This is a genomic window from Pseudoalteromonas sp. C12FD-1, from assembly GCF_037414265.1.
Lineage (GTDB): Bacteria > Pseudomonadota > Gammaproteobacteria > Enterobacterales > Alteromonadaceae > Pseudoalteromonas.
The window spans coordinates 115,344-346,029 of sequence record NZ_JBBEVD010000069.1 but is presented as its reverse complement, the minus strand read 5'-3'; the positions used below and the strand labels follow the sequence as shown (position 1 = coordinate 346,029).

The window sequence follows — 230,686 nt, the reverse complement described above, 5'->3', positions numbered from 1 at the left end:
AATAACAATACAAATCAACGCGATGACATTAAAAACTAAAGCAAACCAAATAACGCTTAAGCAATGCCTAGAAAGTATAGATTCTAAGCGTATTGAAGACACACAAACCTTACTAACCCTGTTTGAAAAAGTCACAGGGGCAAAGCCTGTTATATGGGGTAAAGATATTATAGGGTTTGACCAATACAACTATAAGTACGACTGCGGCCGCACAGGTGAATGGCCAATTACGGGGTTTTCACCGCGCAAAACTAAGCTTTCTATTTATATTATGCCTGGCTTTGGTCACCCCAAAATAGCGGCATTATTAAATAAGCTTGGTAAACATAGCCTAGGTAAAAGCTGTTTGTACGTGACAAGATTGGAAAATATCGATTTAGCTATACTTGAGCAAATAATTGCTGAGTCGGTTTTAATTATGAAGCAAACTTACCCAAAAAATTAGTTGTTCTCAACAATTGCTCTGTATTCATGAAGTCGTAAATGAGCATTTATTAACGCAGGTAGCTACACGTTTGGCCTCTAAAATGATTAAACATAATTGCTCATTGGTATAACCTTGCTTAAAAACAACAAAAGCGGCTAAAAGCCGCTTTTGGTTTATATTTAACTTAATAAATATAATGTTATTTAACACCTAGTTCGCGTAAACGCTCTTGTAGGTAGCTGTCTGCAGTGTAGCGCTCAGAAAGCACAACATCCGGACGTGGGTGTAAAAACAGCGGTAAAGAAATACGCGACTTAGTCGACGCTTTACCCGTTGGGTTAATTACACGGTGAATAGTCGATGGGAAATATCCACCCGACGCTTCTTGTAGCATGTCACCAATATTAATAATTAAACTGCCAAAATCACACGGTACGTCTAACCAACCACCATCGGTTTTTTGAACTTGTAAACCAGGCTCGTTTGACGCCGGTAATACAGTTAATAAGTTAATGTCACCATGTGCTGCAGCGCGAATAGCACCTGGCTCTTCGTCACCCGTCATTGGTGGGTAATGCAAAATACGTAGCAATGTTTGCTCAGAATCAGCAATCATGTCTTTTAAATCAATAGAAAACTTAGCACGTACATCGGCTGGTGCCTCTGCTTGAACCCAGCTTAAAAGCGTTGCTGCAAATTCGTTAGCTAAGCGGTAGTACTCACGTACGTCAGCTTCAAGCTGCGCTGGAACACGGCCTTTAGGGTAAACATGAAAGTACTCTTTAATGTCTTTTACTGTAAAGCCTTTAGCTACCTCAGATACAGAAGGCGGAAAATAGCCGTCTTGTGTTTCTTTAGAAAATAAAAAGTCGTGCTTTTGCTCTGAGTTAAAAAAGTCTTGCCACTTTTCGTAAATAGACTCAACTAAAGATTGCGGGATTGGGTGATTTTTTAATACACCAAAACCGGTGTTTCTTAACGATTCAACAAATTGAGCAGCCGCATCGGGAGCTTTATAATCAACAGTAGGTAATTGCATTGTACGTTCCAGTGAATAGGTTGTAAGAACAGTGCCGCTTTAAATATAGCTAATATGCCAAAATAAAGTAGCAAAGCCTTAATTATAGCGCTGTGCGAGGATAGACAAACCACCCTAAAAACATAAGGACAAATGTCCGCAAGGTGAATTAGTAAACAACTTACTTGATCGAGATCAAAATATAAAAAACATTGAAATTGCACTCATTAGTGCTTATATCTTATCTATTATTTTAACGTATTTTAATGAAACACTAAGGCTCATCTATGCGACAAAAAGTATCTTTTAAAAGCGGCGATTTAGAACTTGCAGGCCAGCTTGAACGTCCAGCAGGCGATGTAAAGTTTTATGCTTTATTTGCACATTGCTTTACCTGCGGTAAAGATATTGCTGCCGCTACGCGCATAAGCCGCGCCCTTACCCAGCAAGGTATTGCCGTACTGCGCTTTGACTTTACCGGCCTTGGCAATAGCGACGGCGACTTTGCCAACAGTAACTTTTCATCCAACATTCAAGATTTAGTGGCCGCAGCTGATCACCTGCGTACGCACTTTGATGCACCACAATTATTAATTGGCCACAGCTTAGGCGGCGCTGCCGTACTGGCTGCTGCAGAGCATATTCCTGAGGTATCGGCTATTACTACCATTGGCGCACCATCAGATGCACAACACGTTACACATAACTTTGAAGCCCATTTAGAGGAAATAAACGCTGCAGGCGAGGCTAAAGTGAGCTTAGCTGGTCGTGAATTTACTATTAAAAAGCAATTTATAGACGACATAGCAAAATACGATAAAAGCCATATTAGTAAACTAAAACGCGCCCTGTTAGTTATGCACTCGCCAATTGACGCCACAGTAAATATTTCTGAAGCCGAAAAAATTTACAGCAGTGCTAAGCACCCTAAAAGTTTTATTAGCCTAGATAACGCTGATCACCTACTAAGTAATAAAAACGATGCTGATTACGCCGCTACCATGATTGCAAACTGGGCTACCCGCTACGTTAAATATGAGCAAAATAGCTACAGCGCAAAATTAGAAAACGGCAAAGTACTGGTTGAAGAAAAAGACCATATATTTACTCAGCACGTCAGTACAAAAGATCATACGTGGCTTGCCGATGAGCCATTAAAGGTAGGTGGCAGTAATTTAGGCCCCGATCCTTACGACCATATACTCGCAGGCCTAGGCGCCTGTACCTCAATGACACTGCGTATGTACGCAAGTTTAAAAAAGCTGCCGCTTGAACATGTAAAAGTGGAACTTGAACACACCCGCGACTACTACCAAGATTGCGACAATGGCGAGTGCACACAAAACCTTGAAGCCATCACCCGTAAAATTACCCTACGCGGCGATTTAACCGAAGCACAACGCCAACGCCTGCTAGAAATAGCCGATAAATGCCCAGTGCATAAAACCCTGCATAACAGCCCAATTGTAGTCAGTGAGTTAGTTGAGTAACTAAAACATAAATAGCGCAGCTGTGGCTGCGCTATCTTAGATGTTCAATAAAGCAATCTCACAATCTAAGATAAAATATAGGGGTTGAATAATAGGTACAACTCTAGTAATTTGTTAGTGAAATTATACAACCAAGGATAGGTATAAACAGTATGAATAAAAATACTTACTATGAGCGCAACAACTTTTCAATTTACGAAGTAACAAACAAAACAGGTATCGAGTTAACTTTATCTGAGCTAAAACAAATTGAATTAGCTATGCTAATCACCCCAAAAGCATTAACAACTTTTATTAATATATTGCACAACCCTGCTAACTTAGATGAAAAGAAAAAAGAAAAATTCGAATCAATTATGAAACAATATGGTTTTGTTAATTCAATTAATTTTGAAGCAACACGAACATTTTTAATCAGCCAAGCGCGTAAAGTAATTAACCTTATTGGTTCTATGTATTTGACCCCACAAAAATTGTATAAATGTGCTGAGTTTGGCGATGCTACCTATTATGACAGATATGGAATTATAGGATTTGGCAAGAGTTTTTTTAGCGTAGGTACTGATAGAAAAGTAGATACTATTGTTCATGAGTTTAGTCACGCAGTCTGGACTTCTGAAGATACAGCATATAACGCGAGAACTGCTATAAAGGATCTTAATTTCATCGCTCAAAAGGCACAGATTTATCAAACTAATGAAGACAGAGATACATTGCTATATTCGGCATATCTTTTTGAAAATGCAGTGCGAACAGCCCAATGAAAACTTTGATCAATATTATATTTCTTTTAATTAGTTACTCTACTTTTGCCAACTCTGAAGAAGTTATCGAAGGTCCTATTGCTGCATCTTCTTATACATTTTGTCATATAGATACTAAATGTATAACTAGTATAAGATTGGCAAATACTTCGCCTTATCAAGTTAAATTAAGCTCTCTCGCTTTCAATGAACAAGGTATCGACTTAAACTCAATGTTCATATATGAAGTGGACGAATACTTCTCAATAAGAGCAGAAAACCCAAATGCAAAGGTCCCTGAACAACCTATACAAGGGCGCCGGCGTGCACACAAAAAATTATCCTCGATAGAGTTCGAACCGCTTGAAGTAAAGTTTATTGAGCTAAAAGGCATGGAAGAAAGGTTTGCTTTAAACCCTGAAAAAAAATACTTAGTAAGTACAATTACACCGTTCGTCAACTTGTACATTAACGGTAAGTTTGCTGATATCATTACCATAAGAACGAAATATTCACTCCTAGCTATTCCTACAAAAGATATGGAAATAAAACAACGGCCAATAAAACAGTTTGCTACGCCGCAAGGGTAACCTGCAATAATATACATACTTTGTTTAATACCACTCAAAATTCTGCGTCAGCTTAAACCTTTATATATCAAGCCAGCTTAGAGTTGGCTTGATTATATATCTTGGCTAATTATCTAAAAACGCCCCTACTTCTTTATTCATTTTATCCACCAGCCATGTTGGCCCGCCATCATACATATCGTTATGGCGCGATTTTTCAATCATTACTTGGCTAACCGGAAACTCTTTAAGCTCTGTTTCATTTAATAAAACATTCGCATCGGCTGGATAATCACTACCACGCAGTGTAAGCACGCGTATGTTTTTATTACGTGGGATCAACATGCGGCGGTGGTCGAGGGTAATTATTTGGCTTACTTCATTTGGGTAAATTGAAGCATATAAAGCGGAGATATCGCCGCCGTTTGAGTGCCCAAATAACGTCAGCTGAGAAAAGTCATACTCAGGGTATTGCGCACTGAGCTGATTAACTAAAAACTTAAGTGTTACCACACCGCGATGCCAGTTTTCCATGCGGGTAGTTAAGTAAGGCTGCATACGATTAAGCGCAGGATCGGTTTTAAGCTCATGCGCGACTGCAATGCTTAAATAACCCTGTGCATTAAATAGCTTACTGGCAAACGTGTAGTTAGTGTGACTAATGCCGTAGCCCGCATTAACAAATGCTACAGGGCACTTTGCGTGTACGCTGCATTTACTACTGTTATTTGGAAGTGTGATATTGATAGGGATGGTTCGATTGCGGCTTTGATCCACTATTACATCAATTTGAGCAAAGCTTAATGGTGATATTAAACTCGCGCTTAGACTAAATGCATTCAATGTTAGTAGCTTTTTTATTGTTTTATGCATGTTTTAACTTATATAAATTATTGTTTTTAAATAAAAATAACTTTTACTTTAAAGGTTAGCGCGCGCCATTGCTAATGTATGCGATAATACGGGTATTATTTTTAGTTAATTTAGAAAAGTACCCATGAAATCATACAACACTATTGAACAACGTATCGACATTTTACAAAGTCGAATAGAGGCCCATAAAGAAGAAATTGCCGTGTTACAGGCCGAGCCAAAAAGTAATAACGAGCGTATTATTTTTAAATTTATTGAAACAGGCAGCACAGGCAAAACAAAAGACTTTGTGCGCGAACTGGGCATTAAGTCGCCGCGCGATAGCTTATATTCATCTGGCGATGTAACCAAATTAATTAAAGACGGCGCTGATGACATCACCCCTGCACTGCTTGAAATTGCCCGCACATTGGCAAGCGCACGTAACAAAAACGGCCCTAGCTGTTAAAAAAGATAAGAAGCTATTTTTAAAATAGCTTCTTAAAGAATAGTTATAAATCAAAAGGGGTAATCTAAAAATAATTCTACTTCTTTACTTATTCGCTCTACCAACCATTTAGGGCCACCATCATGCATGTCATCTTTACTCGCATTTGCTATTGTTATTTGTTTCACTGGGTAATGTTTCAATTCAACATTGCTCAAAAGTAAACGGTTATCTAATTCAGCATCATCAGTTCTTAGTGTTAAAGTTCGTATTTTTTTATTACGTGGCAAAAGCATACGCCGATTAGCTAATGTAACAACAGTATGTACTTTATCTGGGTGAATTGTCGCAAACAAAACAGAAATATCTCCTCCGTTAGAATGCCCTAATAGTGTCAGCTCAGAAAAATCATATTTAGGGTATAAAATAGTAAGTTGCTCGATAACTGTTTTAACCGTATTAACAGCACGTTGCCAGTTTTCATACCGTACTGATAAACCCATTTTATCGCGATAATTCCAAAGTGCACCATTAAACTCATTTGCCATAACAACACTCAAATAACCACGCTGATTAAATGCTTTACTCACAAATGTATAATCACTGTTACTTACCCCAAAATTAGAAATGACAATAACAACCGGACATTTAGCCTGACTGTTACATAACGCACCATTAGTTGGTTGCGTTATTTTTAAAGGCATGTTCAGTGCAGTAGAGCTGTTATTACTGCTACTTTTTGCATAACCTGAAAAGCTTAGTATGATCAGCAAAAATATACTTAAAACAGCTAATTTATCTCGCATTATTCTTTAACCTGCTTAATTATTGTGAATTACAACAATGCCTTTAAAACAATATGACCTTATCAATTGGGCATAAATTCCATATTTTGCAATAATATTTATATCATACGAAAGAAGAGCAGCTTACAAAAGTTACGTTATCAACCATGTTAAACCAATTCGCTTAATTAAGTGATCTATTTTGAGTCTGGAAAAACGTGTTGATAGCTAGGCAAAAATCGCTATTTATTTGTTATAAATAAGTATTTTTTAACACCGGTAGCGATACGTTTAGTCACGCAAAATAATTAAGTATTATTGCGCAATGATATAAGTCACTTTCCTTGCTTAATAGTATGGCAGTTTTTTAGTTTTAGCTTTACAAGTTTGCAAACTTTTTACGCAGCAAGTGTCAAACTCGATCTTCATTATTGCAGATAAGTATAACACTTTGAATTTTGATGAGTGTTTCAAATCAATCCTACTTATAGGCTGATAAGCAAGTAAAAGGTGGGTAATAGTTAAGCGTTACTTAAGCGATAAAAGTTAGGCCAAACAGCGGAAATACCGCTAAGGATCCGCCAACAAATGCTAAAAGTTCACCAAATAATGTGAGATTAAACGACATAAGAGCGCCTTCTCTATTGAACAATATTTGATATCAATGTACTTAAATATTTAATACCTATCAGCATAATTAAGCGTTCTATTTTGAGGGTGAAAAGCGTGTTGATAGCAAGGCAAAAAATTCGCTATTTAGTTGTTCTAAATTAGAATTTTTTAACGCTGATAGCGACACGTTTAGCCCCTAAAAATGATTAAGTATTATTGCGCATTGGTATAACTATACTAGCGTGCTAAATAAACTAGTAACTTAACATGATTGGTATGAACTGCTTTAAATTTAACTATAAAAAAACCCCTAGGCATACTCCTAAGGGTTTTTAAATCTAGCTAAGCGCATTTGTTACGCGCGGTATTACTCTTCGCTAGGAATTGCTTTTTCTACCACACTGATTGCAAGCTCAGTTAACGAGTCGCTATTCGCTTTGCTAGGCGCATCAGTTAATAAGCACGATGCTTGAGTGGTTTTAGGGAACGCAATAACGTCACGAATATTATCGGTACCACATAAAAGCATAACTAAGCGGTCAAGGCCAAAAGCTAAACCAGCATGTGGTGGTGTGCCGTATTTAAGGGCATCAAGTAAAAAGCCAAACTTGTCCTGTTGCTCTTGTGCATCAATACCTAAAATTCTAAATGCGGCTTCTTGCATATCAGCATTATGAATACGTACCGAACCACCACCTACTTCGTAGCCGTTTAATACCATGTCGTAGGCATCAGAAATAGCCGCTGCTGGGTTTGCTTCAAGCTCTGCTGCGCTAATATCTTTTGGTGCTGTGAATGGATGATGCACAGCATGTAGCGTGCCTTCGTCATCTTCTTCAAACATTGGGAAATCAACAACCCAAAGTGGCGCCCAGCTATCAAGGTTAGTGATTTCTAAATCAACACCAATCTTCAAGCGAAGCGCGCCCATTGCTTCGTTTACAACGTTGCGTTTATCGGCACCGAATAAAATAATGTCGCCCGTTTGTGCGTTAGTACGCTCAAGTAACTGGGTAATTACCTCTTCGTTTAAAAACTTAGCCACTGGAGATTGAACGCCTTCAGCGCCTGCATCGCGGTCGTTCACTTTCATCCACGCCATGCCTTTAGCGCCGTAAATACCAATAAACTTAGTGTAATCGTCAAGTTGCTTACGCGAAAGCTTAGCGCCACCTGGTACTGTTAATACAGCAACGCGGCCTTTTTCGTCATTAGCTGGGCCAGAAAAAACGTTAAACTCTACATCCTTTACTAAATCAGCTATATCAACAAGCTTCATAGGGTTACGTAAGTCTGGCTTATCAGAACCGTAAAGGCTCATTGCCTCAGAGTAAGGCATGATTGGGAAATCGCCTAAATCAACGTCTAATAATGATTGCCACATTTCACGGATCATTTTTTCAGTCATACCACGTACTTGATCAGAGCTCATGAACGAGGTTTCTAAATCTATTTGGGTAAATTCAGGTTGGCGATCGGCACGTAAATCTTCATCACGGAAACATTTAACAATTTGGTAATAACGGTCAAAACCCGACATCATCAACAATTGCTTAAACAACTGTGGCGACTGTGGTAATGCGTAAAAGCTACCTTTATGAACACGGCTAGGTACTAAGTAATCGCGTGCACCTTCTGGTGTTGCTTTTGTAAGTACCGGTGTTTCAATGTCTAAAAAGCCATTGTCATCTAAAAAGCGACGAACAAAGCTGCTTGCTTTAGCGCGCAATTTAATACGGTCGCTCATTTCAAGGCGACGTAAATCTAAGTAGCGGTACTTTAAGCGGCGCTCTTCAGAGTTTGTTTGATTAAAATCAAGCGGAAGCGGCTCAGAGCGGTTAATAATAGTTAGCTCAGTACCTAAAATTTCTACTTCGCCGGTTGCCATGTCTTTATTTACTTGGCTTTCTGGACGTGCACGTACAACCCCTTTTAACTGCACACAAAACTCTTGGCGAAGTTTGTTAGCGGTATCCATTAGTCCTTCAACTTCTGGGTCAAATACAACTTGTACTAAACCTTCTCTATCGCGTAAATCGACAAAGATAAGTCCACCAAGGTCACGTCGTTTGTTGATCCAGCCACATAGTTCAACTTCTTGATCTACGTGAGTTTTATTTAGCTGTCCGCAATATATAGAGCGCATAGTTTTCCTGTCAGATAAAAGGCTTAAACGGTTAAAGTTATTTGTTTTAAGGCGTGTGATTTAAAAAACTGGTCACCACAATACAAATAAAGCCGCTAGCAATCTAAAAATAATCAAATTAAGCCCTGCATTATACCCAAGTAGTATTAAGATGCTAGGGCGTGTTTACCTTTGCAATGTTAATTTAAAGCAAGCATCGCCTGTATTTGTTACACTAGCGCCACGAAGTCATTAAGCCACCCTTTTTATGTTATATATTGGATGCCCTCAGTGGTCGAGCAGCGCCTGGAAAGGCAACCTATTTACCCGCCAATGTAAAAACGCCGATATGCTAAGCCAATATGCCCAGCATTTTAACTCAGTAGAGGGCAACACCAGCTTTTATGCAGACCCAGCACCAAGCACAGTTTTACGCTGGGCACAGAGCGTACCCGATGACTTTAAATTTACGTTTAAATTTCATCGTCGTTTTAGCCACGAGCTTGCGCTTAGTAATGTACAAACAGAGCTTACCGATTGGCTGACGTTATTTGCACCTTTACTTGAAAAAACGGGGCAAATAATGCTGCAATTACCCAAAGCATTTGGTCCAAACGACTTACCTAAACTTACACAATTTATTGATTTATTACCTAAAGAGCTAAATTACGGGGTGGAAGTACGCCACAGCGATTTTTTTAAAAAAGGCGAGGCCGAAATAGCCCTTAATCAGCTATTAATGGCAAATAATATAAACCGTATTGCTATGGATACCCGTGCGCTGTTTGCAGTAAAGCCCACCACCGAAGCGTTAATAGATGCACAACAAAAAAAGCCGCACTTACCTGTACATGCAATAGCTACCGGTTCACAGCCTATGGCGCGCTTTGTAATAGCCGATTTACAAAACGACTACCAAACCTTTTATAAGCCGTGGCTGAGTAAAGTAAAGCAATGGCTTGATGAGGGTAAAACCCCGTATGTGTTTTTTCATACCGCCGATAACCGTGAATCTCCACTACTCGCTAGGCAGTTTTGCAAAGACCTAGGGTATAATCACCCAGTATTAAACCCTTTCAGTGGCGAAAAAGAAGCCCACCAGCCAACGCTTTTTTAAATAGAGAATAAAAATGAGTGAATACGCACGTTACTTTACCGGCTATCCCGCTAATATTGTTGAGCAAGTATTAAGCCTTATAAATAACAACAAGGTATGTGACTACTTACTTAAAAAGTACCCACACGCGCACACCATAACCACCGACAAACTACTTTACAGCTACGCCACCGAACTTAAAAAACAGTATTTAAAAAATGCCCCACCGTTTGGCCGCGCTGCATTTAAAAAACAAGGTGATATGGTTACCAACGCACTCGGTACACACACCTACCGCATGCAAGGTAAAACCCGTAAGCACGATTTAGCCATAAACAGCGATTTACTGCGCGCCCCCGAGCCACTGTTAAAAGCGCTAGTCGTACACGAGCTCGCCCACTTTAAAGAAAAAGATCACAACAAAAGCTTTTATAAACTGTGCTGCCACATGGAGCCGCAGTATCATCAGTTGGAGCTGGATTTACGGATATTTTGTGTGATGGTAGCGATGGGAGAGAATCCGTATTCATGAGCGGTCAGCGGTCAGCGGTCAGCGGTCAGCGGTCAGCGGTCAGCGGTCAGCGGTCAGCGGTCAGCGAAAATATAAATACAACCTAACTCATAATCAAAGTTCTTAATAATAAAAAACGCGATTTAACATCGCGTTTTCTTTGGTAACTTTTTTACTGACCGCTGATAGCTTAAAACTGACAGCTCAAAAGCACGTTGGGTTTTGCTTCGCTCTACCCAACCTACATTACAGCCCTAGCTCAGCCATAAAGTCGTCATCGGCATCATCTTGCTCTGCTTCTTTTGACTTAGCTTTTTCTTTTTGAGCCTTTTGTTTAGCTTCGTTTTCGATAATATCGTCTGGGTCTATGGCCTCTACAATGTCAAAGTCGTGTAGTTTAATAAACTCTGTTTTATCCATTGCCAGCTCTAGATAAAAGATGTTTTGGTTACGCGTGGTAAAGGTTACGCGGCGTGCTTGTGGGCGATCCATAGTGGTATCAACCGATATTTGCACTTGCTTGTTGATGGCCATCATTTTTGGTTGGTTTTGAGTAATAGAGGTATGTAATTGCTCGCGCACTTTAGAGGTAAAGTCACCTACAATTTGGTTCATCAGCTCGCCCATTACATTTGAAACGTCATCTGATAAATGACTGTGAGCAATTTCTTCTTCTGGCATGCCCATGTTACGCATGTAATCGCCATAAATCTCCATTGCGGCTTGCGCAGTAAAGTTGGTTACCACCAGCCCTGTAAAGCCTCCATCAAATAATACAAAACAGCCAATATCTGGGCGCATACAAGTGCGCGTTATTTTTTGCACCATAGCCGAGTAGCTAATTTCGTTACCACTGGCTGATGAAAGAACACCCGTCACTGAATGACATAGGGTTGCTAATATATCGTCTGTGCTAATTACCTTACTTTTGCTCATTTAACGTTCTCTTTTATACTTATTATTCATAATTCTAGCCAAGCTACTGAATTTATCACTGACTATCCAGTATAAAATGTTAAAATAGTGCCATTATTTTTAAAGAGACTGCCTTAGTGAGTATAAAAGACAGTATTTACGCCTCTGAGCAACAAGTAAAAGATTTTAGCTTTGACCAAAATGTGGTTGAGGTTTTTCCGGATATGATCCAGCGCTCTGTGCCTGGATACGCCACCATTGTCAGCACTATGGGTAAATTGGCGGGAGAATATGCGCAAAGTAATTCAAACCTTTACGACTTAGGTTGCTCGCTTGGTGCGGTTACTCTAAGTATGCGCCGTAATATTCGTACCGACAACTGCCATATTATTGCTGTAGATAACTCACAAGCTATGGTTGAGCGCTGCAAGGTTCATTTACAAGGCTTTAAGTCAGACGTGCCGGTTACAGTAACTTTGGGCGATATTAACGAGCTTGAGATTCAAAACGCGTCGGTTGTGGCCATGAATTTTACCTTGCAATTTATTCCGCCTTTGCAGCGCCAAGCCGTGCTTGAAAAAATTTACGCTAACTTAAAACCCGGTGGCGTACTGCTACTTAGCGAAAAAATTAAAGCCGAAAACGAGCAGTGCGATAACCTATTAATTGATTTGCACCACGACTTTAAACGCCACAATGGCTACTCAGAGCTTGAAATAAGCCAAAAACGTACAGCCATTGAAAACGTAATGCGCCCCGATACCCTAAGCACTCACTTTAATCGTTTAAGCGACATTGGTTTTAGCCAAACGCAGGTGTGGTATCAATGTTTTAATTTTTGCTCGATGGTAGCAATTAAATAAAGAGAGTGACTTATGTCTCAATGGTTTAACCAATTTTACGCAGCAATTGCACAAAGCCCGCTTAGCCACTGGCTAGAAACCCTGCCCGCTCAATTAAAGCATTGGCAAAACGAGGCAAGCCATGGCGATTTACCAAAATGGCAAAAAGTGCTTAAAAACTTGCCAGAAGTAAAAACAACCCATGTTGATATCGCCACTAAAGTAGAAATTGGCGCACCGGGTGAGATGAGCGAAGGCGAGCAAAAACAGGCCACGCACTTATTAAAACGCATGATGCCTTGGCGCAAAGGCCCCTTTACTGTACATGGTATTGAAATAAACACCGAATGGCGAAGTGATTGGAAATGGGACCGCCTGCTTCCTCATATTGAGCCACTAAAAGGCCGTACAGTATTAGATATAGGTTGTGGCTCTGGCTACCACTTATGGCGTATGCGCGGTGAAGGCGCTGAATTTGTGGTGGGTATTGACCCGTCTGATTTATTTTTATGTCAGTTTCAAGCTATAAAACACTACAACCCAGACGAAAACGTACACTTATTACCGCTTGGTGTAGAAGCCCTACCCGAGCTTAAAGCGTTTGATACGGTTTTTTCAATGGGGGTGCTGTATCACCGCCGCTCGCCAATTGATTTTTTAGCGCAGTTAAAAGCGCAGCTTCGCCCAGGTGGCGAGTTAGTGCTTGAAACGTTAGTGATTGAAGGCGATGAAAACACCGTACTAGTACCGACCGACCGCTACGCAAAAATGCGTAATGTGTGGTTTATTCCAAGTACTGCTGCACTCAAACTGTGGATGGAGCGCGTTGGTTTTAAAGATGTGCAAATAAAAGATTGTGCAATTACTACGCTTGACGAGCAACGCAAGACCGACTGGATGGAAAACGAATCGTTAGTTGATTTTTTAGATCCAAACGACACCAGTAAAACCATTGAAGGTTACCCTGCACCACTTAGAGCTATTTTAACTGCAAAAGCATAGCTGTTAATTTAACGACTTTAATTACTAAAAAAACGCCTGCGGGCGTTTTTTTGTTTATTTAAACAACAGGCAGCGGACAAGTGTCCTTGTTAATTATTTCAAAACTATATTTGAGCTAGCCGCGCAGTTGCAATTGTTGTAAAATACGCGCGTTTCTAAGCTATCGAAAAGCAACCCCAAGCAATTATTTGAGGAAAACCTGTGAGCGAACAAAAACAGTCATTAAGCTATAAAGATGCGGGCGTAGATATCGACGCTGGTAATGCACTTGTTGAGCGTATTAAAGGCGTAGTTAAAAAAACGCGTCGTCCAGAAGTAATGGGCGGAATTGGTGGTTTTGGCGCTCTTTGCGAAATTCCAGAAGGTTACAAACAGCCAGTACTAGTAGCAGGTACTGACGGTGTAGGTACTAAACTACGTTTAGCTATCGACCTAAAAAAACACGACACTGTAGGTATTGATTTAGTTGCAATGTGTGTAAACGATTTAATAGTACAAGGCGCTGAACCCCTGTTTTTTCTAGATTACTACGCAACAGGTAAACTAGATGTAGACACAGCGGCCGATGTAGTAACCGGTATTGGTAAAGGCTGTGAAATTTCGGGCTGTGCGCTAATTGGTGGCGAAACCGCTGAAATGCCAGGTATGTACGATGGTGAAGACTACGACATGGCCGGTTTTTGTACCGGTGTAGTAGAAAAATCTAAAATTATTGATGGCACAAAAGTAGCAGCCGGCGATCAACTTATTGCCCTTGCCTCTAGCGGTCCGCACTCAAACGGCTTTTCTTTAATTCGTAAAGTGCTTGAAGTATCAAACGCCGATACGAACCAAGTTATTGACGGCAAAACACTAGGCGAGCACTTACTTGAGCCAACCCGTATTTACGTTAAACCGTTACTTGAGTTATTTAAGCAAGTAGACGTGCATGCCCTATCGCATATTACTGGCGGTGGCTTTTGGGAAAACATTCCGCGCGTATTACCCGATTCTGCAAAAGCAGTAGTTAAAGGTGATAGCTGGCAGTGGCCAACCGTTTTTAACTGGTTGCAAGAAAACGGCAATATTACTACGCACGAAATGTACCGTACATTTAACTGTGGTGTAGGCATGGTATTAGTAGTACCAGGCGATGCGCTTGAACAAAGCTTAAGTATTTTAAAAGAGCTTGGCGAAAACGCATGGCACCTTGGTGAAATTCACGATGCGGCGCCTGGCGAAGAGCAAGTTGAAATTGTAGGTGGTGCTAAGTAATGGCACCCATTCGCTTAGTGGTATTAATATCGGGTAGTGGTTCTAATTTACAAGCCATTATTGATGCCTGTGAGCGCGGCGAAATAAACGGACACATAGCGGCTGTAATAAGTAACAAAGCAGACGCTTACGGCCTTGAGCGAGCAAAACAAGCAGGTATTGCTACAAAAGTGCTCAGTCACAAAGATTTTGACTCGCGCGAGGCCTATGATGCGCAATTAATGAACGTTATTGACTCTTTTATGCCAAATCTAGTTGTATTAGCTGGGTTTATGCGTATTCTTACTCCTAGCTTAGTGCAAAAATATGTTGGAAAAATGTTGAACATTCATCCATCTTTGTTGCCTAAGTATCAGGGGCTGAATACCCACCAAAGAGCAATTGATGCAAAAGACGATGTTCATGGCGTAAGTGTTCACTTTGTAACTGAAGAGTTAGACGGCGGTCCGGTTATTCTTCAGGCGCAAATACCTGTACTCAAGGATGATACAGCAGAAACATTAGCTAAACGCGTGCACGAGCAAGAGCATATAATTTATCCTTTGGTGGTCAAATGGTTCAGTGAACAACGACTTACTATGGAAGCAGATTATGCAGTTCTTGACGAAAAACAACTTCCTGCACACGGCGCGCACTACCCACAATAAAAAAATAAGTGCCCTGCTGTTATGTGTGGGCGCTTTACTTCCTACTAGCCTAATTGCAGGCGAATTAACCCAGTATCAAGCAAGCTATGATATTTTACGCAAAGGTAAAAATCATGGCGAGGCAGTACGTGAGCTTAAAAAAGTTGGCGAGCAAACGTATCAACTTACTTATCACAGCAATATTGAGTGGATGATTTTCTCTGACAAGCGAGAAGAAACCTCTGTATTTACTTTTTTAAATAACAAAGTTACCCCTCATCATTACAATATGGTGCGTACCGGCACCGGCCCAGATAAAGATTATAAAATAGACTTTGATACACAAAACAAGGTGGTAACCAGCAGCACTAGCGAATACCCGCTAAAATGCGAATGGACTGACGAATTTCAAGATGCTATTTCGTATCAAGTACAAGTACGCGAAGGCTTAAAAAAAGGCGAAACTTATTTTTCGTTTCCGCTTATTGATAAAAAGGGCAATCGCCGCGACTACAATTTTGAAGTGGTTGGCAAGGAAATGATTTCGCTGCCAATTGGTAACGTAGAAGCGATAAAAGTAAAACGTTTATATGATAACGATAAACGACAAGCTCTTGCTTGGTTTGCGCCAGAAATGGATTACATGCTAGTACGAATGTGGAAAGGTGAAAAAGGCATGGAGCAGTTTGAAGTTCAAATGAATTCATTTACTGTTACCCAACCTGTTTCTACTCCAGTAAACGAAACCAGCGAAGTAAGATCAGAAGCGCCGTAAACACGGTGATAGCAATCACAAAAAAACGCGATTTTATATCGCGTTTTTTTGTGATTGCTTTTGAGCTATTTAACTAAATAAGCTCACCCATTTTAAATAACGCAAACTCCCCTGGCTGCATTTTTTGCCACCGCTCATCGTTGGTTAATGGCCGTGTAGCTATTACTGTAACTATATCGTTTGGTGTGGTTTCTTCGTTAAAATCAACCACCATATCAGCATCAATTAATGTAGCTTTACCAAATGGCGCACGGCGCGTTATGTAATGTAAGTTATTAGTGCAGTACGCCAATACAAATACGCCATCGGTCAATAACATATTAAATACGCCTTTTTCACGCAGCGTATGCGAAAGCTTTGCAGCGTATCTAAAAACAGAGGCCATATTGGAGGGACGTTTAGGGTATTTTTCACGAATTTTATCAAGCAGCCAACAAAACGCCAGTTCACTGTCGGTGTTGCCCACTGGGCGATAATACTCTGGTTTTAAATCGTGATAGTTAGATAACTGGCCATTATGTGCATATGTGATCTCCCTCCCCCAAAGCTCGCGGGTAAACGGGTGGGTATTTTCAAGGCACACTCGACCACGGTTTCCTTGGCGAATATGACTAATGACCGACACACTTTTAATGGGATAGGCTTTTACCAATTTGGCAATTTCTGATTGGTAGCTCGGTTCAGGATCTTTAAAGGTTCTACAGCCTTTGCCTTCGTAAAACGTAATACCCCAGCCATCTTTATGCGGGCCGGTATTGCCACCGCGTTCTAATAAACCTGAAAAACTAAAACAAATATCCGTTGGTACGTTGGCCGACATGCCAAGTAATTCACACATTAATAAACTAACCCTTAAAAAATACGTATAAATAGCGCTGTACTTTGCTGTTCGCTACAACAGATATACTTACTTAAAAAAACTTTTTTGGCTAGCTGATTTACTGATTTTTAGCGCTTAAATAATCGCTATGACTGAATTAAACACAGCAGTGGTGTATGCTCGTTCCTTATAAAGGGAATAATGATATGCAAAATAGCGAGTTTGTCGTTAATTTAACGCTGTAATGTACTTGAAACTTACGCTCACTAGCGCTACTCTAACTGAGGTGGTCTGACCTCTATTAAGGAATAAGCAATGACACTCATATTTACACTCGGTTTAATCGCACTGCTCAGCATCGCGGTTTACCACAGAGCGAGTTGGAACACAGCACTTGGTGTTTCTGCCGCAACATTATTAATTGGTACCTTTGCAGGTGCTTTTGGTTTAATTAGCTGGTTGATCTTTTTGATCATCACAGTGCCTCTTTCTGTTACTGGCATTCGTCAGCAATATATAATCAAGCCGATTTTTACTACCTTTAAAAAAGTAACGCCAAGTATGTCTGACACTGAAAAGTCAGCAATCGATGCTGGTACTACGTGGTGGGAAGCTGATTTATTTTGTGGTAACCCAGATTGGAAAAAACTACACCAATACCCAGTACCAAAGCTCACTATTGAAGAGCAAGCCTTTATTGATGGCCCAGTAGAAGTAGTATGTAGCATGCTAGATGATTGGGAAGCAACACACGAGCTTACCGACCTTCCACAAGATGTATGGCAATACCTAAAAGATAATAAATTCTTTGCCATGATCATCAAAAAAGAATACGGCGGTTTAGAGTTTTCTGCGTTTGCACAATCTTGTGTTCTGCAAAAGTTAACCAGTAAATCAACACTGCTTTCGTCAATTGTTGGTGTACCAAACTCATTAGGTCCGGGTGAATTATTACAACACTACGGTACTGAAGATCAAAAAAACCATTATTTACCGCGCTTAGCCCAAGGCCAAGAAATTCCATGTTTTGCATTAACCTCGCCAGAAGCAGGCTCTGATGCAAGCTCAATTCCAGACTATGGTGTTGTGTGTAAAGGACAATGGAACGGTGAAGAGGTAGTAGGTATTAGCCTTACCTGGAACAAACGTTACATTACCCTTGCTCCTGTGGCTACTGTACTTGGTCTTGCCTTTAAACTACAAGATCCAGATGGTTTACTAAGCGACAACAAAGAGCCAGGCATTACCTGTGCACTTATTCCAACTAACACGCCTGGTGTTGAAATTGGTCGTCGCCACTTTCCACTTAACGTACCATTTCAAAATGGCCCGACTCGCGGTAAAGACATATTTGTACCACTTGATTACATTATTGGCGGACCAGAAATGGCCGGCCAAGGCTGGCGCATGCTAGTTGAATGTTTATCGGTGGGCCGTGCAATTACATTGCCGTCAAACTCTGCCGGTGGCATTAAAACAATTGCCGTAGCGACAGGTGCATACAGCCGTATTCGTCGTCAGTTCCGCTTACCTATTGGTAAAATGGAAGGTGTTGAAGAGTCACTGGCTAAACTTGCAGGTTACGCTTACAGCTCAGATGCAGCTGTTAGCATGTCTACGGGGGCGGTAGATTTAGGTGAAAAGCCATCGGTTGTTTCAGCTATTATTAAATATCACCTTACTGAGCAAATGCGCGAGTCGACCATTCATGCAATGGACGTACTTGGCGGTAAAGGGATTATGCTTGGGCCAAATAACTATTTAGGTCGTGGCTATCAAGGTGCCCCTATTGCTATAACAGTAGAAGGTGCCAACATCTTGACCCGTAATATGATTATTTATGGTCAAGGTGCAATTCGCTGCCATCCATTTGTACTAACAGAGCTTGGTGCGTGTGAAATTGAAGACCGCGAAGAAGCGCTTAACGTATTTGATAAAGCGCTAATGGGCCACATTGGCTTTACTATGTCTAACCTTGTACGTACTAAGTGGCTTGCGCTTACCGGTGCACGTTTTACTAGCGTACCGTATAAAGACGACACCGCAGAGTTTTACCGTATAGCGTCACGCTTTAGTGCATCACTTGCGCTTATGTCTGACATTAGCATGGCGGTATTTGGTGGCTCGCTTAAACGTAAAGAACGTATTTCTGCACGTTTAGGTGACTTACTAAGCTACTTATACTTAGTGTCTGCAACGCTTAAACGTTATAACGACGAAGGCCGTAAACAAGAAGATTTAGCTTTAGTAAAATGGAGCTGTCAGGATCACCTTTACCACTGCCAACGTGCTCTTGCTGATTTAATTAATAACATGCCGTCTGCCCCACTACGTGGTGTATTAAAAGTACTGTTATTCCCGTTTGGTCGCCCGGTTCGTAAACCGACCGACAAACTTGAGCATAAACTAGCACAACTACTTCAAGTACCAAGCGAAACGCGTAATCGTTTAGCAAGCTATGTTTACTTAAAAGACGAGCCACTTAATCTTGTGGGCCGTCAAGAACAAACACTTAAAGATGTACTTGCTGTAGAGCCGTTATTTGAAAGAGTATGTAAAGAAAAAGGCATTAAACTGCCATTCTTCCAACTTGATAAAGTAGCGCAAATGGGCCTTGAAGCTGGCATATTAAGCCAAGCAGAAGCTGACAAGTTAGCTGCTGTAGAAAAAGCTCGTTTAGATGTGATTAACGTAGATGACTTTGACCCCGCTGATTTATTAGCAGGTAAAGCCGCACGTAAAAGCGAAGAAACAAAAGCAGATGCCGCTTAGCCTGTTAGGTTAACGTAGCCAACAGCCCGCCTGTTGTGATCATCCAAACCAGCGCATAATGCGCTGGTTTTTTTTGTGCTATAACTTGTTGCAATAAGCACCAAACAATACCACTTAATAGCAACAAACCACTTGCTTGGTTGTATAAAGCAAAAAAAACAATAAGCGATAGTAAGAGCACAATTATACTAGGAAAAAATTGGCCAATAAAAAATGCCGTTTGCTTATTCTGCATTTTAAAAAATACACTATATTGCTGATGTAGATGACTACAATCAAATTGTAATGAGCTACTAAACAACACCACAAAAGCAAGTGACAAAATACTGAATATAACAGCTAAATTAGCGCGCTCTTGTAGTAATACCTCAGATGCCATAAATACGCACAACAATAAAGCTCCTCGCCAAATCAAAGTCCAACAGTTATGTATAAAAAACATTAGCCAAAAGCCTGTAAGTGAGCTCAGATCTAACTTAGCTGCAAAATTAAAAGGTGCCATTGAGGTACTTAAGGCAAATAACAGCACAAAGCCACACTGATAAATCAGTGGAGTTACATCAAACGGTAGCATTAGCCATATTGCGGATAACAAAAATCCATAAACAAGCGCTAATGGTTTGTATAAACATAAAATGCCGAGGATAAATTGTAATAGTATAAACACCAAAAAATGCGGCACTTTGAGCCACTGGTTTATGCTCAGATCAACCGCGATAACAAGGCTTGCAATCAACCAGCCATGACTTAACAGCAAAAGCTTTATATCCATCAAACCAAGCCAATACCGCTTTACTAATGTTTGTTGAAACGCTCGTTGGGCGGAGTTTTTTATTGCGGACTTCATTGCGCTTAACATTACACTTTGTAGCAACAAATACAGCCAAGCCATCTGCGCACCATATTGAGGTGCATCACTACTATCAATAATTTTTCCAAGCCCTAAAAATAGTAGTAATATTAAACCTAGTATTGACGAGCCTAACACCACTAAAAATAACAGCCCAAAGCTTTTCAGTTGTAATAATAATTGTGTAAGTTCAGTCTTGTATGCCTGAAAACGATAATCCATAAAAGAGCGATATTGGCCAATCGATTGTTTTAAATTTGCAATCATAAAGGCATACACTCAAAGCTATGTTTAATAAATGGTGCAGGTTCGTGACAGGTTATAATTATCTGTCCGCTTGGCTTATCGATTAAATACTTATCAAGTAAAATTAATAAATACTCAATACTCGCTTGATCAAGCGCTGCACTGGGTTCATCTAACAGTAAATACGGTGCATCGCGCATAAGCGCTAAAATTAACTGACATTTCTTTTGATTACCTGATGATAGGGCGTCAAAGCGTGTATTTAGAAATTCATTAAAATTAAATCCATCAACTATAGCTGTTGGCCAACAACAGCCAAATGTATTTGAAGATAAGTTAATTATTTGCTTTGCTGTTAAGAAGTCGGGTAAAGCAATACTGTCGGAGGCTATAGCAACTTGCTTATGTGGTTCGGTTAATGGATTTCCAGAAAACAAAAGCTCACCACTTTCGTAAGTCTCAAGCCCAGCTAGTATCATTAATAGCGTGGTTTTCCCTTGGCCATTAGGTGCCTCGATGCATATTTTAGGCGCTAAAAATTGTCTATTATAATTTTCATACAAAATAGTATGGCCAAACTGCTTATGTAATCCTTTAATTTGTATCATTGTTTACTCTATTTTTCAGACCATTATAGCAACATTTCAAAAAGCACTATTCATTGTTGTGTACGACTATTTTTTGCATTCCAAGAGCGATATGTTGGGTCAAGTTGCCGTGTTTTGCAATCCACACTAATGAAAAAGCCGCCTTAATAAAATTAAAGCGGCTTGGTTGACGAAATATTTTACCTGCTTATATCGCTCTGCTATGTTTTAACTTTGCGTCTAGGTACTAAACGCTGCCATGCTAAAACAATCCCAGTGTAAACTAATAAACAGCACAACAGAGAAGCAATACCAGCAATTGTTTGCCCAATGACACCAAAATATTCACCTGTATGTAAAAACCGTGCGGTACCCCATGCTTGATCACCAGGCGACCAATCTGATTTTCTTAAGGTTTTGATCTGATCTCCAGTTTGGGTATCTAAATACAATGAATATGCCAGCTCTTGTCGATGACCAATACTAGTATCAATATAAAACCTGGCTACATGTTTTTTACTACCTAACTCTACCCAGATTGAATACCAATCAGCTGCACCATTATTATGTGCGTGTGTTTTAGCCTGTTGCAGTAACACTTCATAAGGCTGTATATCGGCCGACAAATCGGATACTGACGGATGCCTTTCTCTTACCGGTACATCTTGGGAAAATGCCCCATATAACGCTTTATTGGCCCACTCAAAATGAAACAATGTTGCTGTTAACGATAACACCAATAAGATAGGCAAACACCAAAAGCCGAATACAAAGTGCCATTGCCGATCTCGTTGTTGAGTATGTTTATATTTTTTTGCTAACAATAAACGGCCTTTTAGTGCCGAACGATTAAATCGTTTCGGGATCCAAAGGTAGACTCCAGATAGCAATAAAAAGATAAACAATAGATTGGCATAACCATTGATATTTTTTCCTACAACTTGTGCTGGTCCGTGCAACAATAAATATCGATGCAGGTCAGTAACAACATGGAAAAAATCTGCGGCAACCCCCTCCCCCTCTCGTAGCACAACACCAGTATAAGGATGTAGTAAATAACTATGCTTACCAGCCCACGCTGGAATAGCGGCCCCTTCTCTATTTACCCAACGAATATAAATATGTGGCTCCTTTGGATGCATTTTTTGCAAAATAGCCACAACCTCATCGGTGGATAAAGTTTGTTGTTGGTTATCAGAGTCAACCGTAAAGCGCATTTCACTGAGCTCAACGATTTGCCGTTCATAAGTTAAAATGGCACCTGTAAAAGCCATGCTAAAAATAAATAAGCCCGCTAAAACACCAATAACTAAGTGGGCCCAAAAGACCCACTTTTTAAATAATTTTAAAAACATAAGATTAAAACTATGTCTTAAAACTGATATGAGACAGATAAGCGAATATCACGTCCAGCTTCATAAGGCCCAACAACGGTAGGGAAAACTTCACCATAATCGCCAACGCTTGAATGATCGATATAAAGCGAGTCGAATAAATTCGTAATTGCTACATTCAATAATAATTCATTTGTGACATGCCACTGAGAATAAATATCAACTGTAGTGTAGCTTGGCTTATTTAATGTATAGATTGAATCAGTCCAACCTAAATCAACCGCCTGATGTAATGTATCTATATCTAGTGAGTCCACTTTGGTTACGCTTAAACCAACCTTGGCGTCGGTATTAATCGTATAATCAACGCCGGCAACCCAAGTATTACCTCGGCTATTACCTAAGCCAACAAATTCGTAACCATTAATATCAATTGCATCATAGTTTACAGAATATATGCCATCACGTGGTTCAAGCTCAGTATCTGTAGCAGAAAAACCTAAAAAGAAGTCAAATGCTTGTACCCGATAAGCTAGGTCAAACTCAAATCCTTTCGTATTGAGCGTACCAATATTATTGTATACCGAGTTCCCTTCATACCCTTCAAAAATCACATCATCTAAGGCTGAGTTATAAATACTGGCTTTAGCTGATAAATTTGCACTTGAGTACGCGATTGAGGCTTCAATATTTGTTACTGTTTCAGGAACCAAGCTTTCAGATACAACCGGTGCGTCAGAGCCATCATACAAGTACGCATCTAAGGTAAAACCGTCACCAATTTGTTTACCTCTTGCAGCTTCTGCATAACCTAAGCCGAACGTCCATGCTTCATTTATATCGTAGGCTAAGCCCACATTAAAACTCACTTCACTGTCATCTAAACTTGATGCACTTTCTGTGATAGGTGTGCCATAGTATTCATCTAATAAAATTTGTTGTTGGAATTTGTAGCTGTCGTAGCGTACCCCGTAGCTCAGTAATAATTGGGGTGTAATATCGCTATAACCTTGAGCATATAAACCTAAAACACTGCCTTGCTCAGCATTCTCTTTCGTACCAGTGGCTGGGCCACTGCTGACTTCATCATCACGGTAATCAACACCATAGGTAAATTTATGTTCATCAATAATGCTGGTATTTCTAATATCAAAGCCATAGGTATCAATATCAGCAAGCCATGCAAAACGTCCACCTTCAAAAGATGATTCAGTTTGATATGCACTCACTTCTAAATGTAATAACTGACTATGAGAAAAGATATAATTTGCAACGTAGGTATCGCGCTGGGCTTCACTTGGGTATAACGCTCCGCCTTCTTGTACAGCCCAGTTTGGACGTGCAGAAAACTCACCTTCTTCATCACGCTGCTCTACACTAAGCGACAAATAGTGGTTTTTGGCAAGCTCACCGCTGGACTTAATAAATAACATGTCTTGATCTGCTGCAGTCCCATAAATGGTATCTCCATTGCCATCTTCCATATTATCGCGCTCAATGGTGCTAAAGTAGCCTAAAATACCCCAAGTATCACTCAGCTTGCCATAGGCGCTACCACTTAAACGAGTACCATCGTTCGAAAAGTAACTGGCTTTAACACGTCCGCCAAACTGTTCGTCGTCTTGTAATAAGTCTTGTGCATTTTTTGTTTTAAATCGAATTGAACCACCTATAGCACCTGGACCACTGGTTGCTTCGCCAGCACCGGCTTGAACATCGATTTGTTGTAATAAATCAGGATCAATTGTCACACGGCCAATATGATGAAATAGTGTTGATGTTTGTTGAGCGCCATCCACAGTAATGTTTAACAAAGAATCTTCAACACCACGAATATATATTTTTTGTGCAACACTAACCGAGCCACCCACGCTTACAGAAGGAGAATAGCGGAAGATATCGGCTAAATCGTTTGCCTGATACTGTTCAATTTCTTCGGCCGAAATAGAGAGGTTAGTGGCAGAGCCCACCACCGTAATTTGTTCAACTGATGTCTTTGTTGTTTCGTTTTGTTGTTCAGCAACAGCTGATAAGCTATATAGACCAGCAATAGCACTGGCTAGGGCTAACTTTTTCAAGGGTAGTGTCCTTTTACTTTGCAAATAAAAAGAATTATCATTCCCCTTTGCAAATAAACATAGCAATTTTACATTTGTTACATTTACATAGACAGTATTCTTTACTTCAATTATCTATTTTTTTCGGTACCCATACTGTCATACTCAACCCCCCTGTTGAGTTGTTATTTGCTACCACCTCTGCTGCAATCGCATGTAATTGACGTTGAGCTAAAGCTAACCCTAAACCAAAACTATCACTGTTACACGAACGTGAAGAGTCGACACGAAAAAAGGGTCTAAATATAGTATTTAAATAGTGCTCAGGCACTCCAGGACCTCGATCGGCAATAATAATCTGGTACCGGCCACCACTATCGTGGCAGCTGATATCAACCTGTTTATTTTTAGGGGTATAGCGCAGTGCATTTCTTAATATATTTTCAATGGCTTGGCCAAGCGCCCTATGATTGCTATTTTCAATAAGCGCTTGGCTGGGTAATTGGGATATTATTCGCTTATCGGGGTATTCAAAGCGCGCATCTTCAATTAATATTTCAAGTAAATCTACAACATCAAGTGATTCTACTCGCAACTGAGGTGATTCATTATCGAGCCAAGACAAAGTCAAAGTGTCTTCAACCAGTTTACGAATATGTAACGACTCTTTATGGATGCGCTCTAATTTCGCTTGGTTTTCGAGGGAAAATTCGTGCTGCTTGGCTAATAAGTTGTCTGTTGCAATATCTAACCGCGTCAAAGGTGTACGCAATTCGTGGGATAAATCGGTTAACAGCACCCTTTGATGCATGATCTGCTCACTTATCCGCTCAGCCATTAAATCAAAAGTAGCTGCTAACTGGGTTAACTCATCTTTGCGAGAGCCAAACTGTTTTCTGATCCTAACACTATAATCTCCCGCACTAAATGCGCGAGTGGCACTGTCCATTTCTCTAATGGGGTGCATAATATGGCGATATAACACAATGGATAAGCACACTAAAATTAGCATAGGTAAAAAAACCTGTAATGCCAAGCGAGTTGCATTCCATAGTGAACCTGGGCGCATACGCTCAGGTAACTGCACCACTAAACTTGCTTCATTATGAGTGAAAGGTAATTGCATCACTGGTGCGTGATCAAAATACAAGTGAATCTTCCAATCAATACTACGGCCAAGGTTGTAACCGGTATATTCATAACGATGGTTTCGATTGCCAGCCAACTCCACCACATTCGCACGGGCAATCACAGCCCAAATATCCTCTTGTTGTTGTAAGTTACTTACCCATTGCTCAAGTGCCTCAATATCATCTTGGTGTAATATATCTTCTGCTTGCTTTTGCCATTCAAGTAATTGCGCACGACTTGAGTCTGAGAGCATACTCATATCGTTTTCAAAGTGAGTAACTGCAACATTGATTAAATAAAACATGGCCACCACGCCGGTGCCAATAATTAAACATAGTTTCCAAAATAAACGCCGGGTCATTTAATGCAATACCCCTTGCCATGTACAGTTTGCAAACGACTTCCATCCCAGCCTGCATTATTTAGTTTTTTTCGTATTCGGCTCATATGCATATCTAAGCTACGATCATATTGACTAAAACGTTTATTTAATACCACTTGATATAAAAAAGGTTTTAGCAATATCTGCCCCTGATTTTTAATCAAAATATGTAATAAACCAAATTCAATAGGCGTAAAGGATACCACTGAACCATGTAAGCTCACCTGTTGGTGTAAGCTGTCAACTTCAAGCCCTTCTATATTAACAACATAAGGTGCTTTACCGTCTTGTTTAAACACACGTCTTAGCACTGAATCTACACGTAAAAGCAGCTCTTGGCTGTTAAATGGTTTGGCAAGATAATCATCAGCCCCTGCTGATAACCCCTTAATCCGCTCTTCTTCTGCATGTTTTGCCGAAACAATAATTACCGGAATATTATTACAACTGCGTAAGATATTTAACATAGTTAAACCATCTTTTCCCGGTAGCATGACGTCTAATAAGATCAGGTTAAAGCTTTGAGTTACCGCAAGGTGCAATGCATCATCACCATCAAAACACGACGTCACTGCATAACCCTGGGCGGTTAGTAACTCGCTCATTTGCTCGTTAAGCAGGTTATCATCTTCAACGACTAAAATTTCAAATTCGGGGGTTGCGTTCTGAAAAGCTAGAGAACTTGGCATATCAAACCTAGTTAGTGATCGAATGCACAGAAACTAAAGCAAATAGAAATACAAATCAATATCAAATAACATTGAATTAACTATTGTTCATTATTTAATACCATTTTGTTTGGTTAAGTGATACCAATGCGCTTTATTAAGTGGTCAATGTTGAGGCAGGGAAACGTGTTGATAGCTAGGCAATAAACTTGGTATTTAATGTTCTAAATGAGAATTTTTTAACGCAGATAGCGACAGGTTTAGACTCGCAAAATGATTAACTATTATTGCATATTGGTATATTAAGCTTAATGTTTGAACAGAAGAGGTCCGCAATAAATAACTTAAATACTGAAGTTTAACTACTAAAAACTTAAATAGAGAGTTTTTTTTAAAATATTTAACTGAGAATTTTATAAGCTTGCTATTGAGGAAATAACAAGTGGCGGAGTGGACGGGACTCGAACCCGCGACCCCCGGCGTGACAGGCCGGTATTCTAACCAACTGAACTACCACTCCGCAGTGGTATGTGCATGGGGTAATGCACTTACTAATCTTATTACGATATCAAATGGCGGAGTGGACGGGACTCGAACCCGCGACCCCCGGCGTGACAGGCCGGTATTCTAACCAACTGAACTACCACTCCGCAGAGATATCATTTTACTTGTCATTACTAAATTTGTTGGCGGAGTGGACGGGACTCGAACCCGCGACCCCCGGCGTGACAGGCCGGTATTCTAACCAACTGAACTACCACTCCAGCATACAAATTTTGTAACATAACGTTGTTTAAATAGTGGCGGAGTGGACGGGACTCGAACCCGCGACCCCCGGCGTGACAGGCCGGTATTCTAACCAACTGAACTACCACTCCAGCGCATATTTAAACTGTTATTTTTTCTTATTGGCGGAGTGGACGGGACTCGAACCCGCGACCCCCGGCGTGACAGGCCGGTATTCTAACCAACTGAACTACCACTCCATAATAAGAATATGTTTTACAACCATATGTTGTGTAAGTGTTGGCGGAGTGGACGGGACTCGAACCCGCGACCCCCGGCGTGACAGGCCGGTATTCTAACCAACTGAACTACCACTCCGCATTTTCGTTTCTGCTTAGGTCTCCCTTTGCAGCGGCGTGAATAATACGAATCAGCCCCTACTTCGTCAAGGGCTTTTTTGTTTTTTTACAGGTTTTTTAGTCATCTGACATCGAAAGGTTTAAAATTTCACCTGATTTATCACTTTTTGAGCCATTTTGGCCGACTTGATTTTTATCCGCGCTGGCAACTTCGTCATCAGCTGCTTTCTTTTTCTTTAAAAAAGGAAGCTTAACTTTAAATTTAATCGGTTTATTCTGTACAAAAATACGAATTGCTAACCACCCTATCAATAAAATGAGTAAATTACAGCCTAAGATTAAAATCACTAATGTAGAAGTGGCCATTTTTTCTTCTACAGGCTCAGTCTCTAGGGGGAGGTTTTGATCAATAAGCGTAGCAGGGTTTATTTCAGGCACTGCTTCTATGGGTCTTTCTATCTCGAATTTGTACGTTGGTATTGTGGCCATAAACTCACGACCGTTTATATTAGTGCCAAAAACAGACAGTTCAACGCTGTATCTTCCCCAATCATAGTTTTTAATTGCCAGTTGGCGTGTATCACCCGCTTGCGCATCAATGGTAAACATTTGCTCTTCATTATTAGGGTAATAAATTTTCCCCTGCACAATGACGGTGTCGGGTTTGACTATACTGCTATCTATATTAATAGTTAGCAGGTGATCGTCGATATCTTGCTCTGCCAGTGCTATTTCAGATTTAAATGGCGGTTCATGCACAATAATAGGGTCTTGCACTATGCGTCGCTGTAATAAAGGAGTCGCTATATAGAGCTCTGGCGTCCACTGCCCTGCAGGAAAGTCTAAATTAAACTCACCTGTGAATACGCCATCTCTAGGGCGCTCGTCAAAGCCGCGGCCATCGTCTTTAAATTCTGCAACCTCTTGAATGCCTGCACCAAAGTTTGCATAGCTTTCATCGTTGGTACTCACAAAGTCAACGTTAAGGCTTACTACCTCTGTGAATAAGTTAGCATCAATAGGCTCATCATCATTTAAAATTTCGCCCGTTATTTTTATTGTCTCACCTCTAAACAACATAGGGGGTAACGGCTGCGCTTTTAAAGACACTTCACCAAGCACTACAATGCGGCTGTCGGGCAAAATGCGGCCTATAACTTGCCATGGGCCAGCCATGGGCTTTTTTATGGTGATTAAATCGTAACTAAGTTCATCAAACCAATCGAGGTTAGGATCTTTAACTGCGTTAGTAGCAAAATACTTGCTACCATCAGGTCTGACTAAAATAACGGCAGGCGAACCTGGCTTTCTAAAAAATAGTAAGGTTATTTCGTCTAATTGGCTGTCTATACGAAAACGGTTATCTAGCAGCGGTATTTCATTTTGTTGGCCGTCGCGTTTAAGCAGCTCTACTTGCTTAACCGCAAACGCACTGGCGCTAAACAGCGAGGTAGCGCACAGTACAGTTATAAAATACATCGTTTTCATAGTTAGCCTTATTCAGCGCGCCATAAACAGTGGCCGCCTTCTTTGTTTACAAGATCTAGTCGTGCTTCGTGTTCGCTTTGCTCTGCATCGTTTGCGCGCAATACAACCAAAGGTGCTCTATCACTACTTAAGCGTCTTATGCCGCCAGTCTGTTGCTCGCTGCCGTCATCTTTATTTTGGTTTAAGTTTAGCTTGGTTTGCCCGCCAGTCATGGCTAGGTAAACATCGGCTAAAATTTCAGAATCCAGTAATGCGCCGTGCAATGTTCGTTTTGCGTTATCTATATCGTAACGGCGGCACAAAGCATCTAGGTTGTTCTTTTGACCAGGATGCAAGTCACGCGCCATTTTAAGGGTGTCGAGAACTTGGCAGTAATCGTGGGTATTTGGGTAGCCTTGGTTAAGCAATGCAAATTCGTTATCCATGTGGCCCACATCGAACGGGGCGTTATGTATTACAAGCTCTGCACCTTTAATGTAGTCAAAAAACTCTTGCGCTATATCGCGGTAAAGTGGTTTGTCACGTAAAAATTCGTTGGTAATACCATGAACATCTATCGCTTCTTCTTCTATGCTGCGTTGTGGGTTAATGTAAACATGAAAATTATTACCGGTTAAACGTCGGTTTACTAATTCTACACACCCAATTTCTATAATGCGGTGCCCCTGTTTGGGGTCGATGCCGGTGGTTTCTGTATCTAAAACTATTTGTCTACGTGCCATATCGAATTTAGCCTGACTCTGGTATCTTTCTATAATCACTTTATTGTACATAATATCAAGGTAAAACAGTGCAAAAAACCGTAGAGATTTACACCGATGGCTCATGTTTAGGTAATCCGGGCCCAGGTGGTTATGGTATTTTTATGATTTATAACGGCCACGAAAAAAAATTAAGCCAAGGCTATAAGCTCACCACAAACAACCGTATGGAAATGCTAGCGGCCATTGTTGCCCTTGAATCACTTACCCGCCCTTGCACCGTTAACCTCACTACAGATAGCCAATATGTTAAGCAAGGCATTGAGTCGTGGATTGCAAATTGGAAAAAACGAGGCTGGCAAACATCGGCGAAGAAGCCTGTTAAAAATGTTGATTTGTGGAAACGCCTTGATAGCGCTTGCAGTGAGCATACGGTTACATGGAAATGGGTAAAGGGACATAGTGGGCATAAATATAACGAAATAGTTGACGATTTAGCCCGTGACGCCGCAAGCAGTAGCAACCTGCTTGACGATGTAGGGTACCAGCCTTAACCCGTTAAAACTTAGGTACTTTTTAGTGGCGTGAACAAAAAGCTAATGGGTTAGTTAAAAAGTGCATACGCACCCATTAACTATTATTATTTTTTTGCTCACACTGCTTAAAGTGCTGCTTTGAGGTTTGCCTAAGCCCAGCCCCTTTTACGGGTGAAAACTGTGGCCTTGCATGCCACTTAGGTTTTATAGGCGTAAGCGGAGCCACACGTTTTCGCGCTATCAACATATACACACTCCCCATAGGTTTTAAATACTGTTTGGCAAAACTGCGCCAAAACGCAAACCGCGAAAGCCTGTTACCCCGTGCAAGGGATGAGTAAATAAAGCGATCATCACTAATAATTTCAAACCCTAATAAGTTTAGCCAATCTTTTACCCGTGCAGGCGTAAAAAAGCGCCCTGTCCACGGCAGTTTTTGACCGCTAAAGGGCAACATTTGCGCCAATCCACATAAACTAAATGGATTAAATCCGGTAATAACAATGTATCCACCGGGTATCAGCGTGCGGTGTGCCTCGCGTAATATGTGGTGTGGATCTGAGTGATACTCTAAGCAGTGACTTAAAATACACGCATCAACACTGTGCTCATAAAAAGGCAGTTCGTCTATATCGGCTATTACACCTGTGTAAGGCCCCTTTTCGGCAACACATACTTGGTGTTTTATAGTGCTTACGCTGGTATTAAGTTCGCCACTTAAATTACCTAATTTAAGCATATGGTAACCAAACATACGCCCCAGCCATTGATCCATTTTTTGTTCAATGTCAGCACGTAAATAATCCCCATGAGGGAACTGCTGCCATGACAGCGGTTTGGGTCCTTCTTGAAAACTAAGGGCTGGTTTCATTTTTATAGCTCGTTATACTAGGTGTTACCCGTCACTTTATAGAGCAAATTAATATGGTGCAAGTTAAAGCAATTAAAGCATTTTCTGACAATTATATTTGGTGTTTAACTACCCATAATAGCGACCTAGCATGGGTGGTTGACCCAGGCGACGCCCAGCCCGTTATGGCGCATTTAGCGGAGCATAACTTACAACTTGGTGGCATTTTAATTACCCACCATCATAGCGATCACACCGGTGGCGTAGGCGAACTTGTAAAACAGTTTTCAAACATTGCAGTGTACGGCCCTATAAACAGTCCGTTTGCGGGGATCACCAATACACTGGTTGATGGCGATAGCATTGAGGTATTGGGTACGCGTTTTAACATTATTACCACCCCTGGCCATACCCTTGATCACATTTGTTATATTCACGAAGAGTTGGCTTTTACAGGCGATACGCTTTTTAGTGGGGGCTGTGGGCGATTATTTGAAGGCACGCCTGAGCAAATGTGGGAGTCGTTTAATAAGCTGCGTGAGCTACCTAAAACCTGCAAAGTGTACTGTACGCATGAATACACACAAGCCAATTTAGCATTTGCAAAAGCCGTTGAGCCGCGTAACCCTGAGCTACTCCAATACAGCGATAAAGTAGATGCGCAGCGCGCTAAGAGCGAAATAACACTGCCAAGCACAATAGGCCAAGAGCTTAAAATTAACCCATTTATGCGCAGTGACCTACCTACTATTACAGAGTTAATCCCAAGAGAATTTATACTGGTTACAAAAAACAATGAACCATGGGAAAACTTTGCTAGTCTGAGACGTTTCAAAGACAACTTTTAGTTAAGATATGTTGACCTGTTGTAATTAATTTTGCAGCATCATGTTTAGCTTTGAGCTAAGTAAAACCATGGGTTTAAAAATAGCGCATGGTTTTATCAGCATGTTAAAGTTGGTCGTTAAGTGGCAATGTTGACTCATAACGGGTAGTATTCGCCGAGTTTTTTACCTGATGTATTGGTATATATGAATAAATCTCCTCTATTAATTGCCTTGGCGCTTGCGCTAAGTGGTTGTCAAACATTAACAACCGTAGATTCAGACGCACAAGCTGCTACCCAAGCAAATAAGCGCTTAGAAGGCGCAAGCCCTAACGATATTAACAATGCATTGATGGTAAACGAGCAATATCAACACGTTGAGCAGAGCGAAGACGCCCCCGTTTTTGATGATGTGTGGGAGCGCATTCGCTACCAACTGTCTATTGATGTACCGCAAAACCGCCCTGTTGTTACCGAGCGTAATTACTATGCGCGTCATCAAGCTTATTTAGACCGCATTTCAAAACGCGCAGAACCTTACTTACACTTTATTGTTGAAGAAGTAGAAAAGCGCGAAATGCCTATCGAAATCGCCCTTTTACCTATTGTAGAAAGTGCGTTTGACCCATTTGGTTACTCTAATCGCAGTGCTTCGGGTATTTGGCAATTTATGCCAGCAACGGGCGAGCGTTTTGATTTAAAACAAAACTGGTGGTATGACGGCCGACGCGACATAGTGCAATCTACGCGTGCTGCCCTTGATTACTTATCGTATTTACATAAAACCCTTGAAGGCGATTGGTTAAACGCCATAGCGGCTTATAACTCGGGCGAAGGGCGCTTAATGCGTGCGATTAAGAAAAATCGTAAAAAGCATTTACCTACCGATTTTTGGTCTTTAGATTTACCAAGCGAAACCACCGCGTATGTACCAAAGCTTTTAGCCCTTGCCGATTTATTAAAACGCGCTGATGAGTTTAATGTAAAGTGGAAACCAGTTATTAACGCGCAAGTTGTAGAGGTGGTTGATGTAGGCACACAGATTGACTTAGCACTTGCCGCAGATATGGCCGATATGACCCTTACTGAGTTATACAGGTTAAACCCAGGCTTTAACCGCTGGGCGACCGACCCTAACGGCCCGCACTTTTTACTATTACCCACCGATAAAGCTGAACAATTTAGCCAAAAGCTGGCGCAAACCGATGTTAAAGACCGCCTACGCTGGCAACAATACACAGTGGCGCGCGGTGATAGCCTGTCGGTTATTGCTAAAAAGTTTACCACCAGCACCAGTGCTATTCGTTCGCTTAATAAATTAAAGTCAAACACCATACGTATTGGCCAACAGTTATTAGTCCCCTTAACCGATGGGGCAATTAATAGCGAACATTTACCTAAGCAAATGCGTTTAGCTGCTAATAAAGCCACCCGTACTAAGCTGTCGCACACAGTTAAAAGTGGCGACACCCTGTGGGACATTAGCCGCGAATACGATGTCACCATGGATGAACTGGCTTCGTGGAACAAGTTGAAGAAAAATGCAGTACTTAAATTAAATCAAAAGCTTACTGTTTATAAATCAGCGAGTAAACCACAAGCAACTGCAAGTACCAATCGTACTATTACCTACAAAGTACGCCGTGGTGACTCGCTTGCACGTATTGCCTCTAAATTTAATTTAACCGTAAGCGAAATAATTAAGTGGAATAACTTAGCCGGCCAAAAGTATTTACAACCGGGTCAAAAGTTAAAGCTTAAAGTTGATGTAAGAAGTAGTTAACCCACTGTTTAATAAATACTTAAAAGGAGCGCATGCGCTCCTTTTTTGCTTTGTGCATATAATACCAATCCGCAATAATACTTAATCATTTTCAGGGACTAAACGTGTCACTATCTGCGTTAAAAAAATCTCATTTACGACTGCATGGATGCAGAAGGTAGAGCAATGCAGGAGCAATTGCCGAGAACAACTAAATCGCGAACTTTTTGCCTTGCTATCAACACGTTTATCCATCCTCAAAATAGATCACTTAATTATGCGCATTGGTATAAAGCAGTTTACTAAGCAGGTAATTTTTCAAGCCATATTTTTAACCACGGCTCTGCTACAGGCCAAGGCTCGAAATCTTCGCAGGCATCTATTTCCAAACGGTTTCCTACCGGCTTAGCTTGCAAGTCACGTAGTAGCTCATCAAAGCTGCGCCCTGCACCGCAAAACGTATCGCCGTAGCATCTATCGCCCATGGCTATAACACCAAATGGCTTATCAGTTAGCATCGGAAATGTGCTGTTCATAGCAAAGTAGAGCCCAGCTAAGTTGCTTGGTACATCGCCTTGCCCTGTGGTAGAGGTAACAACTAATATATGTGAGGCGTTTTTAATATCATCAAGTGAGGCCTCATTAATAACGCTCGCAGTGTGCCCCGCTTTTTCAATTGTATTTGCAACGTCGTAGCTTAAACGTTCTGCACCGCCGTTAACGCTGCCTACAAAAATACTAATATGTGCCATTAATAATCCTTTTCTTGCTGTGGCCAACCTAGTTGCTTACATATACTAAGCATGTCTTCACCTAGTGGCGCTTTAATTACGATGGGTTTATGCGTATAAGGGTGCACAAAACTAAGCTGCGTTGCAAATAGCATTAACCGCCTCAGTGCAAAATGCTCCCTAAAAAATTGATTATGCTGGTTATCACCATGGTTTACATCACCAATAATAGGTATTGATAAATGATTAAGGTGGCGCCTAATTTGATGCTTTCGCCCCGTTTTTGGAAAACACTCTACGAGCGAGTAACGCACCGTGGGGTATTTACCAATAGGAATGGGTAGCGAAGCTTGATGCAGGCAATTAAATTGTGTTTGCGCCGCTTGTGGCGCTTTATTTTGCGTAGCAAATTTGTCAGCTATTTTATCAAGCTCTTCTTTTAATGGTTTATCTAGAAACACCGATTCAGGCGCAAAACCACGTACAAGGGCTAAATAACGTTTTGCAATCGTGCCTTCAATAAATAACTGATTCATATCACGAGCCGCTTCTGAGCTTAGCGCAAATAACAACACGCCCGATGTTGGTCTATCTAGCCTGTGCACAGGAAATACATGTTGCCCTAATTGGTCGCGCAACATCTGCATTGCAAACTGAGTTTCGTGTTTATCTAAAAAAGAGCGATGGACCAATAAGCCTGCGGGCTTATCTATGGCAACAAAGTGTTCGTCTTGGTAGAGAATATTAAGTTCGCCGTACTCTACAGGTTCTCCCTTTTCAGTCATGACGTTTACCTAAAAATGCATCAAGCTCACTAAGTAGCGTTATAATTTCACCGCTGCCGGTTTTACCTACTAACGCCATTTCCGCCATAGGCGCAATGGCAAAATTTTGCGGCAATGGTTGATTAAGCGTTATTAATTGCTGCATTTTTTCAATAAATACAAACTGTAACCATTGCTCAAATGCCATGGTATCGTGACAAAAAGGCACTTGAGATTGTAATTTGTGCGCCTCTATTGGCGTGCTTTGCCACAGTTTATGTTTTTTTAAAAGGGTGCTTAATTGGTTTAAATAAGCCTGTGTTTGCTGATACATAACCACTCTTCTTTTTATGTTATAGGGCAATTATACCCTGTTCCCTCAGTGCCTGCTATGGCGTATAATTGAGGTAATTTTGCAGTAAAAACAATTGAGATAACGATGAGCGAACACATAGCGACACTTGGCCAACTTTTAGATGGCGCCGGTACACAATGGCGTGCTTTTGATATTGGTAGGCATATTACTAAGCTTGATAAAAAACAATTTTTAGCTATTGAGCAAGCGCAAGTTCCTTATCCTTATCCGCTTGCGGGGCATGCATGGCTCGCTATTCAATTTTGGGATAGCAAAGCAAGTAAAGAACCTTATGTATGGTTTTTAAAGTTTCCACTTGATGAGCAAAGTAAATTAGTGAGCGCGAGCCGCGATCATTTCGCTAATATGGTTATTGAAGCCCTAGGTAGCGAAATCACTGGCGAGCAAGCCGATGGTAAGCTAGATAATAACCCGTATGTGTTTACCCCAAATGCAAATAAATTAGCGGCTTTTAACGCCCAACTTAAAGTATTGTTAAAACAGCCAGCCTCTAAATATTACGAACACACGCAACTGTACTTTAGTGGCGCTTTAGGTTTTGATGATTGGCAAAGCGTAGCGCTACAAGGAATTGCCGATTTTGCACTGCGCCTAAATAACGACAACAACTTAGCAAACTTGCAAAAAGCCTGGCCGCATTTACCACTTGAAGTATTACAGCCTTTGAGCGCCATGCTTGAACATGTTGAAATACCGCCATCACTCAGTGAGCTTTTAGTCGCCTATGGCCAAACAGCCATTGAAAATAACGATACTATTGCACTAACCGCCGCACTGCGCTCGCTTTCTAAAGGCCAAGCACAAGGGCTGTGTACGCAACTAATAGATACTGCATTAAACTCATCTGTTGGCACGGACTCTGACGTACTTTTAACGATTGCAGGGCGATGCTTTACTCAACTAGAAGAGCCAGAGCGCTTACATATTTTTATGGATAATTGTGCGCACCACCAGCAAATTGCCGAGCTATTTCCGAGTATATTTGCTGATTTAGTTGCAATACCCACTATACGCCCACACTTATTAGGTTTATTACGTAAAGAAAATCGCAGCGAAACGCTCGCTCGCGCAATTGGAAGGTTGTTCTCTTAATGGCTACTTTGTGGACGTTTATCGCTATTGGCGCAGTTATATACTTATTTTGGCTTAACAGAAAAGTAGCAGAAGCTGCCAATGAACATGCCAAACGCCAAACTGCTCAATTACAAGTGCAGTTAATGAGTGTAGCGTGCACAAAACGCCGATTTGGCATTTTAAAAAATGGTAAGCCTGGGATCAAAAGCGAGTTTATGTTTGAGTTTTCAAGTGACGGCGAAAATGCCTACCAAGGTATTTTAATTATGGAAAACGAATTACTTAAAAGTGTCGTTGTTCCGCCACACAAAATTTAGTTATACCAATCCGCCTAATTGAGTGATCTATTTTGAGGATGAAAAACGTGTTGATAACAAGGCAAAAATTCGCTATTTAGTTGTTCTCGGCAATTGCTCCTGCATTACCCTACCTTCTGTATCCATGCAGTCGTAAATGAGAATTTTTTAACGCAGATAGCGAGACGTTTAGTCCCTAAATATGATTAAGTATTATTGCGGATTGGTATACCACATTGCAGGCTTTTAAACATACAGATAAGAATTCAGTGAATGGCTTATTTTAAGAATTTAGAAATGGCTTTTAAAGTATTTTTAGAAGTGAAACCGGCATAAACAGCGCTACAAAAAACTAAGGCGTAACAAAAGTTACGCCCCATTCTTACAGCATCCTGCTTGTTGTCCTTGACCCAAAATCCGTATTATCATCCCCTGAACGAGTAAACAACCCTATTTACCCTCAACATTGCATCCTGCAAAGTCCATTACCATCCTGGCTAACCCACGTATTCTAACGCTTGGCTACACACTGCAGCATCATCCTTGATAATCCTTTAAAGTAGCTCCTGCCACCTGTAATGCATCCTGCATCATCCACTTGCCGTCTTGGCTGTCCTGCGTAAACTAACGCTCCTGCTACTTCCTGTAGCCTCATCCGTGAATATCCTTAAGTAGTTCCAACTACTAAGTGCTTCTTGCACTTCCTAGGTCATCCTTGTGTCCGTTTTAACCTGTCCTTTGTGCTTCCTGCTAGCGTCTGCTATGTTGCCTATTCCGTATCCTTGGCATTAGCTTAGTCATTAAGCTATGTCGTCTTGACAAGTTAAATACTACGCGAGTTTGAGTTTCTTCCTACTAGGTAAATAAAATTAATTTATCGTAACAAATATGAAAAAACTAAAATATCTATAAAATACATCAAGTTAAGTGAATTAAGGTGCATTAATAGTCAGTCTTAACTGACAATGCGCACGCCAATGTAAGATATATCGCACGGGCAAATGTCCGTTATAGCGCTTATCTCCCACATGCCTTTTAATAATAAGGTTTAAAAAGCAGCTCGCCAGATACTTTATTAAAGGTCAATTGCTTAAATGCATCAAAACCTTCCGATTTAAAAAAGCGACTGTGTTGCTCACGAGTCACAAAAACAGCCAAGCCCTTGGCGTTGCTAGTATCCGTTGCTAAATCGTTTAACCCTCGCAATAGGTAACGGCCAAGCCCTTCACCTTGTACATGAGGGTCAACAGCTATAAACGCTAAATAATAGTAATCACCCAACTCGTTTAATGAGTTACGTATGGTTTGTTCTTTTTCTATTAGCTGATTGGTTTGCAGGTAGCCTGCACTTAACATCAGCTTTAAGCGCCAATGCCAATAACGCTCTGGTTGTAATTGGCTGCTCGACTCAAATACACACGCCACTGCTTTTAATTTATCATCGCGGTACAAGCCAATTAAAGGGAGTTTTTCTTGCCAAAAAGCACTGAGCTCTTCGCGTATTACTGAGCGTAATTTTTTCTCATAGGCAGCCATATTATGTTGATCATAACCTAATAAATTTTGCAGTAGTGGGTCATCATGATAGGCCTGATAAATTAAACTCCCTGCAGTGCTTATATCTTCAGGGGCAAGGTATTGTACGCTTAATGTGTGCTCATTAGTGGTGACTGTCATTGTGTATCCTTTTTGCTTTACTACCCTCAACGTTGCCAACGTATTTACCGCATAAAAAGTAATTGGTAATTGTATGGCGAAAATGTTTATCTATACTGCAAGTTAACTATATACCTAAAGCAAAAATACCGTCAATTCAGCGAGAGTTTAACTAGCAAAGCCTATAGTCTGGCTCTAAGCTTGGTTTAATTTAATCAGATGGAGTAATAATATGGATACGACAAAACACGATATGAAAACGTTGTTTGCACAATTGGGTTTACCTAGCTCAGAGCAACAGATTGACGATTTTATTGCTTCTCACTCACTAGAAGATACAACGCTTTTACAACAGGCTCCTTTTTGGGATGAATCACAGCAGCATTTTTTAGCAGAATCGCTAGCAGAAGATGGCGCGTGGAGCGAAGTAATTGATGAACTTGATGTGAGGCTTCGCCAAGAAGGTAAGTAATCCCCCCCTCTGCTTATACCAAGGCTTTATGCGCCTTGGTATTGTTGCTACTATAGCACCCGCGCAGCAAACACTTGCTGCGCTTATATATTAAAGAGTTACAAATCTAATGAATGCAGTTGTATTTGATGCAATTAAAGTCCTTCTTGATGAAGGCAAAACCCCTACTGTTGCCCTAACTAAAAGCCGTTTAGCACAACCTGTGCCTATGCCGGTTATTATTGCCGCAGTAAGCCAATATAAGAATAACCCTGATTCAATTCATAATTTAATGAAAAACCCTGAGCAGAGCATCGTTGAGCCTAAAACATCTCAACTCGATCGCATTGAGAAAAAACTCGATAGGTTACTGGCCCTGTTAGAGCAAAAATAATTTGAGACTATAAATGTTCGTTGTTGATTTAACGTTTGACTGCTACCAAGACACCACCCTAGAGCACGCTGAGCAAGCCATTAACAGATTAGTTAATGCACTGCGTTTTAATGGCCAAATTATGGGGGAAGAATTCCCAACTGTATTAAAAGATGGCTATTTTATTACCCGGGTAATGTGCCCCACCGAAGATGCCATGCACCCATTAAATAATAGCCCTTTTGTAAAACACAGCATTGAGAAGCTGCACAGTGCAGGCTTACTTGCACCTAAAGTAAAAGTTATTGGCCAAGACATTCACTCAAACGGTGCCGATACCTGTAAATCTCCTTCAAGCTATATTTTATACACAACCTATGTGCATACCTGTAGCCCGCTGTATTGTGGTGATGACTTTTTACCTGTGCCGTTGTTTACTATTCCCGCCATTGCAAATGGGGACTATAAAACACTCATTAAATGGCAAGAAGATTGGCAGGCCTGCGATCAAATACAAATTAACGGCGCTACGCGGTGTGAATTTCCAGCGCTTGAAGAAATATCAAGCACACAAAGTGACTTATATCGCCGCGGTAAAGACATTGCCAAACGTATCCGCTTTTTAACCCAAAAACCAGTTTATTACTATTTATACCGTGTAGGTGGTGTAGATAAAGCCTCAGAACTTGAGCGTAAATGCCCTAGCTGCAATAGTGAGTGGAAATTGCCAGAGCCCTGGTTTGGGTTATTTGACTTTAGATGTGAGCCATGTGGGTTGGTCTCTAATGTTTCGTGGGATTTTCAGTAACAAACTAATAGGTGCCAGTAGTAAATTAAACTGGCACCTACTTTTTAAACTGTTAACGCTTTTAAAAAAGATTCTATATTGGGTGCAAGTACATGATGCGGCTTTTTACCCACGTATTCTAAACATACCTCACCGGTTTTTACCTGCACGGTAACCAACAAGTCATCTTGCTCAGTCAAACCAATGAATAGGGTTTCTGGCTGCTTTAATTTTCGTTTCATTAATACATGACCGGTAATATTTTGTTGCAGCAGGTTAAAATCATCTTTATTCCAAGCTTGTAATAACTCAACACGGTGGCCATCGATGCTGGCTAAAATACTACCGCCATACATGTGCCCGTAAAACTCATCAAACCCTGCAGGGAAACTAAGCTCAAGCGCATTAGCTAAATCTGATAATGAACCTGCGGGAGATTGCAAAGCACTTTTCCATTGAATATTACCTTGTGCGTCTACCTCGCCAAATTCACAAGGGCTCGGCCATTGCTCATCGTGTGCCATAAGCGGGTATTTAGTGGTATTTTTAACGGTTTTTTCACAAAATTGCGTGTGAAGTTGGGCCATTTGCATTGCAACAGACATACTGCGAAACTCATTTAAATTAGATATAATGTCCCTATTGTAACTATTTAAGAGCAAACATGACAGATTACAGCAATTCTCCAGACCTTAAAGGTAGTGTGTTAGGACAATCTACTGAATACGTAGATGTATATTCGCCTAGCTTGCTTTTTCCTATTGCCCGCAAGTTAAATCGTGATGCTTTAAATATTGACGAAGCGCAGTTGCCCTTTAAAGGCCAAGATATTTGGACAGGTTATGAGCTTTCGTGGTTAAACGCTAAAGGCAAACCACAGGTTGCCGTGGCGCTGTTTACTTTTGCGTGCCAAAGCAGCCATATTATTGAGTCTAAGTCGTTTAAACTTTACTTAAATAGCTTTAATCAAACCCGCTTCGAAAGTATTGAGGTGGTAAGACAGCATTTAATTGAAGACTTATCAAATGCGGTAAATAGCGATGTAGCGGTGACTTTATACGCACCTGATGACTATAACTGTTTACCTTGCACGCCATTACCTGGACTATGCATTGACGATTTAGATATTGAAATAGATAACTACGATATTGACGCCTACTCACTTAAATCAAAAAGTGACACCCTGGTTACTGAGACCCTGCACAGCCATTTGCTTAAATCTAACTGCTTAATTACTTCGCAGCCAGATTGGGCCAGTATAATTATTCGTTACACTGGTGAGCAAATATGCCATGAGGCACTCTTGCGTTATTTAATTTCATTTAGAACGCATAATGAATTTCATGAGCAGTGTGTAGAGCGTATTTATAGTGATTTAACCACACAGCTAAATATTAAAGAGCTTGAAGTCTATGCGCGTTATACACGCCGCGGTGGGCTGGATATAAATCCGTATCGTTCAACGCACGATAACGATACGCCGTTTGCGGTAAAAATTAATCGTCAGTAATAGCAATCGACTTAAATATCACCATAAAAAAGGAGCTTAAGCTCCTTTTTTATACATGTTATAAGCTAATCAATGCGCTTAGTCGGAATAGGCATTGCGCACACATCAATATAATTATGGGCATATACAAACCAAGGTTCGGTACGATTTTTTCGCGCCCCGATCAATTCTCTAAATGATTGCGAGTCTGTTTTCATAACATTAAAGGTGCTCTTATCACGCTTAATATCGGCTAACACCTCAATGTTTGTAATTGGGTTAAATGGCGTATTAGGAACAGGCTTACGCTGTAAACGATTAAAGTGCTCCATACCTTCAAGTACTCTTCCAAACACGGTAATATTTTTATCAAGGTAGCGTGGCCCTTGGCCAATGGTGACATAAAACTCCGTGCTTGCACTGTTAATCTCATTGCCACGCGCCATGGCAAACACGCCGTGGCAATGTACCTGCCAAGTTTGCGTATTAGAGGCGTTTTGTGCGACAGCAAAACCGTTTAAAAAGCCCGTGACAGGCGCGTAACCATCGCCTTGCAGCTCTGTAATTTTAAGCGGCTGTGCGGTGCTATGGTAAAACTCTGCAGGCACCGTTTTAATTGCTTTATTGCCTGAGCTGTCGCCACCTTGTGCTACAAACCCTTCAACAAAACGATAAACACGGGTATTTTTGTAAAAGCCTTCTCGTGCAAGTTGTTTTATGTGCGCAGTATGTTTAGCAGCAAGCTGGGGGTTAAGCTCAACATAAGCTGCCCCTGTAGGTAGCGTAATTTTTAAAACATTTTGCCTGTCTACATTTCGCCATTCGTGCGCTTTAGCGTGCTTTATTACCTCGCTTGCGCTACGTGTTGGAGTTTGTTGAGTGCCCGCGTGTTGCTCTGAGTGTTGGGCGCAGCCAGTTAATCCTGCAATTAGTACTACTAAATATAATCCTTTCATATCATCCTTATACTGACTTTTTAGTCCCAATCAAACTTATAGAGTAAATCAACATTTTGATTTAAACCACTGGTGATCTCTACATAAAATTGCGACAGCAGCTGATAGCGAATAGCGACCTCGCTGAGCGAGTCAAATACCCCTACGCTGTATTTAACTTGTAAGCTAGGCGCTACATAGCCCGATATTTCAAGCTTAGTGTTATCGCCAGAGCCCGTTGAACTTAAGCTCACATCAGATAAACCAATGGTTTCGCCAACTTTAGATACAACCCCTTCACTGCGGCTCACTCCTTGTGAAAGCAGTAACTGAGTAAGCATAGCATCGCTTGAACTATCGCCCTCGCCTAGCGGCTGCCCATTGAGTAAATAGGCCAGCGCCTGTGCTTGATCCATTGCCGGCTCAGAAAACACTTTTAAGGTAGGTTGTTCAACGTTACCAGTAAGCGTAACACCAGCCACAACATCGTTTGCTGTGGTGTCTGGATTACGTATGGCTTTGATATTTAAAAATGGTTGCTCAATTGAGCCACTAAACCCTATTTGCCCAGTACTAATAATTAAATCTTGGCCAAAAGCTAAATACGTACCATCGATTAAATTTAGCTCGCCGGTGGCAATTATAGGGGCGCCCTGACTCATTTTGATGGCTAGATCTCCCGCTATTTTCGACTCTAGGCCAAACGATTCTATTTTCACATCGTTTTTAACAATCACTTTTAAATTTACATCGTAGTCAAACGGTACTTTTTCTGTAGCTTCTGTTTGTTGATCAACAATAATTTCATCGTCACTGACTTGAACTGCACCCTCTGGCAGCTCTTCAATCATTACCCTGCCATAAGGCACAATCACTTCGCCTGACAACTTTAATGCATTATTTGCAAGTCCAATGGTTAAATCAGGCGATACTTTAAACGTCACGCCTTGCTGCGCACGCACAAAAAACTGTTCGCCGTTAACGCTTACATTTACCTCTGGCTGTGCGCCTTGCCAGTCAACGTCGCCGGTAAGATTTATTTTACCGCCTTGGGTGTCGTTTAAGTTACCTTTGATTGTGGCGGTGGTTTTATCAAATAAGATGTTTACATTAGATTTTTGCAACACCACCGGCAACTGCTCACCTTCTAAATTGATATCACTGACATTTAGCTCCCCATTTAATAGTGGGTCTTGCAACGTGCCGGCAAGTGCCACATTACCGGTTATATCCCCTTTTAATTGCTCAAGGGTCTCTAAAAATGGGTGCAAGTCAGATAGCAAAATTTTGTCTATATTGATGTTACCGTTTAGTGTTTGCTGATTTTGAATATCATCAATATTAATTTGGCTGGCTATTTTCCCCAGCACACTTGAGCGTAAATCGGCCTCTAGTTTACCCGTTTGAGAATCAGTGTAGGCACTGACTTTTAGCGTTTCGATGGGTAATCTAAACCGGTCTTCCTCTGAGGTAAGAACAGCAACAAGGTCATGTGCATTTAAATTAGCGCGAAGTGTTTTTAATGCGCCCTCATTCCAATTTGCAGCAAAGTCGCCGCTTATATCGCCACGCGTACGCATGTTATCTGGTAAAAAGTGTTTAAGCTCTTCAAGTGCTAAATTGCTCAACGTAGCATTAAATTGGCCCAAGTTTTTAGTTTGCGCAAGGGTGTTAATACATAGCTCACTTTTATTTGAGCGCCAGCAATGTGCACTTACATCAAAATCGCTGGTTTGGGTATTAAACATCACCGCAATTTTTTTACTATTACTAAAGCTGAGCTTTTTATCACTTAGCGTTATATTACTAAGCGAGCCATTCCACACATCATTATTTAGCTTACCGGTTACTTCAAGCTCAGCGGTCCCTTGCTCTGCATCTATGGCGGCAACCAGCTGATGGTCGGTTTTGTCACCTGTGGCAGTTAGCTCCACACGATTAATAATCTCATCAGCAACCATGGTTGAGCCTACGTTTAAGCTCACATCGGTTTGCCAGTCTGCGGCTGTATCGAGCTGGCCTTTAAGGGCGAGTTTGTTAACGTTTATGTCGTCATAAATAAAGTTATCGAGTAATAACGATAAATCAACGGCAGGGGTTAAACGCTGGCCTCTAATCTTTAAATCGGCCTTGCCGTTTGCAACAAATGGCAGGTTAGTTTGCTCATTTCCTGTAAGTGTTACTTTTCCATCAACTTGCCAGGTGTCGTCTACTTGCCCGCTCAAGGTTAATTTATTGGCACCGCTACTTAAATATAGGCTGTCTATGTTGGCTTTTAGCGTATTATTAAGTGTAAAGTTTGAGGCAAATTCAAGTGGTGTTTGGTTAAGTGTACCTGCAAGTTGTGTATTATCCATTTGCAACTGCCAGTTTTGTCCTTCGCTGTTAAAACGCCCTTCTAGCTGGCCAGAAATATCACTTGTAAGCGCATCTGTTAAATATTGTGCTTTTAAACTATTTAACGAACCAGAAAAGTCGGCCTGTATGCCCTTTTGCCAATTAACGTTGCCGTTAAATTTTGCACTACTGTCGTTTGCTTTTAGGCTTAAGCTACTTAGCTGCGCTTGGCTAAGCGAGCCGTTTAATTGCGTGTTTAATACTACCGCTGGATAGGCGCCTAATTGGCTATGCGCTTTTAAGCTTAGCGTGTAATCATCCGCATTACCGGAGGCTGATAAGTCAACATTACTTACTTTTAGCTCATTACTTTGCGCGTCAATCAGCCACTGCTCAACTTTACCGGTAAGTTCAAACGGATAATTTTTTTGTTTTAAATTAGCCGTTGCCGTTAAATTCAATGGGTACTGGCCGGTTGTATTTAAATTTATAGTTAAATCAGATAGATCACCACTTAACGCTAGATTCGCTTGGTGCAAGTCGCTGTTTAAGGCTATTTTAGCCTTTATCGGCAAGTTCCCAGTGAGCTCACTGGTCAACTGCGTATTCAATTGCCATTGTTGATACTGCGCACTAAGGGCTTGTAAGTTAACTTTTTCATCTTCTACATTTAGTACAAGCGCTATATTTTCTATTGTGTGTGTTTGCTCACCTTGTTCAATATCTACTTTTTTTACGTCAAGCTGCTCTACCCGTAAATTAAGGGGCGATATAAATTCTATATCTGGTAACGCGGGTAGCGCTGTTAGCGCCTGGCTTTGCTTAACCGTTGCCTGATTAGATGAGGCAGGTTGCTCTTTAAGCTTTACCAGTACATCGCTAATAGTTAGGCTTTTTACCCCCAAGGTTGCATCTTCAGCTTTCGCTGCAAGGGTAAAGTTATTTACGGTTACATCAGCACTGGGATGATTTAATACAAATTCGTTTATTGCTATATTTTTAAGTGCAATATTAAAGGGAAACGTAATTTTAGCTAATGGCTCTGAGGTGCTCTGTTGTGTAGCTTCGGGTCCATTGCCAAGAGCAAGCTTGATTGACCGCGCACTTACATTTTCAATACATAGGCCATCGCACTGCCACCAAAATAAATCTATTTTAAGCTGCTGCGCTTTAAAATTTGTACTTTGGTTTTTAAAACTCACATTAAACGGGTTATTATATAAAAAGCGCCCTTTTTTAATCTCGATATGTAAGCCGTCCACCATTTTATTTGCACTATAAGCAATAAATTGATTACCGGGCGCAGTAAATAGCAAGCAAAATATAATAACGGCAAGCGTTATCAAAATGCCGATGATAGCGGCGGATATTTTTTTAAATACTGACATTAAATTTCTGGCCCTATGGTAATACTTAAACGTGTGCTTTTACTTTCTTTAGTAAGTCCCCATGCATGGTCTACTTTCACGGGCCCTATGGGTGTTAAATAGCGAAAGCCAAAGCCCGCCCCCACTTCAAAGTCGTCCGAAAAATCATTTGTGGCGGTACCGCCATCAACAAATAAAGCCGCCCGCCAATTTTGTGCAAATTGGTAATTGTATTCAATGGTACTGGTTAGTAAGTATTTACCACCAATTAAATCACCGTCTTCATCTTCAGGGGAAATTGACTGATAAGCAAAACCACGTACACTTTGGTCACCACCGGCATAAAAGCGCAGCGAGTAAGGGACGTTTTCAATATTATCGACCAGCATGGCGCCCACGTTTGCTTTTAAAAAAACTAAGTGTTTATCTAAATAAGTTCGCAGCCACGCATGCTGCAATTGCACCCGCACTAAGTTGGTGGTTGAAAGTACATCGTCTAAACCAAACTCAGCCGAAATTAGCCACTGCTCCCCCCAATAAGGCGTGGTGCCTCCTTTTGACTTTTTACGGGCATAGCTAATACCGGGCATAAGCATTTCGGTACTTTCTTCGGGTTCATCACCAATGCGGTATGTTTCTTGGTCACGACGTAAAAAGGCCGTGCGTACCCATTTATCTTCAGTTAACCATTGGCGCTGCAGTTGGCCGGTGAGTATTTCACTGTATATGTCATCGGCAAGTTCATCTTCTAACTTGTAACCCACTGATAAACGCCATAAATCGTCGTTAGGGTCATCTACCGGAATGGTGTACGCCATAGATATATCTTGCTGTTTTTCAGCTACATTTAAATTGCTTTCGAGGTAATGCCCATCTTCTGTGATCCAGGGTTTACTCCATTTAAAACGCACTTTCGGGCCCAGCTCCGTGTTAAAACCACCGCCTACTTCGTAGCTATTAGCAGGTTTGTGTAGCACATCAATATTTATAGGCACTTGGCCATTTGCTCTTGCTGGTATATCGGCATAAATACGCACGCTTGCAAAATACGGTGTACTTGAGAGCTCAAGGTTATAATCGGCAATTTGTGTTGCTTTGTAGGCTTGCCCTTGGGTAAAAGGTGCAAGTGAACGAATGTATTTTTCTGCGGGGGTTTCGCTAGCAATGATTATATTGCCATACGTGTAGCGCACGCCGGTATCTATGTTAAATGTAATAACGGCACTGTTTTTTTGCACTGATACTGCAAGCTTTCGGGCTGGCCATTTAGCATCAAAATAGCCTAACTCTAATAGCATTGACTCTATTTTTTTATGAGCTGAGTCGTACTTACCATGATTAAGCACATCGCCCTGGGTTAAATTTAAATTTTTAATAACGTTTTGTAATTGCGAGTCGTTTTTACCCTCGCCATTAAGGGTTATATTGATAGCTTCTATGCGAGTTGCAGGGCCGCGATCTACTTTAACGATAAGCTCTTTATCGTCTTTATCAAACTCGATGTCTATCGTTGGCTTGTAATACCCTAACGCTTTAATACTACTTTGTACTTGCTTTTTGGCATAGCGGCGCAAGGTTCTGGTGGATTTTTCACCAACCAGCTGTTTTAAATATAGCTCAACGTTACTTTCTAACTCGCCACTAATCCCTTTAATTTCGTAATCTTCAATTACCCTTTGCTCAGCGCTGGCTTGAGTGCTTATAAAAAAAGCGAAAAAAAACACAAAACGTAATAACTGTTTGAACAAGTAAATATCCTTACTTTTTATTCTTTAAAATTTAACCACCAATGAGTTGCATACTACCATAGCCATAATGAGCAACACATTAACTTAATGGTAATCTTGCACCAAATTTTGCCCGTCTTTAAAGTTAAAATTAATACGCTTTAAAGCAATATTTTGGTTACAATAGTGGCTACGAATACAAAATTAATTTTAAATGAGTTTTTAATGCAATTCCCTGATGATGATAACGGCCAACTTTTAGCCGAAATAGCCGCTGCTGGCGTTGATTTAAGCAAAATGCACCAAATCGATTTTTTCATTTTATTTGAACAACAAGCTGATGCTGAAAAATTTGCCAAAGAAATAATCTCTGATGCATTAGTACAAAGCGCTAACGTTGAAAAATGTAAAGACACGGGCGTGTGGGAAGTGATTACTCATGTACAAATGGTGCCAGAGCACACATTGCTTGGCCAAGCAGAGCAATACCTTGAAAGTATAGCTAATAGTTACAATGGCTATGGCGATGGCTGGGGGTTAATGGACGAAGACGCCGCTTAATAAAAATCAGTTAAGCTTAACCGCTTAACTGATTTGCTTTTCTAAAGTTGCCAGAGTAATCAAATAATTTATCAGATACCTTCCAGCCATACTTTTTACTTTTACGCGCGATAACAAAATCGGGATGCACTAAATCAAACTGTGCCTTAATAACCTGCTCAGCACTTTTAAATTCGACAGGCGCTTGCCCCTGCCCTCGGCGTTTACCAAACTGTTTATTAAAAATATACTGCCCGCCTTTACTAGCAAGGTTATAAACCTCATCGCAACTTGCACCATCTTCATCAAAGTAGGTTATTTTAATTAAATCATCTTTAAGTTTTACCACTGATAACCCACTACAGCGCAGTACTAACGCATCTTTCAAATTAAGGGCGTTACGTAGCTTGTCGTCGGGGTCGGCCATTACTGCGCCGCAATCATGGCATTTACGAGCTGCTATATCGTTTTGAGCGCCACATTGTTCGCACTCTTTAAACCTAAACCGATAATCGCATTGCTCTTTTTGGCCTGTATCATCTTCTAATAAACCTTGGCAGCGCCTGCCAAAATGCTCAACTACTTTGCCATCAGCATCGGTTTTTCCCCAAAAAATATTTGCAAACCCACACCCGGGGCAAAGCACTTGAACGGGCTCATTATCGCTATCACCTTTTTTATCGCCCACCTCAGGGTGAAATAAATCAAAGCCGTTGCCTGCGTAATCTATAACTAAGCAGTCTGTTTTTCCTTCATTTAGCCTAAGCCCACGGCCAACAATTTGCTGGTATAAGCTAACCGATTCGGTGGGGCGTAAAATAGCGATAAAATCGACATGCGGCGCATCAAATCCGGTAGTTAAAACAGAAATATTAACGAGGTATTTTATGTTTTTTTGTTTAAATTGATTTATTAATTTATCGCGTTCTGCATTTGGGGTATCGCCAGTTATAAGGGCACTTTGCTCTGCGGGTAAATAAGTTAAAATTTCTTGCGCGTGCATCACCGTTGCCGCAAATATCATCACGCCTTGACGGGTTTCGCTGTATTGTATTACCTGCTTCAGTATAGCTTGCGTTGCGCGCTCGCTATTTTTTAAAAGCGCATTCATGTCATCAGTCGTATATTGACCAAACGCATTAGTAGCCAAGGACGAAAAATCATAATGACTAATTGCCGCGTCCACTTCATTTGGCGGCGTTAAGTAATTATGTTTGATCATATACCTGAGCGGTAATTCAAATATACAGTTTTTAAATGGACTTTCTTTATTACCTTTTACAAAACCATGGTAATGATGATGGTATATCCACCCCATTCCTAATCTATAAGGTGTGGCCGTTAAACCCAATACTTTTAACTGAGGATTATATTCTTTGAGCGTATTTATTACCTTTCCATATTGGCTTTTTTTATCACCATTTACTCTGTGGCACTCATCAATAATAAGCAAAGAATAATGCTCATTTAATTTATTTAAATTACGCGATAAAGACTGAACACTGGCAAAAGTGACTTGGTGGCTGAGTGATTTTTCTTTTAATCCAGCTGAAAATATACTCGCCTCTAAACCAAAACTTTTATATTTTTGTGCGTTTTGTTCTACCAACTCTTTAACATGTGCAAGCACCAAAATTTTTTGCTTAGCAATTCGCGCAAGCTCTGCAATAACCAGGCTTTTACCCGCACCGGTAGGCAGTACAATCACGGCAGGATCATTTGTTTTTCGAAAATGTAAAACGGTGCGCTCTACGGCCTCTTGTTGATACGGCCTTAATTTATAGCTCATGGAAATAGTAAATAGAATAACCAGAAATGCAGTTTAACAAATACTAAGGGACTGCGGGGAGTTTAAGGTAAGTTTTGGACAATTAAATCTAGCGTACAAAGCATCAGCCTTAGCCTGAGATTTAGTTATTAACTTATACGCCATTAAAAAGAGAAGCCGTGGCTTCTCTGTTACTTTATTAAGCTAGGTGCTTTTGTAAATCAACACCTTCAAACGCTTTAGGACGGCGACCTCGACCGGTCCATTCAATCACTTCGCCATCTACTTCAATACGATACTTAGCTTTTACTTTAGTACGTTTATCTGCAGTACCGTCTTGTAAATCTTCTAGCGTAAGTCCTTTTTCTTTTAAAAGATCCAACACTTCCTGTTTAGCTTGTAGCTGCTCAGTATATTTTGCAATCGCATCAGTGATTAATTGTTGTGCTTTTTCTAGCTCAGTTAATGATGCTGTTTTAATAAAAGATCGAACTTCTTTCATTTATATCTCGCTAAATTATAGGGTTAGATTTTAATTCCTTTTTAGTATAAGCCTAAAATAGAAAATAGGCTACGAGAAGAAAGTATTAGCTATCTTTTCATATTTTAAACAAAAAAAGCCGTGATTAGAATCACGGCTTTTATCGTTCTTATATAAAAAATAATTAGAATTTAGTTGTAAAACTCAATTGGAAGTAACGACCAGTTACGTCATAAGCTTCACCAACAGTATTTATACCTGTTGCTCCACTTACAGAGCTTTGGTTTGCTACAGGAGGTTGCTTATCAAAAACATTTCTAACTGATAAAGTAACATCTGTTCCATCAGTGATGTTATAAGTACCTGATAGGTCATGATAAATAACAGTAGGGAAGCGATTAAACTTTTCTAAAGGAGCACCTGTTGAGAAATTTTGATTTCCTTCAATATTACTATCATTTGAGCTTGCCCAGTACTTCATGCGCCATGATACTGCAAAGTCATCAACTGCATAGCCTAAATTTAAATTCGCACGATTAGTAGGAGTTAATACCTCACCTCTGTAATCAATCTCTTCACCAGATTCAATTGATGTTTCGACATACTCAAACAAATGATTCCATATCAAGTCAGCTGATAATTGCCCGAAAGCAAATTCTTGCTTATAACTTAACTCTATATCTAAACCTTTTGTACTTAAATCATTTTCATTACTAGTACCAGAGCTAACTTCTGTCAAAGCCCCCCTTGTATCGCGTATTGCCCCACCACATGTAGCATCGAAGTCAGATGGAGCAACACCGTAGCATCGGTTCAATACAGTTGTTCTGCCAGTGGTAGCAATAGCGTTATCAACAGCTATATCATAGTAGTCAAGCGTTAATGAGAACGCATCCGTTACTTGCCATATAGCACCTACACTAAATGAATCTGAAGTTTCTTCTTTTACTTCTTCATTACCACCAATATAACCACCAGTGCTCTGACGTTCAATAGTTGTTAAATTGAATGCGCCTTCAGTAGCAACTCTGTTAGCAATTTCTGGAATAGAAAGACAGTTAGCCGCTACATTTCCTGTTGATGATGCAGTGATTGCATCACAAGGATCTGCAACACCTGCAAATGTTTCACCTCTACCACCAAATAGATCAGCAATATTTGGAGTTCTAATAGCTCTCGCTGCTGATGCTCTTAATTTTACTGTATCTGTAGGAGAGTATTGTACACCTGCATTCCATGTTGTTTGTCCACCAACAATTTCATGGTCTGAATAGCGAGCGGCTAAATCTAGTTCAACATTTTCTAAAACGGGTAAAACAGTTTCAACAAATACATCGTTAGTGTAGAAGCTCCCATTCGTAGGCTCAGATTTGTTTGTACTTGAGGCGCCAGTTTGCGCTAAATCACCAGGAGAGTATGAACCTTTTTCAAGACGATGTTCTGCACCAACAGCTAGCCCAACCATACCACCTTCTAACTCAATTGGTAATTCACCAGAAAGGGTTGTTGAAAATATAAATTGTTCAACTTGACCTTGAGATTTTGCAGGTGATTTTACATATGCAACAGCTTCATCAGACAAAGTTCCTGCGCCAAACAAATCTAAAGGCACACATCCTTGAAGCACTGCTAAATCATTAGAACATTGAACGTTACCTTCTGCATTAGTATATACATCTAATGCATTTGCAGCGCGTTCAACATTTATTTGACCACCATTTTCTTGGCGCTGGTCAGTTTTACCCCATGAGATATAAGAGTTTAAAAGCCAGTTGTCATTAATTTCCCAATCTATACCTGTTGCAATACGAATAGTATCACGCTCTAAATCTGTTGAACGAGCACCAAACTCAACCATACGGCGAACTAACGTTGGAATGTTATCATCCATTGTCAAATCAGGATTATCAGACATTAAATTTTGGCGTAAAAGTTCTGGAACTAAAGGGCTTCCCAGCTTAATACCACCTACGCCACCACGTGAAGGTAGGTATACATCATCCGTAGTAAAAGGAGTAGGTTCAATAGTCGAGTTGTATGTTTTAGATGAATTCCAGTTTACTTCCGTGAAAGAGTGAACACTATCTGAAATATCTTGTTTAAAGTTAACTGCTGCGTATTTACGCTCAAGCGGAGTCACTAACTGTCTGTAAGAAGCACGATTGAATGAATTCTCCTCACCTACATATGGTGTACCATCTGCATTATATCCGCCAACCCGGCCTTGAGGTGGGTATGAAGAGTTTTGCACACCTACATATTCACCACCTTCATCATTCAAAAATATTGCTTCGTCATATCTTGAGAAGTCTCGATCGGATGACTTCAGACCCTTATCATCATCATATCCAGCAGCAATTGTTACACTACCTGAATCCCAGCTATTACCAGCAGTAAGATTTAGAGAATATTTTTCGCGATCAGATTCATCTGAAATACCTGTTTGAGCGTTAACTTCAACACCTTCAAAATCGCTTCGCGTAATTATGTTCACAACACCAGCAACAGCATCTGAACCATAAACTGCTGAAGAAGCACTTTTAAGAATATCAATACGTTCAATCATTGATGCTGGTATTGCATTTAAGTCAACCGCATAACCACTTGAAGGTGAAACACCTGATACAAAACGACGACCGTTAACTAATACTAATGTTCTTGATGAACCTAAATTACGTAGCGATGTAGTATTTAAGCCCACACCCGTAGTACCAAATGCACTATTTGATTGGTTTGAGCCAGCAATAGTAACAGGTGACTGATTCAATACATCGGCTACATTCAATGCGCCCATTTGAATAATATCGCTTCGCCCAATTGATGTAATTGGTACAGTTGTTTCAATATCAGTTCGCTTTATGCGTGAACCTGTAACTTGAATACGCTCTACTTTTTCAACACCTTCTTCTGCAGCAAATGAACTTGATGAAAACGCAGCCGTTGATGCTGCACCAAAAGCAATCGCTAAGCGAACTGCTTTTGAGACTTGGTTATTTAACATGTGATTCTCCCTGAATACTTCTAATAGTTTATTTTTATACACCTAGCTAATACTTAATATTAACCAGCTCGCAAATACTAATACCATTTTGAGTACAAGGTCAACATGGAGATAACCAGAAAAACCTTTTATTTACAACATCTTGCAATTTACATCCATGCAACATGTTGCAAATAAATCACCAATCAATTATTTAAATAAATAAAATAATAACTTCACTTAATCAACTTAATTATTCTTGAATTAAATAGGTTTTATTGACCAGAAGACTTTAAGAATGGGCAAAGCCCTAATACTGAGATGTAAAAGATAATGCCTAAAATATATCATTCACAACTGAATTTAAGCTAACGCAGTGGTCTAATCAGTTTCAAGTGGCACAGTCTAAAAAACTCACACCCGAAATTATTTATAAAAGAGACGCAAAGCTTAAATAGTACAGCCTCGCAATTCACTCTGTAAATCTGAGCTAGCTAAATTAAATAGCTATCCAAACGTAGCAAATAAAGTTGAGGCTAGTGTTAATAGCACGAGTATTTATGTAAAAAAAATTTGAGATAATGTGTCATAAAATAGAAAGTTAATGGCGTAATTTAATTTAATTTAATTTAATTTAATTATTAAATGACATATAGCACGAAGCGTAAACACTTAAATACACCTACAGTTAATTTTTTGAACCCGAAGTTTAACTTAGTAACAGCAAATCAGATTTAAGCCTTAGACGTAACCATATTTAGATAAAGACTAAAATGTACTTAACTGTTTTTATGAATATACATTTTGCCAAATTATTAGCTTCCATAATGATAAATATATTAGGATTGATTTATTGCTAAAAGCCATAATAAAAGTATGTAACGTAAAAAACCGTCCACTGGTAAAGTTTTTCATTTAAAGAGGTGGCCTCAATGTAAAAGTGAGCGATACGAAACCTATTAAAGTAGTTTGGTATGCAAACAAATAGCTACGCCAACGAACAAATACTGGCATAATTAAATATATGAAGTATAGCAACCTAGAAACGGCTACAATCAGATAAAGACGTTCAATCGCCAGTAGAGACTGAAAAATATTTAAGAAAAAATCTGAGTGAGTTGACAAGCACTGTACTTTTAGACATAAAAATGCCAAACATAAATAAAAAATCGTATTAAAATATTTGTTGACTACTATAGCCCTAAGAATATCTTAAAGTACTCATTTCAATACTATGAAAGCGTTGGAGTTACCCCAACTAAAAGCTAGGGTTAACATAAAATTGAGCCCAAATAAAAAGCCCCAGTAGTTGCAGGGGCTTCAGATTGACGATAAACCCTGTTTTTTTGCAGGGTTTATTATTTTTAAGCAGCCGCAGGCTGCGATTGCGATTTTGTCCCCTGTTATCATTATTTTTCATTTTTTAGTGTGGCTGTCATTTTTCGGAGTTTTACTGCTGAGAAGCGGCTTTTTGGGGGACTTTTTGAGGCTTTTAACGCTTAATCTCGGCTAGGCTGCCTTCATTAAGGCTATTTTCTTCATATTCTGACATGCTGCTGCCAATAAGCACTGCGCACTGACATTTTTAATTCCTCTGTACCTACAATAACGGTGGCCGTGATGTTGTTTTGCATCTGCGAAACTTCTTTCTACTGTTTCACCTCGTCGTTTATAACGTTTTTTACCCCACTCACTTAAGCGAATTTCATTGGCTGCTTCTACACTTGCTTGCCACACATGCCGTGTAACCACTTTGGTATGATTTTTACTATTCGTGCATCGCGCCCGTACTGGACACTCTTTACATGTCTTTGGAGTTGAATGGTATTGTCGATAACCTAGTCGATTCGTGGTGTTATAAATCAGAGTTTCGCCTTGCGGGCATGTGTAGGTATCAGTGTCTGCGTCGTAACTGTATTCTCGTTTTGCAAAATAGCCTTTCTTTCTATTGGGCCGTCGATAGCCCAAGACACCAATGAGTTGCCGCTCTTCTAAGTTATGACACACTGCGGCTGTAAAGTACCCTGCATCTAACCCAACCGCAATGGGGTTGAGTTCAAACGTATCAAGCACACGGTCTAAGCGTTGTATGATTGGTTGGCTATCATGAACATTACCTGCCGTGGCATGTGTATCAACGATAATACCATGCCTGCCATCCACAACCCGATGGTCTAAATAGAAGAAGCCTTTGGGCTTTTCATCACGCACCATAAATCCACTGTCTGGGTCGGTTCGACTTACTTTGGTGGGTTTTGTACAAGGCTCCTTTTCCTCATACTTCAGGGGCTTTTTTCCTTCGGCTTCCCTGTCCTTTATCACTGCTTCATTAAGCTGCTCAACATACACTGAGGGGCTGACTTTTAAGTCTTCAATATCGTAGCGGCGCTTATTCGCATTGGCTTTTAAATGGGTGCTATCTGCAAATAAACTGTGCCCACCAATGAGTTTTTGCTTCATAGCTTGGCGAACAATATTGTCGAAAATGGATTGATAAATATTACTATCTTTAAAGCGTTTTATACGATTTTGGCTCAGTGTCGAGTGATGAATTACGTCATCGGTGAGCCCAAGGCCTAAGAACCAGCGATACGCAACATTCACTTGCACTTCTTTAATAAGGCGGCGCTCGCTTTGAATACCAAACAAGTAACCTAAAAAGAGGTATTTAAAAAAGCGGACAGGGTCTACGGCTGGCCGGCCATTATTTTTGCAATACAAGTGGGCGACTTCATCGCGTATGAATTCAAAATCAATCGCTAAGTCTACGAGTCGAACTAAATGGTCTTGTGGAACAAGCTGGTCAATCGCGACCATTTCTAATTCATGTTGTTGCGGGGATTTGTCTTTAAGCATAATGAACTCTCCAACTTCACTCTGCTTATTAGATCAAAGGGCTTGAGCTGTGTCTAGCCCTTTTTCAACACTCTGAAGCCCCAGTAGTTGCTGGGGCTTATTGCTATTTTATATGCCAAGGTAATGGCATTATTGGTTAGAACTTGCTTCTAAAGCCTACATAAAACGTTTGACCAATAGGGTCGTACGTACCTGCATCGGTTTCAGTACCTGTGCTTGACCCACTCACACCTGACAGTATGCGCGGAGGCTCTTTATCAAATAAGTTGTTAGCACCTGCATACAGCTCCATTGAGTCGCTAATATGATAGCTCGCTTGTACATCATGATAGGTTACTGAGCCAATACCCACGCCGCCAGCAGGAATACCAAAACCACTTAAGAATTGATCATCAAAGTCAGCAGCCCCTATGTAGGTCATGCTCCAGTTAAAATCAAAGTCATCAAGCTTATAGCCTAAGTTCCAGTTAGCTTTGTGCTCAGATGCGCCAATTTCACCTGCAAACTCATCTTTATCCGCACCCGGTAACGGAATGGTGTAACCGTCAATCAAGTAAGTGTATGCAAGGCGAGTTCTAAATGCGCCAGGGCCTATATCGGCAGAGTAAGTTAGTGTTAAATCAACACCTTCAGTTCCTAAACCACCACTGTTTGATACACCACTGTCAATAAACTCAAGTGAACCTGCACTATTATTACCTGAAGGGCCGCTACGACGAGTTATAAAGCTACAGAAGCTATCGTCACCACCGCCGTAACATTGATCTAAAATAAATTGGCGCGGTGTAGATACGATTGCATCTGTGATTTCTATGTCAAAGTAATCCAAGGTAACGTCAAGGCCCGAGATTAATTCCTCTGGAGTAAATACTACACCCACGGTCACAGAGTCGCCCACTTCTTCTTTTAGATCTGGGTTACCGCGGTTAAAGCCACTAATACCCTGTAAATCTGACTGGTTAAGTGTAAACTCACCGTTTGATGCAATATTATTTGCAACACCCACATCGGCACGACACGCATCACCTACAGCGCCACCGCCACTATTTGTCACACCTAAACATGGATCGTTTAAACCGCTTGGGAATGTTTGCGAAGGTGGTGAAAATAACTCATCAATATTAGGCGCACGTGTAGAGCGGGCACGGGTAGCACGAAGACGTAAACTATCCATTACTTCCCAATCCACACCTACGTTCCAGCTTTCTGTGTTACCCACTGTTGAGTAGTCAGATAAACGTACTGCTGCATTCATTGTTACTGCATCTAGCACTGGAATATTAGCCTCAATATAATATTCAGTTACATCAAAAGAGCCTTCGGTTGCAGGAATTGCATTACCCGCATTTAAACCCGCTTGCTGTAGGGCATCAAATTCACTACGAGAGAACTCTTCGCGGTATTCAAAACCAGCTGCAATACCCACCATACCCGCAGGCAACTCAAATAAATCACCTGAGACGTTACCACCAATAATCTCTTGCTCTACCGATGTTGAAAGCGTGCTTGGTGCACTTACAAAATCAATAGCACCTTGCGATAGTGAGTTAAATCCGTAAATGTTCACTGGCGCACAATTAAAACCACGCGCTGTTGCATCAATACAAATCGCTTCGTCGGTAATACCATCACCATCTAAATCTTGGCTATCAATTACCGCCTCTAAACCCTGGCGAAAGCTTTGTACATTAACTAAGCCACCAGAAACTTGCGACTCTTTTGTTTTACCATATACATAGTAGGTATCGTAAAACCAGCTGTCGTTAATCTCACCCTGAAAGCCCACAGCTAAACGGAATGTATCACGCTCTGCACGGGCACCACGGTTACCTACATCACTTAAACGTTTAGCAAAAAAGATGTCTCTAGCACCATCACCATCAGTATCTGTTGCTGCATTGTAGATATCATCTGGTACAAAGGCATTTCTGAGCATTTCGCCATTTACGTCAAACTCAATTGGCACGCGGCCATTGGCATAAATGTCATCTGAGGCAAACGGAAAAGGCTCTAACTCTGAAATAGTGGTACTAGATGCATACGTCCCTTCAAAAAAGAAGCTGTGTTTATCTGTTAGCTCGTAACTACCATTTGAGGCAAATAAGTAGCGCTCTGTTGGTATAGCAATGGTACGTACGCCGCTTCGGTTAAAGCCGTTGGCATCTATACCGTCACCGCCATTGGTACTAAACGAGTCTTGTAAATTGTTGTTTGGATCGTAAGTAAAGCGTGTATCGCCTGCATCAAAACGCCCTTGTGGAGGAAATGATGAGAAAAACGGGTTCACTGCTTCAAAAATAGACCCTGGATTTGCCGCCGGATCGTCTTCAAAATAAATACCTGAAAATTGGTCTACTGCAGAGCGCTCACGGTCGCGTGAAAACACAGCGCCCTGATCTGAGTAGCCTAAGTGGAACATGGCTTGACCTTTGCCATCACCCGTAGTTAAACCTGAGGTAAAAGAAAACTGACGCGATTCATCATCGCCTTCACTTGATTCGCCGTATTGGCCTTCAAACTCTACGCCTTCAAAGTCATCTTTTAATACAAAGTTAACTACACCTGCAACCGCATCAGAGCCATATACTGATGATGCACCACCGGTCATAATTTCCACACGCTCAATAAATTGGCTAGGAATGGTATTTAAATCAACCGCCGAACTCCCTGGTACACCCGATACGTAGCGGCGACCATTAACAAGTACTAAAGTACGATTTGAGCCTAAGTTACGCAAATCAACAGTAGCTACACCCGCGCTTGCCGTTGAAAAGTTAGAGTTAGTTCGGCTAATTGCCGGAGAACCAAATGCTGGGTTTTCTAGCAGTAGGTTTTGGATATTTAAAGAGCCTGACGCATCAATTGCCTCGCCACTTACAACCTGTATAGGTGCAGATGACATCGCCTCGGCTGAACGAATACGAGAGCCTGTTACTTGCACGCGCTCTATTTTTTCGAGTTCGTCTTCTTCTGCAGCAAATGAACTTGACGAAAATGCAGCTGTTGATACTGCACCAAAAGCAATCGCTAAGCGAACTGCCTTTGAAACTTTATTATTTAACATTTAATTCTCCCTGGGTCACCACTTGTTAGAAGCGACTATTATTTAATTATTTTTTGTTGTCACAGTTTATTAACAGCGACTAAACCAAATACTAAACAAAAAATATCTAAAAGCCAACTACTGTTAACCAAATAGTAATTAAAAAAGGGTTTTTTATTGTTTTTTAGCTTAAATGAGGAATTACTGAACAAAAATAAAGCTGAAATGTGGATTATGTAATCAAAAGTTGCATTAATAGGTACAAATTAGAATAATTCGAACTGTTTTAGCTCGAAACTGTTTACGCTAACGTTAACAAATTGCGTAACCATTTCTAATAAAGGTACAATTTGTTTGTCTATATACAATGGGTAGTCATAGCTATGCAGCCCTTGATACAGCTCAACACCGTGGGTTGTGTAAACGAATGTAACAAATTCACCTCTTTTTAGCGTAAATTCACTATTTTGTTTCTGAAACTTTTTTACTGCTTGTACATGAGGAGGGATATTTTTTTGATAATCGGTTAAGTTTTGACCTAAACGTTTTTTAAAAACCAGCATATGATCAAATTCGCCGCGTAAAAGTTTACTAATGTAATCGTTTACAAGGTTATTTATTTGCTCAGGTTGCTCAAAAAGGAGGGTAAATAAATCAGATTGAAACTGTTGAGCCAGTTTAGTCCAGTCACTTCTTACGGTTTCTAAGCCTTTAAAAACCAATTTTGTTTCATCTGGCTTTATTAATAGCCCAACATAACGTTTTTTAGACCCCACATTTTTACCTCTTATGGTGGGTAAAAAGAACGGGCTATACAGCGCTTCAAACTCTATTTCTAAATGACTTGTTAAGTTATGTTTAGCGTGTATGTGTTGCCGCCACAATGTGTTTATGTGTTTAGCTAACTGTTTACCAATGTTATTACACGCCTCAACACTTAAATCATCCGTTAATTTTACAAAGGTCGAATCGGTATCACCGTAAATAACACTATAACCTTGCTCTTCAATCCACTTTTTAGTTTGCAGCATTATCTCATGGCCACGTAAAGTAATAGAGCTTGAGAGTCGAGGGTCATAAAAACGACAGCCTTGTGAGCCTAGTACCCCGTATAAACTGTTCATTATTATTTTAATCGCTTGGGATAGCATTAAGTCGTGATTATCTTTTGCCCGTTGGCGCTGCAGCGCTAGGCTTTTTATAAGCGCTGGTAAATGGTGCTGCTCTCTTGAAAACAATGCGTTATTAAAACCTTCAATACTGTTTTCAGGGTTTTCAATCCCTTCTATCAGGCCTAGTGGATCAATGTAAAAAGTTTGCATAATACTGGGGTACAGGCTTTTAAAATCAAGCACTATGACATTTTTATACAGCCCCGGAATCGACTCCATAACATAGCCACCGGGGCTTTCAAAAGTCAGCCCATGGTCGCCCATATTAGGGGCTACATAACCGCTGCGGTGCAATAAAGGCAAATACATGTTTATAAAAGCAGCCACAGAGCCACCGCGCTTTTCGAGCTCAAGGCCTGTGAGTTGCGTGCGAATAACAGCAAAATCAAGTAGCTTTAGTTTTTCGAAAATTTTATTTACGAGTATGCAGTCTTGGCGGTTGTAGTTAGCAAGCGAGCGCTTATCTTCATTAAATTGGCGGATTATTTCTTGTAAACTGTTACTAGATTCAATTAATTTAGATTCACCTAAAATCTCTTTTGAAACATTGGCAAGTGAGAAGGTCTCGAAGCTATAAGTGGCATTTTTTAAGGTATCAATGCCATCTATTACGCAGCGCCCAGGAATAGACACCCGTGTAAAATGCCCTTTTCGAACATATAAAGGAAGGTTTCCTCTTCCTAATAATAGTTTTACCCCAAGCGCCTCTGAGCGCTCATAAATAACCGAAAAATCAAATTCAATAACATTCCACCCAATGATAATGTCAGGGTCGCACTGCTTAATAAGCGTTACAAGTTGCTGTAATAGTGCAACCTCATCGTCGCACCATATAATAGTATAACCAATCGTTGGGTCGTAATGTTCAGGCTCGCCAATCATAATAACGCAATCTAAACCGCAGCCTACCAAACCAATAGAAAACAACACCCCACTTTCATTGCACTCTATATCAAGTGATAACTTAGAAAGCGCAGGCGTATAGTCGGCGTTGGTTTTTAATTTAGCATCTAAAATTTCAGTGTAATGTGCATGATCTACTCGTTTACCCGTAACCCATGCCCCGCCTTTAATAAAGCGCTCCATTAAATAGCGCTCAATGGGCCTAATATCATCCTCATAAAGTGTAATACCGTGGCTTTTTAACGCTTTGCTCGCGCTATAAAAGTGTTTAAGGGAGTAAAAATAACAACCACACATTTTTTGCTGCTGAAAATTTTTAAGCGAAAGAGGTTTAATTAAAAAGTTCAGTGATTCGGCAGCTAAAATGGTACGGGCAGCTTCAGCATCCGAGTTTTTTATAAAAAATAGTGCGGTTTCGTTCTCAGAAATTGCTTTTATTGGTCCATTATCGGTAGCAAACCAAATTTCATATTGTAAACCCTGAGCGCTATCGTGCGCTTGTGCAGAAAGTACAAAACCAGATGTTAAATACACTATCAATAAACCTTACTTATATTTTGTTTTTCTACTTTAAGGCCTATAAACGTTAAGAGTTGAAAATTGTTCAACCCCAAAATATAAACCGGGCATAATAGGGAGTAATTTATAAACTTAAAAAATCGCCGCATTAATTTGTTAAATTAATTTCATCGTTGCTTGTAGTTACACTCTTATAACTCTAAAATCCATACACTGTAATTATATACATATTTTAGGTTTATCTCCTCATGCTTTCTGACCAACTAAAAAAAACAATTAGGCAAGTACACCAGCATGTGGCTAGTAACCTTACTGATTATCGTCCGCGTAGTAGTCAAAACTACCTAGTTGCCGAAATAGCAAAAACACTTGCCGGCGAATACCATAAAAAACAGCGTATATGTGTTATTGAGGCAGGCACTGGTACTGGTAAGTCGCTTTCTTATTGTTTAGGCGCGTTACCGCTTGCCCTTGCTCAAAAAAAGAAGCTGGTTATTTCTACGGCTACCGTGGCCCTGCAAGAGCAATTAATAGCAAAAGAGCTGCCTTTTTTTAAAAAACATTCTGGGCTCGACTTTAAGTTTGACCTAGTAAAAGGTAGGCAACGCTATATATGTGCCCATAAATTCCATAACGCAGTTAATGGCGATAGCCAAACGCAAATGGAGTTTATGCCCACACTTACCTCGCCACTAAGTGATATGGAAACAAAGTGCTTAAAAGGTCTTTACGATGCATATGTAAATAAACAATGGCAAGGTGACAGAGATAGCTGGGCCGACACCATACCCGACAGGGTATGGAACTTAATCGCCTGCGATAAACACGCTTGCCAACGCCAAATGAAAGCCCACCAAACTTGTCCATTTCAGCTTGCTCGTAATCAGCTTATGCAAATGGATGTACTTGTAATTAATCATTCGTTATTACTCGCTGATTTGGATTTAGGGGGTGGTAAAATTTTACCCGAGCCCGATAATACTATTTATGTAATAGATGAAGCGCACCACCTTGCGCATATTACCCGCGACTTTTCATCGGCAGCGGCCACTATTAAAGGCACTATTGATTGGCTCGATAAGCTCACCAAATTTAGCGGCAAAATGTCTAAGGTACTAGTGGGGCAAAAAGCCATTGGGCAAAACTTTAAGCTATGCGATAGCATTAACGATGCTAATAAAGACTTAAAAGTAGTGCGTGATATTCTTGATAATGCCGACTTTGAATATTCAAAAGACGACACATACCGTTTTGAGCATGGCGAAATACCAAAATCATTGCACAACAAAGCTAAAGATATAAGTGACGCTACACTAGATGCACTGCGTTGTTTAAATAAAATGCACGATACCCTCACGCAAGATGTAAGCGATGGCGATATAAAACCCTACGTTGCCGACCCTGTTTTGGCCGAAAGCGGACACTACATAAACCGCTTAGAGCAATTAAATAAGCTGTGGTATAGCTATGCAAATAAAGGCGAAGGCACACCCCACGCTAGGTGGATAAAGCGTTTAGAATATAAAAACCATCACGATCACCTATTAAGTGATTGTCCTATCGAAGTTGGCTACTACTTAAAAGACAAACTATGGAATGAATGCGCAGGGGCGGTATTATGCTCGGCTACTTTAAGTGCCCTCGGCTCGTTTGACCACTTTGCATACGAAAGTGGCTTAGCAAAGGAAGAAGGTGTTAAGTTTATTAAGGTCCCCTCTCCTTTTGATTACCCTAAACAAGCAACACTTAGAATTCCGGTAAGTAAAATTGAGCCAACCGACAAGGCCTTTAGTGATCATATAGCGCAAACCTTGCCTGAGTACTTAAACACAAACAAAGCCAATTTAGTGTTGTTCGCATCGTATTGGCAAATGGACCATGTGGCTAAGTTTCTTAGAACAAAAGGTTTTAACTTATTAGTGCAGGGCGAAATGTCGCGCGAGGCATTATTAAAAAAGCACACCCAAAATATCGATGCTGGCAAAGGTAGTATTTTATTTGGTACGCAAAGCCTCTCTGAAGGGCTTGATTTACCTGGTAAATATTTAGAAAACTTAATAATTACAAAAATACCGTTTGCAGTACCTACATCACCAATAGAAGAAGCCCAAGCCGAATTTGTACAAAGTAAAGGCGGTAATCCGTTTTTGTCTATTACGGTGCCCGATGCAGCAAAGAAATTGGTACAAAGCTGTGGTAGACTGCTGCGAAAAGAGAGCGATGAAGGCCGTATAACCATTCTCGATAGACGCTTAGTTACTAAGCGCTACGGCAAAGCCATGCTCGACACCTTACCACCTTTTAAAAGACAAATAGATTATTAATGTTTGAACTTGCTTTAGATCCCACAACTCTGGCCGTTTTATGCGCCGCGGCCCTTGCTGCAGGCTTTATTGATGCAATTGCCGGCGGCGGCGGCTTATTAACAGTCCCTGCACTACTCACCGCAGGCTTGCCACCGCATGTAACGCTTGGCACCAATAAACTTGCGGCTAGCTTTGGTTCATTAACGGCCAGCTACACGTATTATAAAAAAAATCTATTTAGTCCTACATTTTGGGCAAACTCCATTTTTGCTACCGCCATAGGCGCTGTGATTGGTACGTTAATAGTTGATCATTTAAGTATTGAATTTTTAAATAAGCTTTTGCCTATTATTATTATTATGGTGGCCTGTTATAGCTTGTTTGGTAGCTTAAGCACCACACAAGGGGATGATTTACCAAAAGTAACCCCAATACTTAAACTAAAGCAGTGGTTGCAGGGTTTAGCGTTAGGTTTTTTTGATGGCGTAGCAGGCCCAGGCGCTGGTACTTTTTGGACCGCATCTAATAGTTTATTTTATAAAATGAGCTTGCTGCTTAACTGTGGATTAGCCCGTTCAATGAACTTTGTATCTAATTTTATATCGCTTATTACCTTTGTAGCACTTGGTCATGTAAACTTTTTATTAGGCCTAATCATGGGCTTTTTTATAATGTTAGGTGCTTGGATTGGCGCTCACTCAGCCATTCGCTTTGGCGGTAAGTTTATTCGCCCTGTTTTTAACACTATGGTTATACTGCTAGCATTAAAACTGATTTACGAGGCTTATTTGTAAATGCAAACACACGCGTTAGATAAATTACGCCAACAAGTTGCTACGCTTAAACAACAAGCTGAGCAATTTGATAGCGCAAAGTTGTTTTCTAAAAACCGCTATATGCAGGCGCAGCCTAGTTTATTTGACCGCGGCGTATTTAGTACTAAAAGCATGAACCTAACTGACTACGTAACAGAAATTGAAGACGAAATTACCAGCTTACCACCCAGTGATCACCGCCATGCTTATGCTTATGCACTTGAGCGTATAGGTAATCAAGTACACGCTGTATTTAATGTTATTAAATCGACTCCTATTTGGGCAAAAGAAAACAAAAGCCAGTATAAACCAAGGCCAAAAAATACGGTTTATAAGCAAGCCGTAAAAAAAATTATGCAATCATCGCATGAGCTATACGACGAGCTTAAACAAAACCATGAGTTTGAACGACGCTTAGTGTTAATGATTGAAGAGCGTAAGCTTCAAATGGAAAAAGCCAGCCCAGCGCAAGCACAAAAGCTTAATATGGAAATTTTAACCACGCATGCGCGTTTAGGGCGTTGCCGTAAAGCAATTTCGGCCACCGAAGATAAAATTCAACAAGTCGAAAAACAACAATTACGCTAATGCCGCTTTTTTACCACCCGCTCTACAGTGCTTTAACGCTTCCTGAGCGCCACCGTTTTCCTATTCAAAAATACCAAATACTAAAAGCAGAAATAGAACGCTTAGGCTTTGGTACTACACAGTTTAATACACCAACCAAAGCAACGCCCGAGCAGCTCGCACTGTGCCATAGCCAAGACTACATAAATGATTTTTTAAACGCCACGCTCAGTAATAAAGCAATTAAAAAAATGGGTTTCCCGTATTCACGCGAATTAGTAGAGCGTACGCTGCTTTCAGTTGGGGCAAGTATTCAAGGCAGCGAATACGCACTAAAACATGGCTTTTGCGCTAATTTAAGTGGTGGTTATCATCATGCATATAGCGATTACGGCAGTGGCTTTTGTATTTTTAACGATTTAGCTGTGGCTGGCGCGCATTTAATCAACACAAACCAAGTCGATACCGTATTAATATTTGATTGTGATGTACACCAAGGCGATGGCACGGCTCAAATTACGTAACATAATAACGCTATTATTACTTGCTCTATTCATTGCGAGCAAAACTTTCCGCGCTTAAAGCAGCAATCCGATTACGACTTTGCCCTGCCTGCCAACACATCAGATAGCGAGTACTTAACAACGCTAAAACAAGCCCTTGAATTTTGCGTGCGAATTCATAACCCCGACATTATTTTATATAACGCAGGGGCCGATATATACGAAAAAGACGAGCTAGGGTTATTTAACGTCTCACTTGAGGGAGTTTACAATCGCGACTTTTACATACTCAATTATTGTAAAAATAATAACATCCCACTCATGTGCACTTTAGGTGGCGGTTATCAGCGCAACGTAGAGTCGTTAATAAATGTGCATAAACAACTATTTAAAGCGGCTATCGATTTATTTTAGTGCTTAGTATACACTCAAATAAACGGACTCCATAAAAGGCGCTAGCACGATGCGACTGCACGACGACATACATAACTTTTACGAAAAAATTGTGGTTGAAGAAATCATTAAACGTAAACTAGATAAAGTTTACAGTGAAGATGTAATGGCCGATTTTTGTTGTACGGTGCTCAATCAACTTCCCCCTCGCTATATTCGCTACGATGTAGATATGGCCTTTTATTTACCGCAAAGTGAACGTATACACATGGAAGAGCGCGTGCAAACCGCTATTGATGTTGCTATTAGCCAAATTTCAAAAAAGAAAGATTTAAATGACCAGCCCACTTGATAACGCCCCTACACATGTAAAACTTGCGGTAGATTTAATTATGCTTTTGGAGCAGCACGAGATTGCTCCAGAGGATGTATTAAAAGCGCTCGAAATTGTAAAAAGTGACTTTGAACAAAAGCAAGCTACCTCTTAGCATTACTCTTTTGTTTGCACCTCGTATTTAGTCACAGTGCCCTCGTGTTTGTTACAGTCAATTTTAATTTCGCCAAACGTGCGTCTTGGGGTAGTTGAGCGACGGCACGTCATTTTTTGTGCTTTACTACCATACTGGCTAATGTACAACGCAACGGTTTCGTCTATTTGTTGCTGTTGCGCTGAAGTAGCCGCGTTATAAAAGGTATTGTATTGCGCCTGCCAACTTTCAACTCCAGCCTCTTTTGCAACGCCTAGCCAGCCCATGCCCATGTTAGTAGATTGTGTTAAGTACTGCCCTTTTAAAAACATAAACGATAATGTGTACTGCGCACTTTTATAACCAAGCGCTGCAGGGTCTTTTAGGTACATAAAGGCTTGTTTAAAATCTCCTTTTTTATACGCTTTTATCCCGTTATACTCATGTTTTTTCATGGTTGTGTCATCGTATAAATTAATAGGCGTAGACCCACAACCACTTAATAAACCTAGTCCTATTATTGCTGTGATCAGTAAATATCGGCTCATGACTATTCCTTTTTTATTATTTTTATATGCGAGTACCGAATCTGGCTTACAGTTATTGCAAAGCCTGTTACTCTGTAAATCAATTTGTATAATTAAAATACTATCATGAGCTTAGCAAGTTTACTTCGATTATTTTTTCTGGCTGCTATTTGGGGCGCGTCATTTTTATTTATGCGAATGGCGGCAAACAGCCTAGGTCCAGCGGTGTTAATAGAGTTTAGAGTCGGCTTTGCGGCACTCACACTATTTATAGTTGCACTGTATTTAAAACGCCGCTTGGCGTTTACCCATCACACCAAGCACTTTTTCATCATTGGTGCACTTAATTCTGCCCTTCCCTTTTTATTTTTTGCGTATGCTGCACAAACTATTAGCGCATCCACCCTATCTATTTTAAATTCTACAACCCCCATTTGGGGCGCTGTAGTGGGTATTATTTGGAGCAAAACCAAACCCACAAAAAGTATGGTTTTAGGTTTGCTGCTGGGTTTAATAGGCGTGGCAATTTTAGTTGGGCAAAATCATCTTGTATTAAATACTCAGTCACTTATTGCTATCGCAGCAGCGCTAAGCGCTTCACTGTGTTATGCCATTGCATCACATTATACAAAAAATGCCCCTAAGCTTGCCCCGTTCGATAACGCACACGGCTCTATGTGGGCAGCCAGTTTTATAGTACTGCCCCTTATACTTTTTATGCCTATTCGCGAAGTACCTAGTACCGACGTTATGCTTGGCGTGTTAGCCCTTGGCGTGGTGTGTACCGCACTTGCTTATATTTTGTTTTTTAAACTTATTGACGATATAGGCCCAACCTCAGCTTTAACGGTCACGTTTTTAATTCCACTATTTGGCATTTTTTGGGGGCATGTAATTTTAGATGAGAAAATTGGGCCAAATACATTACTCGGCGCATTATTTGTTATTATGGGTACTATGCTAGTGACTGGTTTTTTACCACGAAAAAAGCACTTAGCTAAAACAAGCTAAGTGCCTTAAATAATTTATGGCATTAAAATTTAAATAAAGTGTGGGTCTTTTGGCATATCGTGGCGGCGCGTTATATAAAGCACACAGTCGGTTTGGCTATTATTGCTATAGGCTCTTACTTGCTCAATGGGCACTGAAAAAGTATCACCTTGGTTAAGCGTTAATACTTCATCACCTAAGTCTATTGTTACGCTTCCTTGATGAACAAATATAACCTCTTCTTCAAAACGAATATGGGGCGCAACTTGTGCATCAGGTTGTAACTTTAACGCAGAAATATTAAAACCATGAGGCCAATTTAACTGTGTTTGAATACATGTTTTGGCATTTAAATTACCGACTAATGGCGCTTCATATACGCCGTCAAACTGGCTAAGGTACGAGCGTTTATTCCAGTTAAAGTTGCTGGCTTTAACCACAGTTTGTGCCAGCTCTTCATCGGTTATTACTCGGTGCTGCGCTATTTGCTCTTGACTGGTAACTGCCATGGGCTTAACGCCATCGGGAATTGTTTCATTTAACGTGGTATCTACTAAGCTGCCATTTTCTAGCAAAATTAGTCCGTATTCTTTTGCCATGTCAAATACTTGCGGAGCCCAAAGTACCCTACCAGGGTTATCACTTCCAAGTACCGCATATAAATAGCCTACGCCGTTGCCAACATTTTCAAACCCTCTAAATATATCCATCGGGATCGAAATAATATCGCCTTCATTTAAAATCACTTTGGCATCTTTAGCGTCAACACCAGTATAAAAAGCCCACGTACCACTGTGAACTACAAAAATTTCTTCAGTTAAATGGCTATGCTGCGAATTTAAACACCCTGCAGGTTGGCGCGCACCACCAATGTTAAACCCATGAGGAATAGAAATATGCACATGTTGATTTGGGTTTTCGGCAACACCTGGACCAATAATTGTAAAGTTTTCTTTTTGATCGCTCCCCGGCGAGCGCGTGTCTATAAAGGCGTTTTTACACGCAATTAAATCATCGTATCTTACTAAGCGCTCTTTAAATAAACTCATTACTCTCTCCTAAACTAATTACTGAGCGGTCCAACCGCCATCAATTTTAATACTTGTACCGGTGATCATTGCCGAAAGGCCGCTTAGTAAAAACACACAAGCATTGGCAACATCATCGGTTTGAGCAATTTTTTTCAGTGGGATCATGTCGTAAACAAACTGCTTAAATGTCGCATCTTCTAGCATAGGTTTGGTCATTGGGGTTTCTACAAAGGTAGGGGCTACAGTGTTCACGCGCACATTTTTATCGGCAAGTTCAACCGCCATTGCTTTGCTCAATCCCTCAACTGCATGTTTGCTCATGCAATACAAAGTACGTTTAGGTGAACCAACAAACCCCATTTGCGACGACATATTAACTACTGCACCAGCGCCAGAATTTATTAGCGCAGGCAGTGCCGCTTGGCTAATTTTATAAACGCTGCGAATATTCATCGCAATAACATCGTCAATATTCTCATCTGTTTGCTCAAGCATTGGCGCAACCCGATTAATACCGGCGTTATTTAACAGCCCATCGAGTGTTTTTAGCGCCTTTAAACGCTCAAAAAAAGCATCGCTATTAATATCTAGCGGCCAAATTTCTATTTGCGAAGGCGCGTATTGCTGTAGTGTTTGTAAATCACTGAGGGTACGTGCTACTGCAATAACCTGAGCCCCTGCATCCACGCATTTTTCTACGCATGCTTTACCAATACCTTTACCTGCACCAGTCACCAAAATGGTTTTACCCACTAAAAGCGTTTTATCAAATCCCATTTGCTCACCTAAATTCTATATTGCATTCGAAGTCATTATTAATTAGAGTGCAGTTAGATGCAAGACATTATTTAACCAATACGTCTCATCAAATGTGTATATAACAACGATTCACTAAGGACATTAGCAATGATAAAGCATTTAAAAAAGGGTCAACCAATTGACTCAAAACAAAAACAAAATCAATCAGTAAGAGATATTGTAGAAAATATTTTAGCGCATGTTGAAACCGAAGGTGACGCAGCCATTCGAGAGTACTCTGAAAAGTTCGACAACTGGACTCCGGAGTCTTTCAAACTTTCAGAAGACGAAATTAAAGCCTGCTATACACAACTTGATGATCAATTAATCAACGATATTAAATGGGCACAAAGCCAAGTACGTAATTTTGCACAAATACAACGTGACTCAATGAAAGACGTAGAGGTAGAAACTTTACCTGGCGTAACCCTTGGCCATAAACATATCGCTATGGATAGCGTAGGCTGTTATGTGCCAGGTGGTAAATACCCGCTATTAGCCTCTGCGCACATGAGCGTATTAACCGCTAAAGTAGCGGGTGTTAAACGCGTAATAGCCATGGCTCCGCCGTTTAATGGCAAGCCATCACCTGAGATTGTAGTCGCTATGGATATGGCAGGCGCCGATGAAATTTATTGTTTAGGCGGCGTGCAAGCGGTAGCGGCAATGGCAATTGGTACACAAACTATTGCGCCAGTAGATATGATCGTTGGCCCAGGTAATGCGTTTGTTGCCGAAGCAAAACGCCAGCTATTTGGTCGCGTTGGTATAGATTTATTTGCAGGGCCTACCGAAACGCTTGTTATTGCTGATGACAGCGTAGATGGGGAACTATGTGCAGCTGATTTACTTGGTCAAGCAGAGCATGGCCCTACCTCTCCTGCTATTTTACTTACCAACTCAGAGCAATTAGCAAAAGACACTATGGCTGAGGTGCAAAGACAACTTACTATTTTACCGACAGCTGATATTGCAGGCGTAGCGTGGCAAGATCACGGCGAGGTGATAGTGTGTGACACTTACGAAGAAATGTTACAGGTAGCCAACGACTTAGCGTTTGAACACGTACAAGTAATGACCAGCAATACCGATTACTTTAAAGAAAACATGCAAAACTTTGGCGCTTTATTTTTAGGCCCACAAACTAACGTATCTTATGGTGACAAGTGTATTGGTACAAACCATACACTACCCACAGGTAAAGCTGCGCGTTATACTGGTGGACTATGGGTAGGTAAATTCATAAAAACATGTACTTTTCAGCAAGTAACAGAGCAAGCCTCGGTTGTTGTTGGTGAGTATTGTTCACGATTATGTGCTGCTGAAGGGTTCGCAGGCCACAAAGAACAAGCAGACATTCGTGTAAGACGATATAGGAAATAAACCTTGAAGCAAAAAAGAGTCACCTCATACGATGTTGCCCGTGAGGCGGGCGTATCGCAGTCAGCGGTATCACGTGTTTTTAGACCTGGTTTTAGTGTCTCTAAAAAAACCCGTGAAAAAGTAATCGCAACGGCCAATGAAATGGGCTATCGCCCTAATGCTATTGCCCGTATGTTGATCACCAAACAGTCGGGGATGGTTGCGGTTATTTTGTCATCGCAAGCAAACCTGAATTACCCAGAGGTGCTTTCTGAGCTAAATAGAGAGCTGGCACTGAACAATAAACGTGTGCTGCTCTTTACGCTTGATAACGCAGACGAGCTAGACGAGTTACTCGAAAACATTTGGACATTCCAAGTTGATGGTGTAATAGCCCTAGCCGCTCACTTTGATAGTAAAAGCTTAAACTTATTTGCTAAACACAGTACACCTATAGTGCTTTATAACCGCCATGTGCCGGAGTCAAATGCAAACACCGTTTGCTGTAATCACGACAAAGGCATTAAACAGTTAATCGATTTATTACACCAAGCTAACCATAAATCGTATTTAATTCTTTCAGGCCCTACCGACTCGGATGTTGCAAACGAGCGCAGAGAAATAGCCGAGAATTATTTACACACTCTGGGCGTACAAAATACCCCTGTTATTTATGGTGATTATGGGTATAAATCAGCACGTGATGCACTTAAAAAATGGTTAAAAAAACACCCTAAGCCCGATGCCATAATATGCAGTAATGACGCAATGGCTATTGGCGTAATTGATGAACTAAAAGAAAACTTTTGCATTAAAGTGCCCGACGACATATCAGTTGTAGGATTTGATGGTATTAATGCCTCTTCATGGTACAACTATCAAATAACCACAGTACAACAGCCTATGAAACAGCTTACCAAAGCCGCTGTTGATATTTTAATGGAGCGCATTGAAAACCCACAAGCGGCTGCAGAGGTGCGAGTGTTTACTGGTTCATTAATTGAAGGGAACTCTATTAAAAAACGTTAAATTAAGGAATTTTTGTGGCCAAAAATCCTGTTTATATTTTACCTGGTACGCTATGTAATCACCGCATGTTTGCAGCGCAAATTAACGCACTGCAAAATGCAGGGTTTACACCATGTGTTATTCCTTTTACAGAGCAATCTAGCATTTTGCAAATGGTAGAGCTTTGCAAAAAAATAGCGCAAGAGCCCGGCCCATTTATTGGTTTTTCAATGGGCGGAATTGTTGCGCTAGCACTGTTAAAATCACACCCTGAGCTTGTTACCTCCTTGTGTTTGATATCGAGCAATTATTTAGCCGATAAACCTGAGCGCCCTGCAATTAGGCTCAAACAAATTGAACATGCCAAAAGCACCAGTTTAGAAGCCCTGCTTAAACGCGACTTTTTACCTCACTACTTTTACCAAACACATAAAGCCTATGAAGACACAATACTTAGCATGGCATATGATCTTGGTATTAATGTCTTTAGCGCCCAATTGAGCGCCCTTGGCACCCGCGATGATACATTAAATGTAATAAAACAAAGTACTAAAAAGCTACTCATTATTGGGGGCGAACATGACCCACTATGCCCAGTAAATATTCAGCAAACCATGCATGAAGCAGCGCCTAATAGTGACCTTGTATTACTTGGTCATTGCGCCCATTTTGCCCCACTTGAACGAAGTAATACGGTAAACGCAATTTTATTAGACTGGTTGGAGTCTTTATCATGAATTTAAAGCAAAAGTTAAATGCAAAACAGCTACTGCTAGGTACCTTTATTAAAAGCACGCATTATCACAATACGGAAGTATTAGCCCACACTAATCTTGACGTTCTTTGCCTTGATGCAGAGCATGCGCCGTTTGATAGAGGCGATTTAGATAGCTGCATAATGGCAGCGCGTACTAAAAATATGCCCACACTTATACGTGTTAGTAATACCGACCACGCCACGTTACTAAGCAGCTTAGATATAGGCGCAGATGGCCTTGTACTCCCACATATAAAAACACCTGAACAAGCAAAAGCAGTTATTAAAAACTGCTTTTATGGCAATAACGGCCGAGGCTATGCCGGTTCAAGCCGCTTTGCAGGTTACACAACCCATGCCTTAACCGATAACCTAGCAACCAATAAGTCATCAACCTGTATTATTGCGCAAATAGAAGACGCCGATGCACTAGAGCACATAGAGCAACTGTGCCAAATAGATGAAATAGACTGCATTTTTATAGGCCGTATGGATTTAACTATTTCCCTTGGCGAAACCAACCCAAGCGCTCCAATTGTCATAGAGGCAGTCACTAAAATAGCTAAGGCAGCAGCAAAATATAATAAATGCTGTGGCATGTTTGTGGGTAACTTAAGTGAGCTAAACCACTGGCAATCATTAGGGGTAAGTTTTTACTTATTAGGCTCTGATCATAGCTTTTTATTAAGTGGCGCAAAGCAATTGCGTAACGAGTTCGATAGTGCAATGGGAGCGTTAAAATAATGAGCTTACATAATAAAAACAAAAATTTACTACAAGGGTTTAGAGAAGCACTTTATAACTTTGATCAAAAAGCCTTACAAACACAAATTAATAGCGTATTTGCCGATGATGCGCTCGTGCAGCTATGTTACCCGTTTGAAACACTTGCCAACCCTAATGCACTTATTGAGCAAGCCTATTTACCGCTTAGCAAGGCATTTATTGGCCTAGAGCGCCGCGATACAATTGTTATGGCCGGTAGCTCAATAAACGACTCAGACTGGGTAGGTTGTTGTGGTTATTATACCGGTTCGTTTGAAAAACCATGGCTTGATATCCCCCCAACAGGGCACCAAGTAAGCATGCGTTTTCATGAATTTTACCGCATTAAAAATAACAAAGTGGTAGAAGTACAAGCTATTTGGGATATTCCTGAAGTAATGATGCAAGCTAATGTATGGCCACTTTCGGTGAGTTTAGGTAAAGAGTGGCATGTACCAGGCCCTGCAACGCAAGATGGACTAATTACAAACGCATACAATGAAGAGCACGCCGCACAAAGCTTAAAATTGGTGGGCGACATGTGCGAGCATTTAGGTTTTTATGCCAAAGGCGGTATAGCAGCCATGAAGCTAGAGCAATTTTGGCACCCGCACTGTAGCTGGTATGGGCCAAGTAGCATAGGCACTGCACGAGGTATAAAAGGGTTTAGAAACTGGCATCAAATCCCATTTTTAAATGCACTGCCAAACCGAGTAGGTGATGCAAGTAAAGGATACTTATTTGCCGATGAAAACTATGTTGGCTTTACCGCGTGGCCAGGGATGAGCATGACTATTAGTAATGATGGTTGGTTAGGTATTGCGCCCGCAAATCAGCAAATAACAATGCGTAGTCTCGACTTTTGGCGAGCCGAGAATAACTTAATTCGCGAAAACTGGGTACTGATAGATATGCTTGATGTGTACCATCAAATTGGGGTAGATGTACTCGCCCGCATGAAAGAGCTTAGCAAAGCCCGCTATTTAAACTTTGCGCCCTAGCAATTAAAGCCGTATAAACAAAAAAAGCTCTGTTAAACAGAGCTTTTTTTGTAGCTAAATTAGGCTAAGCACCTGGGTTAGCAATACTTTGGGTACGCTTTAAAATATCTAGGCCTTGCTGTTTTAACCAATAAGGAATATCAATAATGACCCAGTTTTCTACTAATTTATCGCCCTCGCGGTGATACACATCAACCACGCGCATATCTGCTGGGGTATTGGCACCTGGTAGGCCTAAAAACCCACCTATGGCCGTGTTAGTTAAGTTAGGCCAACCAAAAAAGCAGGCAAATTCGTCCTCAGCAAAACGGCAAATATGGCCGTTAAACACTTTACCCGTTAGGCCTTCTCTAAACGGATACATGTGTTGTTGCTGGTAACGCTCAATTGTGTAAGTAGCGCCAATCCCTGCTGGGCCATACCAAACCATGTTCTCGTCCCACGTTTTAGCAAGTACTTCAGGTGGGCACGTATCAACCCCACTTTTATTTAGCGCTGTAAGGTTATCAATCATTTGATTTACCAGCGCCATTGTTTTTTCGCTTTGCTCATCGCTACTTTTACCTAAACGAATACCATCGTGCGTACGCGGGCCAGGATAAGTAAAATATTGCCCTGTAGAAAGCGGCAACGGGTTTAGCCCCACTTGCATCATAAGGCCAATAATATCGACAAAAAAGCCGGTCTGAATTATTTTTCCGTCTTTAACGCAGTTAAACTCGGCATAGCGCAAAGTGGCAAGCTTATGGGTTGGCGCAATACCTAGCCAGTCTTTATCAAATAAGCCCATAAAATGGCCCATACTCATCACCCACTGGCCGCCGTCGGCTTCGCTTTGCCCTGCAATAAAAATATCCTCACGGCGTTGTAGCGCACTAAACGAGCTAAATAATGGCTGCCAAACTTGTGCAATTACATCATTAGTACACTCAAGTTCATTAAAAGGGTGCACCCCTTTAAAGCTATATTCATTAGCCATAAACTCTTTAAATACGGCTTGTAAGTTATTGCCCTGTGCTTTTTCTAGTGCAGTATGAAATTGACGAACTAGTTGTTTATCTTTAAGTATATCTGCCATGATTATTCCTCATTGTTTGCGCAGTCAAATTAGTATCTTCAAACCGCCGTTAAGCACACTTTAACAAAATGTATTGCATTTAAAGAGTAATTAAAAGCCTGTGAATGGTAAGTTATAAATTGCTTTAAAATAATACTAATGAGAATTGACTTCGAAGTCAAAGTGATTCATGATGATTCAAAATAAAAAATACAAATAGGCTCTCAAGCCCGTAAACCTAATCTAACAGGATTAATTATGAATGATTTTGGATTGTTGAATTGGAGCATTCTCATCGGGTACATAATTGCCAACCTAATTCTTGGGTTTGTAATTAGTAAAAAAATCAGTAGCGCAAACGACTTTTATATAGGTCGAAAAACGACACCTTGGTGGGCTATTGGTATATCGGTTGTTGCTACTTATGTCAGTGCGCTCACTTTTTTAGGTGCTCCTGCGTGGTCTTACAAAGAAGGACTTTCGGTTATTGCCATACACCTAAACTACCCGCTGGTTATAGTGGCGGTAGTGTGTTTGTTTTTTCCGTTTTTTTACAACGCTGGAGTGGCCTCTATTTACGAATACCAAGAGCGTCGATTTGGTAAAAAAGCCCGCTTACTTATCTCTACCATTTGGTTAATATCACAAACAATGGGCTCAGCCGCGGTGCTTTACGCCACCTCACTCGTACTGGCTTTTATTGTTGATATAAACGTTATAACCGCCATATTTTTGGTCACTATAATTGCCCTTATTTATACTATGTTAGGTGGCATAACCGCCGTTATATGGACCGATGTCATTCAGTCAGGCATCTTGTTTATAGGGGCAGGTATTATTATGTATGCGCTTATTACTTCAATGGATGGCTCATTTAGCGCAACACTTAGCGAGCTAAAAACCCAAGGTAAGTTAGATCCGCTCAATTTTTCGCTCGACTTTACCCAAGTGACTACCGTGTGGTCTGGCGTGTTGGCTATGTCGCTGTACCACATTACTGTCTATGGCACTAACCAAATGATGGTGCAACGCACGCTCGCAGCTAAAAATATTGGCGATGCTAAAAAGTCGTACTTATTAATGGGCTTTATCGCGTTCTTTATTTACTTGTTCTTTATATTTATGGGTGTGCTGTTTTATAGCTACTACGGCGGGCGCACTTTTGAAAACGACAACTTAATTATTTTACAATTTGCAGCCGACTATGGCCTACCAGGATTAATGGGGATTATTGCTGCTGCGGTAATGGCCGCTTCTATGTCGAGCCTCGATTCTGCGCTTAATTCACTTTCGACCATAAGTACTATCGATTTTTATAAAAAGTACTTTGCCCCTGAAAAAAACGACGCTCACTATTTAAATGTAACTCGCTTATTTACGCTTGGTTGGGCGGTGATCATTATTATTCCGGCCATTATGTACCACCTGTACAGCCAAGGCTCAATTTTAGAAATACTTACTAAAGTAGGCTCGTACTTTGTCGGTGCACAACTTGGCATGTTTGCGCTTGGGTTTTTCTCAAAGCACACCACCGAAAAAGGCTTACTAATAGGTACTTTGGTGTCGTTTATTACTGTTGCTATTTGTGCCCTTTATACCGATATAGCGTGGCCTTGGTACTGTGCAATAGGCGCAATAACCTGCCTTGTATTTAGTATTTCGTTAAGTATTACATTTGATGGCTTTCAAAAAGATTACAACGAATACACCATCAAAGGTCAGTTAAAAGCATTTAAAGATCAAAATCGTCCAGAAAAAGAAAACGGCTGGTACTTAATTCCGGGTAAGTTTGACTCAATAAACTATTGGCTACTTGGCTTTTTTGTACTGAGCTTTGCCTCTCTCATGTTATTTGAATATTTTGTGTAAGGTGAAATAAATGAATATTTTAGAACAACTTTTTGAGAACTTCAGCGCTGCAGAATTACCAAACCAAGCATTACTTGCAGACACCGTTCAATGGCAGGTAAGCCACCCTTTTGAGCCTATTAGTACAAAACAAAATGTGATTGACGACTACTTTGGCGTGCTTAAACATTCGTTACCTGATATAGAGCGCAAGCCGTTTATCTCTATTGAGGGAGACTATAAAGGCGAGCAGTGGGTGTGTGCCACAGGTTATTTTACCGGCACATTTACACAGCCTTTATTGGGTATTCCTGCCAGTGGCAAAAGTGTGTTTATTCGCTACAGCGAAATGGCGCAAATAGAAAACAACCAAGTAGTTAATGTTTACACCTTTTTAGATTTAATTGATGTAATGAACCAAGTAGGCGTAAACCCATTACGCCCAAGCTTAGGTTACTCAGGCTTAGTTATGCCCCCCACTACACTTGATGGCGTACCCACAAGCAATAAAAACGAAACGCTTAGCAAAACCAACGAGAAACTTGTGGTTGATATGCTCGCAGAGCTTGGCCGCTATGACGGCAAAGACTTATACAGCATTAATTTAGAAAAATACTGGCACCCAGATTTTATTTGGTATGGCCCAGCAGGCATTGGTACAACTCGCGGAATTAGCGGTTTTAGAGAGCACCATCAAGGGCCATTTTTAAAAGGCTTTCCTGATCGCGGTATTAATAAAACGCTGTGTTTAGTCAGTCACGATAACTTTGTAGCCACCGGTGGCTGGCCGCATATGTATGGTACCCACACCGGTGAAGACTGGTTAGGTTTACCGCCTTCTGGTAATAAGCTGTTCCCACGCGTCATGGACTTTTGGCGCTGCGAAAACGGCATATTAAAAGAAAACTGGGTCGCTATTGATATCCCTCATTTATTAGATGGAATGGGCATTGATATTTTTGAGCAAATGCAACGCAAAATAGCCGCAACTAATTAAGAGGTGAGCATGAACAAACACAATAATATGACCCAACCTTACTGGCTGCCGTTATCAAGCGTGTTAAACCCGCAAGGTAACAAACAACAGCCTTTAATCGGTTTTGATGACGAATTTGTTGATATCGTTGATTATATTTTGCGTATAACACACCGTATATGGGAGCAAAAAAACATTGGCTTATGCTATCGCTATTACGCCGATATATGCCCTGTTTTTACCCTTGGTGCCTATGGCGAAAACATAGAAGATGTTATTCAAGGCACCCTTAAAACCATTGCGGCCTTCCCCGACAGAAGCCTAATTGGCGAAAACGTGGTGTTTTCAGAAGAAGCGAACGAGCATTATTATTCGTCACACTTAATTAGTAGTGTAATGACCAACACAGGTAACTCAGAGTTTGGCCCTGCAACGAATAAAACCGGCCGCGTTACAACCATAGCCGACTGCGTATGCTTTGAAAATAAAATAGTTAAAGAGTGGCTTGTGCGCGACAACGGCTTTTTAGTTAAACAGCTTGGCTTAAACATTATTAATGTAGCCAAACACATGGCAAACATTCCCAGTAAAGATAAGCACACACAGTGGCTAAATGATGAATTTAACCGTGTAGTAGCAATAGATCACCGCGTAGCAAGTACGCCCATTTTAGAAGGCGAATTGGCTGCATTTGCTCACCATTGGCTAGATACATTATTTAACCAAAAGCAGTTTGCTAAAGTGCACGAGTTTTACAGCTTAACGGCATCGCAGCAATGGCCTAGTGGCAGAATGGCCACCGGACTTGCACAAATAAACGGGGTATTTATACAATTTTTTGCCACCTGCCCCGATGCCAAATTAACAATCGATCATATAGCCATTACTCCATTTGACGAAACCACAACAGATGTAGCGATACGCTGGTCACTTGCTGGGCATTTTAATCCGCAAAATAGCGAGCTAAGTGAGCTTAAACAGCAGCCTTACTTTATTTTAGGCGCATCGCATTTACGCATTAAAAACAAAAAAATCATCGAAGAAATCACCGTTTTTGATGAAGTAGCACTTTATGCAAACTTATTTAAAGCACATGCATTAGTCAACAAAGCACAGCTGGAGGAAAATGCATGATCAACGCGATTATAGATTTATACACTAAAGCCGACATTGAAACACTAAGCAGCAAATTGCTTCGCAGCAGCCGCTGGCAACAGCACCACTTTACAGCCATGGGGGCTTTGCAGGCACAGCCTTTATGGCTTAGCTTTTTAGCTCAATATGGGGTGTCTGAGTGTGTATCGCACACACATAGTGTAGGCGCAGAACGTGAAACCTTACAGCTGGTTTTACAGCCTAAAAAGCTTAAAAACCCAGTACGCTTAACGTTTGTAATTAGACATAATAACACCTTTATAAAAACAATAAAGTGCGTGGTGGATACGCTGTCGCTGGCTAATAATGAGTATGTAAATACAACAATAAATAACAGCTCGGTTATTCCTAAATTACCAAAAAGTGACCCTATTATTGTTAGCGATTTAGATAATCAGCTACACCCTACCACCTTTCATGCAACACCCAGTGCTATCTGCGAGCTACCCTCTCACATTGCTCGTACTTTAGATAACTGGTGGAAAATTTGGCAAACCAACAACCTGGCTCACTTTAATACCCTATATACTCCAAGCGCTACAGCCATTCTTGCAGGTAATACAGAGCCACAACCAATCTGTGCACTGCTGGATTGCCATTTAGATTTTACGCAATCGCTAAGTAGGCGTTATGCCCAGCTAGAAACCGTTGAGTATGACAGCACGCAAAACAAAGCCACCGTATGCTGGACCCTTGATGGCAGCTTTAATGCTAAAAACGTACGCGTACGTCAGCAAATACTCAGCGTTATTAGCATTACAGATAACCAAATAACCCACGAAGTAATGCAATACGACACGCTGGCACTAAACCAGCAATTTGCACTATAGGTTAACCTTTTCACTTCCCTTCAAGCGCTCACTGAGCGCTTTTTTTTACCAATACTCTATCACTTTGCGGGGCTAAATATGTCGCTACCTGCGTTTAAATACCCTCATTTACGACTGCATGGATACAGAAGGGAGAGCAATGCAGAAGCAATTGCCGAGCACAACTAAATAGCGATTTTTCTCCTAGCTATCAACACGTTTTCTAGCCTTAAAATTGATCGCTTAATTAAATGGATTGGCATTAATTAATTTTGAGAATGAGAGGAGCAGGAAACAAAAAAGCCAGCTAGTAAACAGCTGGCTGAAAGTAATGACCGTAGCGGCCATTTTAGGAAATTCTAAAACTGATATTTTAAGCTTGCGCCCCACGTACGTGGGTTGTTCCAGTTAGCTTGTACTGAGTTTGCAGGTAAGCCATCAACAATTTGTGAGTGCACTACACCACGGGTTAAAATGGCTTTATCACCAATATTTTTAACGTATGCCTCTACTTGCACACTGTCGTTTATGTACCACGTTAAACGTGCATCAGCCATTAAATGCGCATCTACTTGCACCTCTGGAATATTCGTATCAAACGCGTAGTAATCGTCTAAGTAATTTAGTTGAATATACGGTACTAAGTACGAGTCTCCCCCTAAGCTAAACTCATAACGAGCTGAAAAACCAACACTGTATTCAGGCGCCATAGCTGGGCTCCAGCCTTCAAAACTAAACTGGCTAGCGCTGTCGTTTATGTCTTGGCGGCCTTCTAAGTTACCTAAAGCCAATAATGGACGAAGTTGCTCATTACCTACCGCGTAACCATCAGCAAATTCACTATCAAGCAGTGATACTGTACCGGTTAGTGTTAGGTTATCAATTGGAACCCATTGAATATCAGCTTCTAGACCCACAGTTTCTACATCACCACCATTTTCGTAGTATTCAAATGTGGTAGCTGTACCTGCTGCAACACACTCTAAAACAGTATCGCCAGCGGTCGTATCGTTACATGAGGTTGCAAATAACTGTGCTTTTACATCTTCGTATTCGTTCATAAATACCGAAAGGTTTAAACGCATTGCGCCATCAAGCAAATAGCTTTTCATACCCATTTCGTAAGAGATAACATCTTCGTTATCATAAAGTGGGTCAGCACCGCGAGCCACTACGCGCGAATCGTTTGCGCCACCGGTTCTGTAGCCAGTTGCTACACTTGCATACACCATAATATCGTTATTAATGTCGTACTCGGCAGCCGCTTTATAAAGCAGTGCTGAGTCATCCCAATCAGGAATTGTATCGCCGGTAAATGTTTTATCGTCTTGGTTTACACGTAGGCCACCAATGACACGCAAATCTTCTGTTATTTGGTAACGTAGTTGTCCATATGCCGCAATTGATTTAGCTGTATGTGGGTCGTAATCAGGGTTCCCCCACGAAGGCACTACAACAGAGTCTGATACACCGTCGCCTGTGGTATCTGCATGCGATAACCAGCTCCAGTCGGCTTCTTGATCAAAGTAATAAAGGCCACCAATCCACGAAAAGTCACCGTCATCGTTTGATGAAAATTGCAGTTCAGATGAAAGTGTTTTTTGGTCATCCTCACGGCCAAAGCCACCTACAAAATCTATACCTCCATCGCTGTAGTCGTTATCGTAATATTGCTTACCACTAAGTGTTGAATAATTAGTGGTCCATTTAATATCTGCAAAGTCGGTATACCACTCAAGTGCTAATGTGGTCGAAAAACTTTCTTGCTTATCAAGTGAAAAACCATTGCGGTAAACATCATATGGGCCAAGGTCTTCGTGCTGTGCATCACTAGGCTGATAAATATGCCCCTCGGTTATTGTAGGCGTGGTGTTAAATACACCCGACCCCGGCGAGGTTTCTTCAATTTGGTAGCCCGCTATTTGCTGATAACCCCAAATAGCTTCTGAGTTTGAGTCTTTACGCGAGTAATCAAAGCGTACTGTGGCATTAAACTTTTCGTTGGGTTCCCACTTAGTAACGTTACGCATATAAAACTGATTTTTTTCGCGTAAATCATCTGAAGGCCCTGGAATGACTAAATTATTGATATAACCATCATGGCGATCAGAGGCCACTACAAAACGAGTTGCCACGGTGTCACTCACCGGAATATTTATAATTCCTTCGTAAGCACTGCGGTTATAACTGCCTGTTTCAACTTTTATACTCCCCAGTAAATCATCAAAAACAGGTTGGTTAGTAATAATATTAATACTGCCTGCAAACGTATTACGCCCATATAACGTGCCTTGCGGCCCACGTAATACCTCAATACGTTGTACATCCACCAGTGCCCCCAAGCCTGATGAAGTGGTAGGTACATAAATACCATCTTGAAATATACCTACAATTTGCTCAGCAATACCGGTGCCTGCTACACCGACTTCGTTGGTGCGAGCGCCACGCATGGCAGGGCGAACCTCACCACCCGACGACCCCATACGTAAGCCTGGTACTACTTGTTCAAGACCAGTAACATCAATAATACCAGCGCGGGCAATGTCCCCTTCTCCTAATGCTGTTATTGATGATGATACTTCCTGTAGGTCTTGCGAGCGTCTGTTAGCGGTTACCGCTATACGCTCAATGGCAGGTTCTTTAACGTGTTCTTGCACTTGTGCCGATTCAGGCTCTTGCGCGGCGTGGGCATTCATTGTGGTTGCTGCAATAGCGCCAGTGACAGCAAAATGAACGAGAGTCCGTGTAAATTTAGCTTTCATTATAATTATTCTCCCGAGTATAAAACGTATTTAGTTCTCCCCAAAACCTACATTTTCAATTATTACAGTAAACAAGTTGTATCAATTGAAAATGCATGGATCTAAAATAGACTTCGGAGTCAAAAAGATCAACAACTTTTTGTACAAATAATAACCTTGCTAATATTAACCAATATAAAACAACAAGTTAAAATTAAAATAAAGTGATTTCGAAACACAAAAAAGCCAGTAATAATTTATTACTGGCTCTATGTAAGCGATTGTTTAATTTAAAATTTAAACGCTATATTTTAGCAAAATGCACAAACTTACACTTATGCTAAAATCTTAAAGTACATCATTAAATAATGCCTAAAAGTTATAGCCTACCCTTACACCATAAGTGCGCGGATTAGCATAATCGGCCGCAGCTACATTACCACCAAAGCGGACTGTCCTAAGTAATATAAGCTCATCTCCAGCATTTTGAACATACGCACGCACAGACCACTCATTATTTGCCGAATACCATGCAAGGCTAGCATCGTACTTTTGGTAACTTTCTTGAGTACCAAATGAAAAAGGCAAATCGTTGGTCGTATACGAATCCGATAATTGAATACTGGTAGCAGGCACCACTCGCCCATTATCACCTAAGTCAAACTCATAACTGGCCAATAGTGTAATATTGTATTTAGGGCTTAGTTGCACGTCATTACCATCAAGTTGCAGTAAGTTATCTACACCGTTAATAGTCTCTCCACCTTCTTCAAATACGTTTGGTGTTACAAAATCGCCATAAGTTGAGTCTGTAAACGCGGCGCGTGCCCCTAGGCGAAGTGCATCACTTACCTGCCAATCAATTTCAAGCTCTAAGCCTGTCGCATCAATTTCGCCTGCATTACCAAAAAACGAGACTGCCGTACCACCCACGTTTTGAAAACGGGTAGAGAGGAGATCTTCGTACTGGTTATAATATAAAGAAGCATTAAGTCTTAATGAATTATCAAGCAACATGCTTTTAAAGCCAACCTCGTAAGCCGTTACTGTTTGCTCGTCATAGCTATTTTCGCCATTAAAAGCACCCTGAGCATTACCCGCTAAAAAGCCTGTAGATACCGTTGCATAAAGCAGTTGAGAATTTGTTAAATCGTGCTCAAGCCCTAATTTCCATGTTACTTTGCTCCAGTCGTCATCTGCGTTATCAACCTCAAGCACAGAAAAATCAAGCGTACTTAAATTATCTGGATTTTGCCCGTAAATATCCCACTCACGGCTGTCATTTGTGTATCTAATACCAGCTATACCACGAGTATCATCACTAAAAGCATAGTTACCTTGGAAGTAAGCCGCTGCGGATCGCGTTTCTAATTGAATTTGATTTAACCAAGACGCGTACTGAAATTCTTGTGGTTGGGTTGTATCTGGCACATTGTCAACCACGGCACCATAGCTGCCATTTAAAAATGCATTATCTAAATCTTCTGAAAACAAATAAATACCGGCTACCCATTCAAAGTCGCTTTCATACGTTGAGCTAACCTGCACTTCTAACGAGTTTGTTTTTGATTCAATCGCATTACCATCAACTGTGGTTGCATACGTCGAAAAATCACCATCAGTAAGACGCGTTTCTTCATAATCCATTGAGGCTGCAATCACTTTTAAATCCACCGACTCTAATGACCAGTTAAGCTCTGCACTAATGCTTACATCACTTACATCCCGCGATGGATTATAGTCAAACTGCTGACTGAATGGGTCTGACGAAACCGCCTGTGCTGTATCAAGCCCTGGTGTTGCTACGTTATCTAAACCTGCACCAAAGCGGCCACAATTACTGCCACATACATCATCGCGACCTATTCGCTCAGTTAATGGGGCCGACAAGCTTGTTTTACCTGTGGCTGGATTTATAGGCACACCTAAAATATGATAACCAAATGCACCACCGCCATTAGAGTCGTCTTGCCACGTTTCCACTTTTACATTTAAATTTATATCGTCGTTAATTTCGGTAAAAATTTGGCCGCGTAAAAAATACATATCAGCATCTTTTAAGCCTGCATCTTCATTAAATGTATTTTCAACGTAGGGATCCCTTATTTCTCGAACCCCAGTAAAACGTACTGCAGTGTCATCAGTAAGCGCTGTATTAAAAAAACCTTCACCACGTAAATGACCATAATTACCAAATGTAACAGCCATACCACCTTCAGTAATATCGAGCTCTGGTTTTTTAGCTATTACATCAATTGCCCCACCAAATGAGTTTCGTCCAAACAATGTACCTTGTGGCCCACGTAATACTTCAACACGTTCTAAATCTACAAAACCAGCAAGCGCCTGCCCGTGGCGAGGACGATAAACACCGTTAGAATAAAACGCGATAGCAACATCGTTAGCTTCTACTTGCTCTGTTCTGGCACCTCGCATAGCTGGGCGAGCATCACTACCCGACACGCCAGACTTTAAACCTGGCGCTAAGCTGTCAAGGTTTAAGATATCAGTAACGCCATTTTCCAGTAAATCTTTAGCCGATACAGCTGTCACAGCTAACGGTACTGATTGAATACTTTTAACACGCTTAGTAGAGGTAACCGAAATAACCTCCAACTCTTTGTTAGGGTTTAACTTTGCCTCTTGCGAATGTACCGAGGCTGAGCCCAATAACGCCGTATTTACAGCAGCAAAAATAAGTGTTTTACGTAAAATATGTGCGGCCATGAGATTAATTCTCCACCTGTTGATATAAGTTATTTTATTAAGCATTTAAGGGCTAAATAACCCGCTATCGTATTTTTAGTATTAATAATTATTAAAAGCGCGATTTAAATGCCTATTTTTTCGACTTATAAAAACTATCGCTTTTTGCATTCGAATGCAATAAAGATTAAAGAAAAGTTTTACATATTTATAACACGCGTTAAAAAACAAAGGCATAATAAACATCCAAACAACTAATAATAAACAAATTTAATTTTTACAGCTGATTTAAATTTACTGGTTTGATCAGTTTAATATAGGAGTTTTAAACAAAGAAAAGGAAAGGAATACAAACAAAGTACGCCATTTAGACTTCGAAGTCCAAATGATATTTAAGATTTACTTTAAACATCAGTACAAAATTAATTTTCAATTAAGTACTGATGTTCCGTTACAAAATTAAGCACCTATTACATTAATATTTTTGAGTAAATAAAGTAACCGGCAGCTAAAAACATTGATATAACGCCAATCACACTCCATATTTGTAAAAGCTTACTTGGCCGATGATCTAACGGTATGTCACTTGAAAGCATCGCTTTATGGTTAATTATCGCGATAAATGGCGCGGTCATAAAGCTAACGCTTGTGGCAAAGTCGATAAAGCTTTTAAATGAGCTGGCAAAAAAATGAATGATCAGTATTACACCTACAATTTGCATCATCAAAAAAGTAATGTATAAATGCTTGCTGCCTTCGTCTTTAGTAAAGACTCGGCTTAACATACGAGGAGAGCCGTCCATTAATGCAAACTGGGTTGATACCATAACCACAATTGCAGTAGTGCCAATAATAGGAAATACCCACGCTCCTATGGTACTAGTAAACAGTTCAATTAAGTATTTAGCAAACATCATTGGTGATTGCTGGCCAATGACCGCCCCTTTGCTATAAATCAATATGGCACCAATAGCAACAAAGCAAATGGCTATAAATATAGTAATTGCGTAGCCCGTGTTTATATCAAACAGAATATTTTTTACATTTTGTTTAGCCATTTTAGAGCAATTAGTGGGGGAATGTTTATGGGCCGACCATGCTGATAAAAAGAATGACGCACTGGGCGGATTGGGCATCCATCCTGCCATAGCAACTAAAAAGAGTAAAAATCCGGAGGTCATTTCAATATTAGGAAATAACGATACCGGCGCCTTAAAACCATCAGGAATAATTATGGCAACGGTAACTAAACATAAAAAAGTGAAAACAAATACCATCACCTTAGAAAATTTCTCAAACAATCCATAACCCGAAGCAATAAGTAACCCGCATAGGCTAATAAAAACCAAGAGTACTACCCAAATATTGGCCATACTCAAGCCCAATACATACTTTATTACGCCAGCGGTAAGCAATGCCACTGCTGCTGTTGATACAAACATATCGAGCAATACAGAAAATATAAGTACCCACTTAGCAAACGGCCCTGTTTGCTGATATACCCCTAATAATGATTTACCTGTAATAGCAGAGTACTGCACCGCAAATCTAAATAATGGATATTTTAAAAGAGAGGCTAAAACTACTACTGCAAGCAAGCTCAAACCGTACTCTGCACCAGCGCGGGTTGACTGCACTAAATGAGAAACTCCAATGGCCATGGCAGCAAAAACAATACCAGGGCCTAATCGGTTAAAAAATTTAAACATAGTAATTACAACTCTTATGTTTTTGTTTTAATAATAACGTCACGAGATTTAATTAAGCACTTAGCTCCATCAAAAAAAAGTTCATCGCTATATGTACCCGTAATGAATACTTTGGAGGCTTTTTTATCTAACCGTTTTTTCAGCGTTAATGAAAAGTCAGACTCAGCTTTGTAATTACCACCGGCGTGTTGATGTATACTTATATTATCCATAGCATGTGTCGTGTTATCGGTTTCAAGTGCTTTAATTAAGCGTTGCTCAATTTGTTTTTTACCTTTGCTGAGTATGCCTAATTTTTTTACCGTAAACACGGCGTCATTAGTAAATAAGTTTAAATAATCAAGCACTGGGCCGTTATCTCTAAATTGGGGGTAGGATTGAATAGTGTTTTTACACGCGTCTATGCCATTTTGCGAAGCAAACGAAATGACAGGTATGAACAAGTACACACAAAATAGTGTTTTATACATTTTAGTTACCTTTTATGAGCTTTAAAAGGGGCAATAAATGCCCCACTTTAATTTAAAAACGACGCTTAACACTTAAATAAGCTTCGGCTCCGCGCCCATAAATAACTTCTGCGTACGACAATCTAGGGTTATTATTTGAAGATGAAATATACTCTTCATCAAATAAATTGGTTATACCACCAGTTACCTGCCAGCTTTCGTCTGCATTGTTTAAGGTAAAACTTGTATTTACCAAGGTTTGGCTTGGGTGTTTAATTTGTTCAGCGTTATTAGCATCACCTTCTACGCTTGATTTGTACGACATATCAATACGCGACATAAGTGACCAACCACTTTCAAAGTCAAGATGATGTACTAAATTTAAGCTCGATGTTGTTTCAGGGATCCTTGCAAGGTCACAGTCGGGTAAACAAGCAAAATTAACTGAATCATCTAAGTTATCGTATTTAGCGTCGAGTAAACCAATACTGCCCTCTACCACTAAATTGTCGGTAACAAACCAATTAAAGTCGGCTTCTATACCGTCAATGCTCGCTTTAGCTGCGTTTGAAGTAACACGTGCCCCCGAGCTACTTGCTGTACTTGCACTTACTTGCATATCGTCATAAGCCATTGTAAATGCAGCAACCTTGAGCGATATTCCGCTATCAAAACTTATTTTTGCACCAAGTTCATACATATCTACATATTCTGGATCGTAACTAATTGCCTTTAAGTCGTCACTTGTATCGGCATTTCCAAGCCCTGTTGGAGCTAAATAACGCGGATTAAACCCGCCTGATTTAAACCCCTGCGAAAACGTGGCATAGGTAAAAAAGCTATCACTTACGTCATACGAAGCGGTTAGGCGCACTGTTGAGTCCGAAATGTCAGTTTCGGTTTTATCATCAACTAAAGTAACTAACGCAGGTAGCCCTGTATCTAAATAGTCGTTTACGTTAGTGTTATCAAATCCTGTAGGTGCGTAAAGTGGCGATGGTGCGGTACCATTAAAGCCAAAAATTTGCAGTGTGTTATAAGTTTTTTCTTCTTCGGTATAACGTATGCCAGCAGTTAAATGAAAACGTTCTGTAATATCGTAAGTCCCTTCGCCAAATAACGCCCAGTTTTTGTTTGTGAGTTCGTTGCCAAATAAACCACGGATCAAAATAGTACGGCTCGCAGCAGGTAATACTACATTTGTGTCCTCTTGAGCATCTTCATCAAAGTAATAAAAGCCTGTTAACCACCTAAATTTTTCGTGATCGCCTGAAATATTAAACTCTTGGCTAAACTGATCTTGCTCCTGTCGGTTTGATGTATCAAACACATGAAATTGACTCTGATCTGAGTCACGTTGAAATTCTGATTCAAGCTTACGATAAGCAGTGATCGACTTAAAATTTAGGTTATTGTGTGTGTACTCAAGAGTCAGTGAAGTACCAAAAATGTCATTTTTAGAAATAGCCGGTGTTGTAGAGTTAGTATGTGTTTTACTACCACTAAGCGAATTAACGCTAAAACAACTATTTGGGTTAGCTTCTATGTGTGTTAGATAGCTCGAATAACCGCTGGTTGTAGTATCTAGGTCGCCATTTGGTAAAAATGTGAGCCCTGCATCAGGCGCATTACAACCAAAATTTGCACCCGTATTATATCTATAAGGCATTGCGCCATCTGGGTAGCCAGTTACCGCCACATTAGGTGCACCATTTTCATCATCTTTGGTGTAATCAACGTTTAAATTAACTTCTAGATTATCGGTTGGAAGCCATAAATACTGCCCACGTAAAGAGTAGGTATTGTCATCCCCTAAATCTTGCCCTAAGCCATTAGTAACATAGCCATCTCTTTTTTTACCAATTGCTGTAAATTTGGCCGCTGACGTATCTCCAACGGGTAAGTTGATAGAGCCTTGTAGCTCTTGGCGGTTATCGCTGCCATAAGTGGCTTTTACAAACCCACTCATTTCATCTAGTTCAGGCTTTTTAGAAATTAACTGAATTGCCCCACCAATTGTATTTCGACCAAATAAAGTACCTTGTGGACCTCGCAATACTTCTACTCGCTCTAAATCGAGTAAATCTATAATGCCACCCACAGAGCGCGCAACATAAACTCCATCTACATAAATGCCGACTCCTGGGTCGGCATTTATTGTAAAATCGAGTTGGCCAATGCCGCGTATAAAAATACTGGGTGCCGACGAATTACCCGAGACCGGAGATGCTCCATCGAACACAACATTGGGTGCTACACGTGCAACATCACTTACATCTTGAAACCCTCGAGCCTCAAGGCCATCGCCACTAAATGCCGATATTGCAATGGGGGTTGTCTGCAGGTTTTCTTCTTTTCTGCGGGCTGTTACCGAAATAACTTCCATGCTTTGTTGAAGTGAAGACTTTTTAGGTTTTTGTTCATCATTACTTTGGGCCGCAGCCGACGATATGCTTCCAAGCGCTGTTAAAACCGCAATGCAGGAAGAAAGCTTTTTTATTTTAATCATAATGTTACTTGCCTTAACGTTGATTTCTTATACTTTTCTTCAAAACATATCGCCCATGAAGTAATTTATAGTGAATATAAATTTATGTTCACATGAACATATGTTAAGTTCATATGAACATAATTAAATATTAATGTAAACATGGATTTTAAAAGCAGAGGTGGTGATGAAAAAACACATTAAATCTAAAGGTCGAAGGTCGCGTAACCCCATGCCATTTGATTCATTTATATCTGTGCAAATAAACCGTTTAGCAGGTTTGATTTTTTCGCCCGACAATCAAATGAAAGGCCTACCAAATAATTTAACAGTAAGAGAATGGCAAGTAATTGCGACTTTAGGCGCATTTGGAAAAATGACAAACAAAGAAATAAACACCTTTGTAAGACTCGACCATGTTGCAGTTTCACGAGCAATTAAAAGCCTAAAAACGAAAGATATAATAGAAACACAACAATCAGATTTTGATAAACGCAGTACGCAAATCCAGTTAACCGAAAGCGGTTTAACGTTGCACGATAATATTGTGCCGCAGCGTGTAAAAATAAACGCAGCTATTGATGAAGGCCTAACCGCAGAAGAAAAACAAACCTACTTAGCGCTTACCGCCAAGTTAGAAAAACATGTTCAGTTGTTAGATAACTAAAGTACTACAAAAAGCGTTAGCTAAACATTACATATATTCAACTAACACTTTGTATTTATTAAATTACTTTTGTGCTTTTTTGCTTAAGTTTTCAATTAAATCTTGGGCGCTAAAGCTGTTGTCGCTGGGTTTTATACCTTTGCCCATTTTAATATCAATTAAGGTGTGCACTTCTTTGCGTTTATCATTGTTGCTTACCTGTACGCCTACGCTGCTTGTTGGGCGTGCGCGTGTTTCGCAGGTTAATAAACCACAGCTTCGCTCATATTGCGGGCTGTGTGATGCACTAATAGATGATGCTGGGGCTTGCGATTTAGACTCAACAAAGGTTTCTTTATTTGTTACAACAAACCAGTCGTAGCCTTGCGCTTGGGTAAGCTCAGCTGCGCGTAATAATGCATAATCACCGGCATCGGCTACATTATTTGACACACTTTTAAACTCTACTCGGTATTGGTCGTCGCTAATTTTTTGCTCGCTGTAACCTTGTGAGCCATTATTCGCGGCGCGGTAATCAGGTTTAGAAGCGCAGCCCGCCATAAGTAAAATACTGATAATTAAGATAGATGTTTTCATAATTCACCTCGTTTTATACACATTATTATTTGTTTAACTGCCACTTTGCGCTAATTGCTTGCTGCTCTTGCGCTCTATCTAGTGGTACGCCGCTGATCATGCTATCTATAACAGCATCTAACTCACTGTTATTAGACGCCGTTTGATATTGCGCGCCGTTATTACTTTGCTGCGCGGCTGTTTGCGCTTTAATTTGCCAACCGTTTTGCGTTTTACAAGCAATGCTTGTTTGCGTGGTATTGTTTGAGCTTAGTGCATACTGCCTACAAAGCTCACCTTGCTGATTTTTAAAGCTAAGCTGCGCGCTAAATAGTGAGCCATCACTTTGCTCAAACACACCACTACTTAGCTGTGTGTTAAGCGCTGAGGCTATGTTACTGGCTACTAAATTTTGCGACTCATTGGGTTGTAAATAGCTCGTCATTGCAATACCAAATACCACGGCAACGCTTGCAGCTATTGCTAAGCTTTTATTAGCCGACTGCTTAACCCTTTGCCAAGGGGTTAACGTAACTACATTGCTATTTGACGTGTTTTTAATCGTTGCTGTATCAAATTTGGCAACCGTTTTAGCTAATGAGTCACTAAGGGGGGCGTCATCAATACTTGAAGCGTGCTCTTTCACTAGCATGTCTACTTCGCTTAGCTCTGCAAGTCGCATTACTAGTTCATCATTGGTTTCGAGGGCTTTACGCACTTGCTCCATTTCGTGCTCGCTGAGTTCTGAGTCTAAAAAGGCGCTAAGTGTTTCGTCGTTAATGTTCATACTTGCTCCTTTTTAAAGTCGGGTTTTATTAAATTATAAAGTGTACTGCGTGCGCGTGATAATTTACTCATTACACTACCTATAGGTATATCGAGCGTTTGTGCGACTTCTTTATAGGCCATGCCCTGCACTGCCACAAGCGATACAATGGCGCGTTGCTCTTCGGGTAATTGCCCAAGTGCTGTATTTACATTTTTAAGCATTTGTTTGTTTTCGAGTGTTTGGTGCTCATTACTTGAAATTGGCTCTGGTAAAACATCGGCCTGAGCCGTATTTTGCCTTACTTTGCGTGAGCGGTATTCGTCTATCCACACATTTCGGCAAATTTTAAACGCCCATTTAGCAGGCTCAACGTCATCCGGAATGCCTTTTACTAATAGTTTTTCAATTGTTATTTGCACTACATCGTCTGCATCTGCTTTACTACCCGTTAGCGAATAGGCAAAACGCCTAAGCATGGGCAATAAGGTTTTTAATGTTTCGTTCATTGATTTTTACCCCTTTTATAAAGAAGACGATTCAAAAAAACATTTATTCCCAAATAATCAAAATAATTTGAATAATGAAATATTTCTATGTGTTAAACGTTAACTAACAGTGTAATAAAAAATAAGTAACCCACTATGAACATGAAAAAAGTCCGCGTTAAACACATAATAGCCGCCTCGCTTTGCATATTTAGCGCAACGAGCTCAGCCAATATAGTGAGAGTCGATCAGGTACTTGGGCAGCTAAACCCAATAGAGCAGCGTATTGAGCAAACTATAGAGCGGGCACAACGCCTGCCGCTTCCGGTGCCTGTTCCACAAATATCGATTGATGAACTAAAAGCGCAAATTAGTGAGCCAATTAGCAGCTTACCCAATGTGCTTAACATTAATATAAATAGCCAAAACACCGCATTTGTTGAAGTAGAGCTAGAAAACGGCTTTAGAGCAATAGAGCGCCAATGGTTATTAATGGCAAATAGCCAACAGCTTAATACCCTAAAGCAGCAAAATGTAACTATTGTGTCGGTAAAAAATTACAACGCACTTAACATGAGCTTAGTGCGCTTTAACGTGCCCCAAGGTGTTAATTCTAAAAATGAGTTATTAAAAGCGCTTAACTTAGATGAGTCTGCAATACTTGACCGAAACCACATTTACCAAGCGCAAACAGGCGAGCCTACCTTAAAAGTAACGCAAAATAAGCCTGTTGCGCCTTACTGCACACAAAGTGTAAAAATTGGCATGATCGACAGCGCCATTAATACCAAACACGGTGCATTTAAAGGCGCAAATATCATCACACAAAGCTTTTTACCACAAGGGTTAAGCTCGCCAAATTTACACGGCACCGCCATAGCGGGGTTAATTACGGGTAAAGGCGAAAAACTTAGCCCGCTTTTAGGCAGTGCCAAGCTTTACAGTGCCGAGGTGTTTTATAGGCAATCTGAATATGCACAAGGGGCTACATTATTTGCCATAGTAGAGGCACTTAACTGGTTAGTTAGTAAAAAAATACCCGTTATAAATATGAGCCTAACAGGGCCAAATAACGCAGTTTTAGAAGCAAGTATTACTGCTGCAATAAAACAAAATGTGTTAATTGTAGCTGCTGCAGGTAACCAAGGGCCGGCGTCGCAGCCGTTATACCCAGGTGCATATAAAAGCGTGATAGCGGTAAGTGCTATTGATGCAAATAACCACATTTATAGATGGTCAAATAAAGGCGATTACATAGACTTTACAGCCCTTGGTGTAAATGTTGTTACAAGCCAAGGCAATGGAAAATTTGGGAGGGAGTCGGGTACGTCAATGGCGGCGCCGCATGTAAGCGCGGCATTGAGTTGTTTATTGTTAAAGCATGGTAATAATAAAACCAAAGCACTTAAAGAACTTACATCGCTTGCCAAAGATTTAGGCGAGCAAGGCAAAGACACCACCTTTGGTTATGGCGCCATTTACCCACCTAAAAGTGCACTTTAACTGACGCCGATAAAACCGATTGCGTATAGGTATTGCTACTAAGCTTTGATTGATAATCGCCATATTCAGCCTCGGCTATGAGTGTTACGTGCTCAAATACAGCTAAATTATAAAACGCATTAACTACATTTCGGTGCTCATCTCGCGACGGTATTTGCTCAAAAAAGTCATCCGTTGTTTGTTCATCGTAATCTTTATTTTGATAACGCCAGCCAGCCCCCACTTTGTTAGCCACATTAAAGGCCGTAAATTTGTGCGTAACTTTAGTAGTAAAACCGTAGCCGTTAAAGTCGTATTGGTTGTCGTCGGCGTTTTCTTTATCGGCACTTAGCGCTGCCATTAGCATGGTTTGCCCATTATTTATAAAATGATAAAGCGCTACATCGCCGCCTACACCGTCGGCATTACGTGCTTTTGCAGTAGTAAAACGTTTAGCTTTGGTTTTTATACTCATACGCAAATACGTATGCGGGTTTAAAAAATGACCATAATAAGCACTGGCTTGGTTGAAGTGTAAAAATGGTTCGCCATCTACATTTGCTTTTGCGCCATCGTAACGAACTCCTACCTCATGGCTATTAAAGCTATAGCTGCCATCTAAACCATATTGATGCAGGCCTAAATCGTATTGATCAAACTCATCGTAGTCTTGTTGTTCAAACTTATAGCTTGAAGTTAATTTAGCGCCTTTGGTTAATTGCCATTTTGCATTAACACCGGCTGCGGTTTTTATGCCGCTGTCACTTTGCGACGAAATATCGTCAAGCTCCTGAACAGAGAGCGCCGAGTTACTTAATACCCCAACTTCAGCATCTGCGTTTAGCTCAAAGCTACTTTTAAAGGGTTTAGTTTGCTCAGGTGTTTTAACGTGGTTGGTTTGTGCAAGCACCGCTTGGGCACTAAAAACACACAATGTGGCGGTAATAACTGCTTTCATATTTATTCTCCAACAGGCCGAATAGGTTTCCCTATTCGGCATTTTTGCAAACACGTGGCGTATTAAAGGCCTAGGTCTAAATCGTTAGTAATGTTGGTTACTACTTCACTTGCGGTGCTAAGTGCTACATCGTTACTAATTTGATCAGTGACCGCCGCACTCACCTGCCCGCTAACACTTTGCTGTACCGTGCTTTGTAAACTGCTAACCGTACTATCTTGCACACTGGCAATTAAAGATTGCTGAACACTGCTTACTACTTCATTACTGGTATTAATTACATCACCTACTTGCAGTGCAGAACTCACTGAGTTTGCAGCCGTATTAGTCATTGCTAGTTGGTTTGTAAGCTCACCCGCATTAAGCGCATTTGTTGCATCAGCTTGTGTAACTAAATCGGTAGCGCTACTTATATTTGAAAGTAACGAGGCATCGGTTGGTGTATCGGTAGTATCAGGCTGAGCGGCTTGCTCAGAGCTAACAGAAAGTAATGACGACTGGCTCACAGCGGTTGTTAAGTTACCCGCCGATGAGGTTAACTGCGCTGTTGTATCAAGCGCTGTATCGACTGCGGTATTGCCTGTGGCATTTAAAGACGAAGCCGATGTGTTTAATGCATTATTTAAAGATGAGTCGGCAGATGCAACTAATGAACTTGCAGGCTCTGCGGTCTCGCTGCTTTCTTGCGCTGGAGTTTGTGTATTATTAGCCGTTGAATCTGTATTTTGTGAGTCATCAGCCGTTACTTGTGTATCGTTAGATACGTCTGTGTCATTACTACCACTGGCTGTTAAACCGTTTTGTGAAAGCGTAATAGATGTAGATGTTTGTTGTTGCGCCGACGTTGACTGAGATAGTTCAATATCAGCGGCGTGCACTGCACCTGTAAAAGTACACACACCGCTTAACATCATTACGCTTACAATTTTATTTAATTTAGTCATTGTTTTGTCCTCTAGTTTGTCGGATTGACATAAAGAAGACGATTTACAAAAACACTTTATTCCAAAATAAATTAAAAATTTACAATAAAGCCATTTATTATTTAAATTTCAATCACTTACAAACAAGATGATACGCTACTGCGTGAGCGTTTCACTATTTTGTATCAGCAATAATAGCTCAGCAGTGGCAGTTGCATCGGCCAATGCGCGGTGATGGCTGGTTAAATTTAAATTAAAATGCGCACTAAGGTTACCAAGCGAATACGACTTTAAGCCTTTAAACGCTCTGCGCGATTCAACCACGGTGCACATTTTTGGCATTTTAAAAAAGTGCCCTGCAACCTCGCACTCTTTTTTAATAAATCCGTAATCAAAGTTTACGTTATGGGCTACAAAAATACTGCCTGCGAGTTTATCTAGTAGTGGCTTTGCTATTTCGGCAAATACAGGCGCGTTGTAAACCATGCTATCGCTTATGCCGGTTAGCTTAGTAATAAAGCCGGGTATATGGCGCTGCGGATTAATAAGAGTCGTCCAAGTATCTATTACTTTACCGTGCTGCAGTTTAACTATGCCAATTTCGGTAATGCGGTTACCACCCTTTAAGCCGCCCGTGGTTTCTATATCAACGATGCTGTAAACACGGTTAGGGTCTACAAACCATTTAACTGCGGCAATATGTACCGTAAAGCCTACATTTTTTAAATTATCAATAGTGGTAAGTTGGTTGCGCCTAAGCTTATCGCCTGGGGCTTTTACCTCTTCAAAATGTACTTGGCCATTATTAATAACCATTAAATCGGGGTAGCCGTCTTTTAGCTGTAAATAGTGTTTGCTCATGGCCGTTAAATGCGCAATTAACGCTTCAAGCGGGCTGTTTAAAATAAGCGCCTCTAGTGGCTCTAATAAATTGCTGCGCCATCTAAATAACCCATTAGGCTGCTCAAAATACTGCGCGGCATGTTTACATACCAAATTAAGCAGCGCCTGATTAGTACTACAGCTTTTTAAACGTGCGTCAATTTGCGTGCTTTGTGCTTCATAAAAATTACCAAGCTGTAAAATTTGCGGGTAAATATCAAATTCATTACACGGCGGGTACGGCGACTCTATAAACAACTCGTGCCAAAATACTAAACCAAATAAGCTTTGCCATAAGGTGTTTTCCGTATTAAAAACCGTTAACCCTTTTGCGGTGTAATGCTCATTTACGCCTTGCTCTACATCGCCTCGGTAAATTTCGTCAATTTCAAGCACACATTGGGTATCGGCCAGCATAGTGCTTAAGCGCGAACGCGTTTGTTTATTAAACCTACGCATTAAAAAGTCGTCAGCAAAGTACAGTAGGTCGTCGGTGAGCGGGTTTTCTATTATTTGTTCTAGCTGCGCTTTTACCCACTCTTTATTACCTAAGCGGTATTGCTCTCTTATTTGAATTTCTTGGGCTTCGGCGTAATCGGTGCAGCCTTCAAGTAAGCTAAAGGCAAGTTTGCTATCGGTATTTTTAAGTTGTTTATACAGCCTAACCAGCAGTTTGTTTTTAATATCGTGCGCTTGTGCACCGTGCGCCGGTTGCGCTAAAACTAAATGCGCAAGCTCGATGTAAGGTGTTTTGTCATCCAAGGTTTCAGCTTTTGCATTACCGCCCGTTTTGCCAATGTTTTTAAACGCTAAACGGTAACGATTTAAAACATAATTAGATTGCGCCTCAGCTAATGTATTAAAGCGCGACAAGCTCTCGCTGTGCCCTTCGCGGGTAGCGGTTAATCCTAAATCTCGCATAACAAAGCGGTTTTGATGGTTTACATCGCCACTACTTAAGCGCCCTGCAAATAAAAACTCAAAATACTCGTAATAATCTTCACGATTATTAATGACATACTGGCTATATAAAGGGGCGAGATCATCTGCGCGCTCACTAAAAAATTGGCACGCAATAGTGACCAACTCTCCTTTGGCTGCGCTTTTTTTAAAGCTTACTTGCTCACTGTAATTACTGAGTAACTCCACCAGCATGGGCTTAGTTAAATGCGCTATAAGAAGCTTGTAATGCTGCGCGTTTGGCTCATATAAAATACCCGCTGTTTTTAGCGTATAAATAGCCTGATACGGCGAGGTTATTTCTTCATAATTAAGCGATTGCGCCTGTACTAAATAAGGCTTGCGCGAATAAACACGTGCCAACATGCATTGGCTTTGCTCATCTAGCTGGTTAATTTTACTAATAAATTGGCTGTGCTTGGGCTCAAGTAAATGCATACATTTACTTGTTACAAACTCAATAAGCTCTCTAAAATGTGCTAAATAGTATTTTGCTGGTAATTCTTTTTTCATAACATCGCCACAACTGTATATAAAAACAGTATCTAGCATTTGTGCTTATTATTCAATCTTAAACTTGTACCTAAAACACGCTATAGTGAGCGTATAAAAGTAAATTTATTAAAAATAAAGGACTTACCATGAGCGCGCACCCATACGATGTTTTATCACTTAATAACGGCGCAAATATTATTTTTACGCCTTGCCCTGGTACAAAAACACAAAACCTAGCGGATTCAATCGCTACATTAAAAGTCGCTGGCACTCACATGTTACTATCGCTTATGCCGCAAAAGGAGCTTGAAAAAAACAACGTAGAAACAATTAATAGTGAGTGCAACAAGCACGATATAACCTGGTTTCATTTACCTATAAATGACGACGAAGCACCCAAACAGCCTTTTACATCAAGCTGGAACACCCACAAAACAGATATACTACAAGCCATACAGCAAAAACAAACCATTGCCATACATTGCAAAGGTGGCACTGGCCGCACAGGGTTGGTCGCTGCACTTATTTTAAATTCGGCAGGTTATACAAAAGAAGAGGCATATAACTTAGTACAAGGCATTCGCCCTAAAGCGCTTACTATAGATCTGCAAAAAGAGTACTTTGAGAACTTTGAAGTGTGAAGCAGGAACTGGGGAATATGTTAACTAACCGTAATTATGTAAATCAAAAAGCCACCAAATAGAAAAGAGCCAAAACCTGCAGGCCTAAATGTGCTTTTAAATTTTTGGGCAGACCACACAGCAAATTGTCGATGTTTTACTGAACCTATTATTGCAAGCCCTAAACCCACCGCAATCAGTAAGTACCCAATACTTACTATTAATTGAGGGTACACAGTAACCTGGCTATAAAATACAAATACACACCCTGTTACTAACCGACTAATAATTTCAAACCAATGAAAATAGGTTTTTTTACTGAAAGTCACGATCCCATTTGACCAATAATTAGGGTTAACTATCATGACAATGCTTAGACACATCATCAGTAATCCAAACACGGCAATTAAGTACACCTAACTCTCCTAAAAACTAATGTCTGCATAATTCAATACAGTCGCACTGACTAAAGTTAGCTAAAGAATCGCAAAAGCCAAGTGCTTTGCGTCTCTTTGATACCAATCCGCTTAATTAAGTGATCTATTTTGAGGATTGGTATAATACTGTTGCTATTAGACTTGCAAGCTCATGTAGTAAAAACGATCATCTTCTTCATCGACTGCAAATCCGATGCGGCTATATAACTTAAATGCAGGGCTACGCTGAAATACTTTGAGGTCTATGAACTTGACACTTTGTTGACGAGCCATATCAACTACTTTAGCAATAACATGAGCACCATAACCTTTGTTTTGATTAGCAGTTGCAATCTGAATATCGCGAAGTTGGCAACGCCCTTCTTCATACGATAAACGCACAACACCTATGTGTTCACCCTTACACAAAATATCAAAATTTTTGAGGTTTTTGGTAGCTTGATACACGCCTTCTACATCCCAATCTACCGCATACATTTCGTAATAGGGTTTCATATTGTTAAACGTAAAGTGTGCAGCAGCCTTTAAGTCTTCAGTAGCAACAATCTCTAACATCCATCTAGCCCCCAAAAAGAATTCACACTCAAAAAACTAAGTAGCCACTTTAATTGAATAAGCTAAACTGCGCTATAAATTACGCGTGTTAATTGGTTGTTTAGTTTTAGCCAGCTTTCAGAAGATATATTCAACCTTTAATGTATAAGAAAATGGGCAATATCTATATGGCAACACAGGGTTAGTCGCTGCGCTTATTTTAATTTCGGCAGGTTACACAAAAGAAGAAGTGTACAGCTTAGTACAAGGTATTCACCCTAAAGCACTGACTATAGAGCTGTAAAAAGAGTCCTTTGAGAACTTTGAGGTGTAAGAACAGACTGAGGAAATTTAGCACTATGAATAGTGCTAAAAATACTTTAATGCTAGTAATGAATTGCCGTTTGTAACGCTTAACTACTTGTTATATTCCCACACTCAAAGCCTCTGCAAGCTCTTTAAGTATATTTTCTGAAGCTTTAACCATTGTTTCACTTACTATCGGCTCCGCGCCATGAATAATTGTATTTCGTAATGTAATGAGGTTTTTTATTTCCTCAAACAAAACATAATCTATTCTTTCAGCTCGTAGAATAAACTCAGCAAGTCGTACATTTGATATCCTTCTGGATCTAGCAGGATTACCTTCCAATTGAGATTGGTAAGCTTGCCCATACTTCTGGATTATATACTCAAGTTTATTGTAATTAGTTAGGAAGATTTCTAAACTTCCTTGATCCTCCTTGCTAGCTACTGGGTCAACTAAGTGTTGAATAGCCTTACTTTCTTTCTCTATTCTTTTTGGAGAAATAACATCAAAAATAAAATATGCGATAACACATAAGTTGAGGACAAAAAATGATTGTCCAACATTCATTATTATAGTTATTAAAATTGAATTTGAACCGCTTTCAGAAGCAATAACCGCATTGGATAGTAATAAGGTAATTAATGAAAGAATAGTTATAAAAGTCAGGATTTTGAAATATCTGCTTTTTAAGCTTTCAACAGCTTCTGTTAGAGTATCATCTTCGAACTCTTCTCTACTCAATTCATTTCGAAAAAATATGAAACCTGTAAGAGTTAAACCATAAACACCAGCTAAAACTTGAGCAGAAGTTGAGTAAAGATAGAGAACTTGGTTCTCATTCAAAATCAATAAAGGCGTTTTTATTCCAATGAAGCTTGCTACTAGTGAAACTGATACTAGAAAAAAACATGATATTGATATTACATTTGACGGTGACAAAAATGAATTCCTTTCATTAAAAATATATGCCTCAATAAATAGCGCGTAGATTGATGTTATTTTGTTGCTTTTTCTTTTTACAAAAATGAAAACAACCGTAATACATAAAGTTGATTAGCTTGTTTTGTTAATTAAACTTGCTTTGCGTTTTGCTATAACCTCTTCTAGGTGAGGAGGCTTAGTAATAGGAGGATGAACTAATTCAGCAACCTTAAATACAGTATCCCTAAATTCTTTTGCCAAAGATATAATATCATTCCCAACACTCACCAAAGAGTTTTGCTCATACATATACCTAGCCTGAAAAAATACATCTTTATTTTTTATCAATAAGTCAGGTAGATTCGAATTTTTGCGTATTAATTTATATTGCTCACATAGTAAAACTTGTAAATCTTCAGGAATCTTCTCATAGAGTGAAAATAAATCGTGACCGCGCTGTGTTTTTTTAAAGCTTTGGGAAAGACCATTACCAATTGAAATTTTCTCTTCTTCCGAAAGAAATGCTTTTAAATAAATTTCAATTGCCAATGCTGCATTTATAGCCCCTCCCCAAACTTTTCCATGCTGACTACATAACTCAGAAACTTCTTGGTATTCATTTGCAGCTCTCAGAACCCGTATATCAGGAATGTTGTGCATGACACCTCCGTAAAAATAACATATGTCCCTATATTCAATGCATTTACCTTATCCACCAAATAGCCAACTGTAAACAATTACTTAATTTCGAACAGATTAGTAATTGCAGAAACACATCGAAATGGGTGAGATCAGCAATATTGGTCAAAACAAACACTTCCCATACAAAGCATATTATTTATTAAAATTCAGCCTGCGCTATTCAAAAAAGGCAGTACTTAAGTTAAAGGTATCCAATCTAACGCCTTTAAGCTAATACCTTTAAATTAAAGCCTTTAAAAACAACTTAATTTATACTCGCCAACCCCTTTATACCTGCACAAATGTATTCAGCCATAGCGCTTTACGATATTATGCTCCTTTATATTCAATTTATATTTCAGGGCACATAATGACAACGCACACACCGCCTTCCCACTCAGCCAACACAGCTGAAAACACTTCTCTTTTTTACGTAATATTTATATCGGCCGTGGCTGCTATTGGTGGCTTTTTATTTGGTTTTGACTCGGGCGTTATTAACGGCACGGTGTCGGCACTTGGTAATGCTTTTAATTCAAGCAGTGTAGCTACGGGCTTTAATGTAGCGTCGGTATTATTAGGTTGCGCCGTGGGGGCACTTGCAGCAGGGCCGCTGGCTGATAAATTTGGTCGCCGTGCAATTATGATCATCACCGCGATTATTTTTGCTATTAGCGCGTTTGGGTCGGGCATTAGCGAAAGCTCGGCTGAGTTTATTTTTTACCGCTTATTCGGTGGGTTAGGTATAGGTGCTGCATCGGTATTGGCGCCAGCTTATATTGCAGAGGTTGCGCCACCTGCCCTTCGTGGCCGTTTAGCTACACTACAGCAACTCGCTATTGTATTAGGTTTATTTGCTGCGTTTTTAAGTAACTATTTAATTGCTGATGCAGCTGGCAGCGCGCAAAATATTTTAATGCTTGATATAGCCGCTTGGCGCTGGATGTTTTGGGCAGAGCTTGTGCCTGCAATACTGTTTTTAGTGGGTGTGTTGTTTATTCCTGAGTCGCCTCGTTATTTAGTGGCGCAAGGTAAAGTAGACGATGCAAAATCGGTATTTAGTAAAATTTCGAACGACAACCTTGATGCGCAAATAAGCGATGTTAAACGCTCTTTGCGTAGCGACACAAAGCCAAGTATTCGTGATTTATTTATTGATAACAGTAAAAAAGTACACCCAATTGTTTGGGTGGGTGTTGCGCTGAGCGTATTTCAGCAATTTGTAGGTATTAACGTGGTGTTTTATTACGGCTCTGAGCTGTGGCAAGCCGCTGGGTTTGATGAGTCGCAATCGTTATTTATAAATGTACTAGCAGGTACTACTAATATTGTATCGACCTTTATTGCCATTGCCCTAGTTGACAAAATTGGCCGTAAACCACTGCTCTTAGTAGGCAGTATTGGTATGTTTATCAGCTTAAGCGCGCTTACTTATATATTTGGCAGCGCAGGCCTTGATGAAGCAGGCAAGCTTGCACTTAGCGATAACATGGGTACGTTTGCGCTTATAATGGCTAACTTATTTGTGGTATTTTTTGGTTTAAGTTGGGGCCCGGTTGTGTGGGTGTTATTAGGCGAAATGTTTAATAACCGAATTCGCGGCGCAGCGCTTGCTGTTGCTGCAAGCGCACAGTGGATTGCTAACTTTGCCATTACCATGACCTTCCCTATTATGCTGGCTAATATTGGCCTTGCAGGTGCATACGGCTTTTATGCTTTATCGGCACTTATTAGCATATTTTTTGTGGCTAAATACATTACAGAAACCCGTGGTAAAACTCTTGAGTCTATGTAGTCGACTTAAATATTTAATCATTCTGGCGTGCTAAATAGTCTAATAACTTAACACAATAGGTATCATTCAAAATTTAATTAACCTGAGCTGCACATAAGAAATGGAACTAAATGCCCTTGCGGTGATCAGATCTTTCGACCAAGAAGGTATTGTGACCCCCTTTCTTATTACAGCCATTAACACAGTGCAAGAAGTGGCTAATTTTAATAGCGATAAAAAATAAGCGCGAGATAAGCTCGCGCTTAAATTACTTTAAAATTTATAGGTTACTTGGCCTACTATTTCACGTGGGCTGCCCGGGAAGTGGCCATTACGCTCAGTAAAGCCACTTACTGCATATTCTTTATCAAATATATTATTAATATTTACACTTAATAACACATCGTCAAAGTGCGTAGTCCAGCTCATGTCAAACACAGTAAAGGGTTTAACTTTTTGCCCTACTCTGCTCAACTGCTCGCTTACGTAATTAGCACCAAATGCGATTGAAGAGTCTATAGAGTCAATAGCGTAACGCGTCCATAAGCCAGCCTGATGGCGTGGTGCATTAGAAAAACGCGAGCCGTCGCCAAATGTATTCGAAACTGTATCGCCCGTGACTCCTTTAATAACTTCTGTATCGTTGTAAGCGTAGTTTGCAGTTATCGTCCAATGCGCTGATAAATCACCAACTAAGGTTGTTTCAAAGCCGCGGCTTTCTACCTCACCAATATTTAAAAGCGCTGCAATGCCATCACCCGCGCCAGTGTCGTCTGGGTTACTCATTACTACGTTTTCTTTATTAATTTGGTAAATAGCAAAGGTGCTCATAATTTTGCCATTAAGCCATTGGTTTTTCATGCCAATTTCGGTTTGTTTACCGGTTTCTGGGGTTAAACTACCCTCACCTTCTACGTCTTCTTGATCATCCGATGATGCTGGGTTAAAGCTTTCTGAGTAATTTATGTATACCGATGTGTTTTCAACAGGTTGGTATGTTAGAGCCACGCGCGGTGTTACATCGCTATCTGAGTAACTAAAGCCCGTTTCTTGGTTAAATTCTTTAAAGTGGTCGTAACGCAAACCAGCAATAACTGTCCATTGCTCGCTTATACTTATTACGTCCTGTACATAGAGCCCAAATCGGTCTGTATCAACGCCATCACGGTTCAAATCAGTTAGGTTGTAAGTGCTTGGATCGGTTTCGCCGTAATTTAAATTAAATATGTTTAAATTAGCAACGCCATCGGCCTCAAAGCGGGCACGAAAATAATCATACTCGGTATCAACTGTATGATAGTCGCCACCAAATAGTACTTGGTGTGTTAATTGGCCTTGTTCAAAGCTGTAAACAAAGTCAGTCGTTAAGCTAATTTCCTCGTTGGCGCGGTATTGCTTACGGTACTCTCGCCCAATTGTTTCATCGTCAATATTTGCTTCACCATCGCCGTTTACATCTACCCAGCTTTGCGACTCATGGTAAGCTTGGTCTCGTTCGTTATCCATGTAACGCAGTGTGCTACTTACAGAAAAATCATCACTAAAGTAATGTTTTAACTCGGCTTGCAGTACTAACGCTTCCATGTCTTGGTAGTCAAATGCTTCATTCGCGTTATAACTTGGGTCAACTAAAAAGTTGCCGTTGTCATCGACCGGTACACCACGTAAACGATTACCGCCTAAGTCTTGCTTGATGTAGTCAACACTTGTGGTTAGTGTCGTTGAATCGGTTAAATCAAATAATAAACCACCGGTAAACTCAGTATTTTTTGAATCTGCATTATTACGAAAACTGTCTTTCTCTTCGTAATAACCACCTACTCTGTATGCCATTGTGTCGGTTAAACCGCCGGTCATATCGAGTGATGCACCACGTGTGTTGTAATTGCCAAGCGTTAGTTTTAGCTCTTTACTTTGCGTATAACTTGGCTTTTTAGTTACGTAGTTGATCATACCGCCCGGCTCACCGCCACCATATAACGCAGAGGCTGGGCCTTTTAATACTTCTACACGCGCTACATTAAATAATTGTGGCACACCAAAGCCCGAGTACGGGTCGCCGCGTACGCCATCGTAAAATACGTTAGCGTCATCTCTAAAACCACGAAAAGTAACACCCGAATAACTGTACTCACTTACCCCTGCTATTGAGCGGTATAAATCGGTAATGTCGCGCGCGGCTTGGTCAATAATAAGTTGCTCGGTTAATACCTGCGCAGATTGCGGTAATTTAATAAGATCTAAATCTGTTTTAGTCCCAATTTTGCTTTCGGTTTCGAGGTAAAACTGCTGAGCGCGGCCTGTTACTTCTATTGTTTCAATTTCGTTATTTTGCTCGGCAAATGCCACATTAGAAAAAGCAGAAAAAGACGCAGCAATACTGAGCGCCAAATATTTTTGGTTAAACATGTTGATCCTGAAAAGAGGTGTATAAATCGCCACGAATGATAACGACTATCATTACTGTATGCAATGCAGATAATTTCATATTCATCCTTATTTTTAGAACTAATCGCAACTAAAATAGGTACTTAAAGACTTTTTCGCTCACGTTTTATACATATTCCCTTTACGCAGTGTTGAACCAAATAAAGAACTCAGATAGTGTGTATTTTTCATACTTTTAGTAAGCCGTTTTCATGAGGAGCAAACCATGTTAAACCGACTATTTTTAGGTGTTATTTTACTATTAGCCACATGCGTGGTGAGTGCCAATGACAGCTTAGTGCATTTTCAAAGTAATTATTCTGTAAAGGAAACGGCAAACCGTTTTGAAAAAATAGCCAGTAACAAAGGGATAACCATATTTGCACGGGTAGACCATCAAAAAAACGCTCAAAATGTGGATATGAAATTAGCGCCAAGTGAAGTGATTATTTTTGGTAACCCAAAGGTAGGCACACCATTAATGCAATGCCAGCAAAGTGTGGCGATAGATTTACCGCAAAAAGTACATATATCTCAAGACAACAACGGCCAAGTATGGCTTGCCTATAACAACCCAACTTATTTGCAAGAGCGCCATAATATAAAAGGCTGCGAAGAAGTACTTAACAAAATATCTATGGTGCTTAATAAGCTTTCTATAGCAACGGTGGGCAAATAACCAAAATTTAAGAATAAAAAACCCGCTGATACGCTTGCGGGTTTTATAAAGTTAATAACTCTGAGTGCCTGAATTAAGACTCAATAGCCAAAAGCTCTACTTCAAAAATAAGCAGTGATGCAGGTGGAATACTGCCCACTCGCTTTTCGCCATAGGCTAATTGATGCGGTACATAAAATATGTATTTATCGCCAGGGCTCATAAGCTGTAAGCCTTCGGTCCAGCCTTTAATAACCTGATTTAAACCAAAACTGATTGGCGTTTTACGCTCTACTGAGCTGTCAAATACGGTGCCGTCTATTAACGTGCCGTGGTAGTGCACGTTTACTTTGCTAGTAGGGTTAGGTGTATTTTCGCTTTCACCTTTGTGCAGCACTTTGTACTGTAAGCCTGAGGCGGTTTCTATTACGCCCTCTACTTTTGCGTTCGCGACAAGGTAGTCGGCTTCAATTTGCGCGTTAATGCCAGCTTGTTGCTTTGCTTTTTTACTATTTTGAAAAATTAAAAAACAAAATATAGCGATGATCACCGCTAAAATTATATTGATCATTTAGTGTTTTTCCTCATCTTCATCGGCTTCTTTATCTTCTTCGCTATCGCCATTAACTATGTCGGCTATGTCTTTTAAGCGTGCTAAAGCAATACCGTTAACAGAATCCTCTGGGTATTGCCCGTCAATAACATCGCCTGCATCAATATCCATTAATAAGTTAAGTGCTTGGTCTACCGTTTCTACGGCGTAAATATTAAATTTACCGCGCTCAACAGCTTCAAGTATTTCATCATCAAGTACTAAGTTAACTTGGTTCGATTTAGGAATAATAACGCCCTGACCGCCTGTTAAGCCGCGCATTTTACACAGCTTAAAAAAACCTTCTATTTTTTCGTTTACACCACCAATAGCTTGCACATCACCATGTTGGTTAATAGAGCCTGTAAGAGCAATAGACTGGCTAATAGGCAAACTGGTAATAGCCGAAATAAGCGCACATAACTCAGCCAATGAAGCGCTGTCGCCATCTATATAACCGTAGCTTTGCTCTATAGCTATGTTGGCACTTAGGGTTAAGCTAAAGTGCTGGGCGTATTTGTTACCTAAATAACCGGTAAGCAGCATGACACCTTTTGAGTGAATTGCTTTACCTAGCTCGGCTTCACGCTCTACATCTATTACACCATCGGCGCCTGCGTATACGGTGGCGGTAATACGTGCGGGAGTACCAAACGACGTATCGCCAATGTGCAATACTGTTAAGCCGTTAACTTTACCAATTGCTTGGCCTTGTGTGGCAATAAGCGTGTGGCCTTCTTTTATATCGCTTAGCATGTTTTCGCTTATTTGGCCGGTGCGGTACTGCTTACCTTCAATGGCTTCATCAATATGGTGCGCATCAATTAGTGTTTGCTTATCTTGCTTGGCGTAAAAGCTGGCCTCAGCCACCAATTCAAGTACATCTGCAAAACGGGCCGATAATTTATTATGGTGCTCTGCTTGGCGGTAGCTAAATTTAAGTAACCGCACCATGGCGGCCTCTGTAGTTGTGCACTTTAAGGTTTGCTGGCAGTACTCACTCACTTTAGTAATAAATTGGTACTGTAATTTATCGCTGCTTGGCAAGTAATAGTCAAAGTCGGCAAGGACTCTAAACAGCTCTGCAAATTCTTCATCGTACTCACCTATGGTGTAATACAAATCGCGCGAACCTAATAAAATAATTTTTACATCAAGAGGGATTAATTGTGGGCGCAATGTAAAGCTGCTGCCTACTGAGCTGTCTTGATATGGTAGGTCGTTTTTAATTTGGTGCGTTTTAAGCGAAAGCTTTAAACCATCCCACACTTGTGGGTTAGCCATTACTTTTTCAGCATCCATAATTAAGTAACCGCCATTTGCGCGGTGCAATGCACCTGGCTGTATAGAGCGGTAACTGGTTATAAGTGAGCCTTGCGATGTTGAATACTCAATTTTACCAAATATATTGCCAAACGTTGGGTTTGGCTCATACACCACAGGCGCAGCATCGTCTTCTTTAAACTCAACTAAAATATTAGGCGCAAAAAAGTCGGTAAGCATGCCTTTACGGTCAAAGTCTTCTTTGCTTTCTTCGCTTTCATCTTCGTCGTCAAGCCACTCAAGTACTGCATCAATTATTTCTACGCGAATGTCTTTTAAGTAGCGCAGCACACCGATATGTGCAGCGTATTTATGCTCTAAATCTTTTAATAATGGCTTTGTAGCTTGCTCGGCTGTGGCTTTTTTTAGATTACGCTGTTTTTCTTTTGATTCGCGTTTCCAGCGTGGCAACTCAATAAGCGCCTCTATTAGGGCATCTTCTAGTTTTTCTATTTTTTCAAAAAACTCATCGCGGAGCGCTTCATCTAGGGCGGCAAATTCGTTATCGCTTAACTGCCTGCCTTCAACTAAAGGCGCAAATCCTACGGCGTTTTTCTCTTCTATTAGCGCCACGCTTTGCTCAAGCGCCATTTCTTCTACTGCGGTAATAGCGCTGTCGTAAGCGTCGTTAAATTCGCTCTCGATTGACTTTTTTTTGCGTTGATAAGCTGGGTTATCAAAAGCTGCCGGAAAGGTGTCGAGTACTTCATCTAAAAATGAGTCTATGTCGTCACTTAATTGCTTACTTTGCCCTGCTTGCATAAATAGCGCAATTGGCTCGCGGTGGTCGTCGTAATTATTAACATACAACCACTCGTTAGGTGTGGGGCGATCTTTTGCGTGTTGTTTAAGTTTGTCTTTTACGAGTGTAAATCGGCCATGCGCGGCCTCACCCATTACATACACATTGTAACCGGGTAAATCCATTCCTAATGAAAAGTCGAGGGCGCTTTGAGCACGTTGTTGCCCTATAAAGGTAAGTTGCTCTGGGTATGGATTGCTCATACACGTGCTAACGTGATTAGTAGAAATGCTCGGTGCGAGCTGTGAAACAGATAATGGCAGCAGTTTTTTCGTCATTCTAACTTCTTTTTGTACCAACATACTCGCTGGCTTTGGGCGTATTGAGTGGCCTACAAGCCACTTAATACATATATTTAGGGTTGTAATGCCTTACGGCTAAAATAAATACCATCACATTCAATGCACGGTGTAATTTGTGTAGCGTGATAAATATCAAAACTATGGGTGCAATTCTTACATACTAATGTGCCCATGGCTATCCATTCGCCTGCGTGATATACCCCGTTGTGCTTAAAATCTTGGCTAAGAGACTGCCATTCAAGCTGGGTTTTGTCTTCTATGTGCGAAAGCTCATACCATAACGACTCTTTAAGCTCTTGCCATGCAAGCGAATTATAGTGTGATTCGTTTTCTTGAACGTGCTCTAAATCGCGCTGCAAATAACTTTTATAAAGTCCGTATTTTTCTTTGCCTAGGTCTTTAAGTGCTTGCTCAGATTCAACAAATCGGGTCATTGCATCTTTTACTTCGTGATCTTTTACATCTTTTAACCACGTGGTGAGCTCGTTAAGCCATGTTTTATAATCTGCCATTTTATACTCCATCAAAATCAAGGGCGTGTTGGCCTTTAACATAGATAAGTATAGGTTAACCTGCACTGAAAGTGAGATTTTAACAAAACCGTGCTTATACGCTGTGATTAGGCTTTTATTTGGGGTATCCTATCGGCAATTTTTTATTAGTTTGCAAGAAGTCTGGAATCATAGATGCAAGAGCAATATAACCCGCAAGACATAGAGTCAAAAGTCCAAAGTTACTGGGAAGAAAACCAGGTATTTAAAGTCACCGAAGATGAGAGCAAAGAAAAGTATTACTGTCTTTCTATGTTCCCATACCCTAGTGGCCGACTGCATATGGGTCATGTGCGTAATTACACCATTGGTGATGTTGTTTCTCGTTTCCAGCGTCTGCAAGGCAAAAACGTTATGCAGCCAATGGGTTGGGATGCGTTTGGTTTACCTGCAGAAAACGCCGCTATCAAAAACAAAACAGCGCCAGCTAAGTGGACATACGAAAACATTGATTACATGCGTAACCAACTTAAGCAATTAGGCTTTGGTTACGACTGGGATCGTGAAATAGCCACCTGTCACCCAGAGTACTACAAGTGGGAACAATGGTTTTTCACTAAGCTTTACGAAAAAGGCTTAGTGTATAAAAAAATGTCAACGGTTAACTGGGATCCAGTTGATCAAACTGTACTAGCAAACGAGCAAGTTATAGATGGCCGAGGATGGCGCTCTGGTGCAGTAGTTGAGCAAAAAGAAATTCCACAGTGGTTTATTAAAATTACTGACTACGCACAAGAGCTTTTAGACGACTTAGACAAGTTAGAAGACTGGCCTGAGCAAGTTAAAACCATGCAGCGCAACTGGATTGGCCGCTCTGAAGGGTTAGACATTGAGTTTACGCGTACCGACAACAACGAAAAATTTAGCGTATACACTACACGTCCAGATACATTTATGGGTGTAACTTACCTAGCCGTTGCCGGTGGCCACCCTATTGCGCAAGAAGCCGCTAAAAACAGCGATGCAATTGCAATGTTTGTTGAAGAATGCAAAAACACCAAAGTTGCCGAAGCAGACATGGCCACTATGGAGAAAAAAGGCATTGCAACTGGCTTTTACGCTACTCACCCATTAACGGGCGAGCAAGTACCTATTTGGGTTGCTAACTTTGTATTAATGCATTACGGCTCAGGTGCGGTTATGGCAGTACCTGCACACGACCAACGCGACTATGAATTTGCTACAGCATACGGCCTAGATATAAAACAAGTAATTGCACCTGTTGAAGGCTCAGAGCTTGAAGTAAATTTAAAAGAAGAAGCATTCACTGAAAAAGGCGTGTTAGTTAATTCTGGTGAGTTTGATGGCCTTGATTTTGAAGGCGCATTTAACGCTGTTGCTGACAAACTAGAAGCACTCGGTGTGGGTGAGCGTAAAGTTAACTTCCGTTTACGTGACTGGGGTGTTAGCCGCCAGCGTTACTGGGGTTCACCAATCCCAATGCTGAGCGATGAAAACGGTAACGAATTAGCCGCCACCGAAGAAATGCTGCCAGTACGTTTACCTGAAGATGTAGTAATGAATGGCGTTACTTCGCCAATAAAAGCTGACCCAGAATGGGCAAAAGCAACGGTAAACGGCGTACCAGCAACACACGAAACAGATACCTTTGACACCTTTATGGAGTCGTCTTGGTACTACGCACGTTACTGTAGTCCGCGTCACGACGAAGGCATGCTAGACCCAGCAGCAGCTAACTATTGGTTACCAGTAAACCAATACATAGGTGGTATTGAGCACGCTATTTTACACTTATTGTATTCACGTTTTTTCCATAAGTTATTACGTGACTTTGGTTTAGTAAATTCAGACGAGCCATTCGATCGCTTACTTTGTCAGGGCATGGTACTTGCCGAAACGTTTTATCGTAAAGATGAAAAAGGCGGCGATGTATGGATTTCGCCAAGCGATGTAAATACCGAAACTGACGAAAAAGGCCGCGTAACTAAAGCATGGCATAAAGAAGATGGTGAGCCTGTGTTCTCATCGGGCATGAGCAAAATGTCTAAGTCTAAAAACAACGGTATAGACCCACAGGAAGTAATTGCCCAATACGGTGCAGATACTGTGCGTTTATTTATGATGTTTACCGCACCACCAGAGCAAACACTTGAATGGTCAGACTCAGGGGTTGAAGGCGCGCACCGCTTCTTAAAACGTATTTGGAAATACGCAGTAGATGTGAAAACTGTTGGCTTCCAGGCTCTTGATAAATCGGCGCTTAGTAACCCACAAAAAGTGCTGCGTCGTGAACTACATAAAGCCATTGCAAAAGTAAGCGATGATATTGAACGTCGTCAAACATTTAACACTGCAATTGCCGCTATTATGGAGCTCTCTAATAAGTTATTAAAAGCGCCGTTAAACGATACGCAAGATGTTGCTATTGCTAACGAAGCATTAGAAGCCCTACTTATTATGCTTGCGCCAATTACGCCGCATTTATCGCACCAGTTATGGCAAGAGCTTGGTAAAGATGGCGACATTTTAGATGCAGCATGGCCTAAAGTTGACGAGTCTGCCCTTGTTGAAGATGAAAAATTAATCATCGTACAAGTAAACGGCAAACTACGCGCTAAGCTAACTGTAGCCGCCGATGCAACACAAGAGCAGGTAGAAGCACTTGCGTTTGCTGAGTCTAACGTAACTAAATTTACTGATGGCGCAACCATTCGTAAGATTATTTACGTACCAGGTAAACTACTTAACGTGGTAGCTAACTAAATGGTTAGCTTTAACACCTTTAAAAACACATTAGCCTTAGTGCTAATGTGTTTTGTGTTATCTAGCTGTGGCTTTCATTTAAAAAAAGCCTCTAGCCTGCCTGATAACCTTAAAATGCTTACACTTAAAGGTGATGATGAAAAATCATCGTTATTTTTAAACCTTAAAAAAGAGCTTAAAGCCAGTAACGTAGAACTAACGCCTTCGGCTAAAAATGTTGCCCAACTTTACTTACGCAAAGAAAGCATTGAACGCCAAACCTTGTCGTTGTTTCAAAATGGTCAGGTGGCTGAATACGAGCTTGCCTACGGGGTAAGCTATGTGGTTAAACGCCCAGGCGAAAAAGCCATTGAAAAACGCTTTGAGCTTTATCGTAACTACCAAGACGACCCCGATCACGCACTTGCAAAAGCAAAAGAGCTTGAGATGCTTATTAGCGAAATCCGTAAGCAAGCCAGTCGTCGTATTGTTAGAGAGCTGTCGCAACTATAATGCGCTGTTATGCTAATCAGTTACCGAATGAATTAAGTAAAGGTTTAAAACCCTTTTATTTAGTGTTTGGTGAAGAGCCGTTTCAAGAAGCGCAATGTGTGCAGCAAATACGCGAGGCGGCAAAAGCCCAAGGCTTTGCTGAGGTAATTAAATTTACCCTAATGCAGGGGTTTGATTGGCAAGAAATTATAGCTCAATATCAAAGTATGTCTTTGTTTAGTGCGCGCACTATAATTGAGCTTGATTTAAACCACCAAAAACCTGGCACACCAGGTAGTAATACCTTTAAAAAAATAGTCGAGTTAATCAACCCCGATACCATTTTAATTGTAAAAGGGGCTAAAGCCAGCCAAGACGTACAACGTGGAGCCTGGTTTAAAGCGCTCGATAAACAGGGTGTATTTGTACCGTGCTACCCGCTTGCAGGGAATCATTTAAAACGCTGGTTAGATGAACAGGCAGCACGCCTTTCTCTGAATATGCAAAACGAAGCAAAACTGAGTTTAATTAACGCGACCGAAGGCAACTTATTAGCATGCTTTCAAGAGCTCGAAAAGCTCTCGCTGCTGCATGGTAATGCCTTAATAACCCAGCAACTTGTGATGCAAGGGCTATTAAATCAAGCCAAGTTTGATATTTTTGACTTAAGTGATGCCCTATTAAATGGCCACGCCAAGCAAGCTATTAAGGTCCTTAATAAACTGGCCAGCGATAACACCGAAGTGGTGAGTATTTTATGGGCTATAAATAAAGAGCTCACCAGTTTGCTAACTATTCAGCAAGGGCTTTTAAATGGCGAGCCTATCGCACAGTTATTTAAAAAAAATGGTATTTGGAAAAACCAGCAGGGCCCGGTGCAAAATGCGATTAACCGCTTAAATATTAATACCCTTGAGCAAATAAGCAGTGAGCTTGCACTGTTTGATTCAAGCTACAAACAAGGTAACTTAATTGCGCCTTACCAAGCGCTTGCGCATATTTGTATTAAGTTTTGCCAACCGCTCGATATTCCAATGCCGTGCCACGCACTTAACTAAAGATTTTTAACATGATTGCAATTTTTGGCGGCACCTTCGACCCCGTGCATTTAGGCCACTTAAATATGGCTACGCAGTGTGTAAATACATTTAACTTAACTACGTTGTACTTTATGCCCTGTGCACTGCCCGCGCACAAAGCTGCGCCGGGTATAAGTACAGCGCACCGTATTAATATGCTTAATGCCGCTATAGCTCCTTATCCTCATTTTGCACTTGATTTAAGAGAGCTTAATCGTACCGGCCCCTCGTACTCGTTATTAAGCTTGCAAGAACTCAGAGCTGAGCACCCAAATACGCCAATTCTTTTTTTAATGGGCATGGACTCGTTTAATAACCTCGACAAATGGTACGAATGGCAGACCATTACACAGCTTTGCCATATTGTTGTATACCAACGCCCGGGGCAATTATGTAGCCCGCGCCCTGCACTAAAAACGTATATGTTAAATGCCCAAACTAACGATGCACAGTACCTTGAATACACACCATTTGGTAAGTTGTATTTTTTACCGGGTGAAACCCTCGATGCGGCTTCAAGTTCTATTCGAGAACAATTAAAAAAAACCAATAAAAATAATGAACTATTACCTGATTCTGTGAGTCACTACATTGAGCAACACCAGCTCTATCAAAGTGGTGATTAAAACCCCCTAGCATGTTAAAATGCACGCTATTAAATTTAAAATTGAGACAATACCTTGGATTCGAAACAACTACTTGCCTTTGCACTAGACAAAATTGACGATATGAAAGCACGCGACGTGGTACAACTAGACGTACGCGACAGCTCAGACATTACCGATTACATGGTTGTGTGTTCGGGTACTTCTAAGCGCCATGTGCAATCAATTGCTGATAACGTAGCAAAAGAAGCTCGCCACGCTGGTGAAGAACCTTTAGGTTACGAAGGTCAAGACGAAGGCGAATGGGTACTGGTAGATTTAGGTGATGTAGTTGTACACGTGATGCAAGATCACGCACGTAGCTATTACGATCTAGAAAAACTGTGGGGCTAAGCGCCACTATTTTTTAATTGAGCTTGGAAGTAATACGTGAAAATACAAATGATTGCCGTTGGCACAAAAATGCCAGCGTGGGTAGAAACCGGATTTGCAGAGTACCAACGCCGTTTTCCTAAAGATATGGCGCTTGAGTTAATAGAAATTCCGGCCGGTAAACGCGGTAAAAATGCCGATATTAAACGCATTTTGCACACCGAAGGTGAAAAAACCTTAGCCGCTATTCCAAAAGGCAATCGCATTGTTACCCTAGAGGTAACAGGTAAACCACTTGATACTCACCAGCTTGCTAAAAATATGGAAAAGTGGCAGCTCGATGGCCGCGACGTAAGTTTACTTATTGGCGGCCCAGAAGGGTTAGCCCCTGAGTGCATTGCCGCCTCTGAGCAAAAATGGTCGTTATCTAACTTAACGTTACCGCACCCTTTAGTGCGTATTATTGTTGCCGAAAGCCTATACCGTGGCTGGAGCTTAAATAACAACCATCCTTATCATCGCGAGTAACGCCTTGTTATGATTAAGCAAAGACCCACAATACGCGACCATTCCGCTGAGGCAAACTTATTTGCACGGCGCGCATTTGTGGGTTTTATTTTTGTTTTAGGCTTAGTGGCAATTTTGCTCTCTAACCTCTATACCATTCAGGTAGAAGAGCACGCCGACTACCAAACCCGCTCTAACGATAACCGCATTAAAGTAATTCCTATTGCACCAAACCGTGGCCTCATTTACGACCGCAACGGTGTGCTGCTTGCTGAAAACAAACCCGTTTATAACCTTGAGGTTATTCCTGAAGAGGTTGACGATTTAGCTGAGTCACTCGAGCAAGTTAGTAAAATAATTACAATTACCGAGCCGCAAAAAAAAGACTTTATCGATAACATAAAGCATACACGGCGCTTTAAATCACAAGTGTTAAAAGCCCGCTTAGATGAAACCGAAGTAGCCAAATTTGCGGTTAATCAGCATAAATTTCCTGGTTTTAGTATTGAAGCCCGCCTTGCACGCTTTTACCCGTATGGCGACACGCTCACCCATGCGCTAGGCTACGTTGCAAAATTAAACCGCAAAGAGCTTAATAAGCTAGAGCAAGAAGACCAAGCTACAAATTACCGCGCTACGCACGATATTGGTAAGCTTGGTATAGAGAAATATTACGAGCAACTTTTGCATGGCCAAGTGGGTTCGCAGCGCGTTGAAGTAAATAACCGCGGCCGTGTTATTCGTACGTTAAGTATGACTCCCCCGCAGCCGGGCAGTGATTTAGTACTTACTTTAGATATAGGTTTACAGCAAATAGCCCAACATGCGCTTAAAGATATGCGTGGCGCGGTTGTAGTAATGGATGCCAAAGACGGTGGCGTATTAGCACTTTATTCAAACCCAAGTTACGACCCTAATTTATTTGTACACGGTATTAGCAGCAAAGATTATAAAGCGCTGCTAAACCCCGACCGCCCCCTTATTAACCGTGCCACTCAAGGGCGCTATGCACCGGCTTCCACAGTAAAACCGCATATGGCCATACTGGCACTTGAAGAAAACATTGTCAGTGAAAGTACTTCGGTGTGGGACCCAGGTTTTTTTCAAATACCGAATGTTGAACATAAATGGCGCGATTGGAAACGCTGGGGTCACGGCCACGTAGATGTTTACAAAGCGATTGAAGAGTCGTGCGATACTTACTTTTATGATGCAGCTTACCGCTTAGGCATTACAAAAATTAGTAATTTTATGGCACGCTTTGGCTTTGGTGACTTATCCGGAATAGACATACACGAAGAAACCACGGCTATATTGCCCTCAAAAGAGTGGAAAGAAGGCCGCTTTAAAGAGTCGTGGTGGCGTGGCGACACAATTTCTGTGGGGATTGGCCAAGGCTACTGGACAGCTACCCCGATTCAAATTGCTAACGCGACTAATATATTAGTTAATAAAGGCATAAACCACCCGCCGCATTTAGCGCAAGTGGCCAAAAAAGAAGATCAAGTGTCGCAAATTAATAACGAAGAAAAACCGCCGGTAGTACTTAACAACCCAGATAACTGGCGTATCGCTCTCGATGCCATGCACAATACCGTAAAAAAAGTAACAGGAACTGCACACCGTGCATTTAAAGGCGCTAATTATGATCCTGCTGGTAAAACAGGTACTGCGCAAGTAGTGAGTATTGCCCAAGGTGAGCGTTACGATGCAAAATCACTAAAAGAGCGCCAACGCGATAACGCGATTTATATTGGTTTTGCTCCGTATGACGACCCTAAAATTGTAGTTTCTATTGTAGTTGAAAACACCGGTGGCGGCAGCTCTGTGGGTGCCCCCATTGCGCGCGAGCTGATGGATTATTATTTTGCTGCAAACCCAATAGAACTTGCTAGGAATACCGCGCAATGACCGTACTTCATAACAAGCGCTCGATATGGATGCGCATGCATTTAGACTTACCGTTACTGATTGCCTTATTACTTATGATGGCAGGCAGTATCACCATAGTATATAGTGCAAGTGGCCAAGACTCAGCCATGATGCTGCGCCATATTACTCGTATGGGCGGCGCTATTATAGGCATGATAGTGCTGGCACAATTCTCCCCTGCGACACTTAAACGCTTAGTGATCCCCCTTTATTGCGTGGGCTTATTAATGTTAGTGGGCGTATTGCTGTTTGGGGTTAGCTCAAAAGGTGCGCAGCGCTGGTTAAATCTAGGTATTACGCGGTTTCAACCCTCAGAGCTTATGAAACTGGCAGTCCCTATGATGGTAGCTTGGTATATTGGCCGTAATCAACTTCCCCCTCGCCCATTGCACCTGATTATTGGCTTTATCATCGTGATGCTGCCTACCTTATTAATTAAAGAGCAGCCCGATTTAGGCACCTCAATTTTGATTGCCAGCTCAGGAATATTTGTGTTGTTTTTATCCGGTTTAAGTTGGCGCTTAATTGGCTTTTTAAGCTCAATTGTAGCCCTTGCCGCATGGCCATTCTGGCACTACGGTATGCATGACTACCAAAAGCAACGCGTGCTAACGTTTTTAGACCCAGAAAGTGACCCGCTTGGCTCGGGGTATCATATTATTCAATCTAAAATAGCTATTGGCTCAGGCGGTATTGAAGGTAAAGGTTGGCTTCAAGGTACGCAATCACAACTTGAATTTTTACCAGAGCGCCATACCGACTTTATATTTTCGGTATTAAGTGAAGAGTTTGGCTTATTTGGTGTATGTGTTTTATTAAGCCTGTACTTGTTTATTATTGGCCGCGGTTTATACATTGCGGTCAACGCGCAAGATGCATTTGGTAAATTACTAGCCGGCGCCTTAACGCTCACCTTTTTTGTTTATATTTTTGTAAACATAGGCATGGTATCGGGCTTGTTGCCTGTTGTGGGTGTACCTTTACCCCTTATTAGTTATGGCGGCACCTCTATGGTGACGTTAATGGCCGGCTTTGGCATTATTATGTCAATTGCGACAGATAAAAGGATGCTTTTAAAATAATGAATAAGCCTACCCAGCTGTTATTTATTTCAGCCTTAATATTTATGTTAAGCGCATGTAGTAGCGGCTCTAATAGCCGTTATCATATGGAGCACGATGCCGCACCACTGCGTGCACCTACCGCACTTGAAATGCAAGATGCCGTTGTGGTGGATGTTAAAAAAAGTGCCAGTGCAAGTCGCCCTTACGAAGTATTAGGTAAGCGTTATACGCCAATGCTTGATGAAAAAGGCTACACAGAAGAAGGGATCGCTTCATGGTACGGCCGTAAGTTTCATGGCTACCATACCTCAAACGGTGAAATTTACGATATGTTTGCCATGAGCGCTGCGCATAAAACCTTACCTCTACCAAGCTTTGTTCGTGTTACTAATACTGCCAACAATAAATCGGTGATTGTGCGTGTAAACGACCGAGGGCCGTTTCACGATGACAGAATAATAGATCTTTCGTATGCTGCTGCTTATAAATTAGGCTATTACACTCACGGTACAGCTAAGGTTAAGCTAGAGGCGATTACGCTCGACAGCATTCCTGCACGTAAAACATATATACAGGTAGCCGCAGGTAGTACGCTTAGCAATATTGAGGCATTAGCTTCTACATTACGCCTGCAATATCAAGTGCCTACTAATATAGTAAAAGCAGACAACATATACCGTTTGCATTTGGGCCCAATTAAAGATGCCCAACATGCGCAAGATGTATTAAAAAAATTAAAACAAAACCAATTTCAAAATGCGTTCTTGCTTTACACTCAGTAAGACTAATAACTAAACCATCCCAAGGTGCAAGTTAAGCGTTGCGCAGGGGCTTAAATCTAGGTGTTACTTTTTAAATGGTTGGCTCTTTTAAAAAGAGCATCACAGAGAGTAAGTGCTAGTAAAACGTGCTAGCGTCGGTTTAAAAACGATGAAGACTGCGTTATTGATTTGAACAATAGAGTGACTATTATAGACAATCAATGCCTTGCCTAAGTTGTTTTTAATACCAACGATGCTCGCATCTTGGGTTAGTTTGGGTATAAGATGAACATAACGCGAATTTTTAACTTTAACCATTAATGAGTATGATGAAATCAATTAAACATAAAATCCTCAAAGGTGTATGCGGCTTAGTTTGCACAGCCGCCGTATTTTCAGCCAGCGCCCAAATCATTCCGGCACCACCTCAAATTAATGCAAAAGGTTATTTTTTAGTAGACTTTACAACGGGTAAAGTAATTGCCGAAGGCGAAGCTGATACAAAGCTAGCCCCAGCAAGCTTAACTAAAATGATGACCAGTTATGTAATTGGTACCGAAATTAACGCCGGTAATATTGCACCAACCGATATGGTTACAGTAAGCGAAAAAGCCTGGGCTAAAAACTTCCCTGAGTCGTCAAAAATGTTTATTGAAGTAGGTAAGCAAATAAGTGTTGATGAGCTTAACCACGGTATTATTATTCAATCAGGTAATGATGCGTGCGTAGCCATGGCTGAGCACATTGCAGGTAGCGAAAGCGCCTTTGCTGATTTAATGAATGCCCATGCTGCTAAATTAGGCATGAGTAACAGCCACTTTATTAACAGCCACGGCCTAGATACAGACGAGCATTACACTACCCCACGTGATATGGCAACGCTCGGCGCTGCTCTTATTCGTGATGTACCAGATGAGTACGCACTTTATAAACAAAAGTCATTTACTTACAACGGTATTAAGCAATATAACCGTAACTCTTTGTTATGGGATGAAAGCCTAGATGTTGATGGCATTAAAACGGGTCATACATCAGAAGCAGGATACAGCTTAGTAACGTCTGCAACTAAAAACGACATGCGTTTAATTGCCGTTGTTATGGGCACATCAAGCGAGCGTGCTCGTAAAGTAGAAAGCAAAAAGCTACTTAACTACGGCTTTCGCTTTTTTGAAACAATAACACCTTACAAAGCTGGCGATAGCTTTGCAGAGCAACGCATTTGGATGGGTAACAAAGAAAACGTATCGTTAGGTATTTTAGAAGATACGCCAATTACTATTCCACGTGGCCAACATAAAAACCTTAAAGCTAACTTTGAGCTAGACAACACACTTGAAGCACCATTAGCGAAAGGCACTAAAGTAGGTACTTTATTTTTACAACTAGAGGGCGAAGACATTGCACAATACCCACTAGTTACACTCGAAGAAGTGGAAGAAGGCAGCTTCTTTAGCAAAATTTACGACTACTTACGTTTACAAATTATGTAAACGTAAAAATAACCCCACAGTCGTTGGGTTGTTTAACAAAATGCCTCTGTTATGAGGCGTTTTTTTTTGCTTGAAAAATGCTAGAATGCGCCCCATATATGCAGGATTACCAAAACCTGTCAGTTCACGCTTAGCGTTTTCGCATACAGCCAACACTTTTGTTTGAGGAGTCACCGTCGTGGTTCAACCTGTTAAAGATACTAAATTTGATGAGTACTTAGAGTACCCATGTCCGTTCACGTTTAAAGTTATGGGTTTAGCAAACGTAAACTTAACGGAGCAAATTTTAGCTAAATTACAACCTATTGCACCGGGCGACTACGCACCAAAAGTTAAGCCTAGCAGTAAAGGCAATTATGAGTCTGTAACCCTTGTAGCAACTGTTACTAGCGGCAAACACATTGAAGAAATTTACAACGTGATCAGCAGCATTGATGACGTACGCCACATGCTTTAAATGCGGGTAACTCTGTTTTGATAGAAAACACCTTAATAGTTCGCCAACTTGGGCGTCAGCGTTATATGCCAATTTGGCAAAAAATGCAGGCTTATACCGATACCCGTGATGAAAATTCGCCAGACGAAATTTGGCTCGTTGAACACGACAGCGTTTTTACCCAAGGCCAAGCTGGTAAAGATGAGCATTTACTCGCCCCTGGTGACATAGAAGTCATTAAAGTAGACCGTGGTGGGCAAGTTACTTACCACGGCCCCGGCCAACAAATGATGTATGTATTATTTAACTTGCGCCGCTTAAAAATTGGTGTACGTGAACTTGTTACTTGGCTTGAAGAGTGCATCATTGAATCGCTTGCTGAATACGGCATTGATGCTTACGCAAAAGCTGATGCACCCGGTGTTTACGTTAACGACAGTAAAATTGCATCATTAGGATTACGTGTTCGTCGTGGTTGCTCGTTTCATGGATTAGCATTAAATGTTAACATGGACTTAAGCCCGTTTTTACGCATCAACCCGTGTGGTTATGCTGGCATGAACATGGTGCAAACGAAAGAATTAAACGGCCCTCAAAACTTAGCGCAAGCAGGTGAAGGGCTGGTAAAACACATGATAAAGAAGCTTAATGCAACACAGGTTAAGCATACTGAAGGGTTTGAAAACGAATGAATAAACCAGTCAAAATGGAACCAGGTGTAAAACTACGCGACGCAGAAAAAATGGCGTTGATCCCCGTTAAAGTTTTACCTACAGAAAAAACTGAAATGTTGCGCAAGCCCGAGTGGCTTAAAATTCGCTTACCAAAATCTACTGAGCGTATTGATGGTATAAAACAAGCTATGCGTAAGCACGGCTTACACTCAGTATGTGAAGAGGCCTCGTGCCCTAACCTTTCTGAGTGTTTTAACCACGGTACTGCTACCTTTATGATTTTAGGTGCTATTTGTACTCGTCGTTGCCCATTTTGTGATGTTGCCCATGGTCGTCCATTAAAACCTGATGCAGCAGAGCCTGAGAAGCTTGCACTAACAATTAAAGACATGAAGCTTAGCTACGTGGTGATTACCTCGGTTGACCGTGATGATTTACGTGATGGCGGCGCACAGCATTTTGCCGATTGTATTCGCGAAATCCGTAAGCACAACCCAACCATTACCATTGAGATTTTAGTGCCAGATTTTCGTGGTCGTATGGACCGTGCTCTTGAAATTTTAATTGAGACACCACCTGATGTGTTTAACCACAACTTAGAAACAGCGCCGCGTTTGTACAAGCTTGCGCGCCCGGGTGCCGACTACAAATGGTCATTAGAGTTACTTCGTCGCTTTAAAGAAGCGCACCCAGAAGTAAAAACTAAATCTGGCTTAATGGTTGGCCTAGGTGAAGAAATTAGCGAAATAGAAGAAGTACTTCGCGACTTACGTGCCCATAACGTTGATATGCTTACTGTTGGCCAATACTTACAGCCTTCTAAGCATCACTTGCCAGTTAAACGTTACGTGCCACCAGCGGAGTTTGATGCACTAAAAGCCTACGCTGATGAGATTGGCTTTACGCATGCTGCCTCTGGCCCATTTGTTCGTTCGAGCTATCACGCTGACCAACAGGCTGCAGGTAAAGAAGTAAAATAATTACTTTTTAAAACGCATTTAAAAAGCCCTTAGCAATTAAATTGCTAAGGGCTTTTTTTCATACTGAATTATAAATCACTGCGCTAAAACGCCTTTTTTAATCACAAAATCAGCAAACCGTACCTGCTCTTCTTCAGCGCGAAGGCTATCGGTTTCGACTATTGAACGATAGATACCCCATTTAGGACGGGCAAAGTCATCATCGCTAAAGCCACGCCACATATCTATGTTTTGCTCGCTAATGCTAAATAGCTCTTCGTTGTCACTTAAGCGCCTTAGGGTCATTTCAAATTGCCCCGCTTCACTAAAAGTGGCTTGTACGAATACTGCTACCCATTCATCAGTAATAAGTGACCAGTCAGTTTCGATCAAGTTTTTATCAAGCCCCGTGCTGTTACCGTTTTCGTCAAAGCCTGCGCTATAACGTACTTGCAACTGATCACCTGTACTGTTTTTTTGTGCCCCAGAGAGCGTAATAATAGGCTGGTCGTCGTTGCCATTGGTATTATCGTTGCTGTCATTGCGAGCTTTTATTTGAAAAAAATGACTGAATTTACTACTTAGCTCAAGTTCGCTAGAGACTTTAAACTTCCAATAGTACTGTACTGTTTCGTCTTTAAACGCTAGTGTTGCTGCGGGTGATTTGTCATATGATTTAATTTCGTTGCGCTGGCGGTCGGTTGCGCCTTTGTCTTTATCTTGGTCTTCATCGCGATGCGCTAAAAATACAAAGTGGTTACCTACTATTGAGTCAGTATCTTCAATAATATGCACAACATCTTGATGATTTCCGCTGTACATATCAGGTGATTCTATTGACCCTTCTCCAAACACATTTTCAATTAAGTTATAGGCGCTTAGTCCTATGTTTTCGCCATCGGCATTGAGGGTTGTTTCTTCTGTTGCTGTAAAATCATCACCCCGTGCAGTGCCTATAATGGTGATAGACACTTTCGCTTCGGTGCCATCTGCCGATGCGACGGTTATTTCATCAAGTAAGGTTTCATTTTCGTTTAGCGCACTCACAGCAGCATGGTCGCTATTAAGCATATATGACCAATTTCCTTCCTCAGTTAAGCTAAATAAACCATAAGCTGTCGTGGTATTGGTTTGTATGTAAAAGACTGCTTCGCTGGCTTGTGCGTCGGTTATAGATAACTCTCCTGTTATTGCAATATCACGAGTGTTTTCAATACTTACAGCCATTTCACCACTAATTACTGCCGCGCTCTGTGCTACTACCAATGCATTAACAGGCTCACTTTTTGACCCTGAGCTACCGCAACCAACAACTGAAATACTCAAAAAACAAACAGAAGAAATAGTTAAAACACGCAAGTCAAATTTCGACATAAACAACCAACTCAAGTTAATGGTAAGTGAATAAAGTAAAATATAACTTACCAATTATTTGTTATAATAACTAGATCTTTATTACCAGTATGGTTTTATATTTGTTAGCTGAGCTATTTGTGAAAAACAACTTTAAATAAAATTAGGTTAAAGCCAGGTTACTTGAGATAATCTTCAGCGAACCCCTTATTTAGGTTATATATGAAATTATTAGTTCGTAATTTGTCTCGCGCTACCACAGAGCAAGACCTTCGCACATTATTTACAGCACATGGTAAAGTAACAACCTGTAACCTAGTGCTTGATAAAGACACTGGTTTATCAAAAGGTTTTGCCTTTGTAGAAATGCCAAACGACATAGAAAGTAGAAGTGCTATTAAAGCACTTAACCAATTAAGCGTTGATAAAAGCAAAATTCGCGTAAAATACGCAGATGAGTAATTAGCTACTTGCTATAGATGATTAAAACCAGCTCTTTGCTGGTTTTTTACTCTTAAGATTAAGCTTTATACTTAGCCAAAAATAAGCTGACTGTTTGCTCAATAACTTTATTATTTTGCTGCTCTGTTACTGTTTCAAACCCATAAAGTAGTGGATAAAATACAAAGGCCTTTAATTGATAAACAAACTGCTTAGCAGCTGTATCTAGCTCATCCCCCTTTAAAGCACCTGCTGTTTTTGCTTGCTTTAAAAAGTCTTCTAAATAAGTCATACACCCTATATTATTGTTACTTAAAGACTTTGCTAATTCGGGGCGTTGTAGCATCTGCATAAAAGCAATTTTGGCTAGTCGTAAAAAATCAGGCTCGGTAAGCATTGCTACTTCTTGCTCAGCAATAGTAACAAGCTGCTGCTCAATCGACTCATCGGCATTATAGTGAATAATCTCTCCATAATTAATTTTAGCTAACATATCGTTCAGGATCGCTTCAAATAACTCATCCTTAGTTGCAAAATGATTATATACAGTACGTTTTGAGGCGCCTGCTTTAGCTGCAATTTGATCCATACTAGTGTGCTCTACACCATTTTCAAAAAACAACTGCTCTGCCGCTTGAAGTATATCTATGCGTTTTTTTTCTGATAATTTCATAATGAGATCTGCAATTATTAATAGCTATATTCTAACTAAACAACAAAAAAATGCACTGCATAGTTTACTTTTTATCAAAATAATGAAAAACTACACTCATTAGTTTACTTTAAGGTTTTACGATGACATTTATAAAATGGTTCGTTGTGATCATAGCCATCATTGTTTTTGGGGGTTGTAGCGTGAATAAACAAATAGTTGCGCAAGGTGTTAATGAAACACCTAATGTAGATAACTACGAAAATGGTAAATTTCATAACCATAAACAGGTTGAACCCAATAGCTTAAAAAAAACACTTGGGATTTTAGGGCGTTACATAACAGAAAAACGCACCAATATTACACCTAAAGAGCCCATAGAAATTAAAAGCGTAACAGCAAAAGTACTTAATAACTTGAGCAATGATACTGTACATGTAGTTAAACTTGGCCACTCTAGCGTGCTTTTAAAAGTACATGGTGAATACTGGTTACTCGATCCGGTATTTAGTGAACGCGCATCACCTTTTTCTTTTTTAGGACCAAAACGCTTTTCTAAATTGCCTATAAGTATTAGCGAACTCCCGCCTATTGATAAAGTGCTTATTTCGCACAACCATTACGATCACCTTGATAAATCAGCTATTAAAAAGCTGGCTGCAAAAACTAAAGAGTTTTATGTACCCCTTGGTGTAGATAGTGATTTAGTTAAGTGGGGAGTGAATGAAAGTAAAATTAGCACATTTAACTGGTGGCAAGAGCTACAAACCGAGCATGCATTAGTCGCCTTTACCCCTACTCAACATTTTTCGGGACGTGGATTAAGTGATGCAAACAACACACTTTGGGGTTCGTGGGTAATTAAAACCGCGCAACAAAGTGTTTATTTTAGTGGTGACTCGGGTTACTTTGCAGGCTTTAAAGAAATTGGCAATAAGTATGGTCCTTTTGATTTAACACTTATTGAAACCGGTGCCTACGACAAAGATTGGGCCGATATTCACATGACACCCGAGCAGTCGGTACAAGCACACCTAGATCTGAAAGGTAAAATTATGGTGCCTATTCATAACGGTACATTTGATTTAGCATTTCATAGCTGGATAGATCCACTTGAGCGTGTAACAACATCGAGTGCAGCTAAAAATGTGGCATTAAGTACGCCACAGTTTGGGCAAATATTTAACGTAAGCGATAACCCCATAAACACCCAGTGGTGGTTACAACCTACTAAATAAGTAAAGCGGCTATTAAGCCGCTTTTTTTATAGTGAGCGTTCCTAATACAACAAAGGCTGCCGCTAGGGTAAAAAACATAGCTTGTTGAGCAAATAAAGCTGCTACAAAAAATACACCGCCGCTGCCTAAGAATAAGAGTCCGCTTTTTTTAGTTTGGTTCATTGTGTGTGCTCCATTTATGTTGTTGATTATTTATACACCCCACACCAAATATTTTCAATTTTTCAAAAATAGAACAGGCAAAGTGATAAATATTCGACTCAAATTAGTGCATCCTTTATATTAAAAGCCAATTTTAAAAACTATTCAGAAAACTATGGCATCATCTCTTTTAAAAAGCGCTAGCTTAAGCTTGCTAGTCGCTCTCTTTGGTTGCTCTGAACCTGCAAGCGAGCATTCTTCTTTAAAAAATCCCCCGGGCGTTAGCCTAAATAACGTAAAACAGCATATAAAAACGCTTGCCTCTGATGACTTTCAAGGGCGCGGCCCACTTACCCATGGTGAAGTAAAAACCGTGGGTTACTTGAGCGAGCAATACGAAGCTATGGGTTTAGCTGGGGCGTATAATGGCAAGTATTTACAGCCAGTAAAAATGGCCATGGTCACAGCTAATCAAAATATGCAATTACAGGTGGGCGACTTAAAGTTTAAAGCAGGCAAAGATTTTACCGCCCGTACAGAGCAATTACAGCCACTAATTGATGTGCGAAACTCTGACATTGTATTTGTGGGTTACGGTATTAATGCCCCCGAATACAATTGGAACGATTATGAAAACATTAATGTTAAAGGTAAAACCGTTATTGTATTGGTAAACGACCCTGGCTTTGCTACACAAAACGATGCGTTATTTACAGGTAACGCTATGACCTACTACGGTCGTTGGACTTACAAATACGAAGAAGCCGCACGCCAGGGTGCCAAAGCGGTATTTATTGTGCACGAAACTGCCCCTGCAGCTTACCCTTGGGGCGTGGTTGAAAGTTCAAACACAGGGACTAAATACACCCTAATGGACAATAACCTAAACGCCTCTAAGCTCCCAGTTATGGGCTGGCTAACACTTAATACTACTGAGAAAATTTTTAATGCAGCCCAGCTCAACTATCAAAATTTAAAACAAAAGGCTTTAAGGGATGACTTTAAAGCCACAGCGCTTAATTTAACAGCCAACCTTTCATTTAAAAACGAAGTATCGCATGCCAAATCACATAACGTAGTTGCGCAAATTACAGGAAGCGACGCCCCAAATGAGTACGTGGTAATAGGCGCTCATTGGGATCATTTTGGTACCAAGCAAACCGACAGTGGCCCTAAAATTTATAACGGCGCAGTAGATAATGCTTCTGGCACAGCGGCCACACTTGAAATTGCCCGCATTATGAATCAAATCCATGAGCAAACACCGTTTAAGCGCTCTATTTTATTTGCTAATTTTACCGCTGAAGAGACTGGCCTCATTGGCTCGCAAGAGTTTGCAACCGGTGGCGTTGTGCCCACTAAACAAATGGTCGCTCTGTTAAATATTGACGGAATGAACGTGCTAGATGGCACTGATTACATTTTGCAATACGGTAAAGATTTATCCACCCTAGAAAACTACCTAGCAAACGCGGCAAAAGCACAAGGTCGTGTTGTTAAAATGGACCCTCGCCCGCAAAACGGTTTGTTTTTTAGATCAGATCATTTTTCTTTAGCTAAGCAAGGTGTGCCTAGTTTATTATTTATGAGCCTTGGCGATACCGACCCTGATTACATTGCGCATAAATACCATAAAGAAGCCGACGATTACTCCCCGCAGTGGTCATTAGGTGGCGTAAAGCAAGACATAGAGCTTATTGTTGATATAGCCACACAGCTTGCTAACAATGGCGATTGGCCTACATGGACGAGTGACTCAGACTTTAAAGCAAAGCGCGAGCAAGATAAGGCGCATTAGTAAGCAATGTTTAAAGCTAAATAGCAATTATACCAATTGAATTAAAATCCTCCTACTTGGAGGATTTTAATTTTGAGCGCGCCCGCATTAGTAAGGTTTCGGCTTTGGCGCCTAAATACACATAAATAGCCAAGGCTATTAAAAGCCCTACCACCGCAAGCATCATCGCAATAGCCGGTAATAAGTATTCAGCTTGCCCGAGCGCCGCTTTAAACATGGTTAATAGCGCCTCAATAGATATTGCAATGAGCACGGTAGATATAAACCGGGTAATTGTGCGCCGTGTAGAAGAGTGCCTAAATATATCTTTGTGCATTAAAATCTCTTCTTCGAGAATGGTTTTTCCTAAATCAAATACGGCTAGCGCTAAAGTAATATATATAATAATGCTAAAAGGCTCGAGGGGATCAGACGTTGAGTCAAAATGGGTTAATAATGCATATATATCGTTAAATACTATGCTCAGTAAAAAAAGTACCAAAGTAAATAAACACGCCACAATCACCCCATAACCCGCCTTAAAATAAGGCGAAATACCGGCACGCGCGCTGTCTCCCATTACAAACTCAATTAACTGGGTTAAACATACGTCTAACACTAAATAATGCTGCTGGTTAATTGGCTTTTTTAGCTCTTTAATAGCCGAAATACATAAATGATTAGTTGCGATAGAAATATACGGATCGGTAAAACACACCGTATCGGTTTGTATAGATTGTAAAAAGTAAGGGCGCTCACTTAAATCTTGCTGATTACCTTGCTCTGCTAATTTTTTATAGGCACGCTTAAAGCACACATTATTGCCTTGCTGAAGCCCAGATTCATTTAAACAATATTGCAACTCTAAAAAGGGATATTGCTTTACTAAAAAACGCGTATCTCGATTTTTGTTCAGCCCATCTTCAATACTCATTAAAATAGAGTCAAGCAAGCTGTGTATTACATGCTCATACTCATGGTAGCGCTCAACGCTACTTATATAACTCATTCGCGCCATAATTGTGTACTCACTCAGTTGCTATAGCATTAACTAAGCAAGTTTAAAACCAAGTATAAAAAGTGTTTTTATTCATAAGCTTAAAATTTTAACTTACGCTCATTTGCACCTACTTGGTGAAAAAGCAGTTATGTCTGCGCCACGCATAAAAAAAGCAGCTAAGTAAATGTTACTTAACTGCTTTGTGAGTATGATTTGGTAAACTTTATAACTGATATTAGGCTATCACCACTGCTACCTAAACGATTAACGATAACTTTAAAACGTGCTGTAAATTTAGGTAAAAAGCAATACCGAGTCAGTATACTTACTACGACTTATACAAACTTTGTAGTTAAGAAATAAGAAGTCCTTTTCTGAGATCCATAAGGGGAAACTGGTTATTTATATTCAAAAAAATCGTTTTCAGTTAGGCCATTTTGCGCGCTTACTGGTAGATGCTGCTTAGCGGCTTGTACGTCACTAGGTTGATTAACCTCAGCACTATTATTTTTAGATGGCTCTAATTCAGCATTCGCTAATACCATTGACGATGAAACCACAGTGGCAGCAACTAAGAGTGTTTTTAGCTTTTTCATAATGTAATCCTTCAGCGTAATCCAGCTAACTAATAACCTAGCTGGTATAAATTTGCTCTGTGGTGCTTGCTAGTCACATCCTTGTTATTCTTTTTAATAGGCTCCCTTGCCTATTTAGGTTGTCTTGGGCAACTCAGAATTTAGCTAAACCACAGAGCATTAATTGTTTACGCTTGTGAAAACTCAGCCTTCGACAGCTCATTGTTTCCATCAGTATCCAACTGCGTAAATTGTTTCATTAAATCGGCATCTACCGATGCTTCTGCTTGGCTAATTGCGCCATTGCCATCAACATCTAAAGTGTCAAAGTCGGTACCTGCAAAAGCAGTGCTAGATGATGCAAATGCCATTACGGCCAGGATTGAATTTAACGTTTTCATAAAATACTCCTTCACTCTACGTTATATATAGGGTGCCCTGTGTATTACACTGTCCTTGTTATTCTTTATAGTAAGCTCCCTTGCCTACTTAGGTTGTCTTTGGCAACTCAGAATTAACGTGTCACTGGGCGTTAACTTCTCAAAGCACTCACTTATGCTTTGTCGAACTCACTCTTAGATAGTTCACCGTTTTTGTCAGTATCAAGTTTTGTAAACTGACTCATTAGTTCAGCATCAGCAGATGCTTCTAATGGGCTTAATGCGCCACTGCCATCTTTATCGAGTGTGTCAAAATCTGTTACTGCAAAAGCCGCTGATGAAGAGGCTAAAGCCATTAATACCAATGTTGATTGTGCCTTTTTCATAATGAAATCCTTCATAGGGTTAGGTGATTTAGCCATATGGCCTTGATCACGTTTTGCTTAATACAACCTAGTATTACAACTTCAATGCCAGATTGAATTAAACATTTAAAATCAACAACTTAAACATTAAAATTAATAATCATGCCCTTTTGGCCAACTAATTTTGTTGCTCTTTAGCAACAGCGCGTTACACCAATTGAAATATACACAGTAAATCAGTTACTTATAAATAATTAAAAAGACACATTTAGGGGAGCAGCTATCTAAAAGTACAAATTTGATGGTTTTGAGAATAAACTGAATCTGAACAGAAAAATAAATGAGGTTACAAGGGCGAACTTTAAAAACCTAAAACACTGAAAATAATACACTTTTAAATTATTTTAAAAATATTTATAAATAATTTTAATAGCAAATTAAAAAAATAGGATTTTGTTGCCAAATGGCGAATTAACTTTAAGGTGTAGCGCTTTAAAGGAGGGATTTAAAACCGTGTTCGCTATTAACACTATGGAAGTTTTGAGCTGTGCGCCTTTATAAATGCTAAGGCCACCGATAAATGCCTTTACTCAGTGGCCCTAGGGCGTGTTGAACTTTGCGGATTGAAATTTGTTCAATCTAGGGGCGATCAAATCGCGGCGCGAGGTTTGTAACCTAGTGGGCTCGATAACTGCTCCTGCGTTATTCTAATGACTTACATCCATGTAAGAATAAGTAAAAACCGAGCAAAGCTTCCGCGTCCTGCTCACGCCCCTTACCTACATCCATGTAGGCAACAAAGAGTTTATCGCCCCTAGGCAGAACCCAAAGGGCAGCGCATGTTTGGCATTTATGCTACGTTATCGCCTATTTATGGGGAATAACCACACTTCATAGGCTCTGCCTTGCCTAAAAACCAAACATACTGCTGCAAATTCAAACGCCAAAGGTCTACACGCCCTAGTTATACAAAAAATAAAAAGTTGAATCGATAGAGGCTATTTCCAACCTTGTTGCCATTTTTGAGTGTCTTTTAAATCGCGCCAACTAATTGGGTATTGGTTTTTAGAAAATACTGACTCGGTAATACATTCAATTACATTACCCTCTTCATCGTATTCAACTTCGACAATAATAAAGTGTTTTTCTTTATTAATTGCTGGTGTGGCGGTCCATTTACTATTGAGTAATTTTTTAGGGTTTAATTTATTCATAACTTTAAATAATCGTTTTTTTAATAATACGGCCTAACCCACTGTTTAGCTCAACATAAAATTAGGTCGTATTAATATTATTTCACCAGCGTACTGGTTACTCCGCGATTAACTTACCTTTATACATTTTCATTTGGCAATGAAAGTCGTATTCACCTGTTTTAAGCTCAGGCAAAGTGATTTTATTACTCCCCATTGCAAGGCTTTCACTTACATCAAGCTGCGGGAACACCACCGTTTCTGCGCACGGTGCGCTATCTTTTCTATCAAATGTAAATGTGACTTTTTTATTGGCCGCCACTTTTATATGACTTGGTTGATAAACGCCATTATTTACCACTATGGTTTGCGTATTATCATTACTGTGTATTTGCTTTGGCTTATAAAGCCAAAACCAATAAATAATAGCCACTATTAATACTGCACCAAGTAAATTTATCATCAACATTATTAACTCCTTAGCGCTTATTCGGTTTATAAAAACGTAAGCGATTGGCATTGGTGACTACTGTCAGTGATGAAAGCGCCATAGCTGCGCCCGCCACTACTGGGTTTAGTAGCACACCAATAAACGGATACAGCACACCGGCTGCAATAGGAATACCCGCAACGTTATAAATAAAGGCACCAAACAAGTTTTGTTTAATGTTTTTAATTGTTGCGCTGCTAATGGCAATAGCATCGGCAAGGCCATGTAGTGAGCCACGCATTAAGGTAATATCGGCGCTTTCTATGGCTACATCTGTACCTGTGCCAATTGCAAAACCGACATCTGCTTTAGCAAGCGCGGGGGCATCATTGATCCCATCTCCCGTCATACCTACAATTTCGCCTTGCTGCTGGCGTTTACTCACTTCGTTTACCTTATCCTCTGGCAACACCTCTGCAATAAAATCATCAATACCGACTTTTTTAGCCACAGCGTGTGCAGTCGCCTTATTATCGCCAGTTAGCATTACTAGATGAATACCTTTATTTTGCAGGCGCTTAATTGCCTGTACTGAGTCTTCTTTTAGCGGATCCGCCACCGCGATTAAGGCCATTAGTTGATTATTACAGGCAAAGTACATCGGGGTTTTTGCATCATTTGCAAAGGTATGTGCTTGCTCAGTGGCGTCATCAACTGCAATCTTGTATTTATCCATAAGCGCTTTATTGCCAAATAACACTGTTTGCCCATTCACCACTCCACTTACACCTTTACCGGTAATCGCATCAAAGTCGGTAACTTTACTCAAGGTTACGTTTTGTTTTTTAGCGTACTGTGTAATCGCCTCTGCAAGAGGATGCTCAGAGCTATTCTCTAGGCTTGCAACTAATCGCATTAAGTTATTTTCATCTGCGTTATTAAACGTGACAACATCTGTTACCTGTGGTGCACCTTGGGTGATAGTGCCGGTTTTATCTAAAATCATGGTGGTAATTTTAGAGGTAGTTTGCAGTGACTCGCCATTGCGAATTAATATGCCAAACTCGGCGGCTTTACCAATCCCCACCATTACCGACATAGGCGTTGCTAAACCCAACGCACATGGGCATGCAATAATCAGCACGGTGGTTAATGCTACCACCGCATAAGCAATGGAAGGCGCTGGGCCAAAATTTAGCCATGCAAGGGCTGCTAGAATCGCAATTATCATTACTGTGGGCACAAATATGCCCGATATAACATCGGCTAACCGCCCTATTGAAGGCTTAGAGTTTTGCGCGCGTTTTACCATATTAATAATGTTGGCAAGGGTTGTTTCTTGGCCTATATGTGTGGCTTCAAATAATAATGTGCCGCTTTTATTAATGCTGCCTGCAACTACTTTATCGCCAGCTTGCTTACTCACTGGCATAGGCTCTCCCGTGAGCATAGACTCATCTAGTCTGCTGCTACCTTCGAGCACATCACCATCTACCGGGATTTTTTCGCCTGGGCGTACCCGTACATGGTCGCCCTTTTCAACATCACTTATGTCTATATCTTGCTCTTTGCCGTCGCGTATTATACGGGCTGTTTTTGCTTGTAGCCCAATTAAACGCTTAATGGCCTGCGAAGTACGCCCACGCGCTTTCACTTCAAAAGCCAGGCCTAAACTAATTAACCCGATTATCATTGAAGAAGCTTCAAAATAAACGTGCCTTGCAACCTCAGGTAGTAAGCTAGGCGCAAGTACAACACACATTGAATATAACCACGCAGTGCCCGTTCCCAAAGCAATAAGCGTATCCATGTTAGCACCATGATTTTTAAATGATTGCCATGCGCCTTTATAAAATTGCTTACCTGCTACAGCCATAACCATAAACGTGATAATACCAACCACACCCCAAGCTATACGCTGGTTAGTGGTTGTCACGCTCATATCAAAAATAAGCCCATAAATCATAAGCGGCACGCCAACACCTAAAGCTAGCAGCATGTTGCGCATTAGCTTTTTATAATGTGCCTCGTCTGACTTGGCTTTTTCATCAAGCGCATCTTGCTCTGATGTGTTATCCATAGGTTTTGCGCCGTAACCTATATTTTCAACGGCGCTAATTAATGTACTTTGCTGCGCACTGCCCTCTACGCGTACGGTGCGATCAGCAAAGTTCATTTCTACATTGTTTGCGCCTTGCACACTATTGAGGGCTTTTTCTATTTTGGCAACACAACTGCCACAATTTGCACCTTCAATAATAAAGTTTTGCTCTGTTGTTTTACTGCTACTCATTGCATATCTCCGCTTTTATTTGGCTCAACAAGTGGGTCAACAAACGTCTCTATTAAGCTACACACATCACTTGCAACAGCGCCATCAGCTGATGTTTCCCACTGTTTTAACGCCGCTTGCATACGCACTCGTAATTTAAGGGTTTCTTGAAACAAGGCTTCGGTTTCTTCTAAACGTTTTGCAATAATTTGCCGCGTAAGTGGGCATGGGCAGTGCCCTTGCTCTGACTCACCAATGATATGTTGTATATCTTTGAGGGAAAACCCGAGCTTTCGGGCGCTTATAATAAACTGTAAACGTTGGCGGTCTGCTTTTGTATATTCTTGATAGCCGTTACTTTGGCTACGTATGGGCGTTAAAAGGCCTATTCGTGTGTAGTGACGAACTGTATCAGGCGTTACACCCATTAATTCAGCTAATTGCTTAACGTACATAATTTAGCCCCTTTAATGTTTAGAGCTCAATTGTAAACCTATGTGTGACACACAGGTCAAGAGAGGGGAGCATTAAAGCATAACTTAAATTTACTGGAGCTGATAAAATAAAAGCGCGCTAATGAGCGCGCTTAAAAAGAGGCAGAGCAGAGAGGTTAATTTTCTTGTTGGCGAGAGGCTTTTAACTCTTCACTTAGTTCACCCGCTATTTCTTGAATTTTTGGCATTGCATCTTGCACTAAGCTTTGCGACATTTGCATAGACTCTTGCATTACTACAGGCATTTTTTCGAGAATTTTTTGCCCTGTTTCAGTTTTATAAAACGCCAGCATGTCGGCAATTTCTTGCTCGTTAAAATGTTTGTCGTATACGTTAACCATCATCGGCTGCATTTTTTTCCAGCTCATTTCGGTTTTAAGTACGTTGGTCATATCTGCGTAGTATTTATCAAAAATAGCTTGCTCAGAGGGCTTAACACCCATTTGCGCAGACATGTTTTTCATCATGCCCTCAACTTGCCCGTACATAGAGTCAACCATAGCATCCATGTTCATTACGTTAATTAGCTCATCTATTTTTTGCTGCTTAGTTGCTTCGTCAGCCAATACGCTGCCAGAAAATATAAGTAACGAAAGTAATAGTGCCTTAGCCATTGTTATGTCCTTAAATATAAAAAGTAAGACCATATTCACATGATTAATACTAATCTGCAATAATACTTAATTAAGCGAAATGGTATAAATATCCTATGGCTAATCGTCTTCTACGTTATCAAGCCCTTTAGTGCCTTCTTTAGCTTTAAGCTTATGATGAATTGCTGATTTTATTAACATATAGCCACTAATAGGGGCAGTAATTAATAAAAACACGGTGATCAATATTTCTTTAACACTAAAACCTTGCCCAGAATTAGCAAAAAACACCATTGCCGCAATAAGTATGCTGGCCATGCCTAAAGTTGTTGCCTTAGTTGGTCCATGCAAACGCATGTAAAAGTCAGGCAATTTAATTAACCCTAATGAACCAATTAAAATAAACAGCCCGCCAAACAATAATAATATAGATACAACCCATTCGCTTATCATTAAAAAATCCTATTCAATTATATCGCCACGTAGCAAATACTTACATACAGCAACAGTACTAATAAAACCGAGCATAGCTATTAGTAATGCAGCTTCAAAGTACAAACCAGTACCCATACTAATACTGTACAAAATAATTAATGCTATAACATTAATATACATAGTATCGAGTGCCAAAATACGGTCCGGCACCGACGGACCAATAATAAGTCGCCATAAATTTAGTAATAGCGATAAGCCAATCATAGAAAAAACAATGAGTAATACAGTATCTAGCATTGAAAAATCTCCTTTAGGGGAGCTTCGTAGCGTTGTTTAATTTGTTTAATAAGTGCCTCTTCATCTTTTAAATCAAGCACATGTATAAGTAAATAACGCTGTTTAGGCTTTTCGCCTTCGCCCAGTGACTCAGGAATAGGATATACCTCGGCACTTACTGTACCAGGTGTAAGAGATACACAACTGGCAAGAATTGTAATGGGCATATCGTGTATTAAATCTATTGGCACTTTAACAAAAGCAGGACGTAACTTTTTAGCTGGACCAACTATTAATAAGGCGACCTGTAAATTAGCAATGACTATATCGTAAAGTACAATGAGTAGTTGTTTTAATGCTAAACCTGGCTTTAGTATTAAGGGTTGCGGGTCGCGTAATGAAACACTTAATAACGGTATAAATATCGCAAAAAACGTAGCTAATACTATATGCCCTGCTGATACACTATTATTGAGCAACAACCAAATTAAAAATAAAAACAAACTACGAAACGGCGTTGGCAACCAACGATAACGGGCTTGTAACCTCATTACTTACCTCCCTGCATGACTGCGTTAATGCCACCACTTATATCATGCAATTGCGTAGCAGCGCTGACCATGTATTCGCTTATTGGCCCGCCAAAAACAACTAACAAAGGTGAGCACGCAAGTAGCCCTACAATTATCATCACCTGTAATGGGTGGGCATTTTCGCCCTCGGCGCTTTCTACTTTATTACCTTTTCTTTCCCAAAACATACTTGTGCCAGCACGAGAAAGTGCAACTAATAAAACAAAGCTAGCAATTAAATAGACAGGCCAAAAAAGTAAGGCTTGCTCGCTATTTAAGGTTGTTTTGAGGATCCAAACTTTTCCAACAAACCCCGATAGCGGCGGCATACCTACCACGGTTAATGCCGCAATGACAAAACATGCCCCTAGTAAATAAGGTTGGTTTACGGCTCGCCCGGCAACAAGTCTATCCCCTACTTTGCCCCTTTGTGTGGCAATTAAATCAGCTAATAAAAATAGTGCAGCACTGACTAATGTGGAGTGTACTAAATAATAAAGCAGTGCAGCTGTTGCCGTTACGTTTTGCAGTGCAATTAGAGCGACTAACGTCCCTACTGATACAACAACTAAATTTGCCGTTAACTTACGTAAATCTTGCGCAGCCATTACGCCAATTGCACCAACTACTATAGTAGCAATGGCTAAGCCCCATAACCACGATTGCGCCATATGTTCAAGCTCACCGGCTTGCTCACCAAAAATAACGGTATAAACGCGCAGCATGGCGTATACCCCCACTTTGGTCATAATAGCAAATAAAGCGGCAACCACAGGCTTTGCACTGGCATAAGTATTTGGTAGCCACAAGTGCAAAGGGAGCAATGCGGCTTTTAAAGCAAATACAACTAACAGCAGTAAGCCGCCAGCCTTTGCCAAATAGACGTCATCGCCTGTTAACAAGGCAACTTTTTGCGTCATATCAGCAATGTTTAATGTACCCAGCACGCCGTATAAAATACCTAAACCAATTAAAAATACGCTCGATCCAACCAAATTTAATATTACGTATTGGAGGGCTGCACGGGTATTTTGTTTATCTCCGGCATGCATAAGTAGTGAATATGAGGCAATCAACAGCACCTCAAAAAATACAAATACATTAAATAAGTCACCGGTTAAAAATGCCCCATTAACACCTAATATTAAAAAATGAACTAATGGATGAAAAAAGTTTCCTTTTGCATCATCGCCCGCACAACCATATAAAACGACTCCCATTCCTAAAAAGGATGTAAGTGCAACCAATAAAGTAGAAAGCATATCGGCAACCAGCACTATGCCAAAAGGAGCAGACCAATTACCAATAGCGTATACATTAATACCACTGTTATATACTTGGATTAACAGCAATGCACTGACAATAAATGTGATCACCGCCATAACTGATGAGGCAATACGGCGAATACGTAAACTTTTACCACAGGGTGGCAAAAGCAGTATTACCGCTGCCAGCATAGGTAATAAAATAGGCAAAGAGGTTAAATGTTGAATCATTTTTGCTCCTTGCTATCGGCTGCGCTTTTGATGATTTGCCCATCGACATGGTCGCTACCTAAATCAGCTCTACCACGTATAGCTAAAATAACCACAAACGCAGTCATAGCAAACCCTATTACTATTGCAGTAAGTACTAGTGCTTGCGGTAAAGGATCGGCATATTCAGCCCCTGTACCAAGCACAACTGCTTTATTTATGGTTAAGCGACCCGCAGAAAACAAAAATAAGTTAACGGCATAGGAAATCATAGTAAGCCCAAGCACTACCGGAAACGTACGGGCTCTTAGCAGCAAAAACACACCGCAACTAACTAATACACCAACGCAAGATGCGTACAATAGCTCCATTAAATATTTACCTCTTTTTTCTGGGTATCTGCTGTCATGTTGCCAAGGCTTGCTAATATCATTAACGTGGCTCCAACTACGGTTAAATAAACGCCCAAATCAAACACAATTGCACTTGCAAGCTCTGTTTTGCCGATAAATGGGATATCGAAATAATCAAACCACGTAGTTAAAAACGGTCTATCAAAGAACCAACTACCAACCCCAGTAAACAAGGCAATACCGATACCTGATGCAATAATTTTCCGGTAGTTGACTGCAAACCGCTCGCTTATCCAAGCTGAACCATGAGCCATGTACTGCAATATAAAAGCAATTGATGTTACTAAACCTGCAATAAAGCCACCGCCAGGTAAGTTATGTCCACGTAAGAAAATATAAGCCGACACTAATAAGGCAAGTGGTAATAAGCTATGCGAAATACTGGCAAGTAGTATAGGATGGCGTTCGCGTGCCCATGGGCGCCCTTCGCCATCACTTGCAGGCATAAACAATGGAATACGAGAAAGCACTTTAAATATACCCAACGCTGCAATACCCAATACGGTAATTTCGCCTAGCGTGTCAAAGCCCCTAAAATCAACCAAAATAACGTTTACTACATTGGTACCGCCACCACCTGTTTTGGCATTGGCTATGAAAAAATCTGATATCGACTCGAGTGGGCGTGTAAGTAATGCATAACATATACTTGCCACTACAATACCCAGTGTTGAGGCGATTCCTAAATCTCTCAGTACTCTTAACGAGCTAGACTCTTTAGGCGTATGTTGTGGTAAGAAAAACAACGCCAACATTAATAAAATAACGGTTGCTACTTCTACCGTTAATTGCGTAAGCGCTAAGTCGGGCGCAGAAAAACGAGTAAATGCCACCGACACCATGAGCCCTACAATAGAAATCATTAGTAACGCAACTACACGAGAGCGATGCCAAATTACGGTGGCTAATGCACCTATAATTAATAAGCCAGCGCCAATTGCGTTGTGAACATCAACAGGTGTGCTCGCCATCGTGCCAGCTAATGCTTGCATTTCAAATAAAGGCCAGCCCGCACATAACAATACAACACCTAGCATAATCACCAAGTAGCGCTGCAAGGAACCATTTTCGATATGATTAATTTTTGATTGGCACCAAGAAATAACGGATAACACCGCTCGCTCAAATGTTTTTTTAGCATTAAAAGGCGGTAAAGATGCCTGAAATTGAAATAAGTATTTGCGGTTAATGTAAATAAATAACCCGCCAGCTACTGCCATTGCACTCATGAGTAATGGCAGGTTAAACCCATGCCATAAAGCCACTACATACTCCGGCATTGCTTTACCAAGCACAGCCGAAGAAGCAGCCGATAAAATGCCCCCAACAATAAAGTGCGGGAAAATACCAACAAGTAAACAAATGACAACTAATATCTCTATTGGAACGCGCATATAGCGCGGCGGCTCATGTGGTGTTTTTGGTAAATCGATTGGGTCACCGTTAAAAAATACATCGTGTATAAAGCGTGCCGAATAAGCGACTGAAAATGCGCCTGCAATTGTTGCCAGCACAGGAATGAGCCACGACATAGAGCCAAGCACTTGCTGATGTAAAGTTTCGGCAAAAAACATTTCTTTAGACAAAAAGCCATTAAGCAATGGTACACCTGCCATCGAGGCTGCCGCGACCATTGCAAGGGTCGCGGTATAGGGTAAAAATCGCCACATGCCATTTAGTTTTCGCATATCACGCGTACCGGTTTCATGATCAATGATACCGGTTGCCATAAATAAAGACGCTTTAAAGGTAGCATGGTTAATAATATGAAAAATAGCGGCCACGGTCGCAAGTTCTGTATCAAGGCCTAACAACAAGGTAATTAAGCCCAAATGGCTGATGGTAGAATAGGCCAGCAACCCTTTTAAATCGTGTTTAAATAACGCGATATAAGCACCCGTTAATAGCGTAGTTAACCCGGTTAAACCGACTAAAATAAACCACGTATCGGTGCCCGATAACGCAGGGTAAAAACGCGCAAGTAAAAAGATACCTGCTTTAACCATAGTGGCCGAGTGTAAATAGGCACTAACAGGCGTAGGGGCAGCCATTGCGTGCGGCAACCAAAAATGAAACGGAAATTGTGCAGACTTTGTAAATGCCCCTAGCAACACAAGTACTAACGCAACCTCGTATAAATCGTGAGACTGGATAATAGCTTTGCTCGCTAAAATAGTATCAAGGTTATAACTTCCTACAATATCACCAAGTAAAATTAACCCTGCAAGTAACGCTAACCCTCCGGCTCCGGTAACTGCAAGTGCCATACGCGCACCTTTTCGGGCTTCAGATTTTTGCCACCAAAAACTAATCAGTAAAAATGAGCTTATACTGGTTAATTCCCAAAACAACCATAGCTGAATAACGTTATTCGACATAACAATACCCAACATGGCCGTCATAAATAACATTAAGTAGCTATAAAGCTTTGGCATTGAATCATTAGCACTTAAGTAGTAACGCGTATACAAAATAACAAGTAAACCTATGCCCAAAATCATGAACATAAACAGTAAACTAAGACCATCTAAGCGAAGAGATAAATCAAGTCCCAGTGTGGGGATCCACGACAATGTATAACGAATTGTTTCGCCCGCTAAAACCGCAGGTGCATGGTAAAGTGTAATTCCCAACGCAGCCAAAGGAGCAAGGGCTGTTAAACCCGCGCTTTGGTTTCGCGTTAGTTTACCTGTGCATGCAGAAATAACACTGCCAATTAAGGATAACAAGGGTATCCAGAGCAAAGTCATAATGTAGGGCCTTTTATTATCATAAGTTTATCAGGGCATCCCTTTTTTGGTGACTTAAAGATGCTTTTACTACCTGTTTTTAAACGACATTAATACGTATAGTTATACTGAAAAACACAGTTTTTGTCTACGAAAAGCGGATCTGTATGGGGGTTTTTTAAGCACTATTTAACATATCATTAAGCCTTATTTAATTATGCTAACAGCTAATTTTTTACCCCCTTATTTGTCGACGTAGGGGCGCTAGGAAGACGTTTTAAATGGTCGTTAACTATATCTAGTTGATTTATCCAAAGCGCCCTGTATTGGTCCGAAAGCCCTAATTGCTGATACTCCATAATAGACCAATTTTCGCTTGGCTTATAAGCAACCCCCCCTTTTTGACAACTATTAGCTTTATGCCACCCTTGAGGTTTCTGTTTCCCATCAGAAATATACAAATTAGGTGCAACAAGCCCACGTTGTGTGCATAACCAAGCCTGTTTAGTTAGCGGTAACGCGTATTCATCCTCAAATCCGTTAAAGTGCATCAATTCATGTAAAAACACATGGTACTGTGCATCTGAATTTATAAGCATGGTGTTATTCGTTACATTAGCAGTGCCATACTTGGGCATCATAATAATAAAATCAAAATTTTCAGTAACCGATTTTATGAGCTTGGGTGTTTGCACACTACACTGCGCAGCTTGGTTTTTATCTATTGAGCATTTCACTGCGCCCGCAACATACACAGGCATAGAAAAGCAAAAAACATGTTTGCGCGGTTCTGGTGCTTGATCATAACGTGAGATTAGCTCATTTAATTTATATAAACCTGAGCGATGGTTACTCATAGTAAGCACATTAAAAAGACATTGCGTTTGTGGTTCAATATCATCACTTATAGAAGCAAACCCAAGTTGATTAATGAATTCATTTGATACTTGGCTGTAATGGGTACTTAGCTCTAGCTTAAGGTGATTTTTTTCATTTCCCTCTGGCAATAGTTTTTCATTAGCGAGTAAGGCTAAATCTTGCCACCGCGAATGAACCAATAACTGCTCAGCTAATGTTTTTCGATGTTCAACTGATAAGTTACTCGCCCCGGCACGCCAAAAAACCTTTGCCGTATTTGCATGCCCACTATTTATAAGCCTAAGTGAATATCGATATTGTGCTAAAGGAATTGAGAGACGTGCCAACTTAGCTAATTGCGTATCCGGGAGCTGGCTAACATGCGAACGAAAATAGGAAGGGGTTTGCCAGTAGCTTTGTAATACATTGGCTTTTGAATTTAATACATGCCAAAAGCCAATTGCGCCAAAACGATTACTAGAGCCTGATAGAATTAAGCACCCTAGTAATACACTTAGAAACTTAACATACTTAGCTAGCGTCAGCACCAGCCATCAGCTCAAGCTCTAAACGGGCATATTTGTACTCAATAAACTCATGCACATTTGTGGATAGCGCTAACCTAAAGTAGTCCGCAGCTAAATACTGCTCACCCGCTGCTTGGTGCATTTTGGCTAAATAAAAATACGCCTCACACAAACGTTGTGCGTATTCTTGCTCAGATTTAACACCTTCGCTAATACCCGATAAAAACGTATGCTCACTCATTTCACCGCTATAAAGCGAAATTAATTGATACGCCCATTGCGATTCATCTAAGGCAGCAGCATTGGCTTTAAGGTCTGTTAGTGCTTGTTGTTTATCTTCTTGCGATTGTGCAAGGTAAAGCCATAATACTCGGTAAGGATCGTTTGGTGAACGCGCTAAAAACTCATCAAAATCGCTTTGCGCCAAGTTTGCTCTTTCACCATAATACAGTGCAATACCACGGTTTAAATAAGCGTATTCATGCTCTTCATTAAGCTCAAGGGCTGAATCAAAAAACTCATACGCTTTTTCGTATTGCTGCATTAAAGTGTGCTGAATACCTAAAAAGTTATATACCTCAGCTAAATCAGGCTTTAATTTTATAGCACGGTTAAAATCAATGCGAGATAACGTAGTCATTCCTAAACTATCAAATAACACCCCACGGTCATAATAAAGCTTAGCTTGTTGCTCGGTACTTAAATCGGCTCTATTTAATAGTTCAGAGTAACGCGCAATCGCAATTTCACTTCTAAAATCGGATGCAAGGGGTGCTGTAAATGGCACATTAACAATCGGCGTAGGTGTTGATTCAGTCGTAGTTTGGCAAGCGCTTAAAGACAAAATAGCAAAAGATGCCAAAGCTAAATGTTTGAGTATCATTAAAATCCTTAATACCAAGATATATCGCAATAAAAATAAGACAGACCTTGTCTAATAAGGTTTCATTAAAGCATAAAAAAAGGGGCTAAACAGCCCCTTTTTTATTATCCCGCGTATATTAACGGGTTAAAGTTTAGCAATTATGCGTCTTTTGACTCATCAGCTGCTGGTGCTGCTGACTCCATTGCTTCTTTAATGCTTAGACGTACACGGCCTTGGCGGTCTACTTCTAGTACTTTAACTTTAACTTCTTGACCTTCACTTAAGTGGTCAGTTACGTTGTTAACACGCTCTGTACTGATTTGAGAAATATGCACTAGGCCATCTTTACCAGGAAGAATGTTTACAAACGCACCAAAGTCAACAATACGTACAACTTTACCAGTGTAGATAGTACCTACTTCAAGCTCTGCTGTTAATTGCTCAATACGTGTAATTGCGTTTTGTGCGCTTTCACCGTCTGTTGCAGCAATTTTAATTGTACCGTCATCTTCAATTTCAATTGTTGTGCCCGTCTCTTCAGTAAGTTGACGAATAGTAGCGCCACCTTTACCAATTACTTCAGCAATCTTCTTAGCAGGAATTTGCATAGTGTAGATACGAGGAGCAAACATTGATAACTCTTCTGAAGGAGCAGAAATCGCTTCGTCCATCACACCTAAAATGTGTAAACGCGCCGCTTTTGCTTGTTTAAGCGCAATTTGCATGATTTCTTGTGTGATACCTTCAATCTTGATATCCATTTGTAGTGCAGTGATACCGTTAGTAGTACCTGCTACTTTAAAGTCCATGTCACCTAAGTGATCTTCATCACCTAAGATATCTGAAAGAACAACAAACTTTTCATCTTCTTTCACAAGGCCCATCGCGATACCCGCAACAGATGCTTTAATTGGTACACCGGCGTTCATAAGTGCAAGTGACGTACCACAAACAGATGCCATTGAAGACGAACCATTTGATTCAGTAATTTCAGATACAACACGAATTGAGTAAGGGAACTCAGTAAGTGTAGGCATAACAGCTTGGATACCACGCTTAGCTAAGTTACCGTGGCCGATTTCACGACGCTTTGGAGAACCTACAAAACCAGTTTCACCTACACAGAATGGAGGGAAGTTGTAGTTAAGCATAAAGTGATTTTTGTGAGTACCCGTTAAATCATCGATTAACTGTGAGTCACGTTCTGTACCAAGTGTCGCTGTCACAAGTGCTTGTGTTTCGCCACGAGTAAAGATTGCAGAACCGTGAGTACGTGGTAATACACCCGTCATTACATCTAGTGCACGGATCATATCTGGTTCACGACCATCAATACGTTTTTCACCGGCAGTGATGCGGCCACGTACAATTTTCTTCTCTAAAGAACCAAATACTTTGCCTACTTCTTGCTTATCAAGTGTTTCATCTTCAGCAAGTTCACTTGTAAGTGCTTCAATTACAGCGTCTTTGGCTGCAGTTAATGCTTCTTTACGCGCTACTTTATCAGTAATACGGTAAGCTTCACCTACTTTATCTGATGCAAGTGATGCTACTTTTTCTTCAAGAGATACGTTTTTCTCAGGTGCAGTCCAATCCCAAGTAGGCTTACCTGCTTCTGCTTTAAATTCGTTAATTGCGTTAATGATAGCTTGAGATTGCTCATGGCCGTACACAACCGCACCTAGCATTACGTCTTCAGCTAGTACGTCAGCTTCTGATTCAACCATTAGTACTGCGTTATCAGTACCTGCAACAACTAAATCAAGTTGGCTTTCTTCAAGCTCTTTTAGTGTTGGGTTAAGCACGTATTCACCGTTGATGTAACCAACGCGAGAAGCACCAATTGGGCCGCTAAATGGGATACCAGAGATAGCAAGTGCTGCTGATGTACCAATCATCGCAACCATATCTGGTTGAATTTCAGGGTTTACAGATACAACGGTTGCAATAACTTGTACTTCGTTTACGAAACCATTTGGGAAAAGTGGACGAATTGGACGGTCAATAAGACGTGCAATAAGTGTTTCGCCATCGTTAGGACGACCTTCACGCTTTAAGAAACCACCTGGGATACGACCAGCAGCGTACATACGCTCTTGGTAGTTAACAGTAAGTGGGAAAAAGTCTTGACCAGGTTGAGCTTCACGCTTACCAACAACAGTAACTAATACTGACGTGTCACCAATGCTTGCTAGTACAGCGCCGTCAGCTTGACGAGCGATTGCACCTGTTTCTAGGGTAACTGTGTGTTGACCTAGTTGAAATTCTTTAATAATTGCTTGCACTTAAAATATTCCTTAAATGTTTTTATATTTCATTAATAAGTGTCATTAAAAGGGCCAATTACAGTACATAATTGTATTCAGTTGGAAATCAATTAAGTACTACAATTGGCAAAATTTTTAATGACTGCAGATAACCTATTTATCTACGCGCATAGTATATACCAAAGCGACGTAAAATTGCGAGTCTACCCAAAGATAAAAGTAATCGCTTTTATCTCATTATTTATCAATTACTTTATATAAAACGGTTTGTACCAATTCGCTTAATTAAGGCAGGTTTTATAAGGGGAGATATTCGTGCTGGTAAAACGCTAAAGCTCGTTGTTTTATTATACCAATCCGCATAATTAAGTGATCTATTTTGAGGATGGATAAACGTGTTGATAACAAGGCAAAAAACTCGCTATTTAGTTGTTCTCGGCAATTGCTCCTGCATTGCTCTACCTTCTGCATCCATGCAGTCGTAAATGAGAATTTTTTAACGCAGATAGCGACACGTTTAACCCCTGAAAATGATTAAGTATTAATACGGGTTGGTATTAGGCGCATGAGTATTTTAAAACATCATAAAGCCAGTTAGTAAAGCTATTATGGATGATTTTAAATTACAAAATTTAGGCACAAAAAAAGGAGCTATAAAGCTCCTTTTCTCGTAATCAAGTTCTTAGCGACGTAGGCCAAGCTCTTGGATTAACGCAGTATAACGCGAGATGTCTTTACCTTTTAGGTAATCAAGCAATTTACGGCGAGTACTTACTTTACGAAGCAGACCACGACGTGAGTGGAAGTCATGCTTGTGGTCAGCAAAGTGACCTTGAAGCTTGTTGATATCAAAAGTAAGTAAAGCTACTTGTACTTCAGGTGAACCAGTGTCGCCTTCAGCACGTGCAAATTTAGCAATGATATCGATTTTTTCTTGATTGCTTAGTGACATAATAACTCCAAAAGTTAAATTTAATAGGTGCTTTAGCCGATCACTAATTCAGCCAAAACGATTAAGCGGGCGTATTCTACCAACTATGAGAATAACTACAAGTTAAAGTTTACTCTGGTTGCTGATTAGACAGGCCACGCTTTGATTTTAAATGTCCATCAGGGTTGCGCTCACCAGTGCCGATAAACACACCATCAGCCAGGACTTTAATTGCCCCTTCGGGTAATTCAGTGCCTAGCACCACGGCTTGGCCATGGCTAAACGAAACGCCCTGCTCTTTGCTAATTTCTACAACGGGTAAATCAACCAATGCACTATCCATTGGTAATAGTAATTCATCAAGGTATGTAGATGGGGCAACCTCTTCTTCTTTAGCCTTGGCTAATAAGGTTTCAAGGTGCTCAAGCGAGACCATTTTATCTTTAGGGTAATGACCAACTGCTGAGCGATGCAACATAATAACATGTGCACCACAGCCTAGGTTTTCCCCTAAATCATCAACAATGGTACGAATGTACGTGCCTTTAGATACATGGGCGGTCATTTGCACTTCGTTATTCGCTTCATCAAACTCATCAAGCGTTAAGCTAAATACATTTATTTTTCGGCATTTACGCGGTACTTCAATACCTTCACGCGCGTACTTATATAAAGGCTTACCTTCATATTTAAGCGCTGAGTACATTGATGGATACTGATCTGACTCGCCTAAAAACTTTTCTATTTCTGCAGCAAGTTGCTCAGTAGTAATGTTTACATCACGGGTTTCAACCACTTCGCCATCTGAATCTGAGGTAGTGGTGCGCTCACCTAGTTTTGCTCTTACCACATAGGTTTTATCTGTATCGAGCAAAAACTGAGTAAACTTAGTCGCTTCACCAAAACAAATAGGTAGCATACCTGTGGCAAGTGGGTCTAGCGCACCGGTATGGCCAGCTTTTTGGGCAAAATAAATACCTTTAGCTTGCTGTAGGGCTTTGTTCGACGAAATGCCTTGAGGTTTGTTTAACAACAAAATACCATCAATCGGACGGCCTTTACTGCGTCTAGCCATTAGTCTTTAGTGCCTTCTTCGCTATCAGTTTCATCATTTACATGTTTAGCGTTATCTTCGCGAATAACCGAGTCCACTAAGTTAGAGATACGCATCCCTTCCATTAGTGAGTTATCTACTACAAACTTAAGCTCAGGCATTATACGAGCACGAATACGCTTACCCAGTAACGAGCGAATATAGCCCGTAGCTTCGTTAAGTATTTTTGCGCTTTCTTTTGCTTTGTTTTCATCTTCGGTATTAAACACCGTAATAAAAACTTTTGCGTAAGATAAATCGCGCGATACTTCTACCGCAGACACTGTCACCATGCCTAAGCGCGGATCTTTAATTTCGCGTTGTAAAATAACAGCAATTTCTTTTTGAATTTGTTGAGCAACACGATCAGTGCGAGAAAATTCTCTCATGATTGTTTTCCTAAAATCATAACTTACTGAATTAAAATAATAAGTTAATTAAATAATGGATACAGAAATGGGGGCAAAGCCCCCATTTACAATCTTAGCTTACGAGCAATTAAAGTGTACGTTGTACTTCAACTGTCTCAAATACTTCGATTTGGTCACCAACGCGAACGTCATTGTAGTTCTTAACACCGATACCACATTCCATGCCGTTACGTACTTCTTGAACGTCATCTTTAAAGCGACGTAGTGACTCAAGCTCACCTTCGTAAATAACCACGTTGTCACGTAGTACACGAATTGGTGCGCTGCGTTTAATTGTACCTTCAGTAACCATACAACCAGCAATTGCGCCAATTTTTGGAGACTTAAATACGTCACGCACTTCAGCAAGACCGATAATCTCTTGCTTAAATTCAGGTGCAAGCATACCAGACATGGCTTGCTTAACTTCCTCAATTAGGCTGTAGATTACGCTGTAGTAACGAAGGTCTAAGTTTTCAGTGTCAATTACTTTACGTGCAGATGCATCAGCACGAACGTTAAAGCCAACTACGATTGCATTAGATGCAGCCGCAAGTGTTGCATCAGTTTCAGTGATACCACCTACGCCTGAGCCTACAATCTTCACTTTAACTTCATCAGTAGAAAGCTTAGTTAGTGAATCTGAAATTGCTTCAATTGAACCTTGAACGTCTGCTTTAAGTACAATGTTAACTTCAGATACATCGCCTTCAGCCATGTTAGAAAACATGTTTTCAAGCTTCGCTTTTTGCTGACGAGCCAACTTAACGTCGCGGAACTTACCTTGACGGTATAAAGCTACTTCACGCGCTTTACGCTCATCTTTAACAACGGTTGCTTCATCACCTGCCGCCGGTATACCAGAAAGACCTAAAATCTCAACAGGAATAGAAGGGCCAGCTGATTTAATGTCTTTACCATTTTCGTCTTTCATTGCACGAACACGGCCGTATTCAAGACCACACAGTACGATATCGCCTTGATTAAGGGTACCTGATTGAACCAATATAGACGCTACCGGACCACGTCCTTTATCAAGGCGAGATTCAATAACAACACCTGCAGCCATACCTTCAGAAGGGGCACTTAGCTCCAATAATTCTGACTGCATAAGTACAGCTTCTAGTAAGTCATCAATACCTAAGCCAGTTTTAGCTGAGATATGAACGTATTGCGTATCGCCGCCCCAATCTTCAGGGATAACGTCTAGCTGAGCTAGTTCGTTTTTAACGCGATCTGGATCTGCGCCTTCTTTATCCATTTTGTTTACAGCGATGATTAAAGGAACGCCAGCTGCACGAGCATGCTGTACCGCTTCTTTAGTTTGTGGCATTACACCATCATCTGCTGCAACCACTAGGATTACAATATCTGTCGCTTTAGCACCACGTGCACGCATTGATGTAAACGCGGCATGGCCTGGTGTATCTAAGAAAGTGATCATGTTGCCGTTTGTTTCAACGTGATATGCACCAATGTGCTGTGTAATACCACCGGCTTCGCCTGATGCAACTTTAGCTGAACGAATGTAATCAAGTGTTGATGTTTTACCGTGGTCAACGTGACCCATTACAGTTACTACTGGCGCACGAGGCTCAGACTTACCATCTTCATGACGGTCATTTAAAACTGTTTGCTCTAATTCGTTTTCTTTAACAATGATAACTTTGTGGCCCATTTCTTCAGCAACAAGTTGTGCTGTTTCTTGGTCAATCACTTGGTTAATGGTAACCATGTCACCCATTTTCATCATTGTTTTAACAACTTCAGCGCCTTTAACTGCCATGCGTGAAGCAAGCTCAGCAACTGTAATTGTTTCGCTAATACGCACTTCGTTTTTAACATCTGCAGTTGGTTTTTGGAAACCATGCTGTAGTGATGTAGGTGCTTTTAGCTTGCCTTTACGGCCTTTACCACCTGCAAATTTATCTTTTGCTGGGGCTTTTTTCTTTTTCTTAGCACGGCGTGCGCCTTGCTCATCACGTGCATCGGCTACATCTTCTGCCTCACGTGCGTATGTAGAAGTCGTAAGATGGTGATCCGCTGTTTCTTCGCGTTTCTTACGTTCTTCTTCTTCTTTCTTCCAGCGAGCTTCATTTTCTTCAGCTAGCTTTCTTGCCTCTTCTGCTTGACGTTTCGCTTCTTCTTCAGCTTTCTTCAATGCGGCCTCTTCTGCTTCTTTCTGCAGACGCTCAGCTTCGATGCGATCTTTCTCAGACTTAGCACTTTGCTCTGGGGTCATCTGCTGTTGTTTAGCTTTACGCTCTGCATCTGCTTTGCGTTTAGCTTCTTCTTTGGCTTTACGATCAGCGTCTTCTTTTGCTTTACGTTCTGCCTCTTGTTTCGCTTTTAACTCAGCGGCTTCTTGTGCAGCTTTTTGCTGCTCTTCGATACGCGCTTTTTCTTCAGCGGCTAGACGTTGCTGTTCTTGCTCTTGCTCCATTGCGCTCTTTTTCACGTAAGTACGTGTTTTGCGAACTTCAACTTGAACAGCTTTCGCTTTACCCGTAGAGCCCGTTACACTTAATGTGCTTTTGCTCTTACGCTGTAAAGTCATACGTGCTGGGCCATCTGAACCAGTACCACCGTGCGATTTGCTTAAGTGATCAAGTAACTGTGCTTTTTCAGCTTCTGTTACATTGTCACCTGCTTTTTTAGTGATACCCGCTTGTGAAAATTGCTGTAGCAATTTATCAACAGTTGTACCTATATCGCCGGCTAGTTTTTCAACATTTACTTCTGCCATAGTGTGTAATACCTCCGTTAATAAATTACTCGTCTGCGAACCAACAAATATTACGTGCAGCCATAATTAACTCACCTGCTTTTTCAGGTGTAAGCTCTGTAATATCTACTAATTCATCAATACCTTGCTCAGCTAAGTCTTCAAGTGTAACTACACCCTTACTTGCCATAACAAATGCTAGATGACGTTCTAAACCTTCAAGCGCAAGTAAGTCTTCAGCAGGCTCTACGCCCTCTAAGCTTTCTTCCGTTTTAAGTGCTTTAGTCGTTAACGCGTCTTTAGCGCGTGAGCGCAGTACATCAACCGTTTCTTCATCTAGGCCATCAATTTCTAAAAACTCAGAAGCCGGCACATAGGCTACTTCTTCAAGTGTTGAGAAACCTTCGTTGATAAGTAATGATGCAAATTCATCATCAATATCTAAGTTTTCAGTAAATAAGTTAATTAACTTATCTGACTCAGCCTCGTTTTTAGCGCGCATGTCATCAACTGTCATTACGTTTAGTTCCCAGCCTGTTAATTGGCTTGCTAAACGAACGTTTTGACCATTACGACCAATTGCTTGTGCTAGGTTATCGGCTTCAACAGCGATATCCATTGAATGAGTGTCTTCATCCATTACGATTGAAGCTACTTCAGCCGGTGCCATTGCATTAATTACAAACTGTGCAGGGTTGTCATCGTAAAGTACGATATCAACACGCTCCCCGCCAAGTTCTGATGATACAGCTTGAACACGTGCACCACGCATACCAACACACGCACCTACTGGGTCAATGCGCTTGTCGTTAGATTTAACGGCGATTTTAGCGCGTGAACCAGGATCGCGTGCTGCAGCACGAAGCTCAATCATTTCTTCGCCAATTTCTGGCACCTCAATGCGGAATAATTCCATCAGCATTTCTGGTTTTGAACGCGTTACAAATAACTGTGCGCCGCGTGCTTCAGGTTTAACTTCGTAAAGAAGACCACGGATACGATCGCCTGGGCGGAAGTTTTCACGTGGTAGCATATCGTCTCGGTAAATAACCGCTTCTGCGTTGTTACCTAAATCAAGTACGATTGCATCACGTGTCGCTTTTTTAACAACACCTGTTACTAGCTCGCCTTCTTGATCTTTATAAGCTTCTACAACTAAAGCGCGCTCAGCTTCACGTACTTTTTGTACGATAACTTGCTTTGCCATTTGTGTAGTTATGCGGTCGAATTTGATAGATTCAATCTGTTCTTCAACATAATCACCTAGTTGCAGATCAGGTTCTTCAACTTGAGCTGCTTCTAATGTGATTTCGCTGTAAGGGTTTTCTAAAGAACCATCTTCTTGAACTTCTGCAATCTGCCAACGACGGAACGTGTCGTAATCACCGGTTTTACGGTCGATTGATACACGTACTTCAATTTCGCCATCGTGTTTTTTCTTTGTCGCTGTTGCTAGAGCGAACTCTAGCGCTTCAAAAATCTTTTCTTTTGGAACCGCTTTCTCATTGGAAACGGCTTCAGCAACCAATAATATCTCTTTTGCCATGGGTAATGCCTCGCTTGCCCTATTCCTTCGCACTCAAATTAAAACTTTGCGATGATGTTCGCACGTTCGATATTGCTAAGCATGATTAAGTGCTCTTCGCCATCGCTTTTAAGTGTGATCATATCACTGCTAACTGCTACTAAATCGCCTTTAAAATTACGGCGACCATCTTGTGGAAGCTTAGTACGAACGCGTACTTCCTCTCCTTGCGCCTTCTCGTAATGATCTTGTTTGAATAATGGACGATCAACACCAGGAGACGATACTTCCAAATCATATTCATTTGTAATTGGGTCTTCGACGTCTAAAATCGCACTAATTTGGCGACTTGCATCCGCACAATTATCAACAGATATCCCATCCTCATGGTCAATATAAACCCTTAAGGTAGAATGGCGGCCTGCTTGTACAAACTCAAGACCATGTAATTCAAAGCCTAACATTTCTACTGCAGGCGTAAGCATGGTTAATAAATCTTGCTCAAGTTTTGTCACGAAAATCCTCCATACAAACAAAAAAAGGGCTTATAGCCCTAAAATACTGAGTTTAAGTTTTGATTTAATGACAAGGCCATAAATCAATGGTGCAGATACAACAACGCCCCGAACCAAGCGGGGCGTCACACCAATAAAGCATAAAACTGTGTGGCCTCAGGCCAAGCTTGGCTGCGGGTCATAACACTGACCAAATTAAACTACATTAGCTTAAACGCAAAACGCGCATTACTTAGAATGCGCGATACAGAATTAGTAAGGATATACCTAACTATAAAAATTGGTTGCGGGAGCCGGATTTGAACCGACGACCTTCGGGTTATGAGCCCGACGAGCTACCAGGCTGCTCCATCCCGCGCCAATAGATATTAAACTTAAAATTCAATATCGCTGTTAGCGAGTAATTAACCGCTAAACAATGGCGGCTATTATAAGGATGTACGGGGTAATTAGCAACCATAATAACGAATAAGTTTGATAAAATCAGTGACCCACCATTTTAAGCTTTAGCAGTATGTATTATGGTGTTGCTAACGGTAAAATGATAATCGTAGCATCATTAATATTTACGTAAAAAGCCGTATATTCATAAATAAAATATCTAAAATTCATAAAACTGATACAATTTTGTGTTTTTTTACGATTAGTTTACGTGCGATATTTGAGCAACGCACTATACTAAAAGCTCACCGATGTGGATAAAAATAAAAATTACAAAATTTAATGAGATTGCAAATGAATACTTATCAGCCACAGTTAATTAAAAGCTTGCATATAGTTAAGCCAAATTTTCATGCGTTTACAGCGCGCTTTCATGCAAAACTTGAAGCGTCAAATATAACAATGCAGTACCCAAGTGCAGCTTATTTTAACGAAAAAAGTTATATTTTATATTGTGTGTTAGAACGCATCGTTAGGCATTTAGATAACCCATCTTCTGTTGCCCCATTTTTAACCTTTCACTTGCAATACTTAAAAAAGATGGGGGTTACGCCAAAAGAAATATCGCTACTTTGCGATGCCTTTTACGATACCTTAAACGAGCACTTAGGGCGTTTATTTACCACACAAACACAATTTGCTTGGCAAAAAGCGCTTCGTTATTTTGAAAGCTTTGCTAATACAACCTTGTTTAACAAAACAAATGTTATTTCGCTTGAGCAAAAAATCACTCAACTTCGTGCAAACAAGCTATAAGTATCACAGGCCTCAGCTTTTATTCACCTATGAGCAAACTACCTAGATCTACGTCGTTGTTTTTTACGTACAACTGAATTTAGGTAGTCTATGGCTCATTATAAAGTGTTACGCCTAATTTTAGGTGATCAACTCAATGCTTCGCATTCGTGGTTTAAAGAAAAAGAGCCCGATACACTTTATTTAATTGCCGAGTTAAAACAAGAAACCAATTACGTTAAGCACCATGTGCAAAAGTTATGTGCTTTTTTTTATGCGATGGAACGTTTTGCAACGGCTTTACAAAGCGCGAATTACAGCACACTTCATCTTACCCTTGATGATACCCACCAGGACAAAACCTTACCTGATTTACTCACGCGCATAGCCAAACAGTTTTGTTGCAGTGAAATACATTACCAATACCCTGATGAATTTCGCCTCAAAGCACAGCTAAGTAAATTTAAAAAAGAGTCTGATCTTCTTGTTAAAGCCTATGACACCGAACATTTTATGCTGCCATTTGAGCGTATTAACGAACGGTTTGAAAAAAACAAACATGTGACTATGGAGCACTTTTATCGCGCTATGCGCAAGCAATACACAATCCTTATGGATGGAAATAGCCCACAAGGAGGACGGTGGAACTTTGATAGTAATAACAGAAACAAATTTAAAAAAGCAGATTTAAACGCCATTCCACCACCAAAATTATTTAATAACGATGTTAGCACCATCATCGGTAGACTTAAAAAACATAACGTAAATTACTTTGGTGAAATAAACCCTCAGCAGCTGCCATGGCCGCTCACTCGCATACAAGCCAAAACGTGTTTAGAGTATTTTTGCACTCACCTGCTAAAAAATTTCGGCCAGTTTCAAGATGCAATGACCGACCAAATTACAAATAACGCCAGCTTGTACCATAGCCGTTTATCATTTGCTTTAAACGCCAAGTTAATCCACCCGCTGTACGTTATTAGGCGTGTAGTTGACGAATATAATGCTCACCCAGACACAATTTCGATTTCTCAAGTAGAGGGCTTTGTTAGGCAAATTCTAGGTTGGCGTGAATATGTGCGCTGTATATATTGGGTAAACATGCCCAACTATGCACAAAAAAACCAATTACAGGCCAAACAGTCGTTACCGGGCTACTTTTGGCAGGGTAATGTAAAAATGAACTGTTTAAGCCATGCATTAACGCAGAGCTTAAATACTGCTTACGCTCATCATATTCAAAGATTAATGATCATTGGTAATTTTTGCTTATTAACAGGCATTGACCCTAATGAAGTCGACCAGTGGTATTTAGGGGTTTATATTGATGCCATTGAATGGGTTGAAATGCCTAACACCCGTGGCATGAGCCAATTTGCAGATGATGCCATTATTGCCACTAAACCCTACGCAGCCAGTGGTAATTACATCAATAAAATGAGCGATTACTGCAAAAACTGTCATTATGATGTTAAGCAAAAAGTAGGTGAGAAGGCATGTCCTTACAACAGCTTATATTGGCAATTTATGGATAAACACCGCGCATTACTTGAAAAAAACCCACGCATTGGCATGGTTTATAAAAATTGGGATAAACAAGCACCTCAACTTCAACTGCAGACCTTAGCCCAAGCAAATTATTATTTAACGCATATAAACGAATTATAAAAACGAAAAAGCCGCCTCAGTTAAGGCGGCTACAATCAGGGAAAATGTTTATTAGCGATTATTTACCTTCGATTAGGTTACCACCGCCAATTTCAATTTTACGAGGTTTAAGTGCTTCTGGAATTTCGCGTTCCAGGTCAATGCTAAGCAGACCGTTGGCTAAATCGGCGCCAAGTACTTTTACATGATCCCCTAGTTGAAACTTACGCTCAAAGTTACGTTCAGCAATACCTTGATGAATGAACTTACGCTCTTCATTTTCATCTTTATTTGGTTTAGTGCCTGCAACTTTTAACGTGTTGTTCTCTGACTCAATGGTCAGTTCACTTTCACTAAAACCAGCAACGGCCATAGTGATTCTGTATTTGTCTTTATCAAGTGCTTCGATGTTGTAAGGAGGAAAGCTAGGCTGCTTGTCTGTACGAGCTGCCGCATCCATTAAAGATGCTAAATGATCAAAGCCGATGAATGAACGATAAAGTGGTGATAAGTCTACTGTACGCATAATAATATCCTCATATTTAAGCGATATAATGTTGTTACTTTTCGTTTGAACAAGCACAACATAATTAAATTAATAATATAAATTTCAATAACTTCTGTATTTTTTTGGGACCCATCAGGCGTCCTCATTAAACTATTTATGGGCAGTAAAATAGTTTTCAAGTAATTAAATTAAAAAAAGTGAAAAAAATAAAAAAGGGCACAAAAATGTGCCCTCTTCGTATATTCATCAAATTACTCAATACACGTTACTTAATAAAAGTACCGCGAATTGGGTAGTCGTTTTCGCGTGAAAATTTAATACCGCCTAGCAGCTGCTTAAGGCTTGGACGAACAAATGGACTATTTGATTTATCAAGCATCTGTACTTGGTTATCTTCGTTTAAAACAATAATACAAGGCTCAGCAAATGGGTGATCTGTTTCAGCATCACTACGCGGTTCACTAATGTATAAGCCTAAATCAGTCATTTGCTCAATGGTTAAATTGTAATAAAGAGGGAAATTTACGTCTATTTTTTCAAGATGCTTTTTAAGCTGCTCTTCGCTATCGCCACTTACTGCTACAACTTCTACACCTACGCTGGCAAAATCGTCATGCATTGTTGCAAGCTCGTTTAGTTGCTCGGTACATTTAGGGCAATGCTGGCCTCTGTACACCACTATCATTTTCCAAGGTTTGTCGCTTACGCGGTCAACTAAATTCACGTCATTGTTATCTAAATCGCTTACCACTAAAGGCTGCATTACACTCGCTGGCTGTAAATTAACGTTACTCATTGTGATCTCCTTTTACTATTAAACTTAGGGTGTAGTAATAGAGCTTAGGGTATCTTTAATTATTTCAACCATGAAAATGTAACTAAGAACGAAATGACTTGCGACTTGCTCTTATTAAGTAGCATTAGCACAGTATAAACACCAAGTAGGTGTAAGTAATCAGTGTAAATCTAACTCCAGCCTTTTATTTTTCTGTAAATAGTCGAGGCGCTTACTCCTAAATAGGCTGCAGCAAGTGGAATGTTATCATCACATACTGCTATTGCCGACTCTATTGCTCTTTTTTCAACCTGCCACAGGGGCTCTATGTCGTGTACGCCCATAAGCGAGTTAGTTTGTATTTGCTCTGCAGATTGAGACGAGCTGGTATTTTTGATTGGAATAGCAGAATTAACACCAAATGAGCTAGGTAACATATCTAGCTCAACTACGTCACCCTCGTTGATAACAACGATATTTTCGATAACATTTTGCAGCTCACGGATATTACCGGGCCAATCGTAGTTGCAAAAAAGGTTTTCAACTTCTTTTGAAAAGCGATGGAATAACTTAGCGTTACTTTCACTTTTTTGCTTTAAAATATGCTTTGCAAGCAACATTATATCGCCAGCTCGCTCGCGTAGCGGAGGTAACTTTACAGGAATAACATTAAGCCTATAGTATAAATCTTCTCTAAAACGCCCTTCGGCAACTTCAACTACAGGGCTTCTATTTGTTGCACACACTAGCCTTACATTACTGTGTAAAACCTCGCTACTGCCTACCCGATTAAACGCACCCGTTTGTAAAAAACGCAATAACTTAGCTTGTAGGTTGAGCTCCATCTCACACAGTTCATCTAAAAATAAAGTGCCGCCGTTTGCAACTTCTACAGCCCCTTTTCTATCACTTAACGCTCCGCTAAAGGCCCCTTTTACATGACCAAAAAACTCTGACTCAAATAGCTCTCCTGGAATAGCAGCACAGTTAATTGCAATAAATGGCCCTTCACTTCTTGGGCTGGTGTCGTGCAAAGTTTGCGCGCACACTTCTTTACCTGTGCCACTCTCTCCGGTAATAAAAACACATGCTTTGCTTCGTGCCGCACTATCTAAAAGCCTAAACACCGTTTGCATTGCTAACGATTCACCAATAAAGCCAGAGGTGTTTTGCGCTTTTTGTTCTTGAATTTTAACTGCAGGAGGTGCTTTTTGTGAAAGTGCGCTATCAACGGCGTTCACTAAGCGCTGGCCTGAAAACGGTTTTTCTAAAAAATCAAAGCCACCTAAACGCATCGCCTCTACTGCAACATCAATAGAGCTATTTGAAGTGATCATTACTACGTTAGCAGGCTTTTCTTGCTTTTTAACAAACTGTAGCACTTCTAAGCCGCTAATATCGGGTAAGCAAACATCTTGAACAATAACATCCGGCATCATCTCTTTTATACCAACCAAGGCAGAGTAGCCATCGGTAAAGTGTTTACATTCGTGCCCTGCTTGCTCTAATTGACTCGCATAAAGAGCCCCACTTGCAATGCTATCTTCTACAATATAAACCAGTGCTTTTTTTTGAGAATCGTTCATGGCAGAGCCTTCTAAGTAATATTATTTGCAATAACTTGATATGCAGCATGCGTTTTTTCTAGATTATGTAGAACGTTCTGAGCAGCGTGAATATTTTCTTCGATGGTAGCGGGTGGGTAATCATGCAGCTGACTGGCAAGAGCTGCTAAAGTTAAAGCACCGTACAGTGCCGCTGAATTTTTAAGTACGTGCATTATATCTTTAATATTATCTTCATCTTGCTCATCAATAGCATTTTTAAGACGAACTCGCATTTCTTCTAATTCATTAATAAATAAGTTTACTAGCCTAACCAAGGTAAGTGAGCCTACATCTTGCTCTAGTTGCGCTAACACATTCGCTTGAGTAATGGTGTTATCAATATATTCTTCTGGTATTGGCATATCTGGCCTTTATTTATTATTGTGATACGAAGCTATTTTATATTTTATACTTTTAGAGTAAGTCGTTTTTCGCATTTTGCAAATTGAAACATTATGTTAAGAGTTTTTTTTTACCCATGTTTGCGTATTGTTGGCTAAACTGCTTGGCCTTCCGAGTAAGTAACCTTGCGCTACATCACACCCTAACTGCTCTAATATTTGCAATTGTTCTCGCTGCTCAATCCCCTCAGCAATGGTTTCTAACCCTAATCTTTGCGCCATAGCAATAATTGCGCTACATAGGGTGAAGTCTTCATTGTTAGTTGTAATTCCACTTATAAAGCTGCGGTCTATTTTTAGCCCATCAATATTAAACTGCCTTAAAAGGCCCAGTGAAGCATAACCCGTACCAAAATCGTCTAGCCAAATTTTCACCCCTTCCTTATGAAATTGCTCGAATGTTTTAGCAATACGCTGCGGACTTTTTATTAATGCTGTTTCTGTTAGTTCTACTTTTATGGCTGCGGGGTCTATTTGGTACTTATCAAGCAAAGTCATTACTTTAGAAAACACATTCCCTTCAATAATTTGTACTGGCGAAATGTTCAATGAAATCGTTATATCGTTCATACCTAAACTTCTCATTTCGCTTAAATCACTTAGGGTTTGCTTAAAAATCCAATCACCTAAATCTAAAATCATACCTGACTGTTCTACATGCGGAATAAATTCATCTGGGCCAACAACACCATAGCGTGAAGATTCGCACCGCACTAAAGATTCAAAGCCAACTAATTGCCCACTTGTTAAAGACACAAGCGGCTGGTACACCATATTAAAACAATGGTTTCTCATTGCATGAGCCATAATCTGCTCAAGTTCGTGCCAGCGTGCAATGTTGACCGTATTGATAGGCTCTAAACTTTTAAACGCATTCATAAATCTCTCCACAAATAAGGGCTCACCGTAAGCTTGTGTCATAAATTGCAAATTACAGACCAAAACCAGCAGTCAAAAACAAAAATAAACCTTTTGAATTCAACAAATTAAAAACAAACTGTTAGCCTAAAATTATTGATAGGTATATTTGCATTTTGCAAATCACACTGACACGCAAGCTGATCTAAAGTGGGATCATGAGTAAGCTATGGTTTAGGTATAAAGTGGCTTTAAAAATAAAAAAGGCTGACCTAATTGCTTAGAGTCAGCCGAAATAAATACTAAGGAGAAGTATTGTTTAGTTGTTTAAACCTTGTGAGCCTGATTGGCCAGATTGCTCATCTATGTTTTGAGCGTAGTTTAATGTGTTGCTTTCAATAGTGGCATTATCTAAATCACTATTGCTAAATTTGTTGCTGAACATCTCGGTATTGCCTTTATTAACAGGCTCTATAGTAACGGTGCCTCGCAGTGCTGTTGCACCAACAATAACAGCTGCAACAATAATAATAGACAGCACCATTAACTCTGGAGTAAGAACAAAAGACATTTTTTTTGGTTGCTGTTTAACTTTAGTATTAGTTTGCATAATGGACACCCTTTAAATTTATTTAACTACTTAGCAAATTTATATCAACGATAACTTCGCTTTACTTGGTATTTATATTGCGAAAGCCATGCCAAAATAAATTTAATAATGATAAAATATTTAAGTTCTTATAAATCAAATAGTAAAAAATTATTTTGATAGGGAGAATAAAAAATAACTGAGCGGATATTTGCATTATGAGATTCAATTTCATTTTGATTTGCAAAATGCAAACCAATTTAAAAATAACCATTAAGAACCAACCTGCTCAACCCAATCAATTAAAAAGGATTAGTATTTAAGCGTTATTTAATATTTGGGTTAATGCGTTAAGGCTTTTTAGGGTTGTAAAAGTAATTTACTTCGCATTACTCAATCGCCACCGCTTTTTTGAGAAAACAGTCAATTTTAACCTTTTTAGGTTAAAATTTTGCTAAACCCACTATTTATGTTTATTTACTTAACAACTAAAACTTTAATCGTAAATACTTCAAAGCCATCTGTAACTATTAACCTAAAAGTACGGTTGCATTGCTTGTTACTTTAACAACGACCAAACTTCGTTAATGCGCTCTAACTTAGAGTGTTTAGCGTCATTAAGTTTTGGTAGGTATTGATTTAAGAGCAAATTGAGTTTTTCGCTAATAATTGGTTTAGCTAAATAATCATTCATTCCTGCTTTAATAAAACGCTCTTTATCGCCATGAATCGCATTCGCTGTCAGCGCTATAATAGGGGTGACAATAGCTAACTCTCTGATTTTTTTAGTGGCAGAAATACCGTCTAAAATTGGCATTTGAATATCCATAAATATTAAATCTATTGTTTGCGTTTTAACTTTTTCAATCGCCTCTTGCCCATTACTAGCTATTTTAACTAAGCACCCTTGCTGCTCTAAAAATTGCTGAATTACAATTTGGTTATTTTTATTGTCTTCAACCACAAGCACATGCGTACCTTTAAATGGCTGAGCATTAATTGTGGCTGTGTTTAGTGTGGTTTCTTTTTTATTAGTAAAAATAATATCAAGATGAAAAAGCGCTTCCTCAAGCGCCGCAATCGCTCTGGGTAAATGAGAAGGTTTAAAAGGCCCATTAAACCTCAGCATGCCAGAGCTCGACGCCTCTGTTTTTTGGTTTTTACCCAGTAAGTCTATGAGTAATAAACACGGTTTATTTAGACTCTTGTAACTTTTTAAAAATTGTTGCGCTGCATCTAAATCGGCTTCGTTAGTGGTAACAATAGCGTCGGGCGTATCGATACTATCTAGCTTTGCTATGTTATCAAGGCGTATAAAATCTATCGAATGGCGAGTGAGCATATGCTCTATTGCCGTGTTTAACGGCAAGCTTTTACTTATCACACACACATAGGGCTTTTTGGTTCTGGCAGAAAAGCCTTCTCTTTGCACCTGCTCGCTTGTATCTATTAATAAAGGGTAATTAACAATAAACTCACTTCCTTTACCAAATTGCGAGTTAACAGTAATACTGCCTCCTGCAGCATCACATATTTGCTTACATATGGCTAAGCCTAAGCCACTGCCGCCATATTCCCGAGTAATAGAGTTATCTGATTGAATAAACGGCTTAAACATACTCTCGAGCTTGTTTTGCGCAATCCCTATTCCTGTATCTTTAAAGCTAAGCTGCAACGTAAATTTGTTATTTTCAAACTCAACACACTGTGCTGTCACTATGAGTAATCCCTTTTGAGTAAACTTAATGGCATTTGAGAGTAAATTTATTGCAATTTGCCTTATACGACCATGATCGCCCATCACCTGCACTGGCACATCAGGGTGCAGGTCAAAAATCAGTTCGAGACCTTTTTGCACGGCACTTTCACTTACAATATCTATCGCCTCTTCTAAGCAAATATCGAGGCTAAATGGTTGATTATCTATTGTGATTGCTTGTGCTTCAAAGCGTGAGTAGGTCAGCACATCATCTAAAATACTCAGTAATGCATCTGAACTTGTTTTAATCATTTGAGTGTAACGTTTTTGCTCTGTTGTGAGCCCTGTGTCATGCAAGATATCTGCACAGCCAATCACCGCATTCAAAGGTGTGCGTATTTCATGGCTTATATTGGCCATAAAACGACTTTTAGACTCTGCCAAAGATTCAGCCTGGTGCTTAGCATCTAAGAGTATTTGCTCAGCTACCACACGCTCTTGAATATCAACCACGGTCGCCGCTATAGATGTAAGGTGCGTGCCATTAAATGAGGTAATGGGTGTGAGGGTCATTTCAACCCAATTTGGCTCGTTAAGTGCATTGGTTAACCTAATATCTAAACGTTTAACTTCTCGGTTGCCTTTACTGTAACCATCAAGTGCTGTGTTTAGCTTTTCTACATCTTTGCCCATTACAAAATTAGCAATGGGTAAGCCAAGGTGTTTATTTATATCTGTTTGGAAAAAATCTTGCCAGGCTCTATTCATAAATAATAACCCACCCTGCGCATCCAACCTTAATACAATATCAGGGATATTATCGACCACAGAGTGGTAATTATATTCTATTTCAGCCATGGCTTGCTCAGCTTTTACACGCTGAGTAATGTTAGTTTCTATGGCTATAAAATGCTGAACGTTACCGTCATCATCTTTTACGGGAGTGGCATCAATAGCAACCCAATATTCGTTTTTATTTTTATCATAATTAACGGTTTCTATTTGAAAAGGTTCGCCATTTGTAATCGCTTTAGCCATTAGCTGGCGCGACTCTAGGCTGGTTTTAGGCCCTTGTAATAGCTTACCTGGAGTAAGCCCGATAACTTCATCGCATGTGTAGTTGGTAAGCGCCTCAAAGCTTTTATTAACCCATTCTATTTTGCCAAATCGATCGGTAATTATAACTAAATTATTCGTGTGACTTGCCACCAAAGAAAGTCGCTTTGCGTACTCTTGCTGCTGAGTGAGTAAGTATTGGTAGTCTTTATGTCGTTGAATGTCGTGTAACGAGCCAATAAATCCGCCGTTATCGTCACAGGCTAAACGCATTTCAAACCAGTTCGTGAACCCATCATTATTTTTAACTTGTAGCTCTATACTGGCGCTAAATACCCCTTCAAAAATAGACTCAATATATGCCAGCAGATTTAACGTGTCTTTGGTCTCTAGCAGTGATGTAATTTTTTTTCCTATAAGCATAGCCGGCGAAAAACCCAACTTATTCAGCCATGCTTCGTTCACGTAACTAATGACTAAGTGCTTATCACATTCAAATACACACTCATCCAGTAGCGCAAGTAATTTAGTTTGTCTGCGCGTATTCGCTGAAAGCTGCTCTATTAGGGCATAATGAACTTGTACTTGTAGCTCGTCTTTTTCTTCCATATGCGCCTCATTCATTTACTAATTCTGTATGGCTGCACACCTTGGCATAAAGCGGAAAAACCTCTTCACAATAAAATGATTGCTCAAATGGCGTTCTGCTTGATGTACAGTCATTAAGTACCGTCACATTAAAGCCAAGCTCTACAGCAGAGCGCGCAGTAGAGTCGATACAAATAGAGGTCACCGTACCTGCTAAAACAATGTCGGTTATACCATTTTCATTAAGCACATTTGCAAGCTCTGTATGAGTAAACGCATTTAGCCCTCGCTTACCAGGTATTTGCATAATACGTTTGCCATATTTATCAAACTCTTTAATGCCTTGAGCACCATAAGAGCCGGCTTTAAAAGCCCCTACTTCAGCAATCACTTTTAAAATACCAATAGGATTTTTAAGCTCACTATAATCTTGGGTAAAGTGAATAGGCGTACTTAGCACTAATGCAAATTTATCTATGTATTTGTCGAGCAGCGCTAACGTATTATTTACCACACCGGTTACTCTTGATGACTCTTCAACCACTTGGTATAAAATGCCATCTGGCGAAAAATAATCATTTTGAAAACCAATGAGCAGCAAGGCTGTTTTTGATAAATCGTTCATAACGTCCTCCTAAACGAGCCTTTAGGCAGCTTGCCAAGGTTTAATAAATTCTTCTAACACAGCTTTTGTTACCGGTTTTTGAAGATAGTGTGTCACCCCTTTTTCAAACAGCTGAGCAATTTGCTGCTCCTCAGTAATGCCCGTTAAAATAACTTTTGGCGTGTTATCGTTTGGGGTGTTTTGTTTAATGAGCTGCTGAGCCACATCGCTACCAAACATACCCGGCATACGCTCATCTAACAGCAGTAAATCGAAAGGCTCTTGCTGGGCAATAAGTAAGGCACTTGAGCCATTTTCTGCACAGGTTACTGCGCAGCCAAGCATTTCAAGCATGACTTTGGTCGCAACTTGGCTTGGCAAGCTGTCATCAGCAACCAATACAGATAATTTGCTGTAGGTATTTAAATTATTAACTGCATTCACTAAATCGGTATCAAAGAACGGCCACGCCAATACAGGCTGAGCAATAGTCTGTTGGCTTTGTAGCTCACTGAGCGCATCAAATGCGCAAACTTTTATACTCCCAGACGCCCCATTATTTAAAAAGTTACATGCTAGTTGATCAGTAGATAGGTGACGCGCATCTTCAATTTTTAAAGCATTGTTGTTGCTATCGGCGAGTTTTAACCCATAGTTTTGCGCACTTAAATTAACTAGGTAATAAATGCTTTGCTCTAAGTCGTCTTTACTATTTGCTGCGCAAATAAACTCTTTACTTGCATCTACAGATGAAATTGGCTCTCGGGTTGCAAGTAATCCGTGTATATCAATGGTGTGCATTTCAGGATTCGAATCTACCCAGTAATTTAAATTAATACCCTGTAAGTTGGCCTCTACTGTTAGCACAAAATGGCTTTTAGCGGCTTTTAGCGAAGGCAAGATAAACGCTTCACATTGAGTAATCATTTGCTCAGGAGACACTTGTAAGCAAATATAATTACACTGTAATTTGTTGATGAGTGTAATTGCCGCTTCTGTGTTGTCTGCTTTGCAAAAGCGTGCTATTACCCCTTGAATAATTTCTAAAACATGGCTGTTATTATTCATCATCGTTCCTAGTAAAATGGCTCTGTCATTAAATATCAATTTACATGCCACTTGCAGCGGCCTTACTAATACGATGAATTCATTAGATTTAAGAATTATAATTCGTGTGGATAACTAAGCTTTTGCAAATTGCAATTCAAAATGCATGGCAAATGAATAATTAACTACATTACATAAAAACAGAATTCACCAATCGATTTTTTGCGCTTTAAATTATTAATTAATCGTTTAATATGAACCCAACTAAATTGAGGAGAGTATTATGCTTACAGTAATTTTTGGCCGCGAAGGCTGTCCATTTTGTGTACGTGCTAAAGACGTTGCCGAGCAACTATCAAATGAGCGTGATGATTTTAAATTTCGTTACATTGATATTATCAAAGAAGGCATTAGCAAAGCGGATTTAGAAAAGTCTGCAGGAAAACCATGCCCAACTGTGCCACAAATTTTTGTAGATCAAACTCACATTGGTGGATTTACTGAATTTGAAGCCTACGCAAAAGAAAACCTAGGCCTATATAAATAACGCATTGTATATAGCTTGTTAACCAGTTTAAAAAATCAAAAATTTAAACTGGTTAAATTTCGACCAACATCAATCACATACAAATTAGTTGTAATTTATACAAGCAATTGCCTCGTATTTCCTATACAATGCGCGCCTCTTTAAATTCGTTGAGGCGTATTAATGTCAGAACCAGTCACGTTTGAATCTCTAAATCTTTCTCCTGCAATTTTAAAGGCAGTTGAAGAGTTGGGTTACAAGACACCATCTGAAATCCAAGCTCAATGTATACCGTTATTGCTAGAAAGAAAGGACGTACTGGGACTAGCACAAACGGGTACAGGTAAAACTGCAGCATTTGCACTGCCGTTACTAAACAATATTGACCCGTCTGTGAAACAGCCACAGATCCTTGTACTCACACCTACACGTGAGCTTGCGATCCAAGTTGCTGAGGCATTTGAACAATATGCAAAAGGTACTCGTGGTGTTGAAGTATTAGCACTTTACGGTGGCCAAAGCTACAGCATTCAATTAAGCGCACTTCGTCGTGGCGCACAAATTATTGTTGCTACTCCGGGTCGACTAATCGATCACATTAACCGTGGCACTATCAAGTTTGATGCTTTACAAGCACTTGTACTTGATGAAGCCGATGAAATGTTACGTATGGGCTTTATCGATGATGTTGAAAACATCATGGAAAAAACACCGCGCGAAAAGCAAACATGTCTTTTCTCTGCGACCATGCCTAAGCAAATTCAAAACATTAGCAGCAAATATATGAATAACCCTGAACAGGTTCATATTTCTGCGCGTAACTCAACCGTATCATCTGTTGAGCAAGTGTTTTGGAACGCACACGTACACAAAAACAAAGCTATTGTTCGCTTTTTAGAAGCAGAGCAATACGAAGGTGCTATTGTTTTCGTACGTACACGTAACGACACAGTGCAACTTGCTGAGTTACTAGAGCGTGAAGGTTTCTCTGCTGCGCCACTTAATGGCGACATGAACCAGCAAGCACGTGAGCGCACGGTTGACCGTTTGAAAAGCGGGATGATCAATATCGTGATCGCTACAGACGTAGCAGCGCGTGGTCTTGATGTAGACCGTTTAAGCTTAGTTATCAACTACGACATTCCGCAAGACTCAGAAGCCTACGTTCACCGTATTGGCCGTACAGGTCGTGCTGGGCGTACTGGTAAAGCAATTTTATTTGTTAAGCATAACGAACGTTACTTGCTTAAAAATATTATTCGCCATACTAAGTCTGAAATTGCACAAGTTGAGCTACCTACAGCTAAAGTAGTTGAAGAAAAACGTATTAATGCGTTAAAAGAAAAGCTTACGCTTGCTCTTGAAAACAAAGACATTACGTTCTTCAATGAAGTGGCTGCTAGCATGGCGCAAAAACTAGACTTATCTTTAGAAGACTTAGCAGGTGCATTACTGTGTTTAGCACAGCAACAATCACCAATTAAAGTTGAAGAAGTTAAGGTTCAACCTCGTAACGAGCGTAATTCACGTAACGAGCGTGGCGATCGTAATGATCGTGGTCGCCGTGGTGACCGCCCTGAGCGTAAACCTCGCGAGCGTAATAGCCGCGATGCAGGCCCTATGGATACTTACCGTATCGAAGTAGGTCGTGAGCACGGTGTACAGGTTAAGAACATTGTTGGCGCAATTGCTAACGAAGCTGATATCTCAAGCAAGTTTATTGGTGACATTCGTCTACACGACAGTCACAGTACGGTACAATTGCCGCAAAACATGCCTAAAGATGTACTTGATCACTTCCAAAAAGTGTTTATTTGTAAACGCCCAATGGGTATGACACTAACAAAAGATCAAGGCCCAGCTGAGCCACGTGGTGAGCGCGCTGAGCGTCCAAGTGGCGACAGAAAGCGCAACTTTAACAAAGACAACCAACGCGGTGATAAGCGTGGCGGTCCTCGTAAAGAACGTCGCCCTGTGAGCTTCACATCTAACTAAGCTTTATAGCTTACGTTGTAAAAAACCTTGCCACGAAAGTGCCAAGGTTTTTTTGTTTTAAAGCCACTGCTTTAGTAAAAAATAAAAATTCTGTAAACTAAGAAAAAACTATAATTCACGGACGAATTTACATTGAAAAAATATTATGACAACTTGCTCTTTGCAGCAATAATTGGCTTCCCAATTCTGAATATTGCCACGCTTATACTAATGGATTTTACCGATCCACCATTTATTGAAAATAAAATTTATGAGGCTATTTTTTATATAGCGCTTCCTATTTTTTGCGGGGCATTATTTATCTACCTCCATGTACTTCTAATCAAAAAATATAGACGTTGCAGTAAATACAGGGAGCATCTTAAAGGTAGCTTTTCAGATACAAAAATGAAGTTATCATTAATCTTCACGTATTTAATACTCCCTTTTCTAATCTATGCAACTTTCTATTTTTTACTCTCTGCCCCCATTGAGTTATGGGCTTACTACACGCAAGGTGACTATTGGTATAAGGAATATATCCTCACTGATGTACAAGAGTGTGGCACTGAGTATGAAGATAGTTGTACTCGCTTATACTTTAAAGACCCTACTACTAACAAAACGCACGACTTTAGATGGTACGACGATAAGCCTACAATAATGAATAACAAAAACGATTACGTGTATATTGTTGGTGAGGCAAGTTTATTCGGCTATATAGTGAGAGAATTAGAAAGGTAATTAACACTGCTTTTTACATTGCTGAATTTTTATATTAAAAACCTCACTCAAGTGAGTGAGGTTCATAAATTAAGTTTTAAATTAAGGTAACGTTGGATAAACGTAACTCGCATCTAACCCTAACGGAATACCGAGTGCCCAATACCCTAGCAAGAAAATACTCCAGCCAATCATGAACGCGATTGAGTAGGGGATCATAAGTGCGATAAGCGTGCCTATACCGGTATCTTTTACGTACTTTTGGCAGTACACCACAACCAATGGGAAATACGGCATGAGTGGGGTAATTATATTTGAGCTAGAGTCTCCGATTCTATAAGCCGCTTGGGTTAAATCGGGTGATATACCTAGTTGCATTAACATGGGCACAAAAATGGGCCCCAGTAATGCCCATTTTGCTGAACTTGAGCCAACGAACAAGTTTACAAAGCCGGTCAAAAATATAATACCCACAACAGTTACAGCGCTTGGCAACTCCATTGCTTTTAAAAGCTGCGCTCCTTCAATGGCCATTAACGCCCCTAAGTTAGACTTAGAAAACGCCGCAATAAATAACGCACAAAAGAACGCCATTACAATGTAATAAGCCATGCCACTCATTGCGGTGCTCATCGCATCTATCATATCTTTTGAGGTTTTAAAGGTTCCAACGGTAAAACCATACACGGCACCGGGTATCCAAAATAATAAAAAGATTAAAGGCACAATAGATTGCATAAGGGGCGATCTAAAATTAGTCAGTGAGCCATCGGCACTGCGCATTGCTGAATCGGCAGGAGCGGATACAAATGCAAGTAAAGCAAGCCCTACAACCATTACGCTACTGGCTATAAAAAAGGCGCGTTTTTCATCACTTTTAGCTTCATCGAAGGCTGGTAAATTTTGGGTATCTTCATTAAGCGGTGTGTTTTTTAATCGTGGCTCAATTATTTTGTCAGTAATATACCAGCCTAATAAAACAATAAATAAACTCGAAGCAGAAGTGAATGCCCAGTTATTGAGGGGGTTAATCGACATATCGGGGTTAATAATTTGCGCTGCACTTTGGGTAAAGCTTTGTAGTAATGGGTCTATCCCTGATGGAATAAAGTTAGCGCCAAATCCACCGCTCACACCTGCAAACGCTGCTGCAATGCCCGCTAATGGGTGTCGCCCTGCGGCAAAGAAAATAACACCTGCTAGTGGGATCACCAATACGTAGCCTGCATCGGTTGCAGTATGGCTTACAATAGCCACTAAAATCACTGAAGGGGTTAACAGTTGCTTGGGAGTCACTTTAAGCATTAACTTAAGGCCCGTATTGATATAACCCGAGTGTTCAGCCACCCCCACACCTAACATGGCAACCAGTACCACGCCCAGCGGTGCAAAGCCCGTAAAGGTTTTTACCATGGAAGATAAAAACGAGGCGAGTGAGTCGCCCTCTAGCAGGTTATTCACAACAATGGCTTGACCTGTACGTGGGTCTAACGCATCAAAACTTACGCCAGATAATAACCACGAGCACAACCAAATAAGTAACATAGCGAATAAGAAAATAATCGCCGGATCGGGTAGTTTGTTACCAACCCGCTCCACAAAATTTAAAAAACGTGCGATTAACCCTGTAGGTACCGCTGCTTGATTATTATTGTTCATTTATAGCTCCCAAATAGGTTTTAGTAACAATATACCATTAATGAGTAACAGTAAATTAACTAATTAATCTATTATGGGCACAAATAAAGCATAAAAAAACGCGGCTTCATTATCGTTGCCGCGTTTTTTGTAATTGTGAACTAAGCATCCGTTAAGCGAGGGCTTTCACTTCTTCCCAAAGCCTAACAACCAAGGTTTTATCTTCTTCGTTTAGCTCGCCATTGCGGTATGCTTTTACTAAGCTTTGCTCCACGGTTTCGTTGAGTTCGTCAATAGAGATTGTTAGCTCTTCTACTTCTGCATAGCCTACTGCAAGGTCGTAATGTCCGCGCAAATAACCACCAGCGAACAGCTCATCATCTGTTGCTTTAATTACTAAATCATCAAAGTATTGCTGCGCAGCATCAATATAATTCACTAAACTCATTGTGTTACTTCTCCTGGTTTTCATAACCGACAGCATACATAATATGGTCGTTATAGCCGGTGGTTACTTTAATGTAACCTGTTAATTCATCATCTAAAGCGCTGTCGCCAGTGTCACAAATAAGCGGACGCCCGTTCAACGCGTGTAATTTGGTTTTAGTTGCCACTACGATAATATTGTCTTTACCAATAGCACGAATAAGCTCAGGGCTTAGCTGCTGATTCCCTCGACCAAAAATATGGCCTTGCCCGCCTATTAATGTAATAACTAATTTAGTCACATGCCCATGCGTACTATCAAGCAACTGCTTGGCAGTTAAATCTTGCGCAACTAAGATTTGATCTTTAATTAAATCTACGCCCAATAAAGTATTATCCAGCCCCATTTCTTGCATTATGGCTTCAACAGTTGAGCCACTACCCATAATGTAATAAGTGTCTTCATCCATTTCACTCACCACATGCGCTGCAATATCGGCAAGCACAAGTTCATCTGTTTCTTTGCCGCCATTTTTAACGGCTTGTACATAACGTACTTCGCTTGGTATTTGCATTTCGCCGTAGCGCTTAGCTTTTACGGTGCCTTGTCTAAACGCCTCTTCGTCAATATCCATGACATCGGCATCTGCAAGTGTCACTAGCTCGCCTTTTACTAGCATTTCGACTACGCGGCCAGCTGCTTTAGGGGTAATTGCATACACGCCAGAGTGAATTTTACAGCCAGCAGGTATACCCAGCACTGGTATAGTATCTTCTATGGCATGACAAATATTGCGCGCTGTACCATCGCCACCAGCAAACAGCACTAAATCGACGCCTAAATTTTTAAGTAATTTAGCGCTAGCCTCTGTATCATCGCTACTTGTAACTTCACTAGCGGTATAAATTACTTCAACATTAAAGCCTAATGCGCGTGCTGTTTTTTCGCCCATATCGCCATTTACAGTATAAATTGTTAACTGCTCTTTATAGGGTACAAGCACTTCTAGGGCTGCCTGTGTGCGGCTGTTAGCTTTGGCTTGCGCACCCAGCTCAATTGCCTTTGCAGCCGTGTTTTCGCCATCACTGCCTTTTAAAGCAACACTGCCACCAAGTCCTGCAACAGGGTTAATAATTAAGCCTAACTTAAACTGCATTTTGTAACTCCTGAGGGTGATGCCAATTAAATTGCTGAGCGGTTAACGGCCACGGTGTTTTATAAAAATCACTTAACGCTTTTAATAATGCTTGGGTACGTGCGTTAACTCCCTGCTCTAATAATATTAATACCTGCTGGTGTACTCGCGCTTGAAAGTCAAACCGACAAGTTTGCTCGCCGTTCAAATTATCTACCGACACATTAAAATCAAAGCCAGCAGCAGTGCTGAGCAGCCACTCTATTGCTTGTGGCTTTATTTCTACGCTTTCAAATTCAGCTTGTTGGTGTTTATCTCGCCCATCTGGGCAGTACCAGTATCCATAATCTTCAAGCTCTCTGCGTTTATTTCCAGCCACTAACCAATGCGCTATTTCATGTAGGGCACTGGCATAAAAGCCGTGAGCAAATACAATTTGATTAAACCCATGGGTATTATTGGCAGGTAGATAAACAGGCTCATCATCGCCTTTTACTAAGCGAGTGTTATGGCTTTGATAAAAAACACTATCGAAAATAGATATAAGATCGGCAATATGATGCATAAAAACTGATTAATTCGTCTCGGTTACAGCGCAAAATTAGCGCACTAAAAACGAGACGAATTGTACGGGCTTTTACCTTTAAAGTAAAAGTGATGAGTGAGTTATACCTCTACCCCCGCCTCATCACACTCAACTATATCTGTTTCAGTTAGTGCTTGCGTAATCCATGTTTGCAATACGGGGCAGCGCATTACAAAATCACAATATTGCTGCGCCTGTTCTGATAGCGCAATTTGATAGGTTTTTAAGCGCAGTACAATGGGAGCGTACATCGCATCGGCAATACTAAAGTCGCCAAAAAACCATGTATTGGGAAACACATCTTGTTGCTGTGCAAATATCTCGTCTATGCGAGCGATGTCTTTTAGTGCTTCGTTTGAGAGCGTTACTTTACGGGTTGCTCGTATGTTCATTGGCATTTCATTACGAAGTGCCATAAAGCCTGAATGCATTTCAGCGCTTAACGCGCGTGCTTTAGCTCTTTGGGTAATGTATTTTGGCCATGCTGCACCAGATAAATAAGCATCGTTAATATATTCGCAGATTGCGAGCGAGTCCCACACTTGCAGATCACCATCAATTAACGCCGGCACTTTTTGAACGTGAAAGTGTTGTTTTAGTTCGTCGTAAAAGTCACTGGTGTCGAGCACAAGCTGGGTTTCGTCAAACGGGACATCAAATTTACTCATTAAATACCATGCGCGTAATGACCAGCTAGAATAATTTTTATTACCGATAAATAATTGCATTTTGTGTATTCCAAAGTGAATAGGCTTCTCTACCTTACTAGGTGATTAAACAACCAACAACACTTTGTTTTTTTATTCTTAATGCTAAATTTAAAGCCTCTCAAAAAATATTATACCAATCCGCATAATTAAGTGATCTATTTTAATGATGGAAAAACGTGCTGATAGCAAAGAAAAAGTTCGCTATTTAATTGTTTTAAATGAGGGTTTTTAACGCAGATAGTGACACGTCTAGCCCCTAAAAATGATTAAGTATTATTGAGGAGTGGTATTATTACTCTCAATTAGCTAACTGCGCATTTAAATGTTTTTTTAATAAACGGGTATTGCGGGTGTTAGCTTTAAAAAATGCATCAAATATATCGCCAAAAAATGGAACTAAGCCACCTACAAAGTCAATCAGCATATTGATGATCATCTTCGTTTTTATACGTTTACTTACACCTAAACGCTGCGCCTCTACTAGTACATAGCTTGATAAAATGAGCCCTGCCGCATCACCTATAACGGGAATTAAACCAATCACCGCCTCTAGCCCTATGTTAAATTTAGTAAAAGGAATGCCAATACTGCTGTCTGTAAGCTTACTAAAGCGCTCTAGCCTTGCTATAGCAGCTTGGGTTTTAAGGTGTGTGTTATTGTGCTTATTATCGTTCATGATTACTATCCTCCTTAAAACAGTATAGAGCGCAAACTTGAACACCCCCTGAAAGGCTTAAAAGCGAATTATAAGCATAAAAAAACGCGGTAGTCCGCGTTTTTTAAAGTATTAATGGCTAAACAGAGCCTTTAATTGGCCCATGTTTGTGGTTAACATGTGGGTTTTGTCCGCGCTGGCGCAGTAAGTGATCCATTAAGGTAATGGCCATCATTGCCTCAGCAATTGGGATTGCACGAATACCAACGCACGGATCGTGACGACCTTTGGTGATCATCTCTACCGCTTCGTTTTCAGTATTAATGCTTTTACCTGGAATAGTAATACTTGATGTTGGTTTAAGCGCAATAGAGGCAATAATATCTTGCCCTGTAGAAATACCAGCAAGTACGCCACCCGCGTGGTTTGAAGTAAAGCCATCTGGAGTTAACTCATCACGATGCTCTGAGCCTTTTTGCTCTACTACATCAAAGCCATCGCCAATTTCTACACCTTTAACGGCGTTAATGCTCATTAGTGAATGCGCAATCTCAGCATCTAGCCTATCAAATACAGGCTCGCCTAATCCTACCGGTACGTTGCTAGCCACCACTTTTACTTTTGCGCCCACTGAGTCGCCTTGTTTTTTAAGGTCTCTCATGTACTCATCAAGTGCTTCTAGCTTAGTTGCATCAGGAAAAAAGAATAAGTTGTTTTCAACTTCATCCCAATCGTAACTTTCGGCTTTTATTGGCCCAAGTTGGCTTAGGCATGCTTTTACTTCTATACCATGAAACTGCTTTAAGTATTTTTTAGCAATTGCGCCTGCCGCTACACGAATTGCGGTTTCACGCGCAGAAGAGCGACCACCGCCGCGATAATCGCGCAGACCGTATTTGTGCCAGTAAGTGTAATCGCCATGACCTGGGCGAAACACATCTTTAATTTTACCGTAGTCTTTTGAGCGTTGATCGGTATTTTCGATAAGTAAACCAATGCTGGTGCCTGTGGTTTTGCCTTCAAAAACGCCTGAAAGAATTTTTATTTGATCGTCTTCTCGGCGCTGCGTTGTATAGCGGCTTTGCCCAGGTTTACGACGGTCTAAATCAATTTGTAAGTCAGCCTCTGTGATCTCAAGGCCTGCGGGAGTACCATCTACAACACCGCCTAGGGCAACGCCGTGGCTCTCACCAAAGGTGGACACTTTAAACAACTGCCCTATGCTATTACCTGCCATTAACTTTCCTCATTCCTAATGACTACAAAAGTTGCCGAGCATGCGCTCGGCCTAAAATTTATTTTGCAAAATACGTATCAAGCTGCGCTTTGCTTATTACAAAGACACCTAAGCCGCCTTGCTCAAACTCAACCCACTCAAATGGTGCGCCCGGATACAAAGCATCCATATGTACCATAGAGTTACCAACTTCTACAAATAACAAACCGTTATCAGTTAGATGATTGCTCGCATGCTCTAAAATAGTACGTGTAACGTCTAAGCCATCATGCCCAGACGCTAAACCAAGCTCAGGCTCATGATGAAATTCTCGTGGTAAATCAGCCATGTCCTCAGCATCAACATACGGTGGGTTGGCTACTATTAGGTCATACTTTTGCCCTGGCACTCCACTAAATACATCTGACTGAATAGGTAGTACGCGGTCACTTAGCATATAGTCGTTTATATTTATATCTGCTACTTCAAGCGCTTCATACGATATATCAACCGCATCAACTTGCGCAGTTTCAAATGCCTGAGCAAGTGCAATAGCAATACACGCAGAGCCTGTGCATAAATCTAAAATACGGTTAACGCTTTGCGGCTGCTCAAGCCACGGTGAAAACTTATTAGTAATAAGTTCTGCAAACGGCGAACGCGGAATAAGCACACGCTCATCAACATAAAATGGCATGCCGGCAAACCAAGCAATGCTTGTTAAATAAGGAACCGGCGTGCAGTCGTTTATACGTTCTGCGATTAACCCTGCTAAGCGGTTTTTTTCTGTACTTGTTAACCGCGCATGCATTAACTCTTTAGGGGCATCAATAGGTAAACTTAGTGCAGGAAGTAATAAGCTAACGGCTTCATCCCACGCGTTATCTGTGCCATGTCCAAAAAATATTCCACTACTTGCAAATTGGCTTGTAGTCCAGCGTAACCAGTCATGTAACGTTGACAGTTCTGCAACAGCTTCATCTAGTGTTGCTTCTTCTATTTGTAAATCACTCATATTTTTTACCTGTTTTAGCTAACTGACTGTTTTGAGTCTTTGCGACGATTGCATTGCCTAACTGTGCTGAGCAAATTACAATTGCCCCTCACTTTTATATTGTACCGCCTTTTGCGCTGCGTTTTTACGTTTTTTTGTTTAGGTAAAATTTATGAAAAAAGACATCTCATCACAATCGTCCCTAAGCAATGACGACATTGACCTTTTTCGCCAAACAATTACAGGCGCTAAGGTGTTCAAACAAGATACCCATAGGTTTGATACAAAACCTAAGGTGTCACAAGCGAAGCAATTTGCCCAGCAAAAAAAACAGGTTGAGTCTGAATTTTTCTTTTCTGACGAATATATCCCCGATATAGACACAAATAGCACCATTAACTATGTGCAAAATGGCCACGACTCTTTTTTAGCAAAACAGTTACGACGCGGCGACTTTGCGCCCGATTTAACTCTCGACCTGCACGGGCTAAATAAAGAACGTGCAAAAGATGAACTCGCGGGGCTTATTCACGAGTGCAAAAGACAGCATTATTACTGCGCGTGCATAGTGCACGGCATTGGCGAGCGTGTTTTAAAACACAAAGTACCGCAGTATTTGGTGCAACACCCCGATGTAATAGCCATGCATCAAGCACCGCTAGAATACGGCGGACGCGGTGCCGTGCTAATTTTAATTGATTTACCACAAAGTGATGAGTTTAGACGCTAATTAAAGGAAGAATACGTGCAAATTTTTTCGATTATTTTTCCCTTAATTTTTATTGTCGCACTGGGCTACACCTGTTGTTATTTTAAATTTTTTAATCAGCAGCATATTGCCGGCTTAAGTAAATTTACTTTTTATGTAAGTTTACCCGCTTTTTTAATGCTCAATATGTCGCAAATAAATTTGCATCAAAGTATTAGTATCGAAGCATTTTTAAGCTTTTATATTCCCGTATTAGTAGTATTTGCTTTGGGCATACTTATCGATAGGTACTATTTAACTAAACAAGAAAGTGCTGGAAATTATCAACAGCATAGTGTGTTTGGCCTTGCTGGTAGTTATTCAAATATGGTGTTAGTGGGTATACCTATTGTTATTGCTTCACTTGGCAAAGACATGATTGCTATCGCTTTTATGATCATCACATTTCATAGCACGTTGCTTTTTGCATTAACCTATTTAATAGGTGCAAAAGGAAATGCGGATGATTTTTCGTGGGCAAAATTTGCTAAAAACATGATTTTTAACCCTATTGTATTGAGTATTGGCTGTGGATTGCTTTTAAATGTGTCGGGAATTACATTATATACAAATTTAGCCAACGCCTTAGCGCTACTCGCCAGCCCTGCTATTGCATGTGCTTTATTTGTGTTAGGCGCTAATTTGGTATTTTATAAGGTGGCTGCAACTTGGCAGCCAGCGCTTATCGCTTCCTTGTTAAAAATACTGATTTTGCCTGCGGTTGTGTGTGTAGCAGCTAAGTGGGTGTTTGAGCTAGATACGCAAATTCGTAACGTACTGGTATTACTGAGCGCCTCGCCTGTTGGCGTTAATGCGTATTTAATTGCAAGCCAGTTAAATACGCATCAAGTTACATTAGCTGGTACAGTCGTGCTTTCAACGGTACTTAGTGTAGTAAGCTTTTCGTTTTGGCTGGCTGTGCTTTTATAAAGGCGCTTATTTAAGTGCGGCCACTACCGAAATTTCAACCAAAAGCGCATCGCGCGCCATTTTAGCTTCAACACAGGCGCGTGCCGGCGCATAACCTTCTGGCACCCATGCATCCCATACCGCATTCATATCGGCAAAATACTCCATGCTTTTAACATAAATAGTTGCGCTTAACATATGCTTTTTAGAACTCCCTGCCTGCTCAAGTAGTGTCTCTACTTTGTCGAGCATCGTTTGCGTTTGCTCTGTAATGTTTTGTTCTGCATCGCTGCATACTTGTCCGCATAAATAAACGGTTCCATTATGTTTAACTATACGGCTCATACGCGCACCCGTTTCAAGGCGTTCTATACTCATTTTTATCTCTTTTCTCTATATGTTGGCAGGCGCGTTAATATTTACATATTCACTGCGCTGCGAGGTTTCATCATACTGAATGACAGCAACCGCTGCGGTATTAAAAATAGGCATATTACCTGGGCTGAGCTGATCTACTATATAACTCACTATGGGCATATGAGCGACCACCAACCACGTATTGCACTGAGGATGCATGGCAATAAGTGTTTCTAAATAATCAGCTGCTATTTGTGGCTTCCCCTCGGGGATTATGTCGCTACAGGTTTCACTAAATTTAAATACATTGTTTTTTTCAACTTCTTTAGCTGTTTGCTGTGCGCGCGAGTAAGGACTTACCAATAACGCATCTACAGAAAAGTGTTTGTGTAGCCATAAGCCCATTTTTTCTGCTTCTGCATGGCCTTTCGGTGTTAGGTTTCTTGCTGCGTCATTAGCTTGCATCGGTGTCGCTTCGCCGTGGCGCATAATTAAGATTGTTTTCATAAAAAATCAACCGATTAATGAATATAAAACAGTAGCCAGTTTGCCCATTTGTCCGCTATATTAACTATTATTCCAAAGAATAATTCTCTCATGATATTCAGGTAAATCTTTTCGCTATTTTTTCGCTGTCCTGAAGCTATCATCTGTTGTTAACAAGTAAACGTCTCGTTTCAGGAGCATCATTTGAATATCAGCCGCAATGATAACAGAGCATACCGCGCCATTACACTCGACAATGGGCTAAAAGTATTATTAGTGCAAGATAAAGATTCAACTAAAGCCGCTGCTTCGATGGCGGTTAACGCTGGCCATTTTGATGACCCCCTTGACAGGCAAGGCCTTGCACACTTTTTAGAGCATATGCTTTTTTTAGGGACCGACCAATACCCTGATTCTGGAAGCTTTAATAATTTTGTATCTCAATCGGGCGGCAATACCAACGCGTGGACAGGTACTGAGCACACGTGTTATTACTTTGATATTAATAATCAAGCCATTGAAAAAGCCCTTGCGCAATTTAGCCGCTTTTTTATTACCCCTTTATTAAACCCAGCGGAGACCGAAAAAGAGCGCAATGCCATAGAGGCTGAGTTTAAATTAAAAATAAAAGATGATGGGCGTCGTATTTATCAGGCTCATAAAGAAACCGTTAACCCAGCTCACCCTTTTGCTAAATTTTCGGTGGGTAATTTACATACCCTCGCCGATAGAGAGCGCTGCATAAGTGACGAGTTAAGAGATTTTTTTAATAAGTACTATCAAGCACAGTGGATGACCCTCGTAATTTGTGCCAACGAACCGCTTGATACGCTCGCCCAGTGGACGCATCGTTATTTTAGCGACATTAATGGCCATAAAGGCGCACTTAAAGCCCCTATTGAGGAGCCATTGTATCGCGCGCAAGATATTGGCAAAGTACTGCACATTGAACCGCACAAGCACATGCAAAAACTTATTATTAGTTTTGCTATGCCAAATATCGATGACTTTTATCGCCACAAAACCGTCAGCTTTATAGCCCACCTACTCGGCTACGAAGGCGCAGGCTCGTTGTACTCTATTTTAAAAGAGCAAGGGTGGATTAACGCACTTTCTGCCGGCGGCGGGATAAATGGCAGCAACTTTAAAGATTTCAACATTAGCATGGCGCTTACCGATGAAGGCATTGAATACTTTGAAGACATAATAGAAATTGTGTTTGAGTATATTTGTCTAATCAACGATAACACCGACAAACTACCGCGCCTGTATCAAGATAAAAAAAACCTGTTACAAATTGCGTTTGATAACCAAGAAAAATCGCGCTTAATTGATTGGGTAAGTAACCTAAGCATTAATATGCAGCACTACGACGAAGCTAACTATGTGCAAGGCGATTACTTAATGGAAGGCTTTAATAAAGCCACTCATGAAATGGCGATGCAATGGCTTACCCCACATAATATGCGCTTGGTACTTATTCATCCAGGTGTAGAGGCAGAGCACAGCACTGCGTGGTACAACACCCCCTACAAAGTTGAGGCAATTTCGCCGCATTGGCTGGAGTCGCTTGCGCATATAAATAAACCGCTGAGTACTATGCTGCTTCCTACAGCAAACCCCTATTTAACAAAAGAAGTGGTGTTATACGAAGTCGAAAAACCACAAACCAAGCCCTTACTGTTAGTTAAAGAGCCTGGGTTTGACTTTTGGTTTAAACAAGACAACACCTTTAGGGTGGCCAAAGGGCACTTTTATTTAGCAATGGACTCGCACTTTGCGGTAAAAGATGTAAAGCACATGGCGTTAACTCGCCTTTTTAGTGACTTATTTATGGACAGTGTTGGCGAGCAGTTTTACCCCGCAGAATTGGCAGGTTTGAGTTATCATTTAACCTCACACCAAGGCGGGCTTACGTTGCACACAGCGGGGCTATCGACTAGTCAGCTAGAGTTGGTGGAGCAATTACTTGATGCATTGTTTAATGTTGATATTTGTGCACGCCGCTTTGCCGAGTACAAAAAGCAACTGGTAAGGCACTGGCGCAACAGCAACCAAAATAAACCCGTGAGTGAATTGTTTAGCGTATTGGGTGCCAAAATAATGCCATGGAATCCACAACCCAACGAATTAGCCACTGCACTTAAAAACACCTGTTTTCAGCAGTTTAACGAATTTAGAGCCGATTTTTTTAAAGCCTTACATGTTGAGTCGTTTTTACACGGTAATTGGCAACAAACAGACGCAAAAGTGTTTCATAAAAAAGTGGCTGAGCATTTAAAAAATGCCACGGCTATTGAGGATTTAACACGCCCATTGCACGAGATAGACCAAGTGACTCGCTGCGAACTTGAACTGCCATGCAGTGATAACGCCATGGTAATTTACTACCAAGCACAAAGTGCAGAAGTGGATGAAAAAGTTAAATTAATGGCCCTTAATCATATAATCAACCAAGACTATTTTAACGAACTAAGAACCACACAACAGCTAGGTTACTTGGTTGGCACGGGCTATGCGCCATTTAATACCCGAGCCGGCATTGCTTTTTATATTCAATCGCCAAAATTTGAAGCTCACACCCTGCTGCACAGGCATAATCATTTTGTAAGCCAGTTTATTGTTAACCTAGACGCCCTAGACGAAACAACATGGCAGCAGCATAAACAAGGTTTGGCAACTCACATAGCTGAAAAAGATAAAAACTTACGGTTACGTTCACAGCGTTTTTGGCTGGCGATAGGTAACAAAGATCATGACTTTCATATGCAAAAGCGCCTCCTAGAGGCACTGCGCGCCCTCAGCCTTAAAGAAATGAAAAGCTACGCCATAGCTACTTTTTCAAAAGATAGGCCAAGGTATGAGTTATTAAGTAGCGCAAAAGTAAATAAATCGCAAAAATTGCCGCTTTGCTCGCAATCTCTTTGACTCTGTAAGTGGCATGATTTAAATTATCATTTGTTAATTAGTAGTAATAAAATAAATGATAAAAATAACAACAATAAAATGTGGTTTGTACTGGTTGTTGCTAAGCCTAGCACCCGCAGCAGTTGCCTTTGAACACGCCTTTAATATAAATACCAACACCGTTTTAATTTTTGCCAGTGCCCTACTTGCGCTGGCTTTGCCATACCTATTATTCGTAATTTATAAATTAAAGCGCTCTCGACTACAGCACAGCCTCTCAGAAAAGCGCTTAAAAAGCACGGTTGAAGGCAGTGGCGATACGCTTTGGGATTGGAATATAAAAACAGGCGAAGTTATTCGCATTAACGATAAATACATGATGGATTCAACAACGTTAATGGGGTTTCCGCCAAATAAAAGCTTAATTCACCCACACGATATTGCTTCAGTAGAGCATTTGCTAAAAAAACACTTCGCTCAAAAGTCAGCTTTTTTTGAAGCCACTTACCGCATTAAAGACACCTTTGGCCACTGGCATTGGGTGTTAGACCGCGGAAAAATAATAGAAAAAGATGCAAACTTAGCACCACTGAGAATGACCGGCACAGTACGCGATATCTCAGTGTTAAAGTCAACAGAAGAGCGCCTCAATTTATTTGCTAAGTGCGTAGAATCACTCACTGATGCACTTGCTATATACGATAAAAACTTCAACTTAGTTGATATAAATCCCAGCTTTTTAATCCTTTTTGGTGGCGTTAGAGAGCAATATCTCAAAAAGCCTTTTAACTTACCTGGTTACGATAAAAGCTATATTGAAAACATTAAAAATATAGTGCGAGAGCGCGAGCGAATTCAACAAGAGGTAAAACTGCGCAATAGTGAGCGAGTATTACTGCCAATAGAAATTTCGATTGATGAAATAAAAAACGATCAGCACCAAATAACAAACTATGTAGTTGTTTATTCAGATTTAACCGAACGTAAAAATGCACAATCGCAACTGCATAATTTATCAAATAGAGACCGTACTACCAGCTTACCTAACAGAAATTTATTTTTTACCGACCTACAAAAGCTGGTAAAACAAAATACCCACCATGCCCTTTTGGTATTTGATTTAGATAACTTTAAAAAGATTAATGATTCATTAGGCCACCAGCTAGGCGACAGCCTATTAGCAAAATTGGCTATGCGATTAAATAAATTAACCCGTGAGAATGATGTTTTTTACCGCTTAGGCGGTGATGAATTTGCCTTAGTTATGGCAGATACTAATGATATTCATGTTATTACTCGCATGGCAAAGCAATTTTTAGCTGCAATTGCGACCCCATTTAAAATGGCAGGCCACGAGCTTGCGATTACCTCAAGCGTAGGCATAGTGTTATTCCCTGAAGATGGCAGTACGCCAGAGCTGTTATTAAAAAACGCTGATACTGCAATGTATCATGCTAAAAAGAAAGGTAATAGTTACCTGTTTTTTAACGACACTATGAACCGCCAAGCGGTTAAACGCTTACAAATAGAAAACTTAATGCGCTTTGGTCTAAAAGAAAACCACTTTGAAGTGTATTATCAGCCTAAAATGAATATTCGTACCGGTAAACTTACCGGAATGGAAGCATTAGTGCGCTTTATAACCCCTAAAAAGGGCGTTATTAGCCCCGGTGTATTTATTCCTATTGCAGAGGAAACCGGGCAAATAATAGAAATTGGTGAAGTGGTTTTAAACAAAGCGTGTCGCGATGTAAAACAATGGCTAGACGATGGTCTATTTAGCGGCCGCGTAGCCGTTAACTTGTCGGCTAAGCAATTTAGCTTGCCAGATTTAACGACCCGTATTGACGTGATATTGCAAAAAAACGAGCTACCTTCTTACTTTTTAGAGCTGGAAATTACCGAAGGCACGGTAATGGACGACCCACAAGAAGCCATTGCAATTATGCGCTCGCTAAGTGCCCGTGGTATTCATTTAGCCATGGACGATTTTGGTACAGGTTATTCATCTTTAGCGTACTTAAAACAATTTCCGCTGAATACCTTAAAAGTAGACAAAGCATTTATTGATGACATGAAAACCGAACGTGGCCGCAACATGGTTGACTCTATCGTAACGATTGCGCAAAACCTCGATTTACATGTGGTTGCTGAGGGTGTGGAGCAAGCAAGCCAAATTGACATACTTAAAACGCTAAATTGTGAAACTGTGCAAGGCTACTTCTATTCAAAACCACTTTCTAAAGATGAATTTACTGCGTTTTTGAAACAGCAACAAAGCAACTCTACACCAAGCCTTATTAGCGCTAACAAGCACTTTGCAAAAATAAGCTAGTCTAAATTACATAATGTCGCTGTAATTACCCCCTTAGACTTTATGGGAGCTAGGCATGCACTATGCTGTTGGAGGTTGCGTATTATAAGGCTGGTATAACGCCAACCTTATAATCCCTTAAAGTTTACTTCTCGGCGCGGCCCATAAATTTGTGCTCAACTGTATTAATACGGATACGGTCACCCGTAGAAATATGCTCAGGTACAGAAATAGTTAAACCCGTTGTTAAACGTGCAGGCTTAGAGCGTGCACTTGCAGAAGCGCCTTTGATTGATGGGTCTGTTTCTTCAACAACCAGCTCTACGCTTGATGGCAAATCTAAACCTACAGGTGCTCCATCAATCACAATAACGTGTACGCCTTGCGTTTCTTCGTTAACGAATTGAATTTCTTCTGCAATCGCCTCTTTGTTTAAGTTGTAAGGCGTGTAGTCTTCATTATCCATAAACACGTATTCATCGCCATCAATGTACGAAAGCATTGCTTCACGGCGGGTTAAATCAGCTAGGGTTAGCATGTCGCTGTCTTTGAATGTTTCGTCTACCTTTGCGCCTGTTACTACATCGTATAAACGCATACGGTACAAACTGCCGCCTGCACGACCTTGTGGTACTGAACGTACAATATCTTTAACTACCAACACACGGTTATTAAACTCAATCGCGGTTCCTTTTTTAACGTCACTCGCCTTTGGCATGGGGTTTTCCTATTATTTTTTTGATTGCCAGAAACATACCACGAACTGGGTATTGTTCAACTAAAAATACGCTACTTTTGCGCCTACACCTTGTATTAACTTGCAAATTTTTAATTTAAATTTAAAAAGCTATAATCAAAACATAAAAAAACTGCTATTGTATTTCTACCGAGTATGACTTCAAGGATTGGATCATGGACCAAAACACAGTACATGAGTATTTAGTAAAGAAGCCCTTGGTGCAAGTGACTAAGCCATTTGCTCAAGAGGTTGATGTTTATAAAGTAAATCATAAAATGTTTGCCACCCTTGCCTTAGGTAATGATGGAGACGTTAATGATGATGGAGATCCTATTTGGTGGCTTAATTTAAAGTGTGATCCTGATGAGGCACTTGAATTAAGAGATACTTTCCCCGCGGTGATCCCTGGCTATCATATGAACAAGCGGCTTTGGAATACGGTTATTTTAGATGGCTCTATTCCACAAGGCGAGATTGAAAGAATGATCGATAATTCTTTCAAATTAGTGGTTGAAAATATGCCAGAAAAAGACCGTAAAGCTATTGAAGCACATCTATAAAACCCACCTTCATGGGCTAGCTTGCTAGCCCTATTTGCTACAATTTTAATGTGTATATCAAATCATCATAACGTGTATTGTTAATAGTATGCGCTTGCGTATTAATACCAGTTAACGTTAATCCACACTTTTGTAGAACCTTTTCAGACCCTATATTCCCCTTTGTAACCACGGCTTTAAACTGTGTAATACCGCATTGTTGCCACGCCCACTCAATCACGGCACGCAATGATTCACTGGCAAAGCCTTGATTAAAATAGGCGGGTAAAAACAAATAGCCCAGCTCAGCTTGCTCTAATTCGTACGTAAACCCCGTAACACCCATGGGCTCATTTGAATGCTTATTAAATACCACAAGGCAAAGTGGGTGAGTTGAAGTGCTATCCCAGTTTTTTAAACGTTGTTCAAAGCGGCTGCGTACAAACGCTTCACTTGGCATATCGTAGCAATAACGGATCACGGTTGAATTTTGATGTAACTGCAAAAATAATGGCCAATCACTGCTTTGAAGTGGGCGCATTGCCAATCGTGCTGTAAACAACTGCATAATGATTTACCTCTTACCTGCTTATAGTTACGCTAACATACTTTGTATATACGCAGCTAGCAGGCATGAAAAAACCGCATATAAATGCGGTTTTTACAAAAGAAGCTATTAAGAGTCTTGTTTTGGCGACTCTGCTACGCTTTCTTCATTTTGCTTATCAGAAGATTCAGCCTGTATTACTTGCTCTTCGATTATCGCAGTGCTTGGCTCATCAATGGCTGTTTGCACATTGTAAAATGTAGCGCCTGAGTTTGCCATTGCGACTAACGTATCGCACGGAGCAAAGTTCGCATTGCTGTTTGCTAAGGTAGACATGTCAGAGCTTACTTTACTTGCGCCAAGTTTATCCATGTAGCTAAACGGTCCACCTAAAAATGGTGGGAAGCCAATGCCAAATATAGCGCCAATGTCGCCATCACGTGGGCTTGCAATAATGCCATCGTCTAAACAACGTACGGCTTCATTAAGCATTTGAGATACACAACGCTTAGCAATTTCGCTTTTATTTAAACGCGGAGCAGGTGTCACACCTAATAGCTCATACACTGACTCGTCAACTTTTTTGCTCTTTTTATCGTACTCATAAAAACCACGACCCGTTTTACGGCCTAGGCGTTTTGAATCAATCATACGAGAAAATGCATCTGGCGCTTTAAATCGCTCACCTAGTTCTTTTTCAAGAATTGGGGCAATTTTAGAGCCTATATCAATCCCTACTTCGTCAAGTAAAGCAAGTGGCCCCACAGGGAAACCAAATTCTACAAGCGCTGCATCTATTTTTTCAATTGGCTCACCGGCAAGCATTAAATTAGCCGCTTCATTTACATAAGGTGCTAAAATACGGTTTACGTAAAAACCAGCCATGTCTTTTACCACTATTGGCGTTTTACCTTGCTTGCGAGCAAAGTTAACTACGCGCGCAATAGTCTCTTGTGAAGTTCCTTCGTGTGGAATAATTTCCACTAGTGGCATTTTTTCAACTGGCGAGAAGTAATGTAAGCCAATCACGTTTTCTGGACGCTGCGCCTGTGCTGCTATTTGTGAAATAGGCAGTGATGACGTGTTACTAGCAAAAATAGTATTGCTTTGACATTGCTGCTCTATATCAGCAACCATACCTTGCTTTAAGGCTAGGTCTTCAAATACAGCTTCTACTACTAAATCAATGTGTTTAAAGCCACTGTAGTCAGTTGTACCGGTAATGCGGTTCATGGTTAACTGCATCTCAGCTTTAGACATAATACGGCGCTTAAGGCGCTTATCTAAAATTTTGTAGGTGTAGTTCATGGCATTACTAATGCCCTGCTCTGCTACATCTTTAATACGCACAGGTACTTTAGCTTTTACTGCGCTTACATGCGCAATACCAGCACCCATTAAGCCACCACCTAAAACGGCTGTTTTACTAATAGCCGGCGCATCGTCGTTGCGCCACTCTTTTTTCATTTCAGTGGTTGCAAAGAAAATACTACGAAGCGCTTTAGATTCATCACTCATTACAAGTGTTGCAAAACCTTCAGCCTCTGTTTTGTATGCTTTTAATTTATCAAGCTCTACGCTTGCACGCACAGCCTTGATAATTGCAAGCGGTGCAGGGTAATGTCCGCCGGTTTTTTTAAGTACGTTTTCTTTCGCCTTTTTAAAGATAAAGTTACGGCCAAACGGGTTTGACTCTAATAACTTGCTTACTTTATCAAGCTTGGGCTCTTTATCTTGTGGCTTTTTCTTAGCTGCAAATTCTTTAGCGACTTTTAACAATACACTTTGTGGCACAACGTCGTCTAATACGCCCGCTTTTTTAGCTTGCTTAGGACGAATTTGCTTACCTGTTAGCATCCATTCGAGTGCTTTTTGAATGCCTACAATTTTAGTTAAACGCTGCGTACCGCCGCCACCTGGCAATAAACCAAGTTGTACTTCAGGAAGGCCTACTTTAGTAATATCGCTATCTGTGCCTACGCGGTAATCACAGGCTAAAGCAAACTCTAAACCACCACCAAGCGCCGCACCATGTATTGCACTTACAGTTGTATAAGGTAGTTTTGTCATATCAAAAAAAGCTTGATGACAAAGCTCACTAATGGCTAATGCATCTTCACGCTTTTGCACGCTATCAAGCATTTTTACATCAGCGCCCGCGATAAAGTTATCGCTTTTACCGCTTATAAATACCATACCCTTTACTGACTCTTGCTTAGCCGCTTCAAGTAAAGCTTTTAAGTCATCAGCGAATGAATCGCGCAGGGTGTTCATTTTTTCACCCGGCACATCAATGGTTACGACGGCAATTTTGTTTTCATCTACCGTTAAATTAAATACTGAATCTGTCATTACGCGCTCTCCAATACAAAGGCTGCACCTAAACCACCAGCAGCACACGCTGTTGTTAATGCTAAACCGCCACCACGACGTTTAAGCTCGTGTAAGCTTTGCGTAATTAAGCGAGCACCCGTTGCTGCAAATGGGTGACCATATGCCAGTGAGCCGCCGTTAACGTTAAACTTATCCATGTTAATTTCGCCAATTGCTTTGCTACGACCAAGTTTTTCTTGCGCAAACTTATCTGATGCAAACATTTTCATGTTAGCCAGCGCTTGTGCTGCAAATGCTTCGTGCATTTCAATTAAATCTAAATCAGCAAGCGTAATACCTGCCCTATCAAGTGCGATAGGCGTTGAATGTGCAGGGCCCATTAGCATATCTTGTTCTACACCAATTGCCGAAAACGCAAAGCTGCGTACATAGCCTAAAATTTCGTAGCCTAGTGCTTTTGCTTTGCTTTCGCTCATCATCAGTACCGCTGCTGCACCATCGGTCAATGGTGTCGCATTTGCCGCGGTAACTGAGCCATGTTGGCGATCAAATACCGGTTTAAGCTTAGCGTAGCCTTCAACGGTAGAGTTTTTACGAATGTTATTATCTTCTTCAATAAAGCTTTTGTATGGCGGTAAGTGCGCTGTCATTACTTCGTCTTTTAACTTGCCATCGGCCCATGCTTGGGTTGCAAGTGAATGCGAGCGATGGGCAAGTACATCTTGATCTTCACGGCTTATGTTATGTGTTTTAGCCATTTGCTCAGCAGTTTGCCCCATTGAAAGGCCTGTTGAGTATTCAGCAACCGCAGGCGGTACTGGTAATAGATCTTTTAAACGCAGTTTTGAAAAAATTTGTAAACGCTGGCCTAATGTACGTGCTTTGTTTAAATCAACTAAGCTGCCTGCCAATTTTTTACTTACACCAATAGGTAACACTGAAGATGAGTCGGCGCCACCGGCAATACCTACATTTACAGAGCCTGCCATAATAGACTCAGCTACATTAGCAATGGCCTGAAAGCTGGTAGCACAAGCGCGCGATACAGAATACGCGTCTACACCAACTGGCATACCCGTACCCAATACAATTTCACGTGCAATATTTGGCGCTTCTGGCATTTGCACTACTTGACCAAATACAAGTTGATCGATTTCTGACTTGTCGAAATTTAATCGTTCAAGCATTTCGTTAACCACCAGCTTACCCATATCAAGGGCTGGTACATGGTGAAACGCTGTTGCTTGTTTTGCAAAAGGTGTACGCAAGCCGCTAACGATGGCAATACGGTCGCCCTTTGGTGTTTTTAGTATGTTTTGCTCAGACATTTATGCTCTCCCGCTGACAGGTCTGACCTGTTTGTTTTCCTCGATTCTAAACAACCCGTGTGCTAAAGCCAATAGATAAACACAAATTTATACAAAAGCACTAAAGGTATATATACACATAGTGCTTAATATCGACTACCACAATAGGCTTTTTTGCGCGTTTTTACAAAGTTTTGTGGTACGCTAAAAACCGTTAAAAAATAACGAACTATTTTTAAAAATACAGTCTAACTCTTGAGTTACTCACTTATAAACCTTATAACTAGGTCAGTATTAATCACCTAAAATAAATTAGGTACAAACCAAGCTGACGAGGAAGTCTATTTATTATGGCAGCTAACGCATTCAAACAATTAAAAACGTACTTAGATACACAAATTATTGGCCAGCCAGAGCTTACTCAAGCACTCCTTATTGCCATTTTAGCTGATGGCCATTTATTGGTAGAAGGCCCGCCTGGGCTTGCAAAAACGCGTGCTGTAAATGCGCTCGCTAAAGGGATTGAAGGCTCGTTTCAGCGCGTACAATTTACGCCTGATTTATTACCTGCCGATGTAACCGGTACCGATATTTACCGCCAACAAACTAGCGAATTTGTGTTTGAAAAAGGCCCACTTTTTCATAACCTTATTTTAGCCGACGAAATTAACCGTGCCCCAGCAAAGGTACAATCAGCGCTACTAGAAGCCATGGCGGAGCGCCAGGTAACGGTTGGTAAAAACACCTACCCGCTGAGCGATTTATTTATGGTAATGGCAACTCAAAACCCGCTTGAGCAAGAAGGGACTTACCCACTACCAGAGGCACAGCTTGACCGCTTTTTATTACATTTAAGCATTGATTACCCAGGTGCAGAGCACGAGCTAGATATACTGCGGTTAACCCGTGGTGAAGCGCTTAATGAACACCAAGCGGTAATGCAGCAAATTACCCAAAGCGACTTATTTGCCGCTCGCCAAGCTATTTTAGGGTTGTATTTAGCCGAGCCGCTTGAGCAATATTTAGTACAGCTTATTATTGCCACTCGTGAAGGCGCTAAATTTGATGAACAACTTGGTCGTTGGATTGAGTTTGGCGCAAGCCCACGTGCCACCATTGCACTGGATAAATGTGCCCGTGCCCACGCTTGGTTACATGGTCGCGATTTTGTCGCTCCTGATGACATTCAAGCCGTTGTACACAATGTACTGCGCCACCGTATTATTTTAAGCTACGAAGCACAGGCCGATGGCATTACTAAAGATCAGGTAATAAGCCGAATTGTTGAACTTGTAGCCGTACCTTAAGTTATGCAAAAACAATTAGATTCAAAGGCGTGGCTTAAAGAAAGCCACAGCCACGGTGTAAATTTAGCGCTAAAAGAGCTGATGTATTACAAAGCCAAAGCGCAGTTACTCGAGCTTGCACCAAAAGTTAAAATTAAAAACAGTTTAACAGGGCAATACCTTGCGCCACACAAAGGCCGAGGCATGGAGTTTGCCGAAGTACGCCATTACCAGCAAGGCGATGATATTCGCTCTATTGACTGGCGAGTAACAGCGCGTACCGGTGAAACCCATACAAAGCTTTTTCAAGAAGAAAAAGAGCGCCCTGTTTTTGTATTTACTGATTTTTCAAACTCTATGCTATTTGGTTCAAAGTTGCTGCTTAAGTCGGTACAGGCTGCGCACATTAGTGCGCTAGTTGCGTGGTCAGCGTGTCAACGCGGGGATAGAATTGGTGGCATTGTGTTTAACCAGCACTCGCATTTAGAGCTAAAACCCAGCGCACGCGAAAAAGCCGTTCTTAAACTTTGCCATAACCTATGCGACAACCACCAGCAAGCACTTAAAAATATAGACAAACAAGCCTCTAACAACTTTAGCGATAATTTAAAACGCCTTAACCACTTAGCTAAACCTGGCAGCTTAGTGTATTTAGTCTCTGACTTTAATGCCTTAGATGATGCAAGCTTTAAGCAATTAGAAATTTTAAGCCGCCACTGCGAACTAATAGGCTGTCATATAAGTGATCCGTTTGAGCATCAGCTCCCTGCGTTTAAAAACACTGTCACTGTTAATGCCAACGGCCAAGATTTTGCGTTGCCGCTTATGGATAACAGTTTTAGAGAACGCTTTGCAAAAAATGCCGAACTCTCATTTAGCACGCGTCTAAATCGCTTAACTAAATCAGGCCTTAATTTAATATCATTCAATGCAGCCAGCCCACTTGAACTGCAATTAGTGAGAAAATAACCATGCAACCCAATCCACTCGACGGCCTGCACGACATAATAGCACCAAGCCAAGTAAGTTGGTGGCCACTCGCCCCTGCTTGGTGGGTTATTATTACGGTCCTATTTATAGCAATCTGCGCAGCTGCTTTTTGGTTTTACAAAAATTATAATTTTAAAAAGCCCAAGCGCTACGCAATCGATTTAAGCCACAAAGAGCAAAGCGCGCAAACGCTTCATATTATTTTAAAGCGCTTAGTAATAGAGTATTACGATAAACGCCTAGCTGCACAATCTACAACTAATTGGTGCAATACGCTTAATGCGTTAACCGGCTTAAGCTTTAGCGAACAAGAAATACTCAGCCTTTATAATGCCGAACACACCAATGACGCGCTTAACGAAAAATTACGCCTAGGCATAAAGCAATTTAAGCTAAAGGAGCCAGTGCATGTTTGAATTTAGCTGGCCATGGTTGTTTTTATTACTACCTCTGCCTTTATTACTTTTATTATTAAAACCGGCTGCAACTAGCGCACAAACACGCCTTCGTATCCCTAGCTTTGCCAAACACAACTTAACCATGCACAACCTTGAACAAGGCGCACGCAAGTTAAGTGCTTTTGAATGGGTTTTATGGTTATTACTGGTGACAGCGGCTGCAAATCCAACATGGTTAGATGAGCCTATTTCATTACCTAATGAAGGGCGCGATATCATGCTCGCGGTTGATTTATCTGGCTCAATGACCGAACAAGACATGGCCTACAACGGCCAATATGTTGACCGTCTCACTATGGTAAAAGCCGTATTGAGTGACTTTATAGAGCAGCGCCAAGGCGACAGGTTAGGCCTGATATTATTTGGCGACACCGCATTTTTACAAACGCCACTGACTCGCGATGTCAAAACCGTAAGTAAAATGCTCAGCGAGTCTCAAATAGGCTTAGTTGGGCGTGCCACGGCTATTGGCGATGCGCTAGGCTTATCGGTAAAACGTTTTGCTAATAAAGATAAAAGTAACCGTATTGTAGTGCTATTAACCGATGGCCAAAACACCGCAGGTAATTTAAAACCTGAAGATGCCCTACTCCTTGCCCGTGAAGAAGGCATAAAAGTATATACCATAGGTGTTGGCTCAGATAACCCCCGCGGCTTTAGCCTATTTAATATGGGTGGTATGAGTGGGGGCAGCTTAGATGAAAGCTTGTTAAAAGACATTGCTAATCAAACTGGTGGGTTATATTTTAGAGCCAAAGATGTAGCGGGCCTTCAGCAAATTTACGCTGAGCTTGATAAGTTAGAGCCAATTAGCGCAGATGAGCAAACATTTCGCCCGCAAAGCTCATTGTTTTATTACCCACTGCTTATTGCTATTTTACTCATTAGTTTAAAAATAATGTTAAGCACCTTACGTGCATTAAAGGAGCCTAACTAATGGATTTCGAATTTATTCGCCCTGCTGTTTTGTGGCTTTTAATACCAGCACTTGCATTGTTTTTTATAGCCTTTATTAAGCATAAAAAACAAAGTGCAGATAATCTAATAGCCCCTCATTTGGCGCAATTTATTATGAGCGAGTCAAACACTAAAGCCAGCCAACCACTTTGGCTGGTCGCTGTATTTTGCTGTTTAGCGATTATTTTTAGTGCGGGCCCTAGCTTTGAAGAAAAACAGGTCCCTGTATTTCAAAGTAAAAGTGCTCGGGTGATTGTAATGGATATGTCGTACTCAATGTACAGTACCGATATAGTACCAAACCGTTTAATGCAATCGCGCTTTAAAGCTCTCGATATGATTGAGCTGTTTAAAGAAGGCGACACGGCTTTAGTTGCCTATGCTGGAAGTGCCTATATCATTTCGCCACTCACAAACGATGCCACTACACTTAGCAACTTAATTCCGAGTTTAAGCCCCGACATTATGCCTGATAAAGGCTCGAATGTTTTAGCTGGCCTTGATATGGCAAAGGAACTTTTAACGCAAGCAGGCTATATTGATGGCGATATCATATTAGTTACCGATGGCATAGACCAAGAAGAGCAAAGCGATATTACTAGCTTTACCAGTAACGCCCCTTATCGGCTAAATATTTATGGCGTAGGCACAGAGCAAGGCGCGCCAATTAAATTACCTGAAGGCGGTTTTTTAAAAGACAGCTACGGTCAAATAGTCATTCCCACCATTAACATAAGCCGCTTAAAAAGCCTAGCGACCCGCAGTGGAGGAAAATTTGCCCTTTACCAACCAAGCAGCAGTGACATAGCCACTTTTGCACCAAGTGCCAATACTGAGTTATTAAAAGATGAAAAACAAAGCCATGCCCTGTGGCGTATAGACGCAGGTATTTATGGGTTACTTATTTTGCTGCCCCTAGGCCTTTATTTATTTAGAAGTGCAGCATTTGTAGGAGCCTTTTTAGTACTCAGCGTTTTGCCAACCCAGCAGGCAAGTGCATTAGAGCTCCCCTCCTTTTTTAAAAATACTGATCAGCAAGCGCTTGATGCTTATAAAAATAAAGACTTTGAGCAGGCCGCCAATGCCGACTCAAGCAGTTTAAAAGGGGCCGCGTTGTACCAACAAGGTAATTTTGATGCCGCACGAGAAGCCTTTAGTAAAGATAAATCAGCCGCTGGTTTTTATAACTATGCCAACGCGCTTGCCAAATCAGGACAGCTTGAACAAGCCATAGATGCTTATAAACAAGCACAAACGCTACAACCTAACTTTAGTGAAGCCGCTGATAACCAAGCTTTGGTTGAGCAATTGCTCGAGCAACAACAGCAACAGCAAGAAGGGGATTCGCAAGACAACCAGCAGCAATCTGATCAAAATGAGCAGCAAAACAATCAGCAACCTGACCAAAGCCAACAAGGTGAAAATAGCGATTCTCAATCACAGCAAAGTAAAGGCGAGCAATCGCAAGATCAGCAAGGTGAACCAAGTGATGAGTCTAACACTGAGCAAGACCAACAAAGTGCTGACTCAGGTTCACAATCAGATAAACAAAACGAGCCAGAACTACAAACTCAGCCAGAGGCTAATCAAGAGCAAAAACAGCCTGAGCAAACAAACGAAGAACAGGCTCAAAATGCTCAGCCACAAGCAGCGCAGCAGCAAACGTTAACAGATGAGCAGAAGCAAAACGCCGAGCAACAAGCCGCGCAAGCACAAACCCGTGAGCTCACCAACGAAGAGAAAGAAAAAGCGCAGCAGCTTAACCAGTTATTAAGAAAAGTACCGGACGACCCGGCAATTTTATTACGGAATAAAATGCAATTAGAAGCCCAAAAAAGACAATATCAACGTCGCCCTACAGGAGTAGAAAAATCATGGTAATGCGATTATTTTGCTGTTTATTGCTATTAAGTGCGATGCCATCATGGGCCGCCACCAAATTAGAAGCAAGTGTAGATAAAAACCCAGTACTTGCTGGCGAATTTTTTATGCTTAACATTTCAGTTGACGACACAATAAAAAGTGAGCAACCCGACACCTCGGTGTTACTCAAAGACTTTGTCGTTGGCCCAACAAGTTTAAGTACGCGCACCAATATTATAAATGGCAGTATTAATAAGCAAACAACCTGGTCTGTTAAGTTAATGACCCGTAATGAGGGCGAATACACCATTCCAGCCTTTACCGTGGCCGGTTTAAGCTCACAACCAATTAAGTTAAAAGTAGCTAAGCGTGCAGCCGATGCAGACAAAAATAACGATATATTTTTAAAAACTGAGCTATCTAACAACTCGTTATTTGTTCAAGAAGCCGGTGTTTACACTATAAAGCTTTACCTTGCTAAAGAGTTACTTGATGGCAGCTTAAGCACGCCAAGTATGGAGGATGCACAGCTTACACAACTTGGTAAGCAAACAGAAAGTTATGAACTGGTTGATGGTAAGCGCTATTTAGTCATCACCCGAGAGTATTTACTACAACCGCAAAAAAGTGGTGTATACACCATTGTTGGCCCTACTTTTCAAGGACGAGTACAGCAAAACTATCGCCAATTAGAAGTGTCGGCTTTAGGGGATGATCAGCAACTTGAAATAAAACCTATTCCGGCAAATTATAAAGGCGCATGGCTACCAAGTGAGTTAGTTAATATTGATGAGCAATGGCAACCTGAAGAAAACACTGTAGAAGTTGGTACCCCTATCACCCGTACAATTACACTAACCGCCCTAGGTGTAACTAAAGAGCAGCTGCCAGAAATCAACATGAATACCATTGAGGGTATTCGTAGTTACCCAGATGATGTTGAAACTAATAACGCCGTTAGAAATGGCCGCGTAGTATCTCAGCAAACTGCGTCGTTTGCTTTATTACCGCAAAAAGCGGGCACCTATACATTGCCTGAAATAACCGTACCTTGGTATAACACCAAAATGCAGCGCATCAGCTATGCAACTTTGCCTAAACGTACAATAACCGTAACAGGCGGTGCGCAGGCAAATACCCAGCCTTTAGCAAATACTAATTCGGCTGCGCCTAATGAACCTAATTTACAACCTGCTACAGCTGATAATTTAGCTGCATCAACTCCCCCCTTTCAACCTGCACAAGATAAAACACCGCTGTGGTTAGTTATTGTTGCAGTACTTGGTTATATTTTATGGATTATTACTGCAATTTTTTATTGGTTAAGCCGTTCTACTAAAAATGAGCCAAAAAATACCAGTGTATCGGTAAATAAAGCCCAACCGCTTTCATTAAGCGCGCTTAAAAATGCAGCTAAAACAAATAATCTCAATGCATTTTATAACGAACTAAATGAGGTGGCGATTAAGCTTACGGGCAAAAAAGTGGCAGCAATAAACACGTTAATACACAACATCAATAATGATGAACTGGCGGCACAGGTTAACAGTTTACAATCAGCTCTTTATGCTAATAGCAGTGCAAGTATCGATCTTAATGCTATTATTAACATGATTGAGCAGCACCAAGCTCAACGTACAAAGTCGCAACAAGCTGTATTAAAAGACCTTTATTAATAAACTTGATAAGTTCAGGTCTTTACATGCATTAAATGATAAATTTTAACTAAAAAAAGTAATTATGCTTGGAAAGAAAAAATTAAATAATCAGGTCTTAGTTGATATGGCAGAGAAACAAAAGCGCTATGAAGCCTTGGTCCATGTATATAATAAGGAGCTTTATCGCTTTGCTTATTGGTTATGCCGTGACCCACACATAGCTGATGATTTAGTACAAGAAACGTTTTTACGTGCTTGGCGCTCGCTCGACTCTTTATTGGATCAAAAAGCAGCCAAGCCTTGGCTTCTCACTATTTTGCGTAGAGAAAATGCTCGTCGCTTTGAGCGGAAGCAATTTGACTACAGCGATGTAGAAAACGATACACTTGTCGATGAAACCAGTCATTCGTTAGATGATGAAATGGAGCAGACAGTTATCCAGCGCCAAATTGCGCTGTTATCTGACGAATACAGAGAACCTTTACTTCTACAAGTTGTTATGGGGTGCTCTGGGGAAGAAATAGCTGAAATTCTCGATTTAAATAAAAACACGGTTATGACCCGTTTATACCGTGCCAGAAACCAACTTAAAGAGGCTTTAAGCCGTGATGATGAACAACTTAAAGGGGCATCAAAATAATGGATGAACTTGAGTTTCGTCGACGCACTATTGCGCAGCCAAACGATTTAGAAAAGGAGCTTTTAGAGTTTGCACAACAGAGCTCTGAGAGACAAAACTTTATAAATGATATGAAAGACTTTGATAAACAAATTCAAGAGGCGTTAGATGTGCCTGTGCCTGAAAACCTTGCTGAGCGTATTCTTTTAAACACCTCGTTAAAAGAAAAAGCGATGCAAGAAGAGCAAGCAACTGGGGGTAACGTTGTAGATGCACGCTCACGCTTTAAATTGGACCGTGTTCACTTGGCATTAGCCGCGTCTTTTTTTGTAGCTATTGGTGCATTCTTTTTTAGTACAGAGCAGCACATTGCCCATGAAGCCGGCGAACATGCCTTAACCCATGTTTACCATGAAATTAACGCCCTTGAAAAAACCAGTGCTATTAGCCTACAAAGCGTTAACGATAAGCTTGCATTGCTAGGCGCTCACATAGAAGAGCTACCAGGTAAGATTACTTATGCAATGTTTTGCGACTTTAAAGGTGAAAAAGGTCTGCACTTAATTTTTGAGTCGGACTTTGGCCCAATGACGGTCTTTATTGTTCCTTCTGAGAATAAGTCATTTGGGTTTGGCGAAGATGATTTTCATGATTCTCGCTTTGCAGGTCATATTAATCGAGGCGAAAAAGCCGATACTATTTTAGTGGCTAATACCGGCGCGCCGATTAATGTATACAACGAGCGTGTTACCAATGCTATTCGTTGGCTATAACCTCGATGTGATTATAAAAGCGCTGATATAAGCGCTTTTTTTGTCCCTATAAATAACTATCGCTGCTTACTTATCACTCGCTCACGTTGATTTTAAAAGTAATTTATTAAGTTCTACAGCAAAGTAAATTATAATTCCTGCTCGATTTAAATTAAGGAATTTCATGAAGAACTTCATCGTTATATTTTCATTACTAGCACTACTTTGTACTGCCAGTTTTGATGTACATGCACGTAAAAAATTTGGTAGTAGCAAACGCGGTAAAACCCCAACAACTCAACAAACCGCACAAAAGCAAAAAGCTGACACGACAACACAAGCCCCGGCTACAAAAGCTAAGTCGAACAAAAAAGGCATAATGGCGGGTGTACTAGGTGGACTTTTAGCCGGTGGATTAATTGCAGCAATGTTAGGTGATAATTTTGAAGGGTTTCAGCTATTGGAAATGATTTTATTAGCTGGAGTTGCGTTTATTATATTTAAGCTTGTTATGGGCTTTATACGCGCTAAACAACCCCCGCAACTTGCTGGTAATACTATGGGGCAAAATGCGTTTAAACACGCTCCACCTGAGCAGCCGCTTAATAATGGTTTTGCTCAGCAAAGCGCAAACGCAGAACAGGTGCCTTATAACTTACCACCCAATTTTGACGTAAATGGCTTTTTACAAGGTGCGCGTAGCCATTACCATACGCTACAAGTTGCATGGAACAATGCTGATTATACAACGATGGCTGAATACCTAAGCCCAGAGTTAGCACAAGAATTTAAAGCAGAACGCGAAGCGATTGAAAGTGTAGACACTGAAGTGATGTTTATAGATGCCGAGCTAGTACGCGCCGATATAACAGCGAGTGCTTGGCAAGTAAGTGTTCGCTTTAAAGGTAAGTACCGTGATTTAGGTGACAAAAAAGAAGAGCCAATTTTAGAAATTTGGCACCTTGAGCGCTCAACATCAAATGATGCGCCATGGCTGATTGTTGGTGTTGAAGATTTAATTGAAAGCTAAACTCATTTTAATACCAATCCGCATCATTAAGTGATCTATTTTGAGGATGGAAAAGCGTGTTGATAGCAAGGCAAAAAATTCGCTATTTAGTTGTTCTCGGCAATTGCGCCTGCATTGCTCTACTTTCTGCATCCATGCAGTCGTAAATAAGAATTTTTTAACGCAAATAGCGACACACTTAACCCCTAAAAATGATTAAGTATTATTGCGAATTGGTATAAATTACAAAAAAACCGCACAACCTTTAGGTTAGTGCGGTTTTTTGCTATTTAGCAGATGATTTATTTACAAACGTCAGCTACAGCGTTTGCAAAGTATTCAATATTTGTATCACTAATACCGGCTACGTTAACACGACTAGAACCAACAATATAAATACCGTACTCTTTTTGAAGGCGAGCAATTTGCTCTTTATTAATGCCTAAGAAAGAAAACATACCATGTTGGCGCTCGATAAATGAGAAGTCTTGTGCAATATCTTTTGCAGCTAAGCTTTCTTTAATTAGGCTACGCAGTCCATTAATACGGTTACGCATTTCATCAAGCTCACTGTGCCACATTTGTGTAAGCTCTGTGCTGCTTAAAATAGTGTTTACAATGTCGGCGCCGTGCGCTGGCGGCATAGAGTAAATGCTGCGTACAACACTTAATAATACTGAGTTAGAAATATCGGCTGAAGTAGCGTCTTTTGCAATAATTGAACACGCACCAATACGCTCACGGTATAAGCCAAAGTTTTTAGAACATGATGAACAAATAATTAGCTCTTCTACTGCATCAGCCAAAATACGTAAACCGCGCGCATCTTCTTCAAGTGATGAGCCAAAACCTTGGTATGCAATATCAATAAGTGGTGTAAAGCCAACTTCTTTTGCAAGCTGAGCAACTGTGTTCCATTGTGTCTCGTTTAAGTCCATACCACTTGGGTTATGACAACACGCATGAAGTAGCACAATGTCCCCTTTTGGTACTTTCTTAAGGGTATTGATCATGTCGTCAAACAATAAATCTTTGTTTTCGTAGTCGTAGTACGGGTATTCTTTAACGTTTAAGCCCGCAGCTTCAAACAAACTTATGTGGTTTGCCCATGTTGGCGTAGTTACCCACACCGTTGCATCTTTATTGCAGCGCTTAACAAATTCAGCCGCAACGCGAAGTGCACCTGTACCACCTGGTGCTTGTGCAGTACGTACGCGGTTAGCTAAAAGTGCTTGGTGCTCACCTAGTAATAGGTTTTCCATTTTTTGACAGTAGTCTAAGTTACCCGCTAAACCAATGTAAGATTTGCTTGTTTCGTTTTCTAAACGAAATGCTTCAGCTTTTTTAACCGCTTTTAATACCGGTGTGTTGCCTTGCTCATCTTTATAGACACCTACACCTAAATCAATTTTGTTAGGGTTTGTATCTTGTTTATAGGCTGCCATAAGGCCAAGAATAGGATCTGTTGGTAATGGTTTTAATTCTGAGAACATTAGCTATCTCTTATCATTAATTAGGGGTTGGCTGTTGTAGTAAGCTTAACATAAAAGCTTACCTTCTTGGCTAGTGATATTTACACTAGAAAGTGAGGAATTTTAATGCAGCACGCAACTAATACAGCCAGTGTACGGCTATCAAAAAAGTCGTTACTAAATGCCTCTGCATCTATAATACCGACGCATTCATGTTGCTCATTAAATAAGGGTAAACAGGTTTCAGCTTTCACTTTAGGATCGCACGTATAATACTCGCCACCTTGTGCTAAATAGTTTTCTACGTTGTTAATTACACGTCCGCGCTTAGACAACGCAACTTGAACATTATTACTGCCTGCTGCAAATGCTTCAGTAAGGGGAAAAAGTGGCCGGCTTGGCGCACCTTGATACGCCAGCTTTAATAATTGCGGGCCTTGAGCTGTGTCAACAGCTTGATAAATACCATACCAATCGACTTGTGTTTGCTGCTGTATGTAATTAACTATATTTTGCAGGTTTGCTAGTTTTTGCTCGTTTTGTGAAGTCGCGCTCACGTGATCAGTAAGTTTAAATGGCTCATCTTGTAAATAACCAAACAAACTACACGCACCGCCTTCACCGAGTTCAGGAATTTGATACTCCCAACGTACAGACGGCAACGCGCTCTGAGCAATATACTGTTCTAGCTGCTCTAACTCTTTGGCAATTAATTGTGGGTCTATATTTAATTGCGCAATATCAAGGTAAGAAGAAATCATTTGGCCATCCATACATCTAAAGTTTTTTAGATAATAACATGGAAATTTTTTCTGAGCTATAGCAACTTATAACACAGTTCAACTTGGTTACCACTTGCGTTATACGTGACTTTTTCTGCTACTTCTTCGAGTAACGATAAGCCGCGACCAAACTCTGCGTTGAGTTCGGTACGTTTCGAAGAGTCACTTGAAAACCCCCTACCCGAGTCACAAATAATAAAGTACAAGCACAAGGTATCTGGGCAATAACGCATATCAATAATAATCATCGCCTCTTTCATTTTGCTCAGTGCTTGCTCTCTTAATTCATAGTATTTAAAAAAGCCATCGTCTTGTTTTTTTATGTCTGAATCAAGACCTAACACACCGTGGTCAAGTGCATTGTTATACGCCTCAGAAAGCAATAAAAATATATTTGAGCGATGCGACCTAAGCCCCTCAACACTGCTTAATACATTAACAACATCATACACAGGGTCTGTGCATTTAATTTGCTGCGCGTTCAAGCTAAGTGAAAAGTTAAACGCTAAATTAGAATACGCCTCTTTGGCCTCAGGCTCTGGGATTAGCGGCAAACAATTAAGCAGCACTAAGCTTAAGTCGTCTAATTGCTCGCTACCATTGGCAAAGGTATTTACATTATCTATAACACGCTGACTGCTGATCATCGGCTTGCTTTTAAGTGCTGCTAAAAAGCGTTGCTCCCCATAAAAAATATCGGCGTCGTTGTTAGTTTCTATTATGCCGTCAGTTGAAAGCACTAAGCGGGTGTTTTTATCAACTTCTAAATTAATTAGCTCATATTCAAATTCATCACTGTCTAAAATCCCCAGCGCCATATGTTGCGATTCAAGCGTTTGCTTTACTTCACCATCGGTATTTATTAAGTACGCATCGGGTAAGCCGCCAAGCCAGGCTGAAATACTTTTACCCGAGGCACTGAGCTCAATAATAGTCGCCGCGCAAAACATGTGCTCTGGCAGTAAATTATGCAGCAATATATTAATTTCACAGGCAATATCGTTAACAGCCATCCCTTTTTGCACCATAGTGTAAAATACCCGTGATGCTGGTAATGCACCTATAGCGGCCGCTAATCCATGTCCGGTAAAATCACCCAACATGCAATATAAATTGCCTATTGGGCTTTGCGCGACTAAAAACATGTCGCCGTTAAACATAGAGGCAGGAGACAGGCTAAAGTCTAAATGATCTTTGAATTTATCTTGGTTTTCGAGCGAGTTATTGAAAATGTGCTCAATTATTTCGTGCTCGCGCTCTATTTGATTGCGATGATACTCAAGTAAAGTGTTTTGCTGATGGGCTTTTTTACTTAATTCGCGCGTCCGGCTATGTGCTTTTATTTTTGCGTTTAAAATTACTTTTTCAAACGGCTTTTGAATAAAATCATCCCCGCCTACTTCTAAACAACGCTCAAAACTGCTTTGATCTTCAAGCGAGGTAATAAAAATAATGGGTAAATAAACGTCATTGTACCGCTGCTTAATCAGCTGTGCAGCTTCAAAGCCATCCATTACCGGCATAAGTACATCAAGTAAAACAATATCAATCGCTTCTTTTTCTAACACCTCGAGTGCTTCTAGGCCGTTAAAGGCAATTGATATTTTATAGTTTTCTTCAAGCAGCATTTTTTCGAGTAGGATGCGATTAAGCGCCTGATCGTCAACAATAAGTACGTGGGTCATTAGTTAATATCAAACTTCTTATCAAAACGTGATATTTGCAGTATTTTTTTAAGCTGAGGCTGACAATTACTGATCTCTATTGTTTGTACCTGGCTTTCAATGGTTTTTTTCATGTTAAGCAACATACCAAGTGCAGAGCTATCCATGTAGTCGGTCTCTCTTAAATCGATAATCACTTTATTTGTTTTAGGCTCAATTTGCGCATAGGCTTGGCGAAATGATTGCACTAAATTAAAGTCGAATTTGCCTTTAATTTGTATCGTTAAAGTACTTTCATCAACCGATAAACTCTTTGTTAAACTCATTATAAACTCCAATAATATTTCCTTTGACCTAAATATAACCTGTTAAAAGTATTTAGCAAAAATAAAAACACTCGCCAGCAAATTTGTTATTATTTACTGCATCAATAAAAACGTTTATTTAGGTAAATTATGAGTGATAACCGCTTAGTATATTCAACCGATATGGGCCGAATTAGCCAGCCAAAGGATGAGCAAGAACCCTCCGCAAAACTATTTAAAGATGGCTTTATCCGCATAGAGCGCCAAACAAAGGGGCGAAAAGGTAAAGGGGTCATGTTGGTTGTGGGGATCGATCCAAAAGCGCACGATCTAAAAAAGCTAGCTAAAACTATAAAAAGTAAAATGGGCCAAGGTGGCGCTGTAAAAGAGGGCGTTATTGAAGTTCAAGGCGATGATCGCGAAAAATTAAAAGGGATTTTAGAAACCCTTAAATTTAAAGTAAAAATTGCGGGTGGTTAAACCCGCAGTGTTCAGAAATCAGTATCATTTCAATATTATTGAGAAAATAGGAGTGACACATGACTCAATCTTTCGACTTCAACATAGCATTAGCTGAACTTCTATCTGGTAAAGGTTTAGTTGGTTACAGTGGTGTTTTAAAAAAGCTCATCAAACAAATAATCAAAGCTGCTTTTAAGCAGAAATGGAGCAACTGTAGGATCAGTCCCCGAGGCTAAGGGTAAGAACGATATAAGTAAGAAAACCATTAAATTATCCATAGAACAATTTAAGCTTAGTACACCAAGAAACTAAACAGACTTATTTGAGCCTCAGCTTGTTAAAATGAGCCTAACTAAGCTCACACCTGAAATTGACCAAAAAAACCTTGCCCTTATTTGTGTTGAGCATGAGCCATTATGATATTCGCAGCCACGCCCATGATAGGTAGGCTCTTGAAATTTCAGAAGCCACTGTAATGCTATTGAAAGTGGTCGGTACGTTATACTAATTCGCGATAATGCTTAATCATTTCGAGGGGCTAAACATGCCGTTATCGGCGTTATAAAATTCTCACTTAGAACAGCTAAATAGCGGATAATGGTATGGGCCCTCTTCACTTCCCATACGGCTTCAAGTGAGCCATTTTAGAGGTAGCTGAAAATATCTATAATAAAAAAGATATAGCCACATAGAACTATAACAATCGGGTTAGATATCAGCAAGTCAGTTTTCCATTTAGTGTGGATGATTTCAACGGGTAAGATTTCAAATAAAAACAGCTTTCACGACAAAAGATGGCTGAGTATTTTGCAAATTTAGAAACCTGGTTTGTCGTAATGGAAACGTGTGGGGCACACTGCTCACAAAAAGGCTGTAAATAATATTTACAGCCTTTTAAATTTTTAAAATCACTAATATAAATTAAATTGCTTCTTCGTCTTCTTCTGCTGTGCGTATACGTACTACACGCTCAACATCAGTGACAAATATTTTACCATCGCCAATTTTGCCTGTTTGCGCTGTTTTTACTATTACTTCTATAGCGCGCTCAACGTCTTCATCGGTTAGCACAATATCAAGTTTTACCTTAGGTAAAAAATCCACCATGTACTCAGCACCACGATAAAGTTCTGTGTGGCCTTTTTGACGACCAAAACCTTTTACTTCACTTACTGTCATACCCGTAATACCTACATCTGATAAGGCTTCGCGTACGTCGTCTAACTTAAACGGTTTGATGATTGCTTCTATTTTTTTCATGCTCACTACTTATTAAAGCTTTAGTTGACTCGATTTTAGACAATCACGGAGTTCATAGCAAACGAAGCAATTGAATTCGATGATAAAACAACCAAGCGTGGTATAATTATTTATAAGTCTAAATTATAAATCTTTCTCAACTAGCTATAATAATAACAAATGTAGTAGGTATAAATAATATGAAAAAATTCCAAACCGGTTTAACTTTATTAGAGCTCATGGTGGCAGTAGCCATAGTGGGCATTATTGCCTCTATTGCTCTTTGGGATAGCAGCGACATGCTTGAAGAAAACCGCGCTGAGAGCTTTTTACTTGAACTAAAGCGCAATGTTAGTTTTGCTCGATCACAAGCTGCCAGTACAGATGAAATTGTTGTTTTATGCCCTACTGGCCAAGGTAAAATTAAAAATAGTAAAGACACTTTTAACTGCAATAAAAAGTGGGACGAGAATAAAATTATAGCTGTATTTATCGATGTAGATAACGACGGGCACTATAATGGCGCTACCGATACATTACTTAGAGTAATGGAAGAAATATCAGATAACGACAAGTTAACCTTTACAGGGAATGACCGCCGCTTACGTTTTAATACCAGCGGGAGAATTACGACAAACCCTGGTGATTTTGTTTTTTGCCCTAATGGTGGTACTGAAAATAATAAAGCACTGACTTTATCGCAATCGGGGACAGCTTTTTATACAGGTGATACAACTCAAACTTGCGGTTAAAAAATATACATCTTTATATTGTCATATTTCTATCATTTACTACACTGAGCTAATATATTTTTTGACTCAGGGCTTCAGGGATGAGGTTATCTACCCAAACTCAGGCTGGTTATACGCTTTTAGAATTAATGGCATCTATTGCTATTGTGAGTATTGTTAGCCAAATTTCTCTATCGGTTTTTCCTGATTTTTTAGCGAAAAACCGAGCCGACAATCATGTTAGTTTGCTGCACAGAAACATTAATTATGGCCGCCTTTATGCCATTGAGAATGGCACTTATGTAACTTTATGTGGCTTAAAAGATAATCAATGCACTAAAGATGAGTGGGATGGGCAAATGTCGCTGTTTATTGATAACGATAAGTCTACGTCACTAGACACCGATGACTTACTATTGAGCACATTTGAAAAAGTGCACGTTGCAGATTCTATGCAATACCCTCGTAGTGCAATTACCTTTAGACCTGACGGCTCTTTGAATGGTTTTCAAAACGGAACATTTATATATTGCCCCAATAAAGATAAAGCCAACCTTGAGGGGCTGGCTTTATCTGTGAGTCAAACAGGCCGAATACGTGTTAAATCAACCGATAAGTGTCAGAGCAACTAGGGCGTGTTGACCTTTGCGGATTGAAATTTGTTCAATCTAGGGGCGATTAAATCGCGGCGCGAGGTTTGTAACCTAGTGGGCTCGATAACTGCTCCTGCGTTATTCTAATGACTTACATCCATGTAAGAATAAGTAAAAACCGAGCAAAGCTTCCGCGTCCTACTCACGCCCCTTACCTACATCCATGTAGGCAACAAAGAGTTTATCGCCCCTAGGCAGAACCCGAAGGGCAGCGCATGTTTAGCATTTATGCTGCGTTATCGCCTATTTATGGGGAACAACCACACTTCATAGGCTCTGCCTTGCCTAAAAACCAAACATGCTGCTGCAAATTCAACCATCAAAGTTCAACACGCCCTAGTTAACGCCCCCAACAATACTCAACATCTGAGTTACCTTTGGTTCCTTTAGCGCCTTTGTAACCAGTGTCAGTGATTGTAATTTGTGTGCAATCACCGTCGCCTTTTACTGCACCCGCAATAGGTTTAGCTGTAATTATAAAGGTATTGTCGTCATCATCCACATCAATCGACAGTTCAAAATGGCCGTTTTCTGTGGTGTCTTGTATACCTAAGTCAGAAAATGTCTCTGTGTACTCACGATTATCTACAAAGTACTGCTCTTGTTTGTTAGCAGCGTCTAAAAGCGCCGCTGCGGCCTCGGCCCGAGAAGAGCGTTTTACATACTCAGTATAATTTGGCAGTGCTATTGAGGCTAAAATCCCTACAATAGCTACGGCTATCATTAGCTCTATTAACGTGAATCCGCGTGCTTGTTTATTCATTAATATTCCTTAATCATCAATTTCATCATTTTCTTCACGTTTATAAATATAGGTTTGTTGCGTTTTAAAACCAAACCCTACGCTATCATTGTCATTCACTAATTGTACGGTACCATCTACAACCGTTAAACCTGGCCCCATAATTTCTACTGGCTTCATTGGATTTTGTGCATTTTCGCCTTTTATTCCTGGTCCAATTAGATAAAACTGACTTTCTTCGGTCACTTCAATGGTTGGGTTATCATCACACATACCATCACCGTTGCCATCTGCACAAGAAGGCCCTTCACCGAAGTACAATTGTGGTGTGTCAGGCACATCATAACTAGTAATAAATTTTAGGTCGTCATATACTTTGGTGCCATAATGTAAATGGAACGCATATAACGAGCCGCCACCGCCACTTAACGAACATTGATTCTCTGTCGAAGTTTCAGATGAAGGTGTAAAGCTAGTATAGTAAGCGACACCGCCAACCACTGTAGCTGCTGCTAAAGACTTTTCGCCGGTGCCTAATTCATAACGCCAGCCTTTAAATTTAGCTAAATCAACTTCTAAATCAACAAACTCATCTACATCATCCAATGCATTACCAAACGGGTCGCTGTTCATAAGCATTAAATCTGCAGGTTTAATCGCTGTAGGGGCACTCGTGAATGACTGAGTTACAGTGTTTTCATCTCTTATCATAAACAGCTGATCGTCTTCATTTGTACCTGTTGGTTTGGAGCGATTTCCGCTACCTATTACTATGGCATCATACGGTGTATCTAAGCGTGTAATGACTGTTTCACCATTAATTGTTGTTTCGCTTACTTTACTATAAAGTGTACGTGCCACCAGTGGCTGGTAAAAAAATCTACGGTCTTGGCTTGCTAAACTACTACCTAGTTCTGCAAGTTTGAAGTGCGTGAAATTACTGGTGCTTGTGCCTGGCATATCAATACGCCAAATATCGCCTCCGGTATCGGCAGCATAAATTCGATCAATGTAACCATCGTAATCTGAGTCAAGCGTTGATACATTTGCTGCAATCGAGTGTTTACCTTTAAATCCATTTTCGCTTGGTGTTAAAGCCCACACTTTTTTGCCTGTTTCGGCTTCTACAATATAAATACCACGACCAACTGAGTCTTCACTTCTTACCACGGCATCTTTATTCGTGTCATACCCTGCACCAAAAACGAGTAATGGTTTATCACCAAATGCTTTTATGTAGGCTATTTGGGGTTTTGACCACGTTTGAGCAAGCTCTTTAAAATCGCCTTTACCGCCCTCTATAGGATTATCCCATAGTTTTTTTGGCTGATCAGGGTTAGTAATATCAAAGGCATAATAGTTTTTCCCACCACGGCGCATACCTGCAAACGCCCACACGTCATCACCATCGCTCGCATCAACAATACCATCGTTGATACCTTCATCATTCAAGCTCTTATCACTAAAATAAACACTGATTGGGCCGTCCATACCATAGAGTTTACCAGTGTCTTTATTGCGTAAGGGCTGAATAATATCGTAAAGGTCAGAGGGGATGAATGCCCAGCTTTCTGTTACTTGGTTATTAGTATCATCATCTTTAAACATATGTAAAAAGCCGGCGTTAGTACCAATTAATATACGTATGTCATCATTACCATAGTCGATTGCTACGGGCTTAGAATGCAAAGGATCGCCAAAAATATCACTACGTTGATCTGTGTTAGAGCCATCATTATCTTCATCATCAACATCTATTCCCATTGCCCATTTAATATCAGAGCTGGCTAGGCTAATTGGGTTCTTGGTGACTAAATCTAAAATATCGCTCACAATATTAGTGGTAAACTCAACTATATCGCCTTGTTTATCGGTATAAAGATTACGCCTGTATTCAGCGGGTGAGCCTGTTAATGAAGACAAGTGATAATTTACACCTCCTTGTGCTACTAAGTTACCATCGGCAGACTGCCCATCTGGCAACCAAAATGTTTTAGCATCAGTGTCTATTAGACCGTTTGAATCAAGCGCAGTGTTATCCGCTGAATCGACTATTTCGCTTCCTGATACTTTTAATTTTTTTAAATTACCGCCCCACCGTGTGTTTGTTTCTGGGTAGAACATGGCAAAGTAGATAGCATCGCGGCTACGTGTTTGATCTACGTTGTTACTTGCTACTGAAGGCGATGAAAAGCTATCGTTAACTTCACGAATCCGAGAAATAGCACTATTTAGCGAGTTAGAAAGCTCATCTGGCGTGCTTGCTGGTAAGTTTTCACCACCACCTAATAAGGCTGCGCGCCTTAATAGTTCTTGCCCGTTTGCGCTCATACCTGAGCCAAAGCCTATCGTGTACAAGCGGCCTGTTTCGTGAATATCGGGGGTAGCTGGGTATAAATCAACAGTAACATCACTTGTACCGTGGATAATTTTAGCCATTTGATGTAAGTAGTTACTGTAATAGCTATCGGTGCTCCAGTTTAATGGCTCTCCAAAGTACTTTTCATGTTCATCACTAATATCACTATCACTGCCGTTGTCATTAGATGGATCACCATCGGTCATGTAAATAATATTAATTGAATTATCACAACGAGCTGCTTCAGCTTCACTGTCTGCAAATGGTGATATATAAGTAAATCTTGTTTCCGGCACATAAACCGTATTACAAACTTGTCGACGATTCCACCATGGCCCTCTCCAAACGCAAGACTGTTGCTCAACTTGGACAGTAGTACTGCTTTCAACACTTGTATCACGCTCTAGAGTTGTGACACCCTCTCCGTATTGAACCTCCTGCCCAGTAATATACAAATATGCTTCCCAGAGTGTCTCTGTTAACGGTGTTCCCCCATCTGCTGGTAACCCGGCAATAGAAGTACGTACCACGGATGAATCACTACCAACACCATTTACAACATATCCTCCAGCTGAATTTCTTTCAAAGCGCATTAGACCAAAATCGATAGTGTCTTCGTTATCTAATACCACTTTATTCATGGCAAATTGCGCAGCAGCGAGGCGGCTATCTATGCATAAGTTAAATAAGCCTAAAAAATTATTATAACCACAGCTATTACCATTAGTTGATGAAAAAGCCATACTGCCTGATGTATCAAAAATTAACAGTACACGCGGTTTTTCTTCCACATCCACATCATGGTTTACATACAACTCTATATCTTCAGCAGCAACATAGCTGCTTAAAGTGATGCCAATTAAAGAGGCGAGAACTTTATTCGTTTTCATCTTTAAATCCCCTTACTTATACTGGCCATTTCTTGAGCAACACCGGTTACAATTGTAAGTTCGTGTTTTGCTTTAGAGCCGTATTTAATAGTGGTAGAAACTTGCAACATGTTGCACGATATACCCGCAGTAAAATTAAATCTGCGGGGACACTCTAAATCAAGTGCCCCCTGATTTAGGTTTACCATTTTACTTTGCATATCGTCATGCGCGGCGATGACCATTCCCTCATCGTCTGCGCCTGCATGGCTTGATACTTCATCTGGCGTTAAAAAAAACTGATTAGCAGCGCCTTTGCTTGCTTCATCAGAAATCATACGCTGTACTTCACCAATAAGCTCATTTTCAGCCACTTCGCGCTCTTGGGCTGCATTGGTAATTTTTATGTCAACGCTACTACTGCTCATTAATGTAACGGCAATACCCGTTACTGCAATAACCATAATGAGGGCTGTAATAAGCACTACACCTTGTTGTTTATTTGCGTGTTGACTTAGATACGCCATAAATTTGCTCCCACGTTATTTAAACGAATGGTGGTGGTAAATACTGTTCTTCTGTAAGAGTCGTTAAAAGTAAGCTCTCGAGCGTCTTCATCTTCACCTAAAATATAGGTTTGATTTTTTATTTTAAGACCTGGATCTGGCTGCAGTGCTCTTACTAATAAAAAAACTTGCACTGTTAAGATGCTTTTTCGGTTTTCCCAATCAAAGTGCTGCATGTCGTCAATACTTCGGTACGAATCAACACGGCTATCACTGTCTGTATCTAAACCAAAAACAAAGCGCATGTTTTCAACGCCCTCCATAATTGTTTCGGCTTTCATATTGGCGCCATTTAAGCGTTTACGCATTAATGCTGGCACTTTAAGGCTTTTATTGTTTACCGTATAAGTTTGCTCTGCGAGGTAATAAACATGGTGACTATAAGGCCACACTGTGGCATTTACGTTTAAACTACCTGCACCTACAACGCCTCGAGCAAACTCAGCGCTTTCTTGCTCAGCTATAAAATAGTTTTCACCTGCTTGTGTTTCGTTCGTAGTGCCATCTACAGTTAGCTGCTCGCCTTGTAAAAACTTAATTTGTAAAATATCAGTTCCTGCTATGGGCTTACTTATGCAGTTAAGCTCGCTTGTTGAACTGGCTTCTTTTGCATAAATAGTTCTGAAATTACTAGCGGATGCTAAATCTGGGAAGCTACCGTTATTAAGCCCTTCAAAGCAATCCCCCCCGGGGTTAGCCAACGTTTGTGTGTTTGCTGCAGTAAATGAATCATCGTAGTAAGTGCCCCAAAAGCCCACTTGCTCAATATCACGCTGCATTATATTAATGGCTAACCGGCCAGACTCTTGTAGCTCGCCTATTGTCATTGTGTCTTTTGTGGTTACTTTCATGCCAATATAGGTAAACATCACCCCGCCTAAAATAAGCCCACCAATAAATAATGAAATCATCATTTCGATTAGTGTAAAACCTTTTTGTCTCATCTTAGCTCCTTAGGTATATATAGCTATTTAATGCAACCAAACGGCGTTTTTTGTCATCAGTACCGCATTTAAGTGCTTTGGTTTCATCATTAGCATTAAACTCTTGGCGGCCTTGCCAAGACACTATGACTTCAATATTAAACCCACGCCCGCCCGTACCTGCTGCGGCCGTAGGATTTATACATACAGTGGCATCATCCAATGAGCCTGTGTTTTCGCGCGCACGAATAGCGCGTTTCCATTGCTGTAAATCAAGAGCTGCAACTTGCGCAGCAGTACATGACCCACTAAAACAAGTCGTAGAGGTAGTCGTTGATGTTTTACTTGTGAAGGTTTGCGTATATAAAGCAACGAGCTGCGCGGTATCATTTGCTCTAATGCGCTGAATAATATCATTTCCTAACGCTACTGCTGCTGCACGCTGCATAGAGTCAAAGCTTGCCTGTTTAGCTTTTGCTTGCAGTGCAACAGCGCCTAATAAGCCAAAGCTTAAAATAATAAACGCAATCAGCACTTCAATTAAGGTAAAGCCTTTTTGAGGTTTTTTGTGAGGTGAATGCATAGTAAAACCAAATAAATTTTATCTAATTATAAGTTTATGCATTGAAAGTGGTTATGCAATAAATACTAGGACAAGCGGTTAAATTTGTTGATAAACGGTAAACAAAGTTACTGTAGAATATTTTTTACTGTTTTTAGCTCTCGCCTACTCACGCTTAATTGCTCCTTACACCCAGCTAGTTCTACACTATGTACACCTGAGCTTTGGGTATGCAGCGCAACAAGCTTTTGTTTGTTTATAAGGGTATTTCTGTGAATGCGTAACAATAATGTTGGATAGCGTTGCTCAAGCTGCTTTAAACTTTGCTCAATCAGGGCCTCGCCCCCTTGAAATACCATATTGGTGTATTTTTCTTGGGCATTAAAGTAATACACTTGATCAAGTTCAATACTTTTCATTGTACCACCAAGCTGATAACTAATTTTTGTAGATTGCTGTTTTTGCATATGCGCTTTATTTAAACGCCCTACTTGCCCTAACACTTTATTTAATGCCTGTTCAGTAACTGGTTTTACTAAGTACCCTGCGGCACTGAGCTGTAGCGCATCAAGTGCATGCTCGGGGTAAGCGGTTACAAATACTATTGCCGGTGGCACACTTAGCGTATTTAGTTTCTGTGCTACTTCTAGGCCATTAATACCCGGCATATCTATATCTAAAAACACCAAATCGGGTTGAACCTGCTTAATAATAGCAAGCCCCTGCGCGCCGTTATCACCTTCGCCTTTAACTAAAATATGCTCGTTGTGCTGCAGTAGCCGCTTTATTCTAGCGCGAGCTAGCGGTTCATCATCAATAATTACAACATTCATTGGGGGTTCTCAAACTGCTTAGGGATCACCACTTTTACTCTAAATACATCCTCTTTTTGTGTGATCGTTAGTTGTGCTTTTTCTTTGTAATAGATAAACAATCGCTGACGAATATTTTCGAGAGCCATACCGTTATTTGGTCTTTTTAACGCTTCATTGTGAGTGATTGGGTTAGAAACAATTAATGTTAAATACCCTGTTGTTACATGTAGCTCAACACGAATAACGGCCCCTGTCTCACTGGGCTCTACACCATGGCATACCGCATTTTCTATTAACGGCTGAAGGGTTAAGCACGGTATATCAAGGTCAGGTAAATCAGCAGGTACATGCCAGTTAACCTTTAAGCGGTTGCCAAAACGCCATGTTTCAAGCGCAACATATTGTTTTGATAAGGTCAGCTCATCTTCAAGTGAAACGCGCTGCCCCGAGCGCATAGCCGCTTGCGACAGCGCCGCAAGCGCAAGTATTGCTTGCTCTGCAGCATCGGCATCGTGGTGTGTTAGCTCGGCAGCAGTATTAAGGCTATTGTACAAAAAATGAGGGCGAATTCTGGCTTGCAAAGCATCAAGCTCCGCGCGAGAGAGCGCTTTTGTTTGCTGCTCTTTTTCGAAATAAATCATTAAAAACTGTACAAATAAAGCCGTAATCAAAAAAACAATTAAGCAGTTTCGTAGTACAAAATAAATGCTCGTTTCATTATTTGCAATATCTAAAAAGTAGCGGGCACACAGTACACTAAATAAAGCGGTACTGACTAAAAAGGAAATAAAAAAAGCAAAAAGTTGGGTGGTTTGCGACTTTTTTTGTAAAACACGCCGAAAAGAGTATAAAACAGAAATACTGACCAAAACGGTCATATGAGAAAATAAACTAATTACGCCAAGGCTTTGCCAGCTATCCCCTTCAACAAAAGGAGCAAACGCTAAAATAGTAGCAACAACTTGGGTAACAATAAGCGAGGCAAGTACCCCTCGCTCATTAAAAAGAGCCGAAAAAAGCAATGTTTCACCTTGCGGCAACTTGCTCATAACGGCTCTCCTTGTAATCTAAATAATTAATTTATATAGATTAACGCAGCTCAACAGGAACGGCAAATACGATATTCTCTTCTTCACCTGGGTTTTCTACTACCTGCTTGCCACCTAGCTCTTTTAAACGTGCAATAACTTGTTGTACAAGCACTTCTGGCGCAGAGGCACCAGCCGTAACACCAACAGACTTAGACTCACAAACCCATTGCTCTTGCACATCAGTTGCATCATCAATTAAATAAGCCGTAGTGCCCATTTTATCTGCAAGTTCACGTAAACGGTTAGAGTTAGAGCTGTTTTTTGCCCCCACAACTAACAGCACATCTACTTTGTCTGCTAAATCACGCACAGCATCTTGGCGGTTTTGTGTGGCATAACAAATATCATCTTTGCGCGGGCCATCAATTGCGGGGAATTTTTCGCGCAACGCATCAATTACATCTGCAGTGTCATCTACCGAAAGCGTAGTTTGGCTACAATAAAATAGGTTATCAGCATTTTTAACGTTAAGTTTGGCAACATCTTCAGCGGTTTCTACAAGGTAAATACCACCGTCGTTATTATCATACTGCCCCATAGTACCCTCTACTTCTGGGTGACCATGGTGACCAATTAAAATACACTCAATACCTTTACGGCTCGCACGCGTTACTTCCATATGCACTTTAGTAACTAATGGGCATGTTGCATCAAATACTTTTAAATCGCGGCGTTTAGCTTCTGAGCGAACTGCTTGCGATACTCCGTGGGCGCTAAAAATAACAATGCTGTCATCAGGTACTTGGTCTAGCTCTTCAACAAATACGGCACCACGGTTTTTTAAACCATCTACTACGTAGCGGTTATGAACGACCTCGTGGCGTACGTAAATTGGCTTTTCAAAAATATCTAAAGCGCGCTCTACTATGCTAATTGCACGATCTACCCCTGCACAAAAGCCTCGTGGGTTCGCTAATAAAATATCCATTAGCCTTGCACCTCAATAATGTCTACTTCAAACGTTAAACGTTGCCCTGCTAACGGATGATTAAAATCTATAGTAACCGACTCACCTTGCACTTCACGAACCAGTCCTGGCAGCTCAGTACCATCTGGCTGAGTAAAGGCAATAATAGCGCCGACTTTAGCGGGTGTTTCTGCACCAAATTTACTGCGTTCTACATAGTAAATATTATCTGGATTAGGTTGGCCAAAGGCGTCCTCTGGCTCAAGCTCAAACGTTTTGCTTTCGCCTGCACTTAAACCTAGTAAGCACTTTTCAAAATTAGCCGTTAAGCTGCCATCACCCATCGTTAGCTTGGCCGGTTTATTATGCACCTTAGTTGAGTCTGCGGCAGAGCCATCTTCTAGTTTAATAGAAAAGTGAAAAATAACCTCTGAGTTTTCACCAATTACAGCTTGGCTCATGCTTTATGCTCCTTCGGACTTTCGCCTGTAAAGGCATCAAATAATAATAATGCGGCACCAATACAAATTGCACAGTCGGCAATATTAAATACTGGAAAATGCGAGTTTTTATAAAACACATGTATAAAGTCAATTACATAGCCATATGCAACACGGTCATATAAATTACCAATAGCACCGGCAAGTACTAATGCATAGGCGCTACACAGTATTTTATTCGTCGCTGGTAAACGCTTTAACCACCACACCAGTAGCGCACTAATAGCAATGGCAATAAAGCTTAAAAACCAACGCTGCCAACCGCCCGCTTCGCTTAAAAAGCTATAGGCTGCACCATAATTATGGACGTAAGTAATACTAAAAACGGGTAGTAAATTAATCGACTCTTGATAAGCCATGGTATTTACAACAAGTGTTTTGCTGGCAAAGTCTATTACAAGTAGTAATAGACTTAACCAAAGCCACACTAAACCACTTTTTTGGGCTAGTTTGCTCACTGAGTAAAACTCCTAAGCGAATTGACGCTTTTCACCTTCGCCGTCAACATTGCTTACACAACGACCACAAATTTCAGGGTGAGCAGGTTCTGAACCTACATCATCACTGTAATGCCAACAACGCTCACATTTAGTTGCATCTGTGGCTGCTACGCTAATGTATAAACCTTCAATTTCGGTTGTTTGCGTATCACTTGGCTGGCTATCTACTGCAGATACATTCACCGCAGACGTTAGTAATACAAAACGTAACTCATCACCTAATGCTGCTAACTTATCAGCCAGTGCTTTTTCGGCGTATAAGTCAACGCTCGCTTGCAGCGTTGCACCAATAACTTCTTCTTTACGGGCTGCTTCTAGTACGCGGTTTACTTCGTCACGTACATTTAGAATCGCTTGCCAGTCATCGTTGCTAAATTGGCTGTTTGTCGGTGCGTGTAGACCGTCGTACCATACTGATGTAAATACGTAATCGCTACGCTCACCCGGTAATGCTTCCCAGATTTCTTGCGCTGTAAAGCTCATAATTGGTGCCATCCAACGCGTCATTGCTTCAGCAATATGGTAAAGCGCAGTTTGACAAGAACGACGTGCATGACTGTCGCTTTTCGCTGTGTACTGGCGGTCTTTAATTACATCTAAGTAGAACGAACCAAGCTCACCTGTACAGAAGTTCATTAGCTTTTGCGTAACTAATAGCATTTGGTAGCTATCGTAGGCTGCTAAAATTTCTTCTTGTAATTGGGCTGCACGGCCAACAATCCACTTATCCAGCTCAACCATATCATCAACAGCAACTTGATCTGTTTTTGGATCAAAACCACTTAGGTTAGCTAATAAGTAACGGCTGGTGTTACGAATACGGCGGTAGCGGTCTGCAGAGCGTTTAAATATTTCATCCGATACCGTCATTTCGGCGGTGTAATCGGTAGAGGCTACCCATAAACGTAAAATGTCAGCGCCAAGTTTATTCATCACGTTTTGTGGTGAAATAACGTTGCCTAACGACTTTGACATTTTGCGGCCGTTTTCATCTACGGTAAAGCCATGCGTTAGTACCTGCTTGTAAGGTGCGTGACCGTTAATCGCAACTGAGGTCATCATTGATGACATAAACCAACCACGGTGCTGATCAGAACCCTCTAGGTATAAATCGGCTGGGCCAACTAACTCTTCACGTGCATCAACAACACATGCATGTGTTACGCCCGAATCAAACCATACATCTAACGTATCTTGTACTTTCATGTATTGCTTGGCATCTTCTTCGCCTAACAAGGTTGCTGGCTCTAGGTCATACCAAGCTTGAATGCCTGATTTTTCTACTAGTTCTGCAGCTTGCTCAATAAGCGCTTGCGTATTTGGGTGTAAAGCACCGGTGTCTTTATCAACAAATAAAGCAATTGGCACACCCCAAGTACGTTGGCGTGAAATACACCAATCTGGGCGACCTTCAACCATGTTTGCAATGCGGCTTTCGCCCCACTCTGGCAACCATTGCGTGTTTTTAATTTCGCTTAACGAGTCTTGACGTAAGTTAGCCTGATCCATGCTTACAAACCACTGCGGTGTAGCACGGAAAATAATAGGCGTTTTGTGGCGCCAACAATGCGGGTAGCTATGCGTAAGCGCATGATGATGCATTAAAGCACCGCGCTCTGTTAGTACGTCAATTACACTGGCATTTGCTTTAAATACATGCTGACCAGCAAATAACTCTGTGTCTGGTAAATAAACACCATTAGCACCTACAGGGTTTGCTACTTCAAGGTTGTAATTTAAGCCTGCCGCGAAATCTTCTTGACCATGGCCTGGCGCGGTATGTACCACACCCGTACCTGAGTCAGTAGTAACGTGGTCTGCTACAATTACCGGTACATCAAAATCGTAAAATGGGTGAGCAACCTGTAAGTTTTCAAGTGCTGCACCTTTAACATAACCTAGTACGTGGAAATGATTAAAGCCATAACGGTCCATTGCATCTTTAACAAGCTCTGAGCCTAAAATTAAACGTTGCTGTGAGCCTTCATCATCTACTTGTACTAAGGCGTACTCTAAATCTGCATGCACAGCTACGGCACGGTTAGCGGGTAAGGTCCACGGTGTTGTAGTCCAAATAACAGTACCTACACTGCCTTGCCCTTCATGACCATCGGCTAAATCAAAGGCATTAACAACCGCATCTTGATCGGCAAATGTAAAACGTACGTCAATCGCTGGTGATTGCTTATCTTGGTATTCTACTTCAGCTTCTGCTAATGCAGAACCACAGTCTGTACACCAATGCACAGGCTTAGCACCTTTATGAAGGTGGCCATTTTTAATAATACGACCAAGCACGCGAATAGCGTTTGCTTCAAAGTCATAGTTCATTGTTAAGTAAGGTTTGTCCCAATCGCCAAACACACCTAAACGTTTAAAGTCTACTTTTTGACCTTCAACTTGCTTTTTAGCGTAAGCACGGCATTTTTCACGAAACTCGCTCGCGGTTACTTTAACGCCTGGCTTGCCTACTTTTTTCTCAACCATTAACTCAATTGGCAAACCATGACAGTCCCAACCAGGTACATAAGGTGCATCAAAGTCAGATAAAGTTTTAGACTTAACAATAATGTCTTTTAAAATTTTATTTACTGAGTGGCCTAAATGGATATCGCCGTTTGCATACGGAGGGCCGTCATGCAAAATAAAGGTTTTTTTACCTTTTTTAGCGCTGCGAATTTGACCGTACAGGTCGTCTTCATACCATGCTTTAAGCATTTTTGGTTCACGTTGTGCCAAATTGCCACGCATTGGAAACTGTGTTTCCGGTAAATTCAAAGTATGTTTGTAGTCGCTCATTAATCCTACTTTCCGTATCTATCGGCTACCTAATTTAAACCAAAACACTGTTTTGCGGCGGCAACGTCGGTTGCTATTTGTGCCGTTAACTGTGTTAATGTCTCGAATTTTTTCTCATTGCGAAGTTTTTTTATTAACTCCACATGCATAAACTGTCCATATATATCGTGTGCAAAGTCAAAAAGATGAACTTCTAACAAAGCACGCGTTCCATTAAAAGTGGGTTTATTACCAATATTGGCTACCCCATAAACCTGTTTTCCGGCAATATTTGCTTTTACTGCAAACACCCCATTTACAGGGCAAACTTGGCGTTTAAGCGCTATATTTGCAGTTCGAAAACCAAGCTCTCGCCCTCTTTTCCAACCATGTATTACACGCCCTGAAATCGCATAATTATGCCCAAGCATTAACTTTGCATTTTCTAAGTCGCCTGCGGCTAATGCTTCACGTATTAGTGTGCTGCTTACTCTAGCATTTAATTGGCGAAAACTCGCGGTGCTTTTTACATCCATGCCCGCTTGTTTGCCCATACTGCGCAGTAAATTAAAATTCCCTTGGCGCTGTTTACCAAATTTAAAATCATCACCTACTGTGAGTGCTTTAACGCCTAGCTTTTTAATTAAAATATCGCTAACAAATTGCTCAGCGTGCATATTGGCAAATTGTTGGTTAAAGCTAATACAAATAACTCGTTCAATACCTAAGTTGCTCAGTAACTTAAGTTTATCGCGTAACCGAGTAAGCCTTGCTGGCGCATTGTTTTTAGCAAAAAACTCTTGCGGCTGCGGCTCAAACAACATTACAGTGCTGGGTAAGCTATGTGCTTTAGCATCAGCTAACAGCCCTTTTAACACTTCGCTATGGCCTAAATGCACACCGTCAAAATTACCAATAGTCAACACACAACCATAATGTTGCGCTCGAATATTGTGTATACCTCTAATTAACTCCATGCCACCTAATGCCTTTTTCAGCGAGTATTATTAACGACTTTAAAATCGTTCAAAACCACAGGGCTGCCGATTATAATCTTTTTTTTAATTTGATTCAGTAGTTGCTACACTTTTTATCGTATTTAGTCTTACACCGAGTAAAAACAGCACCGCAAAGTAACTTATTGCAGCAATTACTAGCAATACAATTAACAACATTACTTGCTCAGAAAAATGCCATGTAGCCCAATAATAACGGCTGCTGATGTACCAAGTTAGCGCGCCCATTACCAAGCTTGCCACTATGCATTTTATGGTAAAGCGTAGGCTCATAGCAGAAAACTGATACACATTTTCTTTTTTAAGTTGCCTGTAAAGTAAAAAAGCGTTGCAGCTGGCCGACATAGACGTTGCTAAAGCAAGCCCTAAATATCCTATAAACGGGGCTAACATGATATTAAATACCATATTAAGCACCAGCGTAATAATACCAATGCGCACAGGTGTTTTGGTATCTTGGCGCGAGTAAAAACCCGGCGCTAATACTTTAATAAGCATAAAGCTAACTAACCCTACCGAGTAGGCAACTACCCCTAAGCTTACCGCTTTGACATGATCAACATCAGCGTCTTTAAATGCACCGTGGTCAAACAGTACAGTAATGATAAGCGGGCTTATAATCATTAAGCCGACCATGGCGGGTATGCCTAAAAAAATGACAAAACGCACACCCCAATCTAACGTATCTTGAAAATCACTGAGCTTTTTACTGCTATGTAATTTAGAAAGTGCGGGTAAAATAACAGTGGCAATACCAATTCCAAATAAACCTAGTGGAAACTCAATTAACCTATCTGAATAATAAAGCCATGCGATAGAGCCCGTCATTAATAGCGAGGCAATCATGGTATCGAGCAGGAGGTTAATTTGGCTTATTGAAACACCAAATAATGCCGGTAGCATAAGCTTACGCACTTTTTTAACGTTGTCGTCTTGCCACGCCCAGCGAGGACGTGCCAACATTTTTGCTCGGTATAAAAATGGTAACTGAAACAACAATTGCACTACACCGCCCACAAATACCCCAATGGCTAACGCATACGCCCCTACGCTAAATTGGTCATGCAATAAAATAGCGCAAGTAATAATTGAAACATTAAGTAATACGGGCGTAAAAGCAGCCACTGCGAAACGGTTATACACATTCATTACCGCACCACTAAGTGCCACCAAACTAACAAATAGCAAATACGGAAAAGTTAACTTTAATAACGAGCTTGCCAGTACAAACTTTTCTGCATTTGGGCCGCCATGCCACCAATCTATAAACCAGCCAGTACCAAATAACGCGGCAATAACAGGCGAGGCAATAACGCCAAAAATAGTCACACAAAGTAAAATTGTGCCCAGCGTGCCGGCAGCCTGTGCTACAAATAGCTTAACCTTATCATCGCCATGGTGCTCTTTAATTTCGCTAAGTACAGGTACAAATGCCTGAGCGAAGGCCCCCTCTGCAAATAGTCGGCGTAAAAAATTGGGAATACGGTTAGCAAATAAAAAAACATCGGCAGCAGCACTGGCGCCTAATAAGTTTGCAACGACGGCATCTCGTACTAACCCTAAAATACGCGATATCATTGTCATACAACTTACAATCATACCGGAGCGAAATAATCCTTTTGACACCTTAAACCTACTTAAAAACCTTTAGTTAACGCGATTATGCCACAGTCTTTTTTATAAATCGCTTTAAAGCACTAGGCTGGGCGTCTGTGCTTTGTTACAATAGCGATATTAACTGCTAAAGCGGCAAATTGATGTTCGTTATAAGGAGCAGTTTTTCTTGAATTGTTAAAATTACATTGACATTCATGATAAAAACAGGCATATTCCACGGCCTTTAATTTAAGCTTTATTTAAGATTGTTAGGAGCAAACCTTGGCTAACATCAAGTCTGCAAAAAAACGCGCTATCACTAGCGAAAAAAACCGTCAGCACAACGCAAGCCGTCGTTCAATGATGCGTACTTACTTCAAAAAAGTAACCGCTGCTATTGAAGCTGGCGATAAAGAAGCTGCACAGCAAGCTTTCTCTGTTGCTACACCTATCCTAGACCGTTACGCAACTAAGGGTCTAATTCATAAAAACAAAGCAGCTCGTCATAAGAGCCGTTTAGCAGCTAAAATTAAAGCGCTATAATTTGTTTTATGATTAAAAAACCGGCTTAGGCCGGTTTTTTTATATTTAAAATTTAGCATTAATACTTTTTAGTGTTAGTAATCCGCATAATCCCATAAGATTTAGCGGATTATACCAATCCGCATAATTAAGTGAGCTATTTTCAGGTTGAAAAAGCGTGTTGGTATCAAGGTAAAAAATTCGCTGTTTAGTTGTTCTCTGCAATTGTTTCTGCATTACTCTGCATCCATGCAGTCGTAAATGAGAGTTTCTTAACGCAGATAGCGACACGTTTAGCCCCTAAAAACGATTAAATTTAATTGTGGATCGGTATTAAATATCTATGGTTAAACGCTTTCTAAATCTGGGTAAAACTTTTTCAACATCGCAGCTATTTTTTTAGGGGTAAATGGCTTAACCACAAATCCCTTAGCGCCTTTATCTATGGCTTCTTTAACATTTTCAACAGCTGAATGAGCCGACACCATTACCACATTGGTTTCAGGGCTAATATCATTAATTTGTGCGATTAACTCTTTACCATCACCGTCAGGCAGCTCAATATCTAAAAAGATCATATTGTAATTAGCTGCTTGGCATTCGCTAATACATTGTTTAGCCGTTGAAGCCTCTTTAACGTTTTCTATTCCTAAGTGCATGAGCGTTTGGCTCAAAAAACTACGCACTGTGCTAACATCATCTACTATTAAAATCGATAGCTGCGTATCCATGTATGTTCCTCGTAGGCTAAAAGCATTGTATAAGTTATTATATAACTAGATATTTAATCATTTTATTATAGAGACCTACGCTAAAAAGGCCAGATTTGCTTTATGTCAAACAACACAAAAAAACAATCATTGCTTGGTAAAACACCACAAAAAAGAAAAGCACCAGTAAAAAAGCCCCGCAATAGGCCGCAAACAGCACCGCAACCTTCAACTAAGCCAACAACATCTACCCCTGCAGAGCTGCCTGTAAAGTCTAAAAAATGGTTACTTATTACGCTGGCTGTAATTTTTGCGGTAGCCATTATTTTTCCAAAACCAACTTTACTCACCTATAAAAAATTAGGGTTAGTGAGTGAAAGTATTTATTGGCCTGGAGTTTTTGGCCATGGCCGTAAATTACTTGACTCAAACTTACACCCGCAGCTAGACGAGAAGCGTAACGCCCTTTATTTATGCGCAGATTTAAAGGCGCCGCAAAGCTGTCAAAAGTATCAACTAATAAAAAATAATGGCTTTTTTGCAGCCCTAACCAGCTACATTTAGCATTAAAAAAACTAATCTGAAAATTTAAAATTACTTGGTTGAAAGGTGTGCAAAAGATCAACATAATGGCGCTCCTTTTTTCAACAACTGAACTATTGAAACGACCATGCTAAACGAGCTAGATTGGCTTTTAAACACTGTATTACTTGCACTAGGTTTAGGTGCATTCTTTATTAACCACATAACAATACTGCGTGTTGCAGCAATTAGTGCATGTGGACTGTTATTTTTGTCTTTTAGCTTGGATTTAATGTCGTCGAGTGTTGTTTCAAATATGAGTTTAGTGTTGATCAATACATTTTACTTGTTCAAAGTGTATACGTTTGGACAATTTAATGTAACGCAGAGTTAACATTTCTCCTTAGAATATTTTATAGCCCAGCCTTGCTGGGCTTTTTTATTTAAAAAATTAAAAGGCTTGGGGAACAGATTGAACTAAGATAAAATTTATCTCGTATTAATCCTCATTTAGGTCTTACTATGTCTTTATCTGATTTCGATTTATTTTTATCTTCTATGGAAGATGTAAAACCTATAAACCACGATACTGTAACTCCTCTTGCAAGTAACCCTAGTGCCACCCTTGCCCAGCAAGAAAAACGCAAAGCTGCTGAGCTTAGCCTTACGAATGATGAAAATTACTTACAAACTGAGCATGTAGAACTTTTAGACCCGCATGCATTACTCAGTTTTAAAAAAGACGGCGTACAAAGCGCTGTATTTAAAAACTTACGCTTAGCTAAATACCAAGTTGATGCCACATTAGATTTGCATGGCCAATTACTTAAAAACGCACGCACAACATTATTTAACTTTATTACTGATTGCCACCAGCGAAACATACGCGTTGTACTAGTACGCCATGGCATTGGTATAAAAAATAAAGCTAAGCCAGGTATACTTAAAAGCTACGTTAATAAGTGGCTACAGGCTCTACCTGCGGTATTGGCGTATCATACGGCCCTTAAGCATCATGGTGGCAGCGGCGCAACGTATGTGTTGCTTAAAAAAAGTGATGAGAAAAAACATGAAAACAGAGAGATACACGCTAAGCGCTTTTAGTGCAAAACTAATGCCTCACTTTTAACAAATAAAGTGGCACTTACTCTGCCCCTTTGGGGTTTAGGGTTCATTTAGGGATGGATAACTTGTAGCGAGATATTTTAAGCTAGTAGAAGAACGCTAAACGCTACTTTACTAGCTTTATAAGCCGAGTAGTTATAATTAAAGCTAAGCCGTAAGTTACATGCTTAATTTCTAAAATTGACTTCTAATCGGTTTGCGTTGTTTGCTCACTTTGGTTTTTACTTTGCGGTATTTGATCTGCACTCGCTTGGTTAAACCATGCCGATACACCCAATACAATAATAGAAACCACAACTAAGCTTAGTTTTACGCCACCTTGACTCGATTTCATACGTTACTCTTATTATTTTTATTATAGGTTTAGCCCTTACATTAATTAAAATTACAAATGTTAACAAGCTGTTTTTTAAACTGTTTGGCTATCTATTAATAACCTTTTGTTCTATTAACTCGATTGTTTAGCTCAAGCCCGCTATTTAAGCGATTAACATTTTCTGCTATTTGCTCTGTAACACTATTTAAGTCTGATATTGCTGCGCAATGTGGAGTAATAGTCACTTTTGGGTGCTGCCAAAATGGGTGAGAGCCTGGTAATGGCTCTTCGGTGAATACATCAAGGGTTGCCGATCTTAAATTATCTGAATCTAGCGCTGATAATAGATCTGGCTCTATAACATGCTCACCCCTTGCTACATTTATTACGCAAGCATGCTTAGGGAGCTTTGCTAATAATTGTGCGTTGATAATTCCTTTAGTTGCCTCAGTAAGTGGCAATAAACACACTAAAAAATCTATTTTGGGCAGCATTTCATCAAGCCCTTGTAATTCGGTGTATAGCTTGACCTGCTCACTTTTTTTAGGCGTTTTAGACCATGCACTTAGCGTAAAGCCATTAATGCGTAACTTATCTGCGCATGCTTTTCCTAATTCACCAAAACCTAAAATACCCACATGTTTATATTTATAGGCGCGTTTAGGCTTCCAGTTACTTTGTGATTGTTTAACAAAGTATTCTTTTAAGCGCAGCTTTTGAGCTAACACATGAGTTAATACATATTCTGCCATGTCCTCGGCTAGTTGCTCATCAACAATACGCACCACATCTACATGCTCATGCAATAGCGACATATTAATACTGTCTACACCCGCGCCAAATGAAGAAACGGCTTTTAAATTAGGCAATCGTTGCCATAGATCATTCGGGGCATTCCAAGCCAGTACAAACTCTACAGCACTGGGGTTTTTACACGATGGCCATTGCTCAATAGTTTCATTAGGTAACAATTCAGTTAGCCTTGCTATTAGTTTTGTATTATCGCGCCCTGAAATGGCAACTAAAACCGACATGTAAACTCCTTATAAACTTTAATATTTTTACCTTCATCATTGAGTAAATTTACTGCTGATTATTTACTCTTTAAAAAGTCACACAACTGCAAAGTAAATGTCACACCCTTTTTTTACTCTAAACAGCAAGGCGAATAGGCCAAATTGTAAACGAGGTTAATATGATAAGCGTTGATAAAGTAATAGCAGCAAACTTACCACAATTAGAGAACTCCCCTAAAGTAAAAGGTTTAGTTAAAAAAGGGCTTGGCTACTTATTACATGAACAAGAATTTGTCGCCTTTGGCGATGCTTACCCCCATTTACAAGGGCTAGAGTTTGTTGAGCAAGTGCTTGATGAGCTTGACTTTGATACCCGCTACAAACCAAAGCAAATTGAAAATATACCCAGCGAAGGTAAGTTAGTTATTGTAGCTAACCACCCCATTGGGTCGCTCGACGCACTCGCGCTGATAAAAGTACTATCCAGCGTTAGGCAAGATTTAAAAGTGGTTGCCAATCGAATGCTAATGTCGGTTACCCCTATGCATTCATTGCTGTTGCCAGTAGATAACTTATCAGGTACCAGTAAAAAACAAGAATTAAGCAATATTCAAAAACACTTAAAAAATGAAGGTGCTTTGTTAATTTTTCCTGCTGGTGAAGTATCTCGATTAAGCCCTACCGGAATTAAAGATTGCAAGTGGAACAGTGGCTTTTTACGCATGGCTAAAAAAGCAAACAGCCCTATTTTACCTATTTATATAAAAGCCAAAAACAGCCCGCTTTTTTATGGTACATCAATGATTTATAAACCGCTTGCGAGCTTATTATTAGTAAAAGAAATGTTTAAGCAGCGTCAAAAGTCATTAGAGTTTGAAATTGGCGCTTCCATTCCACCCGAGTCATATTTAATCGAAAATTTAAAAGATAAAGAAATCGTAAACCTCATTCGTAAACAACTTTATCGCCTTACCACTAAAAAGCCTCTCCCCCTTAAAACTCAAACCCCTATTGCTATTCCTGAGTGTCGAAAAGAGCTAAAAAAAGCCATAGAGAGTTGCCAATTATTAGGTAAAACACACGATGGCATGCATATTCATTTATATCAATACACGGGGAGCTCACCGGTGTTTAGAGAGCTTGGGAGACTCAGAGAAATCGCCTTTAGAGCGGTAGGTGAAGGCAGCGGAAAACGCCGCGACATCGACAAATATGATATGGATTACCAACACTTAGTGCTATGGGATCCCACGCAGTTAGAGTTGGTGGGGGCATATCGCCTAGCTTGCGCAAAGGAAATAATAGATAAACATGGCCGAGAAGGCTTATACACCGATAGTTTATTTAGTTACACACAAGCAATGAAACCCTATTTAGAGCAAGGTATAGAACTTGGCCGCAGCTTTGTGCAACCTAAGTATTGGGGACGTAAAAGCTTAGACTACTTATGGTACGGTATTGGCGCATTTATTAAAAACTACCCGCAATATCGTTACTTATTCGGCGCAGTGAGCGTCTCTAATGCTTTACCAGAACAAGCTAAAGCCATGCTCGTATATTACTATCAACACTATTACAAATCAGAGCAACACCTTGCCACCCCTAATAACGAGTTTAAATTAAGCGAGCAACAACTTACTCAGTGTAAAACTGTTTTTAGCGGCAACGATGTAAAAGAAGACTTTGTAGAATTAAAACATGTACTGGCCAATATGGGGGCACACGTTCCTACGCTATTTAAGCAATATACCGAGCTGTGTAAGCCTGGCGGTGTAAAATTTTTAAGCTTTAGTATCGACCCCGACTTTAACAACTGTATTGATGGGTTAGTACTAGTAGACTTACAAAACGTAAAAGAAAATAAAGCTAAGCGCTATTTAGGTTAGGGCGTGTTGAACTTTACGGATTGAAATTTGTTCAATCTAGGGGCGATTAAATCGCGGTGCGAGGTTTGTAACCTAGTGGGCTCGATAACTGCTCCTGCGTTATTCTAATGACTTACATCCATGTAAGAATAAGTAAAAACCGAGCAAAGCTTCCGCGTCCTGCTCACGCCCCTTACCTACATCCATGTAGGCAACAAAGAGTTTATCGCCCCTAGGCAGAACCCTGAGGGCAGTGCATGTTTGGCATTTATGCTGCGTTATCGCCTATTTATGGGGAATAACCACACTTCATAGGCTCTGCCTTGCCTAAAAACCAAACATACTGCTGCAAACTCAATCATGAAAGATCAACACGCCCTACTCAAACAAACCGCGAGGTGATCCTCGCTGTTTATTTTT

At 40.5% G+C, this 230,686-nt stretch carries 211 protein-coding genes, 7 tRNA genes and 2 pseudogenes (1 of these 220 running past the window's edge); 90 read left to right on the top strand and 130 right to left on the bottom strand.

Annotated elements, in window-relative coordinates:
- Nucleotides 1-445 carry the 3' portion of a DUF1801 domain-containing protein gene (locus WDB87_RS11610; RefSeq protein ID WP_337849955.1) on the top strand. 20 nt of this gene lie to the left of the window's left edge, so 445 of the gene's 465 nt are visible here — the last part of the coding sequence; the start codon falls outside the window, past its left edge; it ends in the stop codon at nucleotides 443-445.
- Nucleotides 446-626: 181 nt separating this feature from the next.
- Here WDB87_RS11610 and WDB87_RS11605 read toward each other — a convergent pair whose 3' ends face one another.
- Nucleotides 627-1,466: an isopenicillin N synthase family dioxygenase gene (locus WDB87_RS11605; RefSeq protein ID WP_286246781.1), complete on the bottom strand. Its 840-nt coding sequence runs from the start codon at nucleotides 1,464-1,466 to the stop codon at nucleotides 627-629.
- Between the two features lie 266 nt (nucleotides 1,467-1,732).
- Between WDB87_RS11605 and WDB87_RS11600 the strand changes: the two genes are divergently transcribed.
- From WDB87_RS11600 to WDB87_RS11590, 3 genes are all read left to right on the top strand, one after another.
- A complete protein-coding gene (locus tag WDB87_RS11600; protein ID WP_337849954.1) occupies nucleotides 1,733-2,935 on the top strand; it encodes a bifunctional alpha/beta hydrolase/OsmC family protein in 1,203 nt (400 codons plus the stop codon).
- A 152-nt stretch (nucleotides 2,936-3,087) separates the two neighbouring features.
- Nucleotides 3,088-3,699, top strand: a complete 612-nt coding sequence (locus WDB87_RS11595) for a hypothetical protein (protein ID WP_337849953.1) — start codon at nucleotides 3,088-3,090, stop codon at nucleotides 3,697-3,699.
- Entirely contained in the window at nucleotides 3,696-4,268 is a 573-nt protein-coding gene (locus WDB87_RS11590; RefSeq protein WP_337849952.1) for a hypothetical protein, read from the top strand. Before WDB87_RS11595 ends, WDB87_RS11590 begins: the two co-directional genes overlap by 4 nt.
- Before the next feature lie 105 nt (nucleotides 4,269-4,373).
- Here WDB87_RS11590 and WDB87_RS11585 read toward each other — a convergent pair whose 3' ends face one another.
- Nucleotides 4,374-5,120 (bottom strand): alpha/beta hydrolase, encoded by a 747-nt coding sequence (locus WDB87_RS11585; protein WP_337849951.1) that lies wholly within the window; start codon nucleotides 5,118-5,120, stop codon nucleotides 4,374-4,376.
- Between the two features lie 124 nt (nucleotides 5,121-5,244).
- Between WDB87_RS11585 and WDB87_RS11580 the strand changes: the two genes are divergently transcribed.
- Nucleotides 5,245-5,568, top strand: coding sequence for a hypothetical protein (locus tag WDB87_RS11580; RefSeq protein WP_337849950.1), 324 nt, complete (start codon nucleotides 5,245-5,247; stop codon nucleotides 5,566-5,568).
- Between the two features lie 50 nt (nucleotides 5,569-5,618).
- Here WDB87_RS11580 and WDB87_RS11575 read toward each other — a convergent pair whose 3' ends face one another.
- Complete coding sequence (locus WDB87_RS11575) at nucleotides 5,619-6,353, bottom strand: alpha/beta hydrolase (RefSeq protein WP_286246775.1); 735 nt, start codon at nucleotides 6,351-6,353, stop codon at nucleotides 5,619-5,621.
- 958 nt (nucleotides 6,354-7,311) lie between these two features.
- Entirely contained in the window at nucleotides 7,312-9,090 is a 1,779-nt protein-coding gene (aspS, locus tag WDB87_RS11570) for an aspartate--tRNA ligase (RefSeq protein WP_337849949.1), read from the bottom strand.
- A 247-nt stretch (nucleotides 9,091-9,337) separates the two neighbouring features.
- On the opposite strand from aspS, the gene WDB87_RS11565 reads away from it, so the two are divergent.
- Together WDB87_RS11565 and WDB87_RS11560 are read left to right on the top strand one after the other, a co-directional pair.
- Entirely contained in the window at nucleotides 9,338-10,186 is an 849-nt protein-coding gene (locus WDB87_RS11565) for a DUF72 domain-containing protein (RefSeq protein WP_337849948.1), read from the top strand.
- Between the two features lie 13 nt (nucleotides 10,187-10,199).
- A complete protein-coding gene (locus WDB87_RS11560) occupies nucleotides 10,200-10,697 on the top strand; it encodes a M48 metallopeptidase family protein (protein ID WP_337849947.1) in 498 nt (165 codons plus the stop codon).
- Between the two features lie 225 nt (nucleotides 10,698-10,922).
- Here WDB87_RS11560 and WDB87_RS11555 read toward each other — a convergent pair whose 3' ends face one another.
- Complete coding sequence (locus tag WDB87_RS11555) at nucleotides 10,923-11,612, bottom strand: DUF3334 family protein (RefSeq protein ID WP_055013885.1); 690 nt, start codon at nucleotides 11,610-11,612, stop codon at nucleotides 10,923-10,925.
- Nucleotides 11,613-11,728: 116 nt separating this feature from the next.
- Between WDB87_RS11555 and cmoA the strand changes: the two genes are divergently transcribed.
- The 5 genes from cmoA to WDB87_RS11530 all read left to right on the top strand — a co-directional run bounded on the left by cmoA (nucleotide 11,729) and on the right by WDB87_RS11530 (nucleotide 16,090).
- Nucleotides 11,729-12,454 carry a carboxy-S-adenosyl-L-methionine synthase CmoA gene (gene cmoA, locus WDB87_RS11550; RefSeq protein WP_004588942.1) on the top strand — a complete coding sequence of 242 codons (726 nt, stop codon included), beginning with the start codon at nucleotides 11,729-11,731 and terminating at the stop codon, nucleotides 12,452-12,454.
- Between the two features lie 12 nt (nucleotides 12,455-12,466).
- Nucleotides 12,467-13,435: a tRNA 5-methoxyuridine(34)/uridine 5-oxyacetic acid(34) synthase CmoB gene (gene cmoB / locus WDB87_RS11545; RefSeq protein WP_286246762.1), complete on the top strand. Its 969-nt coding sequence runs from the start codon at nucleotides 12,467-12,469 to the stop codon at nucleotides 13,433-13,435.
- Between the two features lie 201 nt (nucleotides 13,436-13,636).
- Nucleotides 13,637-14,689 (top strand): phosphoribosylformylglycinamidine cyclo-ligase, encoded by a 1,053-nt coding sequence (purM, locus tag WDB87_RS11540; protein ID WP_286246760.1) that lies wholly within the window; start codon nucleotides 13,637-13,639, stop codon nucleotides 14,687-14,689.
- A complete protein-coding gene (gene purN / locus WDB87_RS11535; protein WP_089347262.1) occupies nucleotides 14,689-15,336 on the top strand; it encodes a phosphoribosylglycinamide formyltransferase in 648 nt (215 codons plus the stop codon). The genes purM and purN overlap by 1 nt, the downstream gene beginning before the upstream one ends.
- A gap of 16 nt (nucleotides 15,337-15,352) precedes the next feature.
- Nucleotides 15,353-16,090: a DUF3108 domain-containing protein gene (locus tag WDB87_RS11530; RefSeq protein WP_337849968.1), complete on the top strand. Its 738-nt coding sequence runs from the start codon at nucleotides 15,353-15,355 to the stop codon at nucleotides 16,088-16,090.
- A gap of 73 nt (nucleotides 16,091-16,163) precedes the next feature.
- On the opposite strand, the gene WDB87_RS11525 is transcribed toward WDB87_RS11530, so the two are convergent.
- Nucleotides 16,164-16,928, bottom strand: a complete 765-nt coding sequence (locus WDB87_RS11525; protein WP_286246756.1) for a class II glutamine amidotransferase — start codon at nucleotides 16,926-16,928, stop codon at nucleotides 16,164-16,166.
- Between the two features lie 297 nt (nucleotides 16,929-17,225).
- On the opposite strand from WDB87_RS11525, the gene fadE reads away from it, so the two are divergent.
- Nucleotides 17,226-19,682 carry an acyl-CoA dehydrogenase FadE gene (gene fadE / locus WDB87_RS11520; protein ID WP_337849946.1) on the top strand — a complete coding sequence of 819 codons (2,457 nt, stop codon included), beginning with the start codon at nucleotides 17,226-17,228 and terminating at the stop codon, nucleotides 19,680-19,682.
- Between the two features lie 4 nt (nucleotides 19,683-19,686).
- Here fadE and WDB87_RS11515 read toward each other — a convergent pair whose 3' ends face one another.
- The 14 genes from WDB87_RS11515 to dnaQ all read right to left on the bottom strand — a co-directional run bounded on the left by WDB87_RS11515 (nucleotide 19,687) and on the right by dnaQ (nucleotide 30,232).
- On the bottom strand, nucleotides 19,687-20,799 hold the full coding sequence (locus tag WDB87_RS11515) for a DUF6136 family protein (RefSeq protein WP_337849945.1): 1,113 nt from the start codon (nucleotides 20,797-20,799) through the stop codon (nucleotides 19,687-19,689).
- Entirely contained in the window at nucleotides 20,796-21,386 is a 591-nt protein-coding gene (locus WDB87_RS11510) for an ABC transporter ATP-binding protein (RefSeq protein ID WP_337849944.1), read from the bottom strand. The genes WDB87_RS11515 and WDB87_RS11510 overlap by 4 nt, the downstream gene beginning before the upstream one ends.
- A gap of 200 nt (nucleotides 21,387-21,586) precedes the next feature.
- Nucleotides 21,587-22,720, bottom strand: a complete 1,134-nt coding sequence (locus WDB87_RS11505; RefSeq protein ID WP_337849943.1) for a PepSY-associated TM helix domain-containing protein — start codon at nucleotides 22,718-22,720, stop codon at nucleotides 21,587-21,589.
- A 17-nt stretch (nucleotides 22,721-22,737) separates the two neighbouring features.
- Complete coding sequence (locus WDB87_RS11500) at nucleotides 22,738-24,777, bottom strand: TonB-dependent receptor domain-containing protein (protein WP_337849942.1); 2,040 nt, start codon at nucleotides 24,775-24,777, stop codon at nucleotides 22,738-22,740.
- A gap of 106 nt (nucleotides 24,778-24,883) precedes the next feature.
- On the bottom strand, nucleotides 24,884-26,248 hold the full coding sequence (locus tag WDB87_RS11495) for a histidine kinase sensor domain-containing protein (RefSeq protein WP_337849941.1): 1,365 nt from the start codon (nucleotides 26,246-26,248) through the stop codon (nucleotides 24,884-24,886).
- Nucleotides 26,245-26,958 carry a response regulator transcription factor gene (locus WDB87_RS11490; protein WP_337849940.1) on the bottom strand — a complete coding sequence of 238 codons (714 nt, stop codon included), beginning with the start codon at nucleotides 26,956-26,958 and terminating at the stop codon, nucleotides 26,245-26,247. The genes WDB87_RS11495 and WDB87_RS11490 overlap by 4 nt, the downstream gene beginning before the upstream one ends.
- A 422-nt stretch (nucleotides 26,959-27,380) precedes the next feature.
- Nucleotides 27,381-27,457, bottom strand: a tRNA-Asp gene (locus WDB87_RS11485).
- A gap of 53 nt (nucleotides 27,458-27,510) precedes the next feature.
- Nucleotides 27,511-27,587, bottom strand: a tRNA-Asp gene (locus tag WDB87_RS11480).
- 37 nt (nucleotides 27,588-27,624) lie between these two features.
- A tRNA-Asp gene (locus WDB87_RS11475) sits at nucleotides 27,625-27,701 on the bottom strand.
- A gap of 37 nt (nucleotides 27,702-27,738) precedes the next feature.
- A tRNA-Asp gene (locus WDB87_RS11470) sits at nucleotides 27,739-27,815 on the bottom strand.
- A 31-nt stretch (nucleotides 27,816-27,846) separates the two neighbouring features.
- Nucleotides 27,847-27,923 (bottom strand) — tRNA-Asp (locus tag WDB87_RS11465).
- 41 nt (nucleotides 27,924-27,964) lie between these two features.
- Nucleotides 27,965-28,041 (bottom strand) — tRNA-Asp (locus WDB87_RS11460).
- A 98-nt stretch (nucleotides 28,042-28,139) separates the two neighbouring features.
- Complete coding sequence (locus WDB87_RS11455; protein WP_337849939.1) at nucleotides 28,140-29,510, bottom strand: TIGR03503 family protein; 1,371 nt, start codon at nucleotides 29,508-29,510, stop codon at nucleotides 28,140-28,142.
- Between the two features lie 8 nt (nucleotides 29,511-29,518).
- Nucleotides 29,519-30,232 carry a DNA polymerase III subunit epsilon gene (dnaQ, locus tag WDB87_RS11450; RefSeq protein WP_337849938.1) on the bottom strand — a complete coding sequence of 238 codons (714 nt, stop codon included), beginning with the start codon at nucleotides 30,230-30,232 and terminating at the stop codon, nucleotides 29,519-29,521.
- A gap of 68 nt (nucleotides 30,233-30,300) precedes the next feature.
- Here dnaQ and rnhA point away from each other — a divergent pair, with 68 nt between their 5' ends.
- Nucleotides 30,301-30,765, top strand: a complete 465-nt coding sequence (gene rnhA / locus WDB87_RS11445) for a ribonuclease HI (protein WP_337849937.1) — start codon at nucleotides 30,301-30,303, stop codon at nucleotides 30,763-30,765.
- Nucleotides 30,766-30,841: 76 nt separating this feature from the next.
- Here rnhA and WDB87_RS11440 read toward each other — a convergent pair whose 3' ends face one another.
- Nucleotides 30,842-31,618: a class I SAM-dependent methyltransferase gene (locus WDB87_RS11440; RefSeq protein ID WP_337849936.1), complete on the bottom strand. Its 777-nt coding sequence runs from the start codon at nucleotides 31,616-31,618 to the stop codon at nucleotides 30,842-30,844.
- 53 nt (nucleotides 31,619-31,671) lie between these two features.
- Between WDB87_RS11440 and gloB the strand changes: the two genes are divergently transcribed.
- Nucleotides 31,672-32,445: a hydroxyacylglutathione hydrolase gene (gloB, locus tag WDB87_RS11435; RefSeq protein WP_337849935.1), complete on the top strand. Its 774-nt coding sequence runs from the start codon at nucleotides 31,672-31,674 to the stop codon at nucleotides 32,443-32,445.
- A gap of 183 nt (nucleotides 32,446-32,628) precedes the next feature.
- On the top strand, nucleotides 32,629-34,206 hold the full coding sequence (locus WDB87_RS11430; protein ID WP_286246733.1) for a LysM peptidoglycan-binding domain-containing protein: 1,578 nt from the start codon (nucleotides 32,629-32,631) through the stop codon (nucleotides 34,204-34,206).
- A gap of 281 nt (nucleotides 34,207-34,487) precedes the next feature.
- Here the strand turns inward: WDB87_RS11430 and WDB87_RS11425 are convergent, their stop codons facing one another.
- Genes WDB87_RS11425 through WDB87_RS11415 form a run of 3 tightly spaced genes read right to left on the bottom strand, consistent with a single transcriptional unit; the run spans nucleotide 34,488 to nucleotide 36,014 of the window.
- Nucleotides 34,488-34,937, bottom strand: coding sequence for a flavodoxin (locus tag WDB87_RS11425; protein ID WP_286246731.1), 450 nt, complete (start codon nucleotides 34,935-34,937; stop codon nucleotides 34,488-34,490).
- Nucleotides 34,937-35,701, bottom strand: a complete 765-nt coding sequence (gene truC, locus WDB87_RS11420) for a tRNA pseudouridine(65) synthase TruC (protein WP_286246729.1) — start codon at nucleotides 35,699-35,701, stop codon at nucleotides 34,937-34,939. Before truC ends, WDB87_RS11425 begins: the two co-directional genes overlap by 1 nt.
- The gene (locus WDB87_RS11415; RefSeq protein ID WP_286246728.1) at nucleotides 35,694-36,014 is read right to left on the bottom strand and encodes a YqcC family protein; all 321 of its coding nucleotides are present in this window, start codon (nucleotides 36,012-36,014) and stop codon (nucleotides 35,694-35,696) included. Before WDB87_RS11415 ends, truC begins: the two co-directional genes overlap by 8 nt.
- Before the next feature lie 105 nt (nucleotides 36,015-36,119).
- On the opposite strand from WDB87_RS11415, the gene WDB87_RS11410 reads away from it, so the two are divergent.
- Entirely contained in the window at nucleotides 36,120-37,148 is a 1,029-nt protein-coding gene (locus WDB87_RS11410; protein ID WP_286246726.1) for a DUF3549 family protein, read from the top strand.
- A complete protein-coding gene (locus tag WDB87_RS11405) occupies nucleotides 37,148-37,447 on the top strand; it encodes a DUF3301 domain-containing protein (protein ID WP_337849934.1) in 300 nt (99 codons plus the stop codon). Before WDB87_RS11410 ends, WDB87_RS11405 begins: the two co-directional genes overlap by 1 nt.
- A 1,014-nt stretch (nucleotides 37,448-38,461) precedes the next feature.
- Here the strand turns inward: WDB87_RS11405 and WDB87_RS11400 are convergent.
- Nucleotides 38,462-39,103, bottom strand: coding sequence for a GNAT family N-acetyltransferase (locus WDB87_RS11400; RefSeq protein ID WP_337849933.1), 642 nt, complete (start codon nucleotides 39,101-39,103; stop codon nucleotides 38,462-38,464).
- A gap of 211 nt (nucleotides 39,104-39,314) precedes the next feature.
- Between WDB87_RS11400 and WDB87_RS11395 the strand changes: the two genes are divergently transcribed.
- The 3 genes from WDB87_RS11395 to WDB87_RS11385 all read left to right on the top strand — a co-directional run bounded on the left by WDB87_RS11395 (nucleotide 39,315) and on the right by WDB87_RS11385 (nucleotide 40,714).
- Nucleotides 39,315-39,554, top strand: a complete 240-nt coding sequence (locus WDB87_RS11395; RefSeq protein WP_004585970.1) for a DUF2789 domain-containing protein — start codon at nucleotides 39,315-39,317, stop codon at nucleotides 39,552-39,554.
- Between the two features lie 109 nt (nucleotides 39,555-39,663).
- A complete protein-coding gene (locus tag WDB87_RS11390; RefSeq protein WP_004585969.1) occupies nucleotides 39,664-39,927 on the top strand; it encodes a hypothetical protein in 264 nt (87 codons plus the stop codon).
- A gap of 13 nt (nucleotides 39,928-39,940) precedes the next feature.
- Entirely contained in the window at nucleotides 39,941-40,714 is a 774-nt protein-coding gene (locus WDB87_RS11385) for a Zn-ribbon-containing protein (protein WP_286246716.1), read from the top strand.
- 44 nt (nucleotides 40,715-40,758) lie between these two features.
- Here the strand turns inward: WDB87_RS11385 and syd are convergent, their stop codons facing one another.
- Entirely contained in the window at nucleotides 40,759-41,298 is a 540-nt protein-coding gene (gene syd / locus WDB87_RS11380; RefSeq protein ID WP_337849932.1) for a SecY-interacting protein, read from the bottom strand.
- A gap of 59 nt (nucleotides 41,299-41,357) precedes the next feature.
- On the opposite strand from syd, the gene queF reads away from it, so the two are divergent.
- On the top strand, nucleotides 41,358-42,203 hold the full coding sequence (gene queF, locus WDB87_RS11375) for an NADPH-dependent 7-cyano-7-deazaguanine reductase QueF (protein WP_286246711.1): 846 nt from the start codon (nucleotides 41,358-41,360) through the stop codon (nucleotides 42,201-42,203).
- Nucleotides 42,204-42,268: 65 nt separating this feature from the next.
- On the opposite strand, the gene WDB87_RS11370 is transcribed toward queF, so the two are convergent.
- From WDB87_RS11370 to WDB87_RS11360, 3 genes are read right to left on the bottom strand one after another with little or no spacing between them, the layout of a single operon-like run.
- The gene (locus tag WDB87_RS11370; RefSeq protein WP_337849931.1) at nucleotides 42,269-43,138 is read right to left on the bottom strand and encodes a peptidylprolyl isomerase; all 870 of its coding nucleotides are present in this window, start codon (nucleotides 43,136-43,138) and stop codon (nucleotides 42,269-42,271) included.
- A gap of 20 nt (nucleotides 43,139-43,158) precedes the next feature.
- Complete coding sequence (gene tamB, locus WDB87_RS11365; RefSeq protein WP_337849930.1) at nucleotides 43,159-46,842, bottom strand: autotransporter assembly complex protein TamB; 3,684 nt, start codon at nucleotides 46,840-46,842, stop codon at nucleotides 43,159-43,161.
- On the bottom strand, nucleotides 46,842-48,545 hold the full coding sequence (locus tag WDB87_RS11360; protein WP_443197909.1) for an autotransporter assembly complex protein TamA: 1,704 nt from the start codon (nucleotides 48,543-48,545) through the stop codon (nucleotides 46,842-46,844). Before WDB87_RS11360 ends, tamB begins: the two co-directional genes overlap by 1 nt.
- Nucleotides 48,546-48,773: 228 nt before the next feature.
- Here WDB87_RS11360 and WDB87_RS11355 point away from each other — a divergent pair, with 228 nt between their 5' ends.
- On the top strand, nucleotides 48,774-49,109 hold the full coding sequence (locus WDB87_RS11355; protein WP_024033700.1) for a ribonuclease E inhibitor RraB: 336 nt from the start codon (nucleotides 48,774-48,776) through the stop codon (nucleotides 49,107-49,109).
- A 16-nt stretch (nucleotides 49,110-49,125) separates the two neighbouring features.
- On the opposite strand, the gene WDB87_RS11350 is transcribed toward WDB87_RS11355, so the two are convergent.
- The 6 genes from WDB87_RS11350 to WDB87_RS11325 form a co-directional block, all read right to left on the bottom strand.
- Nucleotides 49,126-50,877 (bottom strand): DEAD/DEAH box helicase, encoded by a 1,752-nt coding sequence (locus WDB87_RS11350; RefSeq protein ID WP_337849928.1) that lies wholly within the window; start codon nucleotides 50,875-50,877, stop codon nucleotides 49,126-49,128.
- A gap of 178 nt (nucleotides 50,878-51,055) precedes the next feature.
- Nucleotides 51,056-51,358, bottom strand: coding sequence for an H-NS histone family protein (locus tag WDB87_RS11345; protein ID WP_004585960.1), 303 nt, complete (start codon nucleotides 51,356-51,358; stop codon nucleotides 51,056-51,058).
- A 163-nt stretch (nucleotides 51,359-51,521) separates the two neighbouring features.
- Nucleotides 51,522-54,338 carry a TonB-dependent receptor domain-containing protein gene (locus WDB87_RS11340; protein WP_337849927.1) on the bottom strand — a complete coding sequence of 939 codons (2,817 nt, stop codon included), beginning with the start codon at nucleotides 54,336-54,338 and terminating at the stop codon, nucleotides 51,522-51,524.
- A 1,488-nt stretch (nucleotides 54,339-55,826) separates the two neighbouring features.
- Nucleotides 55,827-57,173 (bottom strand): IS1182 family transposase, encoded by a 1,347-nt coding sequence (locus WDB87_RS11335; RefSeq protein ID WP_337849926.1) that lies wholly within the window; start codon nucleotides 57,171-57,173, stop codon nucleotides 55,827-55,829.
- Between the two features lie 136 nt (nucleotides 57,174-57,309).
- On the bottom strand, nucleotides 57,310-60,237 hold the full coding sequence (locus WDB87_RS11330; protein ID WP_337849925.1) for a TonB-dependent receptor domain-containing protein: 2,928 nt from the start codon (nucleotides 60,235-60,237) through the stop codon (nucleotides 57,310-57,312).
- Between the two features lie 245 nt (nucleotides 60,238-60,482).
- Nucleotides 60,483-62,825: a DNA polymerase II gene (locus WDB87_RS11325; protein ID WP_337849924.1), complete on the bottom strand. Its 2,343-nt coding sequence runs from the start codon at nucleotides 62,823-62,825 to the stop codon at nucleotides 60,483-60,485.
- A 233-nt stretch (nucleotides 62,826-63,058) separates the two neighbouring features.
- On the opposite strand from WDB87_RS11325, the gene dinG reads away from it, so the two are divergent.
- The 6 genes and pseudogenes from dinG (at nucleotide 63,059) to rsmS (ending at nucleotide 67,882) form a co-directional block, all read left to right on the top strand.
- A complete protein-coding gene (dinG, locus tag WDB87_RS11320; RefSeq protein WP_337849923.1) occupies nucleotides 63,059-65,134 on the top strand; it encodes an ATP-dependent DNA helicase DinG in 2,076 nt (691 codons plus the stop codon).
- Entirely contained in the window at nucleotides 65,134-65,910 is a 777-nt protein-coding gene (locus WDB87_RS11315) for a TSUP family transporter (RefSeq protein ID WP_055019232.1), read from the top strand. Before dinG ends, WDB87_RS11315 begins: the two co-directional genes overlap by 1 nt.
- The gene (locus tag WDB87_RS11310) at nucleotides 65,911-66,519 is read left to right on the top strand and encodes a primosomal replication protein (RefSeq protein ID WP_337849922.1); all 609 of its coding nucleotides are present in this window, start codon (nucleotides 65,911-65,913) and stop codon (nucleotides 66,517-66,519) included. It begins immediately after the preceding gene.
- Nucleotides 66,519-67,415: pseudogene (locus WDB87_RS11305) on the top strand (histone deacetylase family protein). The gene WDB87_RS11310 and the pseudogene WDB87_RS11305 overlap by 1 nt, the downstream one beginning before the upstream one ends.
- A 49-nt stretch (nucleotides 67,416-67,464) precedes the next feature.
- Nucleotides 67,465-67,746: a late competence development ComFB family protein gene (locus WDB87_RS11300; protein ID WP_286246673.1), complete on the top strand. Its 282-nt coding sequence runs from the start codon at nucleotides 67,465-67,467 to the stop codon at nucleotides 67,744-67,746.
- On the top strand, nucleotides 67,730-67,882 hold the full coding sequence (gene rsmS, locus WDB87_RS11295) for a pleiotropic regulatory protein RsmS (RefSeq protein WP_286246671.1): 153 nt from the start codon (nucleotides 67,730-67,732) through the stop codon (nucleotides 67,880-67,882). The genes WDB87_RS11300 and rsmS overlap by 17 nt, the downstream gene beginning before the upstream one ends.
- A 2-nt stretch (nucleotides 67,883-67,884) precedes the next feature.
- On the opposite strand, the gene WDB87_RS11290 is transcribed toward rsmS, so the two are convergent.
- Nucleotides 67,885-68,409: a sel1 repeat family protein gene (locus WDB87_RS11290; RefSeq protein WP_286246670.1), complete on the bottom strand. Its 525-nt coding sequence runs from the start codon at nucleotides 68,407-68,409 to the stop codon at nucleotides 67,885-67,887.
- Nucleotides 68,410-68,514: 105 nt separating this feature from the next.
- Here WDB87_RS11290 and WDB87_RS11285 point away from each other — a divergent pair, with 105 nt between their 5' ends.
- Nucleotides 68,515-69,399, top strand: a complete 885-nt coding sequence (locus tag WDB87_RS11285) for a DMT family transporter (protein ID WP_337849921.1) — start codon at nucleotides 68,515-68,517, stop codon at nucleotides 69,397-69,399.
- Nucleotides 69,400-69,428: 29 nt separating this feature from the next.
- Here WDB87_RS11285 and WDB87_RS11280 read toward each other — a convergent pair whose 3' ends face one another.
- Entirely contained in the window at nucleotides 69,429-70,427 is a 999-nt protein-coding gene (locus tag WDB87_RS11280) for a cupin domain-containing protein (RefSeq protein ID WP_286246668.1), read from the bottom strand.
- Between the two features lie 18 nt (nucleotides 70,428-70,445).
- On the bottom strand, nucleotides 70,446-71,186 hold the full coding sequence (locus WDB87_RS11275; RefSeq protein ID WP_286246667.1) for an SDR family NAD(P)-dependent oxidoreductase: 741 nt from the start codon (nucleotides 71,184-71,186) through the stop codon (nucleotides 70,446-70,448).
- Nucleotides 71,187-71,315: 129 nt separating this feature from the next.
- Between WDB87_RS11275 and hisD the strand changes: the two genes are divergently transcribed.
- Genes hisD through WDB87_RS11250 form a run of 5 tightly spaced genes read left to right on the top strand, consistent with a single transcriptional unit; the run spans nucleotide 71,316 to nucleotide 76,100 of the window.
- On the top strand, nucleotides 71,316-72,590 hold the full coding sequence (gene hisD / locus WDB87_RS11270) for a histidinol dehydrogenase (protein ID WP_055013931.1): 1,275 nt from the start codon (nucleotides 71,316-71,318) through the stop codon (nucleotides 72,588-72,590).
- A gap of 3 nt (nucleotides 72,591-72,593) precedes the next feature.
- Nucleotides 72,594-73,598 (top strand): LacI family DNA-binding transcriptional regulator, encoded by a 1,005-nt coding sequence (locus WDB87_RS11265; RefSeq protein ID WP_055013932.1) that lies wholly within the window; start codon nucleotides 72,594-72,596, stop codon nucleotides 73,596-73,598.
- A gap of 14 nt (nucleotides 73,599-73,612) precedes the next feature.
- Complete coding sequence (locus tag WDB87_RS11260; RefSeq protein ID WP_286246662.1) at nucleotides 73,613-74,314, top strand: alpha/beta fold hydrolase; 702 nt, start codon at nucleotides 73,613-73,615, stop codon at nucleotides 74,312-74,314.
- Nucleotides 74,311-75,078: an HpcH/HpaI aldolase family protein gene (locus WDB87_RS11255; protein ID WP_337849920.1), complete on the top strand. Its 768-nt coding sequence runs from the start codon at nucleotides 74,311-74,313 to the stop codon at nucleotides 75,076-75,078. Before WDB87_RS11260 ends, WDB87_RS11255 begins: the two co-directional genes overlap by 4 nt.
- Nucleotides 75,078-76,100, top strand: a complete 1,023-nt coding sequence (locus WDB87_RS11250) for an ester cyclase (protein ID WP_337849919.1) — start codon at nucleotides 75,078-75,080, stop codon at nucleotides 76,098-76,100. Before WDB87_RS11255 ends, WDB87_RS11250 begins: the two co-directional genes overlap by 1 nt.
- Nucleotides 76,101-76,164: 64 nt before the next feature.
- Here the strand turns inward: WDB87_RS11250 and WDB87_RS11245 are convergent, their stop codons facing one another.
- Nucleotides 76,165-77,178 carry an ester cyclase gene (locus WDB87_RS11245; RefSeq protein ID WP_286246656.1) on the bottom strand — a complete coding sequence of 338 codons (1,014 nt, stop codon included), beginning with the start codon at nucleotides 77,176-77,178 and terminating at the stop codon, nucleotides 76,165-76,167.
- Between the two features lie 237 nt (nucleotides 77,179-77,415).
- Between WDB87_RS11245 and WDB87_RS11240 the strand changes: the two genes are divergently transcribed.
- The 4 genes from WDB87_RS11240 to WDB87_RS11225 are packed head-to-tail and all read left to right on the top strand — an operon-like array spanning nucleotide 77,416 to nucleotide 81,966.
- Nucleotides 77,416-79,026 carry a sodium:solute symporter family transporter gene (locus tag WDB87_RS11240; RefSeq protein ID WP_286246654.1) on the top strand — a complete coding sequence of 537 codons (1,611 nt, stop codon included), beginning with the start codon at nucleotides 77,416-77,418 and terminating at the stop codon, nucleotides 79,024-79,026.
- A gap of 10 nt (nucleotides 79,027-79,036) precedes the next feature.
- Entirely contained in the window at nucleotides 79,037-80,002 is a 966-nt protein-coding gene (locus WDB87_RS11235; protein ID WP_286246652.1) for an ester cyclase, read from the top strand.
- A 9-nt stretch (nucleotides 80,003-80,011) separates the two neighbouring features.
- Nucleotides 80,012-81,115, top strand: a complete 1,104-nt coding sequence (locus WDB87_RS11230; protein WP_055013939.1) for an ester cyclase — start codon at nucleotides 80,012-80,014, stop codon at nucleotides 81,113-81,115.
- Entirely contained in the window at nucleotides 81,112-81,966 is an 855-nt protein-coding gene (locus WDB87_RS11225; protein WP_337849918.1) for a hypothetical protein, read from the top strand. The genes WDB87_RS11230 and WDB87_RS11225 overlap by 4 nt, the downstream gene beginning before the upstream one ends.
- A gap of 338 nt (nucleotides 81,967-82,304) precedes the next feature.
- On the opposite strand, the gene WDB87_RS11220 is transcribed toward WDB87_RS11225, so the two are convergent.
- The 5 genes from WDB87_RS11220 to WDB87_RS11200 form a co-directional block, all read right to left on the bottom strand.
- Nucleotides 82,305-84,707 carry a TonB-dependent receptor gene (locus WDB87_RS11220; protein ID WP_337849917.1) on the bottom strand — a complete coding sequence of 801 codons (2,403 nt, stop codon included), beginning with the start codon at nucleotides 84,705-84,707 and terminating at the stop codon, nucleotides 82,305-82,307.
- Nucleotides 84,708-85,058: 351 nt separating this feature from the next.
- Entirely contained in the window at nucleotides 85,059-87,413 is a 2,355-nt protein-coding gene (locus tag WDB87_RS11215; RefSeq protein ID WP_337849916.1) for a TonB-dependent receptor, read from the bottom strand.
- Between the two features lie 449 nt (nucleotides 87,414-87,862).
- Nucleotides 87,863-89,101, bottom strand: coding sequence for an NRAMP family divalent metal transporter (locus WDB87_RS11210; protein ID WP_337849915.1), 1,239 nt, complete (start codon nucleotides 89,099-89,101; stop codon nucleotides 87,863-87,865).
- A 14-nt stretch (nucleotides 89,102-89,115) separates the two neighbouring features.
- Nucleotides 89,116-89,571: a nuclear transport factor 2 family protein gene (locus tag WDB87_RS11205; RefSeq protein ID WP_337849914.1), complete on the bottom strand. Its 456-nt coding sequence runs from the start codon at nucleotides 89,569-89,571 to the stop codon at nucleotides 89,116-89,118.
- Between the two features lie 52 nt (nucleotides 89,572-89,623).
- A complete protein-coding gene (locus WDB87_RS11200; RefSeq protein WP_337849913.1) occupies nucleotides 89,624-92,059 on the bottom strand; it encodes a TonB-dependent receptor in 2,436 nt (811 codons plus the stop codon).
- A gap of 166 nt (nucleotides 92,060-92,225) precedes the next feature.
- On the opposite strand from WDB87_RS11200, the gene WDB87_RS11195 reads away from it, so the two are divergent.
- On the top strand, nucleotides 92,226-92,705 hold the full coding sequence (locus WDB87_RS11195) for a MarR family winged helix-turn-helix transcriptional regulator (protein ID WP_337849912.1): 480 nt from the start codon (nucleotides 92,226-92,228) through the stop codon (nucleotides 92,703-92,705).
- Between the two features lie 63 nt (nucleotides 92,706-92,768).
- Here the strand turns inward: WDB87_RS11195 and WDB87_RS11190 are convergent, their stop codons facing one another.
- Genes WDB87_RS11190 through WDB87_RS11180 form a run of 3 tightly spaced genes read right to left on the bottom strand, consistent with a single transcriptional unit; the run spans nucleotide 92,769 to nucleotide 94,535 of the window.
- Nucleotides 92,769-93,281 (bottom strand): CC0125/CC1285 family lipoprotein, encoded by a 513-nt coding sequence (locus WDB87_RS11190; protein WP_337849911.1) that lies wholly within the window; start codon nucleotides 93,279-93,281, stop codon nucleotides 92,769-92,771.
- Nucleotides 93,282-93,306: 25 nt separating this feature from the next.
- Nucleotides 93,307-94,047, bottom strand: coding sequence for an anti-sigma factor family protein (locus WDB87_RS11185; protein ID WP_337849910.1), 741 nt, complete (start codon nucleotides 94,045-94,047; stop codon nucleotides 93,307-93,309).
- Nucleotides 94,044-94,535, bottom strand: coding sequence for an RNA polymerase sigma factor (locus WDB87_RS11180; RefSeq protein ID WP_337849909.1), 492 nt, complete (start codon nucleotides 94,533-94,535; stop codon nucleotides 94,044-94,046). The genes WDB87_RS11185 and WDB87_RS11180 overlap by 4 nt, the downstream gene beginning before the upstream one ends.
- Nucleotides 94,536-94,670: 135 nt before the next feature.
- Here WDB87_RS11180 and WDB87_RS11175 point away from each other — a divergent pair, with 135 nt between their 5' ends.
- Nucleotides 94,671-96,017 carry a S8 family serine peptidase gene (locus WDB87_RS11175; protein WP_337849908.1) on the top strand — a complete coding sequence of 449 codons (1,347 nt, stop codon included), beginning with the start codon at nucleotides 94,671-94,673 and terminating at the stop codon, nucleotides 96,015-96,017.
- Here WDB87_RS11175 and WDB87_RS11170 read toward each other — a convergent pair.
- The 3 genes from WDB87_RS11170 to WDB87_RS11160 all read right to left on the bottom strand — a co-directional run bounded on the left by WDB87_RS11170 (nucleotide 96,001) and on the right by WDB87_RS11160 (nucleotide 100,271).
- Complete coding sequence (locus WDB87_RS11170; RefSeq protein ID WP_337849907.1) at nucleotides 96,001-96,954, bottom strand: hypothetical protein; 954 nt, start codon at nucleotides 96,952-96,954, stop codon at nucleotides 96,001-96,003. The two genes, WDB87_RS11175 and WDB87_RS11170, sit on opposite strands and share 17 nt — an antisense overlap.
- A 62-nt stretch (nucleotides 96,955-97,016) precedes the next feature.
- Nucleotides 97,017-97,898 carry a hypothetical protein gene (locus tag WDB87_RS11165; RefSeq protein ID WP_337849906.1) on the bottom strand — a complete coding sequence of 294 codons (882 nt, stop codon included), beginning with the start codon at nucleotides 97,896-97,898 and terminating at the stop codon, nucleotides 97,017-97,019.
- A gap of 135 nt (nucleotides 97,899-98,033) precedes the next feature.
- Complete coding sequence (locus WDB87_RS11160) at nucleotides 98,034-100,271, bottom strand: exonuclease domain-containing protein (RefSeq protein WP_337849905.1); 2,238 nt, start codon at nucleotides 100,269-100,271, stop codon at nucleotides 98,034-98,036.
- An 89-nt stretch (nucleotides 100,272-100,360) separates the two neighbouring features.
- Between WDB87_RS11160 and WDB87_RS11155 the strand changes: the two genes are divergently transcribed.
- Nucleotides 100,361-100,855 carry a phosphatase domain-containing putative toxin gene (locus WDB87_RS11155; protein ID WP_337849904.1) on the top strand — a complete coding sequence of 165 codons (495 nt, stop codon included), beginning with the start codon at nucleotides 100,361-100,363 and terminating at the stop codon, nucleotides 100,853-100,855.
- A gap of 20 nt (nucleotides 100,856-100,875) precedes the next feature.
- Here WDB87_RS11155 and WDB87_RS11150 read toward each other — a convergent pair whose 3' ends face one another.
- Nucleotides 100,876-101,163: a hypothetical protein gene (locus WDB87_RS11150; RefSeq protein ID WP_337849903.1), complete on the bottom strand. Its 288-nt coding sequence runs from the start codon at nucleotides 101,161-101,163 to the stop codon at nucleotides 100,876-100,878.
- A 243-nt stretch (nucleotides 101,164-101,406) separates the two neighbouring features.
- Nucleotides 101,407-101,826 (bottom strand): GNAT family N-acetyltransferase, encoded by a 420-nt coding sequence (locus WDB87_RS11145; RefSeq protein ID WP_337849902.1) that lies wholly within the window; start codon nucleotides 101,824-101,826, stop codon nucleotides 101,407-101,409.
- A 169-nt stretch (nucleotides 101,827-101,995) separates the two neighbouring features.
- On the opposite strand from WDB87_RS11145, the pseudogene WDB87_RS11140 reads away from it, so the two are divergent.
- Nucleotides 101,996-102,109, top strand: a pseudogene (locus WDB87_RS11140) (protein phosphatase); the annotation flags it as partial.
- A gap of 120 nt (nucleotides 102,110-102,229) precedes the next feature.
- On the opposite strand, the gene WDB87_RS11135 reads toward WDB87_RS11140, so the two are convergent.
- Nucleotides 102,230-103,054, bottom strand: coding sequence for a hypothetical protein (locus WDB87_RS11135; protein ID WP_337849901.1), 825 nt, complete (start codon nucleotides 103,052-103,054; stop codon nucleotides 102,230-102,232).
- Nucleotides 103,055-103,168: 114 nt separating this feature from the next.
- A complete protein-coding gene (locus WDB87_RS11130; protein WP_337849900.1) occupies nucleotides 103,169-103,696 on the bottom strand; it encodes a hypothetical protein in 528 nt (175 codons plus the stop codon).
- A gap of 391 nt (nucleotides 103,697-104,087) precedes the next feature.
- Between WDB87_RS11130 and WDB87_RS11125 the strand changes: the two genes are divergently transcribed.
- Complete coding sequence (locus WDB87_RS11125; RefSeq protein ID WP_337849899.1) at nucleotides 104,088-105,512, top strand: sugar porter family MFS transporter; 1,425 nt, start codon at nucleotides 104,088-104,090, stop codon at nucleotides 105,510-105,512.
- A gap of 100 nt (nucleotides 105,513-105,612) precedes the next feature.
- Nucleotides 105,613-105,735, top strand: coding sequence for a hypothetical protein (locus tag WDB87_RS11120; protein ID WP_337849898.1), 123 nt, complete (start codon nucleotides 105,613-105,615; stop codon nucleotides 105,733-105,735).
- A gap of 29 nt (nucleotides 105,736-105,764) precedes the next feature.
- On the opposite strand, the gene WDB87_RS11115 is transcribed toward WDB87_RS11120, so the two are convergent.
- Nucleotides 105,765-107,900, bottom strand: coding sequence for a TonB-dependent siderophore receptor (locus tag WDB87_RS11115; RefSeq protein ID WP_337849897.1), 2,136 nt, complete (start codon nucleotides 107,898-107,900; stop codon nucleotides 105,765-105,767).
- A gap of 244 nt (nucleotides 107,901-108,144) precedes the next feature.
- On the opposite strand from WDB87_RS11115, the gene WDB87_RS11110 reads away from it, so the two are divergent.
- Nucleotides 108,145-108,597: a DUF302 domain-containing protein gene (locus WDB87_RS11110; protein WP_337849896.1), complete on the top strand. Its 453-nt coding sequence runs from the start codon at nucleotides 108,145-108,147 to the stop codon at nucleotides 108,595-108,597.
- Nucleotides 108,598-108,670: 73 nt separating this feature from the next.
- Here WDB87_RS11110 and WDB87_RS11105 read toward each other — a convergent pair whose 3' ends face one another.
- The 3 genes from WDB87_RS11105 to WDB87_RS11095 all read right to left on the bottom strand — a co-directional run bounded on the left by WDB87_RS11105 (nucleotide 108,671) and on the right by WDB87_RS11095 (nucleotide 112,107).
- Entirely contained in the window at nucleotides 108,671-109,147 is a 477-nt protein-coding gene (locus WDB87_RS11105; RefSeq protein ID WP_029772177.1) for an FKBP-type peptidyl-prolyl cis-trans isomerase, read from the bottom strand.
- The gene (locus WDB87_RS11100) at nucleotides 109,148-111,571 is read right to left on the bottom strand and encodes a Lon protease family protein (protein WP_286246613.1); all 2,424 of its coding nucleotides are present in this window, start codon (nucleotides 111,569-111,571) and stop codon (nucleotides 109,148-109,150) included.
- 77 nt (nucleotides 111,572-111,648) lie between these two features.
- Nucleotides 111,649-112,107 carry a zinc ribbon-containing protein gene (locus tag WDB87_RS11095; protein ID WP_286246611.1) on the bottom strand — a complete coding sequence of 153 codons (459 nt, stop codon included), beginning with the start codon at nucleotides 112,105-112,107 and terminating at the stop codon, nucleotides 111,649-111,651.
- A 174-nt stretch (nucleotides 112,108-112,281) separates the two neighbouring features.
- Here WDB87_RS11095 and leuS point away from each other — a divergent pair, with 174 nt between their 5' ends.
- The 13 genes from leuS (at nucleotide 112,282) to lipA (ending at nucleotide 125,241) form a co-directional block, all read left to right on the top strand.
- Nucleotides 112,282-114,870 (top strand): leucine--tRNA ligase, encoded by a 2,589-nt coding sequence (gene leuS, locus WDB87_RS11090; protein WP_286246608.1) that lies wholly within the window; start codon nucleotides 112,282-112,284, stop codon nucleotides 114,868-114,870.
- Nucleotides 114,871-115,362: an LPS-assembly lipoprotein LptE gene (locus WDB87_RS11085; RefSeq protein WP_286246607.1), complete on the top strand. Its 492-nt coding sequence runs from the start codon at nucleotides 114,871-114,873 to the stop codon at nucleotides 115,360-115,362.
- Nucleotides 115,362-116,399, top strand: a complete 1,038-nt coding sequence (gene holA / locus WDB87_RS11080; RefSeq protein WP_337849895.1) for a DNA polymerase III subunit delta — start codon at nucleotides 115,362-115,364, stop codon at nucleotides 116,397-116,399. The genes WDB87_RS11085 and holA overlap by 1 nt, the downstream gene beginning before the upstream one ends.
- Before the next feature lie 11 nt (nucleotides 116,400-116,410).
- Nucleotides 116,411-117,046 carry a nicotinate-nucleotide adenylyltransferase gene (gene nadD / locus WDB87_RS11075; RefSeq protein WP_337849894.1) on the top strand — a complete coding sequence of 212 codons (636 nt, stop codon included), beginning with the start codon at nucleotides 116,411-116,413 and terminating at the stop codon, nucleotides 117,044-117,046.
- 54 nt (nucleotides 117,047-117,100) lie between these two features.
- Nucleotides 117,101-117,418, top strand: coding sequence for a ribosome silencing factor (rsfS, locus tag WDB87_RS11070; RefSeq protein ID WP_024033760.1), 318 nt, complete (start codon nucleotides 117,101-117,103; stop codon nucleotides 117,416-117,418).
- A gap of 36 nt (nucleotides 117,419-117,454) precedes the next feature.
- Nucleotides 117,455-117,925, top strand: a complete 471-nt coding sequence (gene rlmH / locus WDB87_RS11065) for a 23S rRNA (pseudouridine(1915)-N(3))-methyltransferase RlmH (protein WP_004585918.1) — start codon at nucleotides 117,455-117,457, stop codon at nucleotides 117,923-117,925.
- 9 nt (nucleotides 117,926-117,934) lie between these two features.
- Nucleotides 117,935-119,815: a penicillin-binding protein 2 gene (gene mrdA, locus WDB87_RS11060; protein WP_286246598.1), complete on the top strand. Its 1,881-nt coding sequence runs from the start codon at nucleotides 117,935-117,937 to the stop codon at nucleotides 119,813-119,815.
- A complete protein-coding gene (rodA, locus tag WDB87_RS11055) occupies nucleotides 119,812-120,918 on the top strand; it encodes a rod shape-determining protein RodA (protein WP_286246596.1) in 1,107 nt (368 codons plus the stop codon). The genes mrdA and rodA overlap by 4 nt, the downstream gene beginning before the upstream one ends.
- Nucleotides 120,918-121,682 (top strand): septal ring lytic transglycosylase RlpA family protein, encoded by a 765-nt coding sequence (locus tag WDB87_RS11050; RefSeq protein ID WP_054982217.1) that lies wholly within the window; start codon nucleotides 120,918-120,920, stop codon nucleotides 121,680-121,682. The genes rodA and WDB87_RS11050 overlap by 1 nt, the downstream gene beginning before the upstream one ends.
- Nucleotides 121,683-121,990: 308 nt before the next feature.
- Nucleotides 121,991-123,151 (top strand): serine hydrolase, encoded by a 1,161-nt coding sequence (locus WDB87_RS11045; RefSeq protein ID WP_004585914.1) that lies wholly within the window; start codon nucleotides 121,991-121,993, stop codon nucleotides 123,149-123,151.
- A gap of 178 nt (nucleotides 123,152-123,329) precedes the next feature.
- The gene (ybeD, locus tag WDB87_RS11040; RefSeq protein ID WP_286246590.1) at nucleotides 123,330-123,608 is read left to right on the top strand and encodes a DUF493 family protein YbeD; all 279 of its coding nucleotides are present in this window, start codon (nucleotides 123,330-123,332) and stop codon (nucleotides 123,606-123,608) included.
- Nucleotides 123,609-123,625: 17 nt separating this feature from the next.
- Nucleotides 123,626-124,279 (top strand): lipoyl(octanoyl) transferase LipB, encoded by a 654-nt coding sequence (gene lipB, locus WDB87_RS11035; protein WP_337849893.1) that lies wholly within the window; start codon nucleotides 123,626-123,628, stop codon nucleotides 124,277-124,279.
- Nucleotides 124,276-125,241 carry a lipoyl synthase gene (gene lipA / locus WDB87_RS11030; protein WP_286246586.1) on the top strand — a complete coding sequence of 322 codons (966 nt, stop codon included), beginning with the start codon at nucleotides 124,276-124,278 and terminating at the stop codon, nucleotides 125,239-125,241. The genes lipB and lipA overlap by 4 nt, the downstream gene beginning before the upstream one ends.
- A 75-nt stretch (nucleotides 125,242-125,316) precedes the next feature.
- On the opposite strand, the gene WDB87_RS11025 is transcribed toward lipA, so the two are convergent.
- Nucleotides 125,317-126,594: a VCBS domain-containing protein gene (locus WDB87_RS11025; RefSeq protein ID WP_337849892.1), complete on the bottom strand. Its 1,278-nt coding sequence runs from the start codon at nucleotides 126,592-126,594 to the stop codon at nucleotides 125,317-125,319.
- Nucleotides 126,595-126,795: 201 nt separating this feature from the next.
- Between WDB87_RS11025 and WDB87_RS11020 the strand changes: the two genes are divergently transcribed.
- Nucleotides 126,796-127,035: an RNA recognition motif domain-containing protein gene (locus WDB87_RS11020; protein ID WP_337849891.1), complete on the top strand. Its 240-nt coding sequence runs from the start codon at nucleotides 126,796-126,798 to the stop codon at nucleotides 127,033-127,035.
- 58 nt (nucleotides 127,036-127,093) lie between these two features.
- On the opposite strand, the gene WDB87_RS11015 is transcribed toward WDB87_RS11020, so the two are convergent.
- Nucleotides 127,094-127,687: a TetR/AcrR family transcriptional regulator gene (locus WDB87_RS11015; RefSeq protein ID WP_337849890.1), complete on the bottom strand. Its 594-nt coding sequence runs from the start codon at nucleotides 127,685-127,687 to the stop codon at nucleotides 127,094-127,096.
- Between the two features lie 182 nt (nucleotides 127,688-127,869).
- Between WDB87_RS11015 and WDB87_RS11010 the strand changes: the two genes are divergently transcribed.
- Nucleotides 127,870-128,904, top strand: coding sequence for an MBL fold metallo-hydrolase (locus WDB87_RS11010; RefSeq protein ID WP_337849889.1), 1,035 nt, complete (start codon nucleotides 127,870-127,872; stop codon nucleotides 128,902-128,904).
- A 12-nt stretch (nucleotides 128,905-128,916) separates the two neighbouring features.
- Here the strand turns inward: WDB87_RS11010 and WDB87_RS11005 are convergent, their stop codons facing one another.
- Entirely contained in the window at nucleotides 128,917-129,066 is a 150-nt protein-coding gene (locus tag WDB87_RS11005) for a hypothetical protein (RefSeq protein WP_286246577.1), read from the bottom strand.
- A 154-nt stretch (nucleotides 129,067-129,220) separates the two neighbouring features.
- Between WDB87_RS11005 and WDB87_RS11000 the strand changes: the two genes are divergently transcribed.
- Nucleotides 129,221-130,843, top strand: coding sequence for a M28 family metallopeptidase (locus WDB87_RS11000; protein WP_337849888.1), 1,623 nt, complete (start codon nucleotides 129,221-129,223; stop codon nucleotides 130,841-130,843).
- Between the two features lie 52 nt (nucleotides 130,844-130,895).
- Here the strand turns inward: WDB87_RS11000 and WDB87_RS10995 are convergent, their stop codons facing one another.
- The 25 genes from WDB87_RS10995 to WDB87_RS10875 all read right to left on the bottom strand — a co-directional run bounded on the left by WDB87_RS10995 (nucleotide 130,896) and on the right by WDB87_RS10875 (nucleotide 156,098).
- Entirely contained in the window at nucleotides 130,896-131,840 is a 945-nt protein-coding gene (locus WDB87_RS10995) for an EAL-associated domain-containing protein (protein WP_337849887.1), read from the bottom strand.
- Between the two features lie 380 nt (nucleotides 131,841-132,220).
- Nucleotides 132,221-132,418 carry a hypothetical protein gene (locus WDB87_RS10990; protein ID WP_286246571.1) on the bottom strand — a complete coding sequence of 66 codons (198 nt, stop codon included), beginning with the start codon at nucleotides 132,416-132,418 and terminating at the stop codon, nucleotides 132,221-132,223.
- A gap of 167 nt (nucleotides 132,419-132,585) precedes the next feature.
- Entirely contained in the window at nucleotides 132,586-132,798 is a 213-nt protein-coding gene (locus WDB87_RS10985; protein ID WP_286246570.1) for a calmodulin, read from the bottom strand.
- Between the two features lie 152 nt (nucleotides 132,799-132,950).
- Nucleotides 132,951-133,163 carry a calmodulin gene (locus tag WDB87_RS10980; RefSeq protein ID WP_286246569.1) on the bottom strand — a complete coding sequence of 71 codons (213 nt, stop codon included), beginning with the start codon at nucleotides 133,161-133,163 and terminating at the stop codon, nucleotides 132,951-132,953.
- Between the two features lie 977 nt (nucleotides 133,164-134,140).
- Nucleotides 134,141-134,356: a TIGR02450 family Trp-rich protein gene (locus WDB87_RS10975; protein WP_337849886.1), complete on the bottom strand. Its 216-nt coding sequence runs from the start codon at nucleotides 134,354-134,356 to the stop codon at nucleotides 134,141-134,143.
- 97 nt (nucleotides 134,357-134,453) lie between these two features.
- Nucleotides 134,454-134,804 (bottom strand): cupredoxin domain-containing protein, encoded by a 351-nt coding sequence (locus WDB87_RS10970; RefSeq protein ID WP_337849885.1) that lies wholly within the window; start codon nucleotides 134,802-134,804, stop codon nucleotides 134,454-134,456.
- Between the two features lie 10 nt (nucleotides 134,805-134,814).
- On the bottom strand, nucleotides 134,815-137,058 hold the full coding sequence (locus tag WDB87_RS10965) for a heavy metal translocating P-type ATPase (protein WP_337849884.1): 2,244 nt from the start codon (nucleotides 137,056-137,058) through the stop codon (nucleotides 134,815-134,817).
- Nucleotides 137,055-137,492, bottom strand: coding sequence for a MerR family transcriptional regulator (locus WDB87_RS10960; protein WP_337849883.1), 438 nt, complete (start codon nucleotides 137,490-137,492; stop codon nucleotides 137,055-137,057). The genes WDB87_RS10965 and WDB87_RS10960 overlap by 4 nt, the downstream gene beginning before the upstream one ends.
- 155 nt (nucleotides 137,493-137,647) lie before the next feature.
- A complete protein-coding gene (locus WDB87_RS10955; protein ID WP_286246561.1) occupies nucleotides 137,648-138,145 on the bottom strand; it encodes a DUF2059 domain-containing protein in 498 nt (165 codons plus the stop codon).
- A 99-nt stretch (nucleotides 138,146-138,244) separates the two neighbouring features.
- Nucleotides 138,245-138,577 (bottom strand): Na+/H+ antiporter subunit G, encoded by a 333-nt coding sequence (locus WDB87_RS10950; RefSeq protein ID WP_286246559.1) that lies wholly within the window; start codon nucleotides 138,575-138,577, stop codon nucleotides 138,245-138,247.
- A gap of 9 nt (nucleotides 138,578-138,586) precedes the next feature.
- Nucleotides 138,587-138,856 (bottom strand): K+/H+ antiporter subunit F, encoded by a 270-nt coding sequence (locus WDB87_RS10945; RefSeq protein ID WP_013464545.1) that lies wholly within the window; start codon nucleotides 138,854-138,856, stop codon nucleotides 138,587-138,589.
- A complete protein-coding gene (locus WDB87_RS10940) occupies nucleotides 138,850-139,386 on the bottom strand; it encodes a Na+/H+ antiporter subunit E (protein ID WP_286246557.1) in 537 nt (178 codons plus the stop codon). The genes WDB87_RS10945 and WDB87_RS10940 overlap by 7 nt, the downstream gene beginning before the upstream one ends.
- The gene (locus tag WDB87_RS10935; RefSeq protein ID WP_337849882.1) at nucleotides 139,386-140,903 is read right to left on the bottom strand and encodes a monovalent cation/H+ antiporter subunit D; all 1,518 of its coding nucleotides are present in this window, start codon (nucleotides 140,901-140,903) and stop codon (nucleotides 139,386-139,388) included. The genes WDB87_RS10940 and WDB87_RS10935 overlap by 1 nt, the downstream gene beginning before the upstream one ends.
- The gene (locus tag WDB87_RS10930) at nucleotides 140,900-141,253 is read right to left on the bottom strand and encodes a Na+/H+ antiporter subunit C (protein WP_004585893.1); all 354 of its coding nucleotides are present in this window, start codon (nucleotides 141,251-141,253) and stop codon (nucleotides 140,900-140,902) included. The genes WDB87_RS10935 and WDB87_RS10930 overlap by 4 nt, the downstream gene beginning before the upstream one ends.
- The gene (locus WDB87_RS10925) at nucleotides 141,253-144,045 is read right to left on the bottom strand and encodes a monovalent cation/H+ antiporter subunit A (protein ID WP_286246554.1); all 2,793 of its coding nucleotides are present in this window, start codon (nucleotides 144,043-144,045) and stop codon (nucleotides 141,253-141,255) included. Before WDB87_RS10925 ends, WDB87_RS10930 begins: the two co-directional genes overlap by 1 nt.
- A 206-nt stretch (nucleotides 144,046-144,251) precedes the next feature.
- Nucleotides 144,252-145,430, bottom strand: coding sequence for a hypothetical protein (locus WDB87_RS10920; RefSeq protein ID WP_337849881.1), 1,179 nt, complete (start codon nucleotides 145,428-145,430; stop codon nucleotides 144,252-144,254).
- Nucleotides 145,414-146,292: a lipoprotein NlpI gene (nlpI, locus tag WDB87_RS10915; protein WP_286246552.1), complete on the bottom strand. Its 879-nt coding sequence runs from the start codon at nucleotides 146,290-146,292 to the stop codon at nucleotides 145,414-145,416. Before nlpI ends, WDB87_RS10920 begins: the two co-directional genes overlap by 17 nt.
- A 140-nt stretch (nucleotides 146,293-146,432) precedes the next feature.
- Nucleotides 146,433-148,559: a polyribonucleotide nucleotidyltransferase gene (pnp, locus tag WDB87_RS10910; RefSeq protein WP_286246551.1), complete on the bottom strand. Its 2,127-nt coding sequence runs from the start codon at nucleotides 148,557-148,559 to the stop codon at nucleotides 146,433-146,435.
- Nucleotides 148,560-149,223: 664 nt separating this feature from the next.
- Nucleotides 149,224-149,493: a 30S ribosomal protein S15 gene (rpsO, locus tag WDB87_RS10905; RefSeq protein WP_004585888.1), complete on the bottom strand. Its 270-nt coding sequence runs from the start codon at nucleotides 149,491-149,493 to the stop codon at nucleotides 149,224-149,226.
- A gap of 109 nt (nucleotides 149,494-149,602) precedes the next feature.
- Nucleotides 149,603-150,547: a tRNA pseudouridine(55) synthase TruB gene (gene truB / locus WDB87_RS10900; protein ID WP_337849880.1), complete on the bottom strand. Its 945-nt coding sequence runs from the start codon at nucleotides 150,545-150,547 to the stop codon at nucleotides 149,603-149,605.
- Nucleotides 150,547-150,954 (bottom strand): 30S ribosome-binding factor RbfA, encoded by a 408-nt coding sequence (gene rbfA / locus WDB87_RS10895; RefSeq protein ID WP_089347169.1) that lies wholly within the window; start codon nucleotides 150,952-150,954, stop codon nucleotides 150,547-150,549. The genes truB and rbfA overlap by 1 nt, the downstream gene beginning before the upstream one ends.
- 109 nt (nucleotides 150,955-151,063) lie before the next feature.
- Nucleotides 151,064-153,721 carry a translation initiation factor IF-2 gene (infB, locus tag WDB87_RS10890; protein WP_337849879.1) on the bottom strand — a complete coding sequence of 886 codons (2,658 nt, stop codon included), beginning with the start codon at nucleotides 153,719-153,721 and terminating at the stop codon, nucleotides 151,064-151,066.
- Nucleotides 153,722-153,746: 25 nt separating this feature from the next.
- Entirely contained in the window at nucleotides 153,747-155,246 is a 1,500-nt protein-coding gene (gene nusA / locus WDB87_RS10885) for a transcription termination factor NusA (protein WP_337849878.1), read from the bottom strand.
- A 38-nt stretch (nucleotides 155,247-155,284) separates the two neighbouring features.
- Nucleotides 155,285-155,740, bottom strand: coding sequence for a ribosome maturation factor RimP (rimP, locus tag WDB87_RS10880; RefSeq protein ID WP_004585883.1), 456 nt, complete (start codon nucleotides 155,738-155,740; stop codon nucleotides 155,285-155,287).
- Between the two features lie 281 nt (nucleotides 155,741-156,021).
- Nucleotides 156,022-156,098 (bottom strand) — tRNA-Met (locus tag WDB87_RS10875).
- A 377-nt stretch (nucleotides 156,099-156,475) separates the two neighbouring features.
- Here WDB87_RS10875 and WDB87_RS10870 point away from each other — a divergent pair.
- Nucleotides 156,476-156,937: a globin gene (locus tag WDB87_RS10870; RefSeq protein ID WP_337849877.1), complete on the top strand. Its 462-nt coding sequence runs from the start codon at nucleotides 156,476-156,478 to the stop codon at nucleotides 156,935-156,937.
- Nucleotides 156,938-157,027: 90 nt separating this feature from the next.
- Complete coding sequence (locus WDB87_RS10865; RefSeq protein WP_337849876.1) at nucleotides 157,028-158,584, top strand: cryptochrome/photolyase family protein; 1,557 nt, start codon at nucleotides 157,028-157,030, stop codon at nucleotides 158,582-158,584.
- Nucleotides 158,585-158,642: 58 nt separating this feature from the next.
- Here WDB87_RS10865 and WDB87_RS10860 read toward each other — a convergent pair whose 3' ends face one another.
- The 9 genes from WDB87_RS10860 to WDB87_RS10820 form a co-directional block, all read right to left on the bottom strand.
- The gene (locus WDB87_RS10860; protein ID WP_337849875.1) at nucleotides 158,643-159,089 is read right to left on the bottom strand and encodes an Hsp20 family protein; all 447 of its coding nucleotides are present in this window, start codon (nucleotides 159,087-159,089) and stop codon (nucleotides 158,643-158,645) included.
- 247 nt (nucleotides 159,090-159,336) lie between these two features.
- Nucleotides 159,337-159,867 carry a peroxiredoxin-like family protein gene (locus tag WDB87_RS10855; protein WP_286246546.1) on the bottom strand — a complete coding sequence of 177 codons (531 nt, stop codon included), beginning with the start codon at nucleotides 159,865-159,867 and terminating at the stop codon, nucleotides 159,337-159,339.
- Nucleotides 159,868-160,037: 170 nt separating this feature from the next.
- Nucleotides 160,038-161,432 (bottom strand): sigma-54-dependent transcriptional regulator, encoded by a 1,395-nt coding sequence (locus tag WDB87_RS10850; protein WP_337849874.1) that lies wholly within the window; start codon nucleotides 161,430-161,432, stop codon nucleotides 160,038-160,040.
- Nucleotides 161,433-161,443: 11 nt separating this feature from the next.
- Complete coding sequence (locus WDB87_RS10845; RefSeq protein ID WP_286246544.1) at nucleotides 161,444-161,815, bottom strand: Hpt domain-containing protein; 372 nt, start codon at nucleotides 161,813-161,815, stop codon at nucleotides 161,444-161,446.
- A gap of 96 nt (nucleotides 161,816-161,911) precedes the next feature.
- Nucleotides 161,912-162,733 (bottom strand): putative bifunctional diguanylate cyclase/phosphodiesterase, encoded by an 822-nt coding sequence (locus WDB87_RS10840; protein ID WP_337849873.1) that lies wholly within the window; start codon nucleotides 162,731-162,733, stop codon nucleotides 161,912-161,914.
- Between the two features lie 298 nt (nucleotides 162,734-163,031).
- Nucleotides 163,032-163,322 carry a hypothetical protein gene (locus WDB87_RS10835; protein ID WP_286246542.1) on the bottom strand — a complete coding sequence of 97 codons (291 nt, stop codon included), beginning with the start codon at nucleotides 163,320-163,322 and terminating at the stop codon, nucleotides 163,032-163,034.
- A 538-nt stretch (nucleotides 163,323-163,860) separates the two neighbouring features.
- Complete coding sequence (locus WDB87_RS10830) at nucleotides 163,861-166,680, bottom strand: PAS domain-containing protein (RefSeq protein ID WP_337849872.1); 2,820 nt, start codon at nucleotides 166,678-166,680, stop codon at nucleotides 163,861-163,863.
- A complete protein-coding gene (locus WDB87_RS10825; RefSeq protein ID WP_286246540.1) occupies nucleotides 166,673-167,269 on the bottom strand; it encodes a cysteine hydrolase family protein in 597 nt (198 codons plus the stop codon). The genes WDB87_RS10830 and WDB87_RS10825 overlap by 8 nt, the downstream gene beginning before the upstream one ends.
- Before the next feature lie 21 nt (nucleotides 167,270-167,290).
- Entirely contained in the window at nucleotides 167,291-168,319 is a 1,029-nt protein-coding gene (locus WDB87_RS10820) for a response regulator (RefSeq protein ID WP_337849871.1), read from the bottom strand.
- Nucleotides 168,320-168,578: 259 nt separating this feature from the next.
- On the opposite strand from WDB87_RS10820, the gene WDB87_RS10815 reads away from it, so the two are divergent.
- The 3 genes from WDB87_RS10815 to WDB87_RS10805 all read left to right on the top strand — a co-directional run bounded on the left by WDB87_RS10815 (nucleotide 168,579) and on the right by WDB87_RS10805 (nucleotide 171,539).
- Nucleotides 168,579-168,842, top strand: a complete 264-nt coding sequence (locus tag WDB87_RS10815) for a GrxA family glutaredoxin (RefSeq protein WP_004587283.1) — start codon at nucleotides 168,579-168,581, stop codon at nucleotides 168,840-168,842.
- 162 nt (nucleotides 168,843-169,004) lie between these two features.
- Complete coding sequence (locus WDB87_RS10810; protein ID WP_286246538.1) at nucleotides 169,005-170,816, top strand: DEAD/DEAH box helicase; 1,812 nt, start codon at nucleotides 169,005-169,007, stop codon at nucleotides 170,814-170,816.
- Nucleotides 170,817-171,203: 387 nt separating this feature from the next.
- Nucleotides 171,204-171,539, top strand: coding sequence for a hypothetical protein (locus WDB87_RS10805; protein ID WP_337849870.1), 336 nt, complete (start codon nucleotides 171,204-171,206; stop codon nucleotides 171,537-171,539).
- 81 nt (nucleotides 171,540-171,620) lie between these two features.
- Here WDB87_RS10805 and WDB87_RS10800 read toward each other — a convergent pair whose 3' ends face one another.
- The 8 genes from WDB87_RS10800 to prmB form a co-directional block, all read right to left on the bottom strand.
- Nucleotides 171,621-173,177 carry an AbgT family transporter gene (locus tag WDB87_RS10800; protein WP_337849869.1) on the bottom strand — a complete coding sequence of 519 codons (1,557 nt, stop codon included), beginning with the start codon at nucleotides 173,175-173,177 and terminating at the stop codon, nucleotides 171,621-171,623.
- Between the two features lie 151 nt (nucleotides 173,178-173,328).
- Nucleotides 173,329-173,604, bottom strand: a complete 276-nt coding sequence (locus WDB87_RS10795) for a YfcL family protein (protein WP_004587288.1) — start codon at nucleotides 173,602-173,604, stop codon at nucleotides 173,329-173,331.
- Between the two features lie 4 nt (nucleotides 173,605-173,608).
- Entirely contained in the window at nucleotides 173,609-174,739 is a 1,131-nt protein-coding gene (locus WDB87_RS10790; RefSeq protein WP_337849868.1) for an ATP-NAD kinase family protein, read from the bottom strand.
- Nucleotides 174,729-175,283, bottom strand: coding sequence for an elongation factor P hydroxylase (locus WDB87_RS10785; RefSeq protein WP_286246534.1), 555 nt, complete (start codon nucleotides 175,281-175,283; stop codon nucleotides 174,729-174,731). Before WDB87_RS10785 ends, WDB87_RS10790 begins: the two co-directional genes overlap by 11 nt.
- Nucleotides 175,284-175,384: 101 nt before the next feature.
- Entirely contained in the window at nucleotides 175,385-176,032 is a 648-nt protein-coding gene (locus WDB87_RS10780; protein WP_337849867.1) for a glutathione S-transferase family protein, read from the bottom strand.
- Between the two features lie 280 nt (nucleotides 176,033-176,312).
- Nucleotides 176,313-176,690, bottom strand: coding sequence for a DUF4112 domain-containing protein (locus WDB87_RS10775; RefSeq protein ID WP_337849866.1), 378 nt, complete (start codon nucleotides 176,688-176,690; stop codon nucleotides 176,313-176,315).
- 118 nt (nucleotides 176,691-176,808) lie between these two features.
- Nucleotides 176,809-177,906, bottom strand: coding sequence for a chorismate synthase (gene aroC / locus WDB87_RS10770; protein ID WP_286246531.1), 1,098 nt, complete (start codon nucleotides 177,904-177,906; stop codon nucleotides 176,809-176,811).
- Between the two features lie 58 nt (nucleotides 177,907-177,964).
- Nucleotides 177,965-178,900 carry a 50S ribosomal protein L3 N(5)-glutamine methyltransferase gene (gene prmB / locus WDB87_RS10765; protein ID WP_286246530.1) on the bottom strand — a complete coding sequence of 312 codons (936 nt, stop codon included), beginning with the start codon at nucleotides 178,898-178,900 and terminating at the stop codon, nucleotides 177,965-177,967.
- A gap of 151 nt (nucleotides 178,901-179,051) precedes the next feature.
- Between prmB and smrB the strand changes: the two genes are divergently transcribed.
- Nucleotides 179,052-179,609, top strand: coding sequence for an endonuclease SmrB (gene smrB / locus WDB87_RS10760; protein ID WP_286246529.1), 558 nt, complete (start codon nucleotides 179,052-179,054; stop codon nucleotides 179,607-179,609).
- A gap of 15 nt (nucleotides 179,610-179,624) precedes the next feature.
- A complete protein-coding gene (locus WDB87_RS10755; RefSeq protein WP_337849865.1) occupies nucleotides 179,625-180,557 on the top strand; it encodes an AEC family transporter in 933 nt (310 codons plus the stop codon).
- Between the two features lie 6 nt (nucleotides 180,558-180,563).
- Here the strand turns inward: WDB87_RS10755 and WDB87_RS10750 are convergent, their stop codons facing one another.
- Together WDB87_RS10750 and sixA are read right to left on the bottom strand one after the other, a co-directional pair.
- Nucleotides 180,564-180,914 (bottom strand): RidA family protein, encoded by a 351-nt coding sequence (locus WDB87_RS10750; RefSeq protein ID WP_286246527.1) that lies wholly within the window; start codon nucleotides 180,912-180,914, stop codon nucleotides 180,564-180,566.
- Between the two features lie 15 nt (nucleotides 180,915-180,929).
- A complete protein-coding gene (sixA, locus tag WDB87_RS10745) occupies nucleotides 180,930-181,400 on the bottom strand; it encodes a phosphohistidine phosphatase SixA (protein WP_004587298.1) in 471 nt (156 codons plus the stop codon).
- A gap of 183 nt (nucleotides 181,401-181,583) precedes the next feature.
- On the opposite strand from sixA, the gene WDB87_RS10740 reads away from it, so the two are divergent.
- A complete protein-coding gene (locus WDB87_RS10740) occupies nucleotides 181,584-184,307 on the top strand; it encodes an insulinase family protein (protein WP_337849864.1) in 2,724 nt (907 codons plus the stop codon).
- A gap of 55 nt (nucleotides 184,308-184,362) precedes the next feature.
- Nucleotides 184,363-186,621: a sensor domain-containing protein gene (locus tag WDB87_RS10735; RefSeq protein WP_286246525.1), complete on the top strand. Its 2,259-nt coding sequence runs from the start codon at nucleotides 184,363-184,365 to the stop codon at nucleotides 186,619-186,621.
- A 124-nt stretch (nucleotides 186,622-186,745) separates the two neighbouring features.
- Here the strand turns inward: WDB87_RS10735 and efpL are convergent, their stop codons facing one another.
- A complete protein-coding gene (efpL, locus tag WDB87_RS10730) occupies nucleotides 186,746-187,318 on the bottom strand; it encodes an elongation factor P-like protein EfpL (protein WP_337849863.1) in 573 nt (190 codons plus the stop codon).
- A 194-nt stretch (nucleotides 187,319-187,512) separates the two neighbouring features.
- Between efpL and WDB87_RS10725 the strand changes: the two genes are divergently transcribed.
- A complete protein-coding gene (locus WDB87_RS10725; RefSeq protein ID WP_286246523.1) occupies nucleotides 187,513-187,899 on the top strand; it encodes an MmcQ/YjbR family DNA-binding protein in 387 nt (128 codons plus the stop codon).
- Between the two features lie 37 nt (nucleotides 187,900-187,936).
- On the opposite strand, the gene WDB87_RS10720 is transcribed toward WDB87_RS10725, so the two are convergent.
- From WDB87_RS10720 to fadI, 3 genes are all read right to left on the bottom strand, one after another.
- Nucleotides 187,937-188,446 carry a GNAT family N-acetyltransferase gene (locus WDB87_RS10720; RefSeq protein ID WP_286246522.1) on the bottom strand — a complete coding sequence of 170 codons (510 nt, stop codon included), beginning with the start codon at nucleotides 188,444-188,446 and terminating at the stop codon, nucleotides 187,937-187,939.
- Nucleotides 188,447-188,554: 108 nt separating this feature from the next.
- Nucleotides 188,555-190,777, bottom strand: coding sequence for a fatty acid oxidation complex subunit alpha FadJ (gene fadJ, locus WDB87_RS10715; RefSeq protein WP_337849862.1), 2,223 nt, complete (start codon nucleotides 190,775-190,777; stop codon nucleotides 188,555-188,557).
- Nucleotides 190,777-192,087, bottom strand: a complete 1,311-nt coding sequence (fadI, locus tag WDB87_RS10710; RefSeq protein ID WP_337849861.1) for an acetyl-CoA C-acyltransferase FadI — start codon at nucleotides 192,085-192,087, stop codon at nucleotides 190,777-190,779. The genes fadJ and fadI overlap by 1 nt, the downstream gene beginning before the upstream one ends.
- Nucleotides 192,088-192,416: 329 nt before the next feature.
- Between fadI and WDB87_RS10705 the strand changes: the two genes are divergently transcribed.
- The 9 genes from WDB87_RS10705 (at nucleotide 192,417) to WDB87_RS10665 (ending at nucleotide 201,679) form a co-directional block, all read left to right on the top strand.
- On the top strand, nucleotides 192,417-193,373 hold the full coding sequence (locus tag WDB87_RS10705) for an AAA family ATPase (RefSeq protein WP_029773481.1): 957 nt from the start codon (nucleotides 192,417-192,419) through the stop codon (nucleotides 193,371-193,373).
- A 3-nt stretch (nucleotides 193,374-193,376) separates the two neighbouring features.
- Complete coding sequence (locus WDB87_RS10700; RefSeq protein ID WP_337849860.1) at nucleotides 193,377-194,321, top strand: DUF58 domain-containing protein; 945 nt, start codon at nucleotides 193,377-193,379, stop codon at nucleotides 194,319-194,321.
- A gap of 2 nt (nucleotides 194,322-194,323) precedes the next feature.
- Nucleotides 194,324-194,758: a DUF4381 domain-containing protein gene (locus tag WDB87_RS10695; RefSeq protein WP_286246517.1), complete on the top strand. Its 435-nt coding sequence runs from the start codon at nucleotides 194,324-194,326 to the stop codon at nucleotides 194,756-194,758.
- Nucleotides 194,751-195,737, top strand: coding sequence for a vWA domain-containing protein (locus WDB87_RS10690; RefSeq protein ID WP_286246516.1), 987 nt, complete (start codon nucleotides 194,751-194,753; stop codon nucleotides 195,735-195,737). Before WDB87_RS10695 ends, WDB87_RS10690 begins: the two co-directional genes overlap by 8 nt.
- Entirely contained in the window at nucleotides 195,737-197,638 is a 1,902-nt protein-coding gene (locus tag WDB87_RS10685) for a VWA domain-containing protein (protein WP_337849859.1), read from the top strand. The genes WDB87_RS10690 and WDB87_RS10685 overlap by 1 nt, the downstream gene beginning before the upstream one ends.
- Nucleotides 197,632-199,296, top strand: a complete 1,665-nt coding sequence (locus WDB87_RS10680) for a BatD family protein (protein WP_337849858.1) — start codon at nucleotides 197,632-197,634, stop codon at nucleotides 199,294-199,296. The genes WDB87_RS10685 and WDB87_RS10680 overlap by 7 nt, the downstream gene beginning before the upstream one ends.
- 64 nt (nucleotides 199,297-199,360) lie before the next feature.
- Nucleotides 199,361-199,918: a sigma-70 family RNA polymerase sigma factor gene (locus tag WDB87_RS10675; protein WP_104643071.1), complete on the top strand. Its 558-nt coding sequence runs from the start codon at nucleotides 199,361-199,363 to the stop codon at nucleotides 199,916-199,918.
- Nucleotides 199,918-200,670 (top strand): DUF3379 family protein, encoded by a 753-nt coding sequence (locus WDB87_RS10670; RefSeq protein WP_286246512.1) that lies wholly within the window; start codon nucleotides 199,918-199,920, stop codon nucleotides 200,668-200,670. The genes WDB87_RS10675 and WDB87_RS10670 overlap by 1 nt, the downstream gene beginning before the upstream one ends.
- Nucleotides 200,671-200,833: 163 nt before the next feature.
- A complete protein-coding gene (locus WDB87_RS10665) occupies nucleotides 200,834-201,679 on the top strand; it encodes a Tim44 domain-containing protein (protein ID WP_286246511.1) in 846 nt (281 codons plus the stop codon).
- Between the two features lie 281 nt (nucleotides 201,680-201,960).
- Here the strand turns inward: WDB87_RS10665 and WDB87_RS10660 are convergent, their stop codons facing one another.
- The 4 genes from WDB87_RS10660 to WDB87_RS10645 all read right to left on the bottom strand — a co-directional run bounded on the left by WDB87_RS10660 (nucleotide 201,961) and on the right by WDB87_RS10645 (nucleotide 205,902).
- Nucleotides 201,961-203,151: an amino acid aminotransferase gene (locus WDB87_RS10660; protein ID WP_337849857.1), complete on the bottom strand. Its 1,191-nt coding sequence runs from the start codon at nucleotides 203,149-203,151 to the stop codon at nucleotides 201,961-201,963.
- 80 nt (nucleotides 203,152-203,231) lie between these two features.
- A complete protein-coding gene (locus tag WDB87_RS10655) occupies nucleotides 203,232-203,891 on the bottom strand; it encodes a GAF domain-containing protein (protein WP_286246509.1) in 660 nt (219 codons plus the stop codon).
- A 56-nt stretch (nucleotides 203,892-203,947) separates the two neighbouring features.
- The gene (locus WDB87_RS10650) at nucleotides 203,948-205,597 is read right to left on the bottom strand and encodes a SpoIIE family protein phosphatase (RefSeq protein ID WP_337849856.1); all 1,650 of its coding nucleotides are present in this window, start codon (nucleotides 205,595-205,597) and stop codon (nucleotides 203,948-203,950) included.
- The gene (locus tag WDB87_RS10645) at nucleotides 205,597-205,902 is read right to left on the bottom strand and encodes an STAS domain-containing protein (RefSeq protein ID WP_004587319.1); all 306 of its coding nucleotides are present in this window, start codon (nucleotides 205,900-205,902) and stop codon (nucleotides 205,597-205,599) included. Before WDB87_RS10645 ends, WDB87_RS10650 begins: the two co-directional genes overlap by 1 nt.
- 129 nt (nucleotides 205,903-206,031) lie before the next feature.
- On the opposite strand from WDB87_RS10645, the gene WDB87_RS10640 reads away from it, so the two are divergent.
- Both WDB87_RS10640 and WDB87_RS10635 read left to right on the top strand, forming a co-directional pair.
- Nucleotides 206,032-206,361, top strand: a complete 330-nt coding sequence (locus WDB87_RS10640) for a stress response translation initiation inhibitor YciH (protein ID WP_286246507.1) — start codon at nucleotides 206,032-206,034, stop codon at nucleotides 206,359-206,361.
- Between the two features lie 59 nt (nucleotides 206,362-206,420).
- On the top strand, nucleotides 206,421-206,579 hold the full coding sequence (locus tag WDB87_RS10635) for a hypothetical protein (RefSeq protein ID WP_337849855.1): 159 nt from the start codon (nucleotides 206,421-206,423) through the stop codon (nucleotides 206,577-206,579).
- 685 nt (nucleotides 206,580-207,264) lie between these two features.
- Here WDB87_RS10635 and WDB87_RS10630 read toward each other — a convergent pair.
- The gene (locus tag WDB87_RS10630; protein ID WP_004588371.1) at nucleotides 207,265-207,603 is read right to left on the bottom strand and encodes a P-II family nitrogen regulator; all 339 of its coding nucleotides are present in this window, start codon (nucleotides 207,601-207,603) and stop codon (nucleotides 207,265-207,267) included.
- Between the two features lie 179 nt (nucleotides 207,604-207,782).
- On the opposite strand from WDB87_RS10630, the gene WDB87_RS10625 reads away from it, so the two are divergent.
- Nucleotides 207,783-208,334, top strand: coding sequence for a GspH/FimT family pseudopilin (locus WDB87_RS10625; RefSeq protein WP_273609761.1), 552 nt, complete (start codon nucleotides 207,783-207,785; stop codon nucleotides 208,332-208,334).
- Nucleotides 208,335-208,414: 80 nt separating this feature from the next.
- Entirely contained in the window at nucleotides 208,415-208,945 is a 531-nt protein-coding gene (locus tag WDB87_RS10620) for a GspH/FimT family pseudopilin (RefSeq protein WP_273609762.1), read from the top strand.
- Nucleotides 208,946-209,306: 361 nt separating this feature from the next.
- Here the strand turns inward: WDB87_RS10620 and WDB87_RS10615 are convergent, their stop codons facing one another.
- The 13 genes from WDB87_RS10615 to murJ form a co-directional block, all read right to left on the bottom strand.
- Nucleotides 209,307-209,729, bottom strand: coding sequence for a type IV pilin protein (locus WDB87_RS10615; RefSeq protein WP_273609763.1), 423 nt, complete (start codon nucleotides 209,727-209,729; stop codon nucleotides 209,307-209,309).
- A gap of 9 nt (nucleotides 209,730-209,738) precedes the next feature.
- Entirely contained in the window at nucleotides 209,739-212,957 is a 3,219-nt protein-coding gene (locus WDB87_RS10610) for a PilC/PilY family type IV pilus protein (RefSeq protein WP_337849854.1), read from the bottom strand.
- 2 nt (nucleotides 212,958-212,959) lie between these two features.
- Nucleotides 212,960-213,463 (bottom strand): pilus assembly protein PilX, encoded by a 504-nt coding sequence (locus tag WDB87_RS10605; protein WP_273609765.1) that lies wholly within the window; start codon nucleotides 213,461-213,463, stop codon nucleotides 212,960-212,962.
- Nucleotides 213,451-214,446, bottom strand: coding sequence for a PilW family protein (locus WDB87_RS10600; protein ID WP_273609766.1), 996 nt, complete (start codon nucleotides 214,444-214,446; stop codon nucleotides 213,451-213,453). Before WDB87_RS10600 ends, WDB87_RS10605 begins: the two co-directional genes overlap by 13 nt.
- Before the next feature lies 1 nt (nucleotide 214,447).
- The gene (pilV, locus tag WDB87_RS10595) at nucleotides 214,448-215,008 is read right to left on the bottom strand and encodes a type IV pilus modification protein PilV (protein WP_273609767.1); all 561 of its coding nucleotides are present in this window, start codon (nucleotides 215,006-215,008) and stop codon (nucleotides 214,448-214,450) included.
- Between the two features lie 107 nt (nucleotides 215,009-215,115).
- Nucleotides 215,116-215,820, bottom strand: coding sequence for a LytR/AlgR family response regulator transcription factor (locus tag WDB87_RS10590; protein ID WP_337849853.1), 705 nt, complete (start codon nucleotides 215,818-215,820; stop codon nucleotides 215,116-215,118).
- The gene (locus WDB87_RS10585; RefSeq protein ID WP_337849852.1) at nucleotides 215,817-216,851 is read right to left on the bottom strand and encodes a sensor histidine kinase; all 1,035 of its coding nucleotides are present in this window, start codon (nucleotides 216,849-216,851) and stop codon (nucleotides 215,817-215,819) included. Before WDB87_RS10585 ends, WDB87_RS10590 begins: the two co-directional genes overlap by 4 nt.
- A 40-nt stretch (nucleotides 216,852-216,891) precedes the next feature.
- The gene (ispH, locus tag WDB87_RS10580; RefSeq protein ID WP_273609770.1) at nucleotides 216,892-217,821 is read right to left on the bottom strand and encodes a 4-hydroxy-3-methylbut-2-enyl diphosphate reductase; all 930 of its coding nucleotides are present in this window, start codon (nucleotides 217,819-217,821) and stop codon (nucleotides 216,892-216,894) included.
- Entirely contained in the window at nucleotides 217,821-218,261 is a 441-nt protein-coding gene (fkpB, locus tag WDB87_RS10575; RefSeq protein WP_004588360.1) for an FKBP-type peptidyl-prolyl cis-trans isomerase, read from the bottom strand. The genes ispH and fkpB overlap by 1 nt, the downstream gene beginning before the upstream one ends.
- Complete coding sequence (gene lspA, locus WDB87_RS10570; protein WP_089348231.1) at nucleotides 218,258-218,758, bottom strand: signal peptidase II; 501 nt, start codon at nucleotides 218,756-218,758, stop codon at nucleotides 218,258-218,260. The genes fkpB and lspA overlap by 4 nt, the downstream gene beginning before the upstream one ends.
- A gap of 12 nt (nucleotides 218,759-218,770) precedes the next feature.
- Nucleotides 218,771-221,599, bottom strand: coding sequence for an isoleucine--tRNA ligase (ileS, locus tag WDB87_RS10565; RefSeq protein ID WP_273609771.1), 2,829 nt, complete (start codon nucleotides 221,597-221,599; stop codon nucleotides 218,771-218,773).
- Nucleotides 221,600-221,628: 29 nt separating this feature from the next.
- Nucleotides 221,629-222,555, bottom strand: a complete 927-nt coding sequence (gene ribF, locus WDB87_RS10560; RefSeq protein ID WP_273609772.1) for a bifunctional riboflavin kinase/FAD synthetase — start codon at nucleotides 222,553-222,555, stop codon at nucleotides 221,629-221,631.
- Between the two features lie 84 nt (nucleotides 222,556-222,639).
- Entirely contained in the window at nucleotides 222,640-224,178 is a 1,539-nt protein-coding gene (murJ, locus tag WDB87_RS10555; protein ID WP_374761383.1) for a murein biosynthesis integral membrane protein MurJ, read from the bottom strand.
- Nucleotides 224,179-224,472: 294 nt separating this feature from the next.
- Between murJ and rpsT the strand changes: the two genes are divergently transcribed.
- Entirely contained in the window at nucleotides 224,473-224,733 is a 261-nt protein-coding gene (gene rpsT, locus WDB87_RS10550; protein ID WP_004588355.1) for a 30S ribosomal protein S20, read from the top strand.
- 326 nt (nucleotides 224,734-225,059) lie between these two features.
- Here the strand turns inward: rpsT and WDB87_RS10545 are convergent, their stop codons facing one another.
- Complete coding sequence (locus WDB87_RS10545) at nucleotides 225,060-225,443, bottom strand: response regulator (RefSeq protein WP_273609774.1); 384 nt, start codon at nucleotides 225,441-225,443, stop codon at nucleotides 225,060-225,062.
- Nucleotides 225,444-225,545: 102 nt separating this feature from the next.
- Here WDB87_RS10545 and WDB87_RS10540 point away from each other — a divergent pair, with 102 nt between their 5' ends.
- The 3 genes from WDB87_RS10540 (at nucleotide 225,546) to smrA (ending at nucleotide 227,048) form a co-directional block, all read left to right on the top strand.
- A complete protein-coding gene (locus WDB87_RS10540) occupies nucleotides 225,546-225,986 on the top strand; it encodes a hypothetical protein (RefSeq protein ID WP_337849851.1) in 441 nt (146 codons plus the stop codon).
- Nucleotides 225,987-226,092: 106 nt separating this feature from the next.
- Entirely contained in the window at nucleotides 226,093-226,338 is a 246-nt protein-coding gene (locus WDB87_RS10535) for a hypothetical protein (protein WP_286244910.1), read from the top strand.
- Nucleotides 226,339-226,466: 128 nt separating this feature from the next.
- The gene (smrA, locus tag WDB87_RS10530) at nucleotides 226,467-227,048 is read left to right on the top strand and encodes a DNA endonuclease SmrA (RefSeq protein ID WP_273609777.1); all 582 of its coding nucleotides are present in this window, start codon (nucleotides 226,467-226,469) and stop codon (nucleotides 227,046-227,048) included.
- A gap of 208 nt (nucleotides 227,049-227,256) precedes the next feature.
- On the opposite strand, the gene WDB87_RS10525 is transcribed toward smrA, so the two are convergent.
- Nucleotides 227,257-227,403 (bottom strand): hypothetical protein, encoded by a 147-nt coding sequence (locus WDB87_RS10525; RefSeq protein ID WP_273609778.1) that lies wholly within the window; start codon nucleotides 227,401-227,403, stop codon nucleotides 227,257-227,259.
- Between the two features lie 95 nt (nucleotides 227,404-227,498).
- Nucleotides 227,499-228,419 carry a 2-hydroxyacid dehydrogenase gene (locus WDB87_RS10520; protein ID WP_286244911.1) on the bottom strand — a complete coding sequence of 307 codons (921 nt, stop codon included), beginning with the start codon at nucleotides 228,417-228,419 and terminating at the stop codon, nucleotides 227,499-227,501.
- A 161-nt stretch (nucleotides 228,420-228,580) separates the two neighbouring features.
- Between WDB87_RS10520 and WDB87_RS10515 the strand changes: the two genes are divergently transcribed.
- The gene (locus tag WDB87_RS10515; RefSeq protein ID WP_273609780.1) at nucleotides 228,581-230,287 is read left to right on the top strand and encodes a lysophospholipid acyltransferase family protein; all 1,707 of its coding nucleotides are present in this window, start codon (nucleotides 228,581-228,583) and stop codon (nucleotides 230,285-230,287) included.
- The last annotated feature ends 399 nt before the right edge of the window (nucleotides 230,288-230,686 follow it).

Coding starts and splice junctions, on each gene's coding strand:
- WDB87_RS11605 (WP_286246781.1), bottom strand. CDS start 1,466: ATGCAATTACCTACTGTTGATTATAAAGCTCCCGATGCGGCTGCTCAA.
- WDB87_RS11600 (WP_337849954.1), top strand. CDS start 1,733: ATGCGACAAAAAGTATCTTTTAAAAGCGGCGATTTAGAACTTGCAGGC.
- WDB87_RS11595 (WP_337849953.1), top strand. CDS start 3,088: ATGAATAAAAATACTTACTATGAGCGCAACAACTTTTCAATTTACGAA.
- WDB87_RS11590 (WP_337849952.1), top strand. CDS start 3,696: ATGAAAACTTTGATCAATATTATATTTCTTTTAATTAGTTACTCTACT.
- WDB87_RS11585 (WP_337849951.1), bottom strand. CDS start 5,120: ATGCATAAAACAATAAAAAAGCTACTAACATTGAATGCATTTAGTCTA.
- WDB87_RS11580 (WP_337849950.1), top strand. CDS start 5,245: ATGAAATCATACAACACTATTGAACAACGTATCGACATTTTACAAAGT.
- WDB87_RS11575 (WP_286246775.1), bottom strand. CDS start 6,353: ATGCGAGATAAATTAGCTGTTTTAAGTATATTTTTGCTGATCATACTA.
- aspS (WP_337849949.1), bottom strand. CDS start 9,090: ATGCGCTCTATATATTGCGGACAGCTAAATAAAACTCACGTAGATCAA.
- WDB87_RS11565 (WP_337849948.1), top strand. CDS start 9,338: ATGTTATATATTGGATGCCCTCAGTGGTCGAGCAGCGCCTGGAAAGGC.
- WDB87_RS11560 (WP_337849947.1), top strand. CDS start 10,200: ATGAGTGAATACGCACGTTACTTTACCGGCTATCCCGCTAATATTGTT.
- WDB87_RS11555 (WP_055013885.1), bottom strand. CDS start 11,612: ATGAGCAAAAGTAAGGTAATTAGCACAGACGATATATTAGCAACCCTA.
- cmoB (WP_286246762.1), top strand. CDS start 12,467: ATGTCTCAATGGTTTAACCAATTTTACGCAGCAATTGCACAAAGCCCG.
- purN (WP_089347262.1), top strand. CDS start 14,689: ATGGCACCCATTCGCTTAGTGGTATTAATATCGGGTAGTGGTTCTAAT.
- WDB87_RS11525 (WP_286246756.1), bottom strand. CDS start 16,928: ATGTGTGAATTACTTGGCATGTCGGCCAACGTACCAACGGATATTTGT.
- fadE (WP_337849946.1), top strand. CDS start 17,226: ATGACACTCATATTTACACTCGGTTTAATCGCACTGCTCAGCATCGCG.
- WDB87_RS11515 (WP_337849945.1), bottom strand. CDS start 20,799: ATGATTGCAAATTTAAAACAATCGATTGGCCAATATCGCTCTTTTATG.
- WDB87_RS11510 (WP_337849944.1), bottom strand. CDS start 21,386: ATGATACAAATTAAAGGATTACATAAGCAGTTTGGCCATACTATTTTG.
- WDB87_RS11505 (WP_337849943.1), bottom strand. CDS start 22,720: ATGTTTTTAAAATTATTTAAAAAGTGGGTCTTTTGGGCCCACTTAGTT.
- WDB87_RS11495 (WP_337849941.1), bottom strand. CDS start 26,248: ATGACCCGGCGTTTATTTTGGAAACTATGTTTAATTATTGGCACCGGC.
- WDB87_RS11490 (WP_337849940.1), bottom strand. CDS start 26,958: ATGCCAAGTTCTCTAGCTTTTCAGAACGCAACCCCCGAATTTGAAATT.
- WDB87_RS11455 (WP_337849939.1), bottom strand. CDS start 29,510: ATGAAAACGATGTATTTTATAACTGTACTGTGCGCTACCTCGCTGTTT.
- dnaQ (WP_337849938.1), bottom strand. CDS start 30,232: ATGGCACGTAGACAAATAGTTTTAGATACAGAAACCACCGGCATCGAC.
- WDB87_RS11440 (WP_337849936.1), bottom strand. CDS start 31,618: ATGAAACCAGCCCTTAGTTTTCAAGAAGGACCCAAACCGCTGTCATGG.
- gloB (WP_337849935.1), top strand. CDS start 31,672: ATGGTGCAAGTTAAAGCAATTAAAGCATTTTCTGACAATTATATTTGG.
- WDB87_RS11430 (WP_286246733.1), top strand. CDS start 32,629: ATGAATAAATCTCCTCTATTAATTGCCTTGGCGCTTGCGCTAAGTGGT.
- WDB87_RS11425 (WP_286246731.1), bottom strand. CDS start 34,937: ATGGCACATATTAGTATTTTTGTAGGCAGCGTTAACGGCGGTGCAGAA.
- truC (WP_286246729.1), bottom strand. CDS start 35,701: ATGACTGAAAAGGGAGAACCTGTAGAGTACGGCGAACTTAATATTCTC.
- WDB87_RS11415 (WP_286246728.1), bottom strand. CDS start 36,014: ATGTATCAGCAAACACAGGCTTATTTAAACCAATTAAGCACCCTTTTA.
- WDB87_RS11410 (WP_286246726.1), top strand. CDS start 36,120: ATGAGCGAACACATAGCGACACTTGGCCAACTTTTAGATGGCGCCGGT.
- WDB87_RS11405 (WP_337849934.1), top strand. CDS start 37,148: ATGGCTACTTTGTGGACGTTTATCGCTATTGGCGCAGTTATATACTTA.
- WDB87_RS11400 (WP_337849933.1), bottom strand. CDS start 39,103: ATGACAGTCACCACTAATGAGCACACATTAAGCGTACAATACCTTGCC.
- WDB87_RS11395 (WP_004585970.1), top strand. CDS start 39,315: ATGGATACGACAAAACACGATATGAAAACGTTGTTTGCACAATTGGGT.
- WDB87_RS11390 (WP_004585969.1), top strand. CDS start 39,664: ATGAATGCAGTTGTATTTGATGCAATTAAAGTCCTTCTTGATGAAGGC.
- WDB87_RS11385 (WP_286246716.1), top strand. CDS start 39,941: ATGTTCGTTGTTGATTTAACGTTTGACTGCTACCAAGACACCACCCTA.
- syd (WP_337849932.1), bottom strand. CDS start 41,298: ATGTCTGTTGCAATGCAAATGGCCCAACTTCACACGCAATTTTGTGAA.
- queF (WP_286246711.1), top strand. CDS start 41,358: ATGACAGATTACAGCAATTCTCCAGACCTTAAAGGTAGTGTGTTAGGA.
- WDB87_RS11370 (WP_337849931.1), bottom strand. CDS start 43,138: ATGAAAGGATTATATTTAGTAGTACTAATTGCAGGATTAACTGGCTGC.
- tamB (WP_337849930.1), bottom strand. CDS start 46,842: ATGTCAGTATTTAAAAAAATATCCGCCGCTATCATCGGCATTTTGATA.
- WDB87_RS11355 (WP_024033700.1), top strand. CDS start 48,774: ATGCAATTCCCTGATGATGATAACGGCCAACTTTTAGCCGAAATAGCC.
- WDB87_RS11350 (WP_337849928.1), bottom strand. CDS start 50,877: ATGAGCTATAAATTAAGGCCGTATCAACAAGAGGCCGTAGAGCGCACC.
- WDB87_RS11345 (WP_004585960.1), bottom strand. CDS start 51,358: ATGAAAGAAGTTCGATCTTTTATTAAAACAGCATCATTAACTGAGCTA.
- WDB87_RS11340 (WP_337849927.1), bottom strand. CDS start 54,338: ATGTTAAATAACCAAGTCTCAAAAGCAGTTCGCTTAGCGATTGCTTTT.
- WDB87_RS11335 (WP_337849926.1), bottom strand. CDS start 57,173: ATGCTTAAAGACAAATCCCCGCAACAACATGAATTAGAAATGGTCGCG.
- WDB87_RS11330 (WP_337849925.1), bottom strand. CDS start 60,237: ATGTTAAATAATAAAGTTTCAAAGGCAGTTCGCTTAGCGATTGCTTTT.
- dinG (WP_337849923.1), top strand. CDS start 63,059: ATGCTTTCTGACCAACTAAAAAAAACAATTAGGCAAGTACACCAGCAT.
- WDB87_RS11315 (WP_055019232.1), top strand. CDS start 65,134: ATGTTTGAACTTGCTTTAGATCCCACAACTCTGGCCGTTTTATGCGCC.
- WDB87_RS11310 (WP_337849922.1), top strand. CDS start 65,911: ATGCAAACACACGCGTTAGATAAATTACGCCAACAAGTTGCTACGCTT.
- WDB87_RS11300 (WP_286246673.1), top strand. CDS start 67,465: ATGCGACTGCACGACGACATACATAACTTTTACGAAAAAATTGTGGTT.
- rsmS (WP_286246671.1), top strand. CDS start 67,730: ATGACCAGCCCACTTGATAACGCCCCTACACATGTAAAACTTGCGGTA.
- WDB87_RS11290 (WP_286246670.1), bottom strand. CDS start 68,409: ATGAGCCGATATTTACTGATCACAGCAATAATAGGACTAGGTTTATTA.
- WDB87_RS11285 (WP_337849921.1), top strand. CDS start 68,515: ATGAGCTTAGCAAGTTTACTTCGATTATTTTTTCTGGCTGCTATTTGG.
- WDB87_RS11280 (WP_286246668.1), bottom strand. CDS start 70,427: ATGAGTTTATTTAAAGAGCGCTTAGTAAGATACGATGATTTAATTGCG.
- WDB87_RS11275 (WP_286246667.1), bottom strand. CDS start 71,186: ATGGGATTTGATAAAACGCTTTTAGTGGGTAAAACCATTTTGGTGACT.
- hisD (WP_055013931.1), top strand. CDS start 71,316: ATGATAAAGCATTTAAAAAAGGGTCAACCAATTGACTCAAAACAAAAA.
- WDB87_RS11255 (WP_337849920.1), top strand. CDS start 74,311: ATGAATTTAAAGCAAAAGTTAAATGCAAAACAGCTACTGCTAGGTACC.
- WDB87_RS11250 (WP_337849919.1), top strand. CDS start 75,078: ATGAGCTTACATAATAAAAACAAAAATTTACTACAAGGGTTTAGAGAA.
- WDB87_RS11245 (WP_286246656.1), bottom strand. CDS start 77,178: ATGGCAGATATACTTAAAGATAAACAACTAGTTCGTCAATTTCATACT.
- WDB87_RS11240 (WP_286246654.1), top strand. CDS start 77,416: ATGAATGATTTTGGATTGTTGAATTGGAGCATTCTCATCGGGTACATA.
- WDB87_RS11235 (WP_286246652.1), top strand. CDS start 79,037: ATGAATATTTTAGAACAACTTTTTGAGAACTTCAGCGCTGCAGAATTA.
- WDB87_RS11230 (WP_055013939.1), top strand. CDS start 80,012: ATGAACAAACACAATAATATGACCCAACCTTACTGGCTGCCGTTATCA.
- WDB87_RS11225 (WP_337849918.1), top strand. CDS start 81,112: ATGATCAACGCGATTATAGATTTATACACTAAAGCCGACATTGAAACA.
- WDB87_RS11220 (WP_337849917.1), bottom strand. CDS start 84,707: ATGAAAGCTAAATTTACACGGACTCTCGTTCATTTTGCTGTCACTGGC.
- WDB87_RS11215 (WP_337849916.1), bottom strand. CDS start 87,413: ATGGCCGCACATATTTTACGTAAAACACTTATTTTTGCTGCTGTAAAT.
- WDB87_RS11210 (WP_337849915.1), bottom strand. CDS start 89,101: ATGTTTAAATTTTTTAACCGATTAGGCCCTGGTATTGTTTTTGCTGCC.
- WDB87_RS11205 (WP_337849914.1), bottom strand. CDS start 89,571: ATGTATAAAACACTATTTTGTGTGTACTTGTTCATACCTGTCATTTCG.
- WDB87_RS11200 (WP_337849913.1), bottom strand. CDS start 92,059: ATGATTAAAATAAAAAAGCTTTCTTCCTGCATTGCGGTTTTAACAGCG.
- WDB87_RS11195 (WP_337849912.1), top strand. CDS start 92,226: ATGAAAAAACACATTAAATCTAAAGGTCGAAGGTCGCGTAACCCCATG.
- WDB87_RS11190 (WP_337849911.1), bottom strand. CDS start 93,281: ATGAAAACATCTATCTTAATTATCAGTATTTTACTTATGGCGGGCTGC.
- WDB87_RS11185 (WP_337849910.1), bottom strand. CDS start 94,047: ATGAACATTAACGACGAAACACTTAGCGCCTTTTTAGACTCAGAACTC.
- WDB87_RS11180 (WP_337849909.1), bottom strand. CDS start 94,535: ATGAACGAAACATTAAAAACCTTATTGCCCATGCTTAGGCGTTTTGCC.
- WDB87_RS11175 (WP_337849908.1), top strand. CDS start 94,671: ATGAACATGAAAAAAGTCCGCGTTAAACACATAATAGCCGCCTCGCTT.
- WDB87_RS11170 (WP_337849907.1), bottom strand. CDS start 96,954: ATGAAAGCAGTTATTACCGCCACATTGTGTGTTTTTAGTGCCCAAGCG.
- WDB87_RS11165 (WP_337849906.1), bottom strand. CDS start 97,898: ATGACTAAATTAAATAAAATTGTAAGCGTAATGATGTTAAGCGGTGTG.
- WDB87_RS11160 (WP_337849905.1), bottom strand. CDS start 100,271: ATGCTAGATACTGTTTTTATATACAGTTGTGGCGATGTTATGAAAAAA.
- WDB87_RS11155 (WP_337849904.1), top strand. CDS start 100,361: ATGAGCGCGCACCCATACGATGTTTTATCACTTAATAACGGCGCAAAT.
- WDB87_RS11145 (WP_337849902.1), bottom strand. CDS start 101,826: ATGTTAGAGATTGTTGCTACTGAAGACTTAAAGGCTGCTGCACACTTT.
- WDB87_RS11130 (WP_337849900.1), bottom strand. CDS start 103,696: ATGCACAACATTCCTGATATACGGGTTCTGAGAGCTGCAAATGAATAC.
- WDB87_RS11125 (WP_337849899.1), top strand. CDS start 104,088: ATGACAACGCACACACCGCCTTCCCACTCAGCCAACACAGCTGAAAAC.
- WDB87_RS11120 (WP_337849898.1), top strand. CDS start 105,613: ATGGAACTAAATGCCCTTGCGGTGATCAGATCTTTCGACCAAGAAGGT.
- WDB87_RS11115 (WP_337849897.1), bottom strand. CDS start 107,900: ATGTTTAACCAAAAATATTTGGCGCTCAGTATTGCTGCGTCTTTTTCT.
- WDB87_RS11110 (WP_337849896.1), top strand. CDS start 108,145: ATGTTAAACCGACTATTTTTAGGTGTTATTTTACTATTAGCCACATGC.
- WDB87_RS11105 (WP_029772177.1), bottom strand. CDS start 109,147: ATGATCAATATAATTTTAGCGGTGATCATCGCTATATTTTGTTTTTTA.
- WDB87_RS11100 (WP_286246613.1), bottom strand. CDS start 111,571: ATGACGAAAAAACTGCTGCCATTATCTGTTTCACAGCTCGCACCGAGC.
- WDB87_RS11095 (WP_286246611.1), bottom strand. CDS start 112,107: ATGGCAGATTATAAAACATGGCTTAACGAGCTCACCACGTGGTTAAAA.
- leuS (WP_286246608.1), top strand. CDS start 112,282: ATGCAAGAGCAATATAACCCGCAAGACATAGAGTCAAAAGTCCAAAGT.
- WDB87_RS11085 (WP_286246607.1), top strand. CDS start 114,871: ATGGTTAGCTTTAACACCTTTAAAAACACATTAGCCTTAGTGCTAATG.
- holA (WP_337849895.1), top strand. CDS start 115,362: ATGCGCTGTTATGCTAATCAGTTACCGAATGAATTAAGTAAAGGTTTA.
- nadD (WP_337849894.1), top strand. CDS start 116,411: ATGATTGCAATTTTTGGCGGCACCTTCGACCCCGTGCATTTAGGCCAC.
- mrdA (WP_286246598.1), top strand. CDS start 117,935: ATGATTAAGCAAAGACCCACAATACGCGACCATTCCGCTGAGGCAAAC.
- rodA (WP_286246596.1), top strand. CDS start 119,812: ATGACCGTACTTCATAACAAGCGCTCGATATGGATGCGCATGCATTTA.
- WDB87_RS11050 (WP_054982217.1), top strand. CDS start 120,918: ATGAATAAGCCTACCCAGCTGTTATTTATTTCAGCCTTAATATTTATG.
- WDB87_RS11045 (WP_004585914.1), top strand. CDS start 121,991: ATGAAATCAATTAAACATAAAATCCTCAAAGGTGTATGCGGCTTAGTT.
- lipA (WP_286246586.1), top strand. CDS start 124,276: ATGAATAAACCAGTCAAAATGGAACCAGGTGTAAAACTACGCGACGCA.
- WDB87_RS11025 (WP_337849892.1), bottom strand. CDS start 126,594: ATGTCGAAATTTGACTTGCGTGTTTTAACTATTTCTTCTGTTTGTTTT.
- WDB87_RS11020 (WP_337849891.1), top strand. CDS start 126,796: ATGAAATTATTAGTTCGTAATTTGTCTCGCGCTACCACAGAGCAAGAC.
- WDB87_RS11015 (WP_337849890.1), bottom strand. CDS start 127,687: ATGAAATTATCAGAAAAAAAACGCATAGATATACTTCAAGCGGCAGAG.
- WDB87_RS11005 (WP_286246577.1), bottom strand. CDS start 129,066: ATGAACCAAACTAAAAAAAGCGGACTCTTATTCTTAGGCAGCGGCGGT.
- WDB87_RS11000 (WP_337849888.1), top strand. CDS start 129,221: ATGGCATCATCTCTTTTAAAAAGCGCTAGCTTAAGCTTGCTAGTCGCT.
- WDB87_RS10995 (WP_337849887.1), bottom strand. CDS start 131,840: ATGGCGCGAATGAGTTATATAAGTAGCGTTGAGCGCTACCATGAGTAT.
- WDB87_RS10990 (WP_286246571.1), bottom strand. CDS start 132,418: ATGAAAAAGCTAAAAACACTCTTAGTTGCTGCCACTGTGGTTTCATCG.
- WDB87_RS10985 (WP_286246570.1), bottom strand. CDS start 132,798: ATGAAAACGTTAAATTCAATCCTGGCCGTAATGGCATTTGCATCATCT.
- WDB87_RS10980 (WP_286246569.1), bottom strand. CDS start 133,163: ATGAAAAAGGCACAATCAACATTGGTATTAATGGCTTTAGCCTCTTCA.
- WDB87_RS10975 (WP_337849886.1), bottom strand. CDS start 134,356: ATGAATAAATTAAACCCTAAAAAATTACTCAATAGTAAATGGACCGCC.
- WDB87_RS10970 (WP_337849885.1), bottom strand. CDS start 134,804: ATGTTGATGATAAATTTACTTGGTGCAGTATTAATAGTGGCTATTATT.
- WDB87_RS10965 (WP_337849884.1), bottom strand. CDS start 137,058: ATGAGTAGCAGTAAAACAACAGAGCAAAACTTTATTATTGAAGGTGCA.
- WDB87_RS10960 (WP_337849883.1), bottom strand. CDS start 137,492: ATGTACGTTAAGCAATTAGCTGAATTAATGGGTGTAACGCCTGATACA.
- WDB87_RS10955 (WP_286246561.1), bottom strand. CDS start 138,145: ATGGCTAAGGCACTATTACTTTCGTTACTTATATTTTCTGGCAGCGTA.
- WDB87_RS10950 (WP_286246559.1), bottom strand. CDS start 138,577: ATGATAAGCGAATGGGTTGTATCTATATTATTATTGTTTGGCGGGCTG.
- WDB87_RS10945 (WP_013464545.1), bottom strand. CDS start 138,856: ATGCTAGATACTGTATTACTCATTGTTTTTTCTATGATTGGCTTATCG.
- WDB87_RS10940 (WP_286246557.1), bottom strand. CDS start 139,386: ATGAGGTTACAAGCCCGTTATCGTTGGTTGCCAACGCCGTTTCGTAGT.
- WDB87_RS10935 (WP_337849882.1), bottom strand. CDS start 140,903: ATGATTCAACATTTAACCTCTTTGCCTATTTTATTACCTATGCTGGCA.
- WDB87_RS10930 (WP_004585893.1), bottom strand. CDS start 141,253: ATGGAGCTATTGTACGCATCTTGCGTTGGTGTATTAGTTAGTTGCGGT.
- WDB87_RS10925 (WP_286246554.1), bottom strand. CDS start 144,045: ATGACTTTGCTCTGGATACCCTTGTTATCCTTAATTGGCAGTGTTATT.
- nlpI (WP_286246552.1), bottom strand. CDS start 146,292: ATGATACTCAAACATTTAGCTTTGGCATCTTTTGCTATTTTGTCTTTA.
- rpsO (WP_004585888.1), bottom strand. CDS start 149,493: ATGTCACTAAGCAATCAAGAAAAAATCGATATCATTGCTAAATTTGCA.
- truB (WP_337849880.1), bottom strand. CDS start 150,547: ATGGCTAGACGCAGTAAAGGCCGTCCGATTGATGGTATTTTGTTGTTA.
- rbfA (WP_089347169.1), bottom strand. CDS start 150,954: ATGAGAGAATTTTCTCGCACTGATCGTGTTGCTCAACAAATTCAAAAA.
- infB (WP_337849879.1), bottom strand. CDS start 153,721: ATGGCAGAAGTAAATGTTGAAAAACTAGCCGGCGATATAGGTACAACT.
- nusA (WP_337849878.1), bottom strand. CDS start 155,246: ATGGCAAAAGAGATATTATTGGTTGCTGAAGCCGTTTCCAATGAGAAA.
- WDB87_RS10870 (WP_337849877.1), top strand. CDS start 156,476: ATGAATACTTATCAGCCACAGTTAATTAAAAGCTTGCATATAGTTAAG.
- WDB87_RS10865 (WP_337849876.1), top strand. CDS start 157,028: ATGGCTCATTATAAAGTGTTACGCCTAATTTTAGGTGATCAACTCAAT.
- WDB87_RS10860 (WP_337849875.1), bottom strand. CDS start 159,089: ATGCGTACAGTAGACTTATCACCACTTTATCGTTCATTCATCGGCTTT.
- WDB87_RS10855 (WP_286246546.1), bottom strand. CDS start 159,867: ATGAGTAACGTTAATTTACAGCCAGCGAGTGTAATGCAGCCTTTAGTG.
- WDB87_RS10850 (WP_337849874.1), bottom strand. CDS start 161,432: ATGAACGATTCTCAAAAAAAAGCACTGGTTTATATTGTAGAAGATAGC.
- WDB87_RS10845 (WP_286246544.1), bottom strand. CDS start 161,815: ATGCCAATACCAGAAGAATATATTGATAACACCATTACTCAAGCGAAT.
- WDB87_RS10840 (WP_337849873.1), bottom strand. CDS start 162,733: ATGAATGCGTTTAAAAGTTTAGAGCCTATCAATACGGTCAACATTGCA.
- WDB87_RS10835 (WP_286246542.1), bottom strand. CDS start 163,322: ATGCAAACTAATACTAAAGTTAAACAGCAACCAAAAAAAATGTCTTTT.
- WDB87_RS10830 (WP_337849872.1), bottom strand. CDS start 166,680: ATGAATGAGGCGCATATGGAAGAAAAAGACGAGCTACAAGTACAAGTT.
- WDB87_RS10825 (WP_286246540.1), bottom strand. CDS start 167,269: ATGAACGATTTATCAAAAACAGCCTTGCTGCTCATTGGTTTTCAAAAT.
- WDB87_RS10820 (WP_337849871.1), bottom strand. CDS start 168,319: ATGATGAATAATAACAGCCATGTTTTAGAAATTATTCAAGGGGTAATA.
- WDB87_RS10815 (WP_004587283.1), top strand. CDS start 168,579: ATGCTTACAGTAATTTTTGGCCGCGAAGGCTGTCCATTTTGTGTACGT.
- WDB87_RS10810 (WP_286246538.1), top strand. CDS start 169,005: ATGTCAGAACCAGTCACGTTTGAATCTCTAAATCTTTCTCCTGCAATT.
- WDB87_RS10805 (WP_337849870.1), top strand. CDS start 171,204: ATGAAGTTATCATTAATCTTCACGTATTTAATACTCCCTTTTCTAATC.
- WDB87_RS10800 (WP_337849869.1), bottom strand. CDS start 173,177: ATGAACAATAATAATCAAGCAGCGGTACCTACAGGGTTAATCGCACGT.
- WDB87_RS10795 (WP_004587288.1), bottom strand. CDS start 173,604: ATGAGTTTAGTGAATTATATTGATGCTGCGCAGCAATACTTTGATGAT.
- WDB87_RS10790 (WP_337849868.1), bottom strand. CDS start 174,739: ATGCAGTTTAAGTTAGGCTTAATTATTAACCCTGTTGCAGGACTTGGT.
- WDB87_RS10785 (WP_286246534.1), bottom strand. CDS start 175,283: ATGCATCATATTGCCGATCTTATATCTATTTTCGATAGTGTTTTTTAT.
- WDB87_RS10780 (WP_337849867.1), bottom strand. CDS start 176,032: ATGCAATTATTTATCGGTAATAAAAATTATTCTAGCTGGTCATTACGC.
- WDB87_RS10775 (WP_337849866.1), bottom strand. CDS start 176,690: ATGAACGATAATAAGCACAATAACACACACCTTAAAACCCAAGCTGCT.
- aroC (WP_286246531.1), bottom strand. CDS start 177,906: ATGGCAGGTAATAGCATAGGGCAGTTGTTTAAAGTGTCCACCTTTGGT.
- prmB (WP_286246530.1), bottom strand. CDS start 178,900: ATGAGTGATTTACAAATAGAAGAAGCAACACTAGATGAAGCTGTTGCA.
- smrB (WP_286246529.1), top strand. CDS start 179,052: ATGAAAAAAGACATCTCATCACAATCGTCCCTAAGCAATGACGACATT.
- WDB87_RS10750 (WP_286246527.1), bottom strand. CDS start 180,914: ATGAGTATAGAACGCCTTGAAACGGGTGCGCGTATGAGCCGTATAGTT.
- sixA (WP_004587298.1), bottom strand. CDS start 181,400: ATGAAAACAATCTTAATTATGCGCCACGGCGAAGCGACACCGATGCAA.
- WDB87_RS10735 (WP_286246525.1), top strand. CDS start 184,363: ATGATAAAAATAACAACAATAAAATGTGGTTTGTACTGGTTGTTGCTA.
- efpL (WP_337849863.1), bottom strand. CDS start 187,318: ATGCCAAAGGCGAGTGACGTTAAAAAAGGAACCGCGATTGAGTTTAAT.
- WDB87_RS10725 (WP_286246523.1), top strand. CDS start 187,513: ATGGACCAAAACACAGTACATGAGTATTTAGTAAAGAAGCCCTTGGTG.
- WDB87_RS10720 (WP_286246522.1), bottom strand. CDS start 188,446: ATGCAGTTGTTTACAGCACGATTGGCAATGCGCCCACTTCAAAGCAGT.
- fadJ (WP_337849862.1), bottom strand. CDS start 190,777: ATGACAGATTCAGTATTTAATTTAACGGTAGATGAAAACAAAATTGCC.
- fadI (WP_337849861.1), bottom strand. CDS start 192,087: ATGTCTGAGCAAAACATACTAAAAACACCAAAGGGCGACCGTATTGCC.
- WDB87_RS10705 (WP_029773481.1), top strand. CDS start 192,417: ATGGCAGCTAACGCATTCAAACAATTAAAAACGTACTTAGATACACAA.
- WDB87_RS10700 (WP_337849860.1), top strand. CDS start 193,377: ATGCAAAAACAATTAGATTCAAAGGCGTGGCTTAAAGAAAGCCACAGC.
- WDB87_RS10695 (WP_286246517.1), top strand. CDS start 194,324: ATGCAACCCAATCCACTCGACGGCCTGCACGACATAATAGCACCAAGC.
- WDB87_RS10690 (WP_286246516.1), top strand. CDS start 194,751: ATGTTTGAATTTAGCTGGCCATGGTTGTTTTTATTACTACCTCTGCCT.
- WDB87_RS10685 (WP_337849859.1), top strand. CDS start 195,737: ATGGATTTCGAATTTATTCGCCCTGCTGTTTTGTGGCTTTTAATACCA.
- WDB87_RS10680 (WP_337849858.1), top strand. CDS start 197,632: ATGGTAATGCGATTATTTTGCTGTTTATTGCTATTAAGTGCGATGCCA.
- WDB87_RS10675 (WP_104643071.1), top strand. CDS start 199,361: ATGCTTGGAAAGAAAAAATTAAATAATCAGGTCTTAGTTGATATGGCA.
- WDB87_RS10670 (WP_286246512.1), top strand. CDS start 199,918: ATGGATGAACTTGAGTTTCGTCGACGCACTATTGCGCAGCCAAACGAT.
- WDB87_RS10665 (WP_286246511.1), top strand. CDS start 200,834: ATGAAGAACTTCATCGTTATATTTTCATTACTAGCACTACTTTGTACT.
- WDB87_RS10660 (WP_337849857.1), bottom strand. CDS start 203,151: ATGTTCTCAGAATTAAAACCATTACCAACAGATCCTATTCTTGGCCTT.
- WDB87_RS10655 (WP_286246509.1), bottom strand. CDS start 203,891: ATGATTTCTTCTTACCTTGATATTGCGCAATTAAATATAGACCCACAA.
- WDB87_RS10650 (WP_337849856.1), bottom strand. CDS start 205,597: ATGACCCACGTACTTATTGTTGACGATCAGGCGCTTAATCGCATCCTA.
- WDB87_RS10645 (WP_004587319.1), bottom strand. CDS start 205,902: ATGAGTTTAACAAAGAGTTTATCGGTTGATGAAAGTACTTTAACGATA.
- WDB87_RS10640 (WP_286246507.1), top strand. CDS start 206,032: ATGAGTGATAACCGCTTAGTATATTCAACCGATATGGGCCGAATTAGC.
- WDB87_RS10635 (WP_337849855.1), top strand. CDS start 206,421: ATGACTCAATCTTTCGACTTCAACATAGCATTAGCTGAACTTCTATCT.
- WDB87_RS10630 (WP_004588371.1), bottom strand. CDS start 207,603: ATGAAAAAAATAGAAGCAATCATCAAACCGTTTAAGTTAGACGACGTA.
- WDB87_RS10625 (WP_273609761.1), top strand. CDS start 207,783: ATGAAAAAATTCCAAACCGGTTTAACTTTATTAGAGCTCATGGTGGCA.
- WDB87_RS10620 (WP_273609762.1), top strand. CDS start 208,415: ATGAGGTTATCTACCCAAACTCAGGCTGGTTATACGCTTTTAGAATTA.
- WDB87_RS10615 (WP_273609763.1), bottom strand. CDS start 209,729: ATGAATAAACAAGCACGCGGATTCACGTTAATAGAGCTAATGATAGCC.
- WDB87_RS10610 (WP_337849854.1), bottom strand. CDS start 212,957: ATGAAAACGAATAAAGTTCTCGCCTCTTTAATTGGCATCACTTTAAGC.
- WDB87_RS10605 (WP_273609765.1), bottom strand. CDS start 213,463: ATGGCGTATCTAAGTCAACACGCAAATAAACAACAAGGTGTAGTGCTT.
- WDB87_RS10600 (WP_273609766.1), bottom strand. CDS start 214,446: ATGAGACAAAAAGGTTTTACACTAATCGAAATGATGATTTCATTATTT.
- pilV (WP_273609767.1), bottom strand. CDS start 215,008: ATGCATTCACCTCACAAAAAACCTCAAAAAGGCTTTACCTTAATTGAA.
- WDB87_RS10590 (WP_337849853.1), bottom strand. CDS start 215,820: ATGAATGTTGTAATTATTGATGATGAACCGCTAGCTCGCGCTAGAATA.
- WDB87_RS10585 (WP_337849852.1), bottom strand. CDS start 216,851: ATGAGCAAGTTGCCGCAAGGTGAAACATTGCTTTTTTCGGCTCTTTTT.
- ispH (WP_273609770.1), bottom strand. CDS start 217,821: ATGGATATTTTATTAGCGAACCCACGAGGCTTTTGTGCAGGGGTAGAT.
- fkpB (WP_004588360.1), bottom strand. CDS start 218,261: ATGAGCCAAGCTGTAATTGGTGAAAACTCAGAGGTTATTTTTCACTTT.
- ileS (WP_273609771.1), bottom strand. CDS start 221,599: ATGAGCGACTACAAACATACTTTGAATTTACCGGAAACACAGTTTCCA.
- ribF (WP_273609772.1), bottom strand. CDS start 222,555: ATGGAGTTAATTAGAGGTATACACAATATTCGAGCGCAACATTATGGT.
- murJ (WP_374761383.1), bottom strand. CDS start 224,178: ATGACAATGATATCGCGTATTTTAGGGTTAGTACGAGATGCCGTCGTT.
- WDB87_RS10545 (WP_273609774.1), bottom strand. CDS start 225,443: ATGGATACGCAGCTATCGATTTTAATAGTAGATGATGTTAGCACAGTG.
- WDB87_RS10540 (WP_337849851.1), top strand. CDS start 225,546: ATGTCAAACAACACAAAAAAACAATCATTGCTTGGTAAAACACCACAA.
- WDB87_RS10535 (WP_286244910.1), top strand. CDS start 226,093: ATGCTAAACGAGCTAGATTGGCTTTTAAACACTGTATTACTTGCACTA.
- smrA (WP_273609777.1), top strand. CDS start 226,467: ATGTCTTTATCTGATTTCGATTTATTTTTATCTTCTATGGAAGATGTA.
- WDB87_RS10525 (WP_273609778.1), bottom strand. CDS start 227,403: ATGAAATCGAGTCAAGGTGGCGTAAAACTAAGCTTAGTTGTGGTTTCT.
- WDB87_RS10520 (WP_286244911.1), bottom strand. CDS start 228,419: ATGTCGGTTTTAGTTGCCATTTCAGGGCGCGATAATACAAAACTAATA.
- WDB87_RS10515 (WP_273609780.1), top strand. CDS start 228,581: ATGATAAGCGTTGATAAAGTAATAGCAGCAAACTTACCACAATTAGAG.